Source organism: Pseudomonas wadenswilerensis (assembly GCF_024749185.1).
GTDB lineage: Bacteria > Pseudomonadota > Gammaproteobacteria > Pseudomonadales > Pseudomonadaceae > Aquipseudomonas > Aquipseudomonas wadenswilerensis.
Genome location: NZ_CP087191.1, coordinates 3,959,027 through 4,189,712 on the forward strand (window position 1 = coordinate 3,959,027; position 230,686 = coordinate 4,189,712).

At 63.0% G+C, this 230,686-nt stretch carries 199 protein-coding genes, 15 tRNA genes and 3 pseudogenes (2 of these 217 cut by a window edge); 75 read left to right on the forward strand and 142 right to left on the reverse strand.

What is annotated here, in order from left to right; genetic code table 11:
* The 4 genes from LOY45_RS18115 to LOY45_RS18130 form a co-directional block, all read right to left on the reverse strand.
* Positions 1–152, reverse strand: partial view of a DUF1653 domain-containing protein gene (locus LOY45_RS18115; RefSeq protein ID WP_038999245.1) — the 5' portion only. It extends 100 nt beyond the left edge of the window; only the first 152 of its 252 coding nucleotides appear in the window; its start codon is at positions 150–152; its stop codon lies beyond the left edge, outside the window.
* 79 nt (positions 153–231) lie between these two features.
* Positions 232–1,407 carry an acetyl-CoA C-acyltransferase FadA gene (fadA, locus tag LOY45_RS18120; protein WP_115086078.1) on the reverse strand — a complete coding sequence of 392 codons (1,176 nt, stop codon included), beginning with the start codon at positions 1,405–1,407 and terminating at the stop codon, positions 232–234.
* A gap of 31 nt (positions 1,408–1,438) precedes the next feature.
* On the reverse strand, positions 1,439–3,586 hold the full coding sequence (gene fadB, locus LOY45_RS18125; RefSeq protein WP_115086077.1) for a fatty acid oxidation complex subunit alpha FadB: 2,148 nt from the start codon (positions 3,584–3,586) through the stop codon (positions 1,439–1,441).
* A 483-nt stretch (positions 3,587–4,069) separates the two neighbouring features.
* Positions 4,070–4,507: a hypothetical protein gene (locus LOY45_RS18130; protein ID WP_115086076.1), complete on the reverse strand. Its 438-nt coding sequence runs from the start codon at positions 4,505–4,507 to the stop codon at positions 4,070–4,072.
* Between the two features lie 109 nt (positions 4,508–4,616).
* Here LOY45_RS18130 and LOY45_RS18135 point away from each other — a divergent pair, with 109 nt between their 5' ends.
* Positions 4,617–5,060, forward strand: coding sequence for a universal stress protein (locus LOY45_RS18135; protein ID WP_115086075.1), 444 nt, complete (start codon positions 4,617–4,619; stop codon positions 5,058–5,060).
* A gap of 45 nt (positions 5,061–5,105) precedes the next feature.
* On the opposite strand, the gene LOY45_RS18140 is transcribed toward LOY45_RS18135, so the two are convergent.
* Positions 5,106–7,025 (reverse strand): ATP-binding cassette domain-containing protein, encoded by a 1,920-nt coding sequence (locus tag LOY45_RS18140; RefSeq protein ID WP_115086074.1) that lies wholly within the window; start codon positions 7,023–7,025, stop codon positions 5,106–5,108.
* Positions 7,026–7,246: 221 nt separating this feature from the next.
* Here LOY45_RS18140 and LOY45_RS18145 point away from each other — a divergent pair, with 221 nt between their 5' ends.
* On the forward strand, positions 7,247–9,175 hold the full coding sequence (locus tag LOY45_RS18145; protein ID WP_115086073.1) for a transglycosylase SLT domain-containing protein: 1,929 nt from the start codon (positions 7,247–7,249) through the stop codon (positions 9,173–9,175).
* A 236-nt stretch (positions 9,176–9,411) separates the two neighbouring features.
* Here the strand turns inward: LOY45_RS18145 and LOY45_RS18150 are convergent, their stop codons facing one another.
* Both LOY45_RS18150 and LOY45_RS18155 read right to left on the reverse strand, forming a co-directional pair.
* Positions 9,412–10,218 carry an MOSC domain-containing protein gene (locus tag LOY45_RS18150; RefSeq protein WP_258578125.1) on the reverse strand — a complete coding sequence of 269 codons (807 nt, stop codon included), beginning with the start codon at positions 10,216–10,218 and terminating at the stop codon, positions 9,412–9,414.
* A 40-nt stretch (positions 10,219–10,258) separates the two neighbouring features.
* Complete coding sequence (locus LOY45_RS18155) at positions 10,259–11,194, reverse strand: chemotaxis protein CheV (RefSeq protein WP_115086071.1); 936 nt, start codon at positions 11,192–11,194, stop codon at positions 10,259–10,261.
* A gap of 343 nt (positions 11,195–11,537) precedes the next feature.
* Between LOY45_RS18155 and LOY45_RS18160 the strand changes: the two genes are divergently transcribed.
* The 3 genes from LOY45_RS18160 to LOY45_RS18170 all read left to right on the forward strand — a co-directional run bounded on the left by LOY45_RS18160 (position 11,538) and on the right by LOY45_RS18170 (position 14,049).
* Positions 11,538–12,065: a histidine kinase gene (locus LOY45_RS18160; protein ID WP_415842528.1), complete on the forward strand. Its 528-nt coding sequence runs from the start codon at positions 11,538–11,540 to the stop codon at positions 12,063–12,065.
* A gap of 437 nt (positions 12,066–12,502) precedes the next feature.
* Entirely contained in the window at positions 12,503–13,393 is an 891-nt protein-coding gene (locus LOY45_RS18165) for a sensor histidine kinase (RefSeq protein WP_115086069.1), read from the forward strand.
* Entirely contained in the window at positions 13,390–14,049 is a 660-nt protein-coding gene (locus tag LOY45_RS18170; protein ID WP_115086068.1) for a response regulator, read from the forward strand. Before LOY45_RS18165 ends, LOY45_RS18170 begins: the two co-directional genes overlap by 4 nt.
* On the opposite strand, the gene yegS is transcribed toward LOY45_RS18170, so the two are convergent.
* Positions 14,033–14,932: a lipid kinase YegS gene (gene yegS, locus LOY45_RS18175; RefSeq protein ID WP_258578126.1), complete on the reverse strand. Its 900-nt coding sequence runs from the start codon at positions 14,930–14,932 to the stop codon at positions 14,033–14,035. The genes LOY45_RS18170 and yegS overlap by 17 nt on opposite strands.
* 255 nt (positions 14,933–15,187) lie before the next feature.
* On the opposite strand from yegS, the gene LOY45_RS18180 reads away from it, so the two are divergent.
* A complete protein-coding gene (locus tag LOY45_RS18180; RefSeq protein WP_233674031.1) occupies positions 15,188–16,642 on the forward strand; it encodes a mannose-1-phosphate guanylyltransferase/mannose-6-phosphate isomerase in 1,455 nt (484 codons plus the stop codon).
* A gap of 65 nt (positions 16,643–16,707) precedes the next feature.
* Positions 16,708–17,955: a glycosyltransferase family 4 protein gene (locus LOY45_RS18185; protein WP_115086065.1), complete on the forward strand. Its 1,248-nt coding sequence runs from the start codon at positions 16,708–16,710 to the stop codon at positions 17,953–17,955.
* On the opposite strand, the gene LOY45_RS18190 is transcribed toward LOY45_RS18185, so the two are convergent.
* Entirely contained in the window at positions 17,944–19,146 is a 1,203-nt protein-coding gene (locus LOY45_RS18190) for a molybdopterin molybdotransferase MoeA (RefSeq protein ID WP_258578127.1), read from the reverse strand. The two genes, LOY45_RS18185 and LOY45_RS18190, sit on opposite strands and share 12 nt — an antisense overlap.
* A gap of 7 nt (positions 19,147–19,153) precedes the next feature.
* On the reverse strand, positions 19,154–19,693 hold the full coding sequence (gene moaB, locus LOY45_RS18195) for a molybdenum cofactor biosynthesis protein B (RefSeq protein WP_036996416.1): 540 nt from the start codon (positions 19,691–19,693) through the stop codon (positions 19,154–19,156).
* A gap of 196 nt (positions 19,694–19,889) precedes the next feature.
* Between moaB and LOY45_RS18200 the strand changes: the two genes are divergently transcribed.
* From LOY45_RS18200 to LOY45_RS18210, 3 genes are all read left to right on the forward strand, one after another.
* Positions 19,890–20,111 carry a YgdI/YgdR family lipoprotein gene (locus tag LOY45_RS18200; protein ID WP_010223359.1) on the forward strand — a complete coding sequence of 74 codons (222 nt, stop codon included), beginning with the start codon at positions 19,890–19,892 and terminating at the stop codon, positions 20,109–20,111.
* A 64-nt stretch (positions 20,112–20,175) separates the two neighbouring features.
* Positions 20,176–20,252, forward strand: a tRNA-Pro gene (locus tag LOY45_RS18205).
* 131 nt (positions 20,253–20,383) lie between these two features.
* Complete coding sequence (locus LOY45_RS18210) at positions 20,384–20,758, forward strand: bacteriocin (protein WP_038994310.1); 375 nt, start codon at positions 20,384–20,386, stop codon at positions 20,756–20,758.
* 157 nt (positions 20,759–20,915) lie between these two features.
* Here LOY45_RS18210 and mqo read toward each other — a convergent pair whose 3' ends face one another.
* The 4 genes and pseudogenes from mqo to LOY45_RS18225 form a co-directional block, all read right to left on the reverse strand.
* Positions 20,916–22,514, reverse strand: coding sequence for a malate dehydrogenase (quinone) (gene mqo, locus LOY45_RS18215; protein WP_134061901.1), 1,599 nt, complete (start codon positions 22,512–22,514; stop codon positions 20,916–20,918).
* Between the two features lie 374 nt (positions 22,515–22,888).
* A complete protein-coding gene (locus LOY45_RS27055) occupies positions 22,889–23,656 on the reverse strand; it encodes a methyl-accepting chemotaxis protein (RefSeq protein ID WP_420832725.1) in 768 nt (255 codons plus the stop codon).
* Positions 23,657–23,821: 165 nt separating this feature from the next.
* A pseudogene (locus LOY45_RS27060) lies at positions 23,822–24,505 on the reverse strand (methyl-accepting chemotaxis protein); the annotation flags it as partial.
* 208 nt (positions 24,506–24,713) lie between these two features.
* Complete coding sequence (locus LOY45_RS18225) at positions 24,714–26,486, reverse strand: ABC transporter transmembrane domain-containing protein (RefSeq protein WP_258578130.1); 1,773 nt, start codon at positions 26,484–26,486, stop codon at positions 24,714–24,716.
* Positions 26,487–26,763: 277 nt separating this feature from the next.
* Here LOY45_RS18225 and LOY45_RS18230 point away from each other — a divergent pair, with 277 nt between their 5' ends.
* A complete protein-coding gene (locus LOY45_RS18230; RefSeq protein WP_166675663.1) occupies positions 26,764–26,937 on the forward strand; it encodes a PA1571 family protein in 174 nt (57 codons plus the stop codon).
* A gap of 53 nt (positions 26,938–26,990) precedes the next feature.
* Here LOY45_RS18230 and pdxB read toward each other — a convergent pair whose 3' ends face one another.
* Entirely contained in the window at positions 26,991–28,133 is a 1,143-nt protein-coding gene (gene pdxB / locus LOY45_RS18235) for a 4-phosphoerythronate dehydrogenase PdxB (protein ID WP_258578131.1), read from the reverse strand.
* A gap of 142 nt (positions 28,134–28,275) precedes the next feature.
* On the opposite strand from pdxB, the gene LOY45_RS18240 reads away from it, so the two are divergent.
* Entirely contained in the window at positions 28,276–29,673 is a 1,398-nt protein-coding gene (locus LOY45_RS18240; protein WP_258578132.1) for an MATE family efflux transporter, read from the forward strand.
* Here the strand turns inward: LOY45_RS18240 and tusA are convergent.
* On the reverse strand, positions 29,670–29,912 hold the full coding sequence (gene tusA, locus LOY45_RS18245; protein WP_258578133.1) for a sulfurtransferase TusA: 243 nt from the start codon (positions 29,910–29,912) through the stop codon (positions 29,670–29,672). The genes LOY45_RS18240 and tusA overlap by 4 nt on opposite strands.
* 291 nt (positions 29,913–30,203) lie before the next feature.
* Here tusA and LOY45_RS18250 point away from each other — a divergent pair, with 291 nt between their 5' ends.
* Entirely contained in the window at positions 30,204–31,133 is a 930-nt protein-coding gene (locus tag LOY45_RS18250; protein WP_258578010.1) for an IS110 family RNA-guided transposase, read from the forward strand.
* Positions 31,134–31,205: 72 nt separating this feature from the next.
* On the opposite strand, the gene rlmM is transcribed toward LOY45_RS18250, so the two are convergent.
* Positions 31,206–32,270 (reverse strand): 23S rRNA (cytidine(2498)-2'-O)-methyltransferase RlmM, encoded by a 1,065-nt coding sequence (gene rlmM / locus LOY45_RS18255; protein WP_115086058.1) that lies wholly within the window; start codon positions 32,268–32,270, stop codon positions 31,206–31,208.
* Positions 32,271–32,523: 253 nt separating this feature from the next.
* Between rlmM and acnA the strand changes: the two genes are divergently transcribed.
* The 3 genes from acnA (at position 32,524) to LOY45_RS18270 (ending at position 37,950) form a co-directional block, all read left to right on the forward strand.
* Entirely contained in the window at positions 32,524–35,265 is a 2,742-nt protein-coding gene (acnA, locus tag LOY45_RS18260; protein ID WP_134061893.1) for an aconitate hydratase AcnA, read from the forward strand.
* Positions 35,266–35,417: 152 nt separating this feature from the next.
* A complete protein-coding gene (locus tag LOY45_RS18265) occupies positions 35,418–36,194 on the forward strand; it encodes a CPBP family intramembrane glutamic endopeptidase (RefSeq protein ID WP_258578134.1) in 777 nt (258 codons plus the stop codon).
* A gap of 190 nt (positions 36,195–36,384) precedes the next feature.
* Positions 36,385–37,950, forward strand: a complete 1,566-nt coding sequence (locus LOY45_RS18270; RefSeq protein ID WP_115086055.1) for a methyl-accepting chemotaxis protein — start codon at positions 36,385–36,387, stop codon at positions 37,948–37,950.
* Positions 37,951–37,992: 42 nt separating this feature from the next.
* Here LOY45_RS18270 and LOY45_RS18275 read toward each other — a convergent pair whose 3' ends face one another.
* The 4 genes from LOY45_RS18275 to LOY45_RS18290 form a co-directional block, all read right to left on the reverse strand.
* Positions 37,993–38,880 carry a pseudouridine synthase gene (locus tag LOY45_RS18275; RefSeq protein ID WP_258578136.1) on the reverse strand — a complete coding sequence of 296 codons (888 nt, stop codon included), beginning with the start codon at positions 38,878–38,880 and terminating at the stop codon, positions 37,993–37,995.
* A 50-nt stretch (positions 38,881–38,930) separates the two neighbouring features.
* Positions 38,931–39,242, reverse strand: coding sequence for a transcriptional regulator (locus LOY45_RS18280; protein WP_115086053.1), 312 nt, complete (start codon positions 39,240–39,242; stop codon positions 38,931–38,933).
* A gap of 92 nt (positions 39,243–39,334) precedes the next feature.
* Positions 39,335–39,766, reverse strand: coding sequence for a D-Ala-D-Ala carboxypeptidase family metallohydrolase (locus tag LOY45_RS18285; protein WP_134061891.1), 432 nt, complete (start codon positions 39,764–39,766; stop codon positions 39,335–39,337).
* Between the two features lie 95 nt (positions 39,767–39,861).
* Positions 39,862–40,098 carry a glutaredoxin family protein gene (locus tag LOY45_RS18290; protein WP_038994296.1) on the reverse strand — a complete coding sequence of 79 codons (237 nt, stop codon included), beginning with the start codon at positions 40,096–40,098 and terminating at the stop codon, positions 39,862–39,864.
* A gap of 178 nt (positions 40,099–40,276) precedes the next feature.
* Here LOY45_RS18290 and LOY45_RS18295 point away from each other — a divergent pair, with 178 nt between their 5' ends.
* The gene (locus LOY45_RS18295; RefSeq protein ID WP_115086051.1) at positions 40,277–42,235 is read left to right on the forward strand and encodes a monovalent cation:proton antiporter family protein; all 1,959 of its coding nucleotides are present in this window, start codon (positions 40,277–40,279) and stop codon (positions 42,233–42,235) included.
* 4 nt (positions 42,236–42,239) lie between these two features.
* Here the strand turns inward: LOY45_RS18295 and LOY45_RS18300 are convergent, their stop codons facing one another.
* Positions 42,240–43,448 carry an ammonium transporter gene (locus LOY45_RS18300; RefSeq protein WP_115086050.1) on the reverse strand — a complete coding sequence of 403 codons (1,209 nt, stop codon included), beginning with the start codon at positions 43,446–43,448 and terminating at the stop codon, positions 42,240–42,242.
* A 300-nt stretch (positions 43,449–43,748) separates the two neighbouring features.
* Between LOY45_RS18300 and LOY45_RS18305 the strand changes: the two genes are divergently transcribed.
* The 6 genes and pseudogenes from LOY45_RS18305 (at position 43,749) to LOY45_RS18330 (ending at position 51,139) form a co-directional block, all read left to right on the forward strand.
* On the forward strand, positions 43,749–44,063 hold the full coding sequence (locus LOY45_RS18305) for an ElaB/YgaM/YqjD family protein (RefSeq protein WP_134061888.1): 315 nt from the start codon (positions 43,749–43,751) through the stop codon (positions 44,061–44,063).
* A 9-nt stretch (positions 44,064–44,072) separates the two neighbouring features.
* Positions 44,073–44,450: a phage holin family protein gene (locus LOY45_RS18310; RefSeq protein WP_115086048.1), complete on the forward strand. Its 378-nt coding sequence runs from the start codon at positions 44,073–44,075 to the stop codon at positions 44,448–44,450.
* Positions 44,447–44,779, forward strand: coding sequence for a hypothetical protein (locus LOY45_RS18315; protein WP_115086047.1), 333 nt, complete (start codon positions 44,447–44,449; stop codon positions 44,777–44,779). The genes LOY45_RS18310 and LOY45_RS18315 overlap by 4 nt, the downstream gene beginning before the upstream one ends.
* Positions 44,780–45,245: 466 nt before the next feature.
* On the forward strand, positions 45,246–46,577 hold the full coding sequence (locus tag LOY45_RS18320) for a deoxyguanosinetriphosphate triphosphohydrolase (RefSeq protein ID WP_115086347.1): 1,332 nt from the start codon (positions 45,246–45,248) through the stop codon (positions 46,575–46,577).
* A 268-nt stretch (positions 46,578–46,845) separates the two neighbouring features.
* Complete coding sequence (locus LOY45_RS18325) at positions 46,846–47,472, forward strand: response regulator transcription factor (protein ID WP_115086046.1); 627 nt, start codon at positions 46,846–46,848, stop codon at positions 47,470–47,472.
* Between the two features lie 8 nt (positions 47,473–47,480).
* A pseudogene (locus LOY45_RS18330) lies at positions 47,481–51,139 on the forward strand (transporter substrate-binding domain-containing protein).
* A 57-nt stretch (positions 51,140–51,196) separates the two neighbouring features.
* On the opposite strand, the gene LOY45_RS18335 reads toward LOY45_RS18330, so the two are convergent.
* Positions 51,197–51,541: a YggL family protein gene (locus LOY45_RS18335; protein WP_115086044.1), complete on the reverse strand. Its 345-nt coding sequence runs from the start codon at positions 51,539–51,541 to the stop codon at positions 51,197–51,199.
* 214 nt (positions 51,542–51,755) lie between these two features.
* Here LOY45_RS18335 and dacB point away from each other — a divergent pair, with 214 nt between their 5' ends.
* Positions 51,756–53,219 (forward strand): D-alanyl-D-alanine carboxypeptidase/D-alanyl-D-alanine endopeptidase, encoded by a 1,464-nt coding sequence (dacB, locus tag LOY45_RS18340; protein WP_115086043.1) that lies wholly within the window; start codon positions 51,756–51,758, stop codon positions 53,217–53,219.
* 7 nt (positions 53,220–53,226) lie between these two features.
* Here dacB and LOY45_RS18345 read toward each other — a convergent pair whose 3' ends face one another.
* Positions 53,227–55,620 carry a sensor domain-containing diguanylate cyclase gene (locus LOY45_RS18345; protein WP_233674036.1) on the reverse strand — a complete coding sequence of 798 codons (2,394 nt, stop codon included), beginning with the start codon at positions 55,618–55,620 and terminating at the stop codon, positions 53,227–53,229.
* 102 nt (positions 55,621–55,722) lie between these two features.
* Positions 55,723–57,921, reverse strand: coding sequence for a bifunctional 23S rRNA (guanine(2069)-N(7))-methyltransferase RlmK/23S rRNA (guanine(2445)-N(2))-methyltransferase RlmL (gene rlmKL / locus LOY45_RS18350; RefSeq protein ID WP_258578138.1), 2,199 nt, complete (start codon positions 57,919–57,921; stop codon positions 55,723–55,725).
* Positions 57,922–58,460: 539 nt separating this feature from the next.
* Here rlmKL and rmf point away from each other — a divergent pair.
* A complete protein-coding gene (rmf, locus tag LOY45_RS18355) occupies positions 58,461–58,676 on the forward strand; it encodes a ribosome modulation factor (RefSeq protein WP_010223328.1) in 216 nt (71 codons plus the stop codon).
* A gap of 96 nt (positions 58,677–58,772) precedes the next feature.
* On the opposite strand, the gene LOY45_RS18360 is transcribed toward rmf, so the two are convergent.
* From LOY45_RS18360 to LOY45_RS18415, 12 genes and pseudogenes are all read right to left on the reverse strand, one after another.
* Positions 58,773–59,795, reverse strand: coding sequence for a quinone-dependent dihydroorotate dehydrogenase (locus LOY45_RS18360; RefSeq protein ID WP_134061881.1), 1,023 nt, complete (start codon positions 59,793–59,795; stop codon positions 58,773–58,775).
* Positions 59,796–60,057: 262 nt separating this feature from the next.
* Complete coding sequence (gene sctF / locus LOY45_RS18365; RefSeq protein ID WP_115086034.1) at positions 60,058–60,318, reverse strand: type III secretion system needle filament subunit SctF; 261 nt, start codon at positions 60,316–60,318, stop codon at positions 60,058–60,060.
* A 3-nt stretch (positions 60,319–60,321) separates the two neighbouring features.
* Positions 60,322–61,455: a PrgH/EprH family type III secretion apparatus protein gene (locus tag LOY45_RS18370; RefSeq protein ID WP_258578139.1), complete on the reverse strand. Its 1,134-nt coding sequence runs from the start codon at positions 61,453–61,455 to the stop codon at positions 60,322–60,324.
* 45 nt (positions 61,456–61,500) lie between these two features.
* Positions 61,501–62,271, reverse strand: a complete 771-nt coding sequence (locus tag LOY45_RS18375) for a winged helix-turn-helix domain-containing protein (RefSeq protein WP_233674041.1) — start codon at positions 62,269–62,271, stop codon at positions 61,501–61,503.
* A 148-nt stretch (positions 62,272–62,419) separates the two neighbouring features.
* Positions 62,420–62,674, reverse strand: coding sequence for an acyl carrier protein (locus LOY45_RS18380; RefSeq protein ID WP_258578140.1), 255 nt, complete (start codon positions 62,672–62,674; stop codon positions 62,420–62,422).
* On the reverse strand, positions 62,671–63,690 hold the full coding sequence (locus tag LOY45_RS18385) for an IpaD/SipD/SspD family type III secretion system needle tip protein (protein ID WP_258578141.1): 1,020 nt from the start codon (positions 63,688–63,690) through the stop codon (positions 62,671–62,673). Before LOY45_RS18385 ends, LOY45_RS18380 begins: the two co-directional genes overlap by 4 nt.
* Before the next feature lie 92 nt (positions 63,691–63,782).
* Positions 63,783–64,766, reverse strand: a pseudogene (locus tag LOY45_RS18390) (EscN/YscN/HrcN family type III secretion system ATPase); the annotation flags it as partial.
* Entirely contained in the window at positions 64,763–65,143 is a 381-nt protein-coding gene (locus LOY45_RS18395; RefSeq protein ID WP_233674055.1) for a type III secretion system chaperone family protein, read from the reverse strand. The gene LOY45_RS18395 and the pseudogene LOY45_RS18390, both read right to left, overlap by 4 nt.
* A gap of 8 nt (positions 65,144–65,151) precedes the next feature.
* Positions 65,152–67,200 (reverse strand): EscV/YscV/HrcV family type III secretion system export apparatus protein, encoded by a 2,049-nt coding sequence (locus tag LOY45_RS18400; protein WP_258578142.1) that lies wholly within the window; start codon positions 67,198–67,200, stop codon positions 65,152–65,154.
* A 4-nt stretch (positions 67,201–67,204) separates the two neighbouring features.
* On the reverse strand, positions 67,205–68,305 hold the full coding sequence (gene sctW, locus LOY45_RS18405) for a type III secretion system gatekeeper subunit SctW (protein ID WP_258578143.1): 1,101 nt from the start codon (positions 68,303–68,305) through the stop codon (positions 67,205–67,207).
* A complete protein-coding gene (gene sctC, locus LOY45_RS18410) occupies positions 68,302–69,936 on the reverse strand; it encodes a type III secretion system outer membrane ring subunit SctC (protein WP_420832703.1) in 1,635 nt (544 codons plus the stop codon). Before sctC ends, sctW begins: the two co-directional genes overlap by 4 nt.
* Positions 69,933–70,658, reverse strand: a complete 726-nt coding sequence (locus tag LOY45_RS18415; RefSeq protein WP_233674057.1) for a helix-turn-helix domain-containing protein — start codon at positions 70,656–70,658, stop codon at positions 69,933–69,935. Before LOY45_RS18415 ends, sctC begins: the two co-directional genes overlap by 4 nt.
* Before the next feature lie 135 nt (positions 70,659–70,793).
* On the opposite strand from LOY45_RS18415, the gene LOY45_RS18420 reads away from it, so the two are divergent.
* The 5 genes from LOY45_RS18420 to cobA all read left to right on the forward strand — a co-directional run bounded on the left by LOY45_RS18420 (position 70,794) and on the right by cobA (position 76,398).
* On the forward strand, positions 70,794–71,999 hold the full coding sequence (locus LOY45_RS18420) for a CmpA/NrtA family ABC transporter substrate-binding protein (protein ID WP_134061869.1): 1,206 nt from the start codon (positions 70,794–70,796) through the stop codon (positions 71,997–71,999).
* A 13-nt stretch (positions 72,000–72,012) separates the two neighbouring features.
* Complete coding sequence (locus LOY45_RS18425) at positions 72,013–72,588, forward strand: ANTAR domain-containing response regulator (RefSeq protein WP_115086030.1); 576 nt, start codon at positions 72,013–72,015, stop codon at positions 72,586–72,588.
* A 150-nt stretch (positions 72,589–72,738) separates the two neighbouring features.
* Positions 72,739–73,950 (forward strand): nitrate/nitrite transporter, encoded by a 1,212-nt coding sequence (locus tag LOY45_RS18430; RefSeq protein WP_115086029.1) that lies wholly within the window; start codon positions 72,739–72,741, stop codon positions 73,948–73,950.
* Between the two features lie 10 nt (positions 73,951–73,960).
* The gene (locus tag LOY45_RS18435; protein WP_258578144.1) at positions 73,961–75,631 is read left to right on the forward strand and encodes a bifunctional protein-serine/threonine kinase/phosphatase; all 1,671 of its coding nucleotides are present in this window, start codon (positions 73,961–73,963) and stop codon (positions 75,629–75,631) included.
* Positions 75,632–75,660: 29 nt separating this feature from the next.
* Positions 75,661–76,398, forward strand: a complete 738-nt coding sequence (cobA, locus tag LOY45_RS18440) for a uroporphyrinogen-III C-methyltransferase (RefSeq protein ID WP_115086027.1) — start codon at positions 75,661–75,663, stop codon at positions 76,396–76,398.
* A gap of 57 nt (positions 76,399–76,455) precedes the next feature.
* Here the strand turns inward: cobA and LOY45_RS18445 are convergent, their stop codons facing one another.
* The 8 genes from LOY45_RS18445 to ppsA form a co-directional block, all read right to left on the reverse strand.
* On the reverse strand, positions 76,456–77,493 hold the full coding sequence (locus LOY45_RS18445; RefSeq protein WP_134061865.1) for an OmpA family protein: 1,038 nt from the start codon (positions 77,491–77,493) through the stop codon (positions 76,456–76,458).
* 110 nt (positions 77,494–77,603) lie between these two features.
* On the reverse strand, positions 77,604–78,170 hold the full coding sequence (gene sigX, locus LOY45_RS18450) for an RNA polymerase sigma factor SigX (RefSeq protein ID WP_010223317.1): 567 nt from the start codon (positions 78,168–78,170) through the stop codon (positions 77,604–77,606).
* A 114-nt stretch (positions 78,171–78,284) separates the two neighbouring features.
* Positions 78,285–79,109 carry a mechanosensitive ion channel family protein gene (locus tag LOY45_RS18455; protein WP_038994250.1) on the reverse strand — a complete coding sequence of 275 codons (825 nt, stop codon included), beginning with the start codon at positions 79,107–79,109 and terminating at the stop codon, positions 78,285–78,287.
* Positions 79,110–79,111: 2 nt separating this feature from the next.
* Positions 79,112–79,360 (reverse strand): CrfX protein, encoded by a 249-nt coding sequence (locus LOY45_RS18460; protein WP_115086025.1) that lies wholly within the window; start codon positions 79,358–79,360, stop codon positions 79,112–79,114.
* A 99-nt stretch (positions 79,361–79,459) separates the two neighbouring features.
* Entirely contained in the window at positions 79,460–80,455 is a 996-nt protein-coding gene (locus LOY45_RS18465) for a zinc transporter ZntB (RefSeq protein WP_115086024.1), read from the reverse strand.
* Between the two features lie 28 nt (positions 80,456–80,483).
* Positions 80,484–80,972: a ribonuclease E activity regulator RraA gene (gene rraA, locus LOY45_RS18470; RefSeq protein ID WP_115086023.1), complete on the reverse strand. Its 489-nt coding sequence runs from the start codon at positions 80,970–80,972 to the stop codon at positions 80,484–80,486.
* A gap of 197 nt (positions 80,973–81,169) precedes the next feature.
* Complete coding sequence (locus LOY45_RS18475; protein ID WP_115086022.1) at positions 81,170–82,159, reverse strand: alpha/beta fold hydrolase; 990 nt, start codon at positions 82,157–82,159, stop codon at positions 81,170–81,172.
* A 107-nt stretch (positions 82,160–82,266) separates the two neighbouring features.
* Positions 82,267–84,642, reverse strand: coding sequence for a phosphoenolpyruvate synthase (gene ppsA, locus LOY45_RS18480; protein ID WP_115086021.1), 2,376 nt, complete (start codon positions 84,640–84,642; stop codon positions 82,267–82,269).
* Positions 84,643–84,818: 176 nt separating this feature from the next.
* Between ppsA and ppsR the strand changes: the two genes are divergently transcribed.
* Positions 84,819–85,637 carry a posphoenolpyruvate synthetase regulatory kinase/phosphorylase PpsR gene (gene ppsR, locus LOY45_RS18485; RefSeq protein ID WP_115086020.1) on the forward strand — a complete coding sequence of 273 codons (819 nt, stop codon included), beginning with the start codon at positions 84,819–84,821 and terminating at the stop codon, positions 85,635–85,637.
* Between the two features lie 158 nt (positions 85,638–85,795).
* On the opposite strand, the gene LOY45_RS18490 is transcribed toward ppsR, so the two are convergent.
* Positions 85,796–90,661 (reverse strand): NAD-glutamate dehydrogenase, encoded by a 4,866-nt coding sequence (locus LOY45_RS18490; protein ID WP_134061861.1) that lies wholly within the window; start codon positions 90,659–90,661, stop codon positions 85,796–85,798.
* Between the two features lie 347 nt (positions 90,662–91,008).
* Between LOY45_RS18490 and LOY45_RS18495 the strand changes: the two genes are divergently transcribed.
* From LOY45_RS18495 to LOY45_RS18555, 13 genes are all read left to right on the forward strand, one after another.
* Positions 91,009–91,362: a hypothetical protein gene (locus tag LOY45_RS18495; protein WP_258578145.1), complete on the forward strand. Its 354-nt coding sequence runs from the start codon at positions 91,009–91,011 to the stop codon at positions 91,360–91,362.
* Between the two features lie 75 nt (positions 91,363–91,437).
* Positions 91,438–92,148, forward strand: a complete 711-nt coding sequence (locus LOY45_RS18500; RefSeq protein WP_134061857.1) for a FadR/GntR family transcriptional regulator — start codon at positions 91,438–91,440, stop codon at positions 92,146–92,148.
* A gap of 108 nt (positions 92,149–92,256) precedes the next feature.
* Positions 92,257–93,450, forward strand: a complete 1,194-nt coding sequence (lhgO, locus tag LOY45_RS18505) for an L-2-hydroxyglutarate oxidase (protein WP_258578146.1) — start codon at positions 92,257–92,259, stop codon at positions 93,448–93,450.
* A 45-nt stretch (positions 93,451–93,495) separates the two neighbouring features.
* A complete protein-coding gene (locus LOY45_RS18510) occupies positions 93,496–94,824 on the forward strand; it encodes an MFS transporter (RefSeq protein WP_115086016.1) in 1,329 nt (442 codons plus the stop codon).
* Positions 94,825–95,061: 237 nt separating this feature from the next.
* A complete protein-coding gene (locus tag LOY45_RS18515; protein WP_115086015.1) occupies positions 95,062–96,021 on the forward strand; it encodes an AAA family ATPase in 960 nt (319 codons plus the stop codon).
* Between the two features lie 4 nt (positions 96,022–96,025).
* The gene (locus LOY45_RS18520; protein WP_115086014.1) at positions 96,026–96,970 is read left to right on the forward strand and encodes a DUF58 domain-containing protein; all 945 of its coding nucleotides are present in this window, start codon (positions 96,026–96,028) and stop codon (positions 96,968–96,970) included.
* On the forward strand, positions 96,967–97,461 hold the full coding sequence (locus LOY45_RS18525; protein WP_115086013.1) for a DUF4381 domain-containing protein: 495 nt from the start codon (positions 96,967–96,969) through the stop codon (positions 97,459–97,461). Before LOY45_RS18520 ends, LOY45_RS18525 begins: the two co-directional genes overlap by 4 nt.
* A complete protein-coding gene (locus LOY45_RS18530) occupies positions 97,454–98,530 on the forward strand; it encodes a vWA domain-containing protein (RefSeq protein WP_115086012.1) in 1,077 nt (358 codons plus the stop codon). Before LOY45_RS18525 ends, LOY45_RS18530 begins: the two co-directional genes overlap by 8 nt.
* On the forward strand, positions 98,527–100,248 hold the full coding sequence (locus tag LOY45_RS18535; protein ID WP_258578147.1) for a VWA domain-containing protein: 1,722 nt from the start codon (positions 98,527–98,529) through the stop codon (positions 100,246–100,248). The genes LOY45_RS18530 and LOY45_RS18535 overlap by 4 nt, the downstream gene beginning before the upstream one ends.
* A complete protein-coding gene (locus tag LOY45_RS18540; protein WP_115086010.1) occupies positions 100,245–101,870 on the forward strand; it encodes a BatD family protein in 1,626 nt (541 codons plus the stop codon). The genes LOY45_RS18535 and LOY45_RS18540 overlap by 4 nt, the downstream gene beginning before the upstream one ends.
* A gap of 51 nt (positions 101,871–101,921) precedes the next feature.
* On the forward strand, positions 101,922–103,163 hold the full coding sequence (locus LOY45_RS18545) for an exonuclease SbcCD subunit D C-terminal domain-containing protein (protein WP_115086009.1): 1,242 nt from the start codon (positions 101,922–101,924) through the stop codon (positions 103,161–103,163).
* Positions 103,160–106,807 (forward strand): AAA family ATPase, encoded by a 3,648-nt coding sequence (locus tag LOY45_RS18550; RefSeq protein WP_258578148.1) that lies wholly within the window; start codon positions 103,160–103,162, stop codon positions 106,805–106,807. Before LOY45_RS18545 ends, LOY45_RS18550 begins: the two co-directional genes overlap by 4 nt.
* The gene (locus tag LOY45_RS18555; protein WP_258578149.1) at positions 106,804–107,397 is read left to right on the forward strand and encodes a glutathione S-transferase; all 594 of its coding nucleotides are present in this window, start codon (positions 106,804–106,806) and stop codon (positions 107,395–107,397) included. The genes LOY45_RS18550 and LOY45_RS18555 overlap by 4 nt, the downstream gene beginning before the upstream one ends.
* 228 nt (positions 107,398–107,625) lie before the next feature.
* Here the strand turns inward: LOY45_RS18555 and LOY45_RS18560 are convergent, their stop codons facing one another.
* The 11 genes from LOY45_RS18560 to LOY45_RS18610 form a co-directional block, all read right to left on the reverse strand.
* On the reverse strand, positions 107,626–107,805 hold the full coding sequence (locus tag LOY45_RS18560; RefSeq protein ID WP_010223291.1) for a hypothetical protein: 180 nt from the start codon (positions 107,803–107,805) through the stop codon (positions 107,626–107,628).
* Between the two features lie 121 nt (positions 107,806–107,926).
* Entirely contained in the window at positions 107,927–109,057 is a 1,131-nt protein-coding gene (locus LOY45_RS18565) for a lactonase family protein (protein WP_240047841.1), read from the reverse strand.
* The gene (locus LOY45_RS18570; RefSeq protein ID WP_258578150.1) at positions 109,020–109,313 is read right to left on the reverse strand and encodes a DUF5629 family protein; all 294 of its coding nucleotides are present in this window, start codon (positions 109,311–109,313) and stop codon (positions 109,020–109,022) included. The genes LOY45_RS18565 and LOY45_RS18570 overlap by 38 nt, the downstream gene beginning before the upstream one ends.
* 146 nt (positions 109,314–109,459) lie before the next feature.
* Complete coding sequence (locus tag LOY45_RS18575; protein ID WP_258579318.1) at positions 109,460–111,841, reverse strand: efflux RND transporter permease subunit; 2,382 nt, start codon at positions 111,839–111,841, stop codon at positions 109,460–109,462.
* Between the two features lie 20 nt (positions 111,842–111,861).
* On the reverse strand, positions 111,862–112,917 hold the full coding sequence (locus tag LOY45_RS18580) for a WD40/YVTN/BNR-like repeat-containing protein (RefSeq protein WP_258578151.1): 1,056 nt from the start codon (positions 112,915–112,917) through the stop codon (positions 111,862–111,864).
* 244 nt (positions 112,918–113,161) lie between these two features.
* Positions 113,162–115,819: an aminopeptidase N gene (pepN, locus tag LOY45_RS18585; protein WP_258578153.1), complete on the reverse strand. Its 2,658-nt coding sequence runs from the start codon at positions 115,817–115,819 to the stop codon at positions 113,162–113,164.
* 15 nt (positions 115,820–115,834) lie between these two features.
* Positions 115,835–116,665, reverse strand: a complete 831-nt coding sequence (locus LOY45_RS18590; protein WP_115086003.1) for a DUF2797 domain-containing protein — start codon at positions 116,663–116,665, stop codon at positions 115,835–115,837.
* Complete coding sequence (locus tag LOY45_RS18595; RefSeq protein ID WP_115086002.1) at positions 116,662–116,922, reverse strand: YeaC family protein; 261 nt, start codon at positions 116,920–116,922, stop codon at positions 116,662–116,664. The genes LOY45_RS18590 and LOY45_RS18595 overlap by 4 nt, the downstream gene beginning before the upstream one ends.
* Before the next feature lie 14 nt (positions 116,923–116,936).
* On the reverse strand, positions 116,937–117,809 hold the full coding sequence (locus LOY45_RS18600) for a rhomboid family intramembrane serine protease (protein WP_134061837.1): 873 nt from the start codon (positions 117,807–117,809) through the stop codon (positions 116,937–116,939).
* Positions 117,806–118,780 carry a metallophosphoesterase gene (locus tag LOY45_RS18605; protein ID WP_177414843.1) on the reverse strand — a complete coding sequence of 325 codons (975 nt, stop codon included), beginning with the start codon at positions 118,778–118,780 and terminating at the stop codon, positions 117,806–117,808. Before LOY45_RS18605 ends, LOY45_RS18600 begins: the two co-directional genes overlap by 4 nt.
* Positions 118,777–119,667: an NAD(+) kinase gene (locus LOY45_RS18610; RefSeq protein WP_010223281.1), complete on the reverse strand. Its 891-nt coding sequence runs from the start codon at positions 119,665–119,667 to the stop codon at positions 118,777–118,779. Before LOY45_RS18610 ends, LOY45_RS18605 begins: the two co-directional genes overlap by 4 nt.
* 133 nt (positions 119,668–119,800) lie before the next feature.
* Here LOY45_RS18610 and LOY45_RS18615 point away from each other — a divergent pair, with 133 nt between their 5' ends.
* Positions 119,801–120,745: a DUF1853 family protein gene (locus LOY45_RS18615; protein ID WP_258578154.1), complete on the forward strand. Its 945-nt coding sequence runs from the start codon at positions 119,801–119,803 to the stop codon at positions 120,743–120,745.
* 36 nt (positions 120,746–120,781) lie between these two features.
* On the opposite strand, the gene LOY45_RS18620 is transcribed toward LOY45_RS18615, so the two are convergent.
* The gene (locus tag LOY45_RS18620; RefSeq protein WP_038994216.1) at positions 120,782–122,068 is read right to left on the reverse strand and encodes an arsenic transporter; all 1,287 of its coding nucleotides are present in this window, start codon (positions 122,066–122,068) and stop codon (positions 120,782–120,784) included.
* A 172-nt stretch (positions 122,069–122,240) separates the two neighbouring features.
* Between LOY45_RS18620 and LOY45_RS18625 the strand changes: the two genes are divergently transcribed.
* Complete coding sequence (locus LOY45_RS18625) at positions 122,241–122,789, forward strand: cytochrome b (RefSeq protein WP_095161640.1); 549 nt, start codon at positions 122,241–122,243, stop codon at positions 122,787–122,789.
* On the opposite strand, the gene LOY45_RS18630 is transcribed toward LOY45_RS18625, so the two are convergent.
* Entirely contained in the window at positions 122,786–123,685 is a 900-nt protein-coding gene (locus tag LOY45_RS18630; protein WP_258578155.1) for a 1-aminocyclopropane-1-carboxylate deaminase/D-cysteine desulfhydrase, read from the reverse strand. The genes LOY45_RS18625 and LOY45_RS18630 overlap by 4 nt on opposite strands.
* A gap of 78 nt (positions 123,686–123,763) precedes the next feature.
* Positions 123,764–125,800 (reverse strand): NADPH-dependent 2,4-dienoyl-CoA reductase, encoded by a 2,037-nt coding sequence (locus LOY45_RS18635; protein ID WP_258578156.1) that lies wholly within the window; start codon positions 125,798–125,800, stop codon positions 123,764–123,766.
* A 193-nt stretch (positions 125,801–125,993) separates the two neighbouring features.
* Here LOY45_RS18635 and LOY45_RS18640 point away from each other — a divergent pair, with 193 nt between their 5' ends.
* Together LOY45_RS18640 and LOY45_RS18645 are read left to right on the forward strand one after the other, a co-directional pair.
* A complete protein-coding gene (locus LOY45_RS18640; RefSeq protein WP_258578157.1) occupies positions 125,994–127,115 on the forward strand; it encodes a nitrilase-related carbon-nitrogen hydrolase in 1,122 nt (373 codons plus the stop codon).
* Positions 127,116–127,118: 3 nt separating this feature from the next.
* Positions 127,119–128,159: an AraC family transcriptional regulator gene (locus tag LOY45_RS18645; protein ID WP_134061827.1), complete on the forward strand. Its 1,041-nt coding sequence runs from the start codon at positions 127,119–127,121 to the stop codon at positions 128,157–128,159.
* A 203-nt stretch (positions 128,160–128,362) separates the two neighbouring features.
* On the opposite strand, the gene LOY45_RS18650 is transcribed toward LOY45_RS18645, so the two are convergent.
* Positions 128,363–129,235 carry a DUF2242 domain-containing protein gene (locus tag LOY45_RS18650; protein ID WP_038994202.1) on the reverse strand — a complete coding sequence of 291 codons (873 nt, stop codon included), beginning with the start codon at positions 129,233–129,235 and terminating at the stop codon, positions 128,363–128,365.
* A gap of 271 nt (positions 129,236–129,506) precedes the next feature.
* Between LOY45_RS18650 and LOY45_RS18655 the strand changes: the two genes are divergently transcribed.
* On the forward strand, positions 129,507–131,060 hold the full coding sequence (locus LOY45_RS18655) for a methyl-accepting chemotaxis protein (RefSeq protein WP_258578158.1): 1,554 nt from the start codon (positions 129,507–129,509) through the stop codon (positions 131,058–131,060).
* An 8-nt stretch (positions 131,061–131,068) separates the two neighbouring features.
* Here LOY45_RS18655 and LOY45_RS18660 read toward each other — a convergent pair whose 3' ends face one another.
* The 21 genes from LOY45_RS18660 to leuC all read right to left on the reverse strand — a co-directional run bounded on the left by LOY45_RS18660 (position 131,069) and on the right by leuC (position 151,069).
* On the reverse strand, positions 131,069–131,818 hold the full coding sequence (locus tag LOY45_RS18660) for an SDR family oxidoreductase (RefSeq protein WP_166675662.1): 750 nt from the start codon (positions 131,816–131,818) through the stop codon (positions 131,069–131,071).
* A 217-nt stretch (positions 131,819–132,035) separates the two neighbouring features.
* A tRNA-Asp gene (locus LOY45_RS18665) sits at positions 132,036–132,112 on the reverse strand.
* 111 nt (positions 132,113–132,223) lie between these two features.
* Positions 132,224–132,300, reverse strand: a tRNA-Asp gene (locus LOY45_RS18670).
* Between the two features lie 98 nt (positions 132,301–132,398).
* Positions 132,399–132,475: transfer RNA gene (locus tag LOY45_RS18675), tRNA-Asp, on the reverse strand.
* A 76-nt stretch (positions 132,476–132,551) separates the two neighbouring features.
* Positions 132,552–132,627, reverse strand: a tRNA-Val gene (locus LOY45_RS18680).
* A 159-nt stretch (positions 132,628–132,786) separates the two neighbouring features.
* On the reverse strand, positions 132,787–133,545 hold the full coding sequence (locus LOY45_RS18685) for an SDR family oxidoreductase (protein ID WP_177414847.1): 759 nt from the start codon (positions 133,543–133,545) through the stop codon (positions 132,787–132,789).
* Positions 133,546–133,556: 11 nt separating this feature from the next.
* Positions 133,557–134,768, reverse strand: a complete 1,212-nt coding sequence (locus LOY45_RS18690) for an O-succinylhomoserine sulfhydrylase (protein WP_095161624.1) — start codon at positions 134,766–134,768, stop codon at positions 133,557–133,559.
* A 15-nt stretch (positions 134,769–134,783) separates the two neighbouring features.
* Positions 134,784–136,289, reverse strand: a complete 1,506-nt coding sequence (purF, locus tag LOY45_RS18695) for an amidophosphoribosyltransferase (RefSeq protein WP_115085991.1) — start codon at positions 136,287–136,289, stop codon at positions 134,784–134,786.
* A gap of 41 nt (positions 136,290–136,330) precedes the next feature.
* Entirely contained in the window at positions 136,331–136,885 is a 555-nt protein-coding gene (locus LOY45_RS18700) for a CvpA family protein (protein ID WP_036996463.1), read from the reverse strand.
* A gap of 99 nt (positions 136,886–136,984) precedes the next feature.
* Positions 136,985–137,653: an SPOR domain-containing protein gene (locus LOY45_RS18705; RefSeq protein ID WP_115085990.1), complete on the reverse strand. Its 669-nt coding sequence runs from the start codon at positions 137,651–137,653 to the stop codon at positions 136,985–136,987.
* A complete protein-coding gene (folC, locus tag LOY45_RS18710) occupies positions 137,637–138,944 on the reverse strand; it encodes a bifunctional tetrahydrofolate synthase/dihydrofolate synthase (RefSeq protein ID WP_258578159.1) in 1,308 nt (435 codons plus the stop codon). Before folC ends, LOY45_RS18705 begins: the two co-directional genes overlap by 17 nt.
* Positions 138,941–139,861 (reverse strand): acetyl-CoA carboxylase, carboxyltransferase subunit beta, encoded by a 921-nt coding sequence (accD, locus tag LOY45_RS18715; RefSeq protein ID WP_115085988.1) that lies wholly within the window; start codon positions 139,859–139,861, stop codon positions 138,941–138,943. Before accD ends, folC begins: the two co-directional genes overlap by 4 nt.
* A gap of 279 nt (positions 139,862–140,140) precedes the next feature.
* Positions 140,141–140,761, reverse strand: coding sequence for a phosphoribosylanthranilate isomerase (locus LOY45_RS18720; RefSeq protein WP_115085987.1), 621 nt, complete (start codon positions 140,759–140,761; stop codon positions 140,141–140,143).
* Positions 140,762–140,822: 61 nt separating this feature from the next.
* Complete coding sequence (truA, locus tag LOY45_RS18725; protein ID WP_166675668.1) at positions 140,823–141,647, reverse strand: tRNA pseudouridine(38-40) synthase TruA; 825 nt, start codon at positions 141,645–141,647, stop codon at positions 140,823–140,825.
* Positions 141,648–141,767: 120 nt separating this feature from the next.
* Positions 141,768–144,491: a FimV/HubP family polar landmark protein gene (locus LOY45_RS18730; RefSeq protein WP_258578160.1), complete on the reverse strand. Its 2,724-nt coding sequence runs from the start codon at positions 144,489–144,491 to the stop codon at positions 141,768–141,770.
* Positions 144,492–144,561: 70 nt separating this feature from the next.
* Positions 144,562–145,572, reverse strand: coding sequence for an aspartate-semialdehyde dehydrogenase (locus LOY45_RS18735; RefSeq protein ID WP_258578161.1), 1,011 nt, complete (start codon positions 145,570–145,572; stop codon positions 144,562–144,564).
* 234 nt (positions 145,573–145,806) lie between these two features.
* A complete protein-coding gene (gene asd, locus LOY45_RS18740) occupies positions 145,807–146,919 on the reverse strand; it encodes an aspartate-semialdehyde dehydrogenase (RefSeq protein WP_010223256.1) in 1,113 nt (370 codons plus the stop codon).
* Positions 146,920–146,987: 68 nt separating this feature from the next.
* Positions 146,988–148,070 (reverse strand): 3-isopropylmalate dehydrogenase, encoded by a 1,083-nt coding sequence (gene leuB, locus LOY45_RS18745; RefSeq protein ID WP_115085983.1) that lies wholly within the window; start codon positions 148,068–148,070, stop codon positions 146,988–146,990.
* A gap of 53 nt (positions 148,071–148,123) precedes the next feature.
* Entirely contained in the window at positions 148,124–148,888 is a 765-nt protein-coding gene (locus LOY45_RS18750) for a class I SAM-dependent methyltransferase (protein ID WP_258578162.1), read from the reverse strand.
* Positions 148,889–148,994: 106 nt separating this feature from the next.
* On the reverse strand, positions 148,995–149,639 hold the full coding sequence (leuD, locus tag LOY45_RS18755) for a 3-isopropylmalate dehydratase small subunit (protein WP_115085981.1): 645 nt from the start codon (positions 149,637–149,639) through the stop codon (positions 148,995–148,997).
* Positions 149,636–151,069 (reverse strand): 3-isopropylmalate dehydratase large subunit, encoded by a 1,434-nt coding sequence (gene leuC, locus LOY45_RS18760; RefSeq protein WP_115085980.1) that lies wholly within the window; start codon positions 151,067–151,069, stop codon positions 149,636–149,638. Before leuC ends, leuD begins: the two co-directional genes overlap by 4 nt.
* Before the next feature lie 130 nt (positions 151,070–151,199).
* Here leuC and LOY45_RS18765 point away from each other — a divergent pair, with 130 nt between their 5' ends.
* Both LOY45_RS18765 and LOY45_RS18770 read left to right on the forward strand, forming a co-directional pair.
* Positions 151,200–152,084 (forward strand): LysR family transcriptional regulator, encoded by an 885-nt coding sequence (locus LOY45_RS18765; protein ID WP_258578163.1) that lies wholly within the window; start codon positions 151,200–151,202, stop codon positions 152,082–152,084.
* A 61-nt stretch (positions 152,085–152,145) separates the two neighbouring features.
* Positions 152,146–155,442: a sensor domain-containing protein gene (locus LOY45_RS18770; RefSeq protein WP_115085978.1), complete on the forward strand. Its 3,297-nt coding sequence runs from the start codon at positions 152,146–152,148 to the stop codon at positions 155,440–155,442.
* A gap of 316 nt (positions 155,443–155,758) precedes the next feature.
* On the opposite strand, the gene LOY45_RS18775 is transcribed toward LOY45_RS18770, so the two are convergent.
* The 10 genes from LOY45_RS18775 to gltX all read right to left on the reverse strand — a co-directional run bounded on the left by LOY45_RS18775 (position 155,759) and on the right by gltX (position 161,656).
* Positions 155,759–156,205, reverse strand: coding sequence for an Hsp20 family protein (locus LOY45_RS18775; RefSeq protein WP_010223248.1), 447 nt, complete (start codon positions 156,203–156,205; stop codon positions 155,759–155,761).
* Between the two features lie 115 nt (positions 156,206–156,320).
* Positions 156,321–157,280, reverse strand: a complete 960-nt coding sequence (locus tag LOY45_RS18780; RefSeq protein WP_115085944.1) for a tRNA dihydrouridine synthase — start codon at positions 157,278–157,280, stop codon at positions 156,321–156,323.
* Between the two features lie 49 nt (positions 157,281–157,329).
* Positions 157,330–157,770, reverse strand: a complete 441-nt coding sequence (locus LOY45_RS18785) for an acyl-CoA thioesterase (protein ID WP_036996474.1) — start codon at positions 157,768–157,770, stop codon at positions 157,330–157,332.
* A gap of 44 nt (positions 157,771–157,814) precedes the next feature.
* Entirely contained in the window at positions 157,815–158,648 is an 834-nt protein-coding gene (locus LOY45_RS18790; RefSeq protein WP_038994175.1) for an alpha/beta fold hydrolase, read from the reverse strand.
* Between the two features lie 28 nt (positions 158,649–158,676).
* Entirely contained in the window at positions 158,677–159,216 is a 540-nt protein-coding gene (locus tag LOY45_RS18795) for a TetR/AcrR family transcriptional regulator (protein WP_115085943.1), read from the reverse strand.
* Between the two features lie 176 nt (positions 159,217–159,392).
* Positions 159,393–159,468, reverse strand: a tRNA-Glu gene (locus LOY45_RS18800).
* A 44-nt stretch (positions 159,469–159,512) separates the two neighbouring features.
* Positions 159,513–159,588 (reverse strand) — tRNA-Ala (locus tag LOY45_RS18805).
* 53 nt (positions 159,589–159,641) lie between these two features.
* Positions 159,642–159,717, reverse strand: a tRNA-Glu gene (locus LOY45_RS18810).
* Positions 159,718–159,796: 79 nt separating this feature from the next.
* A tRNA-Ala gene (locus LOY45_RS18815) sits at positions 159,797–159,872 on the reverse strand.
* 302 nt (positions 159,873–160,174) lie between these two features.
* Complete coding sequence (gene gltX, locus LOY45_RS18820) at positions 160,175–161,656, reverse strand: glutamate--tRNA ligase (protein WP_258578164.1); 1,482 nt, start codon at positions 161,654–161,656, stop codon at positions 160,175–160,177.
* A gap of 144 nt (positions 161,657–161,800) precedes the next feature.
* Here gltX and LOY45_RS18825 point away from each other — a divergent pair, with 144 nt between their 5' ends.
* Together LOY45_RS18825 and LOY45_RS18830 are read left to right on the forward strand one after the other, a co-directional pair.
* Entirely contained in the window at positions 161,801–162,850 is a 1,050-nt protein-coding gene (locus LOY45_RS18825; RefSeq protein ID WP_134061798.1) for an HlyD family secretion protein, read from the forward strand.
* The gene (locus LOY45_RS18830) at positions 162,840–164,390 is read left to right on the forward strand and encodes a DHA2 family efflux MFS transporter permease subunit (RefSeq protein WP_115085940.1); all 1,551 of its coding nucleotides are present in this window, start codon (positions 162,840–162,842) and stop codon (positions 164,388–164,390) included. The genes LOY45_RS18825 and LOY45_RS18830 overlap by 11 nt, the downstream gene beginning before the upstream one ends.
* 102 nt (positions 164,391–164,492) lie before the next feature.
* On the opposite strand, the gene uvrB is transcribed toward LOY45_RS18830, so the two are convergent.
* Positions 164,493–166,508, reverse strand: coding sequence for an excinuclease ABC subunit UvrB (gene uvrB, locus LOY45_RS18835; protein WP_115085939.1), 2,016 nt, complete (start codon positions 166,506–166,508; stop codon positions 164,493–164,495).
* Between the two features lie 308 nt (positions 166,509–166,816).
* Between uvrB and LOY45_RS18840 the strand changes: the two genes are divergently transcribed.
* Positions 166,817–168,013, forward strand: a complete 1,197-nt coding sequence (locus tag LOY45_RS18840; protein ID WP_258578165.1) for an amino acid aminotransferase — start codon at positions 166,817–166,819, stop codon at positions 168,011–168,013.
* Positions 168,014–168,076: 63 nt separating this feature from the next.
* Positions 168,077–168,152: transfer RNA gene (locus LOY45_RS18845), tRNA-Asn, on the forward strand.
* Between the two features lie 90 nt (positions 168,153–168,242).
* Here LOY45_RS18845 and LOY45_RS18850 read toward each other — a convergent pair.
* From LOY45_RS18850 to LOY45_RS18865, 4 genes are all read right to left on the reverse strand, one after another.
* On the reverse strand, positions 168,243–168,806 hold the full coding sequence (locus LOY45_RS18850; RefSeq protein ID WP_115085937.1) for a DUF1285 domain-containing protein: 564 nt from the start codon (positions 168,804–168,806) through the stop codon (positions 168,243–168,245).
* A gap of 10 nt (positions 168,807–168,816) precedes the next feature.
* Positions 168,817–169,422 carry a DUF4823 domain-containing protein gene (locus tag LOY45_RS18855; protein ID WP_115085936.1) on the reverse strand — a complete coding sequence of 202 codons (606 nt, stop codon included), beginning with the start codon at positions 169,420–169,422 and terminating at the stop codon, positions 168,817–168,819.
* Between the two features lie 66 nt (positions 169,423–169,488).
* Positions 169,489–170,457: a GTP 3',8-cyclase MoaA gene (locus LOY45_RS18860; RefSeq protein ID WP_115085935.1), complete on the reverse strand. Its 969-nt coding sequence runs from the start codon at positions 170,455–170,457 to the stop codon at positions 169,489–169,491.
* A 127-nt stretch (positions 170,458–170,584) separates the two neighbouring features.
* Complete coding sequence (locus tag LOY45_RS18865) at positions 170,585–171,223, reverse strand: TetR/AcrR family transcriptional regulator (protein WP_115085934.1); 639 nt, start codon at positions 171,221–171,223, stop codon at positions 170,585–170,587.
* Positions 171,224–171,295: 72 nt separating this feature from the next.
* Here LOY45_RS18865 and LOY45_RS18870 point away from each other — a divergent pair, with 72 nt between their 5' ends.
* Positions 171,296–172,429 carry an aminotransferase class V-fold PLP-dependent enzyme gene (locus LOY45_RS18870; RefSeq protein WP_258578166.1) on the forward strand — a complete coding sequence of 378 codons (1,134 nt, stop codon included), beginning with the start codon at positions 171,296–171,298 and terminating at the stop codon, positions 172,427–172,429.
* A gap of 238 nt (positions 172,430–172,667) precedes the next feature.
* Here LOY45_RS18870 and LOY45_RS18875 read toward each other — a convergent pair whose 3' ends face one another.
* The 12 genes from LOY45_RS18875 to LOY45_RS18930 all read right to left on the reverse strand — a co-directional run bounded on the left by LOY45_RS18875 (position 172,668) and on the right by LOY45_RS18930 (position 182,433).
* Complete coding sequence (locus tag LOY45_RS18875) at positions 172,668–173,450, reverse strand: TatD family hydrolase (protein WP_115085932.1); 783 nt, start codon at positions 173,448–173,450, stop codon at positions 172,668–172,670.
* Positions 173,451–173,493: 43 nt separating this feature from the next.
* Positions 173,494–174,480 (reverse strand): DNA polymerase III subunit delta', encoded by a 987-nt coding sequence (locus LOY45_RS18880; RefSeq protein ID WP_134061790.1) that lies wholly within the window; start codon positions 174,478–174,480, stop codon positions 173,494–173,496.
* Positions 174,473–175,105: a dTMP kinase gene (tmk, locus tag LOY45_RS18885; RefSeq protein ID WP_258578167.1), complete on the reverse strand. Its 633-nt coding sequence runs from the start codon at positions 175,103–175,105 to the stop codon at positions 174,473–174,475. Before tmk ends, LOY45_RS18880 begins: the two co-directional genes overlap by 8 nt.
* A 19-nt stretch (positions 175,106–175,124) precedes the next feature.
* Positions 175,125–176,270, reverse strand: coding sequence for an endolytic transglycosylase MltG (gene mltG, locus LOY45_RS18890; protein WP_258578168.1), 1,146 nt, complete (start codon positions 176,268–176,270; stop codon positions 175,125–175,127).
* A 3-nt stretch (positions 176,271–176,273) separates the two neighbouring features.
* On the reverse strand, positions 176,274–177,089 hold the full coding sequence (gene pabC, locus LOY45_RS18895; protein WP_115085928.1) for an aminodeoxychorismate lyase: 816 nt from the start codon (positions 177,087–177,089) through the stop codon (positions 176,274–176,276).
* Positions 177,089–178,333, reverse strand: coding sequence for a beta-ketoacyl-ACP synthase II (gene fabF / locus LOY45_RS18900; RefSeq protein ID WP_115085927.1), 1,245 nt, complete (start codon positions 178,331–178,333; stop codon positions 177,089–177,091). Before fabF ends, pabC begins: the two co-directional genes overlap by 1 nt.
* Positions 178,334–178,437: 104 nt before the next feature.
* Positions 178,438–178,674, reverse strand: a complete 237-nt coding sequence (gene acpP / locus LOY45_RS18905; RefSeq protein WP_003175607.1) for an acyl carrier protein — start codon at positions 178,672–178,674, stop codon at positions 178,438–178,440.
* Positions 178,675–178,870: 196 nt separating this feature from the next.
* Complete coding sequence (gene fabG, locus LOY45_RS18910) at positions 178,871–179,611, reverse strand: 3-oxoacyl-ACP reductase FabG (RefSeq protein WP_134061782.1); 741 nt, start codon at positions 179,609–179,611, stop codon at positions 178,871–178,873.
* 16 nt (positions 179,612–179,627) lie between these two features.
* On the reverse strand, positions 179,628–180,566 hold the full coding sequence (gene fabD, locus LOY45_RS18915) for an ACP S-malonyltransferase (RefSeq protein WP_115085925.1): 939 nt from the start codon (positions 180,564–180,566) through the stop codon (positions 179,628–179,630).
* 129 nt (positions 180,567–180,695) lie between these two features.
* Positions 180,696–181,706, reverse strand: a complete 1,011-nt coding sequence (gene plsX, locus LOY45_RS18920) for a phosphate acyltransferase PlsX (protein ID WP_115085924.1) — start codon at positions 181,704–181,706, stop codon at positions 180,696–180,698.
* A 3-nt stretch (positions 181,707–181,709) separates the two neighbouring features.
* The gene (rpmF, locus tag LOY45_RS18925; RefSeq protein ID WP_010223221.1) at positions 181,710–181,892 is read right to left on the reverse strand and encodes a 50S ribosomal protein L32; all 183 of its coding nucleotides are present in this window, start codon (positions 181,890–181,892) and stop codon (positions 181,710–181,712) included.
* A 13-nt stretch (positions 181,893–181,905) separates the two neighbouring features.
* On the reverse strand, positions 181,906–182,433 hold the full coding sequence (locus LOY45_RS18930; protein ID WP_115085923.1) for a YceD family protein: 528 nt from the start codon (positions 182,431–182,433) through the stop codon (positions 181,906–181,908).
* Positions 182,434–182,528: 95 nt separating this feature from the next.
* Here LOY45_RS18930 and LOY45_RS18935 point away from each other — a divergent pair, with 95 nt between their 5' ends.
* Complete coding sequence (locus tag LOY45_RS18935) at positions 182,529–183,107, forward strand: Maf family protein (RefSeq protein WP_115085922.1); 579 nt, start codon at positions 182,529–182,531, stop codon at positions 183,105–183,107.
* Positions 183,108–183,211: 104 nt separating this feature from the next.
* Here LOY45_RS18935 and LOY45_RS18940 read toward each other — a convergent pair whose 3' ends face one another.
* The 3 genes from LOY45_RS18940 to rluC are packed head-to-tail and all read right to left on the reverse strand — an operon-like array spanning position 183,212 to position 185,826.
* A complete protein-coding gene (locus LOY45_RS18940) occupies positions 183,212–184,195 on the reverse strand; it encodes a S49 family peptidase (protein WP_115085921.1) in 984 nt (327 codons plus the stop codon).
* On the reverse strand, positions 184,188–184,880 hold the full coding sequence (locus LOY45_RS18945; RefSeq protein ID WP_115085920.1) for an HAD family hydrolase: 693 nt from the start codon (positions 184,878–184,880) through the stop codon (positions 184,188–184,190). The genes LOY45_RS18940 and LOY45_RS18945 overlap by 8 nt, the downstream gene beginning before the upstream one ends.
* Positions 184,870–185,826 (reverse strand): 23S rRNA pseudouridine(955/2504/2580) synthase RluC, encoded by a 957-nt coding sequence (rluC, locus tag LOY45_RS18950; protein WP_115085919.1) that lies wholly within the window; start codon positions 185,824–185,826, stop codon positions 184,870–184,872. The genes LOY45_RS18945 and rluC overlap by 11 nt, the downstream gene beginning before the upstream one ends.
* 745 nt (positions 185,827–186,571) lie before the next feature.
* Here rluC and rne point away from each other — a divergent pair.
* Entirely contained in the window at positions 186,572–189,718 is a 3,147-nt protein-coding gene (gene rne / locus LOY45_RS18955; RefSeq protein ID WP_258578170.1) for a ribonuclease E, read from the forward strand.
* A gap of 162 nt (positions 189,719–189,880) precedes the next feature.
* Here rne and murB read toward each other — a convergent pair whose 3' ends face one another.
* From murB to LOY45_RS18995, 8 genes are all read right to left on the reverse strand, one after another.
* On the reverse strand, positions 189,881–190,900 hold the full coding sequence (gene murB / locus LOY45_RS18960) for a UDP-N-acetylmuramate dehydrogenase (protein WP_258578171.1): 1,020 nt from the start codon (positions 190,898–190,900) through the stop codon (positions 189,881–189,883).
* On the reverse strand, positions 190,897–191,361 hold the full coding sequence (locus LOY45_RS18965) for a low molecular weight protein-tyrosine-phosphatase (protein WP_115085916.1): 465 nt from the start codon (positions 191,359–191,361) through the stop codon (positions 190,897–190,899). Before LOY45_RS18965 ends, murB begins: the two co-directional genes overlap by 4 nt.
* Entirely contained in the window at positions 191,361–192,125 is a 765-nt protein-coding gene (kdsB, locus tag LOY45_RS18970) for a 3-deoxy-manno-octulosonate cytidylyltransferase (protein ID WP_115085915.1), read from the reverse strand. Before kdsB ends, LOY45_RS18965 begins: the two co-directional genes overlap by 1 nt.
* Complete coding sequence (locus LOY45_RS18975; RefSeq protein WP_038994143.1) at positions 192,122–192,307, reverse strand: Trm112 family protein; 186 nt, start codon at positions 192,305–192,307, stop codon at positions 192,122–192,124. Before LOY45_RS18975 ends, kdsB begins: the two co-directional genes overlap by 4 nt.
* A gap of 38 nt (positions 192,308–192,345) precedes the next feature.
* Complete coding sequence (gene lpxK, locus LOY45_RS18980; RefSeq protein ID WP_115085914.1) at positions 192,346–193,356, reverse strand: tetraacyldisaccharide 4'-kinase; 1,011 nt, start codon at positions 193,354–193,356, stop codon at positions 192,346–192,348.
* A complete protein-coding gene (locus LOY45_RS18985) occupies positions 193,356–193,787 on the reverse strand; it encodes an ExbD/TolR family protein (RefSeq protein WP_010223210.1) in 432 nt (143 codons plus the stop codon). The genes lpxK and LOY45_RS18985 overlap by 1 nt, the downstream gene beginning before the upstream one ends.
* Entirely contained in the window at positions 193,784–194,419 is a 636-nt protein-coding gene (locus LOY45_RS18990) for a MotA/TolQ/ExbB proton channel family protein (RefSeq protein ID WP_166675661.1), read from the reverse strand. Before LOY45_RS18990 ends, LOY45_RS18985 begins: the two co-directional genes overlap by 4 nt.
* A gap of 70 nt (positions 194,420–194,489) precedes the next feature.
* Entirely contained in the window at positions 194,490–196,712 is a 2,223-nt protein-coding gene (locus LOY45_RS18995; protein WP_258578172.1) for a DNA internalization-related competence protein ComEC/Rec2, read from the reverse strand.
* 143 nt (positions 196,713–196,855) lie between these two features.
* Here LOY45_RS18995 and LOY45_RS19000 point away from each other — a divergent pair, with 143 nt between their 5' ends.
* Complete coding sequence (locus LOY45_RS19000; RefSeq protein WP_115085911.1) at positions 196,856–197,398, forward strand: DUF2062 domain-containing protein; 543 nt, start codon at positions 196,856–196,858, stop codon at positions 197,396–197,398.
* Here LOY45_RS19000 and LOY45_RS19005 read toward each other — a convergent pair.
* The 3 genes from LOY45_RS19005 to LOY45_RS19015 form a co-directional block, all read right to left on the reverse strand.
* Positions 197,366–198,145: an ABC transporter permease gene (locus LOY45_RS19005; RefSeq protein ID WP_115085910.1), complete on the reverse strand. Its 780-nt coding sequence runs from the start codon at positions 198,143–198,145 to the stop codon at positions 197,366–197,368. The two genes, LOY45_RS19000 and LOY45_RS19005, sit on opposite strands and share 33 nt — an antisense overlap.
* Positions 198,142–199,074 (reverse strand): ABC transporter ATP-binding protein, encoded by a 933-nt coding sequence (locus tag LOY45_RS19010; RefSeq protein WP_115085909.1) that lies wholly within the window; start codon positions 199,072–199,074, stop codon positions 198,142–198,144. The genes LOY45_RS19005 and LOY45_RS19010 overlap by 4 nt, the downstream gene beginning before the upstream one ends.
* A 139-nt stretch (positions 199,075–199,213) precedes the next feature.
* Positions 199,214–199,837, reverse strand: coding sequence for a glutathione S-transferase family protein (locus LOY45_RS19015; RefSeq protein ID WP_115085908.1), 624 nt, complete (start codon positions 199,835–199,837; stop codon positions 199,214–199,216).
* 183 nt (positions 199,838–200,020) lie between these two features.
* Here LOY45_RS19015 and LOY45_RS19020 point away from each other — a divergent pair, with 183 nt between their 5' ends.
* Positions 200,021–202,468: an acyl-CoA dehydrogenase gene (locus LOY45_RS19020; RefSeq protein WP_258578173.1), complete on the forward strand. Its 2,448-nt coding sequence runs from the start codon at positions 200,021–200,023 to the stop codon at positions 202,466–202,468.
* Between the two features lie 68 nt (positions 202,469–202,536).
* Complete coding sequence (locus LOY45_RS19025; protein WP_045195203.1) at positions 202,537–202,944, forward strand: PA2817 family protein; 408 nt, start codon at positions 202,537–202,539, stop codon at positions 202,942–202,944.
* 106 nt (positions 202,945–203,050) lie between these two features.
* On the opposite strand, the gene LOY45_RS19030 is transcribed toward LOY45_RS19025, so the two are convergent.
* The 5 genes from LOY45_RS19030 to LOY45_RS19050 all read right to left on the reverse strand — a co-directional run bounded on the left by LOY45_RS19030 (position 203,051) and on the right by LOY45_RS19050 (position 203,633).
* Positions 203,051–203,126 (reverse strand) — tRNA-Gly (locus LOY45_RS19030).
* A gap of 92 nt (positions 203,127–203,218) precedes the next feature.
* Positions 203,219–203,294 (reverse strand) — tRNA-Gly (locus tag LOY45_RS19035).
* 6 nt (positions 203,295–203,300) lie between these two features.
* Positions 203,301–203,376: transfer RNA gene (locus tag LOY45_RS19040), tRNA-Glu, on the reverse strand.
* Between the two features lie 103 nt (positions 203,377–203,479).
* Positions 203,480–203,555: transfer RNA gene (locus tag LOY45_RS19045), tRNA-Gly, on the reverse strand.
* 2 nt (positions 203,556–203,557) lie between these two features.
* Positions 203,558–203,633: transfer RNA gene (locus tag LOY45_RS19050), tRNA-Glu, on the reverse strand.
* A gap of 336 nt (positions 203,634–203,969) precedes the next feature.
* Between LOY45_RS19050 and LOY45_RS19055 the strand changes: the two genes are divergently transcribed.
* Positions 203,970–204,737: a hypothetical protein gene (locus LOY45_RS19055; RefSeq protein ID WP_115085906.1), complete on the forward strand. Its 768-nt coding sequence runs from the start codon at positions 203,970–203,972 to the stop codon at positions 204,735–204,737.
* A 94-nt stretch (positions 204,738–204,831) separates the two neighbouring features.
* Here the strand turns inward: LOY45_RS19055 and LOY45_RS19060 are convergent, their stop codons facing one another.
* Complete coding sequence (locus LOY45_RS19060) at positions 204,832–205,314, reverse strand: GAF domain-containing protein (protein WP_258578175.1); 483 nt, start codon at positions 205,312–205,314, stop codon at positions 204,832–204,834.
* Complete coding sequence (locus LOY45_RS19065) at positions 205,311–206,201, reverse strand: ATP-binding protein (RefSeq protein WP_115085904.1); 891 nt, start codon at positions 206,199–206,201, stop codon at positions 205,311–205,313. The genes LOY45_RS19060 and LOY45_RS19065 overlap by 4 nt, the downstream gene beginning before the upstream one ends.
* An 82-nt stretch (positions 206,202–206,283) precedes the next feature.
* Here LOY45_RS19065 and LOY45_RS19070 point away from each other — a divergent pair, with 82 nt between their 5' ends.
* Entirely contained in the window at positions 206,284–208,644 is a 2,361-nt protein-coding gene (locus LOY45_RS19070) for a response regulator (protein WP_258578176.1), read from the forward strand.
* Here the strand turns inward: LOY45_RS19070 and LOY45_RS19075 are convergent.
* A complete protein-coding gene (locus LOY45_RS19075) occupies positions 208,637–209,122 on the reverse strand; it encodes a glutathione peroxidase (protein ID WP_115085902.1) in 486 nt (161 codons plus the stop codon). The two genes, LOY45_RS19070 and LOY45_RS19075, sit on opposite strands and share 8 nt — an antisense overlap.
* A 15-nt stretch (positions 209,123–209,137) precedes the next feature.
* The gene (msrB, locus tag LOY45_RS19080) at positions 209,138–209,530 is read right to left on the reverse strand and encodes a peptide-methionine (R)-S-oxide reductase MsrB (RefSeq protein WP_115085975.1); all 393 of its coding nucleotides are present in this window, start codon (positions 209,528–209,530) and stop codon (positions 209,138–209,140) included.
* Positions 209,531–209,697: 167 nt separating this feature from the next.
* Between msrB and LOY45_RS19085 the strand changes: the two genes are divergently transcribed.
* Positions 209,698–210,909, forward strand: coding sequence for a pyridoxal phosphate-dependent aminotransferase (locus tag LOY45_RS19085; protein ID WP_010226289.1), 1,212 nt, complete (start codon positions 209,698–209,700; stop codon positions 210,907–210,909).
* Positions 210,910–211,134: 225 nt separating this feature from the next.
* Positions 211,135–212,022 (forward strand): protease HtpX, encoded by an 888-nt coding sequence (htpX, locus tag LOY45_RS19090; protein ID WP_036996500.1) that lies wholly within the window; start codon positions 211,135–211,137, stop codon positions 212,020–212,022.
* Between the two features lie 48 nt (positions 212,023–212,070).
* Here htpX and LOY45_RS19095 read toward each other — a convergent pair whose 3' ends face one another.
* Positions 212,071–212,721 (reverse strand): thiopurine S-methyltransferase, encoded by a 651-nt coding sequence (locus LOY45_RS19095; RefSeq protein ID WP_258578178.1) that lies wholly within the window; start codon positions 212,719–212,721, stop codon positions 212,071–212,073.
* Positions 212,722–212,826: 105 nt separating this feature from the next.
* Here LOY45_RS19095 and LOY45_RS19100 point away from each other — a divergent pair, with 105 nt between their 5' ends.
* Positions 212,827–213,594, forward strand: coding sequence for a DODA-type extradiol aromatic ring-opening family dioxygenase (locus LOY45_RS19100; RefSeq protein WP_258578179.1), 768 nt, complete (start codon positions 212,827–212,829; stop codon positions 213,592–213,594).
* A gap of 868 nt (positions 213,595–214,462) precedes the next feature.
* Here the strand turns inward: LOY45_RS19100 and LOY45_RS19105 are convergent.
* Positions 214,463–216,124, reverse strand: coding sequence for a DEAD/DEAH box helicase (locus tag LOY45_RS19105; RefSeq protein ID WP_038994122.1), 1,662 nt, complete (start codon positions 216,122–216,124; stop codon positions 214,463–214,465).
* Between the two features lie 356 nt (positions 216,125–216,480).
* Entirely contained in the window at positions 216,481–217,236 is a 756-nt protein-coding gene (locus LOY45_RS19110; RefSeq protein WP_115085899.1) for a spermidine synthase, read from the reverse strand.
* Positions 217,237–217,365: 129 nt separating this feature from the next.
* Between LOY45_RS19110 and LOY45_RS19115 the strand changes: the two genes are divergently transcribed.
* The gene (locus LOY45_RS19115) at positions 217,366–218,712 is read left to right on the forward strand and encodes a class II 3-deoxy-7-phosphoheptulonate synthase (RefSeq protein WP_233673644.1); all 1,347 of its coding nucleotides are present in this window, start codon (positions 217,366–217,368) and stop codon (positions 218,710–218,712) included.
* Here the strand turns inward: LOY45_RS19115 and LOY45_RS19120 are convergent.
* The gene (locus LOY45_RS19120) at positions 218,693–219,934 is read right to left on the reverse strand and encodes a winged helix-turn-helix domain-containing protein (RefSeq protein WP_233673643.1); all 1,242 of its coding nucleotides are present in this window, start codon (positions 219,932–219,934) and stop codon (positions 218,693–218,695) included. The genes LOY45_RS19115 and LOY45_RS19120 overlap by 20 nt on opposite strands.
* Before the next feature lie 58 nt (positions 219,935–219,992).
* Complete coding sequence (locus tag LOY45_RS19125; protein ID WP_325175816.1) at positions 219,993–220,223, reverse strand: DUF1127 domain-containing protein; 231 nt, start codon at positions 220,221–220,223, stop codon at positions 219,993–219,995.
* 97 nt (positions 220,224–220,320) lie between these two features.
* On the opposite strand from LOY45_RS19125, the gene LOY45_RS19130 reads away from it, so the two are divergent.
* Positions 220,321–221,175 (forward strand): LysR family transcriptional regulator, encoded by an 855-nt coding sequence (locus tag LOY45_RS19130; RefSeq protein WP_258578180.1) that lies wholly within the window; start codon positions 220,321–220,323, stop codon positions 221,173–221,175.
* Here the strand turns inward: LOY45_RS19130 and LOY45_RS19135 are convergent.
* A complete protein-coding gene (locus LOY45_RS19135; RefSeq protein ID WP_258578181.1) occupies positions 221,165–221,914 on the reverse strand; it encodes a sulfite exporter TauE/SafE family protein in 750 nt (249 codons plus the stop codon). The genes LOY45_RS19130 and LOY45_RS19135 overlap by 11 nt on opposite strands.
* Before the next feature lie 110 nt (positions 221,915–222,024).
* Between LOY45_RS19135 and LOY45_RS19140 the strand changes: the two genes are divergently transcribed.
* From LOY45_RS19140 to LOY45_RS19150, 3 genes are all read left to right on the forward strand, one after another.
* Positions 222,025–222,981, forward strand: coding sequence for a LysR family transcriptional regulator (locus LOY45_RS19140; RefSeq protein WP_233673666.1), 957 nt, complete (start codon positions 222,025–222,027; stop codon positions 222,979–222,981).
* A 56-nt stretch (positions 222,982–223,037) separates the two neighbouring features.
* Positions 223,038–223,499 carry a MarR family winged helix-turn-helix transcriptional regulator gene (locus LOY45_RS19145; protein ID WP_115085894.1) on the forward strand — a complete coding sequence of 154 codons (462 nt, stop codon included), beginning with the start codon at positions 223,038–223,040 and terminating at the stop codon, positions 223,497–223,499.
* 127 nt (positions 223,500–223,626) lie between these two features.
* Complete coding sequence (locus LOY45_RS19150; RefSeq protein ID WP_115085893.1) at positions 223,627–224,055, forward strand: organic hydroperoxide resistance protein; 429 nt, start codon at positions 223,627–223,629, stop codon at positions 224,053–224,055.
* A gap of 68 nt (positions 224,056–224,123) precedes the next feature.
* Here the strand turns inward: LOY45_RS19150 and LOY45_RS19155 are convergent, their stop codons facing one another.
* Positions 224,124–224,696 (reverse strand): elongation factor P, encoded by a 573-nt coding sequence (locus tag LOY45_RS19155; RefSeq protein ID WP_038994110.1) that lies wholly within the window; start codon positions 224,694–224,696, stop codon positions 224,124–224,126.
* Positions 224,697–224,744: 48 nt separating this feature from the next.
* On the reverse strand, positions 224,745–225,878 hold the full coding sequence (gene earP / locus LOY45_RS19160; RefSeq protein WP_233673640.1) for an elongation factor P maturation arginine rhamnosyltransferase EarP: 1,134 nt from the start codon (positions 225,876–225,878) through the stop codon (positions 224,745–224,747).
* Between the two features lie 122 nt (positions 225,879–226,000).
* Here earP and LOY45_RS19165 point away from each other — a divergent pair, with 122 nt between their 5' ends.
* Positions 226,001–226,387: a hypothetical protein gene (locus tag LOY45_RS19165; RefSeq protein WP_134061755.1), complete on the forward strand. Its 387-nt coding sequence runs from the start codon at positions 226,001–226,003 to the stop codon at positions 226,385–226,387.
* A 4-nt stretch (positions 226,388–226,391) separates the two neighbouring features.
* Positions 226,392–226,874, forward strand: a complete 483-nt coding sequence (locus LOY45_RS19170; protein ID WP_115085890.1) for a GreA/GreB family elongation factor — start codon at positions 226,392–226,394, stop codon at positions 226,872–226,874.
* A 123-nt stretch (positions 226,875–226,997) separates the two neighbouring features.
* Here LOY45_RS19170 and LOY45_RS19175 read toward each other — a convergent pair whose 3' ends face one another.
* Positions 226,998–227,930 (reverse strand): LysR family transcriptional regulator, encoded by a 933-nt coding sequence (locus tag LOY45_RS19175; protein WP_115085889.1) that lies wholly within the window; start codon positions 227,928–227,930, stop codon positions 226,998–227,000.
* A 123-nt stretch (positions 227,931–228,053) separates the two neighbouring features.
* Here LOY45_RS19175 and LOY45_RS19180 point away from each other — a divergent pair, with 123 nt between their 5' ends.
* Positions 228,054–228,803 (forward strand): 3-oxoacyl-ACP reductase family protein, encoded by a 750-nt coding sequence (locus LOY45_RS19180; protein WP_115085888.1) that lies wholly within the window; start codon positions 228,054–228,056, stop codon positions 228,801–228,803.
* 6 nt (positions 228,804–228,809) lie between these two features.
* Here the strand turns inward: LOY45_RS19180 and LOY45_RS19185 are convergent, their stop codons facing one another.
* Complete coding sequence (locus tag LOY45_RS19185) at positions 228,810–229,697, reverse strand: LysR family transcriptional regulator (protein WP_258578182.1); 888 nt, start codon at positions 229,695–229,697, stop codon at positions 228,810–228,812.
* 106 nt (positions 229,698–229,803) lie between these two features.
* Here LOY45_RS19185 and LOY45_RS19190 point away from each other — a divergent pair, with 106 nt between their 5' ends.
* Positions 229,804–230,686, forward strand: the 5' portion of a protein-coding gene (locus LOY45_RS19190) for an MFS transporter (RefSeq protein ID WP_115085886.1). Its footprint extends 311 nt past the window's final position; the window shows 883 of its 1,194 coding nt (coding positions 1–883); it begins with the start codon at positions 229,804–229,806; its stop codon lies off the right edge, out of view.

Here is a 230,686-nt window from a genome sequence, read left to right on the forward strand (position 1 = left end):
AACATCGAAAGCGGTCGCACCCAAAGGCCGAATTCACCGTACAAGGCCTGGTAGAACACCACCCATTCCTCGGTTTCGGAATGGCGCGCGGCGCCGAACACACGATACTCAGGCCCCTTGTAATGCCGGTATACGCCTGGTTGTATCTGCATGTTGCTCACCCTCTTGAAAAAAAATTCCTGCAAAAACAAAAACCGGGGCACCAGGCCCCGGTTTCCATCCAGCGAACGGTTAAACGCGTTCGAAGACGGTGGTGATGCCTTGGCCCAGGCCGACGCACATGGTCGAAACGCCGAAGGTCCCGCCATTCTGCTTCATGACGTTGAGCAGAGTGCCGGAAATCCGCGCACCGGAGCAACCGAAAGGATGGCCCAGGGCGATGGCGCCGCCGTGCAGGTTAACCTTCTCATCCATCTTGTCGAGCACTTTCAGATCCTTCAGCACTGGCAGGGCCTGTGCGGCGAAGGCTTCGTTGAGCTCGAAGAAGTCGATATCGGCGATAGACAGGCCCGCACGCTTGAGCGCTTTCTGGGTCGCCGGCACCGGACCGTAGCCCATGATTGCCGGGTCGACACCGGCCACGGCCATGGAACGGATCACCGCCAGAGGCTGGATACCGAGGTCCTGGGCACGCTGGGCCGACATGACGATCATGCACGAGGCACCGTCGGTGATCTGCGACGAAGTACCGGCAGTCACGGTACCACCTTTGGGGTTGAAAGCAGGCTTGAGGGCAGCCAGGCTTTCCAGGGTGGTGTCCGGGCGAATGGTTTCGTCGTAGTCGAAGACCTTGAGGAAACCGTTCTCGTCGTAGCCCTGCATCGGGATGATTTCATCCTTGAACTTGCCTTCGACCGTCGCCTTGTGGGCGAGCCGGTGCGAACGCACGCCGAACAGGTCCTGCTGCTCACGGCTGATGCCGTGCATCTTGCCGAGCATTTCGGCAGTCAGGCCCATCATGCCCGAGGCCTTGGCGGCGTACAGCGACATGTGCGGGTTCGGATCGACACCGTGCATCATGCTGACGTGGCCCATGTGCTCGACACCGCCAACGACGAAGACATCACCGTTGCCGGTCATGATCGCCTGCGCGGCGGTGTGCAGCGCGCTCATCGACGAGCCGCACAGACGGCTGACGGTCTGGCCGGCGGCGGTGTGCGGGATCTGGGTCATCAGGGATGCCATGCGGGCGATGTTCCAGCCCTGCTCCAGGGTCTGGTTGACGCAGCCCCAGATGACGTCCTCGACTTCGTTCGGGTCGACCTTGGTGTTGCGTTCCAGCACCTTGCTGATCAGGTGCGCGGACATGTCTTCGGCGCGGGTATTGCGATGCATGCCACCCTTGGAGCGGCCCATCGGGGTGCGACCGAAGTCGACAATCACCACGTCTCTTGGATTCAGGCTCATATATTCACTCTCGCTCTATATCGTTGGGCGCTTAACCGAAGAAGCTCTGGCCATTTTTGGCCATTTCACGCAGCTTCGCGGTGGGGTGATACAGCGGACCCAGATCGGCGTATTTGTCGGCCAGGGCAACGAATTCGGCTACACCGATCGAGTCGATGTAACGCAGCGCGCCGCCACGGAAGGGAGGGAAACCGATACCGTAGACCAGGCCCATGTCGGCTTCGGCGGCGGTGTCGACGATGCCGTCTTCCAGGCAACGAACGGTTTCCAGGCACAGCGGGATCATCATCCAGTTGATGATGTCTTCGTCGCTGACTTCACGCTGCTCGTAGACGATCGGCTTGAGCACTTCGAGGACTGCCGCGTCAGCGACTTTCTTCGGCTTGCCGCGCTTGTCGGTCTCGTAGGCATAGAAGCCCTTGCCGTTCTTCTGGCCCAGGCGCTTGGCTTCGTAGAGCACGTCGATGGCCGAGCGACGGTCATCCTTCATGCGGTCCGGGAAGCCTTCGGCCATGACGTCACGGCCGTGGTGGCCGGTGTCGATGCCGACCACATCCATCAGGTAGGCCGGGCCCATCGGCCAGCCGAATTTTTCCATGATCTTGTCGATGCGCACGAAGTCGACACCGGCGCTGACCAGCTTGGCGAAACCGCCGAAGTACGGGAACAGTACACGGTTTACCAGGAAGCCCGGGCAGTCGTTGACCACGATCGGGTTCTTGCCCATCTTCTTGGCGTAGGCCACGGTGGTGGCGACGGCCACTTCGCTGGACTTCTCGCCACGGATGACTTCGACCAGCGGCATCATGTGCACCGGGTTGAAGAAGTGCATGCCGACGAAGTTTTCCGGACGCTTGAGCGCCTTGGCCAGCAGGTTGATGGAGATGGTCGAGGTGTTGGAAGCCAGGATCGCGCCTTCCTTCACCTGGCCTTCCACTTCAGCCAGCACCGCCTGCTTGACCTTCGGGTTCTCGACCACGGCTTCGACAACGATGTCGACATTGCCGAAGTCGCCGTAGGACAGGGTCGGGCGAATCGCATTCAGCGCTTCGGCCATTTTCGCCGGGGTCAGGCGGCCCTTCTCAACGCGCTTGCCGAGCAGCTTGGAAGCCTCGTTCAGGCCCAGCTGGATGGCGGCTTCGTTGATGTCCTTCATCAGGATCGGGGTGCCCTTGACCGCCGACTGGTAGGCAATACCACCCCCCATGATGCCGGCGCCGAGCACGGCGGCCTGCTTCACGTCGTGAGCGATTTCGTCGTGGGCCTTGGCCTTGCGCTTGAGCTCCTGGTCGTTGAGGAACAGGCCGATCAGGCTCTCGGCAACCGAGGTCTTGGCCAGTTTGGCGAAGCCGGCGGCTTCGACTTCCAGGGCCTTGTCACGACCGAAGTTGGCGGCCTTCTGGATGCTCTTGATCGCTTCGACCGGCGCCGGGTAGTTCGGGCCAGCCTGACCGGCGACGAAACCCTTGGCGGTTTCGAACGACATCATCTGCTCGATGGCGTTGAGCTTGATCTTTTCCAGTTTTGGCTGGCGCTTGGCCTTGTGGTCGAGCTCGCCGCTGATGGCGCGCTTGATCAGGTCCAGGGCCGCAGCCTGCAGCAGCTCAGGAACAACCACGGCATCGACGGCGCCGACTTTCAGCGCGTCTTCAGCACGGTTTTCCTTGCCGGCGGCAATCCACTCGATAGCGTTGTCGGCACCGATGATGCGCGGCAGGCGCACGGTACCGCCAAAGCCCGGGTAGATGCCCAGTTTGACTTCCGGCAGGCCGATCTTGGCGCTGCTGGCCATGACGCGGTAGTCCGCAGCCAGGCACATTTCCAGACCGCCACCCAGGGCGATGCCATTGATCGCGGCAACGGTCGGCACGGCCAGGTCTTCGAAATCGCTGAAAATCCGGTTGGCTTCCAGGTTGCCGGCGACCAGTTCGGCCTCGGGCAGCTTGAAGTTATCGACAAACTCGGTGATGTCCGCGCCGACGATGAACACGTCCTTGCCACTGCTGACAATCACGCCCTTGATCGATGCGTCGGCTTTGATGGTGTCTACAGCCTGACGCAATTCGTTCAGGGTAAGACGGTTGAACTTGTTGACGGACTCACCCTTGAGGTCGAACTTCAGTTCGACGATGCCGCTTTCAAGAGCCTTAACCGTGATGGCTTTACCTTCGTAAATCATCAACTGATCTCCACGATATGGAAGCTGAACTGTACACGCCGATCGCTGATGCAAGAGCCGGCCGGCCTTTGGCCGTTGCTGCCGAACCCTTGCTCCAGGCACACCCGCCAGCGCGATAGTCGGGATTCTGTAAGAGCCGTCTGACAATACAAACGCTCAATTCATACGCCCGTTTGATTTGGGTATGCACACATTCAACGAAAAGATCGCCGTTGTCAAATACCCAAAAGCTGCGTGAAAACGCGACTTTCCGGTCATTTTTTGCTGACAGGGTGGCAAACCGCCGCGCAGGTGATGGCGCGCCATTCAGTGACGCGATAGTGGTCAATGGCTTACACGCGTCGATCTTCGTTCAACGCGAAATCGGCGAGGAGATTTGCAGCAGATAGCTGCGCGATGGCTACACTGGGAGGGATGAAGTATTACGCCGGCCTGCCTGGCCTGTCCGCCCGATCTGCGAATCGGGCTTTTTATTGATAGCGATCAGGCCAGGGCCTTGAGCACCGCGGCAATATCCTGCAATACAGCCGCTTCGCCCCGCTCACCCCAGTACAGGGCAACCATCTGCGGGCCCGCCTCGACCTTGTAGACGCTCTCCGGCAAGCGCGCCAACTGCTCGGCATGCACCGCATCGGTGCAGGGCTCGCGCCACTGATTGAGCCACACACCGGGGGTGGTCTGCCAGTAGCACCAGCTGTCGCTACGGCCCTGGCGCCGCGGCCGCAGGTACTGTGCACAGGGGCTTGGCGGCTCCTTGGGCAGCCAGTGCGGCCACTCCTGGGGCGCCAGCTGCATGGCCAGGCCCATGCGCCGGGCTTCCATGCGCAGGGCCATCTGGCCGCTCTGCTTGCGCGAAGGACGCAGCCAGGCCAGGGGGCTGAGAATCAGCGCAAGGATTGACACCACTACCCAGACCGTCATATCTGTTGTTCCCATAAAGCTTTGCAAATGAGCTGGTTAGCCGGGGTTCGAAGCGATCAGCCTGAAACCGACCATACTTTAACTATCGCGACTGTCAGGAGAGCTTCTCATGCCCTACGAACACATACTGGTTGCCGTCGACCTGACCGAAGAATGCGACCCGGTCATCAAGCGCGCCCGTGAACTGGCCACGCCTGCCGGTACCAAGGTATCCCTGGTACACATTGTCGAGCCCATGGCCATGGCCTTTGGCGGCGACGTGCCGATGGACCTGTCCCAGCTGCAACAGCAACAGTTCGACCAGGCCAAGGAGCGCATGGAACGCCTGTTCAACAAGTACCCGGAAATCAACCGCGGCGATTCGCACCTGACCTACGGCCAGCCGCGCCAGGAAATCCACCAGTTGGCCAAGGACCAGAAGTGCGACCTGATCGTGGTCGGCAGCCATGGCCGCCACGGCCTGGCCCTGTTGCTGGGCTCTACCGCCAACGACGTGCTGCATGGCGCACCCTGCGATGTGCTCGCGGTACGCCTGCAGAAAAAAGCCGAGTAAAACCCTGGCGGGCCCGGCGCAGATTCATGCGCCGGGCCCAGCCCTTCAGCTGTCGAGCTCAGCCCAGCGCTCGACCAGCACATCCAGTTCAGCCTGCATTTTCTCCAGGCTTGCCAGGACGGCACTGGTTTGCTCGATCGGGCGCTGATAGAAGGCCGGGGCAGAAATCTCTTCCTGCACCGCCGCCATCTTCTGCTCCAGTGCGTCGATCTGGCCCGGCAAGGTTTCCAGTTCGCGCTGCAGCTTGTAGCTGAGTTTTTTCTTCGGTGCTTCAGCCGCTGCTGCCGCTACCGGCGCAGGCGCCACGGCCTCGACCACAGCGGTGTTGAGCTCGGACTTGCCCGACTTGCTCTCGGTTACACCGAGCAACTTCGGCGAACCGCCCTGGCGGATCCAGTCCTGGTAACCACCGACGTACTCGCGCACCTTGCCCTCGCCTTCGAACACCAGGGTGCTGGTCACCACGTTGTCGAGGAAGGCCCGGTCGTGGCTGACCATCAGCACGGTACCCTTGAACGCCGACAGCACTTCTTCGAGCAGCTCGAGGGTCTCGACGTCGAGGTCGTTGGTCGGTTCGTCGAGCACCAGCAGGTTGGCCGGCTTGCTGAACAGCTTGGCCAGCAACAGGCGCGCACGCTCGCCACCGGACAGGGCCTTGACCGGGGTCCGGGCGCGCTGCGGGCTGAACAGGAAGTCACCCAGGTAGCTCAGCACGTGACGGCTCTGGCCATCGATGTCGATGAAGTCGCGACCTTCGGCCAAGTTGTCGATCACGGTTTTTTCCAGGTCCAGCTGATGGCGCAGCTGGTCGAAATAGGCCACTTCCAGGCGCGTGCCGGACTCGACCTTGCCGCTGGTGGGCTCAAGATCACCGAGCATCAGCTTGAGCAAAGTGGTCTTGCCGGTACCGTTGGCGCCGAGCAGGCCGATGCGGTCTTCGCGCTGCAGGACCATGGAGAAGTCCTTGACCAGCTGCGGGCCGCCCGGATGATTGAAGCTGACGTTTTCCAGGACCATCACCTGCTTGCCGGATTTCTCCGCGACATCGAGCATGATGTTGGCCTTGCCCTGGCGCTCGCGGCGTTCGCTGCGCTCGACGCGCAGGGCCTTGAGGGCACGCACGCGGCCTTCGTTACGGGTACGCCGGGCCTTGATGCCCTGGCGGATCCACACTTCTTCCTGGGCCAGCTTCTTGTCGAACAGGGCGTTGGCGGTTTCTTCGGCCGCCAGCGCTGCTTCCTTGTGCACCAGGAAGCTGGCGTAGTCGCCGTTCCAGTCGATCAGGCCGCCGCGGTCCAGTTCGAGGATGCGTGTGGCCAGGTTCTGCAGGAAGGAACGGTCGTGGGTGATGAACAGCACGGCGCCGCCAAACCCGCTGAGGGCATCTTCAAGCCAGGCAATGGCGCCGATGTCCAGGTGGTTGGTCGGTTCATCGAGCAGCAGCAGGTCGGGCTCGGACACCAGCGCCTGGGCCAGCAGCACGCGGCGGCGCCAGCCACCGGAGAGCTCGGCCAGGGTCTTGTCGGCCGGCAACTGCAAGCGGCTCAGGGTGCTGTCGACCAGTTGCTGCAGGCGCCAGCCATCGCGCGACTCGAGGTCGTGCTGGACGTGCATGAGCTTTTCCAGGTCGGCATCGGTATGGATGTTCTGGCTCAGGTGGTGGTATTCGGCCAGCAAGGCGCCGACGCCGTCGAGGCCTTCGGCCACCACGTCGAACACGGTACGGCCGTCGGCCACCGGCAATTCTTGCGGCAGCTCGCCAATCTTCAGGCCCGGGGCACGCCAGACGTCGCCTTCATCAGGCTTCTGATCGCCCTTGACCAGGCGCAGCATGCTCGACTTGCCAGTGCCGTTGCGGCCGATGATGCACACCCGCTCACCACGGGCGATCTGCCAGGACACCTTGTCCAACAACGGCGTGGCGCCGAACGCAAGGGACACATCGCTTAATTTGAGCAGGGTCATGATCTTCTCCAAAAACCGGGCGCGCATTCTACCCGACTTGAGCCGGCTTCACATTAAGCAGCGCGCCCTACGGCACCTTCCGACGACAGGCCGCTTCTTTACAACCAGATACAAGCACAATGCTTTCATCCGCCTGTTGCAACCGGCTAAGCTAAGGCAATGCAACTCCAACAGTGCTGGCTTCGCCGTCACTTTTCATGGTCAAACTGCCCGGAAGTCTCATGCGCAGCCGCCTGTTCCGCCTAGTATCCAGCCTGCTTCTCACTGCCTCGGCGGTGGGTGTAGCCCAGGCCACCGACATCACCCAGCAACGTCAATATTACGATGAAGCCAAACGTGCCCTGGCCAAAGGCGACAAGGGTCCGTACCTGCGTTATGCCGATGCCCTGCGCGACTATCCGTTAACGCCCTACCTGGCCTACGACGAACTGACCGCCCGGCTGAAAACCGCCAGTAACGACGAAATCGAGAAGTTCCTCGCCGCCCACGGCGACCTGCCCCAGGCCAACTGGATGAAGCTGCGCTGGTTGCGCTGGCTGGCCGAGCGCGGTGACTGGGCGCCCTTCACCAAGTACTACGATCCAAAACTGAACTTCACCGAACTGGACTGCCTTAATGGTCAGTACCAGCTCAGCCATGGCCAGCGCGCCGAAGGCTATGCCAGCGCAGAAAAACTCTGGCTGGTCGGCAAGTCGCAACCGGCAGCCTGCGATGCGCTGTTCGATCGCTGGGCTGGCGAAGGCCAGCTGACCGAGCAAAAACGCTGGGAGCGCGCCAAGCTGGCTGCGCAAACCCGCAACTATGCGCTGGCCAACACCCTGGTCAAAAGCCTCAACACCCTGGCACCCCAGGGCCGCCTGCTGATCGACGTGGCGCAGAAGCCCGAACTGCTCAACCAGCCCGGACGCTTCACCCCGGTCAACGAGGCGATGTCCGACGTGGTCAGCCTCGGCCTGCGCCGCCTGGCCCGCCAGGACCCGGAGCGGGCCATGAGCCTGCTTGACGATTACGCCAACCGCATGCATTTCTCCCGCGACGAGAAAGTCGCCATCGCCCGCGAAATCGGCCTGACCCTGGCGCGTCGCTACGACCCGCGGGCGCTGGACCTGATGACCCGCTACGACCCGGAGCTGCGTGACAACACCGTCACCGAATGGCGCCTGCGCCTGCTGCTGCGCCTGGGCCGCTGGGAAGATGCCTATGAGCTGACCAAGCGCCTGCCGCAAGACCTCGCTACCAGCAACCGCTGGCGCTACTGGCAGGCGCGCAGCCTGGAGCTTGCGCAGCCGAAGAACCCGCAAATCCCGCTACTGTACAAAACCGTGGCTCGCGAGCGCGACTTCTACGGCTTCCTCGCCGCCGACCGCTCGCAAACCCCTTACCAGCTGAACAACAAGCCGCTGGTGCTGAGCCAGCAGCTCGTCAACAAAGTGCGCAACACCCCGGGGATCAAGCGCGCGCTGGAATTCCACGCCCGCGGCCAGATCGTCGACGGGCGTCGCGAGTGGTACCACGTCAGCCGTCATTTCAACCGTGACGAGATGGTCGCCCAGGCCAAGCTGGCCTACGACATGCGTTGGTATTTCCCGGCCATTCGGACCATCAGCCAGGCCAAGTACTGGGACGACCTGGACATCCGCTTCCCGATGGCCCACCGCGACACCCTGGTGCGTGAAGCCAAAGTACGCGGCCTGCATTCGAGCTGGGTGTTTGCCATTACCCGCCAGGAAAGCGCATTCATGGAAGATGCGCGCTCAAGTGTCGGTGCCAGCGGCCTGATGCAACTGATGCCGGCCACGGCCAAGGAGACCGCACGCAAGTTCAGCATCCCGCTGGCCACGCCTGCCCAGGTGTTCAACCCGGACAAGAACATCCAGCTGGGCGCCGCCTACCTGAGTCAGGTGCACAGCCAGTTCAACGGCAACCGCGTGCTCGCCTCCGCCGCCTACAACGCCGGCCCCGGCCGGGTGCGCCAGTGGTTGCGCGGTGCCGATCACCTGAGTTTCGATGTCTGGGTCGAGTCGATCCCGTTCGACGAGACGCGCCAGTATGTGCAGAACGTACTGTCGTACTCGGTGATCTACGGGCAGAAGCTCAATTCGCCGCAGCCGTTGGTGGACTGGCATGAGCGGTATTTTGACGATCAGTGATCGTCCAGCCCATCGCCGGCAAGGCCGGCTCCCACAATAGATTTGCATGCACCTGTGGGAGCTGGCGTTGCCAGCAATGAGGTCAGTCCAGCCAGCCTATTCGGCGTTGTCCGAATGACGACCGCTTCGCGCTCGATCGCCGGCAAGTCCGGCTCCCACAGGATTGGCAGTGCCCTCAGGGATGGTGCAACTCCTGTGGGAGCGGGCTTGCCCCGCGATAGAAGTCCACAGCCGAACTACTCCAGCACCGTCACCGCCATCCCCACCTCAACCACCCCTGCCCCATCCGCCACCAGGTTCTGGCCAAACAGCACATCCCCTTCCTTCTGCCGGTAGGTGCGCAAGGTCGCCAGCGGTTCACGGTCCGGGCTGCGTTCGCCGGTCTGCGGGTCGATGGTGGTCATGATGCAGCGCTCGCACGGCTTGAGCACACGGAACTCGACCGCGCCGATGCGGATGCGCTTCCAGCCATCCTCGGCGAACGCCGCGCTGCCCTCCACCACCAGGTTGGGGCGAAAGCGCAGCATCTCCAGCGGCCGCCCGACCTTGTCGACCAGGTCATCCAGCGACGCCTGGCCGATCAGCAACAACGGGAAACCATCGGCGAACGCCACGCGGTCGCTGTTCAAACCATAACCGCTGGGCAAATAGCGCGCGCGTTGCTCGGGCACATGCACCAGGCGCACGTCCTTGCCGATGAAATCGCTGAGCCACTGGGCAGCGGCGTCCCCGGCATCCGGGACGCGAAAGCTGTCGCGCCAGATGTTGATGCCGCGCAGGTCGTTATCCGGCTCCGGCACGGCGACGTGCAATGCGGGGTAACCCGGCGCCGCCAGGGTGAGGCTGCCATCGGTGTTGTGCAAGGCCGCCAACTGGCTCATCTGCGGGTACATGCGCTGGGTCAGGAAGCGCCCATTGTCACGCTCCACCAGCAGCCAGCGGCGGTCCCCGCTCAACCCCAGAAGGTCCAGCGAGGAAGTCTGCAGCGCCTCACCGCGCGCTGATTTGAGCGGGTATCGGTACAACGCACTCAGGCGCATCATGACCTGCCTTGTGTCGGTTAAAACCCTAGCTTATACCGACTCAGGCCGTGGCTTCATCCAGCATCAGCCGTTGGCGCACGACATCGACCAGCTTGTCGGGCTGGAACTTGGAGAGGAAGTTGTCGCAGCCAACCTTCTTCACCATCGACTCGTTGAAGCTGCCGGACAGCGAGGTGTGCAGCACCACGTAGAGCGCACGCAGACGCGGGTCATTGCGGATCTCGGTGGTCAGTCGGTAGCCGTCCATTTCCGGCATTTCGGCGTCGGTGAAGACCATCAGCAGCTTCTCGCAGACATCCTCGCCGGCGTCGGCCCAGCCCTTGAGCATGCGCAACGCCTTGAGGCCATCGCTGGCCACGTGCATCTTCACCCCCAGTTGCGACAATGTGTCACGCAACTGCGCCAGGGCCACGGTGGAGTCGTCCACCAACAGCACTTCGCGACCTCGGGCACGTGCCAGCACCGGGTCTTCGAGCTTGTCGCGCGACACCTTGGCGCTGTAGGGGACGATTTCCGCCAGCACCTTCTCGACGTCGATGATTTCCACCAGTTGCTCGTCGACCTTGCTGATCGCCGTCAGGTAATGCTGGCGACCGGCACTGGTCGGTGGCGGCATGATGGCTTCCCAGTTCATGTTGACGATGCGGTCGACGCCGCCCACCAGGAAGGCCTGCACCGAACGGTTGTATTCGGTAACGATGATGGTGCTGCCCGGGCCCGGCTCCAGCGGGCGCATGCCGATGGCCTGGGACAGGTCGATTACCGGCAGGGTCTGCCCGCGCAGGTTGACCACGCCGCAGACATACGCATGACGCTGCGGCATCAGGGTCAGCTTGGGCATCTGCAGCACTTCCTGGACCTTGAACACGTTGATCGCGAACAATTGCCGGCCAGCCAGGCGGAACATCAGGATTTCCAGGCGGTTCTCGCCCACCAGCTGCGTTCTTTGGTCTACCGTGTCGAGAATGCCAGCCATCGAAGAGCCCCCAGGTGTGTCAAAAATGAATCCAATGGCCCTGTATCGGCCGCTTGCCGCAGAGCTTGACCCCTTGTAGAAAATGCTCTGCAGCCCATTGATGTCATTTTACCATCATGCTTTACTGCACTCACCTCTCCGCTGTCGCAAACGCCCGCAAAGGGTCGTATCGAAGACACCCCATCAGGGAATCCCCTAGTGACAATCGGGTGAGACCTGATGTTCGCAATATCCATAAGCCATTAATGTGACGCCATTCTCATTGCATGAACGGAGTCAGGCTTTTGTCAGCTATCGCCTCATGGTGGCCAGCCCCTGCTCCAGCCCTTCGCGCTGGAGCCAAATGATGGCTAACGACGCACCGCACAACAGCGCCCTGCAGGATTTCCTGGTCGACGCACAGGTGCTGCTGACCAAGGCAGAGGAATGCCTGCTGCACCTGCAACTGATCGACAACGATCCGGATGCCTGCCACTGCCTGAACGACACCTTGGGTACCCTGGTGACGCGGGCACACACCCTTGGCCTGGTCGAGGTCGCCGCCTACAGCCTGCAGTTGCAAACCCTGCTGGAGCCGGCACAGGTGCATCCAGCACTGCAAGGCGAAGCCCTGCAGGCCCTGGAAAGCTGCCTGACCCTGCTGGCCTGGCAACTGGAGCTGATCGATCCGCACACCGGCCGCCTGAGCCTGGACACCGAGGAACAGGTACAGCTGCTCGACACCCTGGCCACCGCCCTGAGCCCAGCAACCGCTCTGGCCTGCGCCTCCTGCATCGAAACCCGGTATCCCTGCGAACACCCTGCCCCCTCATTGACTGCGCCACTCACCGCGCAATCCAGTGCACTTTCCTCGCCAGCCAAGGGTAACTAAGGGACATAACAACAATGCCCTGGCGAAGATTATCCGCCCCCCGACGCGGCACACTAACGGCCAACTTAGTGTATTTTCCGGTGCTTCTAGTTAGCCCAAAGAAAACATTGCGCTTAATTGATATCGGACAAGATTGTATTTTCGCAAACTGATGGCAAAGTGCTAGATTTGCAGACAATCGGAACCGCCGTACCAGCCCGTAAAATCTGGCTATTCAGTCAGTTATCAGAGTTCGCGACCAATTGTATTTGAAGTGATACCATGCGCGCTGATGAAGTCATGCACACCTCCCGGCAACCCCAAGACACCGCGCGCAGACTTTCATCGCCGCAACCCCAGCGCCGACATTTAAACGTTATTGAAGGCAATTCGACAAAAGCCTCTAGTTCGACCTTTGCAAGGCTTTCAACAGCGATATTTCAGTGGCTTCATTTCCTATGTTCTCAAGCCTCAAGACACTCAAGCGCTGGCGCCCCGGAGCCTCTCTGCTGCGTTGGGCGACCGCACTGCTGTGCCTGGCTTCGGTTGCAGTCAACCTGGCCCTGTACCTGCTTGAGCAACCGCTGCCGGCCGCCGCCCTGGCCCTGCAGCTGATTGCCCTGCTGAGCATTGCCTGGCAACTGCGCCAGTGGGCCCGCTCGATTGCCCTGCGCCCGGCGGAACTCGCCGATCGGCTGCTCAAGGTGCAGGAAAGCGAGCGCCAGCGCCTTAGCCGCGAGCTGCACGACGATATCGGCCAGATGCTGACCGCCGCCAAGCTCCAGGCCGACTGGCTGCAACGCCGTGCCCCAGCCGAGTTGCAGGAGCACTGCAGCACCTTGCGCAGCACCCTGGACGACACCCTGGCCAATGTTCGCGATGTCTCGGCCATCCTCAACCCAAGGCAACTGTCCAGCCTGGGCCTGGAAGCCAGCCTGCGCGCACATTTGTTGCGCACCCTTGAAAACACCAACGTGCACTGGAGCCTGGAGTGCCGCCAGCGCCTGGGCGGCATCCCCGAAGACATGGCGATTGCCGCCTTTCGAATCACCCAGGAGGCGGTGACCAACATACTGCGCCATGCCAAGGCCAACAACCTGGTGGTGCGCATCCAGCGCCAGTCCGAAGGCCTGGCCCTGTCGATCAGCGATGACGGCCTGGGCTTCTCGCCCGCCAGCAGTCCCGCCGACGAAGGCCAGCGCGGCATGGCCGGAATGCTCGAGCGCGTCGGCCTGCTCAATGGCACACTGTCGGTCAACAGCCAGCCCGGCCTGGGTACCCAGATCGACGCCCTGATTCCCTGGCCTCCCCGCACCCTCGAACGCGCCAAGACAAATAACGCCCCATGACCTGTACATTGCTGTTGGTGGATGACCACTCACTGATCCGCGCAGGTGTTCGTGCGCTGGTGTCCGATATACCTGGCTATGCCGTGATCGGCGAAGCCAACGACGGCAGCCAGGTGCCTGAACTGGTCATGCAACTGGACCCGGATATCGTCCTGCTGGATATTTCCATGCGCTCCACCAGCGGCCTGGACGCCCTGAGCCGGTTACGCGCCCTCGGCTGTCGCTGCAAGGTGCTGATCCTCTCGATGCACACCGACCCGGAGCTGATCATGCAGGCACTGGAAAGCGGCGCCCATGGCTACCTGCTCAAGGACACTACCGCCACCGAGCTTGAGCAGGCACTGGCGGCGCTGCGCGGCAACGAGCGCTACCTGAGCCCGGCGATTGCCCACACGGTGATCAACCAGGCGCTGCTGCGCGCCCAGTCGAGCAAGCCGGAAGCGGTCGAGAATCACAACCTCACCGCCCGCCAACTGGAGATCCTGCGCCTGATCGTGCGCGGCAAATCGACGCGGGAAATCGCCCAGGGCCTGGGCCTGAGCATCAAGACTGTGGAAACCCACCGATCGCAGATCATGAAACGCCTGCAGATCTACGATGTCGCTGGCCTGGTGCTGTTTGCCGTGCGCGAGCAGATCATCAGCCTCGACGACTGAGTAGCGGCGACCCTGGCGGCAAGTGCACCCGCAGGGCCGCCGGCAGCGCCTGAAAGCGCAGGCTGTCGCCCTGCAACGGTTCGCCATCGAGGTTGATGTCCAGGCCTTGCGAGCTTTTGATCTCGACCCACGGCAGACGCGCGCGGACGAACATGCTGTCCAGGCCCAGGCCATCGCTGAGCAAGCCACGCAGGGTGCCGACCACTTCCTGGGGCGCCGGCAGGATGCTGACATCGAGCATGCCGTCATCGACCTGCGCATCGGGGCACAACACATGTCCGCCACCGGCCTGACGGCCATTGCCGATGCCCAGGGCCAGCAACTCGCCCTGCCATTGAAAATCCGGACCATGCAACTCGACCGAAGCGGCACGCAGCTCGCTGAAGCGCGACAGCCCGGTGAACAGGTACGCCGCGGCGCCCAGAATCTTTTTCAGGTCTTCGGAGGTATTGGCGGTCACCTGGCTGCCGAAACCACCGGTAGCCATGTTCAGAAACACCTGCCCACCGACCTCGCCCAGATCGATGGCCTGCGCCGGCACTTCAAGCAGGACCAGGGCCTGCCCCGGCTCCAGCGGCACCCCGGCTGCCCTGGCAAAGTCGTTGGCCGTGCCCAGCGGCAACAACACCAGGCTGGCAGCGCAATCGGCACCCGCCATGGCCTCGGCGACGTCGCGCAGCGTGCCATCACCGCCTCCGGCCACCAGGTACGGGTAGCCGGCTGCCAGTGCCTCCTTGACCAGGCGCTGGGCATCACCAGCTTCCCAGGTCAGGCGCACGTCCAGTTGCCAGCCACGCTCACGCAGGGTAGTCACCGCAGCCCGAACCGCTTCATTCATGGCTTGTTTGCCATGCAGAATCATCAATGCCTTTTGCTGCGCCATTTGTGCGTTCCCCGATGAATTGAGCGTCGAATATCTCGACCCTTTCTGGCTTGCCTTTACTGCATTGCACTTAACGATTCAGCGATCTTTCGCACACCATTCATACAAATATCATTGAAAGCTTGGCCGCCGAGGGGCATCATTCGACAAATATTTGGCCTTCATGGACGACGCCAGTGGTAAAAGTCAGTTTATTGACTCATTGCGCAAAAGCCTGCCAGGTTGCTCTGTTTACTTTTGACTCGAGGCTGTGAGATGAGTGTTCTGATCCCTTGCATCATCGCTGGCGGCGCCGGCACCCGCCTGTGGCCGGTCTCCCGGGAGACCATGCCCAAGCCGTTCATGCGCCTGCCCGATGGCCAGAGCCTGCTGCAGAAGACCTTCGCCCGCGCCAGCCGGCTGGCCGATGTCGAACGAGTCCTGACCGTGACCAATCGTGAAGTGTTCTTCCGCACCCAGGACGAGTTCCGCCAACTGAACAAAGCCAACCTGGCCCTGGACTACATCCTCGAACCCGTTGGCCGCAACACCGCTGCGGCCATCGCCGCTGCCGCCCTGCACTGCGCCCGGCTGTACGGCGAAGACGCACAGCTGCTGGTGCTGCCGGCCGACCACCTGATAACCGACCTCAGCGCTTTCGACCAGGCGGTCAGCCAGGCCCGGGCGCTGGCTGCCCACGGCTGGCTGACCACCTTCGGCCTGGTACCAACCCGCGCCGAAACCGGTTTTGGTTACATCGAAAAAGGCCAGGCCCTGGACGCCAATGGCTTCAAGGCGGCGCGCTTTGTCGAAAAGCCCGACGCCGAAACCGCACAGCAGTACCTCGACGGTGGTCAGCACCTGTGGAATGCCGGCATGTTCTGCATGCGCGTCGATGCCATCCTCCATGAACTGGAGCAGCACACCCCGCAACTGCTGGCAGCGGTCAATCACTGCCTGGCGCTTAGCCCCTACAAGGAAGGCGCGCGCGAGTGCCAGGTGGAACTGGACCCGGACAGCTTTGCCCAGGTACCGGACATTTCCATCGACTACGCGGTGATGGAGATCTCGCAACAGGTCGCGGTATTGCCCAGCCAGCTGGGCTGGAGCGATATCGGTAGCTGGGAAGCAGTGCGCGAGCTCAAGGCCGGCGACCCTCAGGGCAACCGCTGCACCGGTGAAACCGTGCTGCACGATGTGCGCAATTGCTACATCGACTCGCCGCGGCGCCTGGTCGGCGCGGTGGGCCTGGACAACCTGATCATCATCGACACCCCCGACGCCCTGCTGATCGCCGACGCTGCGCGTAGCCAGGAGGTCAAGGTGATCGCCCAGCAGCTCAAGCGCCAGGGTCACGATGCTTTTCGCCTGCACCGCACCGTCAACCGCCCCTGGGGCACCTACACGGTGCTCGAGGAAGGCCCGCGGTTCAAGATCAAGCGGATCATGGTCCGCCCCGACGCCTCGCTGTCACTGCAGATGCATCACCACCGCAGCGAGCACTGGATCGTGGTCAGCGGCATGGCCTGCGTGACCAATGGTGAAGAGGAATTTCTGCTCGATACCAACGAATCGACCTTCATCAAACCCGGTCGGGTGCACCGCCTGACCAACCCGGGGGTGATCGATCTGGTCATGATTGAAGTACAAAGTGGCGAATACCTGGGCGAGGACGACATCGTGCGCTTTACTGATATCTATGGACGCGCCCCGGAGCCAGCCGCAAGCTGACTGCCACGACGCGTCCATTTTTATTTGCATGCCGTTACCCGCTTGCTCACAGAGGAAAAGGGGTCATGCGCGTACTCTGGACACTACCCTACCTGCCCTGGCCGACCACCAGCGGCGGTAAAACCCGACAATATCACCTGCTGCGCAACCTGGCGCAGCGCGGTCATCGCATCACCTTGCTGGTGCAATCGAAAATCCCCCCCAGCGAGGCCGCGCGACAGGCGTTGGAGCCCTTGCTCGAACGCCTGATCGTGCTTCCCCGGCGCCCCTTGCACAGCCCGCTGAACCTGCTGGCGGCGATCTACGCCAGCTACCCGATGCGCGCCAGCATCAACGGCCTGGCGCCGCACTTGCGCCACTGCTTCGAGCAATTGCTGGAAGAGCCATGGGACGTCATCCAGATCGAACACAGCTACAGCTTCCAACCCTTCGAAAAAGCCCTGCAGGCGCGCGGGCTGCCGTTCGTGCTCAGTGAACACAACATCGAATCCGTCAACGGCGCCGCCTGTCACGACCGTTTGCCGTTGTGGCTGCGGCCATTCAATGCCTTCGATCGCTGGCGCTACCGGCGCTGGGAGAACCGCGTACTCGGCCAGGCCCACGAAGTAGTGGCGGTCAGCCCCACTGACGCCGAGCATATCGGCCAGGTGACTGGCTCACCTGTTTCGGTGGTGATCAACGGCGTTGACTGCGCGCATTACCAGGACATCCAGCCCTCGCTGCACAGCCAGCGCCTGCTGTTTGTCGGTAACTTCGAGTATGGCGCCAACCTTGAGGCCATCGAATGGGCGCTGGAAGACATTCTTCCGCAAGTCTGGCTGAGCAATCCAGCGGTGCGCCTGGCGGTGGTGGGCCACGCCCTGCCACCTAGCTGGAAGCTGCGCTGGAGCGATCCGCGGATCGAATGGGTAGGGTATCTGCCTGACCTGCGCGAAATTCAGCGTCACTCGGCGATCTTCTTCGCCCCGCTGCGTTACGGCGGCGGCTCGAAGATCAAGGTGCTGGAAGCCATGGCCGCCGGGCTGCCGGTGGTGACCACGGCCAAAGGCGTATCAGGCCTGCAGGTGACCCAGGGCGAGCACTACCTGGCCAGCGACGATGGCGACCAGCTGGCCCTGATGATTACCCAGCTGTTGAACCAGCCGTGGCGCCTGCGTCAGATGTCGCAAGCGGCGCGGGAGTTTGTCTGCAGCCGGCACGACTGGAGCGTCGCCGCTGCCCAGCTGGAAAGCGTGCATGCGCGCCCCAGCTTGCGTGCGCCGAGTGGCGCCGCCCTGGTGGGCGGCACCTTGCTCAGCCGCTCAGCCAAGTAGTTCGCTCAAGGGAATGAACTGGACGATATCGCCTTTGCCCGGGGTGTGGCCTTCACGCACCTCGACCAGACCCTCGGCCCAGGCGGCACTGCGCAGCACTCCCGAGCTCTGGTTCTTGTAGATCAGCGCACTGCCCTGCTCCAGCCGGCCGCGCAGGTACTCGCGACGACTGCCAGCCTTGGGCCAATCGAAACCGGCCGGCACCGGGAACTGCAGCGGCGTGACCTCGGCAACGCCCTGGCGGCGCAGCAGGTAAGGCCGGGTCAGCAGGCCGAAGGTCACCAGGGTCGAGGCCGGGTTGCCGGGCAAGCCGATGACCGGCACCCCCTTGTAGTGACCGAAGGTCAGTGGCTTGCCGGGCTTGATCGCCAGCTTCCACAGCGACAGCTCGCCCTCTTCACGCAGGGCGATGCCCAGGTAGTCCGCCTCGCCCACCGAAACGCCGCCAGTGGAAAGAATCAGATCGACTTCCTGCAACCCGGCCAGGCAGTCGCGGGTTTTCTCCAGATCGTCGGCCAGAATGCCGGCATCGATCACTTCGCAACCCAAACGTTGCAGCCAGCTGCCGAGCAGGCAGCGGTTGCTGTTGTAGATCTGCCCGGGACCGAGGGGCAAGCCGGGTTCGACAAGCTCGTCACCGGTGGACAGCACCGCCACCTTCACGCGCCGCACCACGGTCAGTTCGGCGCAACCCAGAGAAGCTGCCAGGCCCAGCTCGATCGGCCCGAGGCGCGTGCCGGCGGCCAATACCGCCTCGCCAACCCGGGTCTCCTGCCCTTGCGGGCGAATGTTCTGGCCGATGCGCAGGGGCTCGGTGAAGCGCACACGCTGATCGTCCAGCACTTCGGCGTTTTCCTGCATTTCTACACAATCGGCTCCCACCGGCAGCGGCGCCCCGGTAAAGATCCGCGCACAGGTGCCCGGCAGCAACGGCTCGGGCGAATGCCCGGCAAATACCCGCTGACTGACCGGCAGCGGCTCGCCGGTCCAGTCAGCCAGGTGCAGGGCGTAGCCGTCCATGGCACTGTTGGGCCAAGGCGGCAGGTCAAGGCTCGACACCAGCTCATGGGCCAGCACGCGGCCTTCAGCGGCGGCCAGGGCGACTTGCTCGGTGTCTTTGATCGGCGCGGCTTCGGCCAGCGCCAGCAATTTGCTCAGGGCTTCTTCGACAGGCATCAAGGGTGTGTGCATGTCCGCCTCAACCACGGCTTTCGCAGGGCGCGGCCTGCTTGAGATGGGTGACGAAGTTGCACGGGCGATGACGGGCATCCAGCTGCTCGGCGAGGATGCCGTCCCAACCGGTGCGCACCGCATTGGTCGAGCCCGGCAGGCAGCACACCAGGGTGCCATTGGCCAAGCCCGCCAGGGCCCGGGATTGCACGGTGGAGGTACCGATATCGGCCAGGGAAATGTGCCGGAACAGCTCACCGAAACCATCGACCTGCTTGTCCAGCAGGCAGGCCACTGCCTCGGGTGTGCTGTCACGCCCGGTGAAGCCGGTACCGCCGGTGATCAGCACCACCTGCACTTGCTCATCGGCGATCCAGGTAGCGACCTGGGCGCGGATCTTGTACAGATCGTCCTTGAGCAGCACCCGCGCCGCCAGGGCGTGGCCGGCCTCGGTCAAGCGGTCGACGAACACCTGGCCGGAGGTGTCGGTTTCCAGGGTGCGGGTATCGCTGACGGTCAATACGGCAATGTTCAGCGGCACGAAAGGTACATCAGCCTTGGCTTTCATGGGACCTAGAATCCATTGATAGAAACGAATGAGCGGTGTTATATCACAGCCCTGCCCGCCCGCGCCCGCCACCGGCCCAGGCATTGTTGCCGGTCAATAATGCTGGATTGCCGCTATGCTGCAATCTGCACGGAACTTGCGCAGGCGCCACGCGTCTCAAGAAACATTACGCACCATCCTTTACTGGAGAAACACAATGATTCAACGGACTCTTCCCGCTTTCCTGCTCGCCCTGGGTCTTGGCACGCTGGCTGGTTGCGCTTCGCCGACCGTCATCACCCTGAACGACGGCCGCGAGATCCAGGCGGTCGATACTCCGCAATACGATGAAGACTCGGGCTTCTACGAATTCGAACAGCTGGACGGCAAGCGCACCCGCATCAACAAGGATCAGGTCCGCACCGTCAAGGACCTGTGACCTGATCGACAAGCCGCTGTCGGGGGCTTGTCGAGGAGAGAGTTTTGAGTAATATTTTCTCCATCGGAGTGTAGCGCAGCCAGGTAGCGCGTCTCGTTCGGGACGAGAAGGCCGCAGGTTCGAATCCTGTCTCTCCGACCAGTTTACTCAGCGAAAAGCCCGCCCACGTGCGGGCTTTTTCGTGCCCGGCAGACGAGCTGCAGTGGCCAGCATTGCGCGGCGGCGGCGCTACCAGCAGAATGCGCGCCTTTCGAATATCGAGGTTGATTCACATGCGTAAGACTCTTGCCGCCCTGACCCTGGGCCTGCTGTGCGCACAAGGCGCCATGGCCGGTGATGGCCAGACCGCTGTAGGCGGTGGCCTGGGTGGTGTACTGGGTAACGTGGTCGGGCAGAAGCTTGGCGGCAGCACCGGTGCGGCCATTGGCGCCGGCGTCGGCGGTGCAGCGGGCAGCGCCATGGGCGCGAAGAAAGGCAACAAGACCAAGGCGGCCATTGGTGGTGGCCTGGGTTCGGCCGGTGGTTCGCTGGTGGGTGGCAAGCTGGGTGGCAGCACCGGGTCGGCGATTGGTGCCGGCCTGGGCGGCGCGGCCGGTGGTGCGCTGGGTAATAACCTGGCGGACAGTCATCGCAAGAAGCGGCACTGATCCACAACCGAGCAGCCCCCAATCGCCGGCAAGGCCGGCTCCCACAGGTGCAAGCCAAATCCACCGTGGGAGCCGGCCTTGCCGGCGATTCTTTTGGCGGGCCAGAAACAAACAAGCCCCTGAACAGGGGCTTGTTTGTTTCCAGCAAAGCGAAAGCTTACAGCGCAGGCTCAGCCTGTACCGCAGCGGTTTCTTCCGGCAGTACCGGAACGTACAGCAGGTTCAGACGCGAGCTGCTCCACTCGCGGGTCTTGTTGGTCAGCTCAAGGTTGTTGTTGAGCTTCTGGCCATAGGTCGGAACGATTTCCTTCAGCTTGGCCTGCCATTCAGGGGTCTTGATGCGATCCTTGAAGGTCTTTTCCAGCACGGTCAGCATGATCGGCGCAGCGGTCGAAGCACCTGGCGAGGCGCCCAGCAGTGCGGCGATGGTGCCGTCCTGGGCAGCAACGACTTCGGTACCGAACTGCAGGATGCCGCCGTGCTCAGGGTCCTTCTTGATCACCTGGACGCGTTGACCGGCCTGCAGCAGTTTCCAGTCTTCGTTCTTGGCATTCGGGAAGTATTCGCGCAGGGCCGCCATGCGGTCATCGAAGCTCAGCATCAACTGACCCATCAGGTAGGTGCTCAGGTCGATGTTGTCGATACCGGCGTGGGTCATCGGCATGATGTTGTGGGTGGTCAGCGCAGCGAACATGTCCAGCAGCGAGCCGTTCTTCAGGAACTTGGTCGAGAAGGTGGCGAACGGGCCGAACAGCAGCACTTCCTTGCCGTCGATCACGCGGGTGTCCAGGTGCGGAACCGACATCGGCGGCGCACCGACCGAAGCCTTGCCGTACAGCTTGGCCTTGTGGCGGGCAACGATGTCCTGGTTGTCGGTCATCAGGAACTGGCCACCGACCGGGAAGCCGGCGTAGCCGTCAGCTTCAGGGATGCCCGATTTCTGCAGCAGCTTCAGGGCGCCACCACCGGCGCCGATGAAGACGAACTTGGCCTTGATGCTGCTCTCGACACCCTTGTTGGCCAGGTCAGCGACGACCACGGTCCAGGTGTTGTCGGCATTGCGGACGATGTCGCGCACTTCGTGCTGGACGTGCAGCTTGACGTTGTCATGCTTGGTCAGCGAGGCGATCAGCTGGCGGGTGATCTCGCCGAAGTTGACGTCGGTGCCGATCGGCATGCGGGTAGCGGCGATCTTCTGGTCGGCAGCGCGGCCTTCCATCACGATCGGTACCCACTTCTTGATCTGCTCGTGGTCTTCGGAGTACTCCATGCCACGGAACAGCGAGCTGTGCTGCAGGGCTTCATGACGCTTCTTGAGGAACTCGACGTTCTTGTCGCCCCAGACAAAGCTCATGTGCGGCACGTTGTTGATGAACGACTTCGGGTTGCTCAGCACGTTCTGCTCGACCTGATAGGCCCAGAACTGCTTGGAGATCTCGAACTGCTCGTTGACACCAACGGCCTTGCTGATGTCGATCTTGCCGTCGGCACCTTCGCTGGTGTAGTTCAGCTCGCAGAAGGCAGAGTGACCGGTACCGGCGTTGTTCCAGGCGTTGGAGCTTTCTTCGGCGACCTTGTCCAGGCGCTCGTAGATATCGATCGACCAACCGGGTTCCAGCTCATTGAGGTAGGTACCCAGGCTTGCACTCATGATGCCGCCGCCGATCAGCAGCACGTCTACGGTTTTCTCGGGCTCACTGGGCTTGGAGCAACCGATGACACTCAGGCACAGGAGCGTCAGCAGGATTTTTTTCATAGTTCAATCCAATTGAAGTGAAGTAATTGGCAATGACCGCAGGTCCCGTAGTGCACGCCCGGATTCTTGTTGTTGCTCGCGCAGTCCAAGGCTTAGCGTAGCTGGTGCTCAGGCAATCGGCCTGAACACACGCGCAGTGGATGGCGGCTGGGGTTGTTCGATGGATCGGGAACGGTCGTCACGCCAGACACGGGGCATTGACGCCGGTGTCAGGGTGGGTCGCCTTAAAGCAGGAAGCGGGCCAACTTTTACAAGACCAACGACTAATAGCTAGGACGAGTCGTCGCACCCCAACTTTAACGGTTTAGCTGGCGACAATCCGCCACATTGCCAGCCTCAGGACGCTGGATGTGGCGGATTTCCCCCTTTTTTGCTCAGGCACTCAGGCGCGCGGTCACTTCACCGAGCTGTCCGGACAACCCGTGCAAGTGCTGCCCGGCCTGCTCGGTCTGCTGCACTGCCTGCTGGTTGGTGGTGGCAATGCGGGTGATCTCCACCAGGTTGCGGGATATGTCCTCGGCAACGCTGGTCTGCTCTTCCGCCGCCGTGGCGATCTGCCGGTTCATGTCGCGGATGGCTTCCACCGCCACAGTGATGCGCTGCAGCATCTGCCCGGCCTGCTGCACCTGCTCGGCACCCTCTTCGCTGCGCTGCTGACCACTTTCGATGGCCTTGACCGCTTCCACGGCGCCGGACTGCACGGCGCTGATGATCTGGTTGATTTCGGCAATGGAGGCTGCGGTGCGCTGGGCCAGGCCGCGCACTTCATCGGCGACCACGGCAAAGCCGCGCCCGGCCTCCCCGGCCCGCGCCGCCTCGATGGCGGCATTGAGGGCCAGCAGGTTGGTCTGTTCGGCAATGCCGCGAATCACTTCCAACACCTTGCCAATGCGGCCACTGTCGGCTTCCAGGTGGCGAATCACCGCCGCGGTACTGGCGATTTCCTGGTTGACCCCGGCAATGGTATCGATAGTCGCCTGCATCACCTGCTCACCGGCCTGGGCGCTGTGGTCGGCTTCATCAGCGGCGCGCGCGGCGGCGGCGGCATGGCGGGCGACTTCCTGGGCGGTGGCGGACATCTCGTGCATCGCCGTCGCGACCTGGTCGGTACGCTGGAACTGGTCGTCGGTGCCGCGAGCCATGTTGCCGGCAATGCCGCGCAGGTCGCCACTGGCGCTCTCCAGCTCCCCGGCGTTGCGCTGCAGGCGGCTGAAAGTGTCGGCAAGAAAGTCACGCAGGGTGTTGGCCGCCACCGCCAGCCGCCCCAGCTCATCCTGGCGGTCGCTGGCGACCCGTGCCGCGAAGCGCCCCTGGCTCAACTGGGCCACGTAGTCGATCAAGCCACGGATCGGCTCGATCAGGCTGCGGTTGACCAGCCACAGGCTGAACAGCCCGACCAGCACGGCCGAGCCGAACATCACCAGCAGCCCCAGCCAGACCGTGCGCCCAGCCGACTGGCTGATGGCCTGGGCGCGCGCCTGGGCATCACTGCGCAGTTGCATGACCAGTTCGCTCATCTGCTCACTGGCCGCACGGTCGACGCCCTTTACTGCCTGATCGCCAGCTACCGGATCGCCGCCCGCCGCCAGAAACGCCTGGCGACCGCGTGCATACGCCTCACCCAACTGCCGATGGCTGCCCTTGAGCTGCTCGGCGCGGGCCTTGAGCGGCTGCTCGCTGTGTGCGATCAACTGGTCAAGGATGCCTTGCACCTGCTGTTCGCGGGCCAGGAACTGCTGCCAGTACTTGTCCAGCTCGGCGGGCTGCTTGCCGCGCAGCAGCACGTTCTTCCACTCCTGGACCTGGACCTTGAACTGCAGGTTGGCCTCATCGATCAACTGCGACGCCTGCAACGGCCCGTCGATCAACTGGCCATAGCCACGCACGCTGGACGACAACAACTGAAAGCACACCAGGGCAATCAGCAGGATCGCCAACAGGCTACCGCCGAGCAGGGCGAGAATTTGCACTCTGAGGGATTTACGCAACATCGGAAGAGCCCCGGAACAAGGAATAAGGGAGCGACGCCATCGGCGTCGACCAGGCAAAGACGTCCCTGTCCTCGTTCACTGGCCATAGACGGCAGGCCAAAAAAAAGCTGCCATCGATCGATAGCAGCCAGGTTCGAGCATTACGCAACAGCTGGAACAAATAGTCTCAAGGGATTGCTACAGAAATGTGACAACCCTCAGGAAGCTGTCACAAATCCGTCACGGTGTTGAACTGCAATGCCGCCAGCCGTGCGTACATCGGGCTCTCGGCAATCAATTGGCGATGCGTGCCGATGGCCACCAAACGGCCTTGGTCGATCACCGCAATGCGATCAGCGTGCTGCACGGTAGCCAGGCGATGGGCAATCACCAGGGTGGTACGCCCGCTCATCAAGGTCGGCAGCGCCTGCTGGATAAGGTGCTCGCTCTGGGCGTCGAGGGCGCTGGTGGCTTCGTCGAGCAACAGGATCGGCGCATCCACCAGCAAGGCCCGGGCGATCGCCAGGCGCTGGCGCTGACCACCCGACAGGCCCAGGCCGGCATCGCCAAGGTGGGTCTGGTAACCATTGGGCAGTTGCAGGATGAACTCATGGGCATGGGCACTGCGCGCGGCGGCCTCGACTTGCTCGACCGTGGCATCGGCGCGTCCGTAGCGGATGTTGTCTTCCACCGTGCCGAAGAACAGCGCCGGGTTCTGCGCTACCAGGGCAAAGTGGCGGCGCAGGTCCTGGGGGTCGAGATGGCTGAGGTCCTGGCCGTCGAGCAGGATGCGCCCTTGCTGCGGGTCATAAAAACGCAGCAACAGATCAAACAGCGTCGACTTGCCCGCCCCCGACGGCCCGACCAGAGCCAGGGTTTCGCCTGGTTCGACCGTCAGGCTCAGGCCATCGATGGCGGGCGGCGTTGGCCGTGACGGATAGGCGAAACGCACGTCCTGCAACTCGACCCGACCACTGACCCGCGGCGCTGTACGCTGCAGATCGTGCACGGGCGCAACAATCTCGCTGCGCGCCGCCAGCAGTTCGGCAATCCGCTCGGCCGCACCGGCCGCCCGCTGCAACTCACCGATCACTTCGCTGAGGGTGCCGAAAGCACCGCCGACGATCAGGCTGTAGAACACGAAGGCCGCCAGCTCACCGCCGGAAATACGCCCGGCTATCACATCCATGCCACCGACCCAGAGCATCACCCCGACAGCGCCAAGCACCAGCACGATCACCAGGGTGATCAGCCAGGCGCGCTGGAGGATGCGCTTGCGCGCCACAGCAAAGGCCGCCTCGACGGTTGTACCGAATCGCTGCTGGTCACTGGCCTGGTGGTTGTAGGCCTGCACGGTCTTGATCTGGCCCAGGGTTTCGGCCACGTAGCTGCCGACGTCGGCGACCCGGTCCTGGCTTTGCCGCGACAAGCTGCGCACGCGTCGGCCGAAAATCAGGATCGGCGCCAGCACCAGCGGCAAGGCCAGCACCACGATACTGGTGAGCTTGGGGTTGGTGACAAACAGCAGGACGATCCCGCCCAGCACCATCAAGGCATTGCGCAGGAATAGCGACAGCGACGAGCCGATCACCGATTGCAGCAAGGTGGTATCGGCGGTCAGCCGCGACTGGATCTCCGAACTGCGGTTACTCTCGAAAAAGCCCGGGTGCAGGTAGATCAGGTGATCGAACACCTGCTGACGGATGTCGGCCACACAGCGCTCGCCAATCCATGACACCAGGTAGAAGCGGCTGAAAGTGCCGATCGCCAGGGCCAGTACCAACAGCAGGAACAGGCCGATGGATTGATTGAGCAGGTGCGGCGACTGGGTCATGAAACCCTGGTCGACCAGAAGGCGGATGCCCTGGCCCATGGACAAGGTGATCGCCGCAGTGACCACCAGGGCCAGCAAGGCCAGCAGCGCTTGCTTGCGGTAAGGGCGGATGAAATACCAACTCAGGCGCATGGCCTGGCGCTGGCGGGGAGAAAACCGGTTGAGCATGGGGGTACGCCGTTTGTCCGCTGTTTGCAGCAGCCTACACCGGACCGCTCGTCCAGCGCCAAGGAACTCCCGGTAATGGCAGGCGTCGGAACCAGAACCTGGGCATATAAGATCCAGGGCACAGCTGACTAGACCGTTTCGGTCTAAAGTACCACTGGAGGTTTACTCGGCTTTCTGGTGGACTGGACGCGTCGCACAGTGATAACCGAAGGAGCTGTCACAGGCCGGTCACGAGGCGATTCTAGTCTGAGCTTGCAACCTGATGAGGAGACAGGAAATGAGCTTGCAACAAGGCAATACCCAGGAAAAACCCGTGCCTAACCCGCAGGCATCGGTAGGCGGCACGATCATCGACAAGGATGGTAACGAAATTACCATCACCGAAGAGATGATCCAGCATGCCTGCGAGGAGCTGGAAAAAAGCCGGGTAGAACTCGCCAAGAAAGACTGACCCACCCGAATTCTTCAACCCGGCGCACGCGCCGGGTTTTTATTGCCCGCGATTCAGACCAGCACGCCGCCCAGGGCCCGAACCATCTGCACCAGCTGCGCTGTTTCACCGTGCAAGCGAACGGCCAGTCCTTCGATCTCGCGGCGCGGCGGATAGTGTTTGCGCAGGCTGTCGAAGGCGGCTTTCTGCAGCGCCGGGTCGCGGCTCAAGCTACGGCGAAAATCGGCATCGTCACGGCGCGGGTCATACACCGCGCGGCACAGGGTGGCCAGGGCCCAGGCCGGATCGGTCTCGGCCTGCAGGGTGATTTCGGCCAGCCACGGCTGAGGCAACAGATCGGCCAGGCGTACCTGCTCAGGCTCGCCACGCCAGGCACAGAAGGCCTGGTAGATCTGCGCCGTACCGCGCTGCTTGCCGTCCAGGCTGTAGCCGGCAATATGTGGGGTGGCGATCACGCAGAGGTCGGCCAGGGCCAGGTCGACCTGGGGCTCACCTTCCCAGACATCAAGCACCGCCTGGATATCATCGCGCTCGCGCAGTAGCTGGCGCAGGGCCTGGTTGTCGACCACCGGGCCACGGCTGGCATTGATCAACCAGGCACCGGGGCGCAGGCGGGCCAGTTGATCCTGGCCAAGCAGGTGCCAGGTCGGCAGCTCGCCGCTGCGGGTCAGCGGGGTGTGCAGGCTGATCACATCGCACTGCTCAAGGATCTGCTCCAGGCTCACATAATCGCCGCCTTCGCGCGCCTGACGCGGCGGATCACAGACCAGCACCTGCCAGCCCAGACCACGCAGCACCTCGACCAGGCGCCCTCCCACCTCACCGGCGCCCACCACCCCATAGGTGCGTGCAGGCAAGCTGGCGCCGTCGAGCTCGGCCAGGGTCAGCAGGCTGCCCAGCACATAATCCACCACGCCGCGGGCATTGCAGCCTGGCGCGCTGGACCAGTGAATACCCGCCTCGGCGAAATAATCCAGGGCCAGGTGATCGGTGCCGATGGTGCAGGTGCCGACAAACTTCACCTGGCTGCCGTCGAGCAGAGCGCGGTCGACCTTGGTTACCGAACGCACCAGCAGCACGTCGGCATCCTTGACGCAGGCGGCATCGATCGCACGCCCGGGGTAGCGGCGGATCTCGCCGAAGCCGGCAAAGAAGGCATCGAGCAGCGGGATATTCTCGTCAGCAACAATCAGCATGGCGCTCTCCTATCGGGGTGCGCAGTGTAGGCCGATACGGGTGGGCTGATCCACAGGCAGGCGAGGTTCCTGACTACTGCGTCAAGGCGTAGACTAGCCGGCTTTGCCCATCTTTTATGTGGACACCTGCCTTGTGACACCGATGACCGCCGATACCCAAACCCCCTCCCTGTCGCGCCCGGCGCGGATCCGCACCGAGCTGCGCGACCTGCTGATGCTGGCGACGCCGATCATCATCGCCCAGCTCGCGACTACCGCCATGGGCTTTGTCGATGCGGTAATGGCCGGCCGGGTCAGCGCGCGTGACCTGGCAGCAGTGGCCCTGGGCAACTCGATCTGGATCCCGGTGTACCTGCTGATGACCGGCACCCTGCTGGCAACCACGCCCAAGGTCGCCCAGCGCTATGGCGCCGGCCAGCACGCCGAGATCGGCCCGCTGGTGCGCCAGGCCCTGTGGCTGGCCTTGAGCGTCGGCCTGATCGCCAGCGGCCTGCTGCTCAGCGCCGAGCCGATCCTGCAGGTGATGAAAGTCGACCCGCAGCTGGTGGCGCCGAGCATGGGCTATTTGCAGGGCATTGCCTTCGGCTTCCCGGGCGTCGCCCTTTATTACGTGTTGCGCTGCTACAGCGATGCCCTGGGGCGCACTCGGCCAAGCATGGTCATCGGCCTGTCCGGCCTGCTGCTGAACATTCCGCTGAACTATGTGCTGATTTACGGCCACTTCGGCCTGCCGGCCCTGGGCGGCGTCGGTTGCGGCTGGGCCAGCGGCATCGTCATGTGGTTCATGGCCCTGAGCATGGCCGCCTGGACCCGCTGGGCCCCGGCCTATGCCATGAGCCGGGTGCTGGTGCGTGTCGACAAGCCGCAATGGCCGGTGATCAAGCGCCTGGTCGGGGTCGGCCTGCCGATCGGCATCGCGGTGTTCGCCGAGTCGAGCATCTTCGCGGTGATAGCCCTGCTGATCGGCAGCCTCGGCCCTACCGTGGTTGCCGGGCACCAGATTGCCCTGAACATCAGCTCGCTGCTGTTCATGATTCCGTATTCGCTGGGGATGGCGGTGACCGTGCGGGTTGGCCAGGCCGTGGGCGCCGGGCTGCCCCGCCAGGCGCGCTTCGCCGCCCTCGTTGGCCTGGGCGCGGCGCTGGTGTTTGCCTGCTTCTCGGCCAGCTTGATCCTGCTGATGCGCGAGCCGATTGCCTCGATCTACACCCCGGATACGGCAGTGATCCAGATTGCCGCGATGCTGATCGTGTATGCCGCGCTGTATCAGTTCTCCGATGCCATCCAGGTGATCGCCGCCGGTGCCCTGCGCGGCTACCAGGACACCCGGGTGACCATGATCCTGACCCTGTTCGCCTACTGGGGCATTGGCTTGCCGGTGGGTTATGTATTGGGCCTGACCGACCTGCTCGGCCCGGCCAGCGGCCCTAACGGCTTGTGGGAAGGCCTGATTGCCGGCCTGACCTGCGCGGCGCTGATGCTGGCGATCCGCCTGGCGCGTAGCAGCGCCAAACACATTCGCCGGGCCGAAAAGCGCTAGTCGAACTTCTTGCGGATCCAGTACAGGTAAGTGCCCGCCTCTTCCTGCTGCTGGACCAGCTGGTGGTCGAGGAACACGCAGAACTTGGGGATATCGCGACGGGTCGAGGGATCGGTGGCGATCACCTTGAGCAAGCCGCCGGGGGCCAGGTCGCGAATGTGCTGGTGCAGCATCATCACCGGCTCCGGGCAGTTCAGGCCGGTGGCGTCGAGGGTGGCGTCGGGGGTGAGGTCAGTCATGTAGAACTCCGGAAACAATCAGCTATTGTCGCTCATGCACGCGGCAGGGTCATCTTCGCTGGCCTGATCGCCGGCAACGCCGGCTTGTGTCTTGAGGTAGGAATAGAATCAGAAGTGAGAGCGGTGAATGGCAAGCTGTACGCCGGTAGTGCTTAAAGCACGTGTGGGAGCAAAGCTGCCATTCACCTCTCCACTCTGGCCCGAGCCCGAACAGTTGATTGAGCGCCTCTCGAATCACAAGCGTGGGCCAAGCCAGAGCGCTCTCACAACTGAGTGTAAGAGGGTTCAGCCATGTTGTCTTCTGTTGGAATCGACACTGCCAAAGCCACTTTGGAAATCTGCATCAAACCTCAGAAAATCCGCTTCGAAGTGGCCAACAACTCCGCAGGCTTCGAGGCGTTGCTTGAGCGTCTGAAGGACTTCAAGATCAGTCGAGTGCTGATCGAAGCGACAGGCGGCTACGAGAAAGATGTGTTGATCGCCCTGGCCTCAGCAGGACTGGAAACCATCTGCATCAACCCAGCCCGTGCCCGGAAATTCGCCGATGCCATGGGTAAAAAAGCCAAAACCGACAAGATCGACGCCGAAGTCCTTGCGGACTTCGCTGCACACCTCAGCGTTCCTCAAAGCCAACCGATCAGCCCGGAACGCGAAGAGCTGCGCGAGTTGGTGAAGCAGCGCGCCCAATTTGTGCAGAGCCGTGATGACTACAAACGGCGTCGCCTGCAATGCCGCTCGGCAATGGCGATGGCCCACTTTGATGAGCACATAGAACACCTGAAAGTGCTGATCAAACGCCTCGACGAAGAAATTGACCAGGCGATGGTGCAACTGGACGATACCAGGGCGAGTCAGTTGTTGGCGGTGAGCGGAATCGGTCGGGTAACCGCCGCAAATCTGCTCGCCTCACTGCCTGAACTGGGGCAGTTGGACCGCCGTCAGATCGCCGCGCTGGTGGGCGTAGCGCCTTACAACAACGATAGTGGTAGCCATCGAGGGCACCGCCAGATATGGGGTGGTCGGGCCCATGTAAGGCGAGTGCTGTACATGTCGAGCTGGATCATCATCCGTCACAACACAGAATTTAAAGCACGCTACGAAGCACTTCGGGCACGTGGCAAGTGCGCCAAGGTGGCACTCGTAGCTTGCATGCGGGTGCTGATCGTCAGGCTGAATGCAATGCTGCGGGACAATACCCCTTGGCGAGTGCAAACAGCCTGATCAAGACAGTTGCTCCCACAGGTTTTGCAGCCACCCTTGCCCCTGTGGGAGCTGGCTTTGCCAGCGATGGCCTCAGCGCGGTTTCAGATCCAGGCGACGCAGGTGGCAGGTCACCTCTTCGCGGTCGTGATACAGCTGCTTGCAGCCAATCGACACCTTGACCTTGCGCGCCTTGAAGCCTTCCTCGATGCGTTCGAGCAAGCGCCGCACTTCAGCGTAACGCTGCTTCATCGGCAGCTTGAGGTTGACCACCGCCTCCCGGCACAGGCCCTCGCCCAACCAGGTTTCCAGCAAGGCGGCACTGCGTGCCGGCTTCTCGACGATGTCGCAAACCATCCAGTCCACGATCTGCTTGGGCTTGTAGGTAAACCCGTCGGCCATCAGGTGCTGGACCAGGCCGGTGTCCATCAGGCTTTCAGCCATCGGCCCGTTGTCGATGGCCGTTACCAGCATGCCGCGCTTGACCAGTTGATAGGTCCAGCCACCTGGCGCCGCGCCGAGGTCAACCCCGGTCATGTCATCGGACAGCCGCGCATCCCACTGGTCACGGGGGATGAAATGGTGCCAGGCCTCTTCCAGCTTCAGGGTCGAACGGCTCGGTGCCTCGCGGGGGAACTTCAGGCGCGGGATGCCCATCGGCCACATCGCCGAGTTGTCCGCCGCCGCCAGGCCGACAAACACCCGTCGGCCGCTGACGAAAGTCAGCAGCAAACGTGGTTTGTGCGCATCCTCGACCAGTCGCCCGGCCTTGCTCAAGGCTTTACGCAGCGGCACTTCGAACTTGCGGCAGAAGGTCGAAAGCTCCTTGCCGTCGTTGGTGTCCATCACCTCCAGCCACAGGCTGCCGCACTGCGGATAATCGGCCAGGGCCTCGAGCAGGACACTGATGCGGTCGGTTTCCGGCAGTTCGATGAAAGTACCGCGGGCCCATTGCCGGGGGAAAATCAGCTGGGCAAAACGCAGCTCGCGCATCAGTTGCTCGGCGCCTTCGGCGTCGTTGCAAATGAATTCGGCGCAGGCGCTCTGCGGCTTGGCCTTGGCGTAGCCGGCGACGTTCAGGCGTGCGGCGTGCTCGGCGATTTCGGCACAGACTTCACTTTCGAAACCGGGCCGGCAATGCATAAACAGGGTATTCATCTTCACTCCAGGACGGCTGGCGCCCAATCACGCCAACCCTGACCGGGCGCAATACGCAGCGCCGGTAAATCGGCGAATGATAAAGGAAGTTCGGAACCTGCGACACGTCCCGCCGGTCCAGTACATGGTCAGGTCCGCCAAACAGGGCTAACCTGACCGTTCAGCCAGGTCCGTGCCGTGCGGACTGTCACAGAGGCGGTGAACCGGCGACAGCAGGGAAGATTGCCGTTCACCGGCGCAGAAGGAGTTGGTAATGCCCTCGCTCGATAGCCTGAAAACCCTCAAGACCCTGACGGTCGATGATCGTCTCTACCACTATTACAGCCTGCCCGACGCCGCCCTCAGCCTCGGCGACCTGCAGCGCCTGCCGATGTCGCTGAAAGTGCTGCTGGAAAACCTGCTGCGCTGGGAAGATGGCAAGACCGTCACCAGCGGCGACCTCTCGGCGCTGGCCAACTGGCTCAAAGAGCGGCGTTCCGACCGCGAGATCCAGTACCGCCCGGCACGGGTACTGATGCAGGACTTCACCGGCGTTCCGGCCGTCGTCGACCTGGCCGCCATGCGCGCGGCCATGGCCAAGGCCGGCGGCGACCCGCAGCGGATCAACCCGTTATCGCCGGTTGACCTGGTCATCGACCACTCGGTGATGGTCGACCGCTACGCCAGCCAACAGGCCTTTGCCCAGAACGTCGACATCGAAATGCAGCGCAACGGCGAACGCTATGCCTTCCTGCGCTGGGGCCAGAACGCCTTCGACAACTTCAGCGTGGTGCCGCCGGGCACTGGCATCTGCCACCAGGTCAACCTTGAGTACCTGGGCCGCACCGTCTGGACCCGTGAAGAAGACGGGCGCACCTACGCCTTCCCCGACACCCTGGTCGGCACCGACTCGCACACCACCATGATCAACGGCCTGGGCGTGCTGGGCTGGGGCGTGGGCGGCATCGAGGCCGAGGCGGCCATGCTCGGCCAACCGGTGTCGATGCTGATCCCTGAAGTGATCGGCTTCAAGCTGACCGGCAAGCTGCGTGAAGGCATCACCGCCACCGACCTGGTGCTGACCGTGACGCAGATGCTGCGCAAAAAAGGCGTGGTCGGCAAATTCGTCGAATTCTACGGCGACGGTCTGGCCGACCTGCCACTGGCGGACCGCGCCACCATCGCCAACATGGCACCGGAATACGGCGCCACCTGCGGCTTCTTCCCGGTCGACCAGATTACCCTCGATTACCTGCGCCTGTCCGGCCGCCCGGAAGCGACAGTTAAACTGGTCGAGGCCTACTGCAAGGCCCAGGGCCTGTGGCGCCTGCCCGGCCAGGAGCCGGTGTTTACCGACACCCTGGCGCTGGACATGAACGAAGTCGAAGCGAGCCTCGCCGGACCAAAGCGCCCGCAAGACCGGGTAGCCCTGTCTAATGTCAGCCAGGCCTTCGATGACTTCATCGGCCTGCAACTCAAGCCGTCGAGCAAGGAAGAAGGCCGCCTGGAAAGCGAAGGCGGTGGCGGCGTGGCAGTGGGCAATGCCGACCAGGCCGGCGAAGTCAGCTACGAATATCAGGGCCAGCAACACCTGCTCAGAAACGGCGCTGTCGTGATCGCCGCCATCACCTCCTGCACCAATACCTCCAACCCCAGCGTGATGATGGCTGCCGGGCTGGTGGCAAAAAAAGCGGTGGAAAAAGGCCTGCAGCGCAAACCCTGGGTCAAGAGCTCCCTGGCCCCCGGCTCCAAGGTGGTGACCGACTACTACAAGGCTGCCGGCCTGACCCAGTATCTGGATGCCCTGGGCTTCGACCTGGTCGGCTACGGCTGCACCACTTGTATCGGCAACTCCGGCCCGCTGGACGAAGCCATCGAAAAAGCCATCACCAGCGCCGACCTCACCGTCGCCTCGGTACTGTCGGGCAACCGCAACTTCGAGGGCCGCGTGCACCCGCTGGTGAAAACCAACTGGCTGGCCTCACCGCCGCTGGTGGTCGCCTATGCCCTGGCCGGCAGCGTGCGCATCGATATCAGCCGCGAACCGCTGGGTATCGGCAAAGATGGCCAGCCGGTGTACCTGCGCGACATCTGGCCCAGCCAGCGGGAAATCGCCGACGCCGTGGCCAGCGTCGATACCGCGATGTTCCACAAGGAGTATGCCGAGGTGTTCGCCGGCGACGCCCAGTGGCAAGCCATCGAGGTACCGCAGGCGGCCACTTATGTATGGCAGGACGATTCCACCTACATCCAGCATCCGCCATTTTTCGACGACATTACCGGACCGCTGCCGGTGATCGAGGATGTCCACGGCGCCCGGGTGCTGGCGCTGCTGGGCGACTCGGTGACCACCGACCACATCTCCCCGGCCGGCAACATTAAGGCCGACAGCCCGGCCGGACGTTACCTGCGTGAAAAAGGCGTGGAACCCCGCGACTTCAACTCCTATGGCTCACGCCGCGGCAACCATGAAGTAATGATGCGCGGCACCTTCGCCAATATCCGCATCCGCAACGAAATGCTCGGCGGTGAAGAAGGCGGGAACACCCTGTATGTGCCCACGGGCGAGAAGCTGGCGATCTACGACGCGGCCATGCGCTACCAGGCCGACGGCACGCCACTGGTGGTGATTGCCGGCCAGGAGTACGGCACCGGTTCCAGCCGCGACTGGGCCGCCAAGGGCACCAACCTGCTGGGGGTCAAGGCGGTACTGGCCGAGAGCTTCGAACGTATCCACCGCTCCAACCTGGTTGGCATGGGCGTGCTGCCGCTGCAGTTCAAGCCCGGGCAGAACCGCAAGAGCCTGGCCCTGGACGGCCGCGAGCGTATCGATATCCTCGGCCTGAGCCATGCCCAGGTGCAGCCGCACATGACCCTGAACCTGAAAATCACCCGCGAGGATGGTCGCCAGGAACAGATCGAGGTTCTGTGCCGGATCGACACGCTCAATGAAGTGGAGTACTTCAAGGCGGGGGGTATCCTCCACTATGTGCTGCGGCAATTGATCGCAGCCTGAAGTGATGGCCCGGTCCCTGGTGACCGGGCCTTTGCCTTATGCAGCAGACAACGTAGGATAAGCAGTAATGGCCAAAGGATGGCCGAAAGGCGTGTCTCCGACCGCGGCAGCGCAGTCGAAGGGTTCACGTTGTGCTTTTCAAAGGATTTCTCATGCTTGCCCCGCAATGGATCGGCCTGGCGCTGCTCGGCCTCGGTTACATCTTCGCCCTGTTCAAAGGCAACCTCGGCCTGCTGGCCCTGCCCACCCTGATTGCCCTGCTTTGCGCCGGCTTGCTGGTACGCCGTGCCAGCCTGTGGCAAAAGCTGGTCGGCCATGCCCTGTTCGTGCTGCTGGCCATCGCCCTGGCCCTGCATATGCTGCCGGGCTTCAGCGGCGCCAAGGTCATCGACAAGGTGCGCTTTAGCAGCGACGCCCTACCCTTCTCCATGTACCTGAACCTCGACAAGCCGCTGATCGGCTTCTGGCTGCTGTTGGCCTGTCCTTGGGTACTGGCGCTGAAGAACAAGCGCCCATTCGCCAGCCTCGCCCTGACGTTGCCGTTGGTTATCCTGGTGTGCCTGGGCGGCGCCTGGCTGCTGGGAATGGTTGCCTGGGCGCCGAAGTGGCCAGAGCAGGGCTGGATCTGGGCCCTGAACAACCTGTTGCTGGTGTGCCTGACCGAAGAACTGCTGTTTCGCGGTTACATCCAGGGCGGCCTGCAACGCTTGCTGAAAAACCAGAACCTGGCCCTGCTGCTGGCCGCGACGCTGTTCGGCCTGGCCCACCTGGGTGGCGGCTGGCAATGGGTGCTGCTGGCCGGCCTTGCCGGTGTCGGCTATGGCCTGGCTTACCGATATGGCGGCCTTTTCGCTGCGCTACTGTGCCATTTCGGCCTGAACCTGGCGCACTTTGCCGGCTTCAGTTACCCGATGCTGGCACCGCTGTGAACATGCGGTCATTAGCTGACTTTTGTGTCAAAAACATGAAAGAATGCAGCTAATTTGTTGAACTTTGCACGAATGACTTAGCGCAGGTCAGATCAAGACTCCTTGATCGAAATCAAGCCCTGCAAATATTCATTCAACAAAACCCCCGGCGTGCCGATACCTTTCGAAAGCCTTGCGGATTGAACAGCTAATGCGTAACAACCAGCCGATTACCCAACGCGAACGGACTTTCCCAGCTCAGCAACGGTTGATTTCGACCACTGATGCCAAGGGCGTGATCACCTACTGCAACGACGCCTTCGTCGAGATCAGCGGCTTCTCCCGCGAGGAGCTGATGCGCGCGCCGCACAACCTGGTGCGTCACCCGGATGTGCCGCCGGCCGTGTTCGCGCACATGTGGACCACGCTCAAGCAAGGCCTGCCGTGGATGGGCATCGTCAAGAACCGCTGCAAGTCGGGTGATCATTACTGGGTCAACGCCTATGTCACGCCGGTGTTCGAAAAGAACCAGGTCGTGGGCTTCGAATCGGTGCGAGTCAAGCCGAGCGCCGAGCAAGTGCGTCGCGCCGAGGCCTTGTACCAGCGTATCAACCAGGGCAAACCGGCGATTCCGCACCGCGACAAGTGGCTGCCGGTAGTGCAGGACTGGCTGCCGTTCATTCTGGTCAGCCAGATCGGCTTTTTGATCGGCAACTGGCTGGGGCATTCCTGGGGCTTCGCCCTGGCCGCCGGCCTCTCGGTACCGCTCGGCCTGCTGGGCCTGAGCTGGCAGCAACGCGGCCTCAAGCGCCTGCTGCGCCTGGCCGAACAGACCACTTCCGACCCGCTGATCGCGCAGATGTATACCGACAGCCGCGGCGTGCAGGCGCGCCTGGAAATGGCCATGCTCAGCCAGGACGCGCGGATGAAGACCTGCCTGACCCGCCTGCAGGACACCGCCGAGCACCTCAACGAACAGGCACGCCAGTCCGACACCCTGGCCCACAACAGCTCCTCGGGCCTGGAGCGCCAGCGGGTGGAGACCGAGCAGGTCGCCGCCGCCGTCAACCAGATGGCCGCCACCACCCAGGAAGTGGCCAACCACGTGCAGCGCACTGCCGACGCCACCCAGGAAGCCAATCGCCTGACCGGACGCGGCCGCGACATCGCCGGAGAAACCCGCGAGGCCATCCAGCGCCTGTCGGCTGCCGTCGGCGAGACCGGCCTGACCGTGACCCAGCTGGCCCGCGACAGCGACGAGATCGGTGGCGTGGTCGATGTGATCAAGGGCATTGCCGACCAGACCAACCTGCTGGCCTTGAACGCCGCCATCGAAGCGGCCCGAGCCGGCGAGATGGGCCGCGGCTTTGCCGTGGTGGCCGACGAGGTGCGCCAGCTGGCGCAACGCACTGCCGAGTCCACCGGGCAGATCCACGGCCTGATCGCCAAGCTGCAACAGACCGCCAACAGCGCCGTGCAGACCATGGAAACCGGTCACCGCCAGGCCGAAGAAGGCGTTGCGCGGGTGATGGAAGCCGACCAGGCCCTGGTAGGTATCAGCGAAGCTGTGGCCAATATCACCGACATGGCCACGCAAATTGCCGCTGCCACCGAGGAGCAGACTGCGGTTGCCGACGAAATCAGCCGCAACATCAGCACCATCGCCCAGCTGGCCGACCAGACCTCGGAACAGGCCCAGCATTCGGCGCTGCTCAGCGAAGAGCTGACCCGCACCGCTACCACCCAGTACTCGCTGGTGGAGCGCTTCAACCGCTAAGCCTCACCGCGCATCGCCACTGGCGGTGCGCGGCTCCCCGCCCTACCAGTCGAGCGTCAGCCGGCTTTCGAAGTAACGTTCTTCACCGCTCAATGGGTCGTTGAAACGCAGGCTCTGCGCCAACAGCTTCAACGGTTTGTTGTAGTCATCCTGCTCCTGGGCGATGTCCGGATAGAACGGATCATTGCAGATACTCGCGCCCAGGGCGGTCATGTGCACCCGCAGCTGGTGGGTTTTGCCAGTGACCGGCGAGAGGCCGTAGCGCCACAGCTCGCCGTTCTTCTCCAGCACCTGGGCCAGGGTTTCGCTGTTGCTTACCCCTTCGACTTCCTGCATGCGAAAAAATGGCTCGCCGTTGACCAGGCGGCTCTTGTGCACCAGCGGAAACTCACGCTCGGGCAAGGCGCGTGCAATGGCCTGGTAGCGCTTGTCGATCTGCCGGTTGGGGAATAGCGACTGATAGGCCGAACGACTCTGGGGGTTGGCCGAGAACAGCACCAGCCCGGCAGTGTGCCGGTCAATGCGGTGCAAGGGCACCAGATTGGGATTGTCGAGGCGGCGGATCAGCCGGCGCAGCAAGGTCTGTTCGACGTACTCGCCGGTCGGGGTGACCGGCAGGAAATGCGGCTTGTCCGCCACCACCAGGTGCTCATCGATGTGCAGGATGGCCTCTTCGACCGGAATCGGCTTCTCGTTCGGCACTTCGCGAAAATAATGGATGCGCAGGCCCGGACGGTAGACAAGCGTGGCGCTGATCGGCGCGCCCTGAGCATCCAGCACCCGGCCGCGGGCGATGCGATCAAGCCACTGCTCGCGGCCAATGGCCTTGAAGTGCTCGCTCAAGCAATCGAGTACCGTCGCCCAGTTGCCAGGCGGCAGGCACACGGTGCTGGCTTGATGCTGAGCCGGATCGAAGGGAGGCGTGGCCATGGGAACACTCTGGACAGATGGACCGGCCATTATCCCCCATGCTCGCTCGCTCAGCCAGCTTCGGCAGCCGCAGCCTCGGTGAACTCCTTGAGCCAGCGCAGCACCTCGACCGCCTCCCAGCGGCTGGGGTCGTAGAGGGCGTACAACAACCCCTGGTATCCGACCACATCCAGTGGCCGGTGGTAGCCGGCGCGCTGGAACAGGGCTTCGATCTCGGCGAAACAGGTGTTGAAGTGCACTTTATTGAACGGCGTCTTGCCTTCCAGCACCAGGCCGTCAAGGCGCAACTCGAGCACCGCTTCACTCACGACCTCGACAGCCATGCGATTGACGGAGTATTTCAGTTGTTCGACATTGACCATTGATCCGGACCCTCGACGCAAGCGCCATCCCTGTACTGTATTTATATACAGCATATTCAGAGATGTCGTCTGCGTCAATCAGACTGCATCTGTCAGACCAGACCTGGGAGATAGCCGGACCCTTTGCGCACCGTGAGCAATTGACGGCGCGGCCGGCCCGCAGCAAGGCTCAGGTGCACCCATTGGTCGTACTCGAGAATCAACTGGTCGAACTGCAGGTTGCTGTCGGCCACCCGTCGCGCCAGCGCTGCTGGCGTCAGCCCGGGCACATTGAAGTCAGCTGCCAGCCCTTCGGTATGCGCACTGGCGGCGGACCCGCCAATCACCGCGTTGAGTTCGACCGAGCGAAAGCCGCTGCTGACCAGCACCGGCGCGCCCACCAGCTCGCGGACCTGTTCGAGCGTCGCGCAGAGGCGGCGCAGGTTGTCCAGGGCGCGGCTGTCGGGCTGGTTATCGATGTCCTGGCGTGCTGCGGTCTCCGAGAGGGTCATTTCCTCGAGGGTGAAGTGTTCGGTCAGGTACATGGTGCCGCTCCTTGGCGAGGTAAGAGAAGCCAAGGATTGTCCACATCAGCTCAGCATTGCGCACGACGGGAAAGATACCCGCCAAGACCGAACCATCACCCCAGGAAGGTCACGACCTGCTCGGCATCGAAGGGCCAGCGCAGCTCGGCCCCGGTGTCGCAACGGCGCAACACCGGAATGAGCAGGCCATAGGTGTCGATCATCCCCTCGTGCTCGGCGATATCGACCAGTTCGACCAACAGGCCATGCTCGACAAACGGCATCAGCAGCGCCTCGGCCACTTCGCACAGGTGACAGCCCAGGGTGCCGAACAATTGGCATTCAGGTGGCATTTATGGGTACCAGCAACTGTAGGAACGGATCATTATTCTAGGTCTGCAATCGGGGCCAGTCGAGCGCCGCCCCTGAAACCGGCCAATGACATTGAAGTGCTGATGCACATCAACGGCCAAATGGCGTAAGTCGTTCAGACTTAATGGTTTTTTCGCTGTTTTCGCAAGGGAGTGTTTTGTGTTTGCCAACCTGTTGATCATCCTGGCCTCATCGCTGGTCGTCATCGCGTTCTTCCGGCGCCTGAAATTGCCGCCGGTACTTGGCTATTTGTGTGTCGGCCTGTTCGTCGGCCCTACCGCCCTGGACTGGGTCAACGAAAGTGAAGAGCTGCCGGACCTGGCTGAGATGGGCGTGGTCTTTTTGCTGTTTTCCCTGGGACTGGAATTTTCCCTGTCGAAAATGCTCGCCTTGCGCAAGGTGGTGTTTGGCCTCGGCAGCCTGCAGGTGATCTGCACCAGCCTGCTCCTCGCCGGACTGCTGGTTCTGCTCGGCATGCAACCCAACGTGGCCTTGATGCTGGGCGCGGGCCTGGCGCTGTCGTCGACGGCGATCGTCAGCAAGGAGCTGACCAGCCTCGGCGAGATTTTCAGCAGTCATGGTCAGAATGCCATCGGCGTGCTGCTGTTCCAGGACGTGGTGGCAGTGTTGCTGCTGACCCTGGTACCGGTGTTTGCCGGCCAGGGCGGCCAGGCCTGGTACTGGGCTTTGCCGCTGACCCTGGGCAAGACCGTGATCCTCTTCTTCGGCCTGCTGCTGGCCAGCCGCTGGCTGCTGCCGCGGCTGTTCCATGAGGTGGCCAGCTCGCATTCGGCCGAGCTGTTCGTCCTGCTGGCTCTGGTGATCGTGCTGTTGACCGCCTGGTTGACCCACCTGCTGGGCCTGTCGCCGGCCCTGGGCGCGTTCCTCGCCGGCATGTTGCTGGGAGAAAGCAATTACCGCCATCAGATCGAAGCCGATATCCGCCCATTCCGGGACATTTTGCTCGGGCTGTTCTTCGTCAGTATCGGCATGCTCATCGACCTGCAGCTGTTCGCCACCCATGGCTGGCAGCTCCTTGCCCTGACCCTCGCCCTGCTGCTGATCAAAGGCTCTGTGGTGGCCGCACTGGTGCGCTTGCGCGGCAGTGATGCCGAGACCGCCTGGCGCAGCGGCCTGGCCCTGGCCCAGGGCGGCGAGTTCTGTTTCGCCCTGATGGCGCAGATGCAACAGACCCGCCTGCTGCCCGAGGAACTCGGTCACCTGCTGCTGGCCGCGACCTTCTGCTCGATGCTGGTCACCCCGCTGCTGCTGCGGGCCGCTCCGACAATCGCCGCCCGCCTGCACCGCAAGCCCAACCAGGAAGTTCATCTGGAAGAGATCGAAGCACAAAGCGCCGCGATGAACGGCCACGTGCTGATCTGCGGCTACGGCCGCGTCGGCCAGTCGATCGGGCGCTTCCTGCGCCGCGAGGACATCCCCTTCATTGCCCTGGATGACGACCCGGTGCGGGTCCAGGAAGCCGCCGCCGGAGAAAACTGCGTGCACTACGGCGACTCACGCCGCGGCGAACTGCTCACCGCCATCGGCCTTGAGCGCGCGCGCTTGCTGGTGATTGCGGTGGACAAGACCGACATCGCCCTGAGCGTGTTGAAAGCCGCCCGCGAGCGTCATGCCCAGGTGCAGATCCTGGTGCGCACCCGCGACGACAGCCAGCGCGACGAATTGCGTGCCGCTGGCGCCACTGCCGTGGTCCCGGAACTGCTGGAGTCGAGCCTGATGCTGGCCTCCCATGCCCTGGTGATGCTCGGCCTGCCACAGGATCAGGTGCAGCAACGGGTAGATGAAGTGCGCAAGACCCGCTACCGGCTGCTGCATGCCTTCTACCATGGCGCCCAGACCAGCCCGGTCGACAGCGAGGGCCTGCCCAAGGCGATGATGCACGCAGTCAACCTCGGCGCCGAAGCCTATGCCTGCGGCCGAACCCTGAGCGATCTGGGCCTGGAACAATTGGGTGTTGAACTGCAGGCCGTGCATCGCCAGGGCGAGGAGCTGAATGTAGACACCGGCACCTGTCTGCACGCGGGCGATGCTGTGCTGGTCAGCGGCCCGCTGAGCGCCGTGGAAGCCTGCGAGGCGCGCTTGCTCGCAGGGCGCTGAACCGTCAGTCCTGGCTGGTGGCGCCGATCTTGTGAATCGACAGGTCGGCGCCGTAGTACTCTTGCTCCTGGCTCAGGCGCAGGCCATGCAACAGCTTGATGCTGCCATACACGGCAAAGCCGCCGAGCAAGGCCACCAGCACCCCGGCCAGGCTGCCGATCAACTGGCTGATCAGGCTGACCCCACCCAGGCCGCCCAAGGCGCTCTGGCCGAAGATCCCGCAGGCAATCCCGCCCCACACTCCGCACAGGCCATGCAGCGGCCACACGCCCAACACGTCATCGATCTTCCAGGTGTTCTGCGCGGCAATAAAGCACCAGACAAACAAGGCTCCGGCAATCGCCCCGGTGGCCAGCGCGCCCACCGGGTGCATCAGGTCAGAACCTGCGCACACCGCCACCAGCCCGGCCAGCGGGCCGTTGTGCAGGAAGCCCGGGTCGTTGCGCCCGACCAGCAAGGCGGCCACGGTGCCGCCGACCATGGCCATCAAGGAGTTGACTGCCACCAGGCCACTGACCCCTTGCAGGGTTTGCGCGCTCATGACGTTGAAGCCGAACCAGCCGACGATCAGAATCCACGACCCCAGGGCCAGGAACGGAATGTTCGACGGCGCAAAAGCCACCAGCTTGCCGTCGCGGTAACGGCCGTTGCGCGGTCCCAGCAGCAATACTGCCGCCAGCGCCAGCCAGCCCCCCATGGCATGCACCACGACGGAGCCGGCAAAGTCATGAAAACCCGCGCCAAAACGCTCCGCCAGCCAGACCTGCATGCCAAAGTTGCCATTCCAGACGATACCTTCGAAAAACGGATAGACGAAGGCGACGATCAGCACCGTGGCGCACAATTGCGGGGCGAAGCGTGCACGCTCGGCGATGCCGCCGGAGATGATCGCCGGGATCGCCGCGGCAAAGGTCAGCAGGAAGAAGAACTTCACCAGGCTGTAGCCATGCTCCTGGCTCAACACCTGTGCCGGCTGCAGAAAACTGACACCGTAGGAAATCCAGTAGCCGATAAAGAAATAGGCCAGGGTCGACACGGCAAAATCGCTGAGAATCTTCGACAAGGCGTTGACCTGGTTCTTGTGCCGCACGGTGCCCACCTCAAGGAAGGCAAAACCTGCGTGCATGGCCAGAACCATCACCGCACCGAGCAGAATGAACAGCGTGTTGGAGCCGTGGACCAGGGTGTCCACTGCGCTTTGCAAATTTTCCATGGAGTAGGCAGGCCTGCAAAAAAGCACCAAGACAGCTCAAAAACACTCCTTCGTGCACCAGTCTGGATCGTCGTTGCGGCCACCTCCCTGGCCGATCCGGGTAGTACGGGAGTTTTTCCTTGGGTTTGTCGTGGATTGGGTTAAGGTTTACAGGTCCGGTATTCGCCCGCGCCCACAATCGGCGCAGGCACCGGCCCCGGCGCACCACGGCAAAGCAAAAGCTGTACCAGCAAATTGCACTTGAACCTTCGCCCGCGCCCACGACTCGAAATAGCCACACACACTGTTAGGGAGAGCCCCATGGCCAGCAAATCGGCAAAGACTGCTCAAGACATATTGATGGCTGACTTCCAGACCCTGGTACGCGATACCGAGAAGCTGCTGGAGCACACTGCAACCCTGGCTGGCGATCAGGCCGACGACCTGCGCGAACAGATCCATGACAGCCTGCTGCGCGCCCGGGAAACCCTGCAACTGACCCAGGATTCGGTCCGCGAACGCGGCCAGGCGGCCCTGAGCGCAACCGAAGACTACGTACAAAGCAACCCCTGGCAGTCGATCGGCATTGCCGCCGGCGTTGGCTTTCTGATCGGCCTCTTGGCCACCCGCCGCTGAGGACCGAGCATGGAAAGCGAACCACTCGCCGGTGCCGGTCCCTCCAGCAAGCGTCTCGGCGCTGCGGTGCTGGGCCTGCTGCATGGCCATGTCGAACTGTTCGGCATCGAACTGCAGGAGCAGAAAGCGCGGACCCTCAGCTTGCTGCTGTTCGCCGGGCTGGCCCTGGTATTTGCCCTGCTGTTGCTGACCGCCCTCTCCGGCCTGGTGCTGGTGATGCTCTGGGACAGTTATCGCCTGGCCGGCATCATTGGCCTGTGCGTGTTCTACGGGCTGGCGGCGCTGTTTTGCGGCCTGCGTCTGAAGGCGGCGGTGTTCGATGAATCGTCACCCTTCAGCTCGACCCTCGAAGAACTTGCCAAGGACCGGGAGCGCCTGTTGCCATGAGCCTGCCTGAACTACCGCAAACCACCAATCGCCGGGAACTGCGCAAGGCCTTGGTGCGCCTGCGCCTGGAGATGCACCGCCAGGAAATTCGCCATGAGTCCGGGCAACTGCTCAACCCCCTCACCCGTTTGCGCTCCATGGGCGACTCACTGCAAGGCGGCCTGGGCATCAAGCACGCGCCGCTGTGGGGCATTGGTGCCGTGGTGCTGCTGGGTTTCCTGACCGGCAAGGGCGCCCGCAGCGGCAGCGTCAGCCGCCTGGTGCGCCTGGGGACCAGCTTGATTCCGTTGTTGAAGCTGGCCATGCAAGGGGCTGGTAGCAAGCGTTAAGTGCAGCGCCTGAACTACGACCGCTGCGCGCTCGATCGCGGGTCAAGCCCGCTCCCACAGATCTGCGCGCTTAGCAAGAGCGAAGCGAATTGTGCTCTTGATCTGCTTTTGATCTTGATCCACCGGCCCCGTTAACCAGAAGGGCCGAGTGGAGGTGTTGCGAAGGGGCTAGTGCGCAGCACCTTCGGCGTTAGCCGAAGTTGCGAAACGTAGAGTTGCTTGCAACTCGTAGTTCGCAATGCCCCGTAGCGACACCGGAACGAGGGGACCCGAAGCGCAGCGTAGGGCCCCTGGTGGGGCAAGAATTTTTGCTTACTTTTTTTTCGACTGAAAAAAGTAAGCCGCCGTAAAGGCGGAAGGGGCCCGCAACGCCCATACAGCAAACGGATAAGCTCACAAAGCCACTTGCACCCCCCGACCCAAACCACGAAGCTACCCCCCTGCCCCCCGCACCGGAGAAATGGCCTTGGATTGGCACACCCTGCTCACCCGCGAACGCCTCGGCAAACCCCTGCACAGCCCGGAAGAACTCGGCCGCAGCCCGTTCCACAAAGACCACGACCGGATCATCTTCTCCGGCGCCTTCCGCCGCCTGGGGCGCAAGACCCAGGTGCACCCGGTGTCGAGCAACGACCACATCCACACCCGCCTGACCCACTCCCTGGAAGTCAGCTGCGTCGGCCGCTCACTGGGCATGCGCGTCGGCGAAACCCTGCGCGCCAGCCTGCCGCAGTGGTGCGAACCCAGCGACCTGGGCATGGTCGTGCAGTCAGCGTGCCTGGCTCATGACATCGGCAACCCACCCTTCGGCCACTCCGGCGAGGATGCCATACGCCACTGGTTCCAACAGGCCGCCGGGCGCGGCTGGCTGGATGCGATGAGCGCCGCCGAACGCGGCGATTTTCTCAACTTCGAAGGTAACGCCCAGGGCTTTCGCGTCCTCACCCAACTGGAATACCACCAGTTCGACGGCGGCACGCGGCTGACTTACGCCACGCTGGGTACTTACCTCAAATACCCCTGGACTGCACGTCACGCCGACGCCCTGGGGTACAAGAAACACAAATTTGGCTGCTACCAGAGCGAACTGCCGTTGCTCGAACAGATCGCCCGCAAGCTCGGCCTGCCGCAACTGGAAGAGCAACGCTGGGCCCGTCACCCGTTGGTGTACCTGATGGAGGCGGCCGATGACATCTGCTACGCCCTGATCGACCTTGAAGACGGCCTGGAAATGGACCTGCTCGACTACGCCGAGGTCGAGTCGCTGCTGCTGAGCCTGGTGGGTGACGACCTGCCGGAAACCTACCGCCAGTTGGGCCCGGACGATTCGCGCCGGCGCAAACTGGCGATCCTGCGCGGCAAGGCCATTGAGCACCTGACCAATGCCGCGGCGCGCGCTTTCGTCGAACAACAGGACGCGTTGCTGGCCGGCACACTCAACGGTGACCTGGTCGAGCATATGCACGGCCCGGCCAAACGCTGTGTGCTGCAGGCCAAAGACATCGCACGCAAGAAGATTTTCCAGGACAAGCGCAAGACCCTGCATGAAATCGGCGCCTACACGACCCTGGAGATCCTGCTCAATTCGTTCTGTGGCGCCGCCCTGGAGCAACATGGCGGGCGTACACCCTCGTTCAAGAGCCGGCGGATTCTCGACCTGTTGGGCAAGAACGCGCCGAGCCCGGATGCCTCCCTACACACCTCGTTCCTGCGCATGATCGATTTCATTGCCGGGATGACCGACAGTTATGCCAGTGAAATGGCCCGTGAAATGACCGGCCGCTCGAGCCCGAGCTGATCAACCGCCTGTACTGCCCGGCAACCGGGCAGTACAGGAAATTACTGACACACTTGAAACAAATATAAACAACCCGAAACTTTCGCAACATAACCTTACCATCTATAGCATTGACACCCCTATCTAGCAGAAGCCTCTGTAATCCTATATTTCAAAGTTAGTAGGACTTTTCCTATATATCAATTAACTCACCTCAAGTTCATGTGCGACCTGTTCTTTCTGCGCTAAGGTGCCCCTATCCCTCTGGCACTTTTATGGAAAGTTCAACATGTATTCTGTCTTCATCGTCGACGATCACCCGGTCATCCGCCTGGCGGTGCGCATGCTTCTGGAGAATGAAGGCTATCGAGTGGTCGGTGAATCGGACAACGGCGTAGACGCCATGCAGATGGTCCGCGAATGCCTGCCGGACTTGATCATCCTCGACATCAGCATTCCGCGGCTGGACGGCCTGGAAGTGCTCTCGCGTTTCCATGCCATGGGCATCCCGCTGAAAATCCTGATACTGACCGCACAATCGCCAGCGCTTTTTGCCATTCGTTGCATGCATTCCGGCGCAGCAGGCTATGTGTGCAAACAGGAAGACCTCAGCGAGTTGCTTAGTGCGATAAAAGCGGTGTTATCGGGTTATAACTATTTCCCCAGCCAGGCCATCAATCCGGTACGCAAACACGATGATTCAGCCTCGGACCTGGATCTGTTCAAACAGGTCAATGATCGTGAGCTGATGGTACTGCAACTTTTTGCCCAAGGCAGAAGTAACAAGGAAATTGCCCAGGGCATGTTCCTCAGCAACAAGACGGTCAGCACCTACAAGAAACGACTGATGCAAAAGCTCAAAGCCAGTTCTCTGGTTGAACTGATTGAAATGGCGAAACGCAATGCCCTGGTTTGAGAGCGCCCATGCTCAGGCATAGCCTTACCCTCCTGCTGTGTGCTGTGCTGGCTTGCCTGAGCATTGCCACACGGGCGGACGACGTCGCGGCCACCCCGCTCACCCTGTTCAGCCGTGCCGAGCCAATCGCCATGAAACTGCCCCTGACCCCGGCTCAGCGACTGTGGATCAAAGGCAAGGGCGAGTTACTGCTGGGAACTTCGGCGCCGGATTACCCGCCCTTCGACATGACCGCCAGCGGGCGCGACTACGAAGGCTTGACCGCCGACTTCGCCGGCCTGATCGGCTCGGCCCTGGGCTTGCCGATCAGGGTGCAACGCTACGCCACCCGCCAGGAGGCGGTGAAAGCCCTGGCTCAAGGCCAGATCGACCTGCTGGGCAGCACCAACGGCTACGAGGCAGCCACGCCCGGCATCGCCCTGTCCATCCCCTATGCCGTGGATCAACCGGTACTGGTGACCCGCGAGAACGAAATCCGCCCCCTGGACACCGGCCTGGCAGGCCTGCGCCTGAGCATGGTCTATCACTACCTGCCAATGGATGAGGTACTGGCCAATTACCCTGACGCCACCATCCAGTCCTACCCCTCCTACCAGAACGCACTGAACGCCGTGGCGTTCGATCAGGCCGACGTCTTTCTGGGCGACACCATCTCGACCCACTACCTGATCAATCAAGGCCACCTGCAGAACGTCAAGATGGCCAACTTCGGTAAACATGAGCCGGTCGGTTTCAGCTTCGCCGTGCAGCGCAGCAACCAGATGCTCCTGGAGCTGATCAACGCCACCCTCGACGCGGTGTCCAGCAGTACGCGGGAAAGCCTCTTCAAACGCTGGAGCGCCGGTAGCGATGTACTGCTGACCGACCGCAAACTGCAGCTGTCACAACGCGAAGAGCGCTGGCTGAGCGGCCATCCGGTGGTGCGGGTGGTGGTCAACGAAACCGCCGCACCACTGACCTTCTTCGACAGCGCCGGCAACTTTCGCGGCATTGCCGCCGACCTGCTGGAACTGATCCGCCTGCGTACCGGCCTGCGTTTCGAAGTGCAGCGGGCCAGTGGAATCAGTGACATGATCGACCGCCTCAACCATGATCAGGCGGATGTCATCGCGGCGATCTCACCCAGCCCGCGTCGTGCCGGAACCCTGGCGATCAGTCGGCCTTATCTGGAAAACTCCTACGTACTGTTGACGCGCAAGGGCGCTGACCAGCCCGATTCCCTGGAGCAGATGACAGGCCGACGCCTGGCCCTGACTCGCGACAGCCCCTTGTTCGATGATTTGCGCCAGCGCTTCCCGGGCATCCAGCTGGTCGAGACGGAGAGCACCTTCTACTCCACCTCGCTGCTGGCCAGCGGGCACGTCGATGCGGCCATCACCGCCTTGATCAACGCCAATTTCAGCCTGGCTTCCCAGCGCGACCTGATGATCCGTTCCTCGGTCGGCGCCGAACCCGCCACCTTCGCCATGGCCACTGCCCGGGGCGCCCAGGAACTGGCGTCGATCCTCGACAAGGCATTGCTCAGCATCGCGCCGGAAGAGCTGGGCATCATCAACAGTCGCTGGCGTGGTTACAGCACAGAAACAGACGCCTACTGGCAAAAGTACCAGCGACTGATCCTCCAGGTGGTCCTGGGCACCAGCCTGTTGCTGCTGCTGTCACTGGCCTGGAATGCCTGGATGCGCCGCCAGATCAAGCAACGCGAGGCCGCCGAACGGGCCTTGAACGATCAGCTCGAATTCATGCGCGCCCTGCTCAACGGTACGCCGCATCCGATGTACGTGCGTGATCGCGGCGGCTTGTTGCAGAGTTGTAACGACAGTTATCTGGAAGCGGTAGAAGCGCAGCTTCACGATGTACTGGGTAAAAGCATCCAGGACAGCACCCTGGGCGACAGCTGCTATGCCAGCCAGATACAGGCCGATTACCAGAAGGTCATGCGCGAAGGGATCCCGTTGATCGTTGATCGGCCTTTGCTGCTCAAGGAACGTGAACTGACCATCTACCACTGGATCCTGCCTTACCGTGACTCACTCGGCGAGGTGCAGGGCATTATTGGCGGCTGGATCGACATCAGCGAGCGCCGCCAACTGATCCAGGACCTGCGCCTGGCCAAGCAGCGGGCCGATGACGCCAATCGCGCCAAGAGTGTCTTCCTGGCGACCATCAGCCACGAGATCCGCACACCGATGAACGCCATCATCGGCATGCTCGAACTTACCCTCACGCGCGGCGACCAGGGGCATATCGATCGTCCGGCCATTGAGGTTGCCTACAACTCGGCAAGAGAACTGCTGGCCTTGATCGGCGATATCCTCGACATGGCGCGCATCGAGACCGGGCACCTGAGCCTGGCGCCTGAACCGGTCAACCTGGCGGAACTGGTGGAATCGGTCGGCCGCGTGTTCGATGGCGTGGCCCGACAGAAGGATTTGCGCCTGAGCCTCGAGATTGCCCCCCAGGCCCGCTGTGAGGTGCTGCTCGACCCTTTGCGCTTCAAGCAGATCCTGTCGAACCTGGTCAGCAACGCGATCAAGTTCACCGAGCAGGGCCAGGTCACCGTGCACCTGACCCTGGAACCGGGCCCCGCGCCCGACCAGCCCATCCTGCAGGTAACGGTTCAGGACAGTGGCATCGGTATTCGCGCAGATGACCAGCAGCGCCTGTTCCTGCCCTTTGCCCAGGCCAATCCGGACAGCAATCTGGCCCGTAGCGGCACTGGCCTTGGGCTGGCCATCAGCCATGACCTGTGCCAGTCAATGGGTGGCAACCTGACCTTGCACAGCGTGTTCGGCCAGGGCACCCGCGTGTGCATCAGCATGCCGTTGACCCTACTGGCCGAAACCTCCAAGCCGGCCCCTGCGGCGCCGCTCCCCAATGCCGTGCTGCCGCCGTTGCGAGTGCTGGTCATCGATGACCATCCGGCCAACCTGCTGCTGATCGCCCAGCAACTGAACTTCCTGGGGCTGGAACATGCCAGTGCCGAAAACGGTCTCAGCGGCCTCAGCGCCTGGCATCAGGGCCACTTCGACGTGGTGATCGTCGACTGCAACATGCCACAGATGAATGGCTACCAGTTTGCCGAAGCGGTGCGGGACCACGAGCGTCAGTATCAATGGCCAGCGTGCACCATCCTCGGCTACACCGCCAACGCCCAACCGGAAGTGCGCGAGCGCTGCCAACAGGTCGGTATGGATGACTGCCTGCTCAAACCCATCAGCCTCAGCGCCTTGGGTCAGCGCCTGGCGCAAGCACCCCAGGTGCAGGCGCGCCGCCAGACAGCCGCGCCGATGCCGTTCGACCTGCAGGTTCTGGAGCCGGTGGTGGGTGACAGCGTGCACGATCTGCACCAGTTGCTCAAAGAGCTGTTGCGCAGTTTCAAACGCGACCGCGCCTTGCTCAAGGCTATCGATCCACTCAAGGACGCGCTGCAACTGAGGAACCAGGCGCACAAGATCCTCGGCCCCCGGCACGGATCATTCAGGCCAACGGCTTGATCAAGGCCTGCGAGCAACTGGAAGCCGATTGCCAGGCCAGCCAGGCGGCGCCTGTACTGGAGCGGCGCCAACGCCAGGTGGTCAGCGTCATGGGCGCCCTGGAAGAAGCGTTGCAGAAGTATCTACACGAACAACCAGCGCAACCGCTTGGATCCCGCGGGAATGCCTGAACAGGCGGCGGGGCTGAAACGAAAACGGCGGCCACTGGGGCCGCCGTTTCATCGGAATCAGGAAGCCGGGTTGATCGGCTTTTCCGGATACCAGGCATCCAGCAGCGGGCTGACTTCGATCTTGGTCAGCTCGTTACGGCCTTTGAGCCAGCTTTCAACAGCTGCGCGCTGCTCTGGAGTGACCGAGCCACGCTCGGCCTTGCAGACCAGACCGAAGTCGTCGCCGCCAACATAGTCCAGACCATTGGCATCCATGGCTTCTTCGAGGAAAGCATCGAGGAAGGCATCAATGGTTTCGTCGGACAGATCTTCCTTGAAACCCAGGTTCAGCTCAAAACCCAGCTCCTGGAATTCATCCACGCAGAGTTTTTTGCGCAGACGGCGGGAACGGTTAGTGGCCATGAAACAATCCTCTTGAGTATTAACGCGCGGCACTTTAGCAGTTTCGCCGGGCCCTTGCCGGAATAAAAGCCGATAAGCTGCAGTGTGATCCTGTATTCACAGGCCCATGGGCGTTCGGCTTGGGGCATAATGCGCGCTATATTTTTCCGTATCGGGGCCTTCACCTTTTTTCGCTCCGTTTTTTTCACCCCTCGCTCGCAGGGTTTTATCGCACATGATCAGATCTCTTCGCCCTCTTCTGCTTGCCGGCCTGCTGATGCCGCTGGCGCTTTCCAGCCACGCGGCTGCGGTCAACACCACGCTTTCGCCAAAAGTGCAGCAGGCATTGAAAACCAACAAACTGCAGGACTCGGCCCTGTCGCTGGTTATGCTGCCGCTCAACGGCCCGGGTACCCCGACCGTGTTCAATGCCGATGTCTCGGTCAACCCGGCCTCGACCATGAAGCTGGTCACCACCTACGCCGCCCTGGAAATGCTCGGCCCAACCCACCAGTGGAAAACCGAGTTCTACAGCGACGGCCCGCTGCGCAATGGCGTGTTGCAGGGCAACCTGTACCTCAAGGGCGGTGGCGACCCGAAACTGAACATGGAAAAGCTCTGGCTGCTGATGCGCGACCTGCGCGCCAACGGCGTGCAGACCATCAGCGGTGACCTGGTGCTCGATCGCAGCCATTTCGTCCAGCCGCAATTGCCGCAGTTCAACGACGACGGCGGTGATGAAAACAAGCCCTTTCTGGTCAAACCCGACTCGCTGCTGATCAACCTCAAAGCCTTGCGCTTCGTTGCCCGCAACGACGGTGGCAAAGTCCTGGTGTCGGTCGAGCCGCCGATCGCCAACATCCGCATCGACAACCAGGTCAAGGCAGTCAATTCCAAGCAGTGCAGCGGTGACGTGCGCTACAACCCGGTGGTACAGGCCGACGGCGTCAGCGTCGTGGTCAGCGGCCAGCTGGGCGATGGCTGCAACTCGCAGACCTACTTGTCGCTGCTCGATCACCCGTCCTACGCCGCCGGTGCCGTGCGCGCCATCTGGAACGAGCTGGGCGGCAGCATCCAGGGCCGCGACCGGGTCGACAACGTCCCGAAGAACGCCCGCCTGCTGGCCCGCGCTTTCTCCCCGGACCTGGTGGAGATCATCCGCGACATCAACAAATACAGTAACAACACCATGGCCCAGCAGCTGTTCCTGAGCCTGGGCGCGCAGTTCCGTACCGATGCCGATGGCGACGACGCCCGCGCCGCCCAGCGTGTGGTGCGCCAGTGGCTGGCGAAAAAAGGCATTACCGCGCCGCACCTGATCATGGAAAACGGCTCGGGCCTGTCCCGCGCCGAACGGGTCAGCACCCGGGAAATGGCCGCCCTGCTGCAGGCCGCCTGGAACAGCCCGTACGCCGCCGAGTTCATCAGCTCGATGCCGCTGGTGGGGATGGACGGCACCATGCGCAAGCGCCTCAAGCGCACTGCCATGACCGGTGAAGCGCACATCAAGACCGGCACCCTGAACACCGTCCGCGCCATCGCCGGTTTCAGCCGCGACAGCAACGGCAATACCTGGGCAGTAGCCGCGATCCTCAACGATCCGAAACCCTGGGGTGCCTCGGCAGTGCTCGACCAGGTCCTGCTCGACCTGTACCGCCAGCCGAAACTGGTCAACCGCACCGCCGCCGTTCAGCCCTGAGCCTGGCTCAGGGCAGTTCGCTCTCGACCCGGTCGCGGCCAGCCTGCTTGGCCGCGTAAACCCCCGAGTCGGCACGCAGCAGCAAGGCATCGGCGCCCTCCCCCGGGCGCCAGCCGGCCACACCGAAACTCGCCGTGACCACACCGACACCGTCCACCGCCACGCTGCGCAGGCCCTGCCAGAGCTCCATGGCCAGGGTGTAGGCCTGCCCGGCATTGCTGCCCGGGCACAAGACCATGAACTCCTCGCCGCCCAGACGGCAGAACACGTCGGTACGGCGCAGGCGATGATTGATGCGCTGGCACAGGCTGCGCAACACATGATCGCCCACAGCATGGCCGTAGAGGTCGTTGATCCGTTTGAAGTGGTCGATGTCCAGCATGATCACGGCCAGGTCCTGATTGTCGCGCTGGGCCCGCTCGAGCTCGGCTTTGAGCCGCTCCTGAAAGTAACGACGGTTGTGGATGCCGGTCAGCGCGTCGGTCACCGACAGTGCCCGCAGCTCCTCCTCGACGCGTTTCAGATCGGAGATATCCGTCAGGTAGCCATGCCACAAGGTACCGCCCTGATCGGCCGGCTCCGGTGTAGCTTCACCGCGTATCCAGCGCATCCCGGCCACCGGCAGCAGCACTCGGTACTCTTCACGCCAGGGCGTCAGGTGATCGGCGGAATAGCGGATCGAAGCACGCAACTGCGCCAGGTCGTCGGGGTGAATGCGCTCGAACACCGCCGTAGCGTCCTCGCGCAGGCGCTGCGGATCTATCTCGTAGATGTCGCGCAAGCCCTCGCTGGCGTAGCTGAAGCAGGAACTGCCGTCGGGATCGAGGCGAAACTGATAAATGCCGCCAGGCACCTCGGCGCTGAGTTTTTCCAGTAGCCGGTCACGGGCCGCCAGCGCCTCGTGCACGCGCTTGCGTTCAGTCACGTCGATACAAATGGCCAGGTGCCCGACCCACAGGCCGTGCTCGTCGAGCACCGCGGTGACCAGCATATTGGCCAGCAGGTGGCTGCCATCCTTGCGCAACAGGGTCCACTCGCCCGGTTCGCTCTCGCCCTCCTGGACCGTCTCGGCAAACATCGCCTGAGCCGGACTGACCTCACGGCCGTAGCGCTGGCTCAACGCCCGCGCACGCGTCTGCAGCTCCTGCGGCGATATCAGATCTTCAAGGGACAGCTGGCCGATGACCTCAGCACTGTGATAGCCGAGCATGCGTTCGGCACCGGCGTTGAAGGTACTGATCACCCCGCGCAGACTGGTGGCAATGATCGCCACCTGGGTGGCGGCATCCAGCACGCTGCGCAGTTGGCTGTGGGTATCACGCAGGGACTGTTCGCTGACGCGCAACTCGGCGGTACGCTGCTCGACCAGGGTCAAAGCCCGCTGGCGCTGGCCGAACAGGCTGAACAGCAAGGCACTGAGCAACAGGCTGAGCAAGCCGCCGAGCAGCACCACGGCGTTGACCGCCGAGGAGCGGTTGGCGTCCATGAACGCCAGGCTGGGCTGGATATCCAGTTGATAGTCATGATCGGCCAGGCGTAACAGGTGGCTGGCGGCCAGATCAGTGTCGGCGCCTTCATTGCCGGACTGGAACAGCACTTCATGCTGGCCTTGCCCGGACAGGTCGAGAATGCGCACCATCAGGTTGTCCTGGCTCGGGCTGGGCAGACCTTCGGCCATCAACTGCTGCAAGCTGATCACCGCCAATACATAGCCGTCGGGGGACGTTGCAGCGTTGCCCGGGGCAAATACCGGTGCAACCATCAGCACCCCGCGCGCGTAGGCCGGGTCGACATTGGTCAGGTTAAGGGGCGCCGAGACGGCCATGCTGCCCGGTTGCCGGGCGCGATCGAGGGCAGCCTGACGCAGCGGCTGGGACAGCATATCCAGCCCCAACGGCTGGGCCTGGCGGCTCAGGGCCTGGGTGTAGAAAACCGGATAATAGAGCGCCCGTTGCGTAGCGACCTGCAAAGTGCCGGCGTCATCGAGTTCGTAGATTGCAAAGGGTTTGCCCAGGAGCTGCGCCGCACTTTGTTCGAATGCAGCACGCGTCTCGCCAGCCACCCGCGGCGCCCAGGCATAGGCCTGGGTGCGGTACAGCAAGGGCTGGGCATAGCCGTTGAACTCGGCGAGGGTAACGCTGGAGGAGAACACGAAAAAACGGCGCAGGCCATCAAGACGCTGCACCTGATCCTCGAAGCGTTCTTCGATACGGCTGTAACGCTCACTGGCCAGCAGTTCGAAACGTTGCCGCAACTGCTGGCGGTACAGGTCATGGGTCGCCAGCGCCAGCAGCGCTGTCAACAGGCTGCCGGCCACAAACGCCACCCCGGCCACCAGCCAGGCGGAAACCTCTTCGCTGACAAAGCCGAGCATCTTCGGACGAGCGGCGTGCATCGACATAGAAAGCACTCAAAACGCCAGCGTCCAGCGGATCGCAGGCTCTGATTGAGTTATAGCCATTAGCCATTAACGAAGCAATCATCGCCCGCGACAATCAGCCGATCAGCGCGCCTGAATTTTCCATGCCCGGTGAATCTTGCTGTTACGGGCAAAATCCGGGTCCAGGGTCTGGGCGGTGATCTCTTCCACGGCATAGCGTTCAGCCAGGTTTTCGTCGAGCTGGAACTTGCGGAAGTTGTTCGAGAAGTACAGCACACCGCCCGGCGCCAGACGCGCTACGGCCAGGTCGAGCAACTCGACATGATCGCGCTGCACGTCGAACACCCCTTCCATGCGCTTGGAGTTGGAGAAGGTCGGCGGGTCGATGAAGATCAGCTCGTACTCGTCGCGACAGGCTTGCAACCAGGCCATGACATCGCCCTGCTCCAGGCGGTTCTTGTCCGAGAAACCGTTGAGCGACAGGTTGCGCCGCGCCCAGTCCAGGTAGGTTTTCGACAGGTCGACGCTGGTGGTGCTGCGCGCGCCACCCTTGGCCGCATGCACACTGGCGGTGGCGGTGTAGCAGAACAGGTTGAGGAAGCGCTTACCGGCCGCTTCACGCTGAATGCGCAAGCGCATCGGACGGTGATCGAGGAACAGGCCGGTGTCCAGGTAATCAGTGAGGTTGACCAACAGTTTGACGCCGCCCTCCTGCACCTCCAGGAACTGGCCCTGGGTGCTTTGGCGCTCGTACTGGCGGGTACCGGTCTGGCGCTCGCGGCGCTTGACCACCACCCGGCTCTGGTCGATGCCCAGGGCTTGCGGAATCGCTGCCAGGGCGTCGAACAGACGCGCCTGGGCTTTCTCCGGGTCGATCGAACGTGGCGCGGCGTATTCCTGCACGTGCACCCAATCCTGATACAGGTCGATGGCCAGGGCGTACTCGGGCATGTCGGCATCGTACAGGCGATAACAGCTGACGTTGTCGCGCTTGGCCCACTTGCCCAATTGCTTGAGGTTCTTTTGCAGGCGGTTGGCGAACATCTGCCCGCCTTCGCTCAAACGAGCCGGCTCGCTGGCCACGGCTGCGGGTGAACGCTGCTCGGCAGCTTCGCCGTTGCGCTCCGGCTGACGGCGCTCGCCGGTAACAAACTGGTCCGGCTGGACCTTGATCAGCAGCAGCTTGCACGGCAAGGCGCCGTTCCAGAAAGCGTATTGCTTGTGGCTACGGATACCCATGCGCTTGCCCAGGTCCGGCGCGCCAGTGAACACCGCCGCTTCCCAGTTCAGGCAGGCCTGGCGCAGACGCTCGCCAAGATTCTGGTAGAGGTACAACAGGCTGGCTTCATCGCCCAGGCGCTCGCCGTATGGCGGGTTGCAGATCACCAGGCCTTTCTGGTTCTGGTCCGGGCGCGGCTCGAAGCTGCCGACTTCGCCCTGGTAGATCTTCACCCAGTCGCTCAGGCCTGCGCGCTCAACGTTGTTGCGCCCCGGCTGGATCAAGCGCGGGTCGGCTTCATAACCACGGATCCACAGCGGTGGACGGGCCAGGCCAGCTTCGGCGCGGGCCAGCGCTTCATCATGGAGTTTGCGCCACAGTGCTGGCACGTGGCCGAGCCAGGCGCTGAAACCCCAACGTTCGCGGCGCAGGTTCGGTGCGATATCGGCGGCGATCATTGCCGCTTCGACCAGGAAGGTCCCGACACCGCACATCGGGTCGGCCAGGGCACCGCCTTCGGAAGCAATACGTGGCCAGCCGGCACGGATCAATATCGCCGCCGCGAGGTTTTCCTTCAGTGGCGCGGCGCCTTGCTGCAGGCGGTAACCGCGCTGGTGCAGGCTGTGGCCGGACAGGTCCAGAGACAGGATCGCCTCACCGCGTTCCAGGCGCAGGTGCACGCGCAGGTCAGGGTTGAGCTTGTCCACCGACGGGCGTTCGCCGCTGCTGGTGCGCAGTTTGTCGACGATCGCGTCCTTGACCTTCAAGGCGCCGAAATGGGTGTTGTCGATACCCGAGCCGTGGCCGCTGAACTCAACTGCCAGCGAACCGCTGGCTTCCAGGTGATCCTGCCACTCGACTTCATTGACGCCGTCGTAGAGATCGTCGGCGTTTTTCATGTTGAAGCGCTTGAGCACCAGCAGCACGCGGTTGCCCAGGCGCGACCACAGGCACAGCCGGTAGGCGGTTTCCATGTCGGCGCTGCCGCGAATCGCCGAAGTGTGCTCGCGCACTTCTTCCAGGCCGAGGCCGCGGGCTTCTTCGGCAAGCAGGCCTTCAAGGCCTTTGGGACAGGTGAGGTAAAGTTCGAAACGGTCCGACATGGGGTATCCAGAGCCTTGAGCAATAAAGTGGAAAGGCAAGCGCATCGCCCTTCCGATGTTTAATCGAACGCCTTTCCACAGCGTTCGAGTGGCGCTCTTTTAGCGCCGGGCCGCCCGCCAATCTGACTTTTGCCATGGGCTGAAAAGTCTTTGATTGCCGGGCAGAATGAAAAATTCAGGCAAAAAACCGGGGAAAATGACCCTTCGTCGTTTTACCTTCGTTGTTACAAATTATCACATAGCGATGGCCAGATGACTTCGCTATAGAGCAAACCCTGATCATAGCGGGCTTTGCGTCAGATCCTAATCAGACGCATTTATTTACTTATCCTCTGACCCTATGAAAGGTTACGTCCTTATGACAAAACGATCATTCACACTGTGTCGTGCATTGGTTAGAACTGGTCTCAGGTTGTCACCGCAACGGGGCAACACTTCCGCTCGCGACGCCGGCAGCGAGCGCAAACCGGCAGAACGATTCTGCCCGACCTTCTAGAGGTCGACGGGACATTACAGTCAACAAGTGAGGGCAACACCCTATGAGAAGACTTAAGCGTGATCCGTTGGAACGAGCATTTTCACGTGGCTACCAATATGGGGTCACCGGCAAATCCCGCGAGCTTTGCCCTTTTACTCTACCGTCTGTACGCCAGGCATGGATCAATGGCTGGCGCGAAGGACGCGGCGACAACTGGGACGGTATGACCGGCACTGCGGGTATCCATAGACTCAACGAACTTCACGCCGTTGGCTGAACGAGGAACTGAATCCGATTACCATGCGCGCCCCATCCGGGCGGCGGGCTAAGGCCCAGGGGCCCCTTGAGGGGGCCCTTTTTTATGCCTGCGGTTTCAGCGCGGCATGGCAGCGATGGCGTCCACCGCCTCGCGGATCAGGGCCGGGCCCTTGTAGATGAACCCCGAGTAGATCTGTACCAGGCTGGCACCGGCGGCAATTTTCTGCGCCGCATGCTTGCCTTCGGTAATCCCGCCTGCGGCAATGATCGGCAACTTGCCGCCCAGCTCGCCGGCCAGCACCTTGACGATATGCGTGCTCTTTTCCAGCACCGGCGCACCCGACAGGCCACCGGCCTCGTCGCCATGCAGCAGGCCCTCGACGCCTTCACGGCCGAGGGTGGTGTTGGTGGCGATCACCGCGTCCATGCCCGATTCGACCAGGGCTGAGGCGACCAGCACGGTTTCTTCATCGCTCATGTCCGGGGCGATCTTGATTGCCAGCGGCACATGCTTGCCGCGTTCGGTCACCAATTGCGAGCGGCGCTCGGCCAGGGCATCGAGCAGTTGCTTGAGCGAGTCGCCGAACTGCAGGCTGCGCAGGCCCGGGGTGTTCGGCGAGCTGACGTTGACGGTGATGTAGCTGGCCTGGTCGTAGACCTTGTCGAGGCAGATCAGGTAGTCGTCTACCGCGCGCTCGACCGGGGTGTCGAAGTTCTTGCCGATGTTGATGCCGAGGATGCCGCGGTATTTGGCTGCACGCACACGGTTGAGCAGGTTGTCGACACCCAGGTTGTTGAAGCCCATGCGGTTGATGATCGCCTCGGCTTCCGGCAGGCGGAACAGGCGCGGCTTGGGGTTGCCTGGCTGCGGACGCGGGGTGACGGTACCGATCTCGACAAAACCGAAACCCAGCTGGGCGAAGCCGTCGATGGCCGCGCCGTTTTTGTCCAGACCCGCCGCCAGTCCGACCGGGTTGGCGAAGTTCAGGCCCATGACAGTGACCGGCAAGGAGGCCGGCGCCTTGGTCAGCAGCCCGTTGAGGCCCAGGCGGCCACCGGCGCCGATCAGGTCCAGGGACAGGTCATGGGAAGTCTCCGGGGAGAGCTTGAACAGCAACTGGCGGGCCAGGGTATACATGGGCGGCGTGAACTCGGGTGGCGGCGAAGGGTTGGCGATTATAGCCGGGTGACCACCACTTCGGCGAGTTCGCCGGGTTGCAGGGCGTGGCTTTGATAGAACGGAGTCAGGATATACGTGGCCAGCAGCGCTCCTGCAAGGACACCGGAGCACTGTCAGCACCTTGGTGCAGCGCGTGAATCTGGCGCGGTGCAAGGCCGGCAATGGAATCGATAGCCATTGATGCAAATACTCCTGAATGAGTGACCAACCACCGGGACGATCAACGAGCTGCCTGGATGATCGCCATGTCGATGTCCTTGAAGCCCTTGACCGTATTGGTCTGCGCATTGCGAAATACGGTGTAGGAAGAGAATGCCGCCTGATACGCGGCCAGCAATGTCGGGTCGGAAGCATCGGCCTGCAAGTCTTCCAGCGCTTTATCCAGGGCTTCTTTCAACCCCTGCGCGCCCTGCTCGAAGGCATCTGCCTGACGCCCGAGAAAATCATCATGAAACTGGACCGGATCTGAAATGCTGCGCATGGTTCAACTGCCTGTATGGGAGGAATGAAATTGCCAGGAGGTAGACGAGGATTTGATGTACCCCTGCTCGCCCGCCTGGTATGAAAGACCCTTGAGCCGGTCGTCCTGAAGGACGATGGAAAAGTGCACAAAGCCCGAGCCCCATTGCTGCTCGAATCGGCGAATGAAGCGCCGGGTCGCTTCCAGCTGGCTGTCCTGCAAGTTGCCCTCGATGCGCAAGGCAACACTGCCCGACTGGTCACTGCGCCGAAACGGCACACCCAGCTGACGCAGGCCGGCAAGCGCTTGATCGATGCTTGCGCTGTCGTCCTGCAGCCGAAATTCGAGGTGCCCGGCGTAGGGAGCAAGCCGTAGCAATTGCTGCTCGAGACGGCTCTTCAGGGGTTGCTCCGGCAGTGTGCCGGCAAGCACCAGCAACGGCCGCTGCGGCTCGCTCAGGTCGAGCAGCCGGATCGCCAGCCCAGGTTCCAACGCCCGCAGTTGCTGCTCCAGCCGTTGCTGTTCCTGGGCCATCACGATGACCGCGACACCGCCCAACTGATGACGCATCAGGACCTGACGATTCCAGGCTGCTTCGCGTAGCGAGTCGACCAGCACGTAGAGCAACTGATCGCGCCCTTGCAACACTTGCGCCTGAGCGCTGACCAGCGCCGTGACACTGCGCTGCTGTGCCGAAACGGTACGGTCCGGCAGCGACCAGACGCCCAACGAAACCACTAGCAGGCACAACGCAAACCCAGCGCTGGTGACGCGCAACGAGCCAAGCCGTTTTTTCCCGTTGCCCGACCCCGTAGCGGCGTCTTGCACATTCCATTCTTGTGAACTCAAGCGAAACGCAACCTGCAATCCACCGATCTGCTGCTGTTGCTGCAAAGGCCAGAGCTGCCATGACGCTGATGGAGGTTGCAACGGCCTTACCCGCACCGATTGCCTCGCCTCGCCGAGCATGACCTCGAAACTGCACCCGCCCGTCTCCAGCAGTATGAACAACGCCTGCCCGGTGGCGGCAGCCAGCCCGTCAGCCGTCCCGACAATCACCCGGGTCGGGCCTGGGCCGGCTGCCAGGCTGAACTCGCAACCGGCCATAGGGCCATTGAACACGCGCATGACACAGGAATCTATCGAGGTCTCTTGCATACCAGCACTCTAGAAAAACGTGACCAAGCACGAACAGAGCAAAGCCTAAGAGAGCTGGCGCCTGCGATCCTGATGAGAATCTGATGATTGCCAGGCATCTGCTGCCAGTATCGGGAAATTCGCTTCGAGAAAAGCCAGCAACTGGCCCAGCACCTGTTGCTGGCACCCGGCGAACCGTCGGCAATCCACTATCCGGTGATCATGTCCCCTGACCAGTTCAACCGCCAGTTGGTGGTAACCATCGGTATCGACGCAATAACCACACAGGTAGTAACCCGGTGCCAAGCATTCGATCAGGTCGATGGCTTCCAGGGGGGTTGCACACAGGCTGGCCACCGACAGAGACAACAGTTCGACGCGCCGCTGCAAGGCGTTGCGCACCACACCCTTGATGGTTTCGTTGAGTACCAGCGACTCGAGTGGCTGCCCGCCGCGCAACGGCAGGATGGCCAGGGTAGGCAACCCCGGGCAACCGGCGAGCGCGTTGGGCATGTGTTGCACCGGGCAAGTGAACCGATAGCCCTGGCCGTAAACGGTGACAATGAAATGGCGACGGTCCTTGAGCAACTTGCGCAATACGCAGATGCAGCGTGTCAGCGACTCTTCAGCGGTATCCAGGCCTGGCCAGACAGCGTCCAGCAAGCTGTCCTTGGATACCAGTGTACCGGCATTGGCCAGCAGCAGACGCAGGACCTGGCGTTCCTTGGGCGGCAGGTGCTGGCCCTGTTCGTCGTGCCACAGCACACCATCGGGGCACAGGCGCCAGCCCTCGAATGCGTAGGTGACAGTGTCGGGAGGGGTGTAAAAGGCGGTCATCGGGGCGGGGCCTGTCATTATTGTTCGAATGCCCTGCAAGCACCCCGTGGGCTACTCGCAGGCCAATGACTATAAGAATTCCTTCCCGGCAAAAATGTAGGCATAAGGGTACGGACGCACCAAAGCAAATCCGTAGGACGACGTAGGACTATTCAGCTAAACACCCTTGCAATGCCTGCTGAACCGTTCGAATCACGTCACCAACACAGCGCCAGTGCCTGACCGCCTCAGGGTCCAGCCGCTGGTGGAAGCACTCATTGAGTGCCTCGGCCATCTCGACGATGTTCAGCGAATCACAGCCCAGGTCATGCACCAGGTCGGCCTCGCGCGTCACCTGCCCGGCATCGACACCCAGGCAGGTCATCAGTACGGCGATGACCTGCTGCTCCAGTGGCGAACTCACCAGGTACTCATGTGCTTGAGCATGTCGGCGAACTGGCTCAGGTGTGCCGACAGGGTCCTGTTGAAGTTGTCGTGATAGCTGTTAGCGTTGGAATACTTCTGCCCCAAGGACTGCAACTGGTTTTTCATCCGCTCCTCCTGTGCGTTGAAGCCCGATTGCCAGACCTGAAACCTGGCGGGGTCCCAGGTCACAAACCTGTTTGGCGTTCCCTCCTTGAGCTCTCTGAGCGGCCCCAAGTCCATTACCACGGCATAGCCGCCGCTGGGTGACCTTTGCACGGTGTCGGGCGGCAGGCCCAGGGCCAGCTGCCATTTTATGGCGTCTTGCTGACTGGCCGCAGGCCTGCCCGGTGCCGGGAACAGGATGGCGGCACTGTTGGGCAATGAAAACTCCCGCTGTAATTCATTGAATGCCGCATGGAACAGGTCACCGCTGAAGTAAATATCTTTCCCCTCATTGCCGGCGGCGACCCAATCCCACATTTCGCTGGTCACGTTGCTGGTAAATGCCGCAAAAAAAATCTGATAGGCATCGAGGATATGAGTGTAAGCGCCCAGGTACTGATCCTTGATGATGCCAATCAGGTCAATCAACTTGTCAAAGAACTCGTTTGCCGCCATCGGCGTGTCTTGCAGCTCCGCAGGAAGGTCCTTGTTGATAGCCTCGGCCATTTTCTGCAGGTGCTGATCCGCTCGCAGACGGCCAGCCTCGGCAAGCGTTGCCGTGCAACACTCCACCGTACTGGCAAACACATGAACCTCCTGCTGGACAAAACTCAACCTGATGCGTTGGGTCACTTCCTCGGCGGCATTCAGTTCCGTTGCCAATTGATGCTGCAGCGCCTGATGGGCATGTTCCAATAGCTGCACACTCGCCAAGCGTCCCGGCACACCGTTTTTTGACAAAGGCGCGGGCATTGGCGCAGCGTGCAGCACCTCGAAAGCAAGCGTTTCAGGCGCGTGCGAGTGCTCGCTACTCAGGGGATGGTGCGGCGTACTGTTAATTGCGATGCTCATGCTGCCCCCATTTTATTTTATGGCCGACGCATTGGCGCGCGATTGCAACAACTGCAGGACCATGTCCATCAGCTTGTTGAGCAAGCTGGTATCAGGTAGATATGCCCATCGAGGATCGAGCGGATTTCCTCGGCCAGTGGATCGGGCTCGTCGTCGCTTTCCAGCAGCACCGTGTAGAACGCCGTGATACTGCCGCTGGCCGTCACCCCCGGGCGCTCCAGCAGGCGCGGCAAGGCTTCGAACACCGAGGCCGGATAACCGCGCCGCGCCGGTGCTTCACCGGCGGCCAGGGCCAGGTCGCGACGGGCGCGGGCATAGCGGCTCAACGAATCGATCAGCAGCACCACACGCTGGCCGCGGTCGCGGAAATACTCGGCGACACTGGTGGCCACCAGGGCCGCGTTACAGCGATCGACCGCGGCGCTGTCGGAGCTGGCCTGTACCACCACGCTGCGGCTACTGCGCGCCGAACCGCGCAGGCGCTGGACGAACTCCGCGACTTCGCGGCCACGCTCGCCGATCAGGCCGATGACGAACACGTCCGCCTCGCTGTGCTCCACCAGCATGTCGAGCAAAGAGGTCTTGCCGGTACCGGCCGCCGCAAAAATACCCACCCGCTGACCGACGCCGCAGGTCAGCAGGGTGTCAATCACGCGGATCGCCGTGTCCAGGCGCTGGCTGACCGGACGGCGCTGGCTATAGTGCGGTGGTGGGGTGTCCAGAGCATAGTGGTAAACCGGCAGGCCCTGGGCCGGCGCCAGGCGCTCGACCACCTGCCCGCGGGCATCCAGTACGGCGCCGAGCAGATCATCGCCACAGTAAAGGTGCATCGGTGCCCCCGTGGCCATTACCAGTGACTGGCGCGACAACCCCTGCGCCTCGCCCAGCAGGCTCAGCAGCGCCACTTCGGCATTGAAGCCGATCACCTGCGCCCAGGCTCGCGGCGCGGGATCACGCCAGTGCTGGTAGACCTCGCACAGCTCGCCGATGGCCACTCCGGCCAACGGTACTTCCAGCAAGGGCCCGAGCGAGCGGCGCGGGTGCGCGCCGTGACGCGCCAGCTGCATCAGCCTCATCGCAGCACGAGCGCCCGCAACTGCAGGAGCACATCGAAAAACGCCTCCAGGGCCAGGGCAAAAGCCTGAATACTGCTGTACGCCTGATCGGCCAGCAGCATGCGCAACTCCAGGCTGTCGCCCTGGCCGAACAGCTGCAGCTGCTGGTTACGCGCATGGACATTGGGACGCATCATCAACTGCAAAATGGCTTCGGCGTGGCGGCCAAGCAACGTCGGGGTCAGCGGCAGAGCCACCGACGAGAACCAGATATCCCCTTGCACCTCGCTGACACTGATGTCGGGCAGTTCGTTGAGCAGTCGCTCGATACGGCTGTCGCCACCATCGCTACGACGCAGCGTGCCGCGCAACAGGTTTGCGATATCAACAGTTGCCATACCTACTCCTAGAGTGTCTTGATCACATTGACCGAAATGTTCTCGGCGACTTCAGCGAAGGACATCACGTCCAGCTCCCTGAAGCGGCCATCAATCAGCTTCTTGATGTAGCGCCGGACATCCACCGAACACAGCAGCACCAGGTCCTTGTGCGGGATGTACAGGTCGCTCAGGCCCGCACCGACGCGATCGAGCAGCTCTTCGACCTGGGCCGCATCAAGGTTGACGAAATTGCCTGCCGAGGTCTGGCGCACGGCCGAACGCACCACCTCCTCGAACTCGGCACCGAGCAACAGCACGTTGAGCGTGTCCTGCCGAGCGAACTTGTTGCTGATGTAGCGGGCCAGCGCGCCGCGGACATGTTCGACCAGGGCCAGGGTGTCCTTCTCGCGCGAGGCCCAGTGCGCCAGGGTTTCCATCACCAGCTTCATGTTGCGCACCGAAATGCGCTCTGCAACCAGCCGTTGCAGCACTTCACTGATCTTCTGCACGGTGACGTAGCGGTAGACTTCCTTGAGCAGGTCGGGGTACTGCTTTTCCAGTTCATCGAGCAGGTTCTTGGTTTCCTGGACGCCAAAGAACTCCTGGATATTGCGCACCAGCACCACCGCCAGACTGTGATAGAGCTCCTGCTGGGCGGCCCGCAACGGATAACCGAGAGCGGCGATGGCCTGGCTCTGGCTGTCGGCGACCCACAGGCTTTCGACTTTATTACTGTCGTGCCCGCGCTTGATCTCGATCCCCGAGTCCTGCAACTGCTCAGCGAAATCGAGCAAGCGGTGATACTCGAAGAACAGGTCAAACTGGTCGGCGCGCACTTCGTTGATCAGGATAGTGACCTGGTGCTCGGGCAAGGTCTGCGCCGCCCGCAGGTGCGGCAGCGGAACACGCAAGCCGTAGTCGATGAAGAACTGGCTGCGCAAGCGCTCGGTGAAACGTGCCTGCTGCAATTCGGCCAGCCGGGTTGACGGGACCAGCAACAGCAGTGGCAGGGTTTCGGTGTTCAGGTTGTCGATATCAACCAACCCCTGTGCCGATCCTGTGTCGTCAGCGGGCTGGGGGCTTGCGCCCTCTCCCGTCACAACCTGCTGCGCCCGGCGGCGCCGGCGCCAGAGCACAGCGACCAGGGTAATGGCAATGAACACGAACACCGCCAGCGGAAAACCCGGCAGCAAACCGACGCCCAGCGCCAGCAAGGCACTGACGCCAAGCACGAAGGGGTTGCCGAGCACCTGGCTGAGCATGTTGCGCCCCAGGTTCTGCTCGTCACCGTTGACGCGGGTGACAATGAACCCGGCACCGATGGCAATCAGCAACGCGGGAATCTGCGCCACCAGGCCATCACCGATGGTCAGCAGGGTGAAGGTCGACAGCGCCGTGGACAGGTCCATGCCCAACTGCCCGACACCAATGGCAATGCCACCAATGAAGTTGACGAAGATAATCACGATGCCGGCGATGGCGTCGCCCTTGATGAACTTCATGGCACCATCGAACGAGCCATACAGCTGGCTTTCACGCTCCAGCTCGCTACGCTTGGCCCGCGCCTGGGCGGCGTCGATGGCGCCGGCCTTGAGGTCGCCATCAATGCTCATCTGCTTACCCGGCATGCCATCCAGGGAAAAGCGCGCGGCAACTTCCGCCACCCGCTCCGAGCCTTTGGTTATCACGATGAACTGGACAATGGTGACGATCGAGAAAATAACGAAGCCCACCACCAGGTTCTCGCCAATCACGAACTCGCCAAACGAGGCGATGATCTCGCCAGCATCGGCCTGGGTCAGGATCAGTCGGCTGGTGCTGATCGACAGGGCCAGGCGAAACAGAGTGGTCAGCAGCAACAGGGCCGGAAAGGTCGAGTAACTGAGAATGCGCTCGATATAGAACGAGCCCATGAAAATCAACAAGGACAGGACGATGTTCAGGCCGATCAAAAAGTCCACCAGCACCGTCGGCAGGGGAATGATCAGCATGGCGATGATCATGACCATCAACGCCAGAATCAGCAGTTCCGGACGCGCGGCGAGCCTGGCCAGCCAGAGGTTCAGCACTGCCATGGGGTCACCCTCGCAACGCCGACGGCAGGCCGTGACGGTGACGCTGCAACAGCACTTCAGCAGCGAAACTGCTGTCGGCCAGGTGCTCGAAACGCTCAGCCAGATACAGCAAGGCATGCTCTTCGCTGAACAGTTGCTCCGGCAACGTCAGGCAGGCCCGGCGCACGCACTGCAAGAGGCCGGCGCGGGCAACCGCATCGACCTGCAGCAAATACGGGCCGAGCGCCTGCTGCAGTAATTCATCCAGTGCATGGGGGTAGCGCAGAACGCCGAGCAGCAGGACCAGCCAGTCCAGCTCGCTGACCGCGAAGCGCCCGAGTAACGCGCCAACGAAACTGCGATCGGCCGAGCGTAACCGTTTCAACTGCCCGAGCAGAATCAGCAGCGGGCCGAACTCGTGCAGGCTGCAACTGGGGTCCTGGCCCTGGATATCAGTCAGCAGGCTTTCTTCTAGAAAGCTCAGGACGCTGTGGCGGTGCTCGGCCCCATACAATCCGATCCACTGTTCATAGTGATCGGCAGCCTCGCCGTCGGACTCAAGAAAGTCCCGGTAGTTTTCTCGCAGGGCACCGGCGCGCACGGCCATGCGGCGCCCATAAAGCCGCGCCTTGAGCGCGGTGTTGATGCCCGCTTGCAGACGTTTGGGGCAGGCCCGCTCGCGCAATGCCTGCTCCAGTTGCAGCAGGCGCTTGCGGGTTTCATTTGGCAAGTCGGACTGGCGCAACAACAGACCGAGGATCAGCGCCAGGTCACTGTCATCGGCAAACAGCCGCGTCGCTTCCTGCAGCAGCAGCCTCAGAGGCAATTGCAGGTCCGCCGCCAGGGCCTGGAGTTGGCGCGCCTTGGGCGGGGCGTCGTCTTCGAGCACGCGCTCGAACAACTCGCTGGCCGACTCGTTTTTGAGCTCGAACTGGCGGCGGCGAAACTGCGCCATGACCTGGGCCAGGTCATCACTGCTTTGCACTGCATGCTGCAACAGGTTATTACGCGGATCCTGGCTGTCATCCTGTGTTTCGGCCGTCGGCGCCTGGCTCTCGGCCGCCAGCTCCCGGCTCAGCCGTGCCTGCGCGGCACGCCCGCTCAGATGGGGTAAACCGGTTATCACAGCGACACCGCGCGCAGGAAGGCCTTGCGCAAGCGCTCGTGCTGTTCGGCTTCGAACAGCTCCTGCTTCAGGCTCTGCGGGTCGAAGGCCAGGGCCTCGCCAATTTCCCGCGGCTGAATGAGAAACACCCGCACGGTGTTGGACGAGCGCTCCAGACGGTAGCTGAACAACCGGCCGATCCAGGGCAAGGCGCCGAGCACTGGAACCCTGCCGACCTGCTCGGCGCTTTCATCGCGGCTGAAGCCACCGACCAACAGGCTTTTGCCTTGGGGTACGCGGGCTACGGTGCTGATCCGCGTGCGGCCGACCGTCGGCAATACTGTATCAGTACGGCGTGACTCCACCTCGTTACCATCTTCGATGTTCAGCGACATCTCGATTTCATCGCCCAAGGCAAAGCGTGGTAGCACGCTGACCAGGGTGCCATAGGTGACATGCTGCAGATCGACACTGCGCTCGCCAACCAACGGCGCATAGAAGGTGCGGTTGTTATCGAAGATCGCCGGGACGTTTTCCTGGGTCAGGATTACCGGCCGTGCCACCACATTGGCCAGGTCGCCACGGGCCAGGGCCGAAACCCGGGCGATGAACGACAGACCATCGAGGGTGGTGGCCGAGCCACCGTTGAGCGAGATGGAGAACTGCGTTCCGATGTTGACCTGCCCCTGCCAATCGATACCCAGCTGCTCCAGCGCCTCTTTCTGCAGATCGATGATCCACAGCGACAGCTCGACATGGCGCTTGGGCGTATCCAGCGCCTCGACCAGGTTTTCGATGAAACGCACCTGCTCGGGCAAGCCCTTGACCAGCAAACTGTTGGTATCCGGGTAGGCGACCACACGAATGTTCGCCGCGGCCATTTGCTCCGCGGGCAGGCGCACGCCCTCCCAGGCGTCCTCGATCAACTGCTCGTTCAGCGTCGAGGTCAGCATGCCCGGCGCCTGCTCGACTGAGCCGGGCTCGCCTCGCAGATCGACCCGGGCTTTTTCGTCGCGCAGCAGGTTTTCGATGACGCTGGCAATGCCCGGGATGCTGACAGACTGATCGCGCAGCTCATAGCGGCGATCCCCCACAAAGGTATTAAGCAGGTGAATCACCCCGACCTGCTGGCGCCCCAGCAGGATCTGCGACGGCTCCTGATCAACCATGGCCGCCGAGCGCTGGACCAGCTCGACATAGATCGGCGGCCCCGAGACATAAAACGTGCGCCGGCCATCGCCACGCAGTGGGTAGCGGCCATCAAGCAGGCCGGAGCGACGCAAGAAGGCGCGCAGGCTGTCAACGCTGGTGTTCTGCAACGAGACCACCGCGCTCTTGAGTTCGGCGCTGTCATACAGGTAGATCGCCTGGCCGTCGCTGTACCAGATCAGGCCCATCTGCCGCACCACGCGATCAAACACCTGTTGCGCCGAGGTCATGGCGAAATCACCGGAGATACGCTTGCCGGCAGCCGCCTTGCTGACGATGATCGGCTTGCCCAGCGGCTCAGAGAGGGCGACGAAGAAACTGCGCAGGCTTTCTTCCCGCGCCCGGTAGCTGTCCGCATGCGCCATGGCGCTGTGAAACAGGCACAGCAGCAGGGTGCAGCACCAGATCAGCCCACGGCTGTCGAAACGCGCCACCCCGGTCATGGACGCAGGGTCCCGATGATATCGCCCAACTGGCTGGGCGCCACCCCCAGCAGCTCACGCACCTCCCGCGAAAAGTGCGAGGACGAACAGTACCCCTGATTCTGCGCGACTTCAGTCAACGAGCGCCCTTCACGGATGCTTTCCAGCAATGCCCGCGCTACCCTCCAACCGCGCAGAGCCGGCTTGGTCGCCCCGCCCAATGCCTGATGGCACAAGCGGCGAAAGTGCGACACCGACACGCCATAACGCCGGGCCAGCATCTGCAGGCTGTCCTGGCCAGTACCTTGCTCGAGCAGATAGCGGACCAACCAGTATTCCTCGCTGTTGCGCAAGGCTGTGGCAAAGCGTTCGAAGCCGAGGCTCGCAGCCAGCGCTTGCTGGATGTACCAGGACTCAAGCAGCTGGGTATCCCGGATCACATCAAATGCCAACGGCAAGCAGGCAGCCGCGGAGCTGGTCACGGGCTGGTGCTGCGCGACCTCGCCCTGGTCAATGAACACCTGCAGCCTGGTCAGGGACTGGCAGCGGACGACTCGAAGATCTGCCGGCAGGCCATTGAACCGACTGTGAGCGGTAATCGCCAGCAACCCCTGCCAACCTGGCGCCACGCTCGATTGCGTTACCCCCTGCTGCCAGCGCAGCGGATGACGGCCAACCGTTACGTGCCAGACCCCTTCGGCCAGGTACTCGTTCAGTTCAAGTGACAGGAGCGGCTGAGACACCATGGCCTCCTTGGGCATCGACAGGTGGAAAGCTCGCCACAGTGCGCCAGCGCAGCCCGGCAATCCTGATGGAAAGCTGATGGGCCCTGGCACAGGCCTTGCTCCAGAAGCACAACACACAGGAGAACTTCACAGATGCCGAGCGCCAATCCGCTGGCCTGGGTCCATGGCAGTGACGCACCGGAGAAACCGCTACTGGAGCTGGGCTTCATGGCGCTTACCGATTGCGCCCCGCTGGTGGTCGCCGCTACCCAGGGCTTCGCCCAAACCTACGGCCTGAGCCTGAACCTCAGGCGCCAGAGCTCCTGGGCCAGCCTGCGCGACAAACTGCTCAACGGCCAACTGGACGCCGCCCACAGCCTGTACGGCCTGATCTACGCCCTACAACTGGGCATCGACGCCAGCGGCGCCACCGACATGGCCGTGCTGATGGGCCTGAACCAGAACGGTCAGGCCATCAACCTGTCGCCGGCCCTGCTGCGCCATGGCGTGACCAGTGGTGAAGCACTGCGGCGCTTCGTGCACCAAAGCGGGACAAAACTCACCTTTGCCCAGACCTTTCCCACTGGCACTCATGCCATGTGGCTGTATTACTGGCTGGCCAGCCACGGTATCCATCCACTACACGACGTCCACAGCGTCGTGGTGCCACCCGCGCAGATGCTGGCTCACCTGCAGGCCGGACGCATCGATGGTTTCTGCGTCGGTGAACCCTGGTCGGCGGGCGCCGTCGAACAGGCGCAGGGCTTTACCCTGGCCACCAGCCAATCGATCTGGCCCGACCATCCGGAAAAGGTGCTGGGCTGCACCCGGGCCTTCGTCGAGCAGCACCCGAACACTGCCAGGGCCTTGGTCATGGCGGTATTGGCCGCCAGTCGCTTTATCGAACAGAGCTGCGAGAATCGCCGCAACACCGCGCAACTGCTCAGCGGCAAGGCCTATCTCGACGCCCCGTTGACCCACATCGAGCCACGCCTGCTGGGCCATTATCAGGACGGGCTGGGTAACCAATGGCAGGATCCGCACGCCTTGCACGTGCACGATGACGGGCGGGCCAACCTGCCCTACCTGTCCGACGGCATGTGGTTCATGACCCAGTTCCGGCGCTGGGGCCTGCTGCGCGACGACCCCGACTACCTCGGCGTCGCCCGTGCGGTTCAGCAACGCGCGTTGTACCGCGATGCGGCCACAGCGATTGGCGTGCCCTGTGCCGATACGCAAATGCGCAGCAGCCAACTGATCGATGGCCGCCACTGGGACGGCAGCGATCCTGGCGCATATGCCCGCAGTTTCTCTTTGCATGCGCTGGCCGAAATGCCTGCTGCACTCACCCGCCCCTGAAGGAGACGCAAGCATGCTGCGAATCCTGTTGATCGACGACACCGCGAAAAAAGTCGGTCGCCTCAAGGCCGCCCTGGTCCAGGCCGGCTTCGAGGTGATCGAAGAGTCGGGCCTGACCATCGACCTGCCGGCGCGCGTCGAAACGGTGCATCCGGACGTGGTGCTGATCGATACCGAGTCACCGGGCCGTGATGTCATGGAGCAGGTGGTACTGGTCAGCCGCGACCGGCCGCGGCCGATCGTCATGTTCACTGACGAGCACGACCCCGGCGTGATGCGCCAGGCCATCCAGGCCGGGGTCAGCGCCTACATCGTCGAAGGCATCCAGGCCACGCGGCTGCAGCCGATCCTTGACGTGGCCATGGCCCGCTTTGAAAGCGACCAGGCGCTCAAGGCCCAGCTGCAGGCCCGCGACCAGCAACTGGTGGAGCGCAAGCGGATCGAACTGGCCAAGGGCCTGTTGATGAAAATGAAGGACTGCAACGAAGAACAGGCCTACACCCTGATGCGCCGCCAGGCCATGAGCAAGCAACAAAAGCTGATCCAGGTGGCCGAGCAGATCATTGCCATGAGCGATTTGCTCGGCTGAGAGATTGTGGCCCGGCTCTTGCTATCACCAGAGGACAGGTAGCCAACGGCGGTTGCCCCCTTCACGACAAAGACGTCGCACCCCCACTCGCGCAAGCGGGTCGGGTGGCGACGTCTTTTTCGTTTCCGTCCCTGTTCAACGAGGTGTTCGATGAATACGAGTTTCTGGAAGTCCGGGCATGTCCCCACCCTGTTCGCCGCCTTTCTGTATTTCGACCTGAGCTTCATGGTCTGGTACCTGCTTGGCCCGCTGGCGGTGCAGATCGCCGCCGACCTGCAACTGACCACCCAGCAGCGGGGGCTGATGGTGGCTACGCCGATCCTTGCCGGGGCGATCCTGCGCTTTGTCATGGGCCTGCTGGTGGACCGGCTGTCACCCAAGACTGCCGGGCTGATCGGCCAGGTGATTGTCATCGTCGCGCTGTTCTGTGCCTGGCGCCTGGGTATCCACAGCTACGAACAGGCCTTGTTGCTCGGGGTATTCCTCGGCGTTGCCGGGGCCTCGTTTGCCGTTTCGCTGCCGCTGGCCTCGCAGTGGTACCCGGCGCAGCACCAGGGCAAGGCCATGGGCATCGCCGGCGCCGGCAACTCCGGTACCGTGTTCGCCGCCCTGCTGGCTCCGGCCCTGGCCGCAGGCTTTGGCTGGAACAACGTGTTCGGCTTCGCCGTGATCCCGCTGCTGCTGACCCTGGTGCTGTTCAGCCTGCTGGCGCGCAATGCCCCCGAACGGCCCAAGCCCAAAGCCCTGGCCGATTACCTCAAGGCCCTGGGCGACCGTGACAGCTGGTGGTTCATGTTCTTCTACAGCGTCACCTTCGGCGGCTTCATTGGCCTGGCCAGTGCCCTGCCCGGCTACTTCAACGACCAGTACGGCCTGAGCCCGGTGACCGCCGGCTACTACACCGCCGCCTGCGTATTCGCCGGTAGCCTGATGCGCCCGTTGGGTGGCGCCCTGGCTGATCGCTTCGGCGGTATCCGCACCTTGCTGGCGATGTACAGCGTCGCCGCCATCTGCATTGCCGCCGTCGGCTTCAACCTGCCCAGCGCGGTGGCTGCCCTGGCCCTGTTCGTCAGCGCCATGCTCGGCCTGGGTGCCGGCAACGGCGCGGTGTTCCAGCTGGTGCCGCAGCGCTTTCGCCAGGAAATCGGCGTGATGACCGGACTGATCGGCATGGCCGGCGGCATCGGCGGCTTCCTGCTCGCCGCGGGCCTGGGGACGATCAAGCAACACACCGGCGACTATCAGTTGGGCCTATGGCTATTCGCCAGCCTCGGCATCCTTGCCTGGTTCGGTCTGCACGGCGTCAAGCAGCGCTGGCGCACCACCTGGGGTTCGGCGGCGGTGACCGCGGCGCGGGTCTGAGGATTACCCCATGAACCTGCAACTGAGCTTTGCCCAGGCCAGCGCCAGCGGCCCCCGGGAGGAAAACCAGGACGCCCTGCGCCTAGTGACCCCCAACCCGGAACTGGCCGCCAGCAAAGGCTACCTGTTCGCTCTCGCCGATGGTGTCAGCCAGTGCGCCGACGGTGGCCTGGCGGCGCGGGCGAGCCTGCAGGCGCTGGCCCTGGACTACTACGCCACGCCGCCCACCTGGGGCGTGGCCCAGGCCCTGGACCGCCTGCTGCTGGCGCAAAACCGCTGGTTGCGCGCTAACGGCGGCGGCCAGCCGTTGCTGACCACCCTCAGCGCCCTGGTGTTGCGCGGGCGACGCTTCACCCTGGCGCATGTCGGCGACTGCCGGATCTACCGCTGGGCGGCAGGGCAACTGCAACGCATCAGCGAAGATCACGTCTGGGACCAACCGGGCATGCAGCACGTGCTCAAGCGCGCCCTGGGCCTGGACCAGCACCTGCAGGTCGACTATCTGGAAGGCGACCTGCAGAGCGGCGAATGCTTCGTACTGCTCAGCGATGGCGTCTGGGCCAGCCTCAGCGAAGCGCAGATCAGGGCTGTGCTGCGTGAACAGATCGACCTGCAGGATGCCGCCCAGACCCTGGTGAGCTCAGCCCACCACAGCGGCAGCCAGGACAACGCCAGCGCGCTACTGGTACGGGTCGAGCAACTGGGTGCCAGCAACCTTGGCGATTCCCTGGCGCAACTGCAACAGTGGCCGTTGCCGGTCGCCCTGCGCAGCGGGCAGTTGATTGACGGCTGGCGGGTCGAACAACAGTTGGGCCACAGCCGCCAATCCTTGCTGTACCGCGTACTGGACCATCAGCAACAGGCATGGCTGCTGAAAACCCTGCCTGCCGAGCGCAAGGACGAACCCGGTGCGCAGCAAGCCCTGCTGCTCGAAGAATGGTTCATGCGCAGGGTGGCCGGACGCTATTTCCCCGAAGTGCACCCGGCCAGCCAGCGTCAGCACCTGTACTACCTGATGCGTGAATACCCGGGCCAGACCCTGGCGCAGCTTTTCGCCCGCAACGGCCCTTTGCCGCTGGCCCAATGGCAGTCACTGGCCCAGCAACTGCTGCAGGCGGTGGGCCTGCTGCACCGGCGCAATATCCTCCATCGGGACATCAAGCCGGAGAACCTGCACCTGGGCGATGACGGTCAACTGCGCCTGCTGGATTTCGGCCTGGCCTTCTGCCCGGGGCTCTCCGAAGACCGCGCCCATGAGCTGCCAGGCACGCCATCGTTCATTGCCCCCGAAGCCTTCGAAGGCACGCCGCCCAGCGCGCAGCAAGACCTGTACAGCGTTGGCGTGACGCTGTTCTACCTGCTCACCGGCCACTACCCCTATGGCGAAATCGAGGCTTTCCAGCGCCCGCGCTTCACCCAGGCGGGCAGCGCCGCACGTTATCGCCCAGACCTGCCGGAATGGCTCGAACACAACCTCGCCCAGGCGCTGGTGGCCGATCCACAGCAACGCTTTGAAACCGCCGAGCAATGGCTGTTGCTGCTTGAACAAGGCGAACGCCAGCCATTGAGTGTACGCCCGCGGCCACTGCTTGAACGCGAACCGCTGAAGGTCTGGCGCGGCCTGGCGCTGCTGTCCTTGTTACTCAACCTGATCCTGCTGATCAGCCTGCTAAAAGGCTGACGGCACCCTTTGCCGATGAGGAAAATTCTATGCATGCGAAAGTCTGGCTGATTGGTGCCGGCCCCGGTGATCCGGAGCTTTTGACCCTCAAGGCGGTCCGCGCCCTGGCCGAAGCCGAAGTCGTGCTGATCGATGACCTGGTCAACCCGCAGATCCTTGAACACTGCCCGCAGGCGCGAGTAATTGCCGTGGGTAAACGCGGTGGTTGCCGCTCCACGCCGCAAGCCTTCATTCAGCGCCTGATGCTGCGTTACGCCCGCCAGGGCCGCTGCGTGGCCCGCCTCAAAGGCGGTGATCCGTGCATCTTTGGCCGCGGCGGCGAAGAGGCAGCCTGGCTGCAGGCCCATGGCATCGAAACCGAGCTGGTCAACGGCATTACCGCCGGCCTGGCCGGCGCGACCCAATGCGGCATCTCGCTGACCTTGCGCGGCGTCAGCCGTGGCGTGACCCTGGTCACCGCCCACACCCAGGATGACAGTCCGTTGAACTGGCAGGCGCTGGCCCAGGGCGGTACCACCCTGGTGGTGTACATGGGCGTGAGCAAACTGGAAGAGGTGCAGCAGGGATTGCTGGCAGGTGGCCTGGCGGCGCAGACGCCGGTGGCCATGATCGAGAACGCCTCGCTCCCCCAACAGCGCGAGCAACGCAGCAGCCTGGCGCAGCTGTGCCTGGATGCCGCCCGCTTCAAGCTGAGCAGCCCGGCGATCCTGGTGATCGGTGAGGTGGCGGCAGCGGACAGTGCGGCGCTGATGCAACTGACAGCCTGAATCGCAGGCAAAGAAAAGCCCGGCCTAGGCCGGGCTTTTCAGTAGGGCTTAGACCAATTACTTGGCTTGGGCTTCTACTTGTGCTTCTACACGACGGTTAACAGCGCGACCAGCGTCGGTGGCGTTGTCAGCAACCGGACGGGTTTCACCGTAGCCAACCGACTCAACGCGAGTCGACTCAACACCGTACTCGTTGGTCAGAACCTGTTTAACGGCGTTTGCACGACGCTCGGACAGCTTCTGGTTGTAAGCGTCAGGACCGACGGAGTCAGTGTGACCTTCAACAGTGGTGGTGGTCTGTGGGTACTGCTTCATGAAGTCAGCCAGGTTCTTGATGTCGCCGTAGCTGTTTTGCTTGACGACCGACTTGTCGAAGTCGAACTTGACGTCCAGCTCAACACGTACGACTTCAGCAACAGCTGGGCAGCCGTCAGCGTCAACGGTAACGTTGGCAGGGGTGTCAGGGCACTTGTCGACGTTGTCGCAGACGCCATCGTTGTCGCTGTCGGAGCAGACTTCAGCAACTGGAGCAGGAGCGGCTTCAACCTTGCCACCGCTACCACCGAAGTTCAGACCCAGACCAACGGTCGGACCCCACTCGGTGTTGCCGTTGTCGATGTTGTACATGGCTTCAACGCCGGCACGGGCGAAGAACATGTCGGTGATGTACCACTTGGCGCCAGCGCCAACGTTGGCGAAGGTGGAGTGGTCACGGCCGCTACGGGTAGCTTGGCCCAGGCTCTCGTGAGCGAAACCAGCCGAAACGTAAGGACGCAGAGCGTCGCCGACGGTACCGAAGTGGTAGGTAGCGTCCAGCTTGGCCTTGGAACCTTTGATGTCTTTGTTGAAGACTTCGCCACGAGCGTTGTGAGTCTCGTTGTAGCCCAGGTCCAGGGACAGGTCGTCGGTCAGGAAGTAACCGAGGCGAACACCAGGATTGGTGCCAGTGTTCTTGAAATTGCGCTCGCTGTCGTAGTACTGCTTGGTAACGTTGCCTTCAATTTCGACTGCGCCTTGGCCTTGTGCCAGAGCGCCGAAGGAAGTTGCGGCTACAAGAGAACCAATGGCCAAGCCCAAGGTGTTTTTCAATTTCATCCGTTAAATCCCCATCTGGTGATAGTTAAGCAGTCCCACCAACATCCGGGGGACAACTCGACGGCAAGTCTAGCAGAACTTGCCGGTACGTTAGAGATATTTGCGCGCCACTAAGTTTCAGTGAGGCCCGCAAATTTCTCACGTAGCTTGTCAAGCGCACGCTTGTACCGCATTTTCGTTGCGCTCAGGCCCATATGCATGATATCGGCGATTTCCTGAAATTCCAGTTCTGCGACAAATCGAAGCACCAGAATCTCGCGGTCAATCGGATTGACATGCACTAGCCATTTGTCCAGCCCGCCTTTCTCTTCCGGTTTTGGCGCCTTCTCTTCCGAGGCCTCCTCGAGTGGATCAAGACTCAAGGCATCCATCAGTCGACGTTTGCGCCGCTCCTTGCGGTACTGGGTGATGCATTCGTTGTAGGTGATGCTGTAGAGCCATGTCTTGAACTTCGATTTGCCCTCGAAGTTCTTCAGCCCATAGAGCACCTTGAGCATCACCTCCTGACAGACATCGTCAGCGTCCCGATCGTTCCCTAAATAACGCGCACAGACGTTAAAAAGAGTTCGTTGGTAGCGGCGCATGAGCTCCTCATACGCGCGAGTAACATGAAACAGCTCCTCATGCGAACGCGCCACCAACTCCTCATCGGTGAGCTCGCGGGGGTCGTAACGCATGGGCAGCGAGTGAACTTTATTCAAAACGGATCTGGCCGACAGTCAGGTCAATGTCGCCGCATACCCCTGCCTGGGGTATTTTTGCGGCGGCATACATTAGCAGGATTTGCCCGGTTAGCGGCTATTGACTCGCTGCTCGAGCAAAATCCGGTTGGACAACGACACCAGCTCGCCGTCGTCGGTCAGCAGGGTCGTCTTGACCGTGCCGATCTCCTCGATCTGCCCTTCGACCTCTCCAATCCGCACTTGTTGGCCCACTTGATAAAGCTCACGCACGTAAATTCCGGCGAGAATCTGCCCGGCAATTTCCCGGCTGCCCAGGCCCATGGCCAGCGCCACGGCCAGACCAACGGTAATCAAACCGATGACGATCACGTGATTGAGCAAGTCGGTCTTGACCTCGAGCTGGCTGATTGCCACCGAGATACTGATAATAATGACCAGGCCCTGGGCGATCCGCCCTACGCCAGCGGCGTATTCCAGGCCGATGCCTTCGGCGGCGCCGCGCACCAGGCCGTTGACCAGTTGCGCCAGCAATACGCCCGCCAGCAGCACCAGCGCCGCGCCGAACACTTTCGGCAGGTACAGGGCAAGCATGTCGAGTGTGGCCGAGACGCGCTCAAGCCCCAGGGACTCAGCGGCGGAAACAAGGAAAATCAGCAGCACGAACCAGTAGACGATCTTGCCGATCAGGGTCGAGATCGGCACCTGGATGCCGACCCGGCTGAGCATCTTGGTCAGGCCGGTGCCGCCCATCAGGCGATCCAGGCCGAGCTTGGCCAGCAGTTTCGACAGCAGGGTGTCGAGCAGCTTGGCCACGACGAAACCCAGCAGCACCACAACCAGAGCGCCGAACAGGTTGGGGATAAAGTTCGCCACTTTGGTCCACAACGCTGTCATCGCGGTGACCAGGCTCTGGGTCCAGAGATCAAGTTCCATATTCAATCGGCCTTATCAGCTTTACGAACGGTAGCGTTACGGCGCACCGGCGCAACATGCGCCGAGCCATTGTTCACGGCAATCATCAGCGCCTGGCTCCAGCGGCCCAGCAGGCTGAACAGATCGCCCGCGCCAACCTGGCGGTTGGCGGTTTTCAGGACCCGGCCCAGGCAGGCATCGTCGTCGCGGTCCTGGCCGGACGGCGATGCCTTGAGCAGGTCTCGCAGGGATTCTTCAAACGGATCGTGCATGGGCACCTCGCGCAATATCTGTCAAAGACGAGGTCGCCACACAACGGGTCACATGAACCGGCCAGGCAGTTTGTGACTGCATGTTCACAAATTTCATCTTCACACCCAGCGCAGGCGGCGAAACAGCCACCATTGCCCCAACGCCAGGGTCAGCACCAGCAGGCTGGCGAAGAGAAAGCCGTACGGGCTGTCGGAGCCTGGAATGCCGCCGACGTTGATGCCCAACAGCCCGGTCACGAAGCTCATGGGCAGGAATATGCAAGTGATGATGCCGAAACGGTACATGGTCCGGTTCATCCGCTCGCTGCGGCGCCGGTCTTCGCTTTCGAGCACCAGAGCGGCGCGTTCGCGGGTCAGCTCGAGCTCTTCCAGGTAGCGGGTCAGGCTGTTGTTGAGTTCGTTCCAGTAGTCGGCGTCGTCTGCGGCGAACCAGCTCCACTTGTTGCGCGCCAGTTGCGCGTAGATTTCCCGCTGCGGATTGAGAAATCGCCGCAATCCGGCCGCCCGTCGGCGGATCTGCTGCAGGCTGCCCTGGTCCGGGGCATAGCGTTTGTCGGCTTCAAGCTTCTCTTCCTCGGCATCGACCACTTCCGACAGGTCGCTGATCAGCGCCTGGACCTTTTCGGTCAACAGTTGCGCCATGCTCAGCAGCAGCTCGGAAGCGGTTTTCGGCCCGCGGCCTTCGGCCAGTTGCTGCAGCAGTTCATCACTGGCGCGCAACGGCCGCAGGCGCAGCGAGATCACCCGCTGGGCCTCGGCGAAGATCCGCACCGAAACCATGTCTTCAGGCTCGGCACCGGGGTTGAGGTTGACCCCGCGCAAAAACAGCAGCATCTGCGCCTCCGGCAGTGGCAGCAGGCGCGGACGGGTGTTTTCCTCCAGCAGCAGGTCGCAGGCGAACTCGTTCAGGCCGCTGTCGTGACGCAGCCAGGTGCGGGTCTGCGGGTGACTGCGGTCCCAGTGCAGCCACAGGCTTTCCTGGGGCTGCAGGGCAAGGGCGTCCAGTTCAGTTCGGGCGATTGCACGGGCACCGCCTTTTCCATCCAGCACCAGGGCATGCACCAGCCCCCATTGCGCGTTTTCTTCCTCGAACATCCCTACCCCACCGACCGGTTTCAGAGCTTTACTCAGGCATTTTCAACGGGCTTGGCGAGACGATCACGCCGTTGTTGTCGGCGTAGATGTATTCGCCTGGACGAAAGGTCACACCGGCAAAGGTCACCGCCACGTTGACCTCGCCGATGCCACGGCGGACGGACTTCAGCGGGTGGCTGGCCAGGGCCTGCACGCCAACGTCGGTCTGCGCCAGGACATCGACATCACGCACGCAACCGTAGATCACCAGGCCTTCCCAGTGATTCTTCGCCGCCTTCTCGGCCAGCATGTCGCCGAGCAAGGCATGACGCAGCGAACCGCCGCCGTCGACCACCAAGACCTTGCCCTTGCCATCGAGCTCGACTTGCTCTTTGACCCGCGAGTTGTCTTCGAAGCACTTGATGGTAACGATCTCACCCCCGAAGGAGTCGCGGCCACCGAAGTTGCTGAACATCGGCTCCAGCACCTGCACCAGTTCCGGGTAGGCGTCGCACAGATCGGGGGTGATGTAATGCATGGGAAACTCCTGTCGATTATCGAGACGATGAATGTCGCAGTTTCACTCAGTGAACGAGGCCCAGCGATGCGGCTTTAGCCCCAAGGCTACACGTCGCTGCCGGTGCGGTCACCTTGGCAGCGCATTCAGCGAACAGATGCACACTGAAAAAACCAAAAAATGACCAAACCCTTCACAGTCGTCATATCTTAGCGGCATCAGCTCGCCGGCGAAACGGCCTGCGCCGCCTCGGGCAGCAAAGGCGCCAGCGGATTCTGCAACCAGCGCTCAACCAGTGGCCAGACCTGTGCCTGCGCCGGCTTGCTGACCAGCATGTCGACGTGCCCGAAGTTGTCGAACCCTGCCTCGCGGCCCAGGCGGACAAACTGCTTGTGCTCGCTGCCCAGTTGTTCGAACAGCTTGCGACAGGCCCATACCGGGTCCTGATGATCACCCGCGCCGGCCACGGCCAGCACCGGCACATTGACCTCGGCCAGGCCCGCCCACCAGTCGCGGTCCTTGTCGCCAAAGCGGCCAAACAGGCCGAACCAGCGCATGCTTTCCAGCGCCAGGCCAATCGGCTCGTCTTCCGGCCCGCGCTTGAGCCGCGAACCGGAGATTTGCGCAAAGCGCTTGAGCAGCAGGCGCCCGCCCCACTCCACCGGCGGCAACTTCAGCGGCCAGTAAGTACGGCTGACCTGGGTGCCGAAAAACGCCACGCTGGCCACCTGTTCGGCCCCCAGGTACTGGCCGCCCAGGGCTGCCGCCAGGGTAGTACCGCCCAGCGAGTGGCCGACCCAGTGCGCCGGCTGGCCGGCCTGCTCGCAGACGAATGCGGCAATCACCGGCAGGTCGTAACGGGCGTAGTCGGCCACGCGGTTGTGCCGGTAGCCATGATTGCGCGGCGACAGGCCGTGGCCGCGCATCTCCGGGATCCACACATCGAAACCGGCGCGTGCCAGATAGGCGCCCAGGCCAATGCCCCGGGGCGAATACCAGAAGCGCCGGTTGGAAAAGCTGCCGTGCAGCAGGATGACCGGGGTGCCACGCACCTCGGTTTGATCGGCCATGCCCAGGCGGGTGAGCGCCAGCTCCACGCTGCGATCCGGGCTGTTACCGGCTTTGATCCGGTACACGTCCTCGCTCAGGTCGCCACGGCGCTCGGCACTGAGCAAGGCCACGGGAAAAAGGGTACTGCTGCTTTGCATAGGGTTCTTGCACAAAAAAGGGCGAGGTCCATCACTGGAACACGCCCTGGAATACGGTCGGAACCTTCACTGGCGCCAGGGCCGGGTGAAGGTTCCGGTTCAGCGCATCAGTTCGCGGCCTGGCCTTCAGCCAGGAAGAACCAGGTCTCGAGTACCGAGTCCGGGTTCAGCGAGACGCTTTCGATGCCCTGTTCCATCAGCCACTTGGCCAGGTCCGGGTGGTCGGATGGGCCCTGGCCGCAGATTCCGATGTACTTGCCCGCCTTGTTGCAGGCCTGGATGGCGTTGGCCAGCAGCTTCTTGACAGCAGGGTTACGCTCGTCGAACAGGTGCGCAATGATCCCCGAGTCGCGGTCCAGGCCCAGGGTCAGCTGGGTCAGGTCGTTGGAACCGATGGAGAAGCCGTCGAAGAACTCGAGGAACTCTTCGGCGAGGATGGCGTTGGACGGCAGCTCGCACATCATGATCACGCGCAGGCCGTTGTCGCCACGGGCCAGGCCGTTTTCAGCGAGCAGGTCGACGACCTGGCTGGCTTCGCCCAGGGTGCGCACGAACGGCACCATGATCTCGACGTTGGTCAGGCCCATCTCGTTGCGCACGCGCTTGAGGGCGCGGCACTCGAGCTCGAAGCAGTCACGGAAGGTTTCGCTGATGTAGCGCGAAGCACCGCGGAAGCCCAGCATCGGGTTTTCTTCTTCCGGCTCGTAGAGCTTGCCGCCGATCAGGTTGGCGTACTCGTTGGACTTGAAGTCCGACAGGCGCACGATGACCTTTTTCGGCCAGAACGCCGCGGCCAGGGTGCTGATGCCTTCGACCAGTTTCTCGACGTAGAAGCCGACCGGGTCGTTGTAGCCGGCAATGCGCTTGTCGACGCTCTCTTTGAGCTCGGCAGGCAGGCCGGCGTAATTGAGCAGCGCCTTGGGGTGCACGCCGATCATGCGGTTGATGATGAATTCCAGGCGCGCCAGGCCGACACCGGCGTTGGGCAGCTGGGCAAAATCAAAGGCGCGATCCGGGTTGCCAACGTTCATCATGATCTTGAACGGCAGCTCCGGCATGGCGTCGACGGAGTTCTTGCGCACGTCGAAGCCCAGCTCACCTTCGAAGATGAAGCCGGTATCGCCTTCGGCGCAGGACACGGTCACGCCCTGGCCATCCTTGAGCAGCTGGGTGGCGTTGCCGCAACCGACCACCGCCGGGATCCCCAGCTCACGGGCGATGATCGCCGCGTGGCAGGTACGCCCGCCACGGTTGGTAACGATGGCACTGGCACGCTTCATCACCGGTTCCCAGTCCGGGTCGGTCATGTCCGAAACCAGTACGTCGCCGGGCTGGACCTTGTCCATCTCCGAGACGTCCTTGATGATCCGCACCTTGCCGGCGCCGATGCGCTGGCCAATGGCACGGCCTTCGACCAGCACGGTGCCGGTTTCCTTGAGCAGGTAACGCTCCATGACGTTGGCCTGGGCGCGGCTCTTCACGGTTTCAGGGCGGGCCTGAACGATGTACAGCTTGCCGTCGTCACCGTCCTTGGCCCATTCGATGTCCATCGGGCACTTGTAGTGCTTCTCGATGATCATCGCCTGCTTGGCCAGCTCGCTGACTTCGGCGTCGGTCAGGCAGAAACGGGTGCGGTCGGCCTTGTCGACATCGACGGTCTTGACCGAGCGACCGGCCTTGGCTTCTTCGCCGTAGACCATCTTGATCGCCTTGCTGCCCAGGTTGCGACGCAGGATCGCCGGGCGGCCGGCTTCCAGGGTGCCTTTGTGCACGTAGAATTCGTCGGGGTTGACCGCACCCTGAACGACGGTTTCACCCAGGCCGTAGGCGCCGGTGATAAACACCACGTCACGGAAGCCCGACTCGGTGTCGAGGGTGAACATCACGCCGGCGGTGCCGGTTTCAGAGCGGACCATGCGCTGCACGCCGGCCGACAGGGCCACCAGCTTGTGGTCGAAGCCCTGGTGCACGCGGTAGGAAATGGCGCGGTCGTTGAACAGCGAGGCGAACACTTCCTTGGCGGCGCGGATGACATTGTCGACGCCGCGGATGTTCAGGAAGGTTTCCTGCTGGCCGGCAAACGAGGCATCCGGCAGGTCTTCGGCGGTGGCCGAGGAGCGCACGGCCACGGCCATGTTCGGGTTGCCCTGGGACATTGCGGCGAAGGCGGTGCGGATTTCGGCGTTCAGGCGCTCGGGAAACTCGGCTTCCATGATCCACTGGCGGATCTGCGCACCGGTCTTGGCCAGGGCGTTGACGTCGTCAACGTCCAGCGCGTCGAGGGCGGCGTGGATCTGGGTGTTCAGGCCGCTCTGCTCGAGAAAGTCACGATACGCCTGAGCCGTAGTGGCAAAGCCGCCGGGGACCGAGACACCGGCGCCCGCGAGGTTACTGATCATCTCGCCGAGGGATGCGTTCTTGCCCCCCACATGCTCTACATCATGGACGCCGAGCTTATCGAGGGAAACTACGTACTCTACCAAGGTGATCTCTCCACTAACTGTGTTGGAAAAGCTCAGGTCGCCCGCCTGCCAGCTCTGGCTTGGCCGGGCGCTTGTGGCCTGGACCTGGAAAATAAGTGAGAATGCCGAACGCAGTGTTCGGTAAACCGAACCTATCATATCCAAGATTCGTCACCAGCTTAAGGCCCAAGGCGCAAATGAAACGATCTGCTTTCTTTATCTCCGATGGCACCGGCATTACCGCCGAGACGCTGGGACAAAGTCTTCTAGCGCAGTTCGATACCATTCCGTTCAATAAATTCACGCGTCCGTACATCGACAGCGTAGAAAAAGCGCGGACGATGGTACAACAAATCAATAGCGCCGCTGAAAAGGACGGTGTCCGTCCGATCATCTTCGACACCATCGTCAACCAGGATATCCGCGAGGTGCTGGCCACCTCCAACGGTTTCATGATCGACATCTTCTCGACCTTCCTGGCCCCGCTGGAGCAGGAACTGACCGCCCATTCCTCGTATTCGGTGGGCAAATCCCACTCGATCGGCGGCAACTCCAACTATATGGAACGCATCGAGGCGGTCAACTTCGCCCTCGACAACGACGACGGCGCGCGCACCCACTACTACGACAAGGCCGATCTTATCCTGGTCGGCGTGTCGCGCTGCGGCAAGACTCCGACCTGCCTGTACATGGCCATGCAATTCGGTATCCGTGCGGCCAACTACCCGTTGACCGAAGACGACATGGAGCGCCTGCAACTGCCCCAGGCCCTGAAAAACCACCAGCACAAGCTGTTCGGCCTGACCATCGACCCCGACCGCCTGACCGCCATCCGCCACGAGCGCAAGCCCAACAGCCGCTACGCAAGCTTTGCCCAGTGCGAGTTCGAGGTGCGTGAAGTGGAGAACCTGTTCCGCCGCGAGAACATTGCGCACATCAACTCCACGCATTTCTCCGTGGAAGAGATTGCGGCGAAGATTCTGGTCGAGAAAGGCGTAGAGCGCCGATTCAAGTAGGCTGGGCGCCTCAAGCTGCAAGCTGCAAGCTGCAAGCGACAAGAAAAAGCAGGCGGCGCTGTTGGTGAGAAAGTTGCTAGCTTGCACGAGTAGCAAGCTGAAAGCTGCAAGCGGAAACAACGCATTCCACTTGCAGCTTGTAGCTTAAAGCTAGCCGCTTAAGACGGCACCACCATCGCCTGGCCACTCAGGGCCAGGTCCACCAGCTCGCGGTTGGCCACCGCGTACATGGCGTAGTCGGTACCGATGGCGGCACGCAGCTCGTCGAGCATGGCGCGCCAGCGCACGACCATGACCCGGTGCTGATCCAGCCACAGGGCCACCCGGGCGTCCATGTCCTCCGGTGCATCGTCCATCTGCAGCACCGAGATGGTGATCGCCCGCTGCTGCAGGTCGATGTCATCGCGGAAGGCTTCGCGGGCCAGGGCCTGCCAGTTGTTTTCCACCGGCAGGTTGCTGATTTCCTGCAGGTACCAGGTCAGGTCCAGGGCGCTGCCAACGGCGAAGAAGGCCTTGGCCACTTCGGCCGGGTCCTGGCCGGTGACGTCGGAGGCTTCGATGATCGGCAACAGGGTGTACAGGTGCGTGGTACCGGCCACCATGCGCGCCAGCAGCTCCGGCACACCAGCTTCGACGAAGCCCTGGTAACGGCTCATCCAGCGCTCGCGGGTCGGCCCTTCCAGCAGTTCATCGAGCTTCAGCCCCAGCGCGGCGATCTTCGGACCGAAGTGCGCCACGTCGCGGCCAGCATCCTGCTCGTTGCGACGGCTGCGCAGGAACCAGCGGGTCGCACGGCGGCCCAGGCGCATCAGCTCGTCCATCAGGGTCAGCTGGATTTCAGCCGGGACCTGATAGTCCAGCGCCTCGATCTGACGGAACCAGTGCGGCAGGTGGAAGATATCGCGCACGATCACGTAGGCGCCGGCGACGTTCGCCGGGCTCATGCCGGTGGACTCTTTCAGGCGCTGAACGAAGGTGATGCCCATGTTGTTGACCAGATCGTTGGCAATCTGGGTGCTGACGATCTCGCGTTTCAGGCGATGACGACGCATGGCCTCGGCGAACTTGCTCACCAGCGACGGCGGGAACGCGGTTTCCATGTCGCGGGTCAGGTAGTCGTCGTCCGGCACCAGCGACTTGAGCAGCTGCTCCTTGAGGTCGATCTTGCTGTAGGAAATCAGCACCGACAGCTCGGCACGGGTCAGGCCCTGGCCAGCGGCCAGGCGCTCGGCCAGTTGCTCTTCGGTCGGCAGGAACTCGATGGCGCGGTCCAGCTTGCCACGGCCTTCGAGGTCGGCCATCAACCGCTTGTACTCGGCGATGCGTTCCTTGGCCCGACGCGCAGCCAGGGACAATGCCTGGGTCTGCTTGTAGTTGTTGCCCAGCACCAGGCCGGCCACTTCGTCGGTCATGCTGCCCAGCAGCTGGTTGCGCTGCTTCTCGGTCATGTCGCCAGCCTGCACCACTTCGTTGAGCAGGATCTTGATGTTGACCTCGTGGTCGGAGCAGTCCACGCCACCGGCGTTGTCGATGAAGTCGGTGTTGGTGGCGCCGCCGTTCAAGCCGAACTCGACCCGGCCCAGCTGGGTCATGCCGAGGTTGCCGCCCTCGCCCACCACCTTGCAACGCAGCTCGTTGCCGTCGACGCGCAGGGCGTCGTTGGCCTTGTCGCCGACGTCGGCGTGGCTTTCTTCACTGGACTTGACGTAGGTGCCGATACCGCCGTTCCACAGCAGGTCGACCGGCGCCTTGAGCAGTGCGTTGAGCAGCTCGGTCGGGGTCAGCTTGTCGGCTTCGATGGCGAAGCGCTCTTTCATCTGCGGGGTGATCGCAATGCTTTTCGCGCTGCGCGGGAAGATCCCGCCGCCTTCGGACATGATGCTGGTGTCGTAGTCGCTCCAGGCCGAACGCGGCAGATCGAACAGGCGCTGGCGCTCGGCGAAGCTGCTGGCAGGCTCCGGGTTCGGGTCGATGAAGATGTGCAGGTGGTTGAACGCCGCCACCAGTTGCAGCTTGTCGGACATCAGCAGGCCGTTGCCGAACACGTCACCGGCCATGTCGCCGACGCCGACCACGGTGATCGGGTCTTCCTGGACGTTGATGCCGCGCTCACGGAAGTGACGCTGCACGCCGACCCAGGCGCCACGGGCGGTAATGCCCATTTTCTTGTGGTCGTAACCGGCCGAACCACCGGAAGCGAACGCATCGCCGAGCCAGAAGCCGTAGTCGATGGCAATGCCGTTGGCGATGTCGGAGAAGGTCGCGGTGCCTTTGTCGGCAGCCACCACCAGGTATGGGTCATCGTCGTCATGACGCACGACGTTGGCCGGCGGCACCAGGGCGCCATCCTTGAGGTTGTCGGTGATGTCCAGCAGGCCGGAAATGAAGATCCGGTAGCAGGCGATGCCTTCGGCCTGGATATCGTCACGGCTACCACCCAGCGGCAGGCGGCGAGGCAGGAAACCGCCCTTGGCGCCAACCGGCACGATCACCGAGTTCTTCACCTGCTGGGCTTTTACCAGGCCCAGCACTTCAGTACGGAAGTCTTCCTCGCGGTCCGACCAGCGCAGGCCGCCGCGGGCGACGTTGCCAAAGCGCAGGTGCACGCCCTCGACCCGTGGCGAGTAGACGAAGATTTCGAACTTCGGCACCGGCTTGGGCAGCTCGGGGATCAGCTTGGGGTTGAACTTGAAGCTGAAGTACGACTTGTTATGGCCCAGGGCGTCGGTCTGGTAGAAGTTGGTGCGCAGGGTGGCCTTGATCAGGTCCAGGTAGCGACGCAGGATGCGGTCTTCGTTGAGCACCTGGACGTCGTCCAGAGCGGTCAGGATGGCCTGTTCCAGACGCTGTTGCTTGTCGTCGAGGTCGTCGCTGGTGAGCTTGCGCGCCAGGTAGAAGCGGGTTTTGAACAACCGGGTCAGCTCGCGGGCGATGTCGGTGTGGTTGTTCAGGGTGCTGGCGATGTAACCGAGGTCGAAGCCCAGGCGGATCTGCTTGAGGTAGCGGGCGTAGGCACGCAGCAGCGCCACGTCGCGCCACGGCAGGCCGGCGGTCAGCACCAGGCGGTTGAAGGCGTCGTTCTCGGCATCGCCATTGACGATGTGCACGAAGGCATCCTGCAGGGTGTCATTGAGCTGCTGGATGTCGAGGTTCAGGCCTTCGGCGGCGGTGAAGGCAAAGTCATGAATCCAGTACTCGCGGCCGTTGGCATGGCGCAGGCGGTACGGGAACTCGCCGAGCACGCGCAGGCCGAGGTTTTCCAGGATCGGCAGCACGTCCGACAGCGCCAGCGGCGTATCGGCGTGGTACAGCTTGCAGTGCAACTGCTGTTTACCGGCCTGGGTCAGCGGCTGGTAGAAGCTCATCACCAGCGGCTTGCGCTCGGACAGGGTCATCAGGTGCTGCATGTCGACCACCGCCGAATGGGCGGCGAAACGCTCGCGGTAACCGGCCGGGAAGCCTTTCGGGAAGTCGGCCAGGACGTTGGTGCCCTGGGCTTCGCCGAAGCTTTCGACGGTCAGGCTGGCGTAGTCGTCCTGCCACGAACGGCAGGCCTGGATCACTTCGTTTTCCAGCTGCTGCGGGTCGATGTCGATGCGGTTTTTCGGATCGACGCGCAGGATCAGTTGCACGCGGGCCAGCACCGACTCGGAGAAGAAAGTCCAGAACTCGCAGTCGCTGGCCTTCAGGCGCTCCATCAGCACCTGCTGGATCTTCTGCCGTACCTCGGTGGAGTAGATATCGCGCGGCACGTAGGCCAGGCAGTAGCAGAAACGGCCGTACGGGTCCTTGCGCAGGAACACGCGAATCTTGTTGCGCTCCTGGATCTGCACGATCGACATGACGGTGCTGAACAGCTCGTCGACCGGCGTCTGGAACAGGTCGTCACGCGGCAGCACTTCCAGGACCTGGGCCAGTTCCTTGCCCAGGTGGGCTTTGGGGTCGAAGTGCGAGCGGCGCTCGACTTCGGCGACCTTGCCACGGATGTACGGAATCGCGCGCACGCTCTCGCCATACACCGAGGAGGTGTACAGGCCCATGAAGCGGCATTCCTTGATGACCTTGCCGTCGGCATCCAGCTGGCGGATCGACACGTAGTCCGGGTAGGCCGGACGGTGCACGCGGCTTGGGTGCGCGGCCTTGGCGAAGGACAGCAGCAGCGGCTCGTTGAGGTAATTGACGGCGTAGTCTTCGATGCGCAGGTCTTCGGCGGTGAGACCGGCTCGCAGCATACGGGTCAGGCCGAGGAACGACTGCTCGTCGTATTGCAACTGGCCGCCCTGGGCGTCGCCATGGACAACGAATTCTTCGTAGCCGAGGAAGGTGAAGTGGTTGCCCAGCAGCCACTCGAGGAATGCCTTGACCTCGGCTTTTTCGTTTTGCGCCGGGGCGTAGGCGGTCTGCTCGACCAGCGCCACGACCTCGCGCAGCTTGACCTTCATCGGTTCGAAGTCGGCGACGGCAACGCGCACTTCAGCCAGCACCTGCTCAAGCTCACGGGTCAGCACGTTGAGCTCGGCGGTGTTGGCGCAGCGGTCGATCTCCAGGTACATCAGCGATTCTTGCAGCACGCCCTCGCCCTGGGTGCCCTTGGGCAGGATTTCCAGCAGCTCGCCTTTCGCCCCGCGACGCACGCTCAGTACGGTGGTCTGCAGGGTATGGATGCTGTAGCCGCGGCGGTTGAGCTCGGTGCGCACCGAGTCGACCAGAAATGGCAGGTCATGGTGCAGGACTTCGACCGCGGTGTGGGTCGACTGCCAGCCATGACGCTCGTAATCGGGGTTGTAGACGCGAACCTGGGGCTGGGTGTGATCGAAACGTTCGATGATGCGCCAGGCAGAGAGGGTGCAACCGGCCAGGTCCGACATACGGCGCTGGGTGAGTTCGTCCAGAGAGATGATGCCGAAGAACTGTTCGGCGAACAGCGCCACTTGTGGCAGTGCCTGTTCGCTGATGTGCTGCGCCAGGGCCGCTTGCAGTTGATGCTGGAAGTCGGCTTTGCTGGCTGCGGTGAAAAACGCCATCTGTGGTACTCCGCTTGGGCTTTATTATTGAGTGAAGCGTCGCGCGCGTCCGCCGTGTACGGATCAACGATAGCCAACCCGTAGCAGGAGGACGGTAAAACCATAGAAACAGGCGCTCGAGGTGACCTGTAAGTCACATCTTCCCGCTCCACGGATGGGCATCTGCAAAAACGACTGCCGAACGGGCTGTGTCTTTACGGGTGTCCATCGACAGCGCAGCTTAACGAGTGCCCGCCCGCCCCTGCTTGCGGTGCTGCGACATATTCGGTCATTGAGGTGAAACCGCACGTTTATCCAGCGGCCGAAGACTGGCAGAATCGTGTTTCAACTTATTGATCGAGCTGCTCATGCAATTCAAGACCGCCCTGCTCTTCGCCACCCCCTGCGATGATGAAGAAGACAACATGGCTACCCTGTGCTGCCACAGCGACAAGGGCCAGATGTTCCTCATGACGCGCTATCCGGACGAAGACACGGTGGACATCACCCTGGATGACGAGCCAAGCACCCTCGACGGCCTCAAGGTCAGCCTCAGCGCCAAGCGTTTGCTGATCGAAGTGGCGCCAGGCGATGCCGATGTGTTCAAAGGCGACGATCACCTGGAGATTACCCTGACTTCCGACGGCACCGACCTTGCCGAAGTCGAAGAAACCCTGCAGAACATCCTCAAGGGCACCGGCACCTACGTCAGCGAGCTGTAATCGCCCACGCGGTTTCTTGACAAGGAACCGCTGCAAAAGGCATTGTCTGACAACCTGATTAATGAGCCACCCCTCATGCTTGAGCTTCAGCGCCCCGACACCCTGGTTGAACGGGTTGTCGGTGCCATCCGCGCCGAAATCGATTCCGGTCGCCTGGCAGCCGAATCGCGCCTGCCCACCGAACAGCAACTGGCCGAGCAATTGAACGTCAGCCGCTCGGTGGTGCGCGAGGCCGTGGCCCAGCTCAAGGCTGACGGAGTGCTGATCGCCCGCCGCGGCCTGGGTTCGTACATTTCACAAACCCCGACCGGCACGGTATTCCGCTTCCCTTCAGCGCAAGGCCGCAGCCCGGACCTGGTGCAGATGTTCGAAGTGCGCCTGTGGATCGAGACCCAGGCCGCCTCGGTGGCCGCCCAGCGCCGTGACGCCGCCGACCTTGCGCGCATGAGCAAGGCCCTGCAGGAGATGCTCGACAAGCGCAGCGACTTTGCCGTGGCAGCCGCCGCCGATGTCGAGTTTCACCGCGCCATCACCGAAGCCAGCAAGAACGATTATTTCGTCGCCTTCCATGATTTTCTGCGTGGACAACTGGCCGCCGCTCGTCGCACCGCCTGGGAAAACTCCGCGGCGCATTCGGTGGGCGGTTCGGCCGATGCCCACCGCGAGCACCAGGCGCTGTACCAGGCCATCGCCGATGGCGACCGGCTTGCCGCCGCAGCCTGCGCCGAAGCACACCTGCGGGCCTCGGCCAAACGCCTGAAACTGGACCTGCCGAGTATCGACTGACCCCCCTATAAGCGGGCGCTGCTGCATGGCGCCCTTTTGTTTGACCTACTTAGTCTGACAACCTGATAAGCAGACTCTCTGATAAGAACACGCCAAGGTGACACCTGCATGATCTACGACTACTGCATCATCGGCGGCGGCATCGTCGGCCTCGCCACCGCCATGGCCCTGCTGGAGCGCCAACCGGGCGCATCCTTGCTGATTCTCGAAAAAGAAAGCAGCCTGGCCAAACACCAGACTGGGCATAACAGTGGCGTGATCCACGCGGGGATCTACTACGCCCCGGGCAGCCTCAAGGCCGACCTGTGCAAGCGCGGTGCCCAGGCCACCAAGGAGTTCTGCACCGAACACCAGATCAAGTTCGACGTCTGCGGCAAGCTGCTGGTGGCTTCCACGCCGCTGGAAGTCGAGCGCATGCACGCCCTCTATGAGCGTTCGCAGCAGAACGGCCTGAAGGTCGAACAGCTGGATGCCAAGGAACTGCAACGGCGCGAGCCGAACATCGTCGGCCTCGGCGGCCTGTTCCTCGATGCCACCGGTATCGTCGACTACAAGCAGGTCTGCGAAGCCATGGCCCGGGTCATCCAGAGGTTCGGCGGCGAAGTACAGCTGCAGACCACCGTGCGGGCCATCGTCGAGACCGCCGACAAGGTCACCATCAGCAGCGACGACAAGGTCTGGAGCGCCCGCCAGCTGGTGGCCTGCGCCGGCCTGCAATCGGACCGCCTGGCAGCCCTGGCCGGGGTCAAGATCGACCACCAGATCATCCCCTTTCGCGGCGAATACTTCCGCCTGCCATCGACCAAGAACGACATCGTCAACCACCTGATCTACCCGATCCCCGACCCGGAGCTGCCGTTTCTTGGCGTGCACCTGACGCGGATGATCGACGGCAGCGTTACCGTCGGGCCCAACGCCGTACTGGGCCTGGGCCGGGAAAACTACCGCAAGTTCTCGGTGAACTGGCGCGACGTGGCCGAATACGCGCGCTTCCCGGGGTTCTGGAAAACCATCTGGAACAACCTCGGCTCCGGCACTGCCGAGATGAAGAACTCGCTGTTCAAAAGCGGCTACCTGGAGCAATGCCGCAAATACTGCCCATCGCTGAATGTTGAAGACCTGCAGCCCTATGAAGCCGGCATCCGCGCCCAGGCGGTGATGCGCGACGGCACCCTGGTGCATGACTTCCTGTTCGCCGAGACCCCGCGCATGGTGCACGTCTGCAATGCACCGTCGCCGGCGGCCACCTCGGCCATCCCGATCGGCCAGATGATCGCCGAAAGAATTTTCAAGGCCCGCTGAATCCTGCTGCACACCTAACTACAAAGACAAAAAAGGAAACCTCACATGTCGGTACATGAGGCGGCCACGGCCGCGACCGAAACCCCGGAACAGAAACGCAAACGCCTGCGCAAGGTCGCCGCCGCGACCATCTTCGGCTCGATGCTGGAGTGGTACGATTTCTACCTGTACGCGACCATGGCAGCAATCGTCTTCTCGAAGATCTTCTTCGACCCGAGCAACCCGGCGGTGGCCTCGCTGCTGGCGTTTTCCACCTTCGCCATTGGCTTTATCGCCCGGCCCTTCGGCGGCGTGTTGTTCGGCTACCTGGGCGACCGTTTCGGGCGCAAGCAGGTGCTGGTCATCACCTTCTGCATGATGGGCGTGTGCACCACCCTGATCGGCCTGATCCCCAGCTACGCCTCGATCGGCATCTGGGCGCCGATCATCCTCGTGCTGGTGCGCATCATCCAGGGCCTGGGCGCCGGCGCCGAGCTGTCTGGCGCAGCGGTGACCTCCTATGAACACGCCAGCGAAGGCAAGCGCGGCAGCCAGGGCGCCTGGCCGGCGCTGGGGCTGAACCTGGGCCTGCTGCTGTCGTCGCTGACCGTCTACCTGCTGACCATGAACGGCAACGAGTTCCTGCTTTCCGGCGGCTGGCGCATCCCGTTCATCTGCAGCATCGTGCTGGTCGGCGTCGGCCTCTGGGTGCGCAAAAGCATCCCGGAAACCCCGGACTTCAAAGAGCTCGACAAAACCCCGGCCAAGGAGCAGGTATCGCCGCTCAAGCTGCTGTTTCGCAACGACCTCAAGGGCCTGGCCGTGGTGTTCTTCGTGGCCATCGGCTACAACGCCCTGAGCTACATCTTCAAGACCTTCTCGCTGGCCTACCTGACCCAGTACAAGGGCGTCGAAGCCCATGTCACCTCGCTGTCGGTGACCATCGCCAGCCTGGTGGCCATCATTGCCGTGCCGTTCTTCGGCTGGCTGTGCGACAAATGGAGCAGCAAGACCGTGTTGATGTTCGGCGGGCTGTTCTCGGTGCTGTTCGCCTACCCGTTCCTGGCCCTGCTCAACACTGGCGAGCCGATGATGATCTACCTGGCGATTGCCATCGGTACCGGCATCCTCGCACCGATGATGTTCGCCCCTCAGGGCTCGTTCCTCAGCCGCCAGTTCCCGACCCAGACCCGCTCTTCGGGCTTTGGCACCGGGCGCGAGATCGGCACGGCCGTGGCTGGCGGCCTGGCACCGCTGGGTGGCCTGGCGCTGGTGGCCAACTCGGCGACCCACTCCACTGATGGCGTGGCGCTGATCCTGGTGGTGGCAGCGGTATTGGTGGTGGTGTTTGCCCTGTGTGACCAGGGGCGCAAGCATTCCAGCTTCAAGAACTGAGTGACCGGCAAGGCTCTGCCTTGCATCGCTGGCAACGCCAGCTCCCACAGGGTCAGCGCGATCCCTGTGGGAGTTGGCGTTGCCGACGATGGGCTGCGCAGCAGCCCCTGACTTTGCGATTTGAACAAATTTCCCTGCTGCCGTTAGTCGCCAGCCCTCCGGATGCATTAAAGTATCAGCCCCCGCCCGGGTGCTTTTACGCCGCACGCCCTGGCTTTTTCCCAGGAACCTTCAACGATGGAACACCGTGAGGCGCTGATCGCGCTGCGCACCTTTCTTTCAACCCAGATCCTGGGCCAGGAAAAACTCGTCGAGCGCTTGCTCATCGTGCTTCTCGCCGACGGCCACATGCTGGTCGAAGGCGCCCCGGGCCTGGCCAAGACCAAGGCCATCAAGGAACTGGCCGAAGGTGTCGAAGCCGAGTTCCATCGTATCCAGTTCACCCCCGACCTGCTCCCGGCCGACATCACCGGCACCGAAATCTATCGCCCGGAAACCGGCAGCTTCGTGTTCCAGCAGGGACCGATCTTCCACAACCTGGTGCTGGCCGATGAAATCAACCGCGCCCCGGCCAAGGTCCAGTCGGCGCTGCTCGAAGCCATGGCCGAGCGCCAGGTCAGCGTCGGGCGCAGTACCTACGAGCTGTCGCCGTTGTTCCTGGTAATGGCCACGCAAAACCCGATCGAGCAGGAAGGCACCTACCCACTGCCCGAAGCCCAGCTCGATCGCTTCCTCATGCACGTCAAGATCGGCTTCCCGGACGCCGCCGTGGAGCGCCGCATCCTCCTGCAGGCCCGCGGCGAGGCCCTGAACGGCGAGACCAAGCCGGAGCGCCGGGTCAGCCAGCAAGCGATTTTTGCCGCGCGCAAGGAAATCCTCGGCCTGTACATGGCCGATGCGGTGGAGGAGTACCTGGTGCAACTGGTCATGGCCACCCGCACCCCGGCCAAGTACGACCTGGAGCTGGCCGACTGGATCGCATACGGCGCCAGCCCCCGTGGCTCGATTGCCCTCGACCGCTGCGCGCGGGCCCATGCCTGGCTGGCCGGGCGCGACTTCGTCAGCCCCGAAGACATCCAGGCGGTGCTGTTCGACGTGCTGCGCCACCGCATCATTCTTTCCTTCGAGGCCGAGGCCGCCGGGATTGACCAGGACCGGGTGATCCAGCGCATCCTCGACGTCGTCGCCGTCGCCTGAACCCATGCCCAATCGCCTGCTGGCCGCGCCCGGAATCCGCATCAGCCTCGCCGAGTTGATCGAGATGCGTCATCGCGTGCGCGAAGTGCAGCTGTTCTCCCGGCCCGGCCAGCGCAGCCCTCTGGTAGGACTGCACCACTCGAAACTGCGCGGGCGCGGGGTCGATTTCGATCAGGTGCGGGTCTACCAGGCCGGCGACGATGTGCGCAACATCGACTGGCGGGTGACCGCGCGCACCCAGGAGCCGCACACCAAGCTGTTCCATGAGGAACGCGAACGGCCGATCTTCATCCTCGTCGAACAGAGCCAGCGCCTGTTCTTCGGCTCCGGGCTGATGTTCAAGTCGGTGCTCGCCGCCCAGGCCGCCGCCTTGATCGGCTGGGCCGCCCTGGGCCATAACGACCGCATAGGCGGCCTGGTGTTCGGCGACAACGAGCACTACGAGATCAAGCCACGGCGCAGCAAGCAGAGCCTGCTGCAACTGCTCAATCGCCTGGCGCGGGTCAACCAGTCGCTGCATACCGAAGCCGTACCCCAGGCCGACAGCCTTGGCATCGCCCTGCGCCGCGCCCGCGAAGTACTGCGCCCGGGCAGCCTGGCGATCATCATCTGCGACGAGCGGGCGCTGACGCCTGCGGTCGAACAACAGCTGAGCCTGCTTTCGCGCCATTGCGACCTGCTGCTGTTGCCGCTGTCCGACCCGCTCGACCACGCCCTGCCCGCCGCCGGCCTGCTGCGCTTTGCCCAGCGCGGTGCGCAACTGGAACTCGACACCCTCGACCCGACCCTGCGCAAGAGCTACCGCCAGCAAAGCGAAGCGCGTATCGAGCGCTGGGAACTGCTGGCGCAAAAGCTGCGGGTGGTGCTGATGCCACTGAGCACCCAGAGCGAGATGATCGAGCAACTGCGCGAGTACCTCAACGCGCAACGTCCGGGGAAAACCTCGTGAACCCGCTCGATCAGTTGCAGCCGTTGATCACCCCGGCACCGATCGGCTGGTGGCCGCTGGCCCCGGGCTGGTGGGCGCTGCTGTTACTGCTGCCGTTGCTGGGCTGGGGCCTGTGGCGCCTGCGCCATTGGCGCCCGGGCAAAAAGCCCATCGTGCGCGCCGAACTGCCCCTGGACCCGGTGCGCATCGAGGCCCTGGCCGAGCTCGCGCGCCTGCCCAAACCCTACGACGGCGCCCCGGCCGGCGCCTGGCTGCAGCAGATCAACGCCCTGCTCAAGCGCCTGTGTCGCAACCATTACCCGGGCAGCCACAGCCATACCCTCAACGGCCGCCAATGGCTGGCGTTTCTGGATAACCGCTGCCCGGCCGCCGGCCTGACGCGCTGGATGGTGCTGGTCGAAGGCGCCTACAAGCCCGAATGCAAACTCGACGACAAAGCCATCAACGGGCTTAACCAGTCGGTCGAAACCTGGATCCGCAAACATGTTTGAACTGGCCTGGCCGTGGATCTTCGTACTGTTGCCGCTGCCCTGGCTGGCGCGCCTGCTGCTGCCTGCCGCCGACAGCGGTGAGCCGGTGCTCAAGGTCAGCTTTCTCGATGAGCTCGAAGGCCTGGCCGGCCGCCGTGCGCGCCTGAACCTGCCGACCTGGCGCCAACAGGCACCGTTCGTGCTGGTCTGGCTGTTATTGCTGTTCGCCGCCGCCCGCCCGCAATGGCTGGGCGAGCCGTTGCCGGTGGCCGCCAGTGGCCGCGACCTGCTGGTGGCGGTGGATGTATCCGGCTCCATGGACTTTCCCGACATGCAGTGGCAAGGCGACGACGTCAGCCGCCTGACCCTGGTCAAGGCCCTGCTCGGCGACTTTCTCGAACAGCGCCAGGGCGACCGTGTCGGCCTGATCCTATTCGGCAGCCAGGCCTACCTGCAAGCGCCACTGACCTTCGACCGGCGTACCGTGCGCACCTTCCTCGACGAAGCGCAAATCGGCATTGCCGGCAAGAACACCGCCATCGGCGACGCCATCGGCCTGGGCCTCAAGCGCCTGCGCCAGCGCCCGGCGCAGAGCCGGGTGCTGGTGCTGGTCACCGACGGCGCCAACAATGGCGGGCAGATCCATCCGCTGACTGCGGCGCGTCTGGCCGCCCAGGAAAACGTGCGTATCTACACCATCGGCATCGGTGCTGATCCGGAGCAAACCGGTACCGCCGGGCTATTGGGCATCAACCCGAGCCTGGACCTGGACGAAGCCTCGCTCAAGGAAATCGCCGAGCTGACCGGCGGCAGCTACTTCCGCGCCCACGACGGCGAAGAACTCCATGCCATCGGCGAAGCCCTCGACCGCCTGGAGCCGGTGGCCCAGCAGCCGACCCAGGCGCGCACCGCCCAGCCGCTGTACGGCTGGCCGCTGGCCCTGGCCCTGTTGCTGAGCGTGCTGCTGGTGATCGAGCAGCAATGGCCTGACAACCTGCTACAGCGCCTGCTGCGCCGCCCGCGCTTTTTGCAGCCGCACCCGGAATGGCGCCAGCGCTTGCAGCGGCTGCGCCTGAGGAGGCGGCGATGAGCGAACTGTGGCCGCAATGGCTGCGCCCGCTGTGGCTGATCATCCTGCCGCTGCTGGCCTGGCTGCTCTGGAAGCTCTGGCACCGACAGAAACGCGCCGGGCGCTGGCAGATGATCCTGCCGCCGGCCTTTCATGCCGTGCTGCTGGGTGGCGGCAGCGGCCGCGACAGCAAACTGCCGTGGATCGCCCTTGGCCTGGCCTGGTTGATCACCGTACTGGCCCTGATCGGGCCAAGCTGGCAGCGCCTGGAAGACACCCGCCAGCGCCCGGCCGACCCGCTGGTGATCCTGCTTGAGCTGACCCCGCAGATGCTCGCCGACGATGCCGCGCCAACCCGCCTGGAGCAAGCCCGGCGCAAGATCCTCGACCTGCTCGAGCACCGCCGCGACAGCCAGACCGCAATCATCGTCTATGCCGGCAGCGCCCACACTCTGGTGCCGCTGTCCGACGACCTGGCCACCAGCCGCAACCTGCTCGAAGCCCTGGAACCCTCGATCATGCCGCAAGCCGGCCAGCGCGCCGATCTGGCCGTGCGCAAGGGCCTGGCCCTGCTCGCCCAGGCCGGATTGGGCCAGGGTCGGCTGCTGTTGATCGGCTCCGCGCTCGAGGCCCAGGAGCGGCAGGGCATCGTCCAGGCCCTCGGCCGCCAGGGCCCGAGCCTGCTGATGCTCGGCGTCGGTAGCGCCGAGGGTGCGCCGGTCAGACAGGCCAATGGCGAGTACCTCAAGGACGATCAGGGCGGGATCCTCCTGCCGCGGCTCGACAGCGCCAGCCTCAAGGCCTTTATCAACAGCACCGGTGGCCGCTACCGCAGTGCCCGCATCGACGACCTCGACCTGCGTGGCCTGCGCCTGTTCGACAACCCGCACGGCCTGCGTGACGATGGCCAGACCGTGCAGCTCGACAGCTGGGCCGACCAGGGCTACTGGCTGTTGCTGCCACTGTTGCTACTGGCCGCTTGCGCCGGCCGCCGCGGCTGGTTGTTCTGCTTGCCGTTGCTGCTGGCCGTGCCGCAGCCCAGCTACGCGTTCGAGTTCAACGACCTGTGGCTGCGCCCCGACCAGCAAGGCCAGCGCCTGCTTGAACAGCAGCGTCCGGCCGAGGCTGCGCGGCATTTCGAAGACCCGCAGTGGAAAGGCCTGGCGCTGTATGAGGCCGGCGATTTCAACGGCGCCGCCCGCCAGTTCGCCCAGGGCAACCGCGCCGCCGACCATTACAATCGCGGCAATGCCCTGGCCCGTAGCGGTGAACTGGAAGCGGCGCTGGATGCCTACGAGCAGGCCCTGGAGCGCCAACCGGAACTGCAACCGGCGCTGGCCAACAAGGTGCTGGTCGAACAGTTGCTGCAACAACGCCAGGGCGAACAAGCGCCCGAACAGCCGCCTGAAGATGACCAGCAGAGCAATCCCGACAGCAGCAGCGACACTGCCAGCAGCTCGCAGAACGCCCAGGACCAGGCCGCGGCAAAACCAGCGGACGCGGCCGATGAAGCTGGCAAACCTGAGGACAACGCCAACGAGCAGGCACAGAACCAGGCCAGCGGCGCTGACGACGATGACACCACCCGGCCGCCCCAGCGCCCGGCCGACAGCAGCCTCGACGCCGAACAGCGCCAGGCCCTGGAACAATGGCTGCGACAGATCCCGGACAACCCGGCCGAGCTGTTGCGGCGTAAATTCTGGTATGAACAGCAACAACATCAGGAAACCCATCGATGAGTCGCGTCTGCGTCCTGGTCTTCAGCCTCTTTCTCGCCTTGCAGGTACAGGCTGCGGCGCTGCTCGCCAGTGTCGACCGCACACGCCTGAATGCCGGCGAAACCCTTGAGCTGACCCTCGAGACCCAGGACGTGACTCAGTTCGGCAAACCCGACCTGACGCCACTGGAGGCCAATTTCGAGGTCCGTGGCACACGCCAGGTCAACAGCCTCAACAGCCTTGACGAGAACAGCGCCAACACCCGCTGGATCATCACCCTGCTGCCGCGCCAGAGCGGCAGCGTGGAAATTCCCGCCCTGCAGCTGGGCGAAGTGCGCAGCCAGCCGATCAGCCTGCAGATCCAGGCCAACGAGGTCAGCAGCGAAAACCATGGCCCGGTGTTCATCGACGCCAGCCTCGACCAGCCGGAGGTCTACGTGCAGGCCCAGGCGGTGCTGACCCTGAGCATCTATCACTCGGTGCCACTGTACGACGACAGCAGCCTCAGCCCGCTGCAGCTGGACAACGCCAAGGTCGAGCCGCTGGGCGAATCGCGCACCTTCGAGAAAGTCATCGACGGCGTGCGCCACGGCGTGATCGAGATGCGCTACGCGATCTACCCCCAGCAAAGCGGCGACCTGAAAATCCCCGCCCTGACCTTCAGCGCCACCGCCGCGCAGAGCGACGCCGAGCAGGAGCCCAACAGCCCGCGCGCCGGCAAGCAGGTGCAGGTCGGCTCGACGCCGCTGGTGCTGACGGTCGACCCGATCCCGGCCGACTACCCGGCCAACGCGCCCTGGCTGCCGGCCAACAGCCTGACCCTGGAAGAACACTGGAGCCCGGACCCGGCGCAGCAGCAGACACAAATCGGCGACTCGCTGACCCGCACCGTGATCCTTCAGGCCGAGGGCTTGTCCAGCGCCCAGCTGCCGCCGCTGCCCGGCACCGAAGTGACCGGCCTGCGCCGCTACCCGGACCAGCCGCAACTGCGCAACCAGGTCAACGACCGCGGCCTGCTCGGGGTGCGTGAAGAGCGCGAAGCGCTGGTGCCGACCCACAGCGGCAGGCTGGAACTGCCGAGCCAGGAAGTGGTCTGGTGGAACACCCGCGAAGATCACCTGGAACGCAGCAACCTGCCGGCCCGGAGCCTGCAGATCGAGGACAACCCGGCGCTGAGCGCCGACAAGCCGGCCAGCGTCGACCCGGTTACGGTGCAAACCTACCTGCTCTGGCCCTGGCAGCTGAGTACCCTGGTACTGGCCCTGACCACCCTGCTGGGTTTTGCCCTGTGGTGGCGGGCGCGCTCGCAACCGGCGGTGCTGCGAGCGGCGCAAACCGGGCCGAGCCCGCGCACCTTGCTTGATGACCTCAAGCGCGCGTGCCAGGCCAACGACCCCCAAGCCACGCGCCAGGCCCTGGATGCCTGGGCACGCCAGCAACCGGAAACCCTGGCCGAAATGGCCGCGCGTTTCGTGCCGTTGTCCGATGCCCTCGATGGCCTCAACGGCGCGCTGTACAGCGAAAGCGGGCAATATTGGCAAGGTGAAGAATTATGGCGGGCCATTGGCACCATCCCGGCCGCCGAGCAGGTTCAGCCTGCGCAAAGCGAGAACGGCAGCTTGCCGCCGCTGTACCCCAAATAACCTCCAGGCGTGGCACCCCGGGCGCCACGCCGGCACATTGCGGAACCCTTCATGCGTCTGTTTCACACCTCCGACTGGCACCTGGGTCAAACCCTGCACGGCCAGGAACGCGATTTCGAACACGCCTGTTTTCTCGATTGGCTGCTCGGCCAGCTCAAGCTGCGCCAGCCCGATGCCCTGCTGATTGCCGGCGACATCTTCGACACCGTCAATCCGCCGGTCAAAGCCCAGGAGCGGCTCTACGACTTCATCGTCCAGGCCCACGAACAGCAGCCCAAGCTGAACATCGTGATGATCGCCGGCAACCACGACTCCGGCTCGCGCATCGAACTGCCGGCGCCGCTGATGCGCCGCCTGCGCACCTACGCCCTGGGCCGCGTGCAATGGCTGGATGAAGGTGAACTGGACAGCGAACGCCTGTTGATTCCGCTGACCAACGCCAAGGGCAAGGTCGCCGCCTGGTGCCTGGCGCTGCCGTTCCTGCGCCCGGCGGAAGTCACCGGCGCACACCTGGGCGATGACTACCTGCGGGGCATCGCCCAGGTCCACGAAAAACTCATCGCCGCCGCCCTGCAACGGCGCAAGGCCGGTCAGGCGCTGATTGCCGTGAGCCACGCGCACATGGCCGGTGGCTCGGTCTCGGAAGACTCCGAACGCAGCCTGATCATCGGCAACGCCGAAGCCCTGCCGGCACGCCTGTTCGCTCCGCAGATCAGCTACGTCGCCCTCGGCCACCTGCACAAGCCGCAGAAGGTCAACCGGGAGGAGCGCATCCGATACAGCGGTTCGCCAATCCCGCTGTCGTTCTCGGAAATCGGCTATCAACACCAGATCCTCGAAATCGAACTCGACGGCGCCAACCTGGCCAGCGTCGAATCGCGCCTGGTGCCGCGCGCCGTGCACCTGCAACGGCTGGGCCCGGCACCGCTGGCCGAAGTACTTGAGCAACTGGCCGAGCTGCCGGTAGTCGACCTGCTGGACGATCCGCAGCGCCAACCCTGGCTGGAGATCCGCGTACGCCTGGACGAGCCCCTGCCCGACCTGCGCGCCCAGCTCGAAGGCGCCCTGCACGGCAAGGCCGTGCGCCTGGTGCGCATCGCTGCCGAATATGCCGGCAACGGCCGCAGCGAAGATGACGGCAGCGCCGACTTGCTGGAACTGGGCCAACTGACCCCGCACGAGCTGTTCAGCCGCGCCTGGGAGCAGGCCTATGGCAATGTTGTCGATGAACAGACCCTGGCCGACTTTGCCTTGTTGCTGCAGGACGTCCAGCAGGAGGAAGAACAGCCATGAAGATTCTCGCCATCCGCCTGAAGAACCTGGCCTCCCTGGAAGGCCCGATCGAAATCGACTTCACCGCCGAGCCGCTGGCCAGCGCCGGCCTGTTCGCCATCACCGGGCCCACCGGCGCCGGCAAGAGCACCCTGCTCGACGCCCTGTGCCTGGCGCTGTTCGGCGCCGTGCCGCGGCTGAACAACATCGGCCGCGAGACCAAGCTGCCGGAGGTCGACAGCGACATCCTCACCAGCGACCCGCGCACCTTGCTGCGTCGGGGTTCGGGCAGCGGCTTTGCCGAGGTGGATTTCGTCGGCATCGACGGCCGGCGCTACCGCGCCCGCTGGGAAACCAACCGCGCCCGCGACAAGGCCAACGGCAAGCTGCAAGGCAGCCGTCAGAGCCTGCATGACCTGGACAGCGACCAGCTGCTGAGCAACCAGAGCAAGGCCGAATACAAGCAACTGATCGAGTCGCGCCTGGGCCTGAACTTCGAACAGTTCACCCGTGCGGTGATGCTGGCCCAGAGCGAGTTCAGCGCCTTCCTCAAGGCCGATGACAAAGAGCGCAGCGAGCTGCTGGAAAAGCTTACCAACACGGCGATCTACAGCCAGCTGGGCCGCCGCGCCTACAGCAAGAGCAAGGAAGCCGAAGAGGCGCACAAGGCCCTGCAGGACCAGGCCAGCGGCGTGATGCCCATGGCCGCCGAGGCCCGCGCCGAACTCGACCAGCGCTACAGCGGGGCCCTCGATCGGTTCAAGGCCGAACAGGCGCAACTGCGCCAGCTTGAACAGCAGCGCAGCTGGCTCACCGAGCTGTTGCAACTGCAGGAACAGGTGCAGACCAGCACGGCGCAACTGCACAGTGCCCAGCAGCACAACGACAGCCTGCACAGCGAGCGGCTGAAACTCGCGCGGCTGGAACAGCTGGCGCCGCAGCGTCACCAGTTTGCCCGCCAGCAGGCGCTCAATGCCCAGCTCAGCCCGCTGGCCGAGAGCATAGCCGCGCAGCGCCAGCAGCATGACCTGTTGCATGGCCACCAGCAGCAACTGCAGGACGACCTGGGCAAGGCCCACACAGCCCTCGCCCAGGCCCTGGCACAACAAACCGAAAGCGCGCCGTTGGTGCGCCAGGCCTTTGCCGAGCAGAACACCCTGGCCCGCCTGCAACAGGAACTGGCCCATAGCTCGACGCTCAAGCAACAGGCCGATCAGGCCAGTGCCGAAGGCCAGCACCAGCTGCTGAGCCTCAATGAACAGCAACGCCTGAACGAAGAGCGCCTGCAGCAGATCAGCGAACAGCTCGCACAAAGCGCGCCGCTGGCCGGGCTGAGTGAAGCCTGGAGTGCCTATCGCGACCGCCTGCAACAACTGATGCAGCTGGGCAACCGCCTCAACCAGGGCCGTGCCGAGCTGCCCGGCCTGCAGCAACGCGCCAGTCAGGCCAGTGCCCAGCTTGAGGAGCAGCGCGCCGCCCTGGCCCTGCTCTACCGCGAAGCCGAGGCAGAACCCCAAGCCCTGGCCGAACAGATCGGCCTGCTCGGCGAGCTGCTGCAGAAAAACCGCCAGCAACAGCGCCAGGTCGAAGAACTGAGCCGGCTGTGGGGCAACCAGCAGGACCTCGAACTGCGCCTGCAAGCCTTGCGCGAACGCCAGCAAGCGGCCCTGAAGCAGCGCGAGCAGTTGATCGGCGAAGGCCTCAATGGCAAGAACCAGCTGACCGCCGCCGAGCAGGCGCTGAATGTGACCCGCCAGTTGCTCGAACGCCAGCGCCTGGCCCGCAGCCAGAGCGTCGAAGAGCTGCGCGCGCAGCTGCAGGATGACCAGCCCTGCCCCGTGTGCGGTAGCCAGGAGCACCCTTATCATCAGCCCGAAGCCCTGCTGCAAAGCCTCGGCCGCCACGACCAGAACGAAGAAGCCAACGCGCAGCAAATGGTCGACGAGCTGAAGAAACAGCTCGATGAACTGCGCACTCAACTGGGTGGCGTCAACGGCCAGATCAAGGAATACCTGCACCAGCAGGAACAACTGGGCAACCAGCAACACGCGTTGCTGCCCAGCCTCGAAGCGCACCCGCTGTACCCGTCGCTGGCCGACCAGGACGCCAGCCAGCGCAGCGCCTGGCTGGACTTGCAGGCACGCAACCTGAACCACGACATCAGTCGTGACGAACAGCGCCAGAACGCCCTGCTGACCCTGCAAAAAGACGCCAGCCGCCTGCAACAGCAATTGCAGGCAGCCCAAGACGCCAGCCAGCAGGCCAACCAGCACCTGAGCCAGCAGCAAACGGCGCTGGCCAGTGACGAAGAACGCCTGGAGCAGGAACTGGCCAGTTTCGCCACCCTGTTGCCAACCGAAGTTCTCGATGACCTGCGCCAGGAGCCAGCTGCCGCCTTCATGCGCCTGGACCAGCAACTGGCCCTGCGCCTGGACCTGCTGCAACGGCAAAAGGACGAACAGCAGGAGCACGGCGAGCGCCAGCAAAAGCTGGACAAGGCCCAGCTGCAGCAGCAGGCACGGGTTCAGAAGCAGGAAGAATTGCAACAGCAGTTCAGCGACCTGGAACGCCAACATCAACTCAGCCGCGACAGCCTCGCCAGCTTGCTCGGCGAGCAGGCCGGCGCCGAACACTGGCAGCAGCATCTGGACCAGGCCGTGGAGCACGCGCGCCAGGCCGAAGCCCAGGCAGGCCAGCAGTTGCAGGATACCCAGGCGCAGTTGATCGAACTGACTGCCGAGCTCAAGGCCAAGGGCGAACGCCTGAGCGCGCTGGAGCAGGAACACCATGAGGTTCGCGGCCAGATCGAACAGTGGCGCCAGGGCCATCCGGAGCTGGACGACAGCGGCCTGGAGCAGTTACTGGCCTTCGACGACAACGCCATGGCGCAACTGCGCCAAGGGCTGCAGGACGCAGAAAAAGCCATCGAACAGGCCCGTACCCTGCTGCAGGAGCGCCAGCAGCGCCTGGATCAACACCAGGCCCAGGGCAATGCCGAACTCACCAGCGAAGCGTTGGAACAGGACTTCGCCAGCCTGCAGCTGCAACTGGCGGCCAGCGAACAGAGCTGCGCCGAACTGCGTGCCGCCCAGGCCGAAGACCAGCGCCGGCAACTGGCGCACCAGGCCCTGGCCGATCAGATCGCCGGTGCCTACAGCGAGTGGCAGCGCTGGGCACGGCTCAACGCCCTGATCGGCTCGGCCACCGGCGACACCTTCCGCAAGATTGCCCAGGGCTACAACCTCGACCTGCTGGTGCACCACGCCAACGCCCAGTTGCGCCAGCTGGCCCGGCGCTACCGGCTCAAGCGTGGTGGCAGCCTGCTCGGCCTGTTGGTGCTGGATACGGAAATGGGTGATGAGCTGCGCTCGGTGCATTCACTGTCGGGCGGTGAAACTTTCCTGGTTTCGCTGGCCCTGGCCTTGGGCCTGGCGTCGATGGCTTCGAGCACCCTGCGCATCGAATCGCTGTTTATCGACGAAGGTTTCGGCAGCCTCGACCCCGAATCGCTGCAACTGGCCATGGACGCCCTCGATGGCTTGCAGGCCCAGGGCCGCAAGGTCGCGGTGATTTCCCACGTGCAGGAGATGCACGAGCGCATTCCGGTGCAGATCCAGGTTCGCCGCCAGGGCAATGGCCTGAGTACGGTGGAGGTCAGCGGATGATCCTCTACTCGTTCCGTCGCTGCCCCTGGGCCATGCGTGCGCGCCTGGCCCTGCGTTATGCCCAGTGCCCGGTGGAGGTCCGCGAAGTCAGCCTCAAGGCCAAGCCGGCCGAGCTGCTGGCACTTTCACCCAAGGGCACAGTGCCGGTGTTGAGTACAGGTGAGCGGGTGCTGGAGGAAAGCCTGGATATCATGCGCTGGGCCCTGGCCCGGCATGATCCGCAGGACTGGCAACTCGCGGCCGACCCGCAGGCGGCCCAGGCCGCCGATACGCTGATCGAACGCAATGATCGCGAGTTCAAGGCGCAGGTCAATCTGTACAAATATGCTGAACGCTACCCGCAGCACTCACGTGAAGAGTACCGGGCACAGGCCGAAAGCTGGTTGGCCGAGCTGGATGAACGACTGGCGCAGCAGGCGTACCTGTTCGCTGATCATCCAAGCCTGGCGGACGCGGCATTGCTGCCATTGATGCGCCAGTTCGCCGGGGTGGAGCCTGAGTGGTTCGCCCAAGCGCCCTACCCGCACTTGCGGGCATGGTTGCAGGGCTGGCTGGAGTCGGCATTGTTCAAGGCGATCATGGCGCGTTGAACCCATCGCTGGCAAGCCAGCTCCCACAGGGGCCTGGGCATGCAGGGCCATGGTGGGAGCTGGCTTGCCAGCGATGAGGCCAGAAGCTACAGCGCCAGAATCGGCGAAGAATAGAGGAACAGCAACACCGCCAGAATTCGCCATTTCATGTGTTACCCCCTGACGTCAATAAATTAGCGTCAAATTCAATCACATGGCGATGTGCTATTACCAGAAAAATCTACCGGCTCAGTGCTGCGACTTGTGGTCCAGCGCGGCATAGAAGTTGGCGCTTTGTTGCAGGTACTTCTGGGTGTAGCTCTGGGTCGACGATTTGCGCTCGCTGAGCTCGACATGGGCGTTGGCCGGCAGGACCACCGAAGCAGAAATGGCGGAAGCGGCGATGACCGGGAAAAGGTTGAAGTTCATGGCGCTGACCTCGAAGTCTGTGGTTTGAAGTGGCCGCCTGGGGCCGTGGTTCAAACTTACGCCGCTGGCGCGGCGCACAGAAATTCATTGCAGCAGTAGCAAACATCAAGGCAATTGATAGTCAGTTGACGAACTTCAGGTCCGACGGTGCATCCTGGGCCAGCTTCTGCACGGTTTCGCCCAGCAGGCCACTGCGCGGATCACGGCGGATCACCACGATCTCGTTGCTCTTCTGGTTGGCCACCAGGAGGAACTTGCCGGTGGGGTCGAGGGCGAACTCCCGTGGGTGATCGCCTTCGACACTGCGCCGCTGCACCTGCATCAGCTTGCCGGTCTTGTCATCGACGGCAAACACCAGCAGTTCGTTGGCCGTGCCGCGATTGCTGACATACAGAAAGCGCCCGTCAGCCGACAGGTGCAAGGCCCCCGCCGCCCTGGCCGAGGCATCGGTCAGCTCGGTCAATGGCAGGCGCTGAAGCTCTGCCAGCTTGCCGTCCTGATAGTCGAACGCCACCACTTGCGCGCTCATTTCCAGGGTCAGGTAGGCATGCTTGCCGTCGCGGTCAAACAGCAAATGGCGCGGCCCGCTACCCGGCGGCAGGCTTACCGGCTCGACCGCGCTCAGTGGCTGCTTGGGACTGGCGCCGTCGTATCGGTAGACAAATACCTTGTCGGCCCCCAGGTCGCTGGCGAACACGTATTCGCCGTCGTCGGATGACACCACCGAGTGCACGTGCGGTCCGGTCTGGCGCTCCGGGTTGACGCCGCTGGGCTTGTGCCGGTCTTGTTGCACCGAAGCCTGCAGGTGGCCATTACGGTCGACTGGCAACACACTGAGGCTGCCGCCGGGGGCAGGCAATACGCCGTAATTGGCAACGAACAGGTAGCGCTGGTCATGGCTGAGGCTGGAATGGGTCGGCTCATCGCCCAGGCTTGGCACCTGGTTCAGGGCCTTGAGGCTGCCGTCCTTGCCAATGGCAAAACTGCTGACCTGGCCGTTGCCGGCGCCATTCTCGTTGACCGCGAATAGCAGGCGCTTGTCGACCGAGAGAGTCAGCCAGGAAGGGTTTTCGCTCATGAGGATCTGCAGCGGCGTAGGGTCGATCTGGCCGCTGTCGCTGTTGAAGCGGTAGCGGTAGATGCCTTCGCTGCTGCCTGCGGTATAGCTGCCGACCAGCAGGTCGTGGGCCTGGGCAGTGAGAGTCAGGCTCATGCTACTGGCGATCAGCAGGTTCTTCAGCAGGCGCGTCATCGTCTTCCTCATCGCGGGCACTAAAGGCACTCATACAGACTAGCCGATGCTCGCCAGTGTCGGCGTTGATCAGCCAGTCGGCACCTTCAGCGCGGGCGGCGCCGATCTGCTCCGGGGTGAACGACCATTGTTTACGAACGCGGCCGTCCATCAGCGCGATATGCAGGCCGGTTTCGTCGAAGGTGAAGTCAAAAGCGTGCAGGCCGTCGATCAGGAGCATGTCGCAGGATTCGAGGGCTTGGGAGAGGGTTGTCATTGCAGGAAGATCACTGGCGGGAAAACCCCATGATACCCGATCATCAAAAGCATCGCCGGCAAGACCGGCTCCCACAGGTAATGCGCACCTGAGGGAGCCGGCCTTGCCGGCGATGGACTACGAAGTAGCCCCGATTACTGCACCGGTCAATGGGCGAAAATCGAACCGCCCTGCTTGCCCGCCATTTTCTCCGGCTTGATCAGGAACCGCGCCAGTGCCGGCAACAGCCACAGCGCGCCGAACATGTTCCATAGCAGCATGAAGGTCAGCATCAGGCCCATGTCGGCCTGGAACTTGATCGCCGAGAAGATCCAGGTGCACACGCCGATGGCCAGGCACAGGCCGGTGAACAGGACCGCCTTGCCGGTGGACTTGAGGGTCTGGTAGTAGGCTTCCTGCAGCGGCAACCCGGCGCGCAGGAAGCTCTCCAGGCGGCTGTAGATGTAGATGCCGTAGTCCACGCCGATACCCACGCCCAGTGCCACCACCGGCAGGGTCGCGACCTTGACGCCGATGCCCATGTAGGCCATCAGCGCGTTGCCCAGCACCGAGGTCAGCACCAGCGGCAGGACGATGCACAGGGTCGCAGCGAAGGAACGGAAGGTGATCATGCACATCACCGCCACGCAGATGTACACCAGGATCAGAATGGTCAGCTCGGCCGACTTGATCACTTCGTTGGTGGCCGCCTCGATACCCGCGTTACCGGCCGCCAGGAGGAACTCCAGGCCTTCCTTGTTGTGGGTGTCGGCAAATTCCTGCACAGCCTTGACCGCACGGTCGAGGGTCTCGGCCTTGTGATCGTTGAGGAAGATCAGCACCGGCGCCAACGAGCAGTCGGCGTTGTACAGGCCGTCAGCACGGGAGATCGAACTGTTGAGCACGTCCGGGTTGCGCGACAGGCTTTCCCATTTCAGGTTGCCCTCGTTCATGCCCTTGATCATCTGCTTGGACACGGTCACCAGCGAGATCGCCGACTGCACCCCCGGGGTGTTCTCCATCTTCCACATCAGCTCGTCGACCGGTGCCATGGTCGAGTGCACCGAGCAGCCTTCGGTCGGGGTCTTGACCATCACCACCAGCACGTCGGAACTGGTCGAGTAGTTATTGATGATGAAGGCGTTGTCCTGGTTGTAGCGCGAGTCCGGACGCAGCTCCGGCGCACCCTGGTCGAGGTCGCCGATCTTCAGGTTCTGGCTGTACCAGAGGCCGCCACCGAAGGCCAGCAAGGCCAGGACGATGGACACCGGCGCGACCTTGGCGCTGGCAAAGTTGGACAGCAGGCGCCAGAACGGATGTTCGCGGGTCGCATCCTTCTTGCTGCGCTCGATGGCCTTCTTGCTGATGCCGACATAGGAGATCGCCACCGGCAGCAGGATCAGGTTGGTGAAGACGATCACCGCCACACCGATCGACGCACCGATGGCCAGCTCGCGGATCACCCCGATGTCGATGATCAGCAGGGTGATGAAGCCCACGGCGTCGGCCAGAATGGCGATCATCCCCGGCAGGAACAATTGCCGGAAGGTGCGCCGCGCAGCGGTCAGGGCGTTGTCGGCATCACTGGACTGCAAGGCGATGCCGTTGATCTTCTGCACCCCGTGGGAGATGCCGATGGCGAAGATCAAAAACGGCACCAGCATCGAGTACGGGTCAAGGCCGAAGCCCACCGCATGCATCAGCCCCAGCTGCCAGACCACCGCCACCAGGGTGGTGATCAGCACGGCGATGGTGCTGCGGATGCACCAGGTGAACCAGTACAGCAGCACCCAGGTGATCACCAGGGCGATACCGAAGAACATCGCCACCATCATCAGGCCGTCGATCAGGTCGCCGACCTTCTTGGCGAAGCCGACGATGTGCACCTTCACATTGGGGTTCTGGGCCTGGAACTTGTCGCGGATCTTCTCTTCGAGCTGATGGGAGAACTGCTGGTAGTCGAGCTTGATCAGCCTGCCCTGGTCCTGCGGGTCCGGGTAGGACTCCAGCAGCGGAATGTCGATGATGCTCGATTTGAAGTTGTTGGCCACCAGGCGCCCGACCTGTCCGGACTTGAGCACGTTGTTGCGCAACTGGTCGAGGCTGTCGGCCGAGCCGTTGTAGGTCTGCGGGATGACTTCGCCACCGGCGAAGCCCTCTTCGGTCACTTCGGTCCAGCGCACGCTGGGGCTCCACAGCGATTTCAGGCCGGAACGGTCGACGCCGGGAATGTAGAACACCTCGTCATGCACCTGACGCAGGGTTTCCATGTACTCCTTGCTGAAGATATCGCCGTCGGTGGCCTCCACCGAGATGCGCACGGTGTTGCCGAGGTTGGCCAGGTCATTGCGGTGTTCGAGCATCTTCTCGATGAAGGGATGCTCAAGCGGGATCATTTTCTCGAAGCTGGTGGACGGACGAATCTGCGTGGCCTGCCAGAACAGGAACACGCTGACCAGCAGGCAGATGAGGATCACCACCGGGCGGTTATTGAAGATCAGGCGTTCGAGCAAGGTCGCCTTGTCCTGATGGTGTTGCTGCTGATTCATGTTGAACTGCTCCTGACGGGTCATGGCTGCACTCCTTCGGCGCCCTGGGCCGAAGCCAGGTGCACGCCACCCTGGCCTACCAGCACCAGGCGCCCTTCACTCAGCCCGCTGACGCCGGCCAGGGCGATGCGATCGGCCCGGTTGAACACGCTGAAGCTCTGGCCGTCGTCGCTGCTGCGCAGCACGCTGCCGCCATTGCCCACCAATACCAGGCTGCCATCATCGAGAAGCGTAGCGCTTGCCAGGCCAAATTCGAGGTTGCCGCGCGCGGCTTTCAATTCGATCTGTTGCCAGCTATCGCCAAAATCCGTGGAGCGGTAGAGGTTGCCGCGCAATCCGTAGGCCAGCAAGGTACGCGACTGGGCGGTGCCAGTGACGCCGAACAGCGAGCCTTCATAGGGGCCTTCGAGCTTTTCCCAGGTCTGGCCGTCGTCGCTGGAGCGGAACATGCTGCCCTGCTCGCCGACGATAAACAGGCCAGCGTCTTTGACCGCAGCGATGCCGTTGAGGTGGAGCTGGTCTTCGTTGTTCAGCCGGTCGCCGACATCGTTCCAGTGCTTGCCGCCGTCGGTGGTTTCCAGCAATGCGCCGTACGCGCCCACGGCGATGCCGTGCTGAGTGTCCTTGAACCAGACATCGAGCAACGGCGCTTCACGTGCCAGGTCTTCGAACTGTTTGCTCCAGGTGGCGCCACCGTCAGTGCTGGCGAGGATCTGCGCATCGTGGCCGACGGCCCAGCCGTGCTTGTCGTCGACGAAATAGACGGCAGTAAGCAGTTGCCGGGTTGGCACCTTGGCTTGGGTCCAGGTCTTGCCCTGGTCATCGGAAAACAGGATATGGCCACGATCACCGACGGCGACCAGGCGCGCGCCAGCCTTGGTGACGTCCAGCAGCAGGCTTTTTACCGCCTTGGACGATTCGGTGGAGTAGACATCGGTTTGCGCGGCTGCGGCTTCGGCCGTGTTGGCCCATAGCCCGATCGCCAATACCAGCAAGCCGCTGGCGGCCAATGCCCAAGGGCGATTGCCGGCTTTACGCGCAGCACCGCCGAGACCCGCCATGACAGGCTCAGTCATAGATCTATCCCCCGTTTATTGTTATTTGGGTCAATCTATATGCAGGTACTGCAAAAACCTTGTTCCAGAGCCCCGCAATAGCTGAGAGCCATCCTATCGGGGTTTGCAAAGGACTGACAACGAACGGGACGTTATCTTTTGTTAAGCGCAGGATTTGCGGGGAAGCAATCGCTGGCAAGCCAGCTCCCACAGGGTCGGTACATGCAGTTCCCTGTGGAAGCGGGCTTGACCCGCGATGAGGCCATCAGGCCAGACTTTTGCTCACGACTTCATACACATCGCTGGACAACGAACCCGATGCCAGAATGCGCTCCAGCTCACCTTTCATCAGCGCCTGACGCGCGCTGTCGTATTTGCGCCAGCGGGTCAGCGGCGCCAATTGGCGCGAAGCGATCTGCGGGTTGAGCGCGTTGAGCTCGATCACCAGGTCCGCCAGGAAGCGATAACCCGAACCATCGGCCGCATGGAAGTTGACCAGGTTCTGCCCGGCAAAGGCACCGATCAGGGCGCGGACCTTGTTCGGGTTCTTCATGGTGAAGGCCGGGTGCTGCATCAGCGCCTTGACCCGTGCCAGGCCACCCGGCAGGGTGCTGGCCGCCTGCACGCTGAACCATTGATCCATGACCAGCGGATTGTCCTTGAAGTGCTCGGCAAAGCCTTCCAGGGCCTTGGCCCGTTCGGCCTCGAACGGCGAGTTGACCAGCACGGCCAGGGCGGTAAGGCGCTCGGTCATGTTGTCACAGGCGTCGAACTGCTCCAGGGTCGCCGCCAGCACGTCAGGCTTGGCGCTGAGCATCAGGTACGACAGCACGATGTTCTGCAGGCTGCGGCGGGCGAAGTGCTCGGCCTCGGCAACATACTCGGTGCCACGCGAAACCGCGCGGTTGGCCTGATAACGTGCACTCAGGGCGTCGAACAGCTGCTCGGCGATCTGCTTGCGGGCAAACTCGCGAGCGGCGTGGATGGCATCGACGTCGGCCACTTCGCTGATTTCGGTGAGGTAGGCCTCACTTGGCAACGAGAGCATTTCGGCGACCATGGCCTGGTCCAGTTGCTCGTTGGCCAGCACCGTGCCCAACGCGGTCACCAGGCGCTGATCAAGAACCAGCCTGGCGCCCTGTTGGTGCTGGGCAATCAACTCCTGCAAGACCTGCACCGACAGCTGCTGCCCCGCTTCCCAGCGGTTGAAACCATCACTGTCGTGCTGCATGAGGAACATCAGCTGGTCACGGTCATAGGGGAAGCTCAGCTTGACCGGTGCGCTGAAACCACGCAGTAGCGATGGCAGCGGCTTGGCGGCAATGCCCTCGAAGGTGAAGGTCTGCTCGGCTTCGGTTACCGACAACACCCGCGAGGTGCCGTCTGCTGCCGCTTCACCTTGCAGGCGCAGGGCGATGTCATTGCCCTGGGCATCGAGCAGGCCCAGTTCCACCGGGATCACGAACGGCTTCTTCTCGACCTTGTCCGGGGTTGCCGGGCAGCTCTGACGGAAGGTCAGGCTGTAGGTCTGTGCAGCGCTGTCGTAAGCCTCGCTGACCGCCAGGCGTGGCGTGCCGGCCTGGCTGTACCAGCGCTTGAACTGGGTCAGGTCGACGCCGTTGGCGTCTTCCATGGCCTTGATGAAGTCGTCGCAGGTTACGGCCTGGCCATCATGGCGCTCGAAGTACAGGTCGCTGCCTTTGCGAAAACCCTCGGCACCAAGCAGGGTGCGAACCATGCGCACCACTTCCGAGCCCTTCTCGTACACGGTCAGGGTGTAGAAGTTGGAAATCTCGATGAAGCTGTCGGGGCGCACGGCGTGGGCCATGGGGCCGGCATCTTCGGCGAACTGGTGGGTGCGCAGGTAGGCGACGTCCTCGATGCGCTTGACCGTGCGCGAGTTCATGTCGGCGCTGAACTCGGAGTCACGGAACACCGTGAAACCTTCCTTGAGCGACAGCTGGAACCAGTCGCGGCAGGTCACGCGGTTGCCCGACCAGTTGTGGAAGTACTCGTGGGCGACCACCGCCTCGACCCGCTGGTGGGCGGCGTCGGTCGCGGTTTCGGCGCGGGCCAGCACGCAGCTGGAGTTGAAGATGTTCAGGCCCTTGTTTTCCATGGCGCCCATGTTGAAGTCGTTGACCGCGACGATCATGAAGATGTCCAGGTCGTACTCGCGGCCATAGACTTCTTCGTCCCAGCGCATGGACTTCTTCAGGCTGGTCATGGCGTGCTGGCACTTGTCGATGTTTTCCGGCTCGACATAGATGCGCAGGGTCACGTCGCGGCCCGACTGGCGGGTGAACTTGTCTTCGACGCACCACAGGTCGCCGGCGACCAGGGCGAACAGGTAGGCCGGTTTCATGAACGGGTCTTCCCAGGTCGCCCAGTGCCGGCCGTCTTCCTGCGGGCCCGTACCGACCGGGTTGCCGTTGGACAGCAGCACCGGGTAGCGATGCTGCTCGGCGATCACCGTGGTGGTGAACTTGCTCATCACGTCCGGGCGGTCGAGGTAGTAGGTGATCTTGCGAAAACCCTCGGCCTCGCACTGGGTGCAGAACATGCTGCCGGACTTGTACAGGCCTTCGAGGGCGGTGTTGCGCTCGGGGTGGATCTTCACGCTGGTGTCGAGGGTGAAGGTCGCCGCCGTCGGCTGCACGGTCAGGTGGCTGTCGTCGAGCTGGTAGGCGACTGCGTTCAGCACCTGGTCGTCCAGGGCGACGCTGAGCAGCTCCAGCTGCTGGCCGTCGAGCACCAGCGGCGGCAGGCCGGCGCCGCGGGCCGGGTTGCGGCGCATGACCAGCTGCGCGTGGACCAGGCTGTGGTCCTCGAACAGTTCGAAGGTCAGGTGCGTCTCGTCAATCAGGTACTCGGGGGCCTGATAGTCCTTGAGGTAGATCACTTGCGGCTGTTCGGTACGCATGTGGCAGTCCTTTTTTTACTGATGCACGGCGAGCTGGTACGCCGTGTATTTGCGAATATTGATCACGCCGGTGTCGAAGATCAGGTACTGGCCCTTGATGCCCAGCAGCGTGCCTTCAGCCACGGGATTCTTGTCCAGGTTGAAGCTGACGATCTTGCTCGGGTAGGCCTCGACCGGGTAGCGGATTTCCAGGACCTCGGCGTCAGTCAGCGGCTGGATCGCCTGCAGGCCGAATCGCGCCTGCAAGGCACTGAAGCCCTCGGCGCAGCTGTCGAACAGTTGCTGGCGCACGGCCAGCAGGTCGACCGCCTCGGCATCGCCCTTGAGCAAGGCGCGCCAGTTGGTACGGTCGGCCACCTGACTGCGGAACAGGTCTTCGACCAGCCCCGATTGCTGGCGGGTGGCAACCCGCACGATCGGCAGCGCCTGGCTGGCACCCTGGTCGAGCCAGCGCGTTGGCAACTGGGTCGCGCGGGTAATGCCGACCTTGATGCCCGAGGAGTTGGCCAGGTACACCACATGATCGGTCATGCAGAACTGCTCGCCCCACGAGGGTTCGCGGCAGGTGCCCTGATCGTAGTGGCATTTTTCCGGGGCCATGATGCACACGTCGCACTGCGCAAGCTTGGTCATGCACGGGTAGCAGTAACCCTGGCTGAAACTGGTCTTGGTCTTGCGCCCGCAGTGGCTGCAATGGATGGCACCGAGGTATTCCAGGCGCACGGTCTTGCCGATCAAGGGGTTGACCGGCACTTCCTGCTCGCCCAGACGAAAAGCGTACTGCACCACCGGCGCATCGAGACGCGCCGACATTTTACTGATGGAGCCGCGGCCGAGTTCGATCAATGGATCGCATCCGACTTGAACAGAAGGTTCGGCACCGGTGCCGACTTCGAGCTGCATTCCTGCGGGCCCATGTAGCCGGTACGCTCTTCTTCGGGCAGATTCTGCAGTTCCCAGGCGATCACCGCCTGCAGCGACAGCTCTTTCTGCTCGGTGGTGAGCTTGCGCCCGTCTGCCCATTTACCCAGTTCCACAGCCAGTTTCAGGCTTTCGTAGATTTCCGGGGTGATGTTTTCGATCATTTGCGCAAAAGTGGACATAACGTCTCCCAAAATCAAGCGGTCAGTTTACGCCGGGCCAGCGCCCCGCCCAAGAGCCCGCTCAGGCAACCGACCAACAGCCCGCCGACATGGGCGGCGTTGGCGATCTGGCCGAAGCCGAGCAGGCTGATCAAACCGGACAGGCACAGCAGCAGCCAGACCAGCATCATCACCAGCACGCCGCGGGGCATGCGATACACCGGGTTGGGCGCCAGCCACTGGTACAGCCAGATGTGTCCGAGCAAGCCGTAGAGCACCCCCGACAGGCCGCCGAACAGGCTCGGGCCGCCAAACAGGTACTGGGCGGCGTTGGACACCAGGCTGAACAGCAAGGTCATGCCGAGCAGGTTCCACGGGCCCTGGCGCAGCTCGATGCGCCGGCCCAGTTCCCAGTACCAGAGGCCGTTCATGGCCAGGTGGAGGATGCCGAAATGCACCAGCATCGGCGTGAACAGGCGCCACCACTGGCCATCGGCAAGGCTGGCGGCCAGCGGGGTGAAGTACAGGTAGTCGCCCTGCACGCGAAAATCGAGGAAGGTCAGCCAGCTCAAGGTGGCGAAGTTGTCGCCAAGGCCGGTGAGGCCGGCGACGATCAGGCACAGCAGCAGGATCGCCGCCGTTGCCTTGCTGGCGCGCAACTGCTCGCCGATGCTCGGCCGCGCCGGTGCGGCCAAGGCGGTGTCGGCCGGCAGTTCGAACTCGGCATTGCCCTCGGGGAAGCGCTGGTACAGCTGGCGCACGTCTTCGGCGAGGTTCTCGGCCACCCACAACACCTGGTCGCCGCCCTCCTCGCTGACCCGGTGCGGCACCTGCAGGCGCCGCAACAGGCCGACAAAGCCGCTGAGATCGGTACTCAACGGCATGCGTAATACCACTACTGCAGTCATTGGCTGGCCTCCGGCCGGTCGACATCGACCCAGACGAACTTGCGCGGGTCGATGCGGGTTTCAGCATCCAGGCGGTAAGCGACCAGTTTGCCGTACAGCACCGCACTGTAGTCCAGGCAGGCCAGGTTGGCGCGGATCGGCGCCGGTTTGCCGCTGCGCCAGTAATGGCCGACGAACAGCATCGGTTCGTCCTCGCTGTAGCGCAGCAAGGCGTTCTTCTGGCTGTGGCTGAGCGGCGCGTTGGCCACCTGCTCGGGCAAGGCATCGGGCTGGAAGACGATATCGCCGTAGGTCTGCGGGTCTTCTTCCCAGAACTTGGTGCGGAAAAACGCGCGGGTCAGGCCGTCGCCACCGGTCAGGGTCAGGCCGTCCGGCAGGCGCATGTCGGTACCGCGCAACAGGCGGTTGCAGACCGTGGCGGCAAAGCTTTCCGGCACGGCCGAGGCCTGGATGAAATGCTCGTCGATGCGCCCGTCCGGGTATTGCTGGCGCAGCGGGTCGATCAGGCGCGCGTCCCAGCAGGCGTGCACCAGGCGGAACCGCCCGGCGTCGATGAACAGCGGTAGCTCGTAGAACCACTCGAGAAAATCATGCCAGTCGCCCGGATGCTGTTCGAACTGGGTCAGGGTCTCGTAGATCAGCCGCCCGTGGCGCGGTGTGTGCTCGCGCACGTAGTGCTTGCCGCTCTCGGGCAGGGCCGGGGTGTTCCAGCCCAGGGCGTTGTACTCGTGGTTGCCCATGATGCAGTAGGCCTGGCCAGCATCGACCATGTCATGGACGATGTGCAGCGCTTCGCGAATCCGCGGGCCACGGTCGATGATGTCGCCCAGAAACAGCGCCTGGCGCGACGGATGACGCCAGACGCCGCCCTGGCGCTTGTAGCCAAGGGCGTCGAGCAGGCGTTCGAGGGTGTGTGCACAGCCGTGCACGTCACCGATCAGGTCGAAACTGCGAGCGGGATCGAGCATCACTCGCCTCCACCACCCAGGCGGCTGCCCCAGCCGAGCTTGGTCCGGCATACCTCATAGTAATTGTGATCCAGCGGGTGGATCAGACGCAGCTTCTGCGGCTTCTTGTTCACCGTGATGGTATCGCCGGGGGCGCAAGTGAAATGGTTCTGGCCGTCACAGGAAATCTGCGGGTAGATCTGCAGGTCCTTGGACACGACGATTTTCAGCTCGCTGTTGCCGTCGACCACGATCGGCCGCCCGGACAGGGTGTGCGGGTACATCGGCACGATGACGATGGCGTCGAGCTTGGGGTGCATGATCGGCCCGCCCGCCGACAGCGCGTAGGCGGTCGAGCCGGTCGGGGTGGCGACGATCAGGCCGTCGGCTTTCTGGCTGCAGACGAACTGGCCATCGATGTAGATCTCGAACTCGATCATCCGCGTCGACTTGCCCGGGTGCAGCACCACATCGTTGAGGGCGTCGCCCTGGCCGATGGCTTCGGCGTGACGACGGACTTCGGCCTGCAGCAGGAAGCGGTTTTCCACCAGGTAGTGGCCGTCGAGCACCTCGGCGACTTTGACTTCGAGCTCATCGGGGCGAATGTCGGTCAGAAAGCCCAGGCTGCCGCGGTTGATGCCCAGCACCGGAATATTATGCCGGGCCAGGGCGCGGGCGGCGCCGAGCAGGCTGCCGTCGCCACCGACGACGATCACCAGGTCGCACACTTCACCCAGCAGCTTGCGGGTCGAGGTCTGCAGGCCATGGCCGGGCAGGACTTCGGCGATGGTGTCCTCGAGGATGACGTGCAGATGCCGCTCCAGCAGGAATTTTTTCAGTCGGCGAATGGTATCGAGCACCTGGGAGCTGCCCAGCCGTCCGATGATACCGATATTGCGAAATTGCTCCATGGGGCTCCAGGGCTCTGCGGCGGGTAAAAAGGCGATGCTCGCCAAAGAGTTCGATTATGGGCGAAAGCGCCGGGCAGCGGCAAACCCCGGAGAAATTCAGCAAGCGCACAGGCTGAGCGGCTATGCTCGCTGAATGAACCCGTTCCCCAGCCTGACCGACCTGCCCTGCCAGTTGCACCAGCCCCAGGTGCGCGACCTGGCTTGGGTCATTCTTGCGCCGCCGATGCTGCGCGATACGCCGTGGCCGCAGCGTCATCCGCTGGCCGCCAGCCGCTGGGTGGCCGAGCCGGAACAGCTGCGCCAGTGGCTGCTCGAGCAAGACCGCGACAGCCACGCCCTGCTGCACTGGCTGGCCCAGGCCAGCACCCGGCGCCTGGGGCTGTATTACGAACGTCTATGGCAGTTCGTCCTCCAGCATGCCCCCGGAGTGACTCTGCTGGCCGCCAACCTGCCGATCCGCAACGGCGGGCATACCCTCGGCGAACTGGACCTGCTGCTGCGCGACAGCGACGGCGTGCACCACCTGGAGCTGGCGATCAAGCTGTACCTGGGACCGCAAAGCGGCAATGGCGATAACCCGGCGCAGTGGCTGGGGCCCGGTTGTCACGACCGCCTGGACCGCAAGCTTGCGCACCTGGCCGAGCATCAACTGCCGATTTCGGCCCGCAACGAAAGCCGCGAAGCGCTGGCGGCGCTGGAGATCGAGCAGTTCAGTGCACAGTTGTGGCTGGGCGGTTACCTGCTTTATCCCTGGCCGGGGCAGGCGCAACCGCCGCAAGGAGCGAATCCGCAGCATCTGCGTGGGCGCTGGTTGCACCAGCGTGACTGGGCAGCGTTCCGTGCCCAGAGTGCGCCCGGTCGCTGGCAGCCGTTGCCGCGCCATGCCTGGCTGGCGCCGGCCTGTTACCCGGTGCAGGACTGCTGGTCGGTGCAGCGCTTCGAGACCTGGCTGCAGGCCCTGGACCCGCTGGCGCCGGCGCAGTTGCTGGTGCGGCTGGTCGAAGGTGAGCGTGGCGACTGGGAGGAAGCCGAGCGCTTGTTCCTGGTTTCGGACTTATGGCCGAACCTGCCGGGGTGACAGGTTTTGCGCCTGCTGCGCAGGCGATCGCCGGCCCTAAACCACAGTCAACCGCAGCGCCAGCGCCACCAGGGTCAGCAACAACACCGGCACCGTCAGCACAATCCCGACCTTGAAGTAATACCCCCAGCCAATCTTCACCCCCTTGCGCTCCAGCACATGCAACCACAAAAGCGTCGCGAGGCTGCCAATCGGGGTGATTTTCGGCCCCAGGTCGCTGCCGATCACGTTGGCGTAGATCATCGCCTCCTTGACCACACCCGTGGCGGTACTGGCATCGATCGACAAGGCGCCGATCAGCACCGTTGGCAGGTTGTTCATGATCGACGACAGCACGGCAGTCAGCAGCCCGGTGCCCAGCGCCGCGCCCCACACCCCGCCCGCGGCAAAACCGTCGAGCCAGCCGGCCAGGTAGTCGGTCAGCCCGGCATTGCGCAGGCCGTAGACCACCAGGTACATCCCCAAGGAGAACACCACGATATGCCAGGGCGCCTCCTTGAGCACCTTGCGCGTGGAGATTTTGTGCCCGCGTGCCGCCACCAGCAGCAACACCAGTGCACACACCGCCGAAATCGCGCTGATGGGAATGCCCAGCGGCTCCAGGGCAAAGCAACCCAGGAGCAGGATCAACAACACCAGCCAGCCGGCGACAAAAGTCGCCGGGTCCTGCACCACGCTGCGCGGCGCATCCAGTTGCAGCGGATCATAGTCAGCCGGGATGTCCCGACGGAAGTACCACAACAGCACCGCCAGGGTCGCCGCCACCGCGACCAGGTTGACCGGCACCATCACCGCCGCATAGCGGTTGAAGCCGATGCCGAAGAAGTCGGCAGAGACGATGTTGACCAGGTTCGACACCACCAGCGGCAAGCTGGCCGTGTCGGCAATGAAGCCTGCGGCCATGACGAACGCCAGGGTCGCCGCCGGGCTGAAGCGCAGGGCCAGGAGCATGGCCACCACGATCGGGGTAAGGATCAGCGCCGCACCATCATTGGCGAACAGCGCCGACACCAGCGCCCCCAGCAGCACGATGTAGCAGAACAACCGCCGGCCACTGCCGCGCCCCCAGCGTGCCACGTGCAGCGCCGCCCAGGCGAAGAAGCCGGCGGCATCGAGCAACAGGCTGATGATGATCAGGGCGATGAAAGTACCGGTAGCGTTCCAGATGATCTGCCAGACCACCGGGATATCGCTCCACTGCACCACCCCGCAAAGCAAGGCCAGCAGCGCCCCGCCCGTGGCACTCCAGCCGACGCCAAGGCCTCGGGGCTGCCAGATCACCAGGGTAATGGTCAGCAGGAAAATCAGTGATGCCATCAGCATGAAGTACAAGCCTTGCAGATTAGAGTGGGTACAAGCGCCGGATTCTAGCGACAGATCAAGGTTGCCGTGATGAATTTCTGCTGCAATGCCCGGGTAACCGGCTGGCAAGCGGTTACAGTTAGCTGACTGCGCCAGAAGAGCGCGGACTTCGACCTGATGATGAGGAACACCCATGACTCTGAGCCAAAACCAGGCCCGCTACAGCGGCCTGTCGATAGCCCTGCACTGGCTGATGCTGGTGCTGCTGGCGGCGGTCTACGCCTTTATCGAACTGCGCGGGATGTTTCCCAAGGACAGCGCCGAACGCGCCTTGATGAAAGACCTGCACTTCATGCTCGGCCTGAGCGTGTTCGTGCTGGTCTGGCTGCGCCTGGCCCTGCGCCTGGGTCGCCCGACCCCGCCGATCATTCCGGCGCCACCGGCCTGGCAGACAGGCCTGGCGCACCTGATGCACCTGGCCCTGTACCTGCTGATGATCGGCCTGCCGCTGGCCGGCTGGCTGCTGCTCAGCGCCGCCAACAAGCCGATCCCGTTCTACGGTTTCGAGCTGCCGGCGCTGGTCGCCCCGGACCCGGACCTGGCCAAGTTCATCAAGGGCTGGCACGAGCGCATCGGCACCTGGGGCTACTGGCTGATCGGCCTGCATGCCGTGGCCGGCCTGTTCCATCACTACGTGCAGCGCGACAACACCTTGTTGCGCATGCTGCCGCGCAACAACTAGGCAAAACCGCGGCGGCCCTGCAGGCCGCCGCTGTGCAGGAAGATCAGCCGGGTGCCGGCGGCAAAGGCCCCGGCTTCGACTTCCCGGCGCAGCGCCAGCAAGGCTTTGGCGGTGTACAGCGGCTCCAGCGGCATCGCCGACTGCGCCTCGCACTCGGCCATGAACGCCAACAATTCGTCATCGATCTTGGCAAAGCCGCCACGGCAGGCCTCATGCAAGCGGTAACCGGCCTTGCCCACCAACGTTTGCACCGCCTCGGGCACGCCATGGTCGAGCGGCACGGCCAAGGCGCCATGAACCTCGTGCCTGCCCGCTTCCGCCAGCACCAACCCGGCCAGGGTGGTACCAGTACCTGCCGCCAGCCACCAGCCGTGATAATCCGCCCAGCCCAGCGCCGCCAATTGCGCGTGCGCCTGCTCGACGATCAAGGCGCAGCCCTTGGCGCCCAGGGCCCCGCCGCCGCCTTCGGCGACACAATGCCAACCGGGGTAAAGCGCGTGCCAGGGTTGCCAGAAACCCGGCTGATGACGCTCGCGATAGCCGCCATACCCCAGCCAATGCAGCTGCATGCCAAAGGCCTGCAGGTCGCGCACCGTCGGTGTGTCTTGCGCGTGCCCGCGCAGCAGGCCAGCGGTGGCAAAGCCGAAACGCTTGCCGGCGGCTGCCAGGGCATGCAAGTGATTGGAATGGGCGCCGCCAAGGCTGATCACCCCAGGCGCCCCCTGGGCCTGGGCGATTCGCAGGTGTTCGAGCAGCTTGAACCACTTGTTGCCGCTGATCAGCGGGTCGATCAGGTCCAGGCGCAACACCGCCAGCTCCACGCCATGGGCGCGTAGCCAGCTCAGGGGCAAGGGTTGCAGGGGCGCGAGAGGAAGGTCGTCGAATCTGCCGATCATGGGAGGGGCACAACAGGGCTGCCAGGGCAGCGCAGTGTAACAGCGCAACGGGCCCGGCAGCCCGCCGCGCTGCGCCAGTCAGAGCTCGGCGGCCAGGCGCGAACCCTGGTTGATGGCGCGCTTGGCATCCAGCTCGGCGGCGACATCGGCGCCACCGATCAGGTGCACCGACTGCCCGGCGGCGAGCAGGCCGTCCTGCAGTTCGCGCAGTGGATCCTGGCCGGCGCAGATGACGATGTTATCCACCGGCAGCACCTGCGGCTCGCCCTCGGCGATGCGGATGTGCAGGCCGGCGTCGTCGATGCTCAGGTACTCGACGCTGTTGAGCATTTGCACCTGCTTGTTCTTCAGGCCCGTGCGGTGAATCCAGCCGGTGGTCTTGCCCAGGCCGTCGCCGACCTTGGTCTTTTTGCGCTGCAGGAGGAACACCTGACGCGCCGGCGCATGGGGTTCGGCCTTGATCCCGGCCACACCACCGCGGGCTTCAAGCTGGGTATCGATGCCCCACTCCTTCCAGAACGCCTCGCGGTCCTGGCTGGTGGCCACGCCCTGGTGCACCAGGTACTCGGAGACGTCAAAGCCGATACCGCCGGCACCGATCACCGCCACCTTCTGCCCTACCGGCTGGCGCTGCAGCAGCACATCCAGGTAGCTCAGCACCTTGGCGTGCTCGATGCCGGGGATGGCCGGCAACCGCGGAGCGATACCGGTGGCGAGGATGATCTCGTCAAAGCCGCCCGCCGCCAGTTGCTCGGCATCGACGCGGGTGTTCAGGCACAGCTCGACGCCAGTGGTCTGCAGCTTGCGTTTGAAGTAGCGTAGGGTTTCATAGAACTCCTCTTTGCCCGGCACGCGCTTGGCCACGTTGAACTGGCCGCCGATCTCGCTGGCCGAATCGAACAGGGTCACTTCATGGCCGCGCTCCGCCGCAACGGTGGCAGCCGCCAGGCCAGCGGGACCGGCGCCCACGACGGCGATGCGCTTGACCTGGGTCACCGGCAGGTAATTGAGCTCGGTTTCATGGCAGGCGCGCGGGTTGACCAGGCAACTGGTCAGCTTGCCGCCGAAGGTGTGATCCAGGCAGGCCTGGTTGCAGCCGATACAGGTGTTGATCTCGTCGCTACGCCCGGCGGCGGCCTTGTTGACGAACTCTGGGTCAGCCAGGAACGGCCGCGCCATCGAGACCATGTCGGCATCGCCCTCGGCAAGGATCTGCTCGGCGACTTCCGGGGTGTTGATGCGATTGGTGGTGATCAGCGGGATCTGCACTGCACCGCGCAGCTTGGCGGTGACCTTGCTGAACGCCGCACGCGGCACCTTGGTGGCGATGGTCGGGATCCGCGCCTCGTGCCAGCCGATTCCGGTGTTGATAAGGGTCGCACCAGCCTGCTCCACGGCCTTGGCCAGCTGCACGATCTCTTCCCAGCTGCTGCCGCCCTCGACCAGGTCGAGCATCGACAGGCGGAAGATGATGATGAAGTTCGGCCCTACCGCTTCGCGCACACGGCGGACGATTTCCACCGCCAGGCGCATGCGGTTCTCGTAGCTGCCACCCCAGCGATCGGTGCGCTGGTTGGTGTGGGCGGCGAGGAACTGGTTGATGAAGTAGCCTTCCGACCCCATGATCTCGACGCCGTCGTACTCGGCGCTTTGCGCCAGCAGCGAGCAGGTGACGAAGTCCTGGATCTGCTTCTCGATGCCCTCTTCATCCAGCTCGCGCGGCTTGAACGGGTTGATCGGCGCCTGGATGGCGCTCGGCGCTACCGATTTCGGGCTGTAGGCATAACGACCGGCGTGGAGGATCTGCATGCAGATCTTGCCACCGGCTTCATGCACCGCTTTGGTCACGATGCGGTGTTTATCGGCTTCTTCCGGCGTGCTCAGCTTGGCAGCGCCGGAATACACCCCGCCCTCCACGTTCGGGCCGATGCCGCCGGTCACCATCAGGCCGACGCCGCCACGGGCGCGCTCGGCAAAATAGGCCGCCATGCGCTCGAAACCGCCGGGCTTTTCTTCAAGGCCGGTGTGCATCGAGCCCATCAGGGTGCGGTTACGCAAGGTGGTAAAGCCCAGGTTCAGCGGGGCGAGCAAATGCGGGTATTGAGCGGCGGCCATAGTGAACTCCACAACAAGCGTAATCACGGAATGCGGGCGCCTCGCCAAGGCTGGCGGGGCCCGTCAGTTATCTGAGGCCGACATTAAAGAGCCAGCGGGCGCGGCTCAATGACCGAAAGTGACAAGTTATTGATCCTACTGCACCCGAGGGCTACCCTAGGGGCCGAATCCCTTGTCGGCTCTATTGCGTTTCATGCGAAAACTTCTGTTGAGCGCCCTGGCGCTGGTTGTCATTGCCGCCCTGAGTGGCTACGGGTTCTGGACCGAACAGCGCCCGGCCGGGCACTACCTGTCGGACCTGCGCATCGAGCTGGCCCTGAGCGAAGGCGTGCCGGCCGATCACGGCAACCTGCTGGGCGTCGAGCCGCAACTGTTCCCCGGTGACTACCAGAGCCTGCAGCGCCTGCATCGCAAGCTGGCCGCCTACCTTGAACATGCCCGCGCCCAGGGCCTGATCAACGCCAAGACCATCGTCATCCTGCCGGAACACATCGGCACCTGGCTGTGGGCCCGTGGCGAGAAAAACGAGCTGTACCAGGTCACTGAGCGCCGCGAAGCCCTGCAGTGGCTGGAGCTGAGCAACCCGCTGCGTTATGGCCTGGCCATGCTTGGCGCCGAAGGTGACGACCGCCGCGCCGATGCCCACCTGCGAATGAAGGCCGGGCAGATGGCCGAGGACTACCAGCAGCTATTCGGCGGCCTGGCCAAGGAGTTCGGCGTGACCCTGGTGGCGGGTTCCATCGTGTTACCTGAACCCTATGTCGAGCGCGGCACCCTGCGGATCGGCTCCGGCGCCCTGTACAACGCCAGCCTGGTATTTGCCAGCGATGGTTCGGTACTCGGCCAGCCACAACGCCAGCAGCACCCGGACAGTGAAGTGCGGCGCTTTATCAGCAGCGGCACCGACCAGCCGCCGCAAGTACTGCAAACCCCGGCCGGGCGTCTCGGCGTGTTGATCGGCAGCGACAGCTGGTACCCGAGCAACCAGCAGCAACTGGTCAACCAGTTCGCCCAGATCGTCGCCAACCCGGTGTTCCTCAGCGGCCACAACAGCTGGAACGCGCCATGGCGCGGCAACCGACATCAGCCGCTGGCCTCGTCGCTGGCGCTCAAGCCTGGTCAAGTGAGCGAACGCGACGCCTGGCAGCGCCTGACCCTGGACGCCAACGCCGCCAAGGTCAGCAGCATGAGCGTGTTCCTGCGCGGGCGCTTCTGGGACCAGGCCGCCGATGGCCAGGGCTTTGCCCAGCTCAACGGAGTGAACCTGGGCGGCACTGCCAGCCCGGGTGCGCGCCTGTTGAACGTCTGGCTGTAAGGCATGAACAGCCCGCGTGTGCGCCTGGGCGATCTGTCGGTCGGTTTTATCCAGCCGCTGAGCGAAACCCTGCAACAACGCGGGATCGATCCCGGGCCCCTGCTCACCCGCTACGGACTGGACCCGGTGCGCCTGGCTGAACCGGGCGCGCGCCTGTCGATCCCGCGCTATATGCACCTGGGCCATGCCGCCATCGAGCTGACCGGCGATCCGGCCCTCGGGCTGCACATGGGCCACATCAGCCGCCTCGGCCAGGCCGGCCTGGCCGGCGTCACCGCAGCGCAAGCGCCAACAGTCGGCGAAGCGGCGCGCACCTTGCTGCGCTTCGAGCCCCTGTATGCGGCCAACTACCGCGGGCACTCAAGCTTTCATGAGGACAGCGGCGGCGCCTGGCTGCGCTTCTACTCGATCAGCCCGTACAACGCCTACAACCGCTTTGTAGTGGATTCACTATTGGCCGGCTGGCTGGCGCAGTTGTCGAGCCTGGCAGGGGTGGTCCTGCTGGCGGAACGGGTCGAGATCGAGTTCGAGGCGCCCGCCTACGCCGCCCACTACCAGGCCTTGAGCAGCAACCCGGTACAGTTCGGCGCGCCCACCAACCAGCTGCGCCTGAGCCGCGCCAACCTTGCCCTGCGCAACCCGGCGCACTGCCCGAGCACCTGGCAGCACCTGCTGCAACTGTGTGAGGCGGAGCTTGAACAGCGCACGCGGATACGCAGCCTGGGCGAGCGCATCGCGCACCTGCTGGGGCCGTTGCTGAACGGTGGACGGGAACCGGATCTGGAGGAAGTGGCCAGGCATCTGCAACTGCCGACCTGGACCCTGCGGCGCAAGCTGGCCGAGGAAGGCACGCAGTTTCGCGCCATCCTCAACGATACCCGGCGCGACCTGGCCATGACCTACATCCGCGACACGGAGCTGGCCTTTGGCGAGATCGCCTATTTGCTCGGGTTTGCCTCGGCAGAGGCCTTTCAGCGCGCGTTCAAGCGCTGGAACGGTATCACTCCGGGGGAGTTTCGCCGCAGCCAGCGGCGTACCGGCTGATTACAGCTCGGTAGCGTCTTCGGCGGGCTCGACCGGGTCGAGCTCAATGGCGCGGTATTCGAGTAGTTCTTCTTGATAGTCGTCCATCATCTGCTCCGTCGTTTCACATTCATGTCATTGATTCGTCAACGAGCCTAAAGTGCCGTGATGAAAGAAAAATGACAATGACGCTTATCAAAACAACGTAGCAGGGACTGCTGAATTTACAGCGGCGCCTGCCCGCTGCTGCTGGCCGGTGCTGCCGGGGCGATGCTCGGGGTCGGCTCGGCCGGCGTGCTGCTGTCCTGGACGCTGATCGGCGCAGCTTCTGCCGGTGGCGGTACCGGCTTCGAGCCGTTGCTGTCGTCCACCACTGGCGCGGCGGGCGCCTCGGCAGCCGGGGCCGGCGCAGGTTCGCTGACCGGCACGGCAGACGCCGGAGCCGCTGGCGCAGGCGCTTCGGCCGGCGTGGGGGCCAGGGCGGCCGGTGGCGCTACCGGCGCAGTTTCCGGCACACCCAGCTCCACTGCCGGCTTGGCCGCAGGCTTGGGGTCGGCTTTTTTCTTGTTTTCCTTGGGCAGGAAGCTTTCGACCAGAGCGAAGTAACGCTCGTAGAACTTGGCCGACGTCACGGTCTCGCTGGCGACCTTGACCATCGAATCATCGCTGGAACCGATCGGCATCGACACCGAACCCAGCACACCCACGCCGAGGCTGGCCGAGGTGTTGGATTTTTTCAGCGCGTAGCGGTCCTGCAGGGCGTTGGCGAACATGGTCGAGCGCTGCTCGTCGCCGCTGTCAGGGGCGCAGACCACATTGAAGCTGATCTGCAGGTGAGAATCGCCGGTCTGCTGGAAGCTCTTGTTGCCATTGACCTGGCCAGCGTCGCTGCTGGTGATGATGTAGCCCTGGCTGAGCAAGGCACGGCGCGCCGCTTCGCAGGTACCGGCTTCACTCACCGGAAAGCTGCGCGAGAAGGTGCCCGAGTCGGCGAAATTCTCGTGTTCGTAGATGGCAGCTTTCTTCGAAGAACAGCCGGAAACACCCGCCAGCACAAGGGCCAGCCCGAGCGCACTGCAGACGGTTGACTTTGACATTGCAAATCCTGAGGAAAACGGTCGGTGCCTATTGTGCAACACATCGGCGGAATGCTGAAACCATAGCCTGCCAATCACCGCAGAAAATTCATGCAAGGCGCCAGTTACCGCCCCTGACGCCGGGGTTTGACCATTGGTCGATAAGCCCACAGCAACTTCGACCAAGCCCTACCTGTTGATCGGATCCATCCGACTATTGCCTGGCACATTCTACGGCTACGCTGGCAACTAGCCACCACCCCATCCATACAGGTCGACAGGAGTTACCTCGGTGAAAAACCTCTCCGTGAAAATCAAGCTGTTGCTCGGTTTTGCGCCCATCCTGGTGTTGATGGCGCTGCTGGCCATTACCGCCACCAACAGCCTGAACACCCTGACCCAACGGGCCGACCGCCTGGTGTCGGTCAATTACATCCTCGACAACCTCAATGAAATGCGCGCCGCCCAACTGAGCTTCGAGCAACGGCGCGACGCCACCTTCGCCAGCCAGCTGACCAAGGCCCATCAACAGGCCACACAGTTGGTCGAGGAAAACCTCGCCGCGTTGCCCGATGCCGATTCGCAGCGCTTGCTCACAGCCACTGGCGACGACCTCAAGCAATACCTGGAGCAGTTCGAACAACTGAAAGCGGCCACCGGAGGCACCCTGCTGCAGACCAAGCTGCACGACCAACTGCTGGAAAACGTCCATCGGGGCCTTGAAGCGATCAACCAGCTGATCACCCTGCAAAACCAGAAGAGCACCGAGGAGTCGAGCAACAGCCGCAGCTTGATGCTCAGCCTGCTGTTCGCCGCCCTGGTGCTGGGCGTGCTGATCAGCGCGCTGATCATCCGTCAGGTCACCCAACCGCTGCGCCAGGCCGTGGAAATTGCCCGGCGCATTGGCGAAGGCGACCTGACCAACACCGCCAGCGAACCCCGCCGCGACGAGTTCGGCCAGTTGTTGCAAGCCCTGGCGCAAAGCGGCAACAACCTGCGGGAAATGCTCGGCCAGGCCGGGCATGTCACCCGCCAGCTGTCGACCGCCGCCGAAGAGCTGTCGACCATCACCGAACAGACCAGCGCCGGCATCACCAGCCAGAAGGTCGAGACCGACCAGGTGGCCACGGCGATGAGCGAGATGGTCGCTACCGTGCAGGAAGTCGCGCGCAATGCCGAAGAAGCCAGCGAAGCCACGCGCCAGGCCGACAGCCAGGCCAAACAGGGCAATCGCGTGGTGCAACAGGCCCTGAGCCAGATTGGCCAGTTGGCCGATGACATCGGCAACTCGGCCAGTGCGGTCAGTCAGTTGTCGGAAGAAAGCGAGCGTATCGGCACGGTAATGACGGTGATCAACGCCATTGCCGAGCAGACCAACCTGCTGGCCCTCAACGCCGCCATTGAAGCAGCGCGCGCTGGCGAGGCCGGCCGCGGTTTTGCCGTGGTGGCCGACGAGGTACGCGGGCTGGCCCAGCGTACCCAGCAGTCGACAGCGCAGATCGAGACGCTGATCGTGTCCTTGCAACAGGGCGCGCAGAAGGCTGCCGAAATGATGCACGCCAACCAGCAGCAGGTCGGCGGCACGGTAGCATTGGCCAATCAGGCCGGTATCGAACTGCAGGCCATCACCCAGACCGTGACCAGCATCCAGAGCATGAACCTGCAGATCGCCACCGCTGCCGAACAGCAAAGCAGCGTCGCCGAATCGATCAACCGCAGCGTGCTCAGCGTGCGTGACGTGGCTGAACAGTCGTCAACCGCTTCGCAGCAGACCGCGGCCTCGTCGGTGGAGCTGGCGCGCCTGGGCAGCGAACTGCAACAGCTGGTGGCGCGCTTCAGGGTTTGACGGCCAGATCAGCCGAACAGACCGCCGTCATCGCTATCGATAACGATCGACGACAGGCTCACATGCCGCGGCCGGGTCACGGCAAACAGCACGGCCTCGACCACGTCACGGTTGGTGCCGCGCTCGCCCTTCCGGCGCTGGGCGGCCGCCTCCCAGGCAGGTTCGGTCGGGGAGATATCGTCCAGGTAGGGCGGGTGCACGCACAGCGAACGGATCGGCGTGCCGGCCAGTTGTTGACGCAAGCCCTCGGCCAAGGCTCGCTGGGCGTGCTTGGCGGCGTAGAACGGCACTGAGACGCTCTGCAAGGCGGCATTGGGCAAGGCGCTGATCGAGCCTATGGTGACGATGTCCGGGCGCTGGGAACGGCGCAGGGAAGGCAGCAGGCCCTGGGTGAAGAGGAAGGTGCCGGTGACCGCGGCGTTGATCACGCCGTGGACGTCCTCAGGCGAGTAGCCCTGCTCGTTCTGTTCCAGCCACATGGCACCGTTGTTGATCAGCAGGTCGACGGTGGGGAAGCGCTGGCTGATGGTTTGCGTCGCGCGGGTTACGCTGGCGCTGTCGGCCAGGTCGACCTGGACAGTGATCGGCAGTTGGCCTGTGCGGGTTTCGATGGTGGCGGCGACGTGTGCCAGGGCCGCTTCATTGCGGCCACAGAGCACCACTTTGCAACCGGCGTCAGCCAGGGAGATGGCCAGGGCTGCACCCAGGCCGCGTCCGGCGCCGGTGATCACCGCGATCGAGTCTTGAAGATTGTTCATCCTGAACCTCAGTGGAAGACTGGAGGCTCTAGCATAGCGGTTGTGAGGACTGGATGTAGACCAAGTAGGCCTCATCGCTGGCAAGGCCAGCTCCCACAAGTTTTGTGTACACCGCGCTCCTGTGGGAGCCGGCCTTGCCGGCGATGGCCACACCACAGTGCCGAAATTCAGGCACAAAAAAAGCGACCCGCAGGTCGCTTTCTTTGTTACTTCGATATGGCGCAGCGGACGGGACTCGAACCCGCGACCCCCGGCGTGACAGGCCGGTATTCTAACCGACTGAACTACCGCTGCGTGTCGTGCTCACCCGGGCTGCGCAAAGGCTGCAAATCCCGGGCACAAAAAAAGCAACCTCAGGTCGCTCTCTTTGTTGCTTCGAGGAGTTCAAGGGCCTCGAGGCGAAGATGGCGCAGCGGACGGGACTCGAACCCGCGACCCCCGGCGTGACAGGCCGGTATTCTAACCGACTGAACTACCGCTGCGTATCGTACAGGCTTACGCCCGCTTGAAACTGGGATCTGGCTTCAAGGCTATTCAGCCTTGGAACCTCAAACCGGTCGTTGACCGATCTGGAGAATAGTGGCGCAGCGGACGGGACTCGAACCCGCGACCCCCGGCGTGACAGGCCGGTATTCTAACCGACTGAACTACCGCTGCGCATATGGACTTGCGTCCGGTTCCTCTCTGGTAACACCTTCTTGCGAAAGTGTCGGGTCAGGAACATCTCAGGAAGTGGTGGGTGATGACGGGATCGAACCGCCGACCCTCTGCTTGTAAGGCAGATGCTCTCCCGGCTGAGCTAATCACCCGTGTGCTTCGCTGAGGTGGCGAAATTTACGCAGGTATCGAACCTAAGTCAATAGCCTGATTGAAGTTTTTTTCACTGAGGTGAAAAAAACAGCTTCAAGCTTCAAGCTGCAAGCCACAAGAAAAAGCAAAATCAAAAGCACATTGCGGACATCTTGCCGCTACCGATAGATCATCTTCTTGGTCATGCCACCGTCGACCACAAATTCCTGGCCGGTGACGAAGCCGGCATTGCGCGACAGCAACCAGGCCACCATCGCCGCCACGTCTTCCACCGTCCCTACCCTGCCCGCCGGATGCTGGGCATGGTCGGCTTCGGTCAGGGGCTCGGCACGGCGCTGGGCGGGATCACGGGCATCGATCCAGCCGGGGCTTACCGCATTGACGCGAATCTCCGGGCCCAGGCTCATGGCCAGGGCATGGGTCAGGGCCAGCAGCCCGCCCTTGCTCGCGGCATAGGCCTCGGTGTCGGGTTCCGATTGCCCGGCGCGGGTCGACGCCAGGTTGACGATCGCCCCGCAATGGGCGCGCAGGTACGGCGCACAGTGCTTGGCCAGCAGCATCGGGCCACCGAGGTTGACCGCCAGCACCCGGTTCCAGTGCGCCAGGCTCAGGCTTTCGAGGGTGGTGTTGTGCGGGTCGGCAATCGCCGCGTTGCACACCAGGGCGTCGAGCCGGCCAAACTGGCCCAGCACTTGGGCCACGCCGGTCATCACCTGGGCTTCGTCGGCGACATCCATGCCGACGAACCAGGCGTTGTCGCCAAGCACCTTGGCGACTTTCGCGCCACGGGCACGGTCGAGGTCAGTGAGCACCACCTGCCAGCCTTCACTGATCAGCCAGGCGGCAATGCCCAGGCCAATGCCCCGCGCCGCCCCGGTGACCAGGGCGACGCGGCCGTTATGGCTGCTGTCGCCCACCGACCAGTCGATCACAGCGCCGCCAGCCCGCGGGCCAGATCGGCCTTGAGGTCAGCGACGTCTTCCAGGCCCACGGCAACCCGGATCAGGCTGTCGCGAATGCCGGCAGCCTCACGCTCCTGCGGCGACAGACGGCCGTGGGAAGTGGTGCCCGGGTGGGTGATGGTGGTCTTGCTGTCACCCAGGTTGGCGGTGATCGAAATCAGCCGGGTGGCGTCGATGAAGCGCCAGGCGCCCTCTTTGCCGCCCTTGACCTCGAAGCTCACCACCGCGCCGAAGCCGCTCATCTGCTGCTTGGCCAGCTCATGCTGCGGATGGCTCTGCAGGCCCGCGTAATGGACCTTGTCGATGCCGTCCTGCTGCTCCAGCCATTCGGCCAGGGCCTGGGCGTTGGCGCAGTGGGCGCGCATGCGCAGGTTGAGGGTCTCCAGGCCCTTGAGGAAGATCCAGGCGTTGAACGGGCTCAGCGACGGCCCGGCGGTGCGCAGAAAGCCCACCACTTCCTTCATCTGCTCGCTGCGCCCGGCAACCACGCCGCCCATGCAACGACCCTGGCCGTCGATGAACTTGGTCGCCGAGTGCACGACAATGTCGGCGCCCAGCTTCAGCGGCTGCTGCAAGGCCGGGGTGCTGAAACAGTTGTCGACCACCAGTTGCGCGCCCTTGGCATGGGCGATCTCGGCCAGGGCGGCGATATCCACCAGCTCGGCCAAGGGGTTTGAGGGCGATTCGACGAACAGCAGCTTGGTGTTGGCCTTGATCGCCTGGTCCCAGGCGGCCAGATCGGTCAGCGGCACGTAGTCGACCTGCACGCCGAAGCGCTTGAAGTACTTCTCGAACAGGCTGATGGTCGAACCGAAGACGCTCTGCGAGACCAGCACATGGTCACCAGCGCTGCACAGGGCCATGACGGTCGAGAGGATCGCCGACATGCCGGTGGAGGTGGCCACCGCCTGCTCGGCGCCTTCGAGGGCGGCGATGCGCTCTTCGAACGCGCGTACGGTCGGGTTGGTGTAGCGTGAATAGACGTTGCCTGGAACCTCGCCGGCGAACCGCGCGGCGGCATCGGCCGCCGTGCGGAACACGTAGCTGGAGGTGAAGAACAGCGGGTCGCTGTGCTCACCTTCCGGCGTGCGATGCTGGCCGGCGCGTACCGCCAGCGTGTCGAAAGCGACCCCTTCGAGGTCGCTGTCCAGGCGCCCGGCATCCCATTCCTGTGTCATGCCGCTGCTCCTAACTTAGTTGTTGTAGAGGTCGATGATCGCGCTGACCGCCTGGTTCTTGACCTTGGAGGCGTCGTTGCGCGCCTGCTCGATCTTGTCCAGGTAGGCTTCGTCGATGTCGCCGGTGACGTACTTGCCGTCGAACACCGCGCAATCGAAATGCTCGATCTTGATCTTGCCACCGCCGACCGCTTCGATCAGGTCCGGCAGGTCCTGGTAGACCAGCCAGTCGGCGCCGATCAGTTCGGCGACATCCTGGGTGCTGCGGTTGTGCGCGATCAGCTCGTGGGCACTCGGCATGTCGATGCCGTAGACGTTAGGGAAGCGTACCGCCGGGGCGGCGGAGCAGAAGTAGACGTTTTTCGCGCCGGCTTCGCGGGCCATCTGGATGATCTGCTTGCAGGTGGTGCCGCGCACGATCGAGTCGTCCACCAGCATCACGTTCTTGCCGCGGAACTCCAGTTCGATGGCGTTGAGCTTCTGGCGTACTGATTTCTTGCGCGCGGCCTGGCCGGGCATGATGAAGGTACGGCCGATGTAGCGGTTCTTGACGAAGCCTTCGCGGAACTTGACGCCCAGGTGGTTGGCCAGTTCCAGCGCCGCGGTGCGGCTGGTGTCGGGAATCGGGATAACCACGTCGATGTCGTGGTCCGGACGCTCGCGCAGGATCTTCTCGGCCAGCTTCTCGCCCATGCGCAGGCGCGCCTTGTACACCGAGACGCCGTCGATGATCGAGTCAGGACGGGCCAGGTAGACGTGCTCGAAGATGCACGGCGACAACTGCGGGTTGGTCGCGCACTGACGGGTGTGCAGCTTGCCCTCTTCAGTGATGTACACCGCTTCGCCCGGCGCCAGGTCACGGATCAGGGTGAAGCCCAGCACGTCCAGCGAAACGCTTTCGGAGGCGATCATGTACTCGACGCCTTCGTCGGTGTGACGCTGGCCGAAGACGATCGGACGGATGCCGTTGGGGTCACGGAAACCAACAATGCCGTAGCCGGTGATCATCGCCACCACCGCGTAACCGCCGACGCAACGGTTGTGCACGTCGGTGACTGCGGCGAACACGTCTTCTTCGGTCGGTTGCAGCTTGCCACGCACCGCCAGCTCATGGGCGAAGACGTTGAGCAGCACTTCCGAGTCGGAGTTGGTATTGACGTGGCGCAGGTCGGACTCGTAGATCTCCTTGGCCAACTGTTCGACGTTGGTCAGGTTGCCGTTGTGCGCCAGGGTGATGCCGTAGGGCGAGTTGACGTAGAACGGCTGGGCCTCGGCCGAGGTCGAGCTGCCCGCAGTCGGGTAGCGCACGTGGCCAATACCCATGTGACCGACCAGGCGCTGCATATGCCGCTGCTGGAAGACGTCACGGACCAGGCCGTTGTCCTTGCGCAGGAATAACCGGCCATCATGGCTGGTCACAATACCGGCAGCGTCCTGGCCGCGGTGCTGGAGGACGGTTAGCGCGTCATACAGCGCCTGATTGACGTTCGACTTACCGACGATACCGACGATGCCACACATGCGACGCAACCCCTACTTAATGAAACTGGACTGAACAGCGCTCAAGGCGTTTTGGGCCCAAGCAGCTGTTCCTGGAACGGGAGATCAGCCGGTGCGCTGATTCCGCTGGCTAGCCACTGACTGGTGAACCCCAGAATGAGGTTTTTCGACCAGTCAGCCACCAATAGAAATTGTGGCAGGAGGCGAGACTCCTGCCACCACTGATCCTGTTGTACCGGCCCCAGGCTCAACAGCCCGACGGCCACTACCACCAGCAAGGCCCCGCGGGCGGCGCCAAAGGCCATGCCCAGGAAGCGATCGGTCCCGGACAGCCCGGTGACGCGAATCAGCTCGCCGATGAGAAAATTGATCATGGCCCCCACCAGCAGGGTGGCGACGAAAAGAATGGCGCATCCGCCGATGACCCGGGCCGAAGGCGTCTGGATATAAGCTTCCAGGTACTGCGACAGCGAGCCACCGAACATCCAGGCCACGGCACCGGCGATGATCCAGGTAAGCAGCGACAAGGCCTCTTTGACAAAGCCGCGCTTGAGACTGATCAGCGAAGAAATGGCGATGATCGCGAGAATCGCCCAGTCGACCCAGGTAAATGCCACAGTGTTGCCTGCAAACGGATAAGGCGGCGCATTTTACCAGAGCAACGGGCTGTCGGTAAGCAGTGATTTACCGCCCGGTGCGGGCCGGGCGGCAAGGGTTCAGCTGCGCTCGGGCTGGAAGCGTACGACAAAGCCCTTGAGCTTCTGCTGGCGGTTGATCACATCACGCAGGCGCTCGGCCTCGGCGCGCTCGATCAACGGCCCGACATACACCCGGTTCATGCCTTCAGCCGAACGGATATAGGCGTTGTAGCCCTGGCTGCGCAGGGTTTTCTGCAGGTTGTCGGCACTGGCGCGATTGGACAGGCTGGCCATCTGGATCGACCAGCTGACCGGCAGGCCGTTGGCGTCGATCTTGCCCGCCGCTGGCTTGGCCGCGGTGGCGACCGTGGCTGCCGGTTTGACTTCCACCTTGGCTGGCGCCGGCGTGGCCGGTTTTGCGGCGACAGCCGGTGCAGCCGGCGCTGGCGTCGGCGCAGGCGTGGCACTTGGCGCCGGGGTAATCGGTGTGCTCGGCGCCTGCAGCGGTGCAGTGGACTGCTCGACGATCAGCGGTTCTTCAGGCAGTACCTGCGGTTCCGGGACTTGAACAGGTTCCACCTGCACTTGCGGCAGGGTCGGCGCGGCCGGTGCCTCGGGGGCTTCGACGCGCACCTGGCGCATTTCGTCTTCGCGGGAGAACAGCATCGGCAGGAAGATCACCGCCAGTGCCACCAGCACCAGCGCCCCGACCATGCGTTGCTTGACCACTTTATCCAGCAATGCCATTTGCCCCGTCCTCCGTGGCCTGCCGGTCGAGCCACTGCAAGGCTTCGCCGACACAGAAAAATGATCCGAACAGCAGGATTTCGTCATCTGCCGTTGCCTGCGCGCACTGCCCTTCCAGGGCAGCAGCGACACTGGCGTAAGACTGCACCACAGCGCCAAGGTTCGTCAGCGCCGCTTGCAGCTCGGCGACTGGCCGGCTGCGGGCGGTATCCAGCGGTGCCACGGCCCAGGCCTGAACCTGTTGCTGCAGCGGCTTGATCACACCCTCGAGGTCCTTGTCGGCGAGCAAACCGAACACCGCCAGGCGCTTGCCCTGCAGCGGCCGCGCGGCCAGGCGCTGAGCCAGGTACTCGGCAGCATGCGGGTTGTGCCCGACATCCATGAGGATAGTCAAAGGTTTGCCTTGCCAGGTGAAGGCCCGACGATCAAGGCGGCCGACTATGCGCGTGCTGCGCAGGGCCTCGGCGATTTGCCCGGCATCCCACGGCAGGTCGAGCAACAGATAGGCCTGCAGCGCAAGCGCGGCGTTTTCCATTGGCAGGTCGAGCAACGGCAAGTCCTGCAACTCGACCACCTCGCCGCGGGCATTGACCCCGCGCCATTGCCAGTACCGGTCGGTACTGGCCAGGTCGAAGTCGCGGCCGCGCAGGAACAGCGGGCTGTGCAGGGAACGGGCCTTGTCCAGCAACGGCTGTGGCGGATTGAGGTCGCCGCACAGGGCCGGCTTGCCCTCGCGGAAAATCCCGGCCTTCTCGAAAGCTACCAACTCGCGGGTATCACCCAGGTAGTCGCTATGGTCGACGCCGATGCTGGTGACCAGCGCCAGGTCGGCATCGACGATATTGACGGTATCCAGGCGCCCGCCCAGGCCGACTTCGAGCACTACGGCGTCCAGCGCCGCCTGCCTGAACAGCCAGAACGCCGCCAGGGTGCCGGCTTCGAAGTAGGTCAGGGAAATCTCGCCGCGGGCTGCCTCGACGGCAGCAAAGGCTTCGCACAGTTGCTCATCGCCAGCTTCAGCGCCGTTGATCTGCACCCGCTCGTTGTAACGCAGCAGGTGCGGCGAGCTGTAGACACCGACTTTGAGGCCCTGGGCGCGCAGCAACGCGGCCACGAAGGCACAGGTCGAACCCTTGCCATTGGTGCCGGTCACGGTGATTACCCGTGGCGCCGGCTGGCCCAGCCCGAGCCGCGCAGCGACCTGTTGCGAACGCTCCAGGCCCATGTCGATGGCCGTCGGATGCAACTGCTCGAGGTGGGCGAGCCAGTCGCCAAGGGTACGTTGGGTCATACGGTGGCAGGCGCCGGTGGAACGACGATCGGCTCGCTCACCGGAGCGACGAACGTCGGCGTCGGCAGGCCCATCATCTGTGCCAGCAAGTTGCCCAGGCGCTGACGCAGCTCCTGACGCGGGATGATCATGTCGATGGCGCCGTGCTCGAGGAGGAACTCGCTGCGCTGGAAGCCTTCTGGCAGTTTCTCGCGTACGGTCTGCTCGATCACGCGCGGGCCGGCGAAGCCGATCAGCGCCTTGGGCTCACCGACGATCACGTCGCCGAGCATCGCCAGGCTGGCGGAAACGCCGCCGTAGACCGGGTCGGTCAGTACCGAGATGAACGGGATGCCTTCCTCGCGCAGGCGCGCCAGTACCGCGGAGGTCTTGGCCATCTGCATCAGCGAGATCAGCGCTTCCTGCATGCGCGCACCACCGGAGGCCGAGAAGCAGACCATCGGGCAGCGGTTTTCCAGGGCATAGTTGGCCGCGCGGACGAAGCGCTCACCAACGATGGCGCCCATGGAACCACCCATGAAGGAGAATTCGAAGGCGCTGACCACGATCGGCATGCCCAGCAGGGTACCGCTCATGGAGATCAGCGCGTCTTTCTCGCCGGTCTGCTTCTGCGCGGCAGTCAGGCGGTCCTTGTACTTCTTGCCATCGCGGAACTTCAGGCGGTCGACCGGCTCCAGGTCGGCACCCAGCTCGGCGCGGCCTTCGGCATCGAGGAAGATGTCGATGCGTGCGCGAGCGCCAATACGCATGTGATGGTTGCACTTAGGGCAGACATCCAGGGTCTTTTCCAGCTCCGGACGATACAGCACGGCCTCGCAGGACGGGCACTTGTGCCACAGGCCTTCAGGGACCGAACTCTTCTTCACCTCGGAACGCATGATCGAAGGGATCAGTTTGTCTACTAACCAGTTGCTCATGCTTTCTTTCTCCAGTAACGGCGACCGACAGGTTATGGCTGCCAGCTCGCGCGTATGCCCTTGAGCTCAATTCGTGTATGACGCGATGATGGTCCGGCTCCGGCACCCGCCTGCAGCGAGCCACCCCGATACCGCACCATCGTCAACCTGTAAGGGCGACGCCTGTGGCGTCACCCGGTAATTTCGACCGGCCCATGGGCGCGATCCGGCAGCACCGGGCTGCGAAAGCTATGGACGATGGCGCGCGGCCAGCCGTCACATCCGCAGCATGCCGCGATTTCACGCCTGCTTGACCGCGCGGATAAAAGCCTCGATCCGCGCCGGGTCCTTGATGCCCTTGGCCTGCTCCACTCCCCCGCTGACGTCCACCGCGTAAGGTCGCACCTGCTGGATGGCTTGCGCCACGTTATCAGGCGACAGGCCGCCGGCGAGGATGATCGGCTTGCTCAGGTGCGCAGGCACCAGCGACCAGTCGAAGGCCTCGCCGGTACCGCCTGGCACGCCTGCCACGTAGGTATCGAGAAGAATGCCGCTGGCACCGCTGTACAGCTTGCAGCTGGCCTCCAGGTCGTCGCCCGGGCGCACCCGCAACGCCTTGATCCATGGGCGGTTGTGACCTGCGCATTCGGCAGGGGTTTCATCGCCATGGAACTGCAGCAGGTCCAGTGGCACCGCCTCGAGGATTTCCGTCAGCTCGCAACGGCTGGCATTGACGAACAGGCCTACGGTGGTGACGAACGGCGGCAGTGCGGCGATGATCGCCCGCGCCTGCCGCACATCGACCGCCCGCGGGCTTTTGGCATAGAACACCAGGCCGATGGCATCGGCGCCCGCCTCGGCTGCAGCCAGCGCATCCTCGATGCGGGTAATGCCGCAGATTTTGCTGCGAACGGCGCTCATGACCTGTGAACCTCAGCAGAAAGCGGAAAGTCCCGGATGTTAGCAAATGGCTTGCGGGCCGTCAGCCCGTCAATGTCTCGTAGCCGGTAACGAAGTGTGGGCCAATGTAACGTTCGGGCAGTTCGAACTCGTCGTGGTACTCGACCTGCACCAGGTACAGCCCGTACGGATGCGCGGTAACCCCGCCGGCGCGCCGCTCGCGACTCTCCAGCACTTCTTTGGCCCACTCGATCGGACGATCGCCGGTGCCGATGGTCATCAGCACGCCGGCGATGTTGCGCACCATGTGGTGAAGGAAGGCGCTGGCGCGGATATCCAGGACGATCATCTTGCCGTGGCGGGTGACGCGCAGGTGATGGAGGTTCTTGATCGGCGACTTGGCCTGGCACTGACCAGCGCGGAAGGCGCTGAAGTCGTGGGTGCCGACCAGGTACTCGGCAGCCAGGGCCATGCGTTCGGCATCCAGCGGCCGGTGGTTCCAGGTCACCTCTTCGCCCAGGTGCGCAGGGCGGATCTGGTCGTTGTAGATCACGTAGCGGTAACGCCGGGCAATGGCCTTGAAGCGTGCATGGAAGTGCGCGGGCATTTCCTTGGCCCAGGACACGCTGATGTCATGCGGCAGGTTGATATTGGCGCCCATGGTCCAGCCCTTCATGCTGCGTACCGCCTGGGTGTCGAAATGCACCACCTGGCCGCAGGCATGCACGCCAGCATCGGTGCGCCCGGCACAGTGCAGGCTGACCGGCGAATCGGCCACCCGCGACAAGGCTTCCTCCAGGGTTTGCTGCACGCTCGCCACACCACTGGCCTGGCGCTGCCAGCCGCGGTAGCGCGAGCCTTTGTATTCAACGCCCAGGGCGATACGAAAGAAGCCTTCGGCCGCCATTTCAGCAGCCGCGTTATCAATGATTTCCAAGGGGATACAGCCTGTCGGTTTAGCAGATGGCGGGAATTATAACGACAACGGCAGCCACTGGGGCTGCCGTCGGCCATGCAAGAACTGAACTCAGACCAGGCGCGAGAGCAACTCGTCGGCTTCCTGGCGCTGGACATCGCTGCCGTCCTTGCGCACTTCGTCGAGGATATCGCGGGCGCCGTCATGGTCGCCCATGTCGATATAGGCCCGGGCCAGGTCGAGCTTGGTGGCCACTTCGTCGGCGCCGCCGAGGTAATCGAAGTCATCGTCCAGATCGTCGCTGACAGCGGCGTCCGCTTCGGTGAAGTGCGGCTCGATCGACGGCTGCTCAAGGCTTTGCGACAGCTTGTCGAGCTCGGCGTTGACGTCATCGAGCTCCGAGGCAAAGTGTTTGTCGGCCTCCGAGTCGTCCAGCGACAGCGACAGGTCGAAGTCTTCCGGCAGGTCCAGCTCGCTCAGCGGGTCGAACTCCGGCATGGCTTCGTCAAAGGCAGCCAGCTCGGCGGCGACGTCGACGCTTTCGCTGCTGGGCTGTGGCACAGGCTCGTCACCCGCAACGTCGAGGTCAAAATCGGCCAGGTCGTCCAGGGCCTGTTCAGGCTGTGCCAGATGCTCTTCCAGCAGGGCATCGAAGTCCGGCTGATCGGTGCCGGTTTCGCTCGCGGCTTCTGCGGCTTGCGGCTCTGCAACGGCCAGCGAAGGCTCGTCGAGCAGTGGCGGCTCGTCCAGCTCCAGGCCTTGCAGGTCATCTTCCAGGCTCAGGTCGAAGGCACTGTCCAGGTCGTCTTCAGGCAAAGCCTCAAGGTCAGCCAGCGGCTCTTCTACCACCGCTTCAGGCTCAACGACCGGCTCAGCCTCGAGCACAGGCTCGACTTCAGCGACTGGCTCGGCAGACGGCTCGTCCTGCAGCAGCTCCTGGACGTACTGGGCATCCAGCTCAGCCGCCAGCGCCGCAGCACTGACGCCTGCCGCAGCGACGGCCAGCATGGCCGGGAAGCGGTTCTTCAGGGCTTCGACGTCGGCATGGTTCTGGCCGGTGGCAATCAGCTGACGCTCGTGGCCGACAAAGGCATCACGGTCGCCCTGGCGGGCATAGACTTCCATCAGCTTCAGACGCAGGTCGCTACGCTCCGGCGCTGCGGCAACCGCAGGCTCGAGCAGCTCTGCAGCGTGATTGAGGCGGCCACGGGCAATGCTCAGCTCCGCTTCGTCGAGCACGGCGTCGCCGGTCGGTGCTGCTGGGCTAGCCGCCGGAGCGACCAGTGGCGCAGCAATCGGGCCTTGCACCGGCTCGCTTGGTGCAGGCTCCGGAGTTACCGGCGCCGGTTCTTCAGCAGGCAATGCGGCAGCTGTCGCGGCAGCGGCAGACGCGGCGACCACCGCCGGCGCCAGGGTCACGCTCGGCGGCGCCACGTCCAGGCCTTCAAAGCTGCTTGGCGGCAGGTCCAGGTCCGGAGCGCGATCACTCTCTTCGGCCAGGGCCCGGGCCATGCGCAGGTGTTTTTCCGCTTCCTGGGCGGCCTTGCGCTTGCGTGCCAGCAACAGCAGCAGAAGCAACAGCACCAACACCGCAGAGCCGGCGATCAGCGCCAGCAACAACGGGTTGCCGAGCAGATCGTCGAGCATCTTGTTCGCGTCGGTCGGTGCCTGTTCGGCGGCCGCAGGCTGCGCCGGGTCAACCGGTGCGGTATCGACCGCGGCCGGGGCTGGCATGACCACAGGCTCGGCCGGTGCCGGGGCCGGCTGCAGTTCGGCGGAGAGGGCCGGTGGCTGGGCCGCGGGGGCTTCAGGGGCGACAGCGTCGGTGGCGCCCTGGGCTTCAAGCTTGGCCAACTGGTCGTTCTTCAGCGCGATCAGGCGCTGCAGCTTGTCCAGCTGGCTCTGCAGATCGGCCATGCGGCCTTTGAGCTCTTCGTTGTCACGACGGCTGGTGTCCAGGCTTTCCTGGGCCACGGCCAGCTTGTCGCTGAGCCCTTTGCTGCCCGCAGCGGCCTTGCTGCCGGGTGCGACCAGCTTGAGGTTGTCCTGGTTGGCGATGCGCGCCGGCGCCGCCTCGGTGCCGCTGCGTCGGGTGGCGTCGAGCTGGCGGGCACGCGGGCCCAGACGCCGGCCTTCGCGCCAGGCAGCGTACTGCTCGGCAACCTCGGTGACGGCCTGGGCCTGGGGAATACTGGCGATCTGCTGTTGATCAGGCAGACGCAGGACCTGGCCGGTTTTCAGCAGGTTGATGTTGCCGTTGATGAAGGCATCCGGGTTCAGCGCCTGGATGGCCAGCATGGTCTGCTGCACCGAGCCACCCTGACGGGCTTTCGAGGCGATTTCCCACAGGGTATCGCGACGCACGGTGGTGTAGTTGGCCGCCGTCACCGCAGGCGCAACGCCCGCCGGCGCCGGTTGCCCGGCCGGGGTGTTGAACTTGGCCGGATCGACCAGCACGCTGTAGTCGCGCAGCAGGCGCCCGCTCGGCCACATGACCTGAACCAGGAACTTGACCATCGGCGCCGGCAGCGGCTGGCTCGAAGTCACCCGCAACACGCTTTTGCCGTTGGGGTTGATCACCGTGGTGAAGGTCAGGTCATTGAGAAACGCCTGGCGCTCGACACCGGCCTTGGCGAACTCTTCGGGCGGCGCCAGGCTCGGCGCCACTTCGGCCGCCGTCAGATCGCGGACATCGAGCAGTTCGATCTCGGCATCCAGGGGCTGATTCTGCGCTGACTTCAAGGTCAGCTCGCCCAACCCGAGGGCATGCGCCATACCGGACGACAGCGCCGACGCCGCGGCTATTGCTAAGACCAGTTTGCGAATTCGAAGCATGACCTCTTCCTTTGAATGAACCTTCCCCGGCAACCGAGAGCAAGTGGGGCAAATTGTCGGCAAGTATCTTTTACACAAGGCCTTTTATCAACAATTGCGCCAGCTGTACCGCATTCAGGGCCGCGCCTTTGCGCACATTGTCGGTGGTCAGCCAGAGGTTGAGCTGCTCAGCCTCGTCGATTCCACCGCGTACCCGTCCAACATAGACCACGTCCTGACCCACTGCGTCACCCACCGGTGTCGGATAATCACCCTCCTCCACCAGTTCGATGCTGTCAGCGGCTTCCAGCGCAGCGTTGACCGCCGCCAGGTCGACCGGCGTGCGGCTTTGCACGGACACACTGTAGCTATCGCCGAAAAACACCGGGACTTGAACGCAGGTCACGGAAATCTTCAGTGAAGGCAAGCCAAGCACTTCGCGCAACTCGCTGACCAGGCGGCGCTCCAGGGTGCCATGGCCGTCGGCATCGCTGGCACCGACCTGAGCCAGCAGGTTGAAGGCCATCTGCCGGTCGAAGAAGCGCGGCTCCAGCGGGCGGGCGTTGAGCAGTTCGGCGGTCTGCCTGGCCAGCTCGTTGACCGCCTCGCGGCCCTGGGCGGAAACCGCCAGGCACGCGGTGACGTTGATGCGCTCAAGTTCCAGCAAGCCTTTGAGCGGCGCCAGGGTGACCGCCAGGGCAATCGCCGCGGCGCTCGGGCTGCTCACTTGCAGCGGCACCTTGAGGCCGTCGAGCACTGCCGGGTTGGCTTCCGGCACCACCGCTGGCGCCTGCTCGGCCGGCAGGCCGCCGGACAGGTCGATCACCGCACAATCGACTGCCTGGGCCCGCGGCGCGAAGCTGCGGGTCACCGCAGGGCCGGCGGCAAAGAAAGCCAGCTTGACCTTGCTGAAGTCGAAGCTGTCGACCTCGCGCACGCGCAGGCTCTTGCTGCGAAACATCACGCCGCTGCCCGCCGATTCGTTGCTGGCCAGCAGGTGCAGGGTGCCGACCGGGAAATCGCATTCATCCAGAATTTGTACAAGGGTTTCACCGACAGTACCGGTGGCACCGATGACGGCGATATCAATAGGCTGGCTCATGGGAAAATCCTCTGCTGGAACGGCGGGAGCGGCACTTTACTTGGATTTCGTCTTGCAGTCTTGTGCCTGCTGCTACTGGCGCTGCTTATGCAGCCCATCGCTGGCAAGCCAGCTCCCACAAGGGTCTGTACAAACCGAACCCTGTGGGAGCTGGCTTGCCAGCGATGCTTTGAGGGCCAACAAAAAAGCCCGTGCTGTTTCCAGCACGGGCTTCAGTTCAACGCTGCGTAGCGATCAACGCTCCAGCAGGATCCGCAGCATGCGCCGCAGCGGCTCGGCCGCGCCCCACAGCAGCTGGTCACCGACGGTGAAGGCGCCCAGGTACTGGGAACCCATGTTCAGCTTGCGCAGACGACCGACCGGGATGTTCAGGGTACCGGTGACGTTGGTCGGGCTCAGCTCCTGCATGCTGATTTCACGCTGGTTCGGCACCAGTTTCACCCAAGGGTTGTGCTGGCTGATCATGCCTTCGATGTCGGCGATCGGCACGTCCTTGTTCAGCTTGATGGTCAGCGCCTGGCTGTGGCAACGCATGGCGCCGATGCGCACGCAGATGCCGTCGACCGGGATCGGGCTCTTGAAGCGGCCGAGGATCTTGTTGGTCTCGGCCTGGGCCTTCCACTCTTCACGGCTCTGGCCGTTGGGCAGTTCCTTGTCGATCCACGGGATCAGGCTGCCGGCCAGCGGCACACCGAAGTTCTCGGTCGGGTAGGCTTCGCTGCGCATGGCCTCGGCGACCTTGCGGTCGATGTCGAGGATGGCGCTGGCCGGGTTGGCCAGGTCATCGGCGACGGCGGCGTGGGTGGCGCCCATCTGGCGGATCAGCTCACGCATGTTCTGCGCGCCGGCGCCGGAGGCGGCCTGGTAGGTCATGGCGCTCATCCACTCGACCAGACCGGCTTCGAACAGGCCGCCCAGGCCCATCAGCATCAGGCTGACGGTGCAGTTGCCGCCGATGTAGTTCTTGGTACCGGCATCGAGCTGCTGGTCGATGACCTTGCGGTTGACCGGGTCGAGGACGATGACCGCGTCATCCTGCATGCGCAGGCTGGAGGCGGCGTCGATCCAGTAGCCCTGCCAGCCGGCTTCGCGCAGCTTGGGGAAGACTTCGTTGGTGTAGTCGCCGCCCTGACAGGTCAGGATCACATCGAGGGTCTTGAGCTCTTCAATGCTGTAAGCGTCCTTGAGCGGAGCAATATCCTTGCCCACTGCCGGACCCTGGCCACCGACGTTGGAGGTGGTGAAGAACACCGGCTCGATAAGATCAAAATCCTGCTCTTCCAGCATCCGCTGCATGAGCACGGAACCGACCATACCGCGCCAACCGATCAGACCTACACGTTTCATCGCAACTACACCTTTGCTAAAAAGTGGGCCGCTGCTTCACAAGGAAAAACAGCAGCGGGCCCGAGAGATTACAGATTCCGCAGCGCTGCGACTACTGCGTCGCCCATTTCCTGCGTACCTACCTTGCTGCAACCGTGCGACCAGATGTCGCCGGTGCGCAGCCCCTGATCCAACACCAGGCTGACGGCCTTTTCAATGGCTTCGGCTGCCGCCTGCTGGTTGAAGCTGTAACGCAGCATCATCGACACCGAAAGTATGGTCGCCAGCGGGTTGGCAATGCCCTGGCCGGCGATGTCCGGTGCCGAGCCGTGGCAAGGCTCGTACATGCCCTTGTTGTCGGCATCCAGCGACGCTGATGGCAGCATGCCAATGGAGCCGGTGAGCATGGAAGCTTCATCCGACAGGATGTCGCCGAACATGTTGTCGGTGACCATCACGTCGAACTGCTTGGGCGCACGCACCAGTTGCATGGCGGCGTTGTCGACGTACATGTGGCTGAGCTCGACGTCCGGGTAATCCTTGGCCACTTCCTCGACGATCTCGCGCCACAGCTGGCTGGAGGCCAGGACGTTGGCCTTGTCGACCGAGCAGAGCTTCTTGCCGCGCACGCGGGCCATGTCGAAACCGACCCGGGCGATACGGCGGATTTCGCTCTCGCTGTATGGCAAGGTGTCGTAGGCCTGACGTTCGCCGCCTGCCAGCTCACGGGTGCCGCGTGGCGCGCCGAAGTAGATGCCGCCGGTCAGTTCGCGAACGATGAGGATATCCAGGCCGGCGACGATTTCCGGTTTCAGCGACGAAGCGTCGGCCAGTTGCGGGTAGAGGATCGCCGGGCGCAGGTTGGCGAACAGGCCCAGTTGCGAACGGATCTTCAGCAGGCCGCGCTCGGGGCGAATGTCGCGCTCGATCTTGTCCCATTTCGGCCCGCCAACGGCGCCGAGCAGCACGGCGTCGGCCTTGCGTGCACGTTCCAGGGTCTCGTCGGCCAGCGGCACGCCGTGCTTGTCGATGGCGGCGCCACCGATCACATCGTGCTCCAGGCTGAAGCCGAGCTGGAACTTGTCGTTGGCCAGTTCCAGAACCTTGACCGCCTCGGCCATGATTTCCGGACCAATGCCATCACCTGGAAGAATCAGAATCTGCTTGCTCATGCTTTCCTCTATTCAATTCAAGCGGCACGCCCTGTTGGCCTGCCGGAAAAAACCTAGCGTTCGGCCCAAAGCACCACGACATCGGTGCTGAACGAGCCGTCGGCTTCAATCTGGTAATACTGCCGTACTTCTTCGCCCATCGCCTGCTGCAATTGGCGGATGGCGCCGCGCATCACTTCGGGGGTGCGCATGCGCTCGACCCAGGAGCTGTACTCCAGGCGCAGGCGCTGGCGGCTGTGGCTGCGGGTGAAGAGGCCGGCTTCGCTGACCTGCTGCAGCCATTCGCTGGCCGAATAATCGCGCACATGGCTGGTGTCGCGCAGCACCTCGACGCTCTGCAGGTAGGTGTCGAGCAACGGGCTGCCCGGCGACATCACGTCGATGAAGGCCGCCACACCACCCGGCTTGAGCACCCGCTTCACCTCCCGAAGCGCCAGGCCCAGGTCGCTCCAGTGGTGCGCCGAGTAGCGGCTGAAGACGAAATCGAACGAAGCATCGGCGAACGGCAGCCGCTCGGCGGCGCCACGCTCGGTGACAATGTTCTCGAACCTGCGCTCGGCGGCAGCCGCGGCGACCACGTCGAGCATCTGCTGCGACAGGTCGTAGGCCACCACTTCACGCACCAGCGGGGCAACGTGGAAACTCACATGGCCGGCGCCACAGCCAAGGTCCAGCAGGCGTGCGCGGCCTTGCCCGGCAAGCTCTGCCTGCAACAAGGCAAATTCACTGCCCTGGGCATGCACGGCGCTGCTCAGGTAAGCGCTGGCCTGCTCGCCGAACTGGCGCTGGACGACGTCCTTATGGGTGGTGCTGGTCATCTGCATCTCCTTGGGCCTTATCGCTGGCAAGCCAGCTCCCACACAGGCTGAGCACCTGTGGGAGCCGGTCTTGCCGGCGATGGCGTCAGCCGGTTCACCGTATTAGTCAGACGTCACGAAATAACCAAGGCTGGCTAGCCCGATGCTTGGCTTCAAACGCGGCAATCGCCTCGCCATCCTGCAAAGTCAGGCCGATGTCATCCAGGCCGTTGAGCAGGCAGTGCTTGCGAAACGCGTCGATCTCGAAGCTCAGCACCTTGCCGTCAGGACGGGTCACGGTCTGCGCCTGCAAGTCCACGTTCAACTGGTAGCCAGGCTCGGCTTCGACCTGCTTGAACAGCTCATCGACCTCTTGCTCGCTGAGGATGATCGGCAACAAGCCGTTCTTGAAGCTGTTGTTGAAGAAGATGTCGGCATAGCTCGGCGCGATGATGCTGCGAAAGCCGTATTCTTCCAGGGCCCAGGGCGCATGCTCGCGGCTCGAACCGCAACCGAAGTTCTCACGGGCGAGCAATACACTGGCACCCTGGTAACGCGCATGGTTCAAGACAAAATCCGGGTTCTGCGGGCGCTTGCTGTTGTCCTGATACGGCTGGCCGACATCCAGGTAGCGCCACTCATCGAACAGGTTGGGGCCAAAGCCCGTGCGCTTGATCGACTTCAAAAACTGCTTGGGAATGATCTGGTCGGTGTCGACGTTGGCACGGTCCAATGGCGCGACAAGGCCGGTGTGCTGGGTAAAGGCTTTCATGCTGCGCTCCCTTGGATCAACTCACGTACATCGACAAAACGACCAGTAACGGCAGCGGCGGCGGCCATGGCCGGGCTCACCAGGTGGGTACGGCCACCGGCGCCCTGACGCCCTTCAAAGTTGCGGTTGGAGGTGGAGGCGCAATGCTCGCCACTCTCCAGGCGGTCGGGGTTCATCGCCAGGCACATCGAGCAACCCGGTTCACGCCACTCAAAGCCCGCTTCGAGGAAAATCTTGTCCAGGCCTTCTTTTTCGGCCTGGGCTTTGACCAGACCCGAGCCCGGCACCACGATCGCCTGTTTGATGGTCGCGGCAACCTTGCGGCCCTTGGCGATTTCGGCGGCGGCGCGCAGGTCTTCGATGCGCGAGTTGGTGCAGGAGCCGATGAACACCCGGTCAAGCTGGATGTCGGTGATCGCCTGGTTGGCGCTCAAGCCCATGTACTTCAAGGCGCGTTCGATGGAACCACGCTTGACCAGGTCGGCTTCGGCAGCCGGGTCCGGGACACGCTGGTCAACCGCCAGGACCATTTCCGGCGAAGTGCCCCAGCTGACCTGCGGCTTGATCTGCGCGGCGTCCAGCTCGATCACCGTGTCGAACACCGCATCGGCATCGGACACCAGGTCTTTCCAGGTTTCGACCGCTTGTGCCCACTGCTCGCCTTTCGGCGCGTAAGGGCGGCCCTTGACGTACTCGACGGTTTTTTCATCGGTGGCCACCAGGCCAACCCGGGCACCGGCTTCGATGGACATGTTGCAGATGGTCATGCGGCCTTCGACCGACAACTCGCGAATGGCGCTGCCAGCGAATTCCATGGCATGGCCGTTGCCGCCAGCGGTGCCGATCTTGCCGATCACGGCGAGGACGATGTCCTTGGCAGTGACGCCGAACGGCAGTTTGCCTTCGACGCGCACCAGCATGTTCTTCATCTTCTTGGCCACCAGGCACTGGGTAGCGAGCACGTGCTCTACCTCGGAGGTGCCGATACCGTGGGCCAGGGCGCCGAAGGCACCGTGGGTCGAGGTATGCGAGTCGCCGCAGACCACGGTCATGCCGGGCAAGGTCGCACCCTGCTCCGGGCCGATGACGTGGACGATGCCCTGACGCACGTCATTCATCTTGAATTCGACGATGCCATACTCGTCGCAGTTTTCATCGAGGGTCTGAACCTGCAAACGCGAGACCTGGTCGACAATGGCGTCGATACCGCCCTTGCGCTCCGGAGTGGTCGGCACGTTGTGATCAGGCGTGGCGATGTTGGCATCGATGCGCCAGGGTTTGCGATTGGCCAGGCGCAGGCCTTCGAAGGCTTGCGGCGACGTCACTTCGTGGATGATGTGACGGTCGATGTAGATCAGCGCCGAACCATCGTCGCGCTGCTTGACCAAATGCGAATCCCAGAGCTTGTCGTAAAGCGTTTTGCCGGCCATCAGACTGTTCCTCATCAGCGTCTTTCTATGCCAATAACCCCTTGGCTTGTACGGGCGATGCTATGCCGGTAGATTGAATAACTCAAATTCATAATTTTTATGCTTTGGATAACCAAAAGGAATTCGAGTAGTGGATCTGGCCAATCTCAATGCCTTTATTGCAATTGCCGAGACCGGCAGCTTTTCCGGGGCTGGCGAACGCCTGCACCTGACCCAACCTGCAATCAGCAAACGCATCGCCGGCCTTGAGCAGCAACTGGATGTGCGTCTGTTCGACCGCCTGGGCCGCGAGGTCAACCTGACCGAGGCCGGACGCGCCCTGCTGCCGCGTGCCTACCAGATCCTCAATGTACTGGACGACACCCGCCGGGCCCTGACCAACCTCACCGGTGAAGTCAGCGGGCGCCTGACCCTGGCCACCAGTCATCACATCGGCCTGCACCGCCTGCCGCCACTATTAAGGGCGTTTACCCGCCAGTACCCGGCCGTGGCCCTGGACATCCAGTTTCTCGATTCAGAAGTAGCCTACGAAGAAATCCTCCATGGCCGAGCGGAAATCGCCGTAATCACTCTGGCTCCGGAGCCGCATCATCTGGTGCGCGCCGTACCGGTGTGGGACGACCCCCTGGATTTCGTCGCCGCCCCCGAACACCCACTGGCACGCAAAGGCGCGGTCAGCCTGGCAGACATCGCCCACCATCCGGCGGTTTTCCCCGGCGGTAACACCTTCACACATCATATTGTTCAGCGCCTGTTCGAAGCCCAGGGCCTGACGCCGAACATCGCCATGAGCACCAACTATCTGGAAACCATCAAGATGATGGTCTCCATCGGCCTGGCATGGAGCGTGCTGCCACGTACTATGCTCGATGAGCAGGTTGCGCCCATCGACTTGCCGGGCATACAGCTGTCGCGCCAGCTAGGCTACATTCTGCACACCGAACGAACGCTGTCGAATGCCGCCAGGGCCTTTATGGCATTGCTCGACAGCCATGCAAGCCCCTTGAACCAATGAGGTAGCACCCGGGCAAACCTGCCCGCTCAAGGACGCGTTATCTGCCAAAGGTCTGGTATCGATGCCCAAATCAGTAAACCGTTTTCCGCGCATGCCCCGAATCCATGCGGCGGACCCCCAGGAGTCGGAGCAAACCTGGGAAAACGCCCCGCAACTGCTGGCGGCGCTCAACGGTGCGCGCCTGGGCGCCTGGTTCTGGGATGTCGAGACCGGGCAGATCAGCTGGTCGCGCGGTACCCAGGCACTGTTTGGCTTTGATCCGCACCAGCCGTTGCCCAATGACCTGGACTACCTCGAACTGGTACCCATCGAAGACCGCCCCCGCGCCCTGCAAGCGTTTCACGCAGTGATAAACGGCGAGCCGGTCGAACAGGCCCTGCGCCATCGCATCCGCTGGCCCGACGGCAGCCTGCACTGGCTGGAAATCAACGGCAGCATGACCCAGGACCGCAACGGCCGGCGACAGATGGTCGGGGTGATCCGCGAGATCACCCGCCAGCGCGAACGGGAAGCGGCGCTGATCAACTCGGAAAAGCGCTTTGCCACCCTCTTCCACCTGAGCCCCAACGTCATCCTGCTGACCCGCCGCGCCGACGGCATGATCTATGAGGTCAACCAGCACTTCGAGAACATCCTTGGCTGGCCCGGCCACCAGATCATCAACAAGAGCACCCTGGAGCTGGGCCTGTGGGTCCATCCGCAGCAACGTAACCAGGTGCTGGCGGCGACCAGCGGCACCAGCGGCCCGGTGACCCTCGAAGTGCAGTTTCGCGGCAGCAGCGGCGAAATTCACGACGGCATCCTCTGTACCCAGAACATCGAACTGGAAGGCACCGCCTACCTGCTCAGCACCTTCGTCGACACCAGCGAGCGCAAACACGCCGAACAGGCGCTCAAGGACAGCCAGGAACGCCTGGACCTGGCCCTGGACTCAGCGCAACTGGGCACCTGGGACTGGCACATCCCCAGCGGCATGCTTTACGGCTCGGCGCGTGCGGCCGAGTTGCACGGCCTTGAGCCAGCACCCTTTCACGAATCCTTCGAGGCGTTTTTCGAAGGCGTGCCGGAAATGGAACGCAGCACTATGCGCCAGGCCTATCGCAGCCTGCGCGAAGGCCCGGCCGGCAACTACCAGATCACCTACCGCATCCAGCTCGAAGACGGTACCTCGCGCTACATCGAAAGCCGCGCGCGGCTGTACCGCGACGAACAGGGCAACCCGCTGCGCATGGCCGGCACCCTGCTGGACATCACCGAACAGGTCGAGCGCGAACAACGCCTGACCAGCTCCGAAGAAAAGTTCGCCAGCCTGTTCCAGGCCAGCCCCGACCCGATCTGCGTGACCCGCCAGGACAGCGGCCAGTTCATCGAGATCAACCCGGCCTTTACCCAGGTGTTTGGCTGGAGCGCCGAGCAGGTGCTGGGCAACACCGCCGAAGAGATCGGCCTGTGGGCCGAGTCCGCCGAACGCGCCCGGCGCATTGAACGGGTGATCCGCGACCAGGCGCTGAACAACGTCGCCGTGGTGGTCAACCACAAGGACGGCCAGCCACTGACCTGCGTGATATCCAGTCGCCTGATCAAGGTCGACGACCACCCCTGCAGCGTCACCACCCTGCGCGACATCACCCAGCAGCAGCGTGCCGAAGCGGCGCTCAAGGCCAGCGAAGAAAAGTTCGCCAAGGCGTTCCATTCCAGCCCTGACGCCATCACCATCACCGAGCGCGACAGCGGCCGCTACCTGGAAGTCAACGACGGCTTCTGCCGCCTGACCGGCTACAGCGCCGCCGAAGTGATCGGCCAGACCGTGCACGACATTGGCATCTGGGCCGACGACAAACAGCGCGCGGCGCTGCTCAGCGAGTTCCAGGAAAAAGGCCGCGTGCATCACCGGGAAATGCTCGGGCGCAACAAGCGTGGCGACATCCTGACCGTCGAGGTGTCGATCGAGCCAATCAACCTCAATGAAACCGAGTGCCTGCTGCTCACTGCCCGCGATGTCAGCCAGTTGAAGAACGCCCAGGCGCAGATCCGCCACCTGGCCTACCACGACCCGCTGACCAACCTGCCCAACCGCGCCCTGCTGATGGACCGCCTGAGTCAGCAGATCGCCCTGCTCAAGCGCCATAACCTGCGTGGCGCCCTGCTGTTTCTCGACCTCGATCACTTCAAGCACATCAACGATTCCCTCGGCCATCCAGTCGGGGACACGGTGCTGAAGATCATCACCGCGCGCCTGGAAGCCAGCGTACGCCTGGAAGACACCGTCGCGCGCCTGGGTGGTGACGAGTTCGTGGTGCTGCTCAGCGGCCTGGAAGGCAGCCGCGAGGAAGTCACGGAGAAAGTCCGCGAACTGGCCGATACCCTGCGCGAACTGCTGGCCGAGCCCATGTCCCTCGACGGCCAGCGCCTGCAGGTGACGCCGAGCATCGGCGTGGCGCTGATCCCCGACCACGGCTCGACCCCGGCAGACCTGCTCAAACGTGCGGATATCGCCCTGTATCGGGCCAAGGATTCCGGGCGCAACACCACGCAAATGTTCCACACCACCATGCAAAAGGCCGCCAGCGAGCGTTTGCGCATGGAAAACGACCTGCGCCTGGCCCTGGCCCGCGGCGAACTCGCCCTGCACTTCCAGCCCCAGGTCGACGCCCGCGACAACCGCATCGTCGGTGCCGAAGTGCTGTTGCGCTGGCACCACCCGCAACTGGGCCAGCAGCCGCCGGCGCAGTTCATCCAGGTGCTGGAAGAAAGCGGGCTGATACTGGAAGTTGGCAGCTGGATCCTCGACGAAGCCTGCGATGCCTGTGCCGGCATGCTGCGCGACGGCCTGATCGACCCGGACGACTTCAGCCTGTGCGTGAACATCAGCCCACGGCAGTTCCGCCAGAACGACTTCGTCGAACGGGTGATGCGCAGCCTCGACGACTTCCGCCTGCCGCACAAGATCCTCAAGCTGGAAATCACCGAAGGCATCGTCATCCAGAACCTGGAAGACACCATCAGCAAAATGCGCGAGCTCAAGGCCTATGGAGTGAGCTTTGCCATGGATGATTTTGGTACCGGTTACTCCTCGCTGACCTACCTCAAACGCCTGCCGGTGGATGCCCTGAAGATCGACCAATCATTCGTCCGCGATGCCCCGATAGACCCCAACGACGCCGAAATCGTCCGCGCCATCGTCGCCATGGCCCGCAGCCTGGACCTGACGGTGATCGCCGAAGGGGTGGAGTTGTCGGAGCAGCTGGAGTTTCTTGAGCGACTGGGGTGCTATTTGTACCAGGGGTACCTGCATAGCCGGCCGTTGCCGCTGGGGGAGTTTCGGGCAATGTTGCTTGAGGCGCCGGCGGGCTACTGAAGCAAACAAAGGAGCGCGATGGCGTCCTGCCGGGCAAATCGCATCGCGGATCAAGCCAGCACAGGTTCAGAGTACACCGACCTACTGTGGGAGCCGGCCTTGCCGGCGATGAGGCCGGTGCAGCCAACCCATTCGCAACAGCCTGGATTACGAGCGCTGCGCACTCGATCGCTGGCAAGGCCAGCTCCCACAGGATTGCGTTCTCGATCTTGATCCCCCGTCCCTGACTCAGCACCACCCTCGCCAACGGATAATCACCAAAAACCAAAGACAATAAAAAAGGGCACCCGAAGGTGCCCTCATCAACATCAACCAATCAATTCAGAGCAGGCTTGCCATCCCCATTGATCGGAATCCGCTTGGCCTTGGCCTCTTCCGGCACAATCCTCAGCAGATCGATGCTGAGCAGCCCATTAGCCAGACCAGCCGCCTTGACCTCGATATGGTCAGCCAACCGGAACGACAACTTGAACGCCCGCTGGGCAATGCCCTGATGCAGATAGGTAACGCTTTCAGCGTTGCTGTCACGCTTGCCGCCAGTCACGGTCAAGACGCCTTTTTCCACCTGCAGGTCCAGATCCTGCTCCTGGAAACCTGCCGCAGCAACGACGATTCGATAGTGGTCATCGCCATGTTTTTCAACGTTGTAGGGAGGGTAGCTGCTACCCGCCTCATTACGCGCCGCAGATTCGAACAGGTCATTGAAACGGTCGAAACCCACGGAATGACGGAACAGTGGAGCCAGAGAAAAAGCAGTAGTCATGATGCATCTCCTGAAAATCAGCGAGGTTGTGTAGTAGCGCGACCCGACTTCGGCATCGCGTACTCCCTAGATAAGGACCCTCGCCTGCTTTTCAAGCAACCCTGCGAAAATTTTTTCAGGCCGCCTCGCTGACTGGCACACCGATCAACTGCCCGACCCGATCGCAGTCGGTTTCCCGACGCAATTCGGTGAACAGCGCCACCGCCTCGGGGTAGGTGCGGGTCAGCATCGCCACCCATTGCTTCAAGCGCCCCGGCGCCTGGCGCGGGGTCATCTGCGCCCGGGCCTGGCCCCAGAAGTCCTGGATCAGCGGCAGCAGGCTCTGCCAGTCCATGGGCACGAACTCGACGCCATCGCGTTCGGCGGCAATCTGCCGGGCAAGGTCCGGGCGCGAAACCAGGCCACGCCCCAGCATGATGTCTTCGACGCCGCTGACTTCGCGGCAACGCCGCCAGTCTTCCAGGGTCCAGACCTCGCCGTTGGCATACACCGGCACCTTGACCACGTCCTGCACCCGCGCCACCCACTCCCAATGGGCGGGCGGCTTGTAGCCGTCGACCTTGGTTCGCGCGTGCACCACCAATTGCTCGGCGCCACCTTCGGCCAGGGCCAGGGCGCAGTCCAGGGCGCCGTCGGGGCTGTCGAAGCCCAGGCGCATCTTGGCCGTCACCGGGATATGCGCAGGAACTGCGCGACGCACTTCTCGCAAGATGGCGTGCAGCAACTCAGGCTCTTTGAGCAGCACCGCACCGCCACGCGACTTGTTCACGGTCTTGGCCGGGCAGCCGAAGTTGAGGTCGATCACCGGCGCGCCCAGTTCACAGGCCAGCACCGCGTTTTCGGCCAGGCACACCGGGTCGGAGCCCAGCAATTGCACACGTAACGGCACTCCGGCAGCGGTCTGGGCGCCCTGGCTCAGCTCCGGCGCGAGCTTTTCGAAGGTGGCCGCCGGCAACAAGCGGTCGCAGACCCGAATGAACTCGGTGACACACCAGTCGATGCCGCCCACCTGGGTCAGTACGTCGCGAAGAATGTCGTCGACCAGCCCCTCCATCGGGGCCAGGGCAATTTGCATGGGTTGCATCTCGGCTGGAAAAGGCCGGCAGTCTAGCAAAATCCGCGGCCTACAGCGCTCCGGCCATCAGCGCCGGCCCATAGCCGTCGATGAACTCACCCGGCATGCGCTTGGGCCGCCCTGTGGATAACTCGATGCAGACGAAGGTGGTTTGCGCACGCAGCAAGGTGGTGCCGTCGCTGGGACGAACCAGCTGGAAGCGCCGGGTCATTTTCAGCCGCTGGTCCCAGTCGACGATCCAGGTTGCCAGTTGCAACTCGTCGTCTTCGTAGGCAGCGGCCAGGTAGTCAATTTCGTGGCGGACCACGGCCATGGCCCGGTCCAGGCGCCGGTACTCGGCCAGGTCCAGGCCCAGGCGCTGGGAGTGGCGCCAGGCGCAGCGCTCCAGCCAGGTGACGTAAACCGCGTTGTTGGCGTGGCCGAGGCCGTCGATGTCGTCGGCAGCGACCCGCAGGTCGATGATGAACGGTGTTGCCAGGTCCCAACTCATGCCCGCTCCAGATCCGTGGTGAACGGGCAGAGTGTACCGGATGCTCAGGCCGATTGCCGCGCCGGTGAACTGCTGCGTTGCAGCAGTGCCAGCACCCCTTCGCGCAGTTGCGGGTCGGCCAGCACCCGCAGATGGCCGCCGTCGGGCAGGCGCAGCAGGCGGCTGTCGAACCAGGCACGGTGGATAGCGTCTGATTCGTCTACCGGGACCAGTTGGTCGTCCTCGGCATGCACGATCAAGCCGGGCAGCTCCAGTTGGTAGCCGCTGACATCCAGGCGGGAAATCTGCACGCCGACATCGCGTTCAATCTGACGGATGAACGCCGCCCGCGCCCGCGCCGGCATGCCCAGGTGGCGAGCGAAACCGCGGATAACGCCAAGCAACTGCGCCGGTGCGGCGATGCTCACCGCCACTTCGGCGCGCAGACCCCACTGCAAGGCCAGGAGCATGCTGGCGCCACCCATGGAATGGCCAACCACGGCCTTGAGCGGCGGCAGTTCGGCGGCGGCTTCCAGCAAGGCACGGGCGAACAGCACCACGTTGGCTTCGTTGCCCGGTGAGTGGCCATGGGCCGGGCCTTCCAGGGCCACGGCGGTGTAACCGGCGTCGACCAGGCTGTCGATCAGGTGGGCGAACTGGGTCGGGCGCCCTTCCCAACCGTGCATCAGCAGTACGGTCGGGCCTTGGCCCCAGCGCAGTGCCGAGAGGCCGAAACGCAAGGTGATGCGCTCGGCGCGGGCCAGCAGCGGCAGTTCCCAGTCCCGCGGCGGCCGGTTGCGCGGGGTCATGAAGGCGCGGCGCATCTTGCGCGCGACATGCTCTGGCGCCAAATGCCCGAGGGTGCCGTTAACGCTACGAATCCAGCTCAAGGTATTCATCGCTTCGCTCCGGTGGATATCGCGTGGTTCAGACAACCGCCGATTTGGCGGCGCGCAGAATGCGGTCAGACAGCTCGTCAGTGCCCAGGGCCCGGGCCAGGGCCAGGCCACCGATCATCAGGGCCATGTCGGCCAGGACCTTGTCGGCGTCTTCGGGGCTGTCGGCGAGATTGGCCATCATCAGTTCGATGTGTTCGGCCAGCACCTCACGGAAGGCCTCCGGCAGGCGCGCCAGTTCGCCCAGCGAGGTGGGCAGCGGGCAGGCGCGCTCGGTGGCGTCGCGGTGCTTGCGGGAAAGATAGAAGGCGGCAACCAGGGCACGACGCTCTTCACCCGTCATGTTCGGGTCGACTTCGGCGAGCAATGCCCGACGCTCGCCCAGCAACTGGCGAAACGCTTCGAGCATCAGCGCGTCCTTGCTGTCGAAATGGGCGTAGAAGCCACCGACGGTAAGGCCGGCCGCGCCCATCACCTGATTGACGCTAGGCTCGGCCGGACCGTGCTGGATCAGCGCACTGCAGGCCGCATCAAGAATCCGTTCGCGGGTTTTCGCCTTTTTGTCGTTCATGCTTGCCTCCAAATATTATGGCTAGAATATTATTCTCATAATATTTTTGGCAAGCAGAAAATGCTGCCGCTTGTCGCGTCAGGCAAGGAAGGGATGGGAAAGGTTTTTTTCGAGACAAAAACAAAAGGCTCATTCAATAATCGAATGAGCCTTGAAATCCCACAAAGTGGGTAAAATGGCGTCCCCTAGGGGACTCGAACCCCTGTTACCGCCGTGAAAGGGCGGTGTCCTAGGCCACTAGACGAAGGGGACTTGTAACCTTCGTGCAGATCCGTTTTCACGAATCCTGGCAAAATTGGTGGAGCTAAGCGGGATCGAACCGCTGACCTCCTGCATGCCATGCAGGCGCTCTCCCAGCTGAGCTATAGCCCCAGATTTCTAGCCTCGCGGCCCAGCGACTTCTTTCGATGTCGCTTGTGTAAAACTGGCGTCCCCTAGGGGACTCGAACCCCTGTTACCGCCGTGAAAGGGCGGTGTCCTAGGCCACTAGACGAAGGGGACGAACCTTCTTACCTTACCAACCCGGTCGCTGGAACCCGGTTGATTTCGCAGTCAGTCTAGCTGACTACGAATCGGAATTTGGTGGAGCTAAGCGGGATCGAACCGCTGACCTCCTGCATGCCATGCAGGCGCTCTCCCAGCTGAGCTATAGCCCCACAATGTCGCTTTGAACTGAACCGCTTGGCTGGGTGCTTCGCGTTTCGTTTTCGTTCATCGCTGTGGACGGGGCGCATATTAAGATCGGATGGCGAACCTGTCAAATATATTTTCAACAAAATTCAAAAAAAATTTCCGAGATAACAAACACTTACCGCCCAGAACCGGGAAACACCCCGATTTTACTGGGGTGAAACCCCATGAGAGCCGGCCTTGCCGGCGATGCAGACACCGCGCAATCACGAGCACCGCGCTGATGCCATCGCCGGCAAGGCCGGCTCCCACAGGGGAAGGAAAGCAATCAGGCGATGGTGCCCAAGAGCTTTTCCCACTCCTTGTTTTCTTTCTTCGACACACCACCGAGCAGGTCCAGGGCCTGGCGCAGGCGGTAGCGGGTCAGGTCCGGGCCAAGGATTTCCATGGCATCGAGCACCGAGACCGAGCTGGCCTGGCCGGTAATCGCAGCAAACATCAGCGGCATGGCATCACGCAACTTCAGCTCCAGGGCTTCGACCACCGCCTGGATGCATCCGGTGATGCGGTCTTTTTCCCACTGACGCAGGCTTTCGAGCTTCCACAGGATCAGCTGGATGACCTGGCGCACCTGGTCGGCCGAAAGCTTCTTGCTTTCGAACAGCTTGGCATCGAGCTTGAGGCCACCCTCAAAGAAGAAGCCCCCCAACGGTACGACCTGGCTGAAGGTCTCTACCCTGCCCTGCACATGCGGCGCGATCTGCATCATGTAGTCGCTGTTGAATGCCCAATTCTGCAGGCGTGCAGCGAACTCTTCCACCGGCAGCTCGCGCAGCCACTGGCCGTTGAGCCACGACAGCTTCTCGATATCGAAGATCGGTCCGCCGAGGGAAACGCGCGACAGGTCGAAGTGCTCGACCATCTCGGCCAGGGAGAACTTCTCGCGCTCGTCCGGCATCGACCAGCCCATGCGGCCCAGGTAGTTGAGCATGGCTTCCGGCATGAAACCCATGCGCTCGTAGAAGGTCACCGAGGTCGGGTTCTTGCGCTTGGACAGCTTGCTCTTGTCCGGGTTACGCAGCAGCGGCATGTAGCACAGGGTCGGTTGTTCCCAGCCGAAGTACTCGTACAGCTTGATCAGCTTGGGCGCCGACGGTAGCCACTCTTCGCCGCGCAGCACATGGGTGATGCCCATCAGATGGTCATCGACGACGTTGGCCAGGAAGTAGGTCGGCAGGCCGTCGGTCTTCATCAAGACCTGCATGTCCATGCGGTCCCACGGGATCTCGACGTCGCCACGGAGCATGTCCGGGACCACGCAGACGCCTTCGCTCGGCACTTTCATGCGGATCACGTGCGGCTCGCCAGCGGCCAGGCGGCGCTGTACTTCTTCAGCCGACAGCAGCAAGGCGCGACCGTCGTAGCGTGGGGTTTCGCCACGGGCCATCTGTTCGGCACGCATCTGGTCCAGCTCTTCGGCGGTGCAGAAGCACGGGAAGGCGTGACCGAGGTCGACCAGCTGCTGGACATACTGCTTGTAGATATCGCCCCGCTCGCTCTGCCGGTAAGGGCCGTGCGGGCCGCCGACGTCCGGACCTTCGCTCCACTCGATACCGAGCCAGCGCAGGGCGTCGAAGATCTGCTGTTCCGACTCGCGGGTCGAGCGCAGCTGGTCGGTATCTTCGATACGCAGGATGAACTCGCCGCCGTGCTGCTTGGCAAAGCAGTAGTTGAACAAGGCGATGTAAGCGGTGCCGACGTGGGGATCGCCAGTAGGCGAAGGCGCGATACGCGTGCGAACGGTGGTCATGGACAGTCTCGAACTAGAGATGAAACAAAGGCTGGATGTTAACAGGGAGCGGGCACCGGGCTCCAGCAATGGGCGCGATCGGCACTTGTAAGCACGGATCCAAACGCTGTTAAATTTGCTTACATTTTTGCAACGACCATCCCCATGCCTGCCCAACTCAAGCGTCGCCTGCTGATTTTTCTCACTCTGGTTGTAGTGATTGCCCTCGCCTTTCTCGCCCATTGGTATTTCAAGGGACGCTTCTATGAAAGCACCGACAATGCCTACGTACAGGGCGAAATTACCCGGGTTTCCAGCCAGCTGAGCGCGCGCATCGATGAAGTGCTGGTGCAGGACAACCAGCACGTGGCCAAGGGCGACCTGCTGGTGCGCCTGGAGCCGGAGGATTTCCGCCTGGCCGTGGAGCGCGCCCGCGCTGCCCTCGACACCCGTGAAGCCGAACGCCTGCAGGCCGAAAGCCGGCTCACCCAGCAAGCCAGCCTGATTGCCGCCGGGCAAGCCCAGGTCGCCGCCAACCAGGCCACCCTCGGCCGCGCGCAACTGGACCTGAACCGCGCCGAAGCGCTGCGCAAACCAGGGTTTGTCTCCGAAGAACGGGTCACTACCCTGTCGGCCGAGAACCACGTCGCCCGCTCCCAGGTGAGCAAGGCCCAGGCCGACCTGCAAGGTCAGCGCCAGCAGGTCAACGCCCTGACCGCCGAGATCAAGCGCCTGGATGCGCAGATCGTCAACGCCCGTGCCGATCTGGCCCAGGCCGAACTGAACCTGACCCGCAGCGCAATCCACGCACCGATCACCGGCATCATCGGCCAGCGCGCCGCGCGCAATGGCCAGGTGGTGCAGGCCGGTGCTTACCTGCTGTCGATCGTCCCCGATCAAGACATCTGGATTCAGGCCAACTTCAAGGAGACCCAGATCGGCCACATGCAGCCCGGGCAAAAAGCCGAGCTGCTGTTCGACAGCTACCCGGACACACCGATCGAAGCGCAAGTCGACAGCCTGTTCGCCGCCTCCGGCGCGCAGTTCAGCCTGCTGCCACCGGACAACGCCACCGGCAACTTCACCAAGGTGGTGCAGCGCATCCCGGTGAAACTGACCTTCGCCAGCGACAACCCGCTGCACGGCAAGATTCGCCCAGGCATGTCGGTTACCGCTACTGTCGACATCCGCGACAGCGCCGACCATGGCCGGTGACCCGTTGATCCGTCCCGCCGGCGAACCCAGCCGGCGCGACTGGATCGCGGTAATGAGCGTGATGCTCGGCGCCTTCATGGCGGTGCTCGACATCCAGATCACCAACTCCTCGCTCAAGGACATCCAGGGCGCCCTGTCGGCGACCCTGGAGGAAGGCTCGTGGATTTCCACCTCCTACCTGGTGGCCGAGATCATCATGATCCCGCTCACCGCCTGGCTGGTGCAGCTGCTCTCGGCGCGACGCCTGGCGGTGTGGGTGTCATTGGGTTTTCTGGCTTCATCACTGTTGTGTTCCATGGCCTGGAACCTGGAGAGCATGATCATCTTCCGCGCCATGCAGGGTTTTACCGGCGGCGCGCTGATCCCCCTGGCCTTCACCCTGACCCTGATCAAACTGCCGGAACACCACCGCGCCAAAGGCATGGCCATGTTTGCCATGACCGCCACATTTGCGCCATCAATCGGCCCGACCCTGGGGGGTTGGCTGACCGAGAACTGGGGCTGGGAGTACATCTTCTATATCAACATCCCGCCGGGGCTGATCATGATCGGCGGCTTGCTGTACGGTCTGGAGAAGAAAGAAGCACACTGGGAACTGCTGAAAAGCACCGACTATGCCGGCATTGTTACCCTCGGCGTCGGCCTTGGCTGCCTGCAGGTGTTCCTCGAAGAGGGCCACCGCAAGGACTGGCTGGAGTCGAGCCTGATCGTCACCCTGGGCAGCATCGCCCTGCTTAGCCTGATCGCCTTCGTCATCCTGCAGTTTTCCAAGCCCAACCCGCTGATCAACCTGCGCATCCTCGGCAACCGCAACTTTGGCCTGTCGAGTATCGCCAGCCTGGGGATGGGCGTGGGTCTGTACGGTTCGATCTACCTGCTGCCGCTGTACCTGGCGCAGATCCAGAACTACAACGCCCTGCAGATCGGCGAAGTGATCATGTGGATGGGTATTCCGCAGCTGTTCCTGATTCCGCTGGTACCGCAGCTGATGAAGGTGATCTCGCCGAAGATTCTCTGCACCGTGGGTTTCGGCCTGTTCGGCCTGGCCAGCTTCAGCTCCGGGGTGCTCAACCCGGACTTTGCCGGCGAGCAGTTCAACCATATCCAGATCATCCGCGCCCTCGGCCAGCCGATGATCATGGTGACCATCTCGTTGATTGCCACGGCGTATATCCAACCCCAGGATGCCGGCTCGGCGTCCAGCCTGTTCAACATCCTGCGCAACCTGGGTGGTGCCATCGGGATCGCCTTGCTGGCAACCCTGCTGGATGCGCGGACCAAGGTGTATTTCGATTACCTGCGCGAGTCAGTGGTGCCGAGCAATCCGCAGGTGGCAGAACGCCTGGCGCAATTGGCGGAGCGTTTGGGCAGCGATGGCGCGGCGCTGGGCAAGCTGAGTGAAATCACCCACCAGCAGGCGATGATCATGGCCTATAACGACGCCTTCCATTTTGTCGGCATCGGCTTGGCGATCAGTATGCTGGCCGTGGTGATGACGCGGAAACTGCCCCAGGGGTTGAAGGCGGGGGAAGCGCACTGACCCGTTTTGGGCCTGCTTTGCAGGCCATCGCTGGCAAGCCAGCTCCCACAGGTATGTCATTCACAGGACCATGTGGGAGCTGGCTTGCCAGCGATAAGGCCCTCAGGCGGTGATCATCCGCTCGCGCAACGCGGTAATCTCGTCGCGCAACTGCGCCGCCGCCTCGAACTCCAGGTCCCGCGCCAGCTGATACATCTTCTCTTCCAGCTGCTTGATACGCTTGGCGATCTCGCCCGGCGAGCGCAGTTCGGCTTCGTAACGGGCGCTCTCCTCTGCCGCCTTGGCCATGCCCTTGCGCTTCTTGCTGCGCGAGCCGGGCACGTTGGCGCCTTCCATGATGTCGGTGATGTCTTTGACCACGCCCTTGGGCACGATGCCGTTGGCGGCGTTGAAGGCTATCTGCTTGTCGCGGCGCCGTTCGGTCTCGCCAATCGCCCGCTGCATCGAGCCCGTCATGTTGTCGGCGTACAGAATTGCCCGGCCATTGAGGTTACGCGCCGCGCGGCCGATGGTCTGGATCAGCGAGCGCTCGGAGCGCAGGAAGCCTTCCTTGTCGGCATCGAGGATTGCCACCAGCGACACCTCGGGCATGTCCAGGCCTTCACGCAACAGGTTGATGCCCACCAGCACATCGAAAGTACCCAGGCGCAGGTCGCGGATGATCTCGACCCGCTCCACGGTGTCGATGTCCGAGTGCAGGTAACGCACGCGCACGTCGTGATCGGCCAGGTAGTCGGTGAGGTCTTCGGCCATGCGTTTGGTCAGGGTGGTGACCAGCACGCGCTCTTCTACCGCCACGCGCTTGCGAATCTCCGACAGCAGATCATCGACCTGGGTGGTGGCCGGGCGCACCTCGACCTGCGGGTCGACCAGGCCGGTCGGGCGTACCACCTGTTCAACCACGCGGCCGGCGTGTTCAGCCTCGTAGTTGCCCGGGGTCGCCGAGACGAAGATGGTCTGCGGGCTGACGTTTTCCCACTCGTCAAAACGCATCGGCCGGTTGTCCAGTGCCGAGGGCAGGCGAAAGCCGTACTCGACCAGGGTTTCCTTGCGCGAGCGGTCGCCCTTGTACATGGCGCCGACTTGCGGAACGCTGACGTGGGATTCGTCGATCACCAGCAGGGCGTCGTCCGGCAGGTAGTCGTAGAGGGTCGGTGGCGGCGCACCGGCCGGGCGCCCGGAGAGGTAGCGCGAGTAGTTTTCGATGCCGTTGCAGTAGCCCAGCTCGAGGATCATCTCCAGGTCGAAGCGGGTGCGTTGCTCCAGGCGCTGGGCTTCGACCAGCTTGTTGCTCTTGTGCAGGTACTCAAGGCGCTGGGCCAGTTCTTCCTTGATGCCGTCCACCGCCTCGAGCAGGGTCTCGCGCGGGGTCACGTAGTGGCTCTTGGGGTAGAAGGTGAAGCGCGGCAGCTTGCGGATCACTTCGCCGGTCAGCGGATCGAAGGCGGCGATGTTCTCCACCTCGTCGTCGAACAGCTCGATGCGGATGGCTTCCAGGTCCGATTCGGCCGGGAAGATATCGATCACGTCACCGCGCACGCGGAAAGTGGCGCGGGCAAAGTCCATCTCGTTGCGGGTGTACTGCAGGTCGGCCAGGCGACGCAGCAGTGCGCGCTGGTCGAGCTTGTCGCCGCGGTCCACGTGCAGGACCATCTTCAGGTAGGTTTCCGGGCTGCCCAGGCCATAGATGCAGGAAACGGTGGTGACGATGATCGCGTCACGGCGCTCCAGCAGCGCCTTGGTCGCCGACAGGCGCATCTGCTCGATATGGTCGTTGATCGAGGCGTCCTTCTCGATGAAGGTATCGGACGACGGCACATAGGCTTCGGGCTGGTAGTAGTCGTAATAGGAAACGAAATATTCCACGGAGTTGTTCGGGAAGAACGACTTGAACTCGCCGTACAGCTGCGCCGCCAGGGTCTTGTTCGGCGCCAGCACCAGCGTTGGGCGCTGCACCTGGGCGATCACGTTGGCGATGCTGAAGGTCTTGCCCGAGCCGGTCACCCCGAGCAGGGTCTGGTGCGCAAGGCCCGCCTCGATTCCTTCGACCATCAGGCGAATGGCCTCGGGCTGGTCGCCGGCCGGCTGGAAACGGGTGACGAGCTGGAACTCGGACATGACAAACCTCTGTGTGATCGCGATGGTTTCATCGCTGGCGCGGGCAACTGTATTTATAGACAGTAGTTATACCGAATTTAGGGCCGGGAGCGCCAGTTTCAACTCAGTGTTGTGGGCATTTCCGACTATGGACCGATCAAATCGACTAACGGTCGAAAAATATTCGGCCAAACAGCAGGAAAAGCTGCGACAGACTGTCGCCGTGACCGACCGGTATCACTATACTGACTCCCCGTTTGTGCACCGCTCTAGTGCAAGCGACTGGAGCGTGCGACCTCTTCCACTCTCCATTCAGAGCCAAGGTAATAATGAGCCTGTTTTCCGCTGTCGAGCTGGCACCACGCGACCCCATTCTGGGCCTCAACGAAGCTTTCAACGCCGATACCCGTAGCAACAAGGTCAACCTGGGTGTAGGTGTTTACTGCAACGAAGAAGGGCGTATCCCACTGCTGCGCGCAGTGATCGAAGCCGAAACCCAGCGCGCTGCCCAGCACGCTTCCCGCGGTTACCTGCCGATCGACGGTATCGTCGCTTACGACCAGGCCGTGCAGAAGCTGCTGTTCGGTGCCGAGTCGCCGCTGCTGAGCGCCGGTCGGGTGATCACCACCCAGGCCGTCGGCGGTACCGGCGCCCTGAAGATCGGTGCCGACTTCCTCAAGCAGCTGTCGCCGAACGCCGTCGTCGCCATCAGCGACCCGAGCTGGGAAAACCACCGCGCACTGTTCGAAACCGCTGGTTTCCCGGTACAGAACTACCGCTACTACGACGCCGCCACCCATGACGTCAACCGCAGCGGCATGCTCGAAGACCTCTACGCCCTGCCATCCGGCTCGATCATTGTGCTGCACGCCTGCTGCCACAACCCGACCGGTGTCGACCTGACCCCAGAAGACTGGAAAAACGTCCTCGAAGTGGTCAAGGCCAAAGGCCACGTGCCGTTCCTCGACATGGCCTACCAGGGCTTTGGCACCGGTATCACTGAAGACGCCGCCGCCGTACGCCTGTTCGCCGAGTCGGGCCTGAACTTCTTCGTGTCCAGCTCGTTCTCCAAATCCTTCTCGCTGTACGGCGAGCGCGTTGGCGCCCTGTCGATCGTCACCGAGTCCAAGGAAGAGGCCACGCGCGTGCTGTCGCAAGTCAAGCGCGTGATCCGCACCAACTACTCCAACCCGCCGACCCACGGCGCGACCATCGTCGCCACCGTGCTCAACAGCCCAGAGCTGCGCAAGATGTGGGAAGACGAGCTGGCCGAGATGCGCCAGCGCATCCACGGCATGCGCCAGCAGATGGTCGAGCTGCTGGCCGAGTACGGCGCCAAGCAGGACTTCAGCTTCGTCGGTCGCCAGTGCGGCATGTTCTCCTACTCCGGTCTGACCGTTGAGCAGGTGGCCCGCCTGAAGAACGAGTTCGGTATCTATGCTCTGGATACCGGCCGCATCTGCGTCGCCTCGCTGAACCAAAGCAACATCCATGTGGTGACCAAGGCGATCGTCGAGGTCCTGTAAATTACTCAATTGCATAGGGGAGGCTTGACTTCCCCTTAGCAATCAGTAAGATACGCCACAGATTCCGCGATAGCTCAGTCGGTAGAGCAAATGACTGTTAATCATTGGGTCCCAGGTTCGAGTCCTGGTCGCGGAGCCAAACACCTGAAAAACCTCCAGTTGCCCTGAGCACTGGAGGTTTTTTCGTTTCCGAGCGCACAAAAGTTGCGCCACAGGCAATGTGCGGAGGCTAATCGGCCCGGCCGATAGGGTAGAAGCTGCCGCCACTCCAGACGCCCAGCCATTGCTGGCCATCGATCTGCCGCGGCACCGCCAGCTCGACCAACTGGTAGAAGACGTTGCGATGGATCAGCGCTTCGAGGTTGCTGCGCATGTGCACATACGGCGAAGGCTCCTGGGTTTGCGCATCGATTTCAAAGCGCAGCGGATGCTCGGGGCCGGCCTCGACCTGATCGTCGACATTGCTGGTAAAGCGCAGCAGTTGCTGCTCACCCTCGCCCTGCACTTCAAGACTGACAGCAACAAAGGGCGCGTCATCAACCTTGATGCCGACCTTCTCCACCGGCGTCACCAGGAAGTAGTCGTCACCGTCGCGGCGGATGATGGTCGAGAACAGCCGCACCATCGGCTTGCGCCCGATCGGCGTACCCAGGTAGTACCAGGTGCCGTCGCGGGCAATGCGCATGTCGATGTCGCCGCAGAATTCCGGGTTCCACAGATGCACGGGCGGCAGGCCCTTTTCTGCCTTGGGAATCTGTGCCAGCAGATCACTGGCCTTGCCGGAATCCTGCATCACCCTCTCCTTAACGACTCATGCCCAACAGACTGCGAGCGTAATCCTCAAGCGGCGGCCTGAGCAAATCTTCCGGCGTGTTGTCGTGGAACGTCAGCAAACCGCCGCGGCTTTTGATGCGCGCGGTGTCGATCAGGTAACGGGTACTGGTTTCGATCAGCATCAGCTGCACGACGCCTGTATCGACGCCCAGCCGATCAACCGCCTGCTCGTCGTACCACTCATCGCCATTGCCGATGCGATCGTCAGTTCGGGCAAAGCGGGTGTACAGCAAATAATGCGCGCCGACTTCGCGCGCCTCGATCAATGCCTGCTCCAGCCCCAGCGGTGCCGGGGCACGGCGGACCATGGGGAAATACTCGATAAAGCCATTGAAGGCTTGTTCGGCCACCACATTGGGGCGTGGATACGGGCCCTTGCCCGGTGGCACGAAGGCACCCTGGCCAATGTAAATGAATGAATCAGGCTGCAGGCGCACCGACAGTGAACGACGGGTGTCGCTGTGATCGAGCAGACCGGCATCGCTCATGTGATAACGGGCGCCCTCGCCCATATCGCTGACATTCATGCAGCCGCCCAGCGCCGTCAGCGCCAGCAGCAAAACCAGGCTACGCATCTATCCTCCAGTGGCCGGTGACGGAAAACCGGCGAACAGCTGGCAGATGCAGCTTTTGCGCCAGTCTTAGCCGCCAATGATCTTCATCACCGTCGCACCACCGGAAAATGCCACCGGCTGCTTGTCGCCAAGGGCTTTGACCAGCAAGCCCTGCAGTGCCGGCAAGGCCTGATGACGCGGTTTATCGAGCAGGTCGCCGATGTAGTGACGGTTGCTCGACGACAGACAACCGTGCAGCCAGCCGGTAGACGACAGGCGCAAGCGCGAACAGGTACGGCAGAACGGCACGCTCTCGTTGGCGATCACGCCAAAATAGCCTTGGCCCGGGATCTGATAACGCAACGCGGTGGCATCTACCGGTGCGTTGGCCTGCAAATACTCGTATTGCTCGCCAATCATCTGCAGCAGGTGTTCGAGGCTGACGAACTGCTGCAGGAAGGCATTGCTGTCGCGGGCCAGGTGACCCATGCGCATTAGCTCAATGAAGCGCAGCTCATAGCCGTGGGCCAGGCAATACTCGAGCAGCGGCAGGACCTGATCGAAGTTCTGCCCGCGCAAGGGCACCATGTTGACCTTGATCTGCATGCCGCAAGCGCGGGCCTGGCTCATGCCGTCGAGCACAGTGGCCAGGTCGCCGCCACGGGCAATACGACGGAAGGCGTCCGGGTCGAGGGTGTCGAGGGAAACGTTGAGGCGACGGATACCCGCCGCGCGCAGCAAGGGCAGCTTGCGCGCCAGCAACTGACCATTGGTGGTCAGGCTGATTTCATCCAGGCCCAGAGTGGCGATTGAGCCGAGAAAAGTTTCAAGCTTCGGACTGACCAGCGGCTCGCCGCCGGTGACACGCACCCGCTCGATACCGGCGGCCTCCACCAGGTAAGCCACGCCGCGAGCCATGGCCTCGGCCGAGAGCTCGTCCTGGGCCGCCACCAGACGCTTGCCGTCCGGCACACAATAGGTACAGGCGTAGTTGCAGGCAGCCGTCAGGCTGACACGCAAATTGCGAAAACGCCTGCCTTGGCGGTCGACGATCATGGGTGACTCCGGCATGGGTGAATCGGGCCTGCAAAACCTGACTCAAAAATCAGGTTTTTGCAAGCCTCATACCTGAGTATATTCCTCGGCAGCCGATCCCAGTAGCGCCATGGTTTGGCTGAATGTCTCAGCTACCGGCGGTATCCGTGTCGCGCTTGCGCTTGTTGCCCATGCGCACGCCGATGTCCATGAGGAACTGGAAGAAGCCTTCCTGATCTTCCAGCACATTGCTCCAGAACGGCGAGTGATAGAGCGCCACGGCCCCATGCACCAGCGCCCAGGCCGCGCAGTAGTGAAAGTACGGCGGCACGTCTTCGAGCTTGCCTTCGCTGATGCGGCCCTTGATCAGCAGGGTCAGGCGGTCGAAGTTGGAGGCGCGGATCTTGTGCAGCTCCTCGACCATCTCCGGCACCTGGTTGCCCTTGACCACCTTCTCTTCGAGGCGGTCGAACAGGCGGTAGCGCTGCGGATCACGCATGCGGAATTCGAAGTAGGCGCGCGACAGGGCTTCCTTGTCGCGGTCGACGTCGGCAGAGTGCAGCAGTTCGTTCAAATCGCGCTCGTAGTCGAGCATCAGGCGCAGGTAGATCTCCGCCTTGGATTTGAAGTGCTTGTAGATCGTGCCTTTGCCGATACCGACGGCATCAGCGATCATCTCGACGGTGACGCTGTCTTCACCCTGTTCGAGAAACAGCTTGAGCGCGGTATCGAGAATTTCTTGCTCACGGCGACGAAACTCACGGACCTTACGAGGTTCTTTCTGCATAAGAAGGACTGGATCAAAATCGAAGCCGGTTATTATGCCTAACTTGCGCCAAAATGCACGGATCATCCAACCATGTCTATGTTTCTTGATGAGTTTGAACAGGCGCCGGGCCTGCGCTATCTGAACCATGCCGCCGTGGCACCCTGGCCGAAACGCGCCAGCCAGGCGGTTTCACGCTTCGCCAGCGAGAACGTTTTGCTCGGCGCAAGGGACTATCCGGACTGGATGGCCATGGAGCAACGTTTACGTGAACGCCTGATGCGCCTGACGAATGCACCGTCGACGGATGACATCGCACTGGTCAAGAACACTTCCGAGGCGCTGTCTTTCGTTGCCTTCGGTATCGACTGGCAGGCCGGCGACCAGATCGTTATCAGCGACGAAGAATTCCCCTCCAACCGGATTGTCTGGGAAGCCCTGGCCGACAAAGGCGTCAGCGTCATCCAGGTGAGCCTCAAGGGCAGCGACCCGGAAGGCGATCTGTTGGCCGCCTGCGGCCCCAAGGTTCGCCTGCTGGCGATCAGCGCCGTGCAATTCGCCAGCGGCCTGCGCCTGGACTTGCAACGCTTGGGTCAGGGCTGCCGTGACCGGGAAGTGCTGTTCTGCATCGACGCCATCCAGCAATTGGGCGCCCTGCCCTTCGACGTCCAGGCCTACCAGTGCGACTTTGCCATGGCTGACGGGCATAAATGGATGCTCGGCCCGGAAGGCCTGGGGGTGTTCTATTGCCGCGCCGAGGTGCGCCCGCTGCTCAAGCTCAGCGAGTACGGCTGGCACATGCTCGAACACATGGGCGACTACACACGCAGTGAATGGCAACCGGCCCATAGCGCGCGGCGCTTTGAATGCGGCAGCCCGAACATGCTGGGCGCTGCAGCACTGGAGGCCAGCCTGTCGTTGCTCGAGGAAGTGGGCATGGAACAGGTGGCGACAGCGCTGCTGGAACGGGCGCAGTGGCTCACCGAGGGCCTGGCGGCGATCCCCGGGGTACGCGTACACAGTCCGCAGGACCCGGCGCGCCGCTCGGGGATTGTTTCCTTCAGCATGGATGGCGTTGAAAACGCGCAGATCTATCAGCGACTCAAGCAGGAACAGGTGATATGCATTCCGCGGGGCCCCGGGGTGCGATTTTCTCCGCACTTCTACACACCCAAGTCGATAATCGACGAAACTCTGGCCATTGTGCGGCAGATTGCAGAGCGATGAGTGCTCAGCAGCGGCAGGCGTATTCCAAATCTGTTTAAAAAACGAGCAGCGGCCGGTGGCGGCGCGCCAATCCTGACCAATACTTCAGATGTTGGCGCAGCGCATCCCCCCATGTGGCGCCGATAAAGGTGCTCAGGGACCGCGCGCCTTTGTTTTACTCCTAATGGTCTTAACCCGGATTCACCCCCCAGAACCCGGGTTTTTTTTGCCTGCGATTTTTACCACCTGCAGGAGCCGTTCAGGCCACCCGCGCCAACGGAAACAACCGCTTGAAGTTGGCAGTGGTCTGCTCGGCCAACTGCTCATAGCGCTCACCGCGCACCATCGCGACGAACTCCGCCACTTCCCGTACGTATTGCGGCAGGTTGGCCTTGCCGCGATAAGGAATCGGCGCCAGGTATGGCGAGTCGGTCTCGACCAGCAGGCGATCGGCCGGCACCTGCCGGGCCACATCGCGCAACGCATCGGCGTTGCGGAAGGTGACAATGCCCGACAGCGAGATGTAATAGCCCAGATCCAGCGCCGCCTTGGCCATGTCCCAGTCTTCAGTGAAACAATGCAGCACACCGGCCTGACTCAAATCCGCTTCACGCAGCAAGGTCAGGGTGTCGGCGCGCGCCGCACGGGTGTGGATGATCACCGGCTTGCCAGTGACCTTGGCTGCCTCCAGGTGCAGGCGGAACGAGTCCTGCTGCACCTGGGCAGCCTCTGGCTCGTAGTGATAGTCCAGGCCGGTTTCGCCGATCGCCACCACGTGCGGGTGCTGAAGCTCTTTGAGCAGCCAGTCCAGCGGCGGCGCGCCATCAGGGGTGAGGTCCAGCGGGTGAATACCCACCGAACAGTCGACATCGCTGTAGCGCTCGCTCAGGTCCTTGACCGCCTGAGCATTGTCGGCACTGACGCCGATGCACAGAAAGTGGCCGACGCCACGCGCGCGAGCCGCATCCAGGGCCGCATCCAGGGAGCCCTGGTGGGCAGTGAGGTCGAGACGGTCGAGGTGGCAATGGGAATCTACAAGCATGGGCGGATGACAACGCTGAAAAGTAATGAAGGAACGGCGCAGCTCAACGCTGGCCCGGCAACATCGCCCAGGACGCCAGCAGCGCCTCGAGCAACAGCACTCGATTGAGGTTGGCCTTGCCCAGCACCTTCTGGCGCTGGGCCAGAATCCAGTCCTGGATCTCCAGGACCTTGCCCTGGCTGCTCTTCTGCGCCAGGTACTGGACCACCTTGCGCATATCGCTCAAGCCTAACCCCTCCTCGTCCTGGGTCAACTGGTAACGCAGGACCAGGCTGGACCAGTCGCAGAACCAGTCGAACAGTTGCAACAAGGGAATGGCATTCCAGGCTTCGGCCAGTTGGCTGGGCGATTGCTGCTGCTTGAGCAACTTCTTCACGCCCTCGACCACCAGCGCGCGCTGCTCGCGCACACCCTGGGCCTGCAGGCTGACGGCCGCCAAAGGCGAGCCGGCGGCCAGGCTGAGCAACTCCAGGCGCTCCTGCTCGTCGCAGTCGGGCAAGGCCTGCTCGAGCCAGGCCAGGCTTTGCTCGCGGCTCGGCAGCGGACAGGCTTGCTGCTGGCAGCGGCTCTTGATGGTCGGCAGCAAGCGGCTGGGCTGATGGCTGACCAGGAGCAAAACGGTATTGCCCGAGGGCTCTTCAAGGCTTTTGAGCAGGGCGTTGGCGGCATTGACGTTCATCGCCTCGGCCGGCTCGATCAACACCACTTTGCGCCCGCCCAGCTGCGCCGTCTGCACCACGAAGGACACCAGGTCGCGAACCTGGTCGACCTTGATCGGCTTGTCGGCCTCTTCCGGCTCCAGCACGTAGTTGTCGGGGTGGCTGCCTGCTGCGAGCAACAGGCACGACTTGCACTGCCCACAAGCCTGCAACCCTTCTGGACGCTGGCACAGCAGCAACGCCATCAGGCGTTCGGCCATGGCCCGCTTGCCGATGCCTTGCGGGCCATGCAGCAGGTAGGCATGGGCATGCTGGGTACGTCCGGCCAGTTGCTGCCACAAAGCCTGCTGCCAGGGGAAGGCCTCAGCCACGGCAACGCTCCAGGATTTGCGGCAGCAAGGCGTCCAGCGATTGCTGGACCTGCGCCAGCGGCAGTGCGGCATCGATCAACCGGTACTGCTGCGGCGCGGCCTTGGCCCGGGCCAGGTAGGCCTGGCGCACAGCTTCGAAGAAAGCCTGGCCTTCCTGCTCGAAACGGTCCAGGCGACCGCGCGCGGCGGCGCGAGACAAGCCGATTTCCACCGGCAGGTCGAACACCAGGGTCAAGTCCGGACGCAGGTCGCCCTGGACGAAGCTCTCCAGCATGGCGATGCGCTCCAGCGACAGGCCACGGCCACCGCCCTGATAGGCGTAAGTGGCATCGGTAAAGCGGTCACACAGGACCACCGCGCCCTGGGCCAGGGCCGGGCGAATCACTTCGGCCAGGTGCTGGGCACGCGCGGCGAACACCAGCAGAAGCTCGGTGTCGGCATCCATTTTCTCGTCACTGGGCGCCAGCAGCAGTTCGCGAATCCGCTCGGCCAGCGGTGTACCGCCGGGCTCGCGGGTCAGCACGACATCCAGGCCCGCGGCGCGCAGGTGCTCGGCGAGGTACTCGCGATTGGTGCTCTTGCCCGCGCCTTCGGGACCTTCCAGGGTGATAAACAAGCCGCTCACAGGCAGTCCTTACAGTTGATCATTGCGGGGAGGTTTCTTCGCTGGCCGGCGCCGGTTGCTCAGGCGCAGGCACAGGGCTGACTTCCGGCGTTTGCGGAGTCTGCGGTGCAACCTCGGGTTCAGGTTCGGTGACAGGTGCCGGGCTCGAACGGTAGTCGGCGCGGCGCTTGATCTGATATTCGCGGACCGCGGAATTGTGCGCATCGAGATCATCGGAGAACACATGGCTGCCATCGCCACGGGCGACGAAGTACAAACTGCTGCCCGGCGTCGGGTTCAGCGCGGCATGAATGGCTTCGCGACCGACCATGGCGATCGGCGTCGGCGGCAGGCCGGCATTGGTGTAGGTGTTATACGGAGTCGGTTCGCGCAGGTCGGCGCGGGTGATCTTGCCGTTGTAGCGCTCGCCCATGCCGTAGATCACCGTCGGGTCAGTTTGCAGCAGCATGCCGATGCGCATGCGCCGCACGAACACCCCGGCGATCTGCCCGCGCTCCTGAGGCACGCCGGTTTCCTTCTCGACCAGCGACGCCATGATCAGCGCCTGGTACGGATCGCGATACGGCACGTCGCTGGAGCGCTCCGCCCATTCCTTGGCCAGCACTTCTTCCAGGCGCGCGTAGGCCTGCTGGAGGAACTCGACGTCGCTCATGCCGCGCACGAAGCGGTAGGTATCGGGAAAAAAGCGCCCTTCAGGGAACACTCCCGGATGGCCGAGCTTGTCCATGACCTCGGTGTCGCTGAGGCCGTCGATGGTTTTCTTGATCTTCTCGTGCCTGGCCAGCGCCGCACGTACCTGGCGGAAATTCCAGCCCTCGACCAGGGTCAAGGTGTACTGCACTACATCACCACGGCGCCAGACCTCGAACAGGTCGCGCACGGTCATGCCCGGAGTCATGCGGTATTCGCCGGTATGCAAGGGTACGCCAGCCATGTTGAAGCGCCAGTACAGGCGCAGCCAGAAGGCGTCTTCCAGCACACCGTCGCTCTGCATACGGTAGAACATGCGGTTGGGAGTAGTACCGGTGGGCACGTCGAGCAACTGCTCCTTGGACACGTGCAGGGTCTGCTCCAGCGCCGACTTCACCTTCCAGGCCGAATAGCCCGCCATCAGGCCGGCCAGGATCAACCCGATCTCCAGCAGCACCAAGAATTTACGTCTCACAAATCAGGTATCCAGTAGCGTACGGGCAATGGCCTGCAGTTTACGGGTGAGCGGCCCCGGCGGCCAGTTCAGCGATGTAAAAGCCTGCACCGGCCAGATGCCATAGACGCTGTTGCAGACGAATACTTCGTCGGCCTGCTGCAGGTCCTGCAGGCTCAAGTCGGTTATCTGCAAGGGGATCGCGGCATCCCTGGCGTGATCGAGCAAGGCTGCACGCATCACCCCGGCCACACCACAGCGGCTCAGGTCGGCAGTCAGCAACTGACCGTCGCGCACCAGGAACAGGTTGCTATACACCCCTTCGATGATGCGCCCGGAAACATCGCGCATCAAACCTTCAGCATGCCCGGCATCCTGCCATTCGGCACGGGCCAGCACTTGCTCGAGGCGGTTGAGGTGTTTCAGGCCAGCCAGCAACGGCTGCTCGGCCAGGCGCGTCTGGCAATCGAACAGGCGAACGCCCTGCTCGGCATGTTGTGCGGGATAACCGGGCAAGGGATTGCCCTGGAGAATACGCCGTGGCGCCACGCCAGCGGCCGGCGCATAGCCGCGCTGGCTGTCGCCGCGGGTAACAATAAGCTTGAGTACGCCGTCACCCAGCAAGCTGGCGTAACGGCATAGCTCGTCGCGAATCAGGCCGTGATCGGCGCTGATCGCCAGGCGCTGGCAACCCAGCGCCAGGCGCTCGAGGTGGTACTCGAGCAACGATGGCCGACCGGCACGTACGACGAGGGTCTCGAACAGACCATCGCCATAGGCCAGCCCCCGGCTTTGCAGCGTTAGCGCATCTGCCGGCAGGCCATCGACCCAGCTGTGCATCAGCCGGCGAACCGGCGGAACACCAGCGAGCCGTTGGTGCCACCAAAACCGAAGGAGTTGGACAGCACCACCTCGATCGGCATGGTCCGCGCCTGGTGTGGCACGAAGTCGAGGTCGCAACCTTCGCTCGGCTCATCCAGGTTGATGGTCGGCGGCGCCACCTGACTGTTGATCGACAGCACGCTGAAGATTGCCTCAACAGCACCGGCAGCACCCAGCAGGTGACCGGTCATCGACTTGGTCGAGCTGACGGCCAGCTTGTAGGCGTGGTCGCCGAACACCGACTTGATCGCCGAGGACTCTGCCAGATCGCCTGCTGGCGTCGACGTGCCATGTGCGTTGATGTAATCAACGTCACTGGCGTTCAGGCCGGCATCGCGCAGGGCGTTGACCATGCAGCGCGCAGCACCGCTGCCATCTTCTGGCGGCGAGGTCATGTGGTAGGCATCGCCACTCATGCCGAAACCAACCAGCTCGGCATAGATGGTCGCGCCGCGAGCCTTGGCGTGCTCGAGCTCTTCGAGTACCAGCGCACCGGCACCGTCGGCGAGGACGAAGCCATCACGGCCCTTGTCCCACGGACGGCTGGCACGGGTCGGGTCGTCATTGCGGGTCGACAGCGCCCGCGACGCACCGAAACCGCCCATGCCCAGACCGCAGGCAGCCATTTCCGCACCGCCGGCGATCATCACGTCGGCTTCACCGAAGGCAATGTTGCGCGCGGCCATGCCGATACAGTGGGTACCGGTGGTGCAAGCGGTGGAAATAGCGTAGTTAGGCCCCTGTACACCCAGATGGATCGACAGGAAACCAGAAATCATGTTGATGATCGAACCCGGTACGAAGAATGGCGAAATGCGCCGCGGGCCCTGATCATGCAAGGTCCGGCTGGTTTCTTCGATGTTGGTCAGGCCGCCGATACCCGAGCCCATGGCCACGCCAATGCGCTCGCGGTTGGCATCGGTCACTTCCAGGCCGGCATTACGCACTGCCTGAAAACCGGCTGCCAGGCCGTACTGGATGAACAGATCGAGCTTGCGGGCTTCCTTGACCGACAGGTACTGCTCGACTTCAAAGCCCTTTACCGAGCCGCCAAAACGGGTGGAGTAGGCAGACAGGTCAGTATGCTCGATCAGACCTATGCCACTGCGGCCAGCCAGAATGCCCTGCCAACTGCTCGGCACATCCGTACCCAGTGGCGACAGCATACCCATACCGGTGACCACGACGCGTCTACGCGACACAGCACTCTCCTTATTCAATTGACTACATCTCTTGTAAAGAAAAAACCGCACGCCGGCGAAGGCAGTGCGGTTTTTCCATGACAAGAAGCGACGACTACAACGTCTTAGGCCTGGTGGCTGGTGACGTAGTCGATAGCAGCTTGAACAGTAGTGATCTTCTCGGCTTCTTCGTCAGGGATTTCGGTCTCGAATTCCTCTTCCAGAGCCATCACCAGCTCAACGGTGTCAAGGGAATCGGCACCCAGATCTTCGACGAAGGAAGCAGTGTTCACTACTTCTTCTTCTTTAACGCCCAGTTGCTCGGCGACGATTTTCTTGACGCGTTCTTCGATGGTGCTCATACCTTGTTTTCACTCCTAATGGACATATGTCAGGCAGCTGGCCGGTGTGTAAGTGTATAGAAAGACGTCTGCTTTTCAAGCGCAACACGCCTTACAAGACCACACCCGCCAACCAACTAGAATCTGATTGCAGCTTTATAACGGATTTTAGACAGCTCGTATGACATTTTTTTGAAGCAATCCGTCACATTCGATTTTACATGTACATGCCGCCGTTGACCGGAATGGTCGCGCCGGTCACATAGCCTGCACCTTCAGAGGCCAGGAAAGCCACCACATTGGCGATTTCCTGAGCCTGGCCCAGACGCCCCAGAGGGATCTGGGTCTGCAGGGCTTCACGCTGAGCTTCAGGCAGCTCGCGAGTCATGTCAGTGTCGATGAAACCCGGGGTCACCGAGTTGACGGTAATCGCGCGCGAACCGACTTCACGCGCCAGAGCGCGACTGAAACCTTCCAGGCCCGCCTTGGCAGCAGCATAGTTGACCTGGCCGACGTTACCCATGGCACCGACCACCGAGCCGATGCTGATGATACGACCCCAACGCGCCTTGGTCATGCCACGCAGAACGCCCTTGGACAGACGGTAGAGGCTGTTCAGGTTGGTGTCGATGACGTCGAACCACTCGTCGTCCTTCATGCGCAGCATGAGGTTGTCGCGGGTGATGCCAGCGTTGTTGACCAGGATGGTCGGTGCGCCGAACTGCTCCTGGATCTTGGCCAGGGTGGCGGTGACCGACTCGTCGCTGGTCACGTTCAGTTCCAGGCCGGTACCGGTGACACCGTGCTCCTTGAGGGTCGCGGCGATACGCTCGGCGCCCGAAGCGGAGGTGGCGGTACCGATCACGGTAGCGCCCAGACGGCCCAGCTCCAGGGCGATAGCCTGGCCGATACCACGGCTGGCGCCGGTAACCAGGGCAACTTTACCTTGCAGGCTCATGCAAGTTTCTCCTAAATCAGGCCTGCGCCGCGAGGGTCGCGGCGAAAGCATCCGGGGTATTGAGGTTAGAGGTGTTGACGCCGTCGGCGCAGCGCTTGTTCAGGCCGGCCAGAACCTTGCCCGGGCCGCACTCGACCAGCTGTACCGCACCATTGGCGGCCAGGGTCTGCACGCACTCGACCCAACGCACCGGCTTGTACAGTTGCTCCAGCAGGTCGCGCTTGAGGGTGTCGAGGTCCGCCGCAACGGCGGCACTGACGTTCTGCACCAGCGGGATCTGCGGGGCCTGCCAGTCGATGGCATTGACCGACTCGGCAAAGCGCTCGGCAGCCGGGCGCATCAGTTCACAGTGCGACGGCACGCTGACCGGCAGCGGCAGTGCACGCTTGGCGCCGGCAGCCTTGCAGGCTTCCATGGCGCGCCCGACGGCCGCCTTGGCACCGGCGACCACGACCTGGCCAGGCGAGTTGAAGTTGACCGCACTGACCACTTCGCCCTGGGCAGCTTCAGCGCAGATACCCACGACGACAGCGTCGTCCAGGCCGAGAATTGCCGCCATGGCGCCCTGCCCGGCCGGAACGGCCTCTTGCATGAGTTCGCCGCGACGCTTGACCAGCTTCACAGCGTCACCCAGGCTCAGGCTGCCAGCGGCGACCAGGGCGCTGTATTCGCCCAGGCTGTGACCGGAAACGAATGCCGGGCGCGCGCCGCCCTCGGCCAGCCACAGGCGCCACAAGGCGATCGAAGCGGTGAGGATGGCCGGCTGGGTTTTGTCGGTTTGGTTGAGTTGCTCTTCCGGACCGTTCTGGGTCAGCGCCCAGAGGTCATAGCCCAGAGCCTCGGAGGCCTCACGGAAGGTATCAATGACCAGCGGATACTGGGCGCCCAGCTCGGCGAGCATGCCGAGGGACTGCGAACCTTGACCGGGAAAGACGAATGCGAGGGATGCAGACATTGAACAAGCCCCTAGTGATCTTGTCGTCGGAAATAAAGCGCCCAGCACCAGGCTGAGCACAAGAAACTGAAGAGTTGGATGGTAACGAGGACCAAGCGGTCACATTTAACCACTTCCTGAGGCATATGCCTAAAGCAACAGGTCTTCCAGGCGACCGTGCAGGCGTTGCGGCAGGTTCTCCTGGATCTCGATCAGCGCCCGCTGGATGGCGCTCTGGAAGCCCTGCACGCCGGCAGAACCATGACTTTTGATGACGATGCCCTGCAGGCCGAGGAAGCTTGCGCCATTATGTCGCGCCGGCGCCAGGTCCGCCTGCAACCGCCGCAGCAGCGGCATGGCCACAGCCCCGGCCAGGCGCGCGCCAAGCCCGCCCTTGAACAGGGCCTCGATGCGCGAGCCGATCATGGTCGCCAGACCTTCGCTGGACTTGAGCAGGATATTGCCGACAAAGCCGTCGCACACCACCACATCCGCCTCGCCACGGTACAGTCCGTCACCTTCGACGAAGCCGATGTAGTTCAGACCGCGGGCGTTCTGCAGCAGATTGGCAGCAAGCTTGACCTGCTGATTACCCTTGATGTCTTCGGTGCCGACGTTGAGCAAGGCCACACGCGGCCGGGAGATCCCCAGGGCCTGGGCGGCCACCGAGCCCATCACGGCGAACTGGTAGAGGTTTTCCGCGCTGCAGTCGACATTGGCGCCCAGATCGAGCAGCTGACAATAACCGGTTTGGGTGGGAATGGCGGCAACCATGGCCGGGCGATCGATGCCGGGCAGGGTTTTCAATACATAGCGCGACAACGCCATCAGCGCACCGGTGTTGCCGGCACTCACGCAGGCGTGAACCTTGCCATCACGCAATAGTTCCAGGGCCACGCGCATGGACGAATCGGGCTTGCCGCGCAGCGCCTGGGACGGCCGCTCGTCCATGCCGATCACTTCGCTGGCGGCCACGATCTGCAGGCGCGCGCGATCCGCTGCCGACTGGCCAGCGATAAGATCTTCAAGGAGGGAGGGTTGACCGACGAGGGTCAGGTGCAGCGAGGGGGTAGCCGACAGGCAAGCAATACTCGCCTGAACAATGCTGCGGGGACCGAAGTCCCCGCCCATTGCGTCAATCGCGATGATCTGAGCGGACAAGGATTACTCGTCAGCGCCCTTGTCGATCACTTTACGACCACGGTATACGCCTTCTGGCGATACGTGGTGACGCAGGTGCACTTCACCAGTGGTTTTCTCTACGGACAGAGCGTTTTCCGAGAGGGCGTCGTGCGAACGGCGCATGTCACGGGCAGAGCGGGATTTTTTGTTCTGCTGAACAGCCATAATTGATTAACTCCTAAACGTTTGGGTCACGCTTTAACTGCGCCAATACACTGAACGGGTTGGACCGTGTTACCTCGTCCTTGCTCGGTTCGGGCTCATCGGCGCCCGCCGGCTGCTGGCATTCTTCCGGATGATGAGCAGGCACGATAGGCAAGGCGAGCAGAAGCTCCTCCTCGACCAAGGCCTGCAGATCCAAAGGATCTTCGCCCAGTTCCAGCACGTCATAACCTTTCGGCAACGACTGGGTATTCGCACCCTCCTTCACCACGGCGTATGTAGTTTCGCTGTGGATCGGCAGGGTGACCAGCTCAAGACAACGCTGGCAAACCATCTTGACCTCGACGTGCAGGTCGGTGTGGATAACCACAGCCTTTTGCTCGTCGCGCTCAAAATCGAATTTAGCCTGCACCGTACCGACAGTGTCGGAAAGCGGGTCGCAGAGTCTCTCCAAATCGGCGAGTTGCAGTGTTCCTTCGAGGGAAACACCACGATCGGCCAATTTGCGCGGGTCAACGTGAGGTGGAATCGGGTCATTCAACATAGGCGCAGCATTCTAGGGATGACCCCCGCCCCTGTCAAAGGAAATTCGGCCCCGTTCAGCATGTTAGAATCGTTTCACCTGCCCAGGAGTCTATCATGCTGCCTTTATTACTGGCTTCCAGCTCACCTTACCGGCGCGAACTGCTCGAACGCCTGCGCCTGCCATTTAGCTGGGCGTCCCCGGATATCGACGAACAACGCCTGATTGAAGAACCCGCCCTTGACCTGGTCAAACGCCTGGCCCGGGAGAAAGCCCAGGCCCTGGCCGACAGCCACCCCGGACACCTGATCATTGGCTCCGACCAGGTCGCCGTGCTTGGCGAGCAGATCCTCGGCAAACCCCACACCTTTGAACGCGCCTGCGAGCAACTGCTGGCCGCCAGCGGCAATCACGTCACCTTTCTAACCGGCCTGGCGCTGCTCAACAGCGCTACCGGCCACTGCCAGGTCGACTGCGTGCCCTTCACGGTGAACATGCGCGAGCTGGACCTGCCGCGCATCGAGCGCTATCTGCGCGCCGAGCAACCCTACGACTGTGCCGGCAGCTTCAAGGCCGAAGGCCTGGGTGTGAGCCTGTTCCAGAGCACCCACGGGGTGGATGCCACCAGCCTGATCGGCCTGCCGCTGATTCGCCTGGTGGATATGCTGCTGACTGAAGGCGTGAACCTGCCCTGACGCCTGCGGGAGCAAGCGGTCATATCGATATCGCGGGGCGAGCCCGCTCCTACACAAATAAAAAGCCGACCTCGAAGGGTCGGCTTTTTCAATGCACCAGACAATCAGCGCAGCGATGGCCCCTGGAAACCCATCCACATGGCCAGGTGCTCGGCAACACTGGCACCCAGGCGCTTGGAGAAGCGGTCGAACGGCGACTCCTCGACAGTGAAGTCAACCAACTCCTTCTCCCCCACCACCTCGCGCGCCACATAGCCAGCACTGCCCAAGCCATCCACCAACCCCAGCGCCAATGCTTGCTCGCCCGACCAGATCAGGCCACTGAACAGTTCAGGGTGCTCTTTGTCCTTGAGGCGCTCGCCACGGCCCTGCTTGACGCTGGCAATGAACTGCTTGTGGGTGGTTTCCAGCACACCCTGCCAGAACGCCGTCTCCGCAGGCTTTTGCGGCTGAAACGGATCGAGGAAGGCCTTGTGCTCACCCGCAGTATAGGTACGGCGCTCGACACCCAGCTTCTCCATGGTACCGACAAAACCGTAACCGGCCGCAGTCACACCGATGGATCCAACCAGGCTGGCCTTGTCGGCGTAGATCTGATCAGCAGCACTGGCAATGTAATAGGCACCGGAAGCCCCCAGGTCACTGATGACGGCGTACAGCTTGATTGCCGGGTATTCGGCGCGCAGACGGCGAATTTCATCGTAGATGTAACCCGACTGCACCGGACTGCCACCCGGGCTGTTGATGCGCAGGATCACCGCCTTGGTTTTCGGGTCCTTGAACGCTTCACGCAGACCACCCACGATATTGTCGGCGCTGGCTGGCTCCTGGTCAGCGATCATGCCGCGCACTTCGACCAGCGCGGTATGGCTGACACTGCGCGAGGCCGTCTTGTCCATGTCCATCAATGGAGTAAACAGGGCAAGGATGCCGAACAGATAGACGAAGGTCAGCAGCTTGAAGAAAATCCCCCAGCGCCGGGCCCGACGCTGCTCCTGAACACCGGCCAGCAGGGTTTTCTCCAGCAGCTTCCAGCTCTTCTGCTCTTCGTTGCCTTCGGCGCTGGGCGCCTTCCACTCGTCAGCCATGCTCACCTACCCTGGAATGTGCCGCCACAGGCGAGCGACGAAGCCAGGCCTGCAACTGCGAAAAATGATCGATACACACCTGTGGCCCGAAGGCACTCAAGGCCTCCAGCGACATGGCGCCGTAGCCAACCGCGACCGAATGCATGCCGGCATTGCTGGCCATCAACAGGTCGAATGATGAATCTCCGACCATCAACGCACGCTGCGGCTCGACCTGGCAATGAGCAAGGATCTCCTCGAGCATCTGCGGGTGCGGCTTGCCGCGACTCTCGTCGGCCGCCCTGGTGATGTCGAAGTAACCCTCCCAACCGTTGGCGCGCAACACCCGATCAAGCCCGCGGCGGGCCTTGCCGGTAGCCACCGCCAGGCGATAGCCCTCGGCACGAAAGCCCTCCAGCGACTCGACCACACCGTCGAACAGTGGTGAAGGCTGGTCGTCCAGAGCCATGTAGACGTCAGCGTAATGCTGGCGGAACGCAGCCACCTGGACAGCATCGAGGTGCGGATACAGCACACTGATGGCTTCGGGCAACGCCAGGCCAATTATACCCTTGACCGCCTCGTCATCGCAGGTCGCATAGCCCGCGCGACCGGCGGCCAGGTGCATGGCCTCGACAATCCGGCCAATGGAATCGGCGAGGGTGCCGTCCCAGTCAAAGATCAGCAGATCGTAATCACGCTGCACTCAGGCGCTCCACGGTCTTGGCCCACATATCGTCCACCGGCGCCTCGAGCTTGAGCTCGCCGCCATCAGGCAGCGGCACGGTCAGGGCGTAGGCATGCAGGAACAGGCGCTTGCCACCCAGGTCGCGGATCTCGCGGGTGAAATCTTCATCGCCATACTTGCTGTCGCCGGCGATGCAATGCCCGGCATGCAGGGCATGCACGCGAATCTGGTGGGTGCGCCCGGTGATCGGCCGCGCCTCGACAATCGTCGCGAACTCGCCGAAACGGCGCAGCACACGGAAGATCGTCAGCGCCTCTTTACCCTCGTCGTTGACCTCAACCATGCGCTCGCCGGAGCGCAGGTTGCTCTTGAGCAACGGGGCATTGACCTGCTTCTTGGCGGTGGCCCAGTGACCGCGAACCAGCGCCATGTAGCGCTTGTCGACACCATCACCACGCAGGGCGGCGTGCAGGTGACGCAACATGCTGCGCTTCTTGGCGATCATCAACAGGCCAGAGGTGTCGCGGTCCAGGCGATGGACCAGCTCCAGCTCCTTGGCATCCGGACGCATCTGACGAAAGGCTTCGATCACACCAAAATTCAGGCCGCTGCCACCATGCACGGCAATGCCGGCGGGTTTGTTGAGCACAATCAGGGCCTTGTCTTCGTAGACGATCGCCGCCTCGAGACGTTGAAGCAAACCCTGGGCCACCGGCACCGGTTCGTCGCGCTCAGGCAGACGAACGGGCGGCACGCGCACGATGTCACCGGCCTGCAACTTGTACTCGGGCTTGATCCGGCCCTTGTTCACGCGCACTTCGCCTTTACGCAAAATGCGGTAAATCAAGGTCTTGGGAACACCCTTGAGCGCAGTGATGAGAAAATTATCGATTCGTTGGCCGGCAAGTTCCGGCGCGACCTCGATCAGCTGGACGCCGGAGGTCGGAGGGGCATTAGTCGTCATTTGCCAATCATAACAATTTTTTATGGATTTGAAGCACTTAATGATTGCTGCTATAGTCGCGAACGCCGCCAAAAGCGGCTGGCCAGCGGACTCACGGCTTATAGCCGGCCCTGACCGACGCAATTCTCGAGGACGCGAGGCCGTCCGACGGGGCTTTCGCCAGTTTACAGAAATGCCTGGAATCGCCACCAGCGCCGCGCAGAGAAGACCGATAAAAAACTACAAGAGCGGTATTTCACCCTCCCCCACGTTTTTTTTCGCTGCCACTCTGTCAGTGCCGTCAATTTCACGCAGTCATGGCGACGGCTTCGGAAATACCAGCCTTGGACATAAAAGGCGCGGGCTCCCGTATGGAGCTGGCGAAAATGCAACCCGTTGCGGATTCAGCGCGCGGCAGCACCCGAATTATCAGGGATACGTGTAGGGTGGAGATGCACAACCGTCGGACCGTGTAGCACTGCGTCCAGTCCACCGGCCTATTGGCCAGGCGACCGGACCCGGTCTTGATCAAGATGCCCCACGGGCGTCCACGGCCGAAGGCTGATTCCTCCTCCTGACTGAGTGCATTTGACACCACAGCAAGCAGGACGCGTCGTCGCGACTTCGGCAGTACTGGGTGACCAGTCGGACTCGAAAGTTGCTGGACACGGGGGTGGCCCGCCACCCCTTGCGCACCTGACACAGACCGTGAGAAGTCGTGTGTGCCGAACGCCGTTTCCGGCAGCCCGGAAACCGACGGTATTACATGAAAAGAATGCTGATTAACGCGACTCAACCCGAAGAGTTGCGTGTAGCTCTGGTGGACGGCCAACGTCTCTACGACCTGGACATCGAGTCCGGCGCGCGTGAGCAGAAGAAGGCCAACATCTACAAAGGCCGGATCACCCGGATCGAACCTAGCCTTGAAGCCGCTTTCGTCGACTTCGGCTCCGAGCGTCACGGCTTCCTGCCGCTGAAGGAAATCTCCCGCGAATACTTCAAGAAGTCGCCCGAAGGCCGGGTGAACATCAAGGAAGTGCTCAGCGAAGGCCAGGAAGTCATCGTCCAGGTCGAGAAAGAAGAGCGCGGCAACAAGGGCGCTGCCCTGACCACCTTCATCAGCCTGGCCGGTCGTTACCTGGTACTGATGCCGAACAACCCGCGTGCCGGTGGCATCTCCCGTCGCATCGAAGGCGAAGAGCGCAACGAACTGCGCGAGGCCCTCAACGGCCTGGTCGCCCCTGCCGACATGGGCCTGATCGTGCGCACTGCCGGCCTTGGCCGCAGCAGCGAAGAAATGCAGTGGGACCTCGACTACCTGCTGCAGCTGTGGACCGCGATCAAGGAAGCCTCCCAGGACCGCGCCGCGCCATTCCTGATCTACCAGGAAAGCAACGTCATCATCCGCGCCATCCGTGACTACCTGCGTCAGGATATCGGCGAAGTACTGATCGACAGCATCGACGCCCAGGAAGAAGCCCTGACCTTCATCCGCCAGGTGATGCCGCAGTACGCCAGCAAGATCAAGCTGTACGAAGACAGCGTGCCGCTGTTCAACCGTTTCCAGATCGAAAGCCAGATCGAAACCGCCTTCCAGCGCGTCGTCGACCTGCCGTCCGGCGGCTCGATCGTCATCGACCCGACCGAAGCCCTGGTCTCCATCGACATCAACTCGGCGCGCGCCACCAAAGGCAGCGACATCGAGGAAACCGCCCTGCAGACCAACCTGGAAGCGGCTGAGGAAATCGCCCGCCAGCTGCGTCTGCGTGACATCGGCGGCCTGATCGTGATCGACTTCATCGACATGACCCCGGCCAAGAACCAGCGCGCCGTGGAAGAAAAAGTCCGCGAATGCCTGGAAGCCGACCGTGCCCGTGTACAGGTTGGCCGCATCTCGCGCTTCGGCCTGCTGGAAATGTCCCGTCAGCGCCTGCGCCCATCGCTTGGCGAAAGCAGCGGCATCGTCTGCCCACGCTGCAGCGGCACCGGCATCATCCGTGACGTCGAATCGCTGTCGCTGGCCATCCTGCGCCTGATCGAAGAAGAAGCCCTGAAAGACCGCACCGCCGAAGTCCGCGCCCAAGTGCCGATTCCGGTTGCAGCCTTCCTGCTCAACGAAAAACGCAATTCGATCACCAAGATCGAGCTGCGCACCCGGGCCCGTATCGTCATTCTGCCGAACGATCACCTGGAAACCCCGCATTTCGAAGTCCAGCGCCTGCGCGACGACAGCCCGGAAGCCCTTAGCGGCCAGTCCAGCTACGAAATCACCGCCGCCGAGACCGAAGAAGTCCAGCCGACTGCCGCCACCCGCACCCTGGTGCGCCAGGAAGCCGCCGTCAAGACCGCTCCGGCCCGCGCCAACGCCCCGGTACCTTCCGAAGCTGCCACACCAGTGGCCGCTCCGGTCCAGCACACACCTGAGCCAAGCCTGTTCAAAGGTCTGGTGAAGTCGCTGGTCAGCCTGTTCGCCGGCAAGGACGAACCTGCCGCCGCAGCGCCTGTGGTTGCCGAGAAGCCTGCCACCGAACGCCCGCAGCGCAACGAAGAACGCCGCAACGGTCGCCAGCAGAGCCGCAACCGCAACGGCCGCCGTGATGAAGACCGCAAACCGCGTGAAGAACGTGCCGAGCGCGCCCCACGTGAAGAGCGTCAGCCACGCGAAGCCCGCGAAGAAGCACCTGCCCGTGAAGAGCGCGCACCACGTCAACCGCGTGAAGAGCGTCAACCACGCGCACCACGTGAAGAGCGCCGCCCTCGCGAGGACCGTCCGGTCCGCGAACTGCGCGAGCCACTGGACGCAGCCACCCCGGCCGTAAGCGAAGAACGCCCTGAACGCGCCCCGCGCGAAGAGCGTCAGCCTCGTGAAGAACGCGCACCACGTGAAGAGCGCGCACCGCGCGAAGAACGTGCTCCGCGTGAAGAACGTGCCCCACGTGAAGAGCGCCAACCGCGTCCGCCGCGTGAAGAGCGTCAGCCTCGCCCAGCCGAACAGGCTGCTGAAGCTGCTGAAGAGCAACTGCCGAACGAAGAGCTGCTGCAGGATGACAACCTGGAAGGCACCGAAGGCGAACGCCCTCGCCGCCGCTCCCGTGGCCAGCGTCGCCGCAGCAACCGTCGCGAGCGTCAACGCGATGCCAACGGCAACCTGGTAGAAGGTTCGGAAGAAGGCAGCGAAGAGCAGCCGCAAGCCACCGAGCTGGGTGCTGAACTGGCCGCTGGCCTGGCCGTGACTGCCGCTGTTGCCACCAGCAACATCAGCGCCGCTGCCGAAGCCGAAGCCAACCAGCAGGCCGAACGCGCCACTGCCACAGTCGAAGAGCCGGCTGTTGTTGAAGTTGCTGCCAGCGAAACCGTCGTCGTCGAAGCTGCTCAGCCAGTGGTTGAAGCCTCTGAAGTCGCCGAAGTGGTTGAAACCGCTCAGGCTGCTGAAGTCGCTGCCGCACCGGTTGTCGAGCAACCCTTTACTGCCCCGGTCGAAGCACCAGCAGCAGTAGAAGCCAGTATCGCTCCAGTAGTCGAAGCCCCTGTTGCTGCGCCAGCTGAAGTGGTCGAGCCTGTTGCCGCGGTCGAGCCAGAGCCTGAAGTCCAGGCACCGGTTGTGGCCGAGCCAGTGGTTGCCGTCGAAGCAGTCGAAGCGCCTGCGCCAGTTGTCGAGCCAGCACCGGTTGAAGAGCCGGCACCTGCTGTCGAAGCACCGGCCAGCGCCCTGACCAGCAGCGGTCGCGCGCCGAACGATCCACGTGAAGTACGCCGTCGCAAGCGTGAAGCCGAAGCTGCCGCAGCCGCCGCTGCAGCGGTCGCCGCCGAAGCCAGCGCTGCCGTAGTCGCTGAAGAAGCGCCTGCTGCACCGGCTGAACAAGTGGTCGAAGAGAAACTGGAAACCGCAGAAGAGCATAAACCGCTCGTCTGATCATCCAGGCTGAAAAAAGCCCCGCCAGGTAACTGGCGGGGCTTTTTTATGGCCTGTGGGAGCGGGCTTGCCCCGCGATATTGCCAGTGTAGCCAGCACAGCAGGCAACACCTGTATCTCAATCGCGGGGCAAGCCCGCCCCCACAGAACAACACAGCGTATTCAGTACAGGTTCGGCTCCATTTCCAGCTCAACCCCGAAGCGCTCAAGGATATCGGCCTGGATTTTCTGCGCCAGATGATGCAACTGCACCCCGGTCGCCTGGCCATAATTGACCAGCACCAACGACTGCAAGCGGTGCACCCCGGCATCGCCTTCACGATGGCCCTTCCAGCCCGCCTGCTCGATCAACCAACCGGCAGCCAGCTTGAACTGGCCATCAGCCTGTGGATAAGCCACCAGCCCCGGATACTGCAAACGGATCCTGTCGGCCAGCACTGCAGCCACCACCGGGTTCTTGAAGAAACTCCCGGCATTACCCAGCTCAAGCGGATCGGGCAGCTTCTCCCGCCGAATGCTGCAAATCGCATCACTGACGTTTTGCGCGGTCGGCTGACTGACGCCCTGCTCGCTCAGGCGCTGACGCACCGGGCCGTAATCCAGATGGGCATGCATGACCCGACTCAAGGCAAAGCGCACACGCAGGATCACCCAGCGCCCCGGATTACGCTTGAACAGGCTGTCACGGTAGGCAAAGGCGCACTCTTCCAGGCTGAAGTCGCGCAGTTCACCGGTCTGGCGATCCAGCGCGGTAAGCCCGGCGAACACATCCTTGATCTCGACACCGTAGGCGCCAATGTTCTGCATCGGCGCGGCGCCCACCGTGCCGGGGATCAAGCTGAGGTTCTCCAGCCCGGCCAGCCCCTGGGACAAGCTCCACTGCACGAACGGATGCCAGGGTTCGCCAGCTTCGGCCTCGACCACAACCCGCTCGCCGCGCTCAGTCAGGATGCGCAGGCCACGGCTGGCCATGCGCAGCACCAGCGCCTGGATATCGGCGGTCAACAGCAGGTTGCTACCGCCACCCACCACCAGCACCGGCACACCCTGCTCACCCGCCTGGGCCAACGCCTGCCGCACCTCATCGTCGTTGTGGGCTTCGGTGAAGTACCGAGCCCTCACATCGATGCCAAAGGTGTTATACGGCTTGAGCGATACCTGTTGCTGCCACTGCACGCTCATAGACGACCCTTGAGTTCGATGACCAAACGACTGCAGGCGGCTTCGATCAGGTCGAGGACCTCTTCGAAATCCTGCTCGGCGCCGTAGTAAGGATCCGGCACCTCGTCCAGCGCGCCTTCATAGCGGCGCAGGAACAGGTCCAGCTCGGCCTTGGCCCCGGCCGGGCGCATGGCCTGCAGATGGCCAAGATTGCTCTTGTCCATGGCCAGGATCAGGTCGCATTCATTGAAGTGCGCGGCCTTGATCTGCTGCGCACGCTGTTGCGACAAGTCATAGCCACGCATGCGCGCAGTGCGGCAGGTGCGGGTATCCGGCTGCTTGCCGACATGCCAGTCACCGGTACCGGCCGACGCCACTTCGATCAACTCACCCAGACCTTCAGCCTGCAATTGTTGCCGCAGCACGCCTTCGGCGGTGGGCGAGCGGCAGATATTGCCCAGGCACACGAACAAAACCCGCATCAGGCCTCCAGCAAGCGCCGTACGCGCTCCAGGTCTTCAGGGGTGTCGACCCCCACCGGCGGCGCATCGATGGCATCGGCAACGTGAATACGCACGCCATGCCAGAGGGCCCGCAGTTGTTCCAGCGATTCGGTCTTCTCCAGCCAGCACGGACCCCAGGCGACGAAATCCTGCAGGAAGCCGGCCCGGTAGGCGTACATGCCGATATGACGGCGGTACGGCACACCTTGCGGCAGTTGCTCGCGGCTCTGCGCCAGGGCATCCCGCGCCCAGGGCAACGGTGCGCGGCTGAAGGTCAGGGCCAGACCGTTGCAATCGCTGACCACCTTGACCGCATTGGGGTTGAACAGCGCTTCGACGTCGCTGATCGGTTCGGCCAGGGTGGCGATACCCGCCTCCGGATGGGCAGCCAGGTTGGCCGCCACCTGATCGATGATCACCGGCGGAATCAGCGGCTCGTCACCCTGGACGTTGACCACGATGGCATCGGCAGCCAGGCCCAGCTTGGCAGCCACTTCGGCCAGGCGGTCGGTACCGGAGTCATGGTCTTCGCGGGTCATCAGCACTTCGGCGCCGAAGGCCTCGCAGACCTTGAAGATGCCCGCGTCATCGGTGGCAATTACCACGCGGCTGGCGCTGCTTCTGCGCGCCTGTTCCCAGACGTGCTGGATCATCGGCTTGCCGGCGATCGGCAGCAATGGCTTGCCCGGCAAGCGCGTGGAGCGCAGCCGCGCCGGAATCACAACGGTAAAGGCCAGGCTCATTTGTCCAGACGCTCGTCATCGGTCAGGGTGCGGGCTTCGCTTTCAAGCATCACCGGGATGCCGTCGCGGATCGGGTAGGCGAGACCGGCACCCTTGCTGATCAGCTCGGTCTTGTCGGCGCTGAGCTTGAGCGGGCCCTTGCAGATCGGGCAGGCAAGGATATCGAGCAATTTGGTGTCCATGGAAATTCCTCAGGCCAGTGGCCGGAAAAAGAAACGAATCAGGAGGGCCGCGACCCGGGCAGCAAGCGTGCAAGCTGAGCATCGAACCAGGCCTGAAAGGCCGGCGAAGGCACAGCATCGACCGCAAGGTACCACCAGTCGTCGGCAGCGAAGGCGCGGCATTTGACCGCGTCCTTCTCGGTCATGACCAAAGGCAGCGCAGGGGTGAAGCTCAGGGCCTGCTCGCTGTACTCGGCATGATCGGCAAAAGGGTGTGGCACAGGCCGCCAGTTTAGCCCCTGCAGGGTATTGAAGAAACGTTGCGGGTTACCAATGCCGGCCACTGCGTGCAGGGCCTGGCCGGGCGGAAAACAGTCGAGGCCGTGACGCTCGCCACTGCGCAGATTGACCAGCGCGGTGGGCTGCAGGGCAAAGGCAAAACCATCTGCCCGGTCCGCCGTGGCGCCGTTGTAGAGCACCGCATCGACGTCCTGCAAGCGCTCCACCGGCTCGCGCAAGGGGCCGGCCGGCAGGCAGCGGCGATTGCCCAGGCCGCGGGCGGCGTCGATCAGCACCAGCTCCAGATCACGGGCCAGACGGTAGTGCTGCATGCCGTCATCACAGAGGATCAGGTCCAGCGGCTCGCTGGCCAGCAAGGCTTGCACCGCACGCGAACGGTCCGGGTCGATCATCAACGGCACGCCGCTGCGCTGAACGATCAGCAAAGGCTCATCGCCCGCCTCGGCCGCGCTCTGCTCGGCACGCACGCGCCACGGCAGCTGCGGCGGCTTGGCGCCATAACCACGGCTGACCACGCCGACGCGCAGGCCTTGCTGGCGGCAATGCTCGATCAACCAGAGGATCATCGGGGTTTTGCCGGTACCGCCGACGGTGATGTTTCCCACCACGATCACCGGCACTGGCGCACGGTAACTCTGGCTTTCACCGCTGAGAAAACGCGCGCGCTTGCCCAGCACCACCCGCCGATAGAGGGCTTCGAGCGGACGCAGCAGCCCCAGGGCCGGATGCCCGGCGTACCAGGCATCGAGCAGGCGATCGGCAAAAGCCATCAGGGTGTCCCCTGAGCCGCCTCGACCGTGGTCATGCGCAACTGGCTGAAACCGAGCTTGCCGGCCGCATCCATGGCAGTAACCACCGCCTGATGCGGGGTCTTGCCGTCGGCGCTGATCGACAACGGCAGTTTGGTATCACCTGCGGATTCCTGCTGCAGGGCTTCGGTCAGGGTCGCCAGGTCGCTCTTGGGCAACAGGTGGTTGTTCACCGAGTAGACGCCATCGGCGCTGATGGTGATGTCCAGTTGCTTGAGCTCCGAATCCGGTGCCGGCGCGCCGCTTACCGACTCCGGCAGTTCGACGCGCAGCTGGGTTTCGCGGGTGAAGGTGGTGGTGACCACGAAGAACAACAGCAGGATGAACACCACGTCGATCAACGAGGCCAGGTTGATGTCCACGGTCTCCCGTGGCTTGCGCCGGAATTTCACGCCTTGCCCTCGGCCAGGTCGACATCGCGGTCGCCCTGCACCACTTCGACCAGCTTGATCGCTTCCTGCTCCATGCCAACCACCAGCTCATCGATACGGCGTTGCAGGAAACGGTGGAAGAACACCGCCGGGATACCGACCATCAGGCCGGCTGCCGTGGTGATCAGCGCCTTGGAGATACCACCGGCCAGTACTGCGGCGTTGGTGGACATGCCGGTGCCCATGAAGGCACTGAAGATATCGATCATGCCCAGCACGGTGCCGAGCAGGCCGAGCAGCGGCGCCATGGCAGCGATGGTGCCCAGGGCATTGATGTAGCGTTCCAGTTCGTGGATGACCCGGGCGGCGGCCTCTTCGATGCATTCCTTCATGATTTCGCGGCCATGGCGTGAGTTGGCCAGGCCCGCGGCAAGGATCTCACCCAGCGGCGAGTCGGCGCGCAGGGCCTTGAGTTTGTCACTGGTGAGCTGTTTGTCCTTGATCCACATCCACACCTGGCCAAGCAGGTGCGGTGGCGTGACCCGGCTGGCGCGCAAGGTCCAGAGACGCTCGGCGACGATCGCCATGGCAGCGATGGAGCTCAGAATGATCGGCAGCATCATCCAGCCACCGGACTTGACCAATTCCCACACAGTAAGCATCCCCTCAAAAAAGTCCGCCACTTTACCATAGGACCCCAGGGGGCTCATCTGCCGAAGGTCGTCATCTCGGTTCGCGCCAGAAACGCCGTTGTGCGCGCAGGCCCTGCGGCTCGCCGAACACCCCCAGTTGCAGGCGCAGCGCACCGTGCTCGACATTGTCGTAGGCCTGGATACCGTGCGTCCGGTAGCGTGCCATCACCTCCCGGTGAGGGTGACCGAAGGCGTTGTAACGCCCGCGGGAGATCAGCACGCCACGCGGCGCAGTCGCCTTCAACAAGGCCTCGCTGGATGAGCTGCGACTGCCGTGATGGGGCGATTGCAGCCAGTCGATCCGGCCCGCCTGCCAGTCCCGCGCCCACGCCCGCTCGCCACGGGCATCGAGATCGCCGGTCAGCAGCAGCTTCTCGCCTTGCGCCTCGACCAGCAGCACACAGGAATCCTGGTTGCTGTCGCCAGCCTCATGCCATTGCCAGAGGGAAAAACCCACCCCGTCCCACTGCCAGTGTTCGCCACTGCTGCAAGGCTGCGCCTTCAGCACCTCAGGCAAGGCCGCGGCTTCCCCGCCAAGCACCCGCAACACCGGCAAGCCGCGTTGCACGGCGCGGGCACCACCGGCATGGTCGGCGTCAGCATGACTGAGCAACATCAGGTCAAGCTTGCGCACACCCAGCTTGCGCAAGCTGGGCAACACCACCCTCTCACCCAGATCGAAATCGCCCATGGCGGGGCCCGCGTCATAGAGCATGGCGTGGTGACGGGTGCGCAAAACAAAAGCCAGCCCCTGGCCGACATCCAGCTGCCAAACCTCGACCTGCCCCACCGGCACGCGCTCTCTCGGCGCAAACACTGCCAGCAGTAGCAATGGCCAGCCGAGCACCCGCATAGGCAAGCCGCGCGGTAACAGCAGCAGGAACGCCCCCAGGCACACCAATAACCAGGCCCAGAAAGGCAGCGGTTGAGGTAGCCATGCCGGTCGCCATAAAGCGACTTCAGCCAGCAAGCGGAACAAGCCATCGAGCACACCACCAGCCAGCCATAGCAGCCCCTCCCCCAGATACCGCACGGGCAGCAACAGGGTGCCGAGCAACGCCAAGGGCAAGACAGCAAGACTGATCCACGGTACTGCCAGCAGGTTGATCAGTGGTGCCGTCAGGCTCACCGGCAAACCTTGCGCCAGCAACACCGGCAACAAGCCGATGGCGATCAACCACTGGGCGCGACTCCAGGCCAGCCAGGGGTTCCAGGCGCCAAGGCGGCCGCTGAAGGTGAAGATCAGAATGGCCACGGCCATGAATGACAGCCAGAAACCTGGCTGCAAGCTGGCCAGTGGCTCCCACAGCAGCACCGCATTCAGCGCCAGCAACAGCGGTAAGCCAACGCCCAGGTGGCGAAAACGCAGGCGCCAGAGCAGCACCATGGCTAGCATCATGCACGCCCGCTGCACCGGCACCTGAAAACCGGCCAGCAAGCCGTAGGCCAGCGCCGCGGCAAATGCCAGCGCGCACGCCCAAGGCAGCCAGGGCAGCCTTTGCGGCCACCAGCCCAGGCGCGCAAGCCCGGCAATCAAGGCGTACACCAGCCCGGCCAGCAGGCCCACGTGCTGACCAGATATCACCAGCAAGTGCACCGTGCCGGTAGCCTGCAGCACTTGCCAGTCTTGCCGCGCCAACCCGCCACCATCGCCCAGAATCAACGCCACCAGCGTCGCCTCTCGGCCCTGGGCATCGACCGCCAGCAAGCGCTGGCGCAGGCCATCACGCCATGCCGCCGTCGCTGGCAGCAGACGTTCCCCGGCCTTGACACTACCGGTCGCGCCGATACGTCGCGCCAACAGGCTGGCTTCCTGATCCGGGCCGTGAGGATTGAGCAAGCCAGAGGGGCGTTTGAGGCTGACGGCCAATCGCCAATATTCACCGCTGTTGACCGCTGGCCCACCGAACCAGCTGAGCTGCAGCCGTGGCGGCAATTGTCCGCGACGCGACTCGGCGTCGCTCAACTCGAACCGCACCGAGCGCGCCCCCTGCTCCGGCAAGCCGGTGACCCGGCCTTCTATCCACAGGGTACGGCCATCGAGCTGCGGCGCCAGGCGCTCATCCAGCGCCAATTGCGCCGAGACACAGGCCCAGCTCAGTCCCAACAGAAACAGCCCGATTGGCCAGAGCCTTGAAGGCAGACTGGAAAGCCCGATAAATGTCAGCAGGACAAGTGTCCAGACGGACGGCAAGACCGGTAGGAACCCGAGACTGATCAGCCCGAGTGCAAGCGCCAACATCCCTGTGCGCATAAGCGTGAAGCTCCAGAAGTAAACCACCCCCTGAGGCTTAGATCAGTGACAGCAACAGCTCGCTAAATAATTGTCACAAAGTCTGAATAAGGCAGTTTTAGAATCCGTGCATACTGGCACCCTTCAGATTGCCGAGACCCCACATGCCGCGTCGTCTCTTCAAACGCTACATGCCCGATCCGACCAGCATCAGGGAACACAAATCCTTACGCTTTCTCGGCCGGCTGTTGCACGACCCCAACCTCTGGCACCTCAACCGGCATTCGGTTGCGCGCGCCATGGCCGTCGGCCTGTTCGCCGCCTTCATTCCGATTCCGATGCAGATGCTGCTGGCCGCCAGCCTGGCGATCATGGTGCGCGGCAACATGCCGATCGCGGTCAGCCTGGTGTGGCTGACCAACCCGATCACCATGCCGCCGGTGTTCTTCTGCACCTACCAGATGGGCGCCTGGCTGATGCAGATCCCGCCGCGCACCCTGCCTGAAGAACTGACCTTCGAGTGGATCACCGACCAGCTGTCGACCTTGTGGCAGCCGTTCTTGCTCGGCTCGGTGGTGTGTGGCGTGTTGCTCGGCGCCCTCGCCTACTGCCTGACCATGCTCTATTGGCGCTGGTGGGTAGGCCGGCAGTGGCGCCGGCGCAAGGTCAAGCAATCAGGTGCGCATTCCTCGCCCGCTGACCAGTAGGCGCGCGCATCCGACGTACAGTACCGCAGTGGCGACCAGCATGAAGCTGATGGCTACGCCAATACGGATATCCGACACGCCGAGAATGCCATAGCGGAACGAGTTGACCATGTGCAGCACCGGGTTGGCCATCGACACGGTCTGCCAGAATGGCGGCAGCAGGGTAATCGAGTAGAACACCCCACCCAGGTAGGTCAACGGCGTGAGCACGAAGGTCGGAATGATCGAGATATCATCGAAATTGCGTGCGAACACGGCGTTGATGAAGCCCAACAGCGAGAAAATCGTCGCCGTCAGCAGCACCACGACTATGGTCACGCCCAGGTGATGCACCTGCAGGTCGGTGAAGAACAACGACAGCAAGGTCACGATCACCCCCACCGCCAGGCCGCGCAACACGCCGCCCAGGGTGTAGCCGACGAGGATGGTGTGCGGCGACACCGGCGACACCATCAACTCCTCGATCGAGCGCTGGAACTTGCTCCCGAAAAAGCTCGACACCACGTTGCCGTAGGAGTTGGTGATCACCGACATCATGATCAGCCCCGGGACGATGTACTCCATGTAGGTAAAGCCGCCCATGTCGCCGATCTGACGGCCGATCAGGTTACCGAAGATCACGAAGTACAGGACCATGGTGATCGCCGGGGGCAGCAGGGTCTGCGGCCAGATCCGGGTGAAACGACGCACTTCGCGGTAGACGATAGTGTTGAGGGCGACCAGGTTGGCGCTCAGTTCCGAACTCATACCGCCACCTTTGCCAGGTTTTTCTCAACCAGGGACACGAACAGCTCCTCGAGACGATTGGTCTTGTTGCGCAGGCTCTGCACCTCGATGTTCTGTAGTGCCAGCTGGCCGAACAGCGCAGTGATGCCCACTTCCTTGTCGACTTGCACTTCCAGGGTATGCGGGGTGATCAACCGGCACGGATAACCGACCAGGCTTGGCGCCTGGGGCAGGTCCTGCTTGAGGTCGAGCAGGAAGGTCTCGACGTGCAGCTTGCTGAGCAATGCCCGCATGCTGGTGTTCTCGACGATGGTGCCGTGGTCGATGATGCCGATGTGACGGCACAGCTGTTCAGCCTCTTCCAGGTAATGGGTGGTGAGGATGATGGTGATGCCTTTCTGGTTGAGCTCGGTAAGAAAGCTCCACATCGAACGGCGCAGCTCGATATCGACGCCCGCGGTCGGCTCGTCGAGAATCAACAGGCGCGGCTCGTGGATCAGGGCGCGGGCGATCATCAACCGGCGCTTCATGCCGCCGGACAGCGAACGCGACGGTACATCGCGCTTGTCCCACAGACCGAGCTGGGTCAGGTACTGCTCGGCACGCTCCCTGGCCACTTTGGCCGGGATGCCGTAGTAACCGGCCTGGGTCACGACGATGTCGAAGGTCTTTTCGAACTGGTTGAAGTTGAATTCCTGCGGCACCACGCCGATGCAGCGCTTGAGCGCGGCGGGTTGGCGATCGAGGTCGTGACCGAAGATGTTCACGCTGCCACTGGTTTTGTTGACCAGGGTCGAGAGGATGCCGATGGTGGTGGATTTGCCGGCGCCATTGGGGCCGAGCAAGGCGAAGAAGTCACCTTCGGCGACATCCAGGTCAATACCCTTGAGGGCCTGGAAACCGTTGCCGTAGGTTTTGGTTAGCTGCCTTATGGACAGAGCAGAACTCATAGCGGGTCGCGTACCAGTTTGGAAGGTTCTAGACGCAGCCGGACAAGGCCAGCCGCAGTGAATATGATCATGGTGCTTGTCCGTGCCAGACAAGTACAGTCATGTATATCGATAATAACTATCAGGTTGACCGCCTTGATCAGGTCAGCGCGGTCATCACCGCCGCCTGGTAGGCCGGACGCTCCTGCAAGCGCTCGTACCAGGCACGCAAGTGGCGCATCTCGGGGCGCTCGATGGGCATCTCGAACCAGGCGTAGGCAAAGCAGCCCAGGGGGATATCGCCCATGCCCAGGACGCTGCCGGACAGGTACGGCTTATGCGCCAGGGCCTGGTCAGCAATCGACAGCAACTGCGCACAGGTCTTGTGCGCGGCATTGATGGCCACCCAGTCTTGCTGCTCGGCAGGCGTACGCAGGATGCCCCAGAACAACGGGCGGAACGGTGTGGCCAGGGAAGAAGTGACCCAGTCCATCCACTTGTCGGCCTCGGCGCGCTTGCGCGCATCCGCCTCATACCAGCCAGACGCGCTGCCATACTGCGCCGACAGGTAACGCACGATGGCATTGGACTCCCAGAGCACCAGGCCATTGTCTTCGATCATCGGCACCAGGCCGTTGGGGTTCAGTGCCCGGTACTGCGGTTCGTTCACCAGGCCGAAGGCGCCACCGGCATCGATCGACTCATATTCAAGACCCAGCTCTTCGGCGCACCACAGTGCTTTCCTGACATTCGACGAATTCTTCCTGCCCCAGATCTTGAGCATGATATTTCCCTGATGATTTGGCTGGTCGCCCAGTCTACTCCAGGCGGTCGCGCTGGCAATCGTTTGGCATCCAGGCGAACTCCTGAGTTCATGTCCTGTCACTGTTCAGACAAGCCGTTTAGCGGATGCGGTCTAAGCTTCGATGGATGGCGAAATGCCCCAATGTTTCACGGAGGAATTCCTATGTTGCTGTTGTGGTTAGTGGTCCTGGTGATCGGCGTGGCGTACCTGGCCCACCGTCGCATCGCCGCCTTGCCGGCGCTGGGCATCGTTGCCCTGTACCTGCTGGCGATGGGCATTTGCAGCCACGCGCCAGGCTGGCTGCTGACGATTTTCTGGCTGCTGCTGGCCGCAGTGGCTGCCCCCCTGCTGCTCCCCGACCTGCGCCGCAAAGTGCTTACCGCACCGCTGTTCGGCTGGTTCCAGCGCACCCTGCCGCCGATGTCGCAGACCGAACGCGAAGCCATCGACGCCGGCACCGTGTGGTGGGACGGCGAGCTGTTCAGCGGCCGCCCGGACTGGAACACCTTGCTCGGCTACTCCAAGGCCGAACTCACGGAAGAAGAACAGGCGTTCATCGATGGCCCCACCGAAGAACTCTGCGCGATGGTCAGCGACTGGCAGATCGGCCAGGACCTGGACCTGCCGCCAGACGCCTGGGAGCACATCAAGAGCCACGGTTTCTTCGCCCTGATCATTCCCAGGGAATACGGCGGCAAGGGCTTCTCGGCCTACGCCCACTCGCAGGTGGCGATGAAGCTTGCAACCCGTAGCGGTGACCTCGCCTCGACCGTGATGGTGCCCAACTCCCTGGGCCCGGCCGAACTGTTGCTGCACTACGGCACCGACGAGCAACGCAATCATTACCTGCCACGCCTGGCCCGCGGCGACGAGATCCCCTGCTTCGCCCTCACCGGCCCGCTGGCCGGCTCCGACGCCGGCGCCATGCCCGATACCGGGATCATCTGCAAAGGCCAATGGCAAGGCGAGGAAGTTATCGGCCTGCGCCTGAACTGGGAAAAGCGCTACATCACCCTCGGCCCGGTCGCCACCCTGCTCGGCCTGGCGTTCAAGGCCTACGACCCTGAGCACCTGCTGGGCGACAAGGAAGAGCTGGGCATCAGCCTGGCACTGATTCCCACCGACACCCCCGGTGTCGAGATCGGCAAGCGCCACCTGCCCCTGGGGGCCGCTTTCATGAACGGTCCCAACAGCGGCAAGGATGTATTTGTGCCGCTGGACTTCCTCATCGGCGGCCAGGACATGCTCGGCAAGGGCTGGATGATGCTGATGAACTGCCTGTCGGTTGGCCGCTCGATTTCCCTGCCGGCCGTGGGTACCGGCGCAGCCAAGTACACCAGCCTGGTCACCGGCCAGTACGCCCGCATCCGCGAGCAGTTCAATGTGCCGCTGGCAGCCTTCGAAGGCATCCAGGAATCCCTGGCCCGGATCGGCGGCAACGCCTTCCTGATGGATAGCGCGCGCCTGCTCACCGCCAAGGCCGTGGACCTGGGCGAGAAGCCTTCGGTACTCTCGGCGATTCTCAAGTACCACCTTACCGAGCGCGGCCGCGAATGCATCCAGCACGCCATGGATGTGCACGGCGGCAAGGGCATCATCATGGGCCCGAACAACTACCTGGGGCGCAATTGGCAGGGAGCGCCGATCTTCATCACCGTCGAGGGCGCCAACATCCTCTCGCGCAACCTGATGATCTTCGGCCAGGGGGCGATTCGCTGCCATCCGTTCGTGCTCAAGGAAATGGCCCTGGCCGGTCGCGAAGACCACGACCAGGCGCTCAAGGAGTTCGATCACCTGCTGATGCAGCACATCGGCTTCGCCGTGGGTAACGCCGCCAGCACCCTGGTGCTCGGCCTGGGCCTGGGTCACTTCGAGAAAGTCCCAGGCGACGCCTTGAGCCAGGGCTACTTCCGCGCGCTCAACCGCCAGGCGGCGGCCTTCGCCCTGCTCGCCGACCTGTGCATGATGCTCCTCGGTGGCGAGCTCAAGCGTCGCGAGCGTTTGTCGGCACGCCTGGGCGATGTGCTCAGCCACCTGTACCTGAGCTCGGCGGCGCTCAAGCGTTACCACGACCTGAATTCGCCCGAGCACCTGCAACCATTGCTGCGCTGGGCCCTGGAAGAGAGCCTCGGCCAGGCTGAAAAAGCCCTGGACCGGCTGCTCGACAACTTCCCAAACCGCTTCCTCGGCTGCGCCCTGCGCCTGGTGGTATTCCCCTTCGGCCGCCGTCACACCGGGCCAGGCGATGAACTGGACGCCGAAATCGCCGAGCTGATCGGCCGGGCCAAGGGCGACCCGGCCCTGGAAGAGCTGCTTGCCGGTTGTTACCGGCCACAAGCGGACGGTGACCCGGTTGCCGCCCTGCAACAGGCTTACGATCAACTCAGTGCAGGTGAGCCACTGCGCAAAAAATTGCATCAGGCACTCAAGAGCGGCCAGGTTGTCCCTGCTCCGGGCGAGTCGGTAATCGACGCGGCCCTGCATGCCGGCGTACTCCAGGCCAGCGAGGCGCAAAGCCTGTATGCCGCTGAGTCGGCACGCCGGCGGGTGATCGACGTCGATGCCTTCGACAAGGAGCAACTGCTACCGGCTGACGGCAAGATTCGCTAAGGGCCGGGACATCGGGCGCCGGGAGCCGTATACTCCCGCGCCCGTTTTTGCTCAAGAGGACTGCCTGCATGGCTACCGATCGCCTGGAATACCATCTCGCCCTGCTCACCCACCTGCGCACCATCCTGGTTGCCCTGGGCGAAGCCGAGCAGGTGCCGGAAGAAAGCCACGCGCTGTTTCTGGAGCGCTTCGACGATCTGATGCTGCAACTGCCCGTCGACCCGGAAAGCACCTATCTTGGCCAGGACCTGATGTGCCAGGTCATCCAGCGCTATCCACAGGTCGCGCACCTGGTGCCACGCGACCTGCTGTGGTTCTTTGGCGGCGACTGCCTGCACTTCATGCCGGAGAACGAACTGGACATGTACCAGGAACTGGAAGAGCGCCGCTTCGAAGCCGAGCAGAATGACGAACCCTTCGACTGGAACCAGGAAAAACAGCTGCTGAGCATGTCGGACGACGACAGCAAGCATTAAGCGATGAAGGTGTGCAGGGCTGACAAACAGCCCTGCCGCCCACAGCCAGCGATTAAATAATCGAGACGAAAAAAAACGCCGTTCAAACGAACGGCGTTTCTTTATTTGGAGCGGGAAACGAGACTCGAACTCGCGACCCCGACCTTGGCAAGGTCGTGCTCTACCAACTGAGCTATTCCCGCAAATTTTGTAGCGACCGGTAAACCCGGCAAGAACAAGCGCTGTTGCACTTGCTCCATCACTACAGCGTTATCAAACGCTGGAGCACCATATTTGGAGCGGGAAACGAGACTCGAACTCGCGACCCCGACCTTGGCAAGGTCGTGCTCTACCAACTGAGCTATTCCCGCAAAAAATGGCGTCCCCTAGGGGACTCGAACCCCTGTTACCGCCGTGAAAGGGCGGTGTCCTAGGCCACTAGACGAAGGGGACGACGCCCGAAACATGCAATGCATGCTTCAGTTACCAACTCAAACCATAACGATTTGACGCTGGGTTTTTACAAGCCCTGCCGTTAAGCAAAGCCTTTGTAAACTGGAGCGGGAAACGAGACTCGAACTCGCGACCCCGACCTTGGCAAGGTCGTGCTCTACCAACTGAGCTATTCCCGCATTGGCGTCCCCTAGGGGACTCGAACCCCTGTTACCGCCGTGAAAGGGCGGTGTCCTAGGCCACTAGACGAAGGGGACACGCTACAACATTCACTCCCTGCCGCGTTTCGCTGTGTGCTTTACGCTGCAAGTGGCGCGCATTCTAGGGATGCTTTGATAAGTCGTCAACCCCTCTGTATAAATTTATTTAAATCAATGACTTCGCGGCGCCTAGCGCTGTTGAACCATGACTTTGCGCGCCGGGGTCTTGACGATTATTTTCTGACACCCCTACCCGCCTGCGGCCCAGCAGCCACGGCAATCTACAAGCAAAAGGCCATCAATTGCCCACGAGCAACCGCCAAACAGCTCTATCCGGCTAAAAGCTTAGCCACTACACTCAAACAGTAAATCATCCTGTATGAGGCGTTAACGGTGACACCACTTCTGATCACCCTGCTTATAGTAGCGGGGATCGCATTATTGATCGTGATCGGCTACCTGAACAATGTGGTCGAGAACAACAAGCTCGAGCGTGCCCGGCTGAAGATCGAGCTGGCCGAGCGCTTGCGCCGTTGTGGCGAAATCACCGAAACCTTCCCCGGCCAGTTGATGACTCCAGCGCTCAAGCTGCTGCTGACCCGCCTGGAGCTCAACCTCAACCAGCGTCGGCTGACCCTGGACAAGCACAGCCGGGATATCAAGGCGCGGATTGCCGAACTCGAAGGCTTGATCGCCAAAGGCGAAGCACTGCCGGTGAACAACCCGCCAATGCCGATCCAGACCGAAGCCCGGGCCAAGGATGTGCGCTTCCTGCTCGAGGGCATGCACAACCAGATCACCCGCGCCGCCCAGGAAGGCTTCCTGCCGACCAACGAAGCCAAGTACTGGGTCAAGGAAGTCCGTCACATTCTGGTGTTGTTGCACATCGAGTTCTTCAACAACCTCGGCCAGCAGGCGCTGCAACAGAACCAGCCGGGGCATGCGCGCCTGGCGTTCGAGCGTGGCGTGCAGTACCTGCGCAAACAGCCTGACCCGGCGGTTTACCGCGAGCAGCTGGAATACATGGAGAAGCTTCTGGCCCGGGCCAATGCCCAGGTGCTGAGCCAGCTGGAACCGGCCGAGGACGAAACCAACGCCCTGACCGAAGGCTTGAAGACCGACACCACCGAAGACTGGAAGAAAAAGGTCATTTACGACTGACAAGCTTCGCGGGGCAAGTCGAGGCGTCGCACCGCCGCTCCTACAGGATTCGCACTTGTAGGAGCGGGCTTGCCCCGCGATCAAAGTTCACTCGTCAGCAATCAGTCAAACGCAGAAAAATCCCCGCCAAACGCTCCAGCCCCACCTGATCCGCCTCACTGAAACGCGCAAGCTTCGGGCTGTCCAGGTCCAGCACGCCAAGCAACCGCCCGTCCTTGACCAGCGGAATCACCAGCTCGCTGTTCGACGCACTGTCGCAGGCAATGTGCCCGGGAAACGCGTGCACATCTTCCACCCGCTGGGTTTCCCGGCTGGCCGCTGCCGCCCCGCATACTCCACGGCCGAAAGGGATGCGCACGCAGGCCACCTGCCCCTGGAACGGCCCGAGGACCAACTGCTCGTTACGATTGAGGTAGAAGCCGGCCCAGTTCAGATCTTCGACCTGGCTGTAGAGAAACGCCGAAAACTGCGCGGCGTTGGCAATGAAGTCGCGCTCATCGGCAAGCAGGGCTTCCAGCTGTGCCGCCAGCAGGCCATAACCTTCAAGGCCGGCGCCGGTAGCGTTGAGATCGATCATGGTTTTTGCTCCAACAGTTTCAGCCCGACCCAATAGCGGGCAAACTGGTAGGCACAACGGCCGTTACGGTTGCCGCGGCCGGTGGCCCAGCGCACAGCGAGTATGTCCAGCTCTGCATCGCGGCTCCAGGCCAGGCCCGCGCTTTCGGCCAACTGGGTGATCCAGTGCTCGACCACGTTGAGGAAATGCTCCTGGGTGAAGGGGTAGAACGACAGCCACAGGCCGAAGCGGTCAGACAGGGCAATCTTGTCCTCCACCGCCTCGTTGGGGTGCAGTTCGCCGTCGACCATCTTCCAGTTTTCGTTGTCGCTCTGCTTTTCCGGCACCAGGTGCCGGCGGTTCGAGGTGGCGTACAGCAGCACGTTGTCCGGCGCCTGCTCCAGCGAGCCGTCGAGCACGCTCTTGAGCACCCGGTAGTCACCCTCCCCGGCTTCGAACGAGAGATCATCGCAAAACAGCACAAAGCGTTGCGGCAGCTTCTGCAGTTGCTCGACCACCCGCGGCAGGTCGGCCAGGTGATCACGCTCGATTTCGATCAGACGCAGGCCGGCCTTGGCATGCTCGGCCAATAACGCCCGCACCAGCGACGACTTGCCGGTACCACGCGAGCCCCACAGCAGCGCATGGTTGGCCGGCATGCCATCGAGAAACTGGCGGGTGTTGCGCCCCAGTTGTTCGCGCTGCTGATCGACACCGATCAGGTCGGACAGACGCATGTCGAGGCTGACCTCCAGCGGCAACAGATAACCGCTACGGCCATCGCGCTGCCAGCGCGCGGCCAGGCACTGCGACCAGTCGATGCTCTGGCGCGGTGCCGGCAACAAGGGTTCAAGGCGGGCGAGCACGGTTTCGGCGCGCTCCAGAAAAGCGTTCAAACGAGAGTCCACAAGACTTCCTCTAGACAGGTGCAAGGACAAAAGCACAGCTGAATGTGTGACAGGGCGTGCCAGCAGCCGGGACTGATCGGCTATGCTTGCGCAGCGCACGGAACGTGAAACTGGCTCGGGACTCATGGATATCAAGTTCACCAATCGCCTGTCCTACAAGCAAGCCCGGCTGACGGTCCTGGTCGGCTTCATCCTGGGTACATTGCTCAGTCTCATCCAGATCGGTATCGATTATGCCAGTGAAGACGCCTCCATCAACCGCGAGATGCAGGCGTTGCTGCAAATCAGCCATAACCCGGCATCGCGCATCGCCTACAACATCGATGCCGAGCTCGCCCAGGAACTGACCCGTGGCCTGCTGCAATCACCGGCCATCACCCGCGCCCGGCTGATCGACAATAACCAAACAGTACTCGCCGACGTGCAGCGCCCGCGCCAGGAAAGCGGTTATCGCCTGATGAGCGATTTTTTGTTCGGCGACAATCGTGAATTCCAGGACCGGCTGTTTCTCAGCCACATGCCCGATGATTACCTCGGCACGCTGTTCCTGGAAGTCGACACCTTCACCTTCGGCAGCCGCTTTCTCAAGCGTGCCGAGGTCACCCTGCTCAACGGTTTCATGCGCAGCCTGATCCTTACCGGCATTCTCCTGGGTCTGTTCTACATCATGCTGACCCAGCCGCTGGTGCGGGTGATCAGCGCCCTGAGCAACAGCGACTCGCGCAATCCGGCGCAGTCCAAGCTGTCGTTCCCGCCCGGTCACGAACACGACGAGATCGGCGTGCTGGTCAAGGTTGCCAACCAGCAGTTCGTCAGCATGGCCACCGAGATCCAGCAACGGCGCAATGCCGAGAACCGCCTGACCGATTACCTCAACGAACTGGAAAACATCGTCTCGGCGCGCACCAACGAGCTCAAGGCCAGCAACACCCGCCTGAGCCAGTCCAATGAAGAGCTCGAAGAAGCCCGGCGCCGCGCCCTGGACATGGCTCAGGCCCGCGCCGCCTTTCTGGCCAACATGAGCCATGAAATCCGCACACCGCTCAATGGCCTCTTGGGCATGATCGCGCTTTCCCTGGACAGCCCGCTCAATGCCGAACAACGCCAGCAGCTGTCGATTGCCCACGACTCGGGCAAGGTGTTGGTGGAACTGCTCAACGATGTTCTCGACCTGTCCAAGTTCGATGCCGGGCAGCTGGAGCTAGAACGCATCCCCTTCGACCTTGGCGCCCTGGTCGAAGATACCGCCAACCTGCTGTCGCAGAACGCCGCACCCAGCGTCGAGCTGACCTGCCTGATCGACCCGCAGTTCCCTTCGATGGTGCTCGGCGACCCGACCCGGGTGCGGCAGATCGTCAGCAACCTGCTGTCCAATGCCTTGAAATTCACTCGCTTCGGCCGTGTCGATGTGCGCCTGAGCAGTTACCCCGGCGGCGTTCGTCTGGAGGTCTGCGATACCGGCATCGGCATCCCCAGCGAAGCCCAGGTAAGGATCTTCCAGCCCTTCACCCAGGCAGGTGCCGGCATCACTCGCCAGTACGGCGGTACCGGCCTGGGCCTGGCGCTGACCAATAACCTCTGCGAGGCCATGCAGGGGCGCCTGAGCATCAGCTCCGAAGCCGGCTTCGGCAGCCAGTTCAGCGCCGAACTGCCCTTGCCCAGCCATACGGCGGCGGTACCTGCGCAAGCCTTGCGCGGCAGTGTTGCGGCAATCAGCAATGCCAGCAGCGGCCTCGCCGAATTGCTACAGACGCTGCTGCCCGGCTGGGGCCTGGACTACCAACGTTACGACAGCCCCGAGCAACTCAAGAAGGCAACGCCAGACCTGCTGATCACCGATGACCTGGACTGCCTGTTCAACCTGCGTCCACTGATCAGCGCACCGATTCTGCTGGTTACCGCCTATGGCAACTTCCTGCCCGGTGAACAGGCAGCACACCTGGCCCCTCTACAGCAGCAGGCACGGCCGCTGGCGCGCAACGCCCTGTACCAGACCCTGCGGCGCACGTTGCACGGGGCCGACAGTATCAACCAGTCACCACTCAGCGGCGCCCAGTACAGCGAGCGCCGTGCGCGCATTCTGCTGGTCGAGGACAACCCGGTAAATCAACTGGTGGCCAAGGGCATGCTGGCCAAGCTCGGCTGCGAGGTCAGCGTCGCCGCCCATGGTGCCGACGCGCTTGAACAGCTGGAGCAGTCACCCTTCGACCTGGTACTGATGGACTGCAACATGCCAGTGATGGACGGTTATGAAGCCAGCCGGCGGATCCGCCAGAGCGGACGCTGGCCAGCCCTGCCGATCGTCGCCCTGACCGCCAACGCCATGCCCGAAGAGCGCGAACGCTGCCGGGCGGCGGGAATGAGCGACTACCTGGCCAAGCCGTTTCGCCGCGAAGAGCTGCTGGCACTGATCGATCACTGGGTGCCGTTGACGACTACCTGAGCAGTTTTTCGATTGAGCCGGTCAAGGCATCCGGCTTGGTGCTCGGCGCATAGCGGGTGACTTTGCCGGTGGCCGGGTCGAGCAGAAACTTGGTGAAGTTCCACTTGACCCCTTGCGAGCCGAAAAAGCCGGGGGCGCGCTTTTTCAACTCGACAAACAGTGGATGGGCGCCGGCGCCATTGACCTCGATCTTGCGAAACAACGGGAAACTGACGCCGAAGTTCAGCTCGCAGAACTGCGCAATTTCGTGCGCATCGCCCGGCTCCTGCTTGCCGAACTGGTTGCAGGGGAAGCCCAGCACCACCAGCCCCTGCTCGCGATAACGCTGCCAGAGCTGTTCAAGGCCTTTGTACTGCGGGGTAAAACCGCACTGGCTGGCAGTGTTGACCACCAGCAGCGCCTTGGCAGGGTAGTCGGCCAGGGCTTTTTGCTCACCGGTAAGGGTAATGCAGGGAATCTTCAGCAGTGCGTCGGCCATGACCTTTCTCCTTTATCAGCGGGGAACCAGGTCCAGGCAGACCGAGTTGATGCAATAGCGCAGCCCGGTCGGCGGCGGACCGTCAGGGAACACATGCCCCAGGTGGGCATCACATTTGGCGCAGGTGACCTCGGTTCGGATCATGCCGTGGGAAGTGTCGCGAATCTCGATCATCGCGCTGTCGGCAATCGGCTCATAGAAGCTGGGCCAGCCACAACCGGAATCAAATTTGGCTTGCGAATCGAACAGCGCTTCGCCGCAGCAGATACAATGGTAGACGCCATCGGTCTTGGTGCCATTGTATTTGCCACTGAACGGCCGCTCGGTGCCCTTCAGCCGGCACACGTTGTACTGCTCGGGGTCGAGCATGGCGCGCCATTCTTCCAGGGTTTTCTCGAGTTTTTCCATCATCAGGCCTCATCTGTCCAAAAACCCCGCGCCATGGCTTTTCCACAGAGCGGGTGGCACGTATATTATTGCGCCTCATCAGACATCAGTCTGGCACCCGCGTCATACGCATTTCAAACGTTTTCACAGCGCAATGCGCGGCGATCTTTTCTAATCGGGATCACATCATGCAGGTCAGCAAATCGAACAAGCTCGCCAATGTCTGCTATGACATTCGCGGCCCGGTGCTCAAGCACGCCAAACGCCTGGAAGAGGAAGGTCATCGCATCCTCAAGCTGAACATTGGCAACCCGGCACCCTTTGGTTTCGAGGCGCCGGACGAGATCCTCCAGGATGTGATACGCAACCTGCCGACCGCCCAGGGCTACAGCGACTCCAAAGGCCTGTTCAGCGCGCGCAAGGCGGTGATGCAGTACTACCAGCAAAAGCAGGTCGAAGGTGTCGGCATCGAAGACATCTACCTGGGCAACGGCGTCTCCGAACTGATCGTGATGTCGATGCAGGCGCTGCTCAACAACGGCGACGAAGTGCTGATCCCGGCCCCGGACTACCCGCTGTGGACCGCCGCAGTCAGCCTGGCCGGCGGTAACCCGGTGCATTACCTGTGCGATGAGCAGGCCGACTGGTTCCCGGACCTTGACGACATCAAGGCCAAGATCACCTCCAACACCAAGGCCCTGGTGATCATCAACCCGAACAACCCGACCGGTGCCGTGTACTCGCGCGAGCTGCTGCTGGGCATGCTTGAGCTGGCCCGCCAACATAACCTGGTGGTGTTTTCCGACGAGATCTACGACAAGATCCTCTATGACGAAGCCGTGCACATCAGCACCGCTTCGCTGGCCCCGGACCTGCTCTGCCTGACCTTCAACGGCCTGTCCAAATCCTACCGGGTAGCGGGCTTCCGCTCCGGCTGGCTGGCCATCTCGGGGCCCAAGCACCACGCCCAGAGCTACATCGAAGGCATCGACATGCTGGCCAACATGCGCCTGTGCGCCAACGTACCGAGCCAGCACGCCATCCAGACCGCCCTCGGCGGCTACCAGAGCATCAACGACCTGGTGCTGCCGCAGGGCCGCCTGCTGGAACAGCGCAACCGCACCTGGGAACTGCTCAACAGCATTCCCGGGGTCAGCTGCGTCAAGCCGATGGGTGCGCTGTATGCGTTCCCGCGCATCGACCCGAAAGTCTGTCCAATCCACAACGACGAGAAGTTCGTCCTCGACCTGCTGCTCTCGGAAAAGCTTCTGATCGTCCAGGGTACCGCCTTCAACTGGCCATGGCCGGACCACTTCCGCGTGGTGACCCTGCCACGGGTCGACGACCTGGAGCAGGCCATCGGCCGTATCGGAAACTTCCTGAAGACATATCAGCAGTAACCTACATTTGATATCGAATCGTCTGCGCCACTCCCGGCGCAGACCTTACAGAGCAAGCGTTCAGCCCTGACATCACCCGCCGCTCTGGCGTGCGGGTTGCTGGAATTCGTCTGTAATACAGGCAAGTACACAGTTTGAAATAGTCGCCCTGTTGAATCACCGCAGCGCGCACCTTATATACCCCGCATACGTGACACTTTTATCCGTCAGGAGAACGTAACAACCATGATGCGCATCTTACTGTTTGTGGCCACCAACCTCGCGGTTGTGCTGATTGCCAGCATTACCTTGAGCCTGTTTGGCTTCAACGGGTTCATGGCGGCCAACGGGGTTGACCTCAAACTCGACCAGCTGCTGATTTTCTGTGCGGTGTTCGGCTTTGCCGGCTCGCTGATCTCGCTGTTCATCTCCAAGTGGATGGCGAAGATGAGCACTGGCACGCAAATCATCAGCCAGCCGCGCACCCGCCACGAACAATGGCTGCTGCAGACCGTCGAGGAACTGTCCCGCGAAGCCGGCATCAAGATGCCGGAAGTGGGTATCTTCCCGGCCTACGAGGCCAATGCCTTCGCCACCGGCTGGAACCGCAACGATGCACTGGTAGCGGTCAGCCAGGGGCTGCTGGAGCGTTTTTCGCCCGATGAAGTACGCGCTGTACTGGCCCACGAGATTGGCCACGTAGCCAACGGCGACATGGTCACCCTCGCCCTGGTGCAAGGGGTGGTCAACACCTTCGTGATGTTCTTTGCCCGCATCATCGGCAACTTCGTCGACAAGGTGATCTTCAAGAACGAAGAAGGCCAGGGTATCGCCTACTATATCGCGACCATCGTCGCCGAACTGGTACTGGGCATCCTGGCCAGCATCATCGTCATGTGGTTCTCGCGCAAACGCGAGTTCCGCGCCGACGAAGCCGGTGCCCGCCTGGCCGGCACCAACGCAATGATCGGCGCCCTGCAGCGCCTGCGCTCGGAGCAAGGTGTACCGGTGCACATGCCCGACACCCTGAACGCCTTCGGCATCAACGGCGGCCTCAAGCAGGGCCTTGCCGGCCTGCTGATGAGCCACCCGCCGCTGGAAGACCGTATCGAAGCCCTGCGTCGTCGCGGCTGATCGGACACCCGCTACAAAAAAGGGCGACTTCGGTCGCCCTTTTGCATTTCAGCGCTGCAGCCGGTACACCCGCTCGAACAGCTGCGGCACCCCGGCCTGAACGAACTTGGGACTCTCGGCGAGAATGTCCCGCGCCTCCAGCGCCTGCGGCTGCCAGCCAGCGAACAGCTGCCGCACCTCTGCATCGACCACCGCAAAGGGCGGCCCCTCCAGCAGGGCCTGGTCGTAATCCATGGTGATCAGCAGGCCTTGGCAATCTTGCGACAGGTATCCAGTCAGCAGCGCTGCATAGCGCTCGCGCGACGCCGGCGGCAAGGCAATCACCGCCGCCCGGTCATACAGTGCACTGCAGTCGGCGATATCTTCGACCTGCAAGGCGAAGAAGTCACCACACCACACCTCCAAAGGGCCGCTTCGATAGGTCTTGAACGCGCCCCGCTGGCCGACCTCGGGCTGCAACTGCTGCTCGCTGAAAAAGTCCTCCACCGCACGCTGGGAAAGCTCGACACCGAGCACCTGATGGCCTTGCCCGGCCAGCCAGGCCAGGTCCAGGCTCTTGCCACACAAGGGCACCAGCACCTTGCTACCGGGCGCCAGGCCCAGCGTCGGCCAGAACTGCTGCAGGTAGCTGTTGACCCGCCCCTGATGAAAGCCGATCTGATTGTCCGCCCAGCGTTTGTGCCAGAACTCTGCCTGCATGGCATACCTCGAATTATTCGATGGGTTTATGCGAAAACTTATATTGGAATCAGATCAATGATCTGCCGGAAGATGGACTCATCTTAACCGCCAGGAACCCTTTCCATGCTGCCTAGCCTGTTTATTTCTCACGGCTCGCCCATGCTCGCCCTTGAGCCTGGCGCCAGCGGTCCGGCCTTGGCACGCCTGGCCGCAGAGCTGGCGCGACCCAAGGCCATCGTGGTGGTCTCGGCGCACTGGGAGAGCCGTGAGCTGTGGGTGTCCGGCCACCCCCACCCCGAAACCTGGCATGACTTCGGCGGTTTTCCTGCCGCCCTGTATGCCGTGCAGTATCCCGCCCCCGGCGAACCGGCGCTGGCCGAGCGACTGACGAGCCTGTTGTGCGATGCCGGACTACCCGCGCGCCTTGACCCCAAACGCCCTTTTGACCATGGCGTGTGGGTGCCGCTGTCACTGATGTATCCAGCGGCCGACATCCCCGTGGTACAGGTCTCACTCCCCAGCCAGATGGGTCCGCAGTTGCAGGAACGGGTGGGCAAGGCCCTGGCGCAACTGCGCGAGGAAGACATCCTGTTGATCGGCTCCGGCAGCATTACCCACAACCTGCGCGAACTGGACTGGCAAGCCGGCCCGGAAAGCGTCGAGCCCTGGGCCCTGGCATTTCGTGACTGGATGATCGACAAGCTGGCAGCCGATGACACCCCTACCCTGCACGACTACCGCCAGCAAGCGCCGTTTGCAGTGCGCAACCATCCAAGTGATGAGCACTTGTTGCCGCTGTACTTCGCCCGGGGTGCGGGTGGGCGCTTCGGGATTGCCCACCAGGGGTTTACGCTGGGGGCGCTGGGGATGGATATCTACCGGTTCGACTGATCCTGCGCGCTCGATCACTGGCAAGACCAGCTCCCACAGAATTGGCGCAAGACCTGTAGGAGCGCTGGCAAGTCCCGCCCACAGAATTGGCGCCGCTCTTGGGAGCGGTGCCGGACCTGTGGGAGCTGGCTTGCCAGCGATGAGGCCAGTCCCGCCAGCACATCAGACGGCGCCTGGATTACGACCGCTGCGCGCTCGATCGCTGGCAAGACCAGCTCCCACAGGATTGGCGCAAGACCTGTAGGAGCGCTGGCAAGTCCCGCCCACAGAATTGGCGCCGCTCTTGGGAGCGGTGCCGGACCTGTGGGAGCTGGCTTGCCAGCGATGAGGCCAGCCCCGCCAGCACATCAGACGGCGCCTGGATTACGACCGCTGCGCGCTCGAACGCTGGCAAGACCAGCTCCCACAGAATTGGCGCAAGACCTGTAGGAGCGCTGGCAAGTCCCGCCCACAGAATTGGCGCCGCTCTTGAGAGCGGTGCCGGACCTGTGGGAGCTGGCTTGCCAGCGATGAGGCCAGCCCCGCCAGCACATCAGACGGCGCCTGGATTACGACCGCTGCGCGCTCGATCGCTGGCAAGACCAGCTCCCACAGGATTGGCGCAAGACCTGTAGGAGCGCTGGCAAGTCCCGCCCACAGAATTGGCGCCGCTCTTGAGAGTGGTGCCGGACCTGTGGGAGCTGGCTTGCCAGCGATGAGGCCAGTCCCGCCAGCACATCAGACGGCGCCTGGATTACGACCGCTGCGCGCTCGATCGCTGGCAAGACCAGCTCCCACAGGGTGGATACACCCCCACGGACAGCTCCACAGACCGGCACAGGCAAAAAAAATCCCCGAACCAGTCGGGGATTTTTTTATCGCTCGCGGATCAGTCTTCGCGGTAGCGGCGCAGCTTCAGCTGCTTGCCGGCAACACGGGTGTCCTTGAGCTTGGTCAGCAGACGCTCCAGACCTTCCTCCGGCAGCTCGACCAGGCTGAAGCTGTCGCGCACCTGGATGCGGCCGATGGCTTCGCGGGCCAGGCCGCCTTCGTTGAGGATGGCGCCCAGCAGGTTCTTGGCGGCGATACCGTCACGCGCACCCAGCGCGGTACGGCAACGGGCACGACCTTCACCCAGCGGCATCGGTGCTCGACGCTCACGCTCGCCACGCTCTGGACGATCGCCAGTGCGCTCACGCGGAGTGTAGGTCGGAACCAGCGGCTGCTCTTTCTCGACCGCATCCAGGGTCAGGGCCTGACCGTTGGTAGCCTTGCGCAGCAGAGCGGCGGCCAGGGCACGTGGGCTGCAACCGATGTCGGCAGTCAGGCGATCAAGCAGATCACCGTGGGTCGACTCGGCGTCAGCAACCAGCGGCGCCAGGCTGTTGGTCAGCTTCTTGATGCGGGCATCGAGAACGGCCTGGGCGTTAGGCAGGCGAACTTCAGCCACCTTCTGACCGGTAACACGCTCGATCACCTGCAGCATGCGACGCTCGCGCGGGGTAACCAGCAGCAGCGCACGGCCTTCGCGACCGGCACGGCCAGTACGGCCGATACGGTGAACGTAGGACTCAGGGTCGTACGGCATGTCAACGTTGAACACGTGAGTGATGCGCGGTACGTCCAGGCCACGAGCAGCGACGTCGGTAGCGACGACGATGTCCAGGCGGCCATCCTTGAGCGAGTCGATGACGCGCTCGCGCTGGTTCTGGGCAATGTCACCGTTCAGCGCAGCGGCTTTGTAGCCTTTGGCTTCCAGGGCGCTGGCCAGGTCCAGGGTGGCTTGCTTGGTACGCACGAAGGCGATCAGCGCGTCGAACTCTTCCACTTCCAGCAGACGCAGGACAGCGGAAACCTTCTGGTCGGCGTGGACCATCAGGTGGGCTTGTTCGATCGCGGTAACGGTCTGGGTCTTGGTCTGGATCTTGACGTGCTTCGGCTCGCGCAGGTGGCGCTCGGCGATGGCACGGATCGAGGCTGGCAGAGTGGCCGAGAACAGTACGGTCTGACGGCTTTCCGGCATGGCCTTGAAGATTACTTCGAGGTCATCCATGAAGCCCAGCTTGAGCATTTCGTCGGCTTCGTCGAGCACCAGGTGGTTGACGGTTGCCAGGACCTTCTCGTCGCGACGCAGGTGGTCGCACAGACGGCCAGGGGTAGCAACGACGATTTGCGCGCCGTTACGGATTGCTTTCAGTTGTGGGCCCATCGGGGCACCACCGTATACGGCCACCACGGTAACGCCCGGCATCTGCTTGGCGTAGGTTTCAAAAGCGGTGGCTACTTGCAGCGCCAACTCACGGGTTGGCGCCAGGATCAGGGCTTGCGGCTCGCGCTTGCTCGGGTCGATGCGGTGCAGGATTGGCAGAGCGAAGGCGGCGGTTTTACCGGTACCTGTCTGCGCCTGACCAATCATGTCGTGACCGGCAAGAATAATCGGGATCGATTGCTGCTGAATGGCCGATGGCTCTTCGTAGCCAGTAGCCACAACGGCGGCAACAATACTTGGATGAAGATCGAGAGCGGCGAAGCCGCCGGTTTCCTGGGTCATGGGTCTGCCTCTAAGTGCATCCGCAAAGACCCATGCTCCAAAGCTGCACATGCCTTGTAAGACCCGAAGGTCACCCTGGCAGCTTTGTCGGCGGGGATTTGCGAAAACGATTGAAGAAAAAAAGGAACGTCAAGGAGAGTCCGCGATGCGGACGCGCAGCCGAAGCTGGCTTCGGGGAATTGCACTACCTTAAACGAGGTCCGGTGAAAGACCGGCGCGTACTATACCTGAATTAGCCGTTCACGGGAGATTTTTTTAATGAAACACGCCAGCGCCAGGCCACGTTGCGGCGGGCCCGGGAAGTTAACGAGGCTGGCGGCTGAATCGATTTTCCGCCAGTGACACAGTGACGCGCCTCAGGACGCCGGGCGAATCGCGCCGATCAGCGGTTGCAACGAGTAGCCCAGTTGTGGCGCCAGGGCCTCGGCCCGGGCGGTCAGGCCTGGCAGATCGAGCTGCTGGTCCAGGTCAGCCGGTACCATGAGGATCACGTTGCCCTCCTTGACCGGCAGCTCCCAGTAATGACGGTGATAGAGGCCACGCAGCAACGCCGCACCCAATGGCTTGCCGTCGTCACCGGCCCATTGATTGATCACCAGCCAGCCCCCGGGGTTCAGGCGCTTCTGACAGTTTTCCAGAAAACTCCAGGCCAGGTGCGCGACGCCCGGACCATGGTCGGTATACAGGTCGACGAAAATCAGGTCGGCGCATTCGGCCGTCTCCAGCAACTCCATCGCATCACCGATACGGATATACAGGCGCGGGTCATCATCCAGGCCCATGTACTCGATGGCCAGGCGCGGCACATCCGGGCGCAGTTCAATGGCCTCGACGTCTTCCAGCGGCAGGAACTTCAGGCAGGCCTGAGTCAGGGTGCCGGCACCCAGACCCAGAAACAGCGCGCTTTCCGGTTCAGGGTGGGCCAGCGCACCAATCAGCATGGCACGGGTATAGTCGTACTCAAGCCAGCTCGGGTCGGCGGTGAACACGCAGCTCTGCTCGATCGCCTCGCCGAACTCGAGGAAGCGATAGTCCTCGACTTCCAGCACGCTGATAGTGCCGTACTGGTCATGCACCTGGGCCAGCAGCCGCTCTACCCGTTCCTCTGTCATGCTGTCTCCCGGCAGGCGCCGCTGTACCACGCAAAAACCGCCATTGTCCGTCAATGGCGCCAGTGCAACAAGGCGCGCCGCAACTGTTAACATGGCAGACAGCCCTTTTCCGACCAGATCGAGCCCGTGATGAACCACCCCTGGAGTCCTGACAGCTGGCGCGCCCTGCCGATCCAGCAACAACCGAGCTACCCTGATGCTGCCCACCTGCTCAATGTCGAGCAGACCCTGGCCAGCTATCCGCCGCTGGTATTTGCCGGCGAGGCCCGGGAACTGCGCCGTCAGTTCGCCGAGGTTACCCAGGGCCGCGCGTTCCTGTTGCAAGGCGGCGATTGCGCCGAGAGCTTCGCCGAGTTCTCGGCAGCCAAGATCCGCGACACCTTCAAGGTACTGCTGCAGATGGCCATCGTCATGACCTTTGCCGCCGGCTGCCCGGTGGTCAAGGTCGGTCGCATGGCCGGGCAGTTCGCCAAGCCGCGCTCAGCCGGCGATGAAACCATCGGTGGGGTCACCTTGCCGGCCTACCGTGGCGATATCGTCAACGGCATCGGCTTCGACGAGAAGAGCCGGGTGCCGGACCCGGAGCGCCTGCTGCAGGCCTACCATCAGTCCACCGCCAGCCTTAACCTGCTGCGCGCCTTTGCCCAGGGCGGGTTTGCCGATCTGCACCAGGTGCATAAATGGAACCTGGACTTCATCGCCAACTCGGCGCTGGCTGAAAAGTACAGCCAGCTGGCTGACCGCATCGATGAAACCCTGGCCTTCATGCGCGCCTGCGGCCTGGACAGCTCGCCGCAACTGCGCGAAACCAGTTTCTTCACCGCCCATGAGGCGCTGCTGCTGAACTACGAAGAAGCTTTCGTGCGCCGGGACAGCCTGACCAACGACTATTACGACTGCTCGGCGCATATGCTCTGGATCGGCGACCGCACCCGCCAGCTCGACGGCGCCCATGTCGAGTTCCTGCGCGGGGTGAACAACCCGATCGGGGTCAAAGTCGGACCCAGCATGAATACCGACGAGCTCATCCGCCTGATCGATGTGCTCAACCCGGACAACGACCCGGGTCGCCTCAACCTGATCGTGCGCATGGGCGCGAACAAGGTCGGCGAGCATCTGCCAGCGCTGATTCGCAGCGTCGAACGCGAAGGTCGCCAGGTGCTGTGGAGTTCCGACCCGATGCACGGCAACACCATCAAGGCCAGCAGCGGTTACAAGACTCGCGATTTCGCCCAGATTCTCAGCGAGGTCAAGCAATTCTTCCAGGTCCATCAGGCCGAAGGCAGTCACGCCGGTGGCATCCATATCGAGATGACCGGACAAAACGTCACCGAGTGCATCGGTGGCGCGCGACCGATCACCGAAGACTCCCTCTCCGACCGCTACCACACCCATTGCGATCCACGGATGAACGCCGATCAATCGCTGGAACTGGCGTTCTTGATCGCCGAGACCCTCAAGCAGGTACGTCGCTAAAGCGGCTGCTGGCCAGTGCCACGCGCAAGCGTGCGGCGCTGGCCCGCGGGCAATTCAACTGCACTTCGGCCAGGCCCAGCCAGGCGGCCATGCGTTGCAGGCTCTCGGCCAGGGCCTGCATGCCCGCTTCATCCAGCCCTGGCTGTTCCTCATGCACCGCGTGTACCGTCAGGCGCTCATGGGCACGCTCGGCACGCAGGTCTACACGGGCGGCAATGCGTTCGTTGTGCAGGAACGGCAGCACGTAATAGCCGTAGACGCGTTTGTGCGCCGGCGTGTAGATCTCCAGCCGGTAACGGAAATCAAAAAGACGCTCGGTGCGCTCGCGCTCCCACACCAATGAGTCAAAGGGCGAAAGCAACGCGCTGCTGCTCACTGTGCGCGGCACCCGCAGCGACGCCAGGCAGTACGCCGGTTGCGGCCAGGCCTGCACCGTACAGGCCTGCAAAGCGCCCTCCTCGAGCAACTCGGCCAACCGCGCACGGCTGTCGCCGGGGGCCAGGCGAAAATAGTCACGCAGGTCCTTCTCGGTGGCCACTCCCAACGCACCTGCGGCATGCAGTAAAAGCCCGCGTTGAGCGGCGGCCTCATCCATGGGCGGTTGCTCAAGCAGTGCAGCCGGCAGCACCCGCTGCGGCAAATCGTACAGGCGCTCGAAACCGCGGCGGCCGGCGACATTTACCAGCCCGGCGGCAAACAGCCATTCCAGCGCGTGTTTCTCGGCACTCCAGTCCCACCAGGGGCCGGCGCGCTCCTGGCGGGTCGACAGGCTGCCAGCGCCCAGGGCGCCCTGTTCTGTCACCGCCGCCAGCACCCGGGCGATGGTCGGTTGTTGTTCGCGGCCGAAGCGCGCCAACTGTTGATAAATGCCCTGGCCCTGGCGCGCACGGTCCATGCGCCAACGCAGCAGCGGATACAGCTCCAGCGGCAGCAGCGAGGCCTCATGCCCCCAGTATTCGAAAAGTTTGCGTTGCCGGTTGCGCCCCCAGGCCAGTTGATCGAGCAACGCCTGTGGATAACTGCCGAGACGGGAAAACAGGGGAAGGTAGTGTGAACGCACCAGGGCATTGACCGAGTCGATCTGCACCACACCGAGGCGTTCGATCATCCGGTTCAGCTGCGCGGCACCGATCGACCTGTTCGCCTGCCGGTTGTTGAAGCCTTGGGCGGACAACGCCAGGCGGCGCGCCTGGGCCTGGGAAAAGGACTGTGTGGTGGGCATGCCCGGCTCCTTGTGAACAAGCCCACTTACATTAGTCGTGGCACTTCGATGACGCGACTCATTTTCTCAGCGGGTCATCCCAGAATGGACGCTCCACCTCGCGCAGAATATCCGCCCGGCTCAGGCCGATATCATCCAGCGCCGCATCACTCAGGCGTGCCAGTTCGCGGCGCTCGCGGTGCAATTGCCGCCAGCGCGTCAGTTGCTGACTGAAGCCTTGGGTGAATTGGTGGAACCAGCTGTGCCGGGACGTTGAGTACTGCAGAACAAGCGATTTCTGACCTTTCATCGTCTTACCCTCCTGTTGGGATGACGACAGTGTCAGACCCGGCATAAGATCAATCCAACGAATGTTTCTTATGTCATACATCTAGGAGATTGATGCCTTGTCCCAGTACCAGAGTATCGATTCCGACGTCCTGCGCACCTTTGTCGCCATCGCCGAACACGGCGGCTTCACCCGCGCTGGCGAAGTAGTCAACCGTACCCAGTCGGCGGTGAGCATGCAGATGAAGCGCCTGGAGGAGGACATCATCCAGCGCCAGCTGTTCGAGCGCGATGGCCGCCAGGTGCGCCTGACCGCCGAGGGCCAGGTGCTGCTCGGCTATGCCCGGCGCATCCTCAAGTTGCACGGCGAGGTGTTCAATACCCTGCGCATGCCGCACATGGTCGGCGTGGTGCGCATCGGCACTCCGGACGACTACGCCATGCGCTTTCTGCCAGGCATCCTTTCAAGCTTCGCCCAGGCCTATCCGCTGGTTCAGGTCGAGGTCCATTGCGAAAGTTCGCGGCAGTTGATGCAGCGCCAGGACCTGGACCTGACCATCATCACCCGTGAACCAGGCAACGAAATCGGTCAGTTGCTGCGTCGCGAGCGCGCGGTGTGGGTGCAGGCCCAGGGTTTCTGCCCGCATGAGCACAATCCTCTGCGGCTGGCGATGTTCAACTGCGATTGCTATTGCCGGACCTGGGCCTGCAATGCCCTGGATGCCATCGAGAAGGAGTACCGGATCGCCTACACCAGTGCCAGCACCGCGGCGATCATGGCCGTGGTCAGTGCCGGCCTGGCCGTTACCGCGCAGTTGCAGAGCCTGATCACCAGCGACTTGCAAATCATTGGCGAAGCCGAAGGCCTGCCGCCTTTGCCCACAGCCAGCATCATGCTGCTGCGCAATCGCACAACGCAGTCGGAAATGACCGACTGCCTGGCCGACTACATCATCGAAGGCTTCAGATCTTGAAGGCCAGCATTACCGCGCACAGCACCAAAAAGCCGCAGAACAGCGAACGTAGTGCTTTTTCCGGCAAGGCGTGAGCCAGTTTCACGCCCCAACTGATGCTCAGCAGGCCCCCGACAGCCAGCGGTATGCCCATGCTCCACTGCACATGCTGATGCAGGCCGTAGGTCAGCAACGTGACGGCCGTACTGGGGGCAGCCAAGGCCAGTGACAAACCTTGGGCAACCACCTGGGTGGTGCCGAACACGCTGGTCAGTACCGGCGTTGCCACCACGGCCCCACCGACGCCGAACAAACCGCCCAGCACCCCGGCGCCGCTGCCCAGCACGCCCAGCCACGGCCAGGGCTGGCGCAGCTCACTGGCGGGCTGGGCAGTGCGCATGAACATCCGCGCCAGGTTCCAGGCCGCCAGCGCCCCGAGAAACAGCACAAAGCCAAAGCGCATGGCTTGGGCATCGACGCCCACGGCCCAGATCGAACCGAGCCAGGCGAAGACAAAGCCGGTCGTGGCCAGGGGCAACGCATGCTTGAGTTCGATGCGATTACGCTGGTGATACCGCCACAGCGCCAGCAGCACATTGGGCACCACCATCACCAGCGCCGTCCCCTGGGCCAATTGCTGGTCGAGACCGAACAGCACCCCCAGCGCCGGAATCGCGATCAGCCCGCCACCGATGCCGAACAACCCACCCACCGTGCCCAGTGCCGCGCCCAGCGCTATGTACATCGCCCACTCAATCATTGCCGCCTCTCTGAATTGCCAATCGCTGCATGCTACCGAGCTGGCGCTAGCGGGGAAACGCACAGCAACGCACAATGGCTGTGCCATTTACGCAAAAGCAGATTCGCAGCATGAACCCCGATGCCCTGACCGAACAACTCAGCCTGTTTCTTGATGTTCTGGAAACCGGCAGCTTCTCCGCCACCGCCCGGCGTCATCCGTTGACGCCTTCGGCGGTGGCGCGGCGTATCGACACCCTGGAAAGCGCAGTCGGCAGCCGCCTGTTCGTGCGCAGCACCCATGCGGTACGGCCAACTCCGGCCGGCAATGCCTTTGCCGAACGCGCCCGACGGATCGTCGAAGAGCTGCGCCTGGCCCGCGCGGAAGCGGTATCGCTGAGCAACGCCCCGGAAGGCCTGATCCGCATCGACGCGCCGGCCGCGTTCGGTCGCCGCCACCTGGCCCCGGCCATCGCCGATTTTCTCGTAGCCTATCCCGGGCTGGACGTGCAATTGCGCCTGATCGACAGCTTTGTCGACCTGCACGGCTCGCACCTGGGCGAAGTCGACCTGGTGTTGCGCGCCGGCCCTCTGGCAGACACCCGCCTGGTCGCCACGCCATTGGCCTACATGGTCCGTATTGCCTGCGCCAGCCCCGCCTACCTGGCCCAGCGCGGCATTCCCGCCAGCCCGGCTGAATTGCCCGAACATGACGGCCTGGACTGGGACGGCCTGGCCCCGCCCTTCGCCTGGCGCTTCGCGGTCGACGGGCAAATGCGCCTGTACCGCCCGACGCGCATGCGCATGAGCGCCAACAATGCCGAAACCCTGCTGTTCGGCGCCCTCGCCGGCTTGGGTATCGCTCACCTGCCCACCTGGCTGATCAGCGAATACCTGCTGCGTGGGGAATTACTACCGCTATTCTGTGACAACGGCCTGCCCAGCGCCGAAAGCAGCGGTATCTATGCCCTGCGCCTGGAACATGAAACGAACTCTCGCAGCCGTTTGTTGCTCGAATTCCTCAAGAGCCGCTTCAGCCCGATTCCGCCCTGGGACCTGGCGCTGCAAAGCGAGCTGCGCTGGCAGTAAGTGCGCTAATGACCTGCGTGCTAAATTTAAAGGACTTAACGAAATAAAGGATGTGCATGAACGCCGACCCGAAAGCGCCTGTTCCCTGCGACGAACTGCTCCTGGATAACCAGGTGTGCTTTGCCCTGCACTCGACCTCGCTGCTGATGACCAAGGTCTACAAGCCGCTGCTGCACAAGCTCGGGCTGACTTATCCACAGTACCTGGCGATGCTGGTGCTGTGGGAACAGGATGGTTTGACAGTCGGAGAGATCAGCCAGCGTCTGCTGACCGATCCAGGCTCGCTTACACCTTTGCTCAAACGCCTGGAAGCCGAAGGCCTGCTCAAGCGCACCCGCAGCCGCGAAGATGAGCGGGTAGTACTGGTGCAGTTGACCGAGCAGGGTCACGCCCTGCAAGCCCGGGCAAAGGATGTACCGCACTGCATCCTCGCCGCCAGCGGCGAGAACCTCGAACGCCTGCAACAGCTGCAGGCCGACTTGCTGGCGCTGCGCGCCAACCTGCAAAAAAGCCTCTGAGCGCTATGCTGAGAAATGACCGTTCGTAGGTCGACCGAAAAATTATCTTGCGCACTAAATAATTGCGCGCTAATTTAATTTCCGTACCCACTCAGCGCCACGGCGCAACTCACAAGCGAGGCTCAACATGCAAAAGGTCACTCCGCTGTACATTGCTGAAGCCAAATCCACCGGTGGCCGCGACGGCGGTTCGCGCTCCAGCGACGGCAAGCTGGAAGTCAAGCTGAGCACCCCCAAGGAACTGGGCGGCGCGGGTGGTGACGGCACCAACCCCGAGCAGCTGTTTGCCGCCGGCTACTCGGCCTGCTTTATCGGCGCCCTGAAGTTCGTCGCCGGCCAGCAGAAAAAAGCCCTGCCCGCAGACAGCTCGATCACCGCCAAGGTTGGCATCGGCCAGATTCCGGGTGGTTTCGGCCTGGATATCGACCTGAACATCAACCTGCCCGGCCTGGAACAGGCTGAGGCGCAAACGCTGGTCGAAGCTGCCCACCAGGTCTGCCCGTACTCCAATGCCACCCGTGGCAACGTCGACGTGCGCCTGAATGTGACGGTTTGATCGACAAGTTCCAGGCATAAAAAAACCCGGCCAAGGCCGGGTTTTTCGATTTCGCAGGTACGCCAGGCTTAGACCTTGGCACGGCCCTTGTAGGAACCACCTTCGCGAGTATCGATTTCGATCCAGTCGCCGATTTCGATGAAGTCAGCAACGCTCAGCTCGGTACCGTTCTTCAGCTTGGCTGGCTTCATGACCTTGCCCGAAGTGTCGCCGCGAGCGGAACCTTCGGTGTAGTCAACCTGACGCACGATGGTGGTTGGCAGGTCAACCGAAACCAGGCGCTCTTCGAAGAACACTGCTTCGCAGACGTCTTCCATGCCTTCTTCGATGAACGGCAGAACGGCCTCGATGTCTTCGGCGTTCAGCTCGTACATGGTGTAGTCAGTGGTGTCCATGAACGTGTAGGTGTCGCCGTTGATGAACGACAGAGTCGCTTCTTTGCGATCCAGGATCACGTCGTCCAGCTTGTCGTCGGCCGAGTAGACGGTTTCAGTCTTGTAGCCGGTCAGCAGGTTCTTCAGCTTGGTCTTCATGATCGCGCTGTTACGGCCCGACTTGGTGAACTCAGCCTTCTGAACCAGCCATGGATCGTTGTCGATACGGATCACGGTACCGGGTTTCAGTTCTTTACCAGTTTTCATTGCGATATATCCGAATTTGGATGGATTTACAAAAATCGAGGCCGCATATCATAGCCAATTTCGGTAAAACTGTACCAGCGCCGCGGCAAGGTCCGGCTGAGCGGCCTGTACCGCGCTCCAGCGGCGGGCATGCCGGTCCAGTTCGTCCCAGTGCGCCAGTACCTGTTGCCAGGCCTGGCCCATGTCGCTGTCCATGTTCCAGGCTCGCCACAATTGCACCAGCGCAGCCCCCGCCGGGGCGGACAATTCCAGGATGTACAGGTCGAGAAACGCCTCGAGTTTTTCCCAGTGGGCGTATTCTTCCTGCACATAGATATGCCAGAGCAGCGGCCGTGCCGCCCACTGCGCACGGACGAAAGAATCTTCGCCACGCACCGCGTTGAAATCGCAGCACCAGAGCAGCCGGTCGTAATCGTCCTGGCTGACGAAGGGCAGGATCTGCACGGTCAGCGCACCGCGCCGGGCAATATTGCCCACGCTCAGCGCCTGTTCGCCAAGCCAGGCCTGAACGTCACCCAGCACGCGCCCTTCGGGTACCAACAGGTGGTTGGGGCGGCTGTCGGCGGCCAGCACGTCCAGCCAACTGGCCACGCCGGGGTTTTCGTAGGCGAACAGCGAAATCAGCCGGGCATTGTTTTCTGGCGTTACGCCCAGGCCCTGCAGAAATGCCTTGCGTGCAGCCGGGTCCTGCTGGAGCGCGTCGCGCTGTGACAGCAGATTTGCCTCACGCAGCAAGCCGCCGGTTTTCGCGCTAAAGCCCGGAAAGAAAAACACCTTGCGCAAGCCATTGGCCTGGGGCGACGGCAAGCCATGGCAACCTTCGACCCAGTCTTCGGCGCTGAGGTAGTCCAGGTTCAGCCACAATGGCGCACGGGGTTGTTCGAGCATGGCCTGCACATAGGCAGGTGGCAGCTGACAGGCGAAAGCGCCAATCACCACATCGGCTACCGCCGTGTCCTGCCATTCAGATGGCCATTGGCGCACATCCACGCCCTGCTGCCATTGCTGGGCAACGTCGGCCTGGGCTTCGGGACAGATACGCACGAACGCCTTCAGGTCATCTACCCACAGGCGCACCGCCAGGCCCTGCTCAGCCACCAACTGCCGGGCCAGGCGCCAGGTCACGCCGATGTCGCCGTAGTTATCGACGACACAACAGAAGATGTCCCAGTGCGTTTTCATCGCTGGTCCCTTGGAAAAAGCGCCGATTGTCCGGGTAAATCATCGCAGACAAAAGCGTGGCACGAAAAAAACCCGTTGCACCATGCGACAATGGCTGCCCGTGTCCTGGCCAGGAGGCCATCATGCCCCGCCCTCGCGAATTGAAGATCACTCTAAAGCCGCTGCAACTGATCCTGTGCATTGCCCTGGGCCTGTGGCTTGGCGCTGTGGCCATTGCCCTGAGCCTGTGGCTTGCCGGGCGCCTGTTGCCAGCGACGCTGCAGCCGATCGGCCAGGTGCTTGCGCCGCCAGCCATTGCTCCGGCGTCCCCGGCGACGGCAGACCCGCAAAACCAGATGTTCGAACAATACAAACAAATCCTTCGTAACCAGGAAGTACAGCAGGCCGAAGAGCAGGCGCAAGGCAGCCTGCGCAACCTGTCCAACCCCAAGTGCCAGTTCTGGCTGCAACAGAACCGCACCGCGCCGACAGAAAAAAGCCGCGCCCTCGTTCTCGAATTCTGTAACTGAACCCATGACCAAAGCCGACCTGCTGCAACGCATCATCGACACACTGAGCTTTGACCTGGACGTCGCCCAGCGCGCGGCGCAAACCGCCTATGAGGCGGCCACCGCCGAAGAGAACATCGCCGAGAACAAGTACGACACCCTGGGCCTCGAAGCTTCGTACCTGGCCACCGGGCAAGCCCGGCGCATGGAGGAAATCCGCCAGGCGCGGGCGGCGTACCAGCAGTTGTTGCTGCGCGACTATGACCCGCAACGCGGCATTCAGGTCAGCAACCTGGTGACCCTCGAGGCAGAGAACGGCAGTTGCCAGCAGTTGTTCCTCGGCCCGGAAGGCGCGGGGCTGAAAATTGGCCAGGGCGAGCAACTGGTAACGGTGATCACCCCGCGCTCGCCACTGGGTCAGTGTTTGCTCGGCAAGGTCGAAGAGGATGAGGTGAGCCTGGTGCTTGGCGGGGTACCCCAGAACTACTCCATCCTCAAGGTTCTGTGATCAGGAAGGCTGCGCCTTCCATCGCTGGCAAGGCCAGCTCCCACAGGTTCGGCGTGCCCTGATCCAGTGTGGGGTCTACTGTGGGAGCCAGCCTTGCCGGCGATGGGCTGCACAGCAGCCCCCTCATAAAGCGCCCAACGCATCAAAGCGCTGCGCCAACCCCTGCCGGGCAAACTGCTCGATGACAAAATCGACAAACACCCGCGTCTTGCCCGGCAGCAACTTGTGTTCGGCGTAGTACAGCGAAATATTGCCGTCATCCACGTACCAGTCCGGCAACACCCGCAACAGCCGGCCGGCCTGCAGGTACGGCACGGCAAACGGCATGCTCACCAGCGCTACGCCCAGGCCCTGCTCCGCTGCCGCGCAGGCTGCCTCCGAATCACTCATGGTCATGCGCAAGCGCAGGTCCAACGGGCTCTGCTCTTGCTCGCGACTGGTCAGCGGCCAGGAGCGCACGCGCCCGGTCTGCGGTGAACGAATAAGAATGCCATCCAGCTCGTGCAAATCGGCAGGCTGGGTGATTGGCCGATGCTGCTGCAGATACGTCGGCGCCGCCACCAGAATCCGGTGCGCAGGGGTCAGCTTGCGCGCCACCACGCCCTGGGGCAGATCGAAGCCGCCACCAATGGCGGCATCGAAACCCTGGCCGATCAGGTCGACCTGACGGTTATCGAAATGCCAATCGGGGCTGATCGCCGGGTAGCGCCGCAAGAACTCGGCCAACAGCGGCACGACATACAGGCGACCGAACACCGTGCCCATGCTCACTTTCAGGGTGCCGGCCGGTTGCCCTTCGGCACTGGCCAGGTTAGCCACGGCATACTGGATGGTCTGGAAACTCGCCGCCACCTCTTCAAGAAAACGCTGCCCGGCCTCAGTCAGGGTCAGGCGTCGGGTGCTGCGCTGGAACAAGCGCACGCCCAGGCGCGCCTCCAGCCGCGCGACGTTCTTGCCCACCGCCGCCGGGGTCAGGCTCAGGCGCCGCGCCGCTTCGGCGAAGCTGCCGACTTCGGCGCTGCGGACAAAACACTCGATGCTGCTGAAGGATTCCATACCGTTGATTCCATACTTCTGGTTTACACAGACTATAGCGATTACTGGCTACCGATAGGGTAATCAGCGGCCGATACTGAAGCCCATCCAAGGCATCCAGCCTTGTTCTTTCGGGAGCACAGCATGTCGACCCAATCCAGCCTCCACGGCAAAGTAGCCCTGATCCAGGGCGGTTCCCGCGGTATCGGCGCGGCCATCGTCAAACGCCTGGCCGCCGAAGGCGCCAGTGTCGCCTTCACCTACGCCAACGCCACGGCCCAGGCCGAAGCCCTGCAGCAAAGCATCATCGCCGCCGGCGGCAAGGCCCTGGCCATCAAGGCCGACAGCGCCGATGCCAGCGCCGTGCAGCAGGCGGTGCAAAGCACTGCAGAAGCCTTCGGTGGCCTGGACATCCTGGTCAACAACGCCGGAGTACTGGCGGTGGGGCCGCTTGCGGAGTTCAGCCTGGAGGACTTCGACCGCACCCTGGCGGTGAACGTGCGCAGCGTCTTCGTAGCCACGCAAGCGGCCGCGCGGCACATGGGCCAGGGCGGGCGGATCATCAACATCGGCAGCACCAATGCCGAGCGCATGCCCTTCGCCGGCGGCGGCCCCTATGCCATGAGCAAGTCGGCGCTGGTTGGCCTGACCCGGGGCCTGGCCCGTGACCTGGGGCCACTGGGCATCACCATCAACAACGTCCAGCCTGGCCCGGTGGATACCGATATGAACCCGGCCCAGGGCGAGTTCGCCGAAAGCCTGATGGGCTTCATGGCGGTGGGTCGTTATGGCCACGTCGACGAAATCGCCAGCTTCGTCGCCTACCTGGCCGGCCCGGAGGCGGCCTACATTACCGGCGCCAGCCTGAGCATCGATGGCGGCTTTGCCGCCTGAGGCACGTCAATGACTGTCCCTGCCCGCCAGGCGCTGCTCAATCAACTGGACAAAGGCCTTGGCGGCCGGGGTCGGGTGCGTCGACCAGATCGCATACACGTGACGCACCGGCGCATCCTCGACCGCCACCGACACCACGCCGTTGAAGCAGCGGGCGATCCGCGCCGGCACCAGGCCAACCGCCAGGCCGCGCTTGGCGAACTTTTCCATCAGGCGAATATTGGTCACTTCAAACTGCACCCGATGGCGCACCCCTGCAGCGGCAAAGGCCTCGTCGGTTTGCCGGCGGGCGCCGCTACCAGCCGGGAAATCCACCAGCGGCTGCGCTTCGAGATCGGCCAGGGACACGCGCGCCGCGCCCGCCAACGGATGCTCGACGGCCATGACCGCCACCAGCTCTTCTTCGGCCAGCAGGCGGTACTCGACGCCCTCCAGCCGCTCGCCCGGCCAGACTCCGATAAATCCTACGTCCAGCCGCCGCTCGCGCACATCGGCGGTCAGCAATTCGCTCTTGGCCATCAGCCAGCGGATATCCACCGACGGGTGCTGAGCATGAAAATCGGCCAGCAGGTCGACCAGGTCCAACTCGGTCAGCGAGGTGATCTCGCCGATGGACAATTGCCCCCGCACTTCACCACAGGCCGCGGCAACATCTTCGGCAATTCGCCGGGTGGCCTCCAGCGCTGGCCAAGCGCTCTGCACGAAAGCTTCGCCAGCCGGCGTCAGGCGCACGCGCCGCGAACTGCGCTCGAACAGGCTGACGCCGAGGGTCTCTTCCAGCCGGGCAATCTGATGGCTCAAGGCCGACTGCACCACATGGCAGCGTTCGGCGGCTCGGGTGAAGCTGCCGGTGTCGACCACCGCCAGGGCATACTCAATCTGCTTGAGGTTCATGGGTTGATCTATTTTCAAGATGGATAGAATGAAAACGATGCATTGGCGTCATGCTAGCGCATTTCCGATACTGTCACTTCCCAACTGCCACTGATCGAGACGGTCCATGACCTCTGCCACCCATTCCCTGAGCCGCGGCCTGATTCTGCTGATGGCGACCGCCACGGGCCTTGCCGTCGCCAGCAACTACTACGCACAACCCTTGCTGCACAGCATCGCCGAACATTTTGGCCTGACCACCGCCAGCGCCGGGGCCATCGTCATCGCTGCACAACTGAGCTATGGCGCCGGCCTGTTGCTGCTGGCACCACTGGGCGACCTGTTCGAACAACGCAAACTGATCGTCAGCATGATTGCCATCAGCACCCTGGGCCTGCTGATCAGCGCGTTTTCGCCAAACCTGGCGTGGCTGCTGATCGGTACCACCCTCACCGGCCTGTTCTCGGTAGTCGCCCAAGTGCTGGTGCCCATGGCTGCAGGCCTCAGCGAGCCGTCGCAACGCGGGCGGGTGGTTGGCACCCTGATGAGCGGATTGCTGCTGGGCATCCTGCTGGCGCGCACCGCCGCCGGGTTCATGGCCGAGCTCGGCAGCTGGCGCAGCATCTACCTGCTGGCAGCGGCACTGATGGGGCTGTCGGCGATCGCCTTGTTCCGCGCCCTGCCCGAGCGTCATCAGCATGCCGGGCTAAGCTATCCGGCGCTGCTCGGTTCGGTGTTCCGCCTGTTCGTGGACGAGCCGATCCTGCGCCTGCGCTCGTTGCTGGGCCTGTTGTCCTTCAGCCTGTTCGCCTTGTTCTGGACGCCGCTGGCCTTCCTGCTGTCAGTCGAGCCATACCACTACTCCGATGCGGTGATCGGCCTGTTCGGCCTGGCCGGCGCCGCCGGTGCCCTGGCGGCCAACTGGGCCGGGCGCCTGGCCGATCGGGGCAAAGGCCCGCTGGGTACCACGGTCGGTTTGCTGGCACTGCTGCTGTCGTGGGTGCCGCTGG

Coding starts and splice junctions, on each gene's coding strand:
- fadA (WP_115086078.1), bottom strand. CDS start 1,407: ATGAGCCTGAATCCAAGAGACGTGGTGATTGTCGACTTCGGTCGCACC.
- fadB (WP_115086077.1), bottom strand. CDS start 3,586: ATGATTTACGAAGGTAAAGCCATCACGGTTAAGGCTCTTGAAAGCGGC.
- LOY45_RS18130 (WP_115086076.1), bottom strand. CDS start 4,507: ATGACGGTCTGGGTAGTGGTGTCAATCCTTGCGCTGATTCTCAGCCCC.
- LOY45_RS18135 (WP_115086075.1), top strand. CDS start 4,617: ATGCCCTACGAACACATACTGGTTGCCGTCGACCTGACCGAAGAATGC.
- LOY45_RS18140 (WP_115086074.1), bottom strand. CDS start 7,025: ATGACCCTGCTCAAATTAAGCGATGTGTCCCTTGCGTTCGGCGCCACG.
- LOY45_RS18145 (WP_115086073.1), top strand. CDS start 7,247: ATGCGCAGCCGCCTGTTCCGCCTAGTATCCAGCCTGCTTCTCACTGCC.
- LOY45_RS18150 (WP_258578125.1), bottom strand. CDS start 10,218: ATGATGCGCCTGAGTGCGTTGTACCGATACCCGCTCAAATCAGCGCGC.
- LOY45_RS18155 (WP_115086071.1), bottom strand. CDS start 11,194: ATGGCTGGCATTCTCGACACGGTAGACCAAAGAACGCAGCTGGTGGGC.
- LOY45_RS18160 (WP_415842528.1), top strand. CDS start 11,538: ATGATGGCTAACGACGCACCGCACAACAGCGCCCTGCAGGATTTCCTG.
- LOY45_RS18165 (WP_115086069.1), top strand. CDS start 12,503: ATGTTCTCAAGCCTCAAGACACTCAAGCGCTGGCGCCCCGGAGCCTCT.
- LOY45_RS18170 (WP_115086068.1), top strand. CDS start 13,390: ATGACCTGTACATTGCTGTTGGTGGATGACCACTCACTGATCCGCGCA.
- yegS (WP_258578126.1), bottom strand. CDS start 14,932: ATGGCGCAGCAAAAGGCATTGATGATTCTGCATGGCAAACAAGCCATG.
- LOY45_RS18180 (WP_233674031.1), top strand. CDS start 15,188: ATGAGTGTTCTGATCCCTTGCATCATCGCTGGCGGCGCCGGCACCCGC.
- LOY45_RS18185 (WP_115086065.1), top strand. CDS start 16,708: ATGCGCGTACTCTGGACACTACCCTACCTGCCCTGGCCGACCACCAGC.
- LOY45_RS18190 (WP_258578127.1), bottom strand. CDS start 19,146: ATGCACACACCCTTGATGCCTGTCGAAGAAGCCCTGAGCAAATTGCTG.
- moaB (WP_036996416.1), bottom strand. CDS start 19,693: ATGAAAGCCAAGGCTGATGTACCTTTCGTGCCGCTGAACATTGCCGTA.
- LOY45_RS18200 (WP_010223359.1), top strand. CDS start 19,890: ATGATTCAACGGACTCTTCCCGCTTTCCTGCTCGCCCTGGGTCTTGGC.
- LOY45_RS18210 (WP_038994310.1), top strand. CDS start 20,384: ATGCGTAAGACTCTTGCCGCCCTGACCCTGGGCCTGCTGTGCGCACAA.
- mqo (WP_134061901.1), bottom strand. CDS start 22,514: ATGAAAAAAATCCTGCTGACGCTCCTGTGCCTGAGTGTCATCGGTTGC.
- LOY45_RS27055 (WP_420832725.1), bottom strand. CDS start 23,656: ATGGCTCGCGGCACCGACGACCAGTTCCAGCGTACCGACCAGGTCGCG.
- LOY45_RS18225 (WP_258578130.1), bottom strand. CDS start 26,486: ATGCTCAACCGGTTTTCTCCCCGCCAGCGCCAGGCCATGCGCCTGAGT.
- LOY45_RS18230 (WP_166675663.1), top strand. CDS start 26,764: ATGAGCTTGCAACAAGGCAATACCCAGGAAAAACCCGTGCCTAACCCG.
- pdxB (WP_258578131.1), bottom strand. CDS start 28,133: ATGCTGATTGTTGCTGACGAGAATATCCCGCTGCTCGATGCCTTCTTT.
- LOY45_RS18240 (WP_258578132.1), top strand. CDS start 28,276: ATGACCGCCGATACCCAAACCCCCTCCCTGTCGCGCCCGGCGCGGATC.
- tusA (WP_258578133.1), bottom strand. CDS start 29,912: ATGACTGACCTCACCCCCGACGCCACCCTCGACGCCACCGGCCTGAAC.
- LOY45_RS18250 (WP_258578010.1), top strand. CDS start 30,204: ATGTTGTCTTCTGTTGGAATCGACACTGCCAAAGCCACTTTGGAAATC.
- rlmM (WP_115086058.1), bottom strand. CDS start 32,270: ATGAATACCCTGTTTATGCATTGCCGGCCCGGTTTCGAAAGTGAAGTC.
- acnA (WP_134061893.1), top strand. CDS start 32,524: ATGCCCTCGCTCGATAGCCTGAAAACCCTCAAGACCCTGACGGTCGAT.
- LOY45_RS18265 (WP_258578134.1), top strand. CDS start 35,418: ATGCTTGCCCCGCAATGGATCGGCCTGGCGCTGCTCGGCCTCGGTTAC.
- LOY45_RS18270 (WP_115086055.1), top strand. CDS start 36,385: ATGCGTAACAACCAGCCGATTACCCAACGCGAACGGACTTTCCCAGCT.
- LOY45_RS18275 (WP_258578136.1), bottom strand. CDS start 38,880: ATGGCCACGCCTCCCTTCGATCCGGCTCAGCATCAAGCCAGCACCGTG.
- LOY45_RS18280 (WP_115086053.1), bottom strand. CDS start 39,242: ATGGTCAATGTCGAACAACTGAAATACTCCGTCAATCGCATGGCTGTC.
- LOY45_RS18285 (WP_134061891.1), bottom strand. CDS start 39,766: ATGTACCTGACCGAACACTTCACCCTCGAGGAAATGACCCTCTCGGAG.
- LOY45_RS18290 (WP_038994296.1), bottom strand. CDS start 40,098: ATGCCACCTGAATGCCAATTGTTCGGCACCCTGGGCTGTCACCTGTGC.
- LOY45_RS18300 (WP_115086050.1), bottom strand. CDS start 43,448: ATGGAAAATTTGCAAAGCGCAGTGGACACCCTGGTCCACGGCTCCAAC.
- LOY45_RS18305 (WP_134061888.1), top strand. CDS start 43,749: ATGGCCAGCAAATCGGCAAAGACTGCTCAAGACATATTGATGGCTGAC.
- LOY45_RS18310 (WP_115086048.1), top strand. CDS start 44,073: ATGGAAAGCGAACCACTCGCCGGTGCCGGTCCCTCCAGCAAGCGTCTC.
- LOY45_RS18315 (WP_115086047.1), top strand. CDS start 44,447: ATGAGCCTGCCTGAACTACCGCAAACCACCAATCGCCGGGAACTGCGC.
- LOY45_RS18325 (WP_115086046.1), top strand. CDS start 46,846: ATGTATTCTGTCTTCATCGTCGACGATCACCCGGTCATCCGCCTGGCG.
- LOY45_RS18335 (WP_115086044.1), bottom strand. CDS start 51,541: ATGGCCACTAACCGTTCCCGCCGTCTGCGCAAAAAACTCTGCGTGGAT.
- dacB (WP_115086043.1), top strand. CDS start 51,756: ATGATCAGATCTCTTCGCCCTCTTCTGCTTGCCGGCCTGCTGATGCCG.
- LOY45_RS18345 (WP_233674036.1), bottom strand. CDS start 55,620: ATGTCGATGCACGCCGCTCGTCCGAAGATGCTCGGCTTTGTCAGCGAA.
- rlmKL (WP_258578138.1), bottom strand. CDS start 57,921: ATGTCGGACCGTTTCGAACTTTACCTCACCTGTCCCAAAGGCCTTGAA.
- rmf (WP_010223328.1), top strand. CDS start 58,461: ATGAGAAGACTTAAGCGTGATCCGTTGGAACGAGCATTTTCACGTGGC.
- LOY45_RS18360 (WP_134061881.1), bottom strand. CDS start 59,795: ATGTATACCCTGGCCCGCCAGTTGCTGTTCAAGCTCTCCCCGGAGACT.
- sctF (WP_115086034.1), bottom strand. CDS start 60,318: ATGCGCAGCATTTCAGATCCGGTCCAGTTTCATGATGATTTTCTCGGG.
- LOY45_RS18370 (WP_258578139.1), bottom strand. CDS start 61,455: ATGCAAGAGACCTCGATAGATTCCTGTGTCATGCGCGTGTTCAATGGC.
- LOY45_RS18375 (WP_233674041.1), bottom strand. CDS start 62,271: ATGACCGCCTTTTACACCCCTCCCGACACTGTCACCTACGCATTCGAG.
- LOY45_RS18385 (WP_258578141.1), bottom strand. CDS start 63,690: ATGAGCATCGCAATTAACAGTACGCCGCACCATCCCCTGAGTAGCGAG.
- LOY45_RS18395 (WP_233674055.1), bottom strand. CDS start 65,143: ATGGCAACTGTTGATATCGCAAACCTGTTGCGCGGCACGCTGCGTCGT.
- LOY45_RS18400 (WP_258578142.1), bottom strand. CDS start 67,200: ATGGCAGTGCTGAACCTCTGGCTGGCCAGGCTCGCCGCGCGTCCGGAA.
- sctC (WP_420832703.1), bottom strand. CDS start 69,936: ATGACCGGGGTGGCGCGTTTCGACAGCCGTGGGCTGATCTGGTGCTGC.
- LOY45_RS18420 (WP_134061869.1), top strand. CDS start 70,794: ATGCCGAGCGCCAATCCGCTGGCCTGGGTCCATGGCAGTGACGCACCG.
- LOY45_RS18425 (WP_115086030.1), top strand. CDS start 72,013: ATGCTGCGAATCCTGTTGATCGACGACACCGCGAAAAAAGTCGGTCGC.
- LOY45_RS18430 (WP_115086029.1), top strand. CDS start 72,739: ATGAATACGAGTTTCTGGAAGTCCGGGCATGTCCCCACCCTGTTCGCC.
- LOY45_RS18435 (WP_258578144.1), top strand. CDS start 73,961: ATGAACCTGCAACTGAGCTTTGCCCAGGCCAGCGCCAGCGGCCCCCGG.
- cobA (WP_115086027.1), top strand. CDS start 75,661: ATGCATGCGAAAGTCTGGCTGATTGGTGCCGGCCCCGGTGATCCGGAG.
- LOY45_RS18445 (WP_134061865.1), bottom strand. CDS start 77,493: ATGAAATTGAAAAACACCTTGGGCTTGGCCATTGGTTCTCTTGTAGCC.
- sigX (WP_010223317.1), bottom strand. CDS start 78,170: ATGCGTTACGACCCCCGCGAGCTCACCGATGAGGAGTTGGTGGCGCGT.
- LOY45_RS18455 (WP_038994250.1), bottom strand. CDS start 79,109: ATGGAACTTGATCTCTGGACCCAGAGCCTGGTCACCGCGATGACAGCG.
- LOY45_RS18460 (WP_115086025.1), bottom strand. CDS start 79,360: ATGCACGATCCGTTTGAAGAATCCCTGCGAGACCTGCTCAAGGCATCG.
- LOY45_RS18465 (WP_115086024.1), bottom strand. CDS start 80,455: ATGTTCGAGGAAGAAAACGCGCAATGGGGGCTGGTGCATGCCCTGGTG.
- rraA (WP_115086023.1), bottom strand. CDS start 80,972: ATGCATTACATCACCCCCGATCTGTGCGACGCCTACCCGGAACTGGTG.
- LOY45_RS18475 (WP_115086022.1), bottom strand. CDS start 82,159: ATGCAAAGCAGCAGTACCCTTTTTCCCGTGGCCTTGCTCAGTGCCGAG.
- ppsR (WP_115086020.1), top strand. CDS start 84,819: ATGAAACGATCTGCTTTCTTTATCTCCGATGGCACCGGCATTACCGCC.
- LOY45_RS18490 (WP_134061861.1), bottom strand. CDS start 90,661: ATGGCGTTTTTCACCGCAGCCAGCAAAGCCGACTTCCAGCATCAACTG.
- LOY45_RS18495 (WP_258578145.1), top strand. CDS start 91,009: ATGCAATTCAAGACCGCCCTGCTCTTCGCCACCCCCTGCGATGATGAA.
- LOY45_RS18500 (WP_134061857.1), top strand. CDS start 91,438: ATGCTTGAGCTTCAGCGCCCCGACACCCTGGTTGAACGGGTTGTCGGT.
- lhgO (WP_258578146.1), top strand. CDS start 92,257: ATGATCTACGACTACTGCATCATCGGCGGCGGCATCGTCGGCCTCGCC.
- LOY45_RS18510 (WP_115086016.1), top strand. CDS start 93,496: ATGTCGGTACATGAGGCGGCCACGGCCGCGACCGAAACCCCGGAACAG.
- LOY45_RS18515 (WP_115086015.1), top strand. CDS start 95,062: ATGGAACACCGTGAGGCGCTGATCGCGCTGCGCACCTTTCTTTCAACC.
- LOY45_RS18520 (WP_115086014.1), top strand. CDS start 96,026: ATGCCCAATCGCCTGCTGGCCGCGCCCGGAATCCGCATCAGCCTCGCC.
- LOY45_RS18530 (WP_115086012.1), top strand. CDS start 97,454: ATGTTTGAACTGGCCTGGCCGTGGATCTTCGTACTGTTGCCGCTGCCC.
- LOY45_RS18535 (WP_258578147.1), top strand. CDS start 98,527: ATGAGCGAACTGTGGCCGCAATGGCTGCGCCCGCTGTGGCTGATCATC.
- LOY45_RS18540 (WP_115086010.1), top strand. CDS start 100,245: ATGAGTCGCGTCTGCGTCCTGGTCTTCAGCCTCTTTCTCGCCTTGCAG.
- LOY45_RS18545 (WP_115086009.1), top strand. CDS start 101,922: ATGCGTCTGTTTCACACCTCCGACTGGCACCTGGGTCAAACCCTGCAC.
- LOY45_RS18550 (WP_258578148.1), top strand. CDS start 103,160: ATGAAGATTCTCGCCATCCGCCTGAAGAACCTGGCCTCCCTGGAAGGC.
- LOY45_RS18555 (WP_258578149.1), top strand. CDS start 106,804: ATGATCCTCTACTCGTTCCGTCGCTGCCCCTGGGCCATGCGTGCGCGC.
- LOY45_RS18560 (WP_010223291.1), bottom strand. CDS start 107,805: ATGAACTTCAACCTTTTCCCGGTCATCGCCGCTTCCGCCATTTCTGCT.
- LOY45_RS18565 (WP_240047841.1), bottom strand. CDS start 109,057: ATGACGCGCCTGCTGAAGAACCTGCTGATCGCCAGTAGCATGAGCCTG.
- LOY45_RS18570 (WP_258578150.1), bottom strand. CDS start 109,313: ATGACAACCCTCTCCCAAGCCCTCGAATCCTGCGACATGCTCCTGATC.
- LOY45_RS18575 (WP_258579318.1), bottom strand. CDS start 111,841: ATGAATCAGCAGCAACACCATCAGGACAAGGCGACCTTGCTCGAACGC.
- LOY45_RS18580 (WP_258578151.1), bottom strand. CDS start 112,917: ATGACTGAGCCTGTCATGGCGGGTCTCGGCGGTGCTGCGCGTAAAGCC.
- pepN (WP_258578153.1), bottom strand. CDS start 115,819: ATGCGTACCGAACAGCCGCAAGTGATCTACCTCAAGGACTATCAGGCC.
- LOY45_RS18595 (WP_115086002.1), bottom strand. CDS start 116,922: ATGTCCACTTTTGCGCAAATGATCGAAAACATCACCCCGGAAATCTAC.
- LOY45_RS18600 (WP_134061837.1), bottom strand. CDS start 117,809: ATGACTGCAGTAGTGGTATTACGCATGCCGTTGAGTACCGATCTCAGC.
- LOY45_RS18610 (WP_010223281.1), bottom strand. CDS start 119,667: ATGGAGCAATTTCGCAATATCGGTATCATCGGACGGCTGGGCAGCTCC.
- LOY45_RS18615 (WP_258578154.1), top strand. CDS start 119,801: ATGAACCCGTTCCCCAGCCTGACCGACCTGCCCTGCCAGTTGCACCAG.
- LOY45_RS18620 (WP_038994216.1), bottom strand. CDS start 122,068: ATGCTGATGGCATCACTGATTTTCCTGCTGACCATTACCCTGGTGATC.
- LOY45_RS18625 (WP_095161640.1), top strand. CDS start 122,241: ATGACTCTGAGCCAAAACCAGGCCCGCTACAGCGGCCTGTCGATAGCC.
- LOY45_RS18630 (WP_258578155.1), bottom strand. CDS start 123,685: ATGATCGGCAGATTCGACGACCTTCCTCTCGCGCCCCTGCAACCCTTG.
- LOY45_RS18635 (WP_258578156.1), bottom strand. CDS start 125,800: ATGGCCGCCGCTCAATACCCGCATTTGCTCGCCCCGCTGAACCTGGGC.
- LOY45_RS18640 (WP_258578157.1), top strand. CDS start 125,994: ATGCGAAAACTTCTGTTGAGCGCCCTGGCGCTGGTTGTCATTGCCGCC.
- LOY45_RS18645 (WP_134061827.1), top strand. CDS start 127,119: ATGAACAGCCCGCGTGTGCGCCTGGGCGATCTGTCGGTCGGTTTTATC.
- LOY45_RS18650 (WP_038994202.1), bottom strand. CDS start 129,235: ATGTCAAAGTCAACCGTCTGCAGTGCGCTCGGGCTGGCCCTTGTGCTG.
- LOY45_RS18660 (WP_166675662.1), bottom strand. CDS start 131,818: ATGAACAATCTTCAAGACTCGATCGCGGTGATCACCGGCGCCGGACGC.
- LOY45_RS18690 (WP_095161624.1), bottom strand. CDS start 134,768: ATGACACAGGAATGGGATGCCGGGCGCCTGGACAGCGACCTCGAAGGG.
- purF (WP_115085991.1), bottom strand. CDS start 136,289: ATGTGTGGCATCGTCGGTATCGTCGGTAAGTCGAACGTCAATCAGGCG.
- LOY45_RS18705 (WP_115085990.1), bottom strand. CDS start 137,653: ATGGCATTGCTGGATAAAGTGGTCAAGCAACGCATGGTCGGGGCGCTG.
- folC (WP_258578159.1), bottom strand. CDS start 138,944: ATGACCCAACGTACCCTTGGCGACTGGCTCGCCCACCTCGAGCAGTTG.
- accD (WP_115085988.1), bottom strand. CDS start 139,861: ATGAGCAACTGGTTAGTAGACAAACTGATCCCTTCGATCATGCGTTCC.
- LOY45_RS18720 (WP_115085987.1), bottom strand. CDS start 140,761: ATGAGCGCCGTTCGCAGCAAAATCTGCGGCATTACCCGCATCGAGGAT.
- truA (WP_166675668.1), bottom strand. CDS start 141,647: ATGGCGGCCGAAGGCTTCTTTCGTATCGCCCTGGGCGTTGAATACAAA.
- LOY45_RS18730 (WP_258578160.1), bottom strand. CDS start 144,491: ATGCTTCGAATTCGCAAACTGGTCTTAGCAATAGCCGCGGCGTCGGCG.
- LOY45_RS18735 (WP_258578161.1), bottom strand. CDS start 145,572: ATGAGCCAGCCTATTGATATCGCCGTCATCGGTGCCACCGGTACTGTC.
- asd (WP_010223256.1), bottom strand. CDS start 146,919: ATGAAACGTGTAGGTCTGATCGGTTGGCGCGGTATGGTCGGTTCCGTG.
- leuB (WP_115085983.1), bottom strand. CDS start 148,070: ATGAGCAAGCAGATTCTGATTCTTCCAGGTGATGGCATTGGTCCGGAA.
- LOY45_RS18750 (WP_258578162.1), bottom strand. CDS start 148,888: ATGACCAGCACCACCCATAAGGACGTCGTCCAGCGCCAGTTCGGCGAG.
- leuD (WP_115085981.1), bottom strand. CDS start 149,639: ATGAAAGCCTTTACCCAGCACACCGGCCTTGTCGCGCCATTGGACCGT.
- leuC (WP_115085980.1), bottom strand. CDS start 151,069: ATGGCCGGCAAAACGCTTTACGACAAGCTCTGGGATTCGCATTTGGTC.
- LOY45_RS18770 (WP_115085978.1), top strand. CDS start 152,146: ATGCCCAAATCAGTAAACCGTTTTCCGCGCATGCCCCGAATCCATGCG.
- LOY45_RS18775 (WP_010223248.1), bottom strand. CDS start 156,205: ATGACTACTGCTTTTTCTCTGGCTCCACTGTTCCGTCATTCCGTGGGT.
- LOY45_RS18780 (WP_115085944.1), bottom strand. CDS start 157,280: ATGCAAATTGCCCTGGCCCCGATGGAGGGGCTGGTCGACGACATTCTT.
- LOY45_RS18785 (WP_036996474.1), bottom strand. CDS start 157,770: ATGAGTTGGGACCTGGCAACACCGTTCATCATCGACCTGCGGGTCGCT.
- LOY45_RS18790 (WP_038994175.1), bottom strand. CDS start 158,648: ATGAATACCTTGAGCTGGATTCGTAGCGTTAACGGCACCCTCGGGCAT.
- LOY45_RS18795 (WP_115085943.1), bottom strand. CDS start 159,216: ATGAACGACAAAAAGGCGAAAACCCGCGAACGGATTCTTGATGCGGCC.
- gltX (WP_258578164.1), bottom strand. CDS start 161,656: ATGACCACCGTTCGCACGCGTATCGCGCCTTCGCCTACTGGCGATCCC.
- LOY45_RS18825 (WP_134061798.1), top strand. CDS start 161,801: ATGCCTGCCCAACTCAAGCGTCGCCTGCTGATTTTTCTCACTCTGGTT.
- LOY45_RS18830 (WP_115085940.1), top strand. CDS start 162,840: ATGGCCGGTGACCCGTTGATCCGTCCCGCCGGCGAACCCAGCCGGCGC.
- uvrB (WP_115085939.1), bottom strand. CDS start 166,508: ATGTCCGAGTTCCAGCTCGTCACCCGTTTCCAGCCGGCCGGCGACCAG.
- LOY45_RS18840 (WP_258578165.1), top strand. CDS start 166,817: ATGAGCCTGTTTTCCGCTGTCGAGCTGGCACCACGCGACCCCATTCTG.
- LOY45_RS18850 (WP_115085937.1), bottom strand. CDS start 168,806: ATGCAGGATTCCGGCAAGGCCAGTGATCTGCTGGCACAGATTCCCAAG.
- LOY45_RS18855 (WP_115085936.1), bottom strand. CDS start 169,422: ATGCGTAGCCTGGTTTTGCTGCTGGCGCTGACGGCGCTGGGCGGCTGC.
- LOY45_RS18860 (WP_115085935.1), bottom strand. CDS start 170,457: ATGATCGTCGACCGCCAAGGCAGGCGTTTTCGCAATTTGCGTGTCAGC.
- LOY45_RS18865 (WP_115085934.1), bottom strand. CDS start 171,223: ATGCAGAAAGAACCTCGTAAGGTCCGTGAGTTTCGTCGCCGTGAGCAA.
- LOY45_RS18870 (WP_258578166.1), top strand. CDS start 171,296: ATGTCTATGTTTCTTGATGAGTTTGAACAGGCGCCGGGCCTGCGCTAT.
- LOY45_RS18875 (WP_115085932.1), bottom strand. CDS start 173,450: ATGCTTGTAGATTCCCATTGCCACCTCGACCGTCTCGACCTCACTGCC.
- pabC (WP_115085928.1), bottom strand. CDS start 177,089: ATGCACAGCTGGGTCGATGGCCTGCCGGCAGATGCGCTAACGCTGCAA.
- acpP (WP_003175607.1), bottom strand. CDS start 178,674: ATGAGCACCATCGAAGAACGCGTCAAGAAAATCGTCGCCGAGCAACTG.
- fabG (WP_134061782.1), bottom strand. CDS start 179,611: ATGAGCCTGCAAGGTAAAGTTGCCCTGGTTACCGGCGCCAGCCGTGGT.
- fabD (WP_115085925.1), bottom strand. CDS start 180,566: ATGTCTGCATCCCTCGCATTCGTCTTTCCCGGTCAAGGTTCGCAGTCC.
- rpmF (WP_010223221.1), bottom strand. CDS start 181,892: ATGGCTGTTCAGCAGAACAAAAAATCCCGCTCTGCCCGTGACATGCGC.
- LOY45_RS18930 (WP_115085923.1), bottom strand. CDS start 182,433: ATGTTGAATGACCCGATTCCACCTCACGTTGACCCGCGCAAATTGGCC.
- LOY45_RS18935 (WP_115085922.1), top strand. CDS start 182,529: ATGCTGCCTTTATTACTGGCTTCCAGCTCACCTTACCGGCGCGAACTG.
- LOY45_RS18940 (WP_115085921.1), bottom strand. CDS start 184,195: ATGGCTGACGAGTGGAAGGCGCCCAGCGCCGAAGGCAACGAAGAGCAG.
- rluC (WP_115085919.1), bottom strand. CDS start 185,826: ATGACGACTAATGCCCCTCCGACCTCCGGCGTCCAGCTGATCGAGGTC.
- rne (WP_258578170.1), top strand. CDS start 186,572: ATGAAAAGAATGCTGATTAACGCGACTCAACCCGAAGAGTTGCGTGTA.
- murB (WP_258578171.1), bottom strand. CDS start 190,900: ATGAGCGTGCAGTGGCAGCAACAGGTATCGCTCAAGCCGTATAACACC.
- LOY45_RS18965 (WP_115085916.1), bottom strand. CDS start 191,361: ATGCGGGTTTTGTTCGTGTGCCTGGGCAATATCTGCCGCTCGCCCACC.
- kdsB (WP_115085915.1), bottom strand. CDS start 192,125: ATGAGCCTGGCCTTTACCGTTGTGATTCCGGCGCGGCTGCGCTCCACG.
- LOY45_RS18975 (WP_038994143.1), bottom strand. CDS start 192,307: ATGGACACCAAATTGCTCGATATCCTTGCCTGCCCGATCTGCAAGGGC.
- lpxK (WP_115085914.1), bottom strand. CDS start 193,356: ATGGCTTTTGCCGATCGCCTGCTCGATGCCTGGTACGCCGGGCATCCG.
- LOY45_RS18995 (WP_258578172.1), bottom strand. CDS start 196,712: ATGCGCACAGGGATGTTGGCGCTTGCACTCGGGCTGATCAGTCTCGGG.
- LOY45_RS19000 (WP_115085911.1), top strand. CDS start 196,856: ATGCCGCGTCGTCTCTTCAAACGCTACATGCCCGATCCGACCAGCATC.
- LOY45_RS19005 (WP_115085910.1), bottom strand. CDS start 198,145: ATGAGTTCGGAACTGAGCGCCAACCTGGTCGCCCTCAACACTATCGTC.
- LOY45_RS19010 (WP_115085909.1), bottom strand. CDS start 199,074: ATGAGTTCTGCTCTGTCCATAAGGCAGCTAACCAAAACCTACGGCAAC.
- LOY45_RS19015 (WP_115085908.1), bottom strand. CDS start 199,837: ATGCTCAAGATCTGGGGCAGGAAGAATTCGTCGAATGTCAGGAAAGCA.
- LOY45_RS19020 (WP_258578173.1), top strand. CDS start 200,021: ATGTTGCTGTTGTGGTTAGTGGTCCTGGTGATCGGCGTGGCGTACCTG.
- LOY45_RS19025 (WP_045195203.1), top strand. CDS start 202,537: ATGGCTACCGATCGCCTGGAATACCATCTCGCCCTGCTCACCCACCTG.
- LOY45_RS19060 (WP_258578175.1), bottom strand. CDS start 205,314: ATGATCGATCTCAACGCTACCGGCGCCGGCCTTGAAGGTTATGGCCTG.
- LOY45_RS19070 (WP_258578176.1), top strand. CDS start 206,284: ATGCTTGCGCAGCGCACGGAACGTGAAACTGGCTCGGGACTCATGGAT.
- LOY45_RS19075 (WP_115085902.1), bottom strand. CDS start 209,122: ATGGCCGACGCACTGCTGAAGATTCCCTGCATTACCCTTACCGGTGAG.
- msrB (WP_115085975.1), bottom strand. CDS start 209,530: ATGGAAAAACTCGAGAAAACCCTGGAAGAATGGCGCGCCATGCTCGAC.
- LOY45_RS19085 (WP_010226289.1), top strand. CDS start 209,698: ATGCAGGTCAGCAAATCGAACAAGCTCGCCAATGTCTGCTATGACATT.
- htpX (WP_036996500.1), top strand. CDS start 211,135: ATGATGCGCATCTTACTGTTTGTGGCCACCAACCTCGCGGTTGTGCTG.
- LOY45_RS19095 (WP_258578178.1), bottom strand. CDS start 212,721: ATGCAGGCAGAGTTCTGGCACAAACGCTGGGCGGACAATCAGATCGGC.
- LOY45_RS19100 (WP_258578179.1), top strand. CDS start 212,827: ATGCTGCCTAGCCTGTTTATTTCTCACGGCTCGCCCATGCTCGCCCTT.
- LOY45_RS19105 (WP_038994122.1), bottom strand. CDS start 216,124: ATGACCCAGGAAACCGGCGGCTTCGCCGCTCTCGATCTTCATCCAAGT.
- LOY45_RS19110 (WP_115085899.1), bottom strand. CDS start 217,236: ATGACAGAGGAACGGGTAGAGCGGCTGCTGGCCCAGGTGCATGACCAG.
- LOY45_RS19115 (WP_233673644.1), top strand. CDS start 217,366: ATGAACCACCCCTGGAGTCCTGACAGCTGGCGCGCCCTGCCGATCCAG.
- LOY45_RS19120 (WP_233673643.1), bottom strand. CDS start 219,934: ATGCCCACCACACAGTCCTTTTCCCAGGCCCAGGCGCGCCGCCTGGCG.
- LOY45_RS19125 (WP_325175816.1), bottom strand. CDS start 220,223: ATGAAAGGTCAGAAATCGCTTGTTCTGCAGTACTCAACGTCCCGGCAC.
- LOY45_RS19135 (WP_258578181.1), bottom strand. CDS start 221,914: ATGATTGAGTGGGCGATGTACATAGCGCTGGGCGCGGCACTGGGCACG.
- LOY45_RS19140 (WP_233673666.1), top strand. CDS start 222,025: ATGAACCCCGATGCCCTGACCGAACAACTCAGCCTGTTTCTTGATGTT.
- LOY45_RS19145 (WP_115085894.1), top strand. CDS start 223,038: ATGAACGCCGACCCGAAAGCGCCTGTTCCCTGCGACGAACTGCTCCTG.
- LOY45_RS19150 (WP_115085893.1), top strand. CDS start 223,627: ATGCAAAAGGTCACTCCGCTGTACATTGCTGAAGCCAAATCCACCGGT.
- LOY45_RS19155 (WP_038994110.1), bottom strand. CDS start 224,696: ATGAAAACTGGTAAAGAACTGAAACCCGGTACCGTGATCCGTATCGAC.
- earP (WP_233673640.1), bottom strand. CDS start 225,878: ATGAAAACGCACTGGGACATCTTCTGTTGTGTCGTCGATAACTACGGC.
- LOY45_RS19165 (WP_134061755.1), top strand. CDS start 226,001: ATGCCCCGCCCTCGCGAATTGAAGATCACTCTAAAGCCGCTGCAACTG.
- LOY45_RS19170 (WP_115085890.1), top strand. CDS start 226,392: ATGACCAAAGCCGACCTGCTGCAACGCATCATCGACACACTGAGCTTT.
- LOY45_RS19175 (WP_115085889.1), bottom strand. CDS start 227,930: ATGGAATCCTTCAGCAGCATCGAGTGTTTTGTCCGCAGCGCCGAAGTC.
- LOY45_RS19180 (WP_115085888.1), top strand. CDS start 228,054: ATGTCGACCCAATCCAGCCTCCACGGCAAAGTAGCCCTGATCCAGGGC.
- LOY45_RS19185 (WP_258578182.1), bottom strand. CDS start 229,697: ATGAACCTCAAGCAGATTGAGTATGCCCTGGCGGTGGTCGACACCGGC.